General features: G+C 47.6%; 182 protein-coding genes, 1 tRNA gene, 1 other RNA gene and 1 pseudogene (1 of these 185 cut by a window edge). 110 read left to right on the top strand and 75 right to left on the bottom strand.

The window, feature by feature from the left end; genetic code table 11:
* Together DDZ15_RS02045 and rfbC are read left to right on the top strand one after the other, a co-directional pair.
* Window positions 1-628, top strand: partial view of an NAD-dependent epimerase/dehydratase family protein gene (locus DDZ15_RS02045; protein ID WP_109644333.1) — the 3' portion only. It extends 404 nt beyond the left edge of the window; the window shows 628 of its 1,032 coding nt (coding positions 405-1,032); its start codon lies off the left edge, out of view; it ends in the stop codon at window positions 626-628.
* On the top strand, window positions 625-1,152 hold the full coding sequence (rfbC, locus tag DDZ15_RS02040; RefSeq protein ID WP_109644331.1) for a dTDP-4-dehydrorhamnose 3,5-epimerase: 528 nt from the start codon (window positions 625-627) through the stop codon (window positions 1,150-1,152). The genes DDZ15_RS02045 and rfbC overlap by 4 nt, the downstream gene beginning before the upstream one ends.
* A gap of 434 nt (window positions 1,153-1,586) precedes the next feature.
* Here the strand turns inward: rfbC and DDZ15_RS16665 are convergent, their stop codons facing one another.
* On the bottom strand, window positions 1,587-1,727 hold the full coding sequence (locus DDZ15_RS16665; protein WP_158278595.1) for a hypothetical protein: 141 nt from the start codon (window positions 1,725-1,727) through the stop codon (window positions 1,587-1,589).
* 213 nt (window positions 1,728-1,940) lie between these two features.
* Complete coding sequence (locus DDZ15_RS02035) at window positions 1,941-3,281, bottom strand: glutamate-1-semialdehyde 2,1-aminomutase (protein ID WP_109644785.1); 1,341 nt, start codon at window positions 3,279-3,281, stop codon at window positions 1,941-1,943.
* Between the two features lie 524 nt (window positions 3,282-3,805).
* Here DDZ15_RS02035 and DDZ15_RS02030 point away from each other — a divergent pair.
* The 26 genes from DDZ15_RS02030 (at window position 3,806) to DDZ15_RS01905 (ending at window position 33,245) form a co-directional block, all read left to right on the top strand.
* Window positions 3,806-5,047 carry a class I SAM-dependent methyltransferase gene (locus tag DDZ15_RS02030; protein WP_109644329.1) on the top strand — a complete coding sequence of 414 codons (1,242 nt, stop codon included), beginning with the start codon at window positions 3,806-3,808 and terminating at the stop codon, window positions 5,045-5,047.
* Window positions 5,048-5,060: 13 nt separating this feature from the next.
* A complete protein-coding gene (locus tag DDZ15_RS02025; RefSeq protein ID WP_109644327.1) occupies window positions 5,061-5,852 on the top strand; it encodes a sugar phosphate nucleotidyltransferase in 792 nt (263 codons plus the stop codon).
* Window positions 5,849-6,502 carry a PIG-L deacetylase family protein gene (locus DDZ15_RS02020; RefSeq protein ID WP_109644325.1) on the top strand — a complete coding sequence of 218 codons (654 nt, stop codon included), beginning with the start codon at window positions 5,849-5,851 and terminating at the stop codon, window positions 6,500-6,502. Before DDZ15_RS02025 ends, DDZ15_RS02020 begins: the two co-directional genes overlap by 4 nt.
* 183 nt (window positions 6,503-6,685) lie before the next feature.
* A complete protein-coding gene (locus DDZ15_RS02015) occupies window positions 6,686-7,651 on the top strand; it encodes a putative capsular polysaccharide synthesis family protein (protein WP_109644323.1) in 966 nt (321 codons plus the stop codon).
* Entirely contained in the window at window positions 7,603-8,676 is a 1,074-nt protein-coding gene (locus DDZ15_RS02010) for a glycosyltransferase family 2 protein (protein ID WP_199222852.1), read from the top strand. Before DDZ15_RS02015 ends, DDZ15_RS02010 begins: the two co-directional genes overlap by 49 nt.
* Window positions 8,677-8,703: 27 nt before the next feature.
* Window positions 8,704-9,591, top strand: coding sequence for a glycosyltransferase family 2 protein (locus tag DDZ15_RS02005; protein ID WP_109644321.1), 888 nt, complete (start codon window positions 8,704-8,706; stop codon window positions 9,589-9,591).
* 287 nt (window positions 9,592-9,878) lie between these two features.
* Window positions 9,879-11,006 (top strand): glycosyltransferase, encoded by a 1,128-nt coding sequence (locus DDZ15_RS02000; protein ID WP_146198484.1) that lies wholly within the window; start codon window positions 9,879-9,881, stop codon window positions 11,004-11,006.
* Window positions 10,994-12,253 carry an EpsG family protein gene (locus DDZ15_RS01995; RefSeq protein ID WP_109644317.1) on the top strand — a complete coding sequence of 420 codons (1,260 nt, stop codon included), beginning with the start codon at window positions 10,994-10,996 and terminating at the stop codon, window positions 12,251-12,253. Before DDZ15_RS02000 ends, DDZ15_RS01995 begins: the two co-directional genes overlap by 13 nt.
* A 23-nt stretch (window positions 12,254-12,276) precedes the next feature.
* A complete protein-coding gene (locus DDZ15_RS01990) occupies window positions 12,277-13,419 on the top strand; it encodes a hypothetical protein (protein WP_109644314.1) in 1,143 nt (380 codons plus the stop codon).
* Window positions 13,397-14,419 carry an ATP-grasp domain-containing protein gene (locus DDZ15_RS01985; protein WP_109644312.1) on the top strand — a complete coding sequence of 341 codons (1,023 nt, stop codon included), beginning with the start codon at window positions 13,397-13,399 and terminating at the stop codon, window positions 14,417-14,419. The genes DDZ15_RS01990 and DDZ15_RS01985 overlap by 23 nt, the downstream gene beginning before the upstream one ends.
* 1,148 nt (window positions 14,420-15,567) lie before the next feature.
* Complete coding sequence (locus DDZ15_RS01980; RefSeq protein ID WP_158278594.1) at window positions 15,568-17,355, top strand: T9SS type A sorting domain-containing protein; 1,788 nt, start codon at window positions 15,568-15,570, stop codon at window positions 17,353-17,355.
* Between the two features lie 406 nt (window positions 17,356-17,761).
* Window positions 17,762-18,907: a hypothetical protein gene (locus DDZ15_RS01975; RefSeq protein ID WP_109644308.1), complete on the top strand. Its 1,146-nt coding sequence runs from the start codon at window positions 17,762-17,764 to the stop codon at window positions 18,905-18,907.
* 217 nt (window positions 18,908-19,124) lie between these two features.
* The gene (locus tag DDZ15_RS01970; RefSeq protein ID WP_109644306.1) at window positions 19,125-20,279 is read left to right on the top strand and encodes a glycosyltransferase; all 1,155 of its coding nucleotides are present in this window, start codon (window positions 19,125-19,127) and stop codon (window positions 20,277-20,279) included.
* Window positions 20,280-20,343: 64 nt separating this feature from the next.
* Entirely contained in the window at window positions 20,344-21,423 is a 1,080-nt protein-coding gene (locus DDZ15_RS01965; protein WP_109644304.1) for a glycosyltransferase, read from the top strand.
* Window positions 21,424-21,429: 6 nt separating this feature from the next.
* On the top strand, window positions 21,430-22,671 hold the full coding sequence (locus DDZ15_RS01960) for a glycosyltransferase (protein WP_109644302.1): 1,242 nt from the start codon (window positions 21,430-21,432) through the stop codon (window positions 22,669-22,671).
* Window positions 22,672-22,733: 62 nt separating this feature from the next.
* Entirely contained in the window at window positions 22,734-23,864 is a 1,131-nt protein-coding gene (locus DDZ15_RS01955) for a glycosyltransferase family 4 protein (protein WP_158278593.1), read from the top strand.
* Window positions 23,865-24,097: 233 nt separating this feature from the next.
* Window positions 24,098-24,523 carry an acyltransferase gene (locus DDZ15_RS17000; RefSeq protein WP_278336118.1) on the top strand — a complete coding sequence of 142 codons (426 nt, stop codon included), beginning with the start codon at window positions 24,098-24,100 and terminating at the stop codon, window positions 24,521-24,523.
* A 97-nt stretch (window positions 24,524-24,620) separates the two neighbouring features.
* On the top strand, window positions 24,621-25,790 hold the full coding sequence (locus DDZ15_RS01945) for a carboxylate--amine ligase (RefSeq protein ID WP_109644296.1): 1,170 nt from the start codon (window positions 24,621-24,623) through the stop codon (window positions 25,788-25,790).
* A 98-nt stretch (window positions 25,791-25,888) separates the two neighbouring features.
* Window positions 25,889-26,557 (top strand): hypothetical protein, encoded by a 669-nt coding sequence (locus tag DDZ15_RS01940; protein WP_146198482.1) that lies wholly within the window; start codon window positions 25,889-25,891, stop codon window positions 26,555-26,557.
* Between the two features lie 321 nt (window positions 26,558-26,878).
* Window positions 26,879-27,769: a polysaccharide deacetylase family protein gene (locus DDZ15_RS01935; protein WP_109644292.1), complete on the top strand. Its 891-nt coding sequence runs from the start codon at window positions 26,879-26,881 to the stop codon at window positions 27,767-27,769.
* A complete protein-coding gene (locus DDZ15_RS01930; protein WP_199222851.1) occupies window positions 27,766-28,896 on the top strand; it encodes a hypothetical protein in 1,131 nt (376 codons plus the stop codon). Before DDZ15_RS01935 ends, DDZ15_RS01930 begins: the two co-directional genes overlap by 4 nt.
* 173 nt (window positions 28,897-29,069) lie before the next feature.
* Complete coding sequence (locus DDZ15_RS01925) at window positions 29,070-29,834, top strand: hypothetical protein (RefSeq protein ID WP_146198481.1); 765 nt, start codon at window positions 29,070-29,072, stop codon at window positions 29,832-29,834.
* Window positions 29,835-30,096: 262 nt separating this feature from the next.
* Window positions 30,097-31,182: a sugar-transfer associated ATP-grasp domain-containing protein gene (locus DDZ15_RS01920; RefSeq protein ID WP_109644287.1), complete on the top strand. Its 1,086-nt coding sequence runs from the start codon at window positions 30,097-30,099 to the stop codon at window positions 31,180-31,182.
* Complete coding sequence (locus tag DDZ15_RS01915) at window positions 31,163-31,768, top strand: sugar transferase (RefSeq protein ID WP_109644285.1); 606 nt, start codon at window positions 31,163-31,165, stop codon at window positions 31,766-31,768. Before DDZ15_RS01920 ends, DDZ15_RS01915 begins: the two co-directional genes overlap by 20 nt.
* Before the next feature lie 42 nt (window positions 31,769-31,810).
* A complete protein-coding gene (locus DDZ15_RS01910; protein WP_109644283.1) occupies window positions 31,811-32,437 on the top strand; it encodes an acetyltransferase in 627 nt (208 codons plus the stop codon).
* Window positions 32,438-32,471: 34 nt separating this feature from the next.
* Window positions 32,472-33,245 carry a YdcF family protein gene (locus DDZ15_RS01905; RefSeq protein WP_109644281.1) on the top strand — a complete coding sequence of 258 codons (774 nt, stop codon included), beginning with the start codon at window positions 32,472-32,474 and terminating at the stop codon, window positions 33,243-33,245.
* 30 nt (window positions 33,246-33,275) lie between these two features.
* Here DDZ15_RS01905 and DDZ15_RS01900 read toward each other — a convergent pair whose 3' ends face one another.
* From DDZ15_RS01900 to DDZ15_RS01890, 3 genes are all read right to left on the bottom strand, one after another.
* A complete protein-coding gene (locus DDZ15_RS01900) occupies window positions 33,276-33,974 on the bottom strand; it encodes a sulfotransferase family 2 domain-containing protein (RefSeq protein ID WP_109644279.1) in 699 nt (232 codons plus the stop codon).
* A 9-nt stretch (window positions 33,975-33,983) separates the two neighbouring features.
* Window positions 33,984-35,654, bottom strand: a complete 1,671-nt coding sequence (locus DDZ15_RS01895) for a PQQ-dependent sugar dehydrogenase (RefSeq protein ID WP_109644277.1) — start codon at window positions 35,652-35,654, stop codon at window positions 33,984-33,986.
* 244 nt (window positions 35,655-35,898) lie between these two features.
* Window positions 35,899-36,486, bottom strand: a complete 588-nt coding sequence (locus DDZ15_RS01890; RefSeq protein ID WP_146198480.1) for a sulfotransferase family protein — start codon at window positions 36,484-36,486, stop codon at window positions 35,899-35,901.
* Between the two features lie 292 nt (window positions 36,487-36,778).
* On the opposite strand from DDZ15_RS01890, the gene DDZ15_RS01885 reads away from it, so the two are divergent.
* Window positions 36,779-44,545, top strand: coding sequence for an Ig-like domain-containing protein (locus DDZ15_RS01885; RefSeq protein WP_109644273.1), 7,767 nt, complete (start codon window positions 36,779-36,781; stop codon window positions 44,543-44,545).
* Between the two features lie 13 nt (window positions 44,546-44,558).
* On the opposite strand, the gene DDZ15_RS01880 is transcribed toward DDZ15_RS01885, so the two are convergent.
* Both DDZ15_RS01880 and DDZ15_RS01875 read right to left on the bottom strand, forming a co-directional pair.
* A complete protein-coding gene (locus DDZ15_RS01880; protein ID WP_158278592.1) occupies window positions 44,559-45,794 on the bottom strand; it encodes a serine hydrolase domain-containing protein in 1,236 nt (411 codons plus the stop codon).
* A gap of 177 nt (window positions 45,795-45,971) precedes the next feature.
* Window positions 45,972-46,703, bottom strand: a complete 732-nt coding sequence (locus tag DDZ15_RS01875) for a porin family protein (protein WP_109644270.1) — start codon at window positions 46,701-46,703, stop codon at window positions 45,972-45,974.
* A 400-nt stretch (window positions 46,704-47,103) separates the two neighbouring features.
* Here DDZ15_RS01875 and DDZ15_RS16995 point away from each other — a divergent pair, with 400 nt between their 5' ends.
* The 7 genes from DDZ15_RS16995 to DDZ15_RS01835 all read left to right on the top strand — a co-directional run bounded on the left by DDZ15_RS16995 (window position 47,104) and on the right by DDZ15_RS01835 (window position 58,597).
* Window positions 47,104-48,516, top strand: coding sequence for a DegT/DnrJ/EryC1/StrS family aminotransferase (locus DDZ15_RS16995; RefSeq protein WP_423242071.1), 1,413 nt, complete (start codon window positions 47,104-47,106; stop codon window positions 48,514-48,516).
* 448 nt (window positions 48,517-48,964) lie between these two features.
* Window positions 48,965-50,731 (top strand): SLC13 family permease, encoded by a 1,767-nt coding sequence (locus DDZ15_RS01860; RefSeq protein ID WP_109644268.1) that lies wholly within the window; start codon window positions 48,965-48,967, stop codon window positions 50,729-50,731.
* Window positions 50,732-50,967: 236 nt separating this feature from the next.
* Window positions 50,968-51,723: a 3'(2'),5'-bisphosphate nucleotidase CysQ gene (gene cysQ / locus DDZ15_RS01855; protein ID WP_109644266.1), complete on the top strand. Its 756-nt coding sequence runs from the start codon at window positions 50,968-50,970 to the stop codon at window positions 51,721-51,723.
* Window positions 51,724-52,084: 361 nt separating this feature from the next.
* The gene (gene cysD / locus DDZ15_RS01850; protein WP_109644264.1) at window positions 52,085-52,990 is read left to right on the top strand and encodes a sulfate adenylyltransferase subunit CysD; all 906 of its coding nucleotides are present in this window, start codon (window positions 52,085-52,087) and stop codon (window positions 52,988-52,990) included.
* A gap of 87 nt (window positions 52,991-53,077) precedes the next feature.
* Entirely contained in the window at window positions 53,078-53,434 is a 357-nt protein-coding gene (locus tag DDZ15_RS01845) for a four helix bundle protein (RefSeq protein WP_109644262.1), read from the top strand.
* On the top strand, window positions 53,431-55,401 hold the full coding sequence (cysN, locus tag DDZ15_RS01840; protein WP_109644260.1) for a sulfate adenylyltransferase subunit CysN: 1,971 nt from the start codon (window positions 53,431-53,433) through the stop codon (window positions 55,399-55,401). The genes DDZ15_RS01845 and cysN overlap by 4 nt, the downstream gene beginning before the upstream one ends.
* 1,300 nt (window positions 55,402-56,701) lie before the next feature.
* Window positions 56,702-58,597, top strand: coding sequence for a nucleoside-diphosphate sugar epimerase/dehydratase (locus DDZ15_RS01835; protein WP_158278591.1), 1,896 nt, complete (start codon window positions 56,702-56,704; stop codon window positions 58,595-58,597).
* Between the two features lie 349 nt (window positions 58,598-58,946).
* Here DDZ15_RS01835 and DDZ15_RS01830 read toward each other — a convergent pair whose 3' ends face one another.
* Together DDZ15_RS01830 and DDZ15_RS01825 are read right to left on the bottom strand one after the other, a co-directional pair.
* Window positions 58,947-59,222 carry a hypothetical protein gene (locus tag DDZ15_RS01830; protein ID WP_109644256.1) on the bottom strand — a complete coding sequence of 92 codons (276 nt, stop codon included), beginning with the start codon at window positions 59,220-59,222 and terminating at the stop codon, window positions 58,947-58,949.
* Between the two features lie 182 nt (window positions 59,223-59,404).
* Window positions 59,405-59,779, bottom strand: coding sequence for a hypothetical protein (locus DDZ15_RS01825; RefSeq protein WP_109644254.1), 375 nt, complete (start codon window positions 59,777-59,779; stop codon window positions 59,405-59,407).
* Between the two features lie 1,311 nt (window positions 59,780-61,090).
* Between DDZ15_RS01825 and DDZ15_RS01815 the strand changes: the two genes are divergently transcribed.
* Entirely contained in the window at window positions 61,091-61,270 is a 180-nt protein-coding gene (locus DDZ15_RS01815) for a hypothetical protein (RefSeq protein ID WP_242978849.1), read from the top strand.
* 274 nt (window positions 61,271-61,544) lie between these two features.
* Here DDZ15_RS01815 and gghA read toward each other — a convergent pair whose 3' ends face one another.
* From gghA to DDZ15_RS01800, 3 genes are all read right to left on the bottom strand, one after another.
* Window positions 61,545-63,908, bottom strand: coding sequence for a glucosylglycerol hydrolase (gene gghA, locus DDZ15_RS01810; protein ID WP_109644248.1), 2,364 nt, complete (start codon window positions 63,906-63,908; stop codon window positions 61,545-61,547).
* Between the two features lie 36 nt (window positions 63,909-63,944).
* Window positions 63,945-65,516 (bottom strand): sodium:solute symporter, encoded by a 1,572-nt coding sequence (locus DDZ15_RS01805; RefSeq protein ID WP_199222849.1) that lies wholly within the window; start codon window positions 65,514-65,516, stop codon window positions 63,945-63,947.
* Between the two features lie 227 nt (window positions 65,517-65,743).
* A complete protein-coding gene (locus tag DDZ15_RS01800) occupies window positions 65,744-66,535 on the bottom strand; it encodes a lysophospholipid acyltransferase family protein (RefSeq protein WP_242978848.1) in 792 nt (263 codons plus the stop codon).
* Window positions 66,536-66,871: 336 nt separating this feature from the next.
* Here DDZ15_RS01800 and DDZ15_RS01795 point away from each other — a divergent pair, with 336 nt between their 5' ends.
* On the top strand, window positions 66,872-67,288 hold the full coding sequence (locus tag DDZ15_RS01795; protein ID WP_199222848.1) for a four helix bundle protein: 417 nt from the start codon (window positions 66,872-66,874) through the stop codon (window positions 67,286-67,288).
* A gap of 93 nt (window positions 67,289-67,381) precedes the next feature.
* On the opposite strand, the gene DDZ15_RS01790 is transcribed toward DDZ15_RS01795, so the two are convergent.
* The 6 genes from DDZ15_RS01790 to DDZ15_RS01770 form a co-directional block, all read right to left on the bottom strand.
* Window positions 67,382-67,744 carry a YraN family protein gene (locus DDZ15_RS01790; RefSeq protein WP_109644244.1) on the bottom strand — a complete coding sequence of 121 codons (363 nt, stop codon included), beginning with the start codon at window positions 67,742-67,744 and terminating at the stop codon, window positions 67,382-67,384.
* Entirely contained in the window at window positions 67,737-68,357 is a 621-nt protein-coding gene (locus DDZ15_RS01785; RefSeq protein WP_242978847.1) for a GbsR/MarR family transcriptional regulator, read from the bottom strand. Before DDZ15_RS01785 ends, DDZ15_RS01790 begins: the two co-directional genes overlap by 8 nt.
* 30 nt (window positions 68,358-68,387) lie before the next feature.
* Window positions 68,388-68,666 carry an FmdB family zinc ribbon protein gene (locus tag DDZ15_RS01780; protein WP_109644242.1) on the bottom strand — a complete coding sequence of 93 codons (279 nt, stop codon included), beginning with the start codon at window positions 68,664-68,666 and terminating at the stop codon, window positions 68,388-68,390.
* A gap of 111 nt (window positions 68,667-68,777) precedes the next feature.
* On the bottom strand, window positions 68,778-69,971 hold the full coding sequence (locus DDZ15_RS01775) for a pyridoxal phosphate-dependent aminotransferase (protein ID WP_109644240.1): 1,194 nt from the start codon (window positions 69,969-69,971) through the stop codon (window positions 68,778-68,780).
* 301 nt (window positions 69,972-70,272) lie between these two features.
* On the bottom strand, window positions 70,273-70,413 hold the full coding sequence (locus DDZ15_RS16660) for a hypothetical protein (RefSeq protein WP_158278590.1): 141 nt from the start codon (window positions 70,411-70,413) through the stop codon (window positions 70,273-70,275).
* Window positions 70,410-70,985 (bottom strand): NUDIX hydrolase, encoded by a 576-nt coding sequence (locus DDZ15_RS01770; protein ID WP_109644238.1) that lies wholly within the window; start codon window positions 70,983-70,985, stop codon window positions 70,410-70,412. The genes DDZ15_RS16660 and DDZ15_RS01770 overlap by 4 nt, the downstream gene beginning before the upstream one ends.
* Window positions 70,986-70,999: 14 nt before the next feature.
* On the opposite strand from DDZ15_RS01770, the gene DDZ15_RS01765 reads away from it, so the two are divergent.
* From DDZ15_RS01765 to DDZ15_RS01735, 7 genes are all read left to right on the top strand, one after another.
* Complete coding sequence (locus DDZ15_RS01765) at window positions 71,000-72,178, top strand: AMP nucleosidase (RefSeq protein WP_109644236.1); 1,179 nt, start codon at window positions 71,000-71,002, stop codon at window positions 72,176-72,178.
* A 247-nt stretch (window positions 72,179-72,425) separates the two neighbouring features.
* A complete protein-coding gene (locus DDZ15_RS01760) occupies window positions 72,426-73,232 on the top strand; it encodes a DUF2975 domain-containing protein (protein ID WP_109644234.1) in 807 nt (268 codons plus the stop codon).
* Complete coding sequence (locus DDZ15_RS01755; protein ID WP_109644232.1) at window positions 73,229-73,858, top strand: DUF2975 domain-containing protein; 630 nt, start codon at window positions 73,229-73,231, stop codon at window positions 73,856-73,858. The genes DDZ15_RS01760 and DDZ15_RS01755 overlap by 4 nt, the downstream gene beginning before the upstream one ends.
* A 3-nt stretch (window positions 73,859-73,861) precedes the next feature.
* Entirely contained in the window at window positions 73,862-74,068 is a 207-nt protein-coding gene (locus DDZ15_RS01750; RefSeq protein WP_109644230.1) for a helix-turn-helix domain-containing protein, read from the top strand.
* 309 nt (window positions 74,069-74,377) lie between these two features.
* Window positions 74,378-75,094: a RadC family protein gene (radC, locus tag DDZ15_RS01745; protein WP_109644228.1), complete on the top strand. Its 717-nt coding sequence runs from the start codon at window positions 74,378-74,380 to the stop codon at window positions 75,092-75,094.
* A gap of 84 nt (window positions 75,095-75,178) precedes the next feature.
* A complete protein-coding gene (locus DDZ15_RS01740; RefSeq protein ID WP_146198478.1) occupies window positions 75,179-75,718 on the top strand; it encodes an RNA polymerase sigma factor in 540 nt (179 codons plus the stop codon).
* A 118-nt stretch (window positions 75,719-75,836) separates the two neighbouring features.
* Entirely contained in the window at window positions 75,837-76,664 is an 828-nt protein-coding gene (locus tag DDZ15_RS01735; RefSeq protein WP_109644224.1) for a tetratricopeptide repeat protein, read from the top strand.
* Window positions 76,665-77,002: 338 nt separating this feature from the next.
* On the opposite strand, the gene ppk1 is transcribed toward DDZ15_RS01735, so the two are convergent.
* Window positions 77,003-79,264, bottom strand: coding sequence for a polyphosphate kinase 1 (ppk1, locus tag DDZ15_RS01730; RefSeq protein WP_109644222.1), 2,262 nt, complete (start codon window positions 79,262-79,264; stop codon window positions 77,003-77,005).
* 86 nt (window positions 79,265-79,350) lie between these two features.
* Between ppk1 and ruvB the strand changes: the two genes are divergently transcribed.
* The 9 genes from ruvB (at window position 79,351) to DDZ15_RS01685 (ending at window position 92,431) form a co-directional block, all read left to right on the top strand.
* Entirely contained in the window at window positions 79,351-80,394 is a 1,044-nt protein-coding gene (ruvB, locus tag DDZ15_RS01725; protein WP_109644220.1) for a Holliday junction branch migration DNA helicase RuvB, read from the top strand.
* A 321-nt stretch (window positions 80,395-80,715) separates the two neighbouring features.
* Window positions 80,716-81,867, top strand: coding sequence for a methionine adenosyltransferase (gene metK, locus DDZ15_RS01720; protein ID WP_109644218.1), 1,152 nt, complete (start codon window positions 80,716-80,718; stop codon window positions 81,865-81,867).
* Window positions 81,868-82,134: 267 nt separating this feature from the next.
* Window positions 82,135-83,442: an amidohydrolase family protein gene (locus tag DDZ15_RS01715; RefSeq protein WP_109644216.1), complete on the top strand. Its 1,308-nt coding sequence runs from the start codon at window positions 82,135-82,137 to the stop codon at window positions 83,440-83,442.
* Window positions 83,443-83,480: 38 nt separating this feature from the next.
* On the top strand, window positions 83,481-84,704 hold the full coding sequence (locus DDZ15_RS01710) for an amidohydrolase family protein (protein WP_109644773.1): 1,224 nt from the start codon (window positions 83,481-83,483) through the stop codon (window positions 84,702-84,704).
* A 243-nt stretch (window positions 84,705-84,947) separates the two neighbouring features.
* Window positions 84,948-87,773 carry an excinuclease ABC subunit UvrA gene (gene uvrA, locus DDZ15_RS01705; RefSeq protein ID WP_109644214.1) on the top strand — a complete coding sequence of 942 codons (2,826 nt, stop codon included), beginning with the start codon at window positions 84,948-84,950 and terminating at the stop codon, window positions 87,771-87,773.
* Between the two features lie 144 nt (window positions 87,774-87,917).
* A complete protein-coding gene (locus tag DDZ15_RS01700; RefSeq protein ID WP_158278589.1) occupies window positions 87,918-88,517 on the top strand; it encodes a porin family protein in 600 nt (199 codons plus the stop codon).
* Window positions 88,518-88,579: 62 nt separating this feature from the next.
* Window positions 88,580-90,130, top strand: coding sequence for a hypothetical protein (locus DDZ15_RS01695; protein WP_242978846.1), 1,551 nt, complete (start codon window positions 88,580-88,582; stop codon window positions 90,128-90,130).
* Between the two features lie 13 nt (window positions 90,131-90,143).
* A complete protein-coding gene (locus DDZ15_RS01690) occupies window positions 90,144-91,685 on the top strand; it encodes a hypothetical protein (RefSeq protein ID WP_109644210.1) in 1,542 nt (513 codons plus the stop codon).
* On the top strand, window positions 91,670-92,431 hold the full coding sequence (locus DDZ15_RS01685; RefSeq protein ID WP_109644208.1) for an ABC transporter ATP-binding protein: 762 nt from the start codon (window positions 91,670-91,672) through the stop codon (window positions 92,429-92,431). Before DDZ15_RS01690 ends, DDZ15_RS01685 begins: the two co-directional genes overlap by 16 nt.
* 702 nt (window positions 92,432-93,133) lie before the next feature.
* On the opposite strand, the gene DDZ15_RS01680 is transcribed toward DDZ15_RS01685, so the two are convergent.
* The 4 genes from DDZ15_RS01680 to DDZ15_RS01660 all read right to left on the bottom strand — a co-directional run bounded on the left by DDZ15_RS01680 (window position 93,134) and on the right by DDZ15_RS01660 (window position 101,735).
* Window positions 93,134-96,232, bottom strand: a complete 3,099-nt coding sequence (locus DDZ15_RS01680) for an efflux RND transporter permease subunit (protein ID WP_109644206.1) — start codon at window positions 96,230-96,232, stop codon at window positions 93,134-93,136.
* Window positions 96,233-96,330: 98 nt separating this feature from the next.
* Window positions 96,331-99,603, bottom strand: coding sequence for an efflux RND transporter permease subunit (locus DDZ15_RS16895; RefSeq protein ID WP_242978845.1), 3,273 nt, complete (start codon window positions 99,601-99,603; stop codon window positions 96,331-96,333).
* Window positions 99,604-99,618: 15 nt separating this feature from the next.
* The gene (locus DDZ15_RS01665; protein WP_242978843.1) at window positions 99,619-100,977 is read right to left on the bottom strand and encodes an efflux RND transporter periplasmic adaptor subunit; all 1,359 of its coding nucleotides are present in this window, start codon (window positions 100,975-100,977) and stop codon (window positions 99,619-99,621) included.
* A 302-nt stretch (window positions 100,978-101,279) separates the two neighbouring features.
* Window positions 101,280-101,735, bottom strand: coding sequence for a GAF domain-containing protein (locus DDZ15_RS01660; protein WP_109644204.1), 456 nt, complete (start codon window positions 101,733-101,735; stop codon window positions 101,280-101,282).
* A 101-nt stretch (window positions 101,736-101,836) separates the two neighbouring features.
* On the opposite strand from DDZ15_RS01660, the gene DDZ15_RS01655 reads away from it, so the two are divergent.
* From DDZ15_RS01655 to DDZ15_RS01645, 3 genes are all read left to right on the top strand, one after another.
* The gene (locus DDZ15_RS01655) at window positions 101,837-102,544 is read left to right on the top strand and encodes a MarC family NAAT transporter (protein WP_242978842.1); all 708 of its coding nucleotides are present in this window, start codon (window positions 101,837-101,839) and stop codon (window positions 102,542-102,544) included.
* 18 nt (window positions 102,545-102,562) lie between these two features.
* Entirely contained in the window at window positions 102,563-103,033 is a 471-nt protein-coding gene (locus DDZ15_RS01650) for a DinB family protein (protein ID WP_109644202.1), read from the top strand.
* A 113-nt stretch (window positions 103,034-103,146) separates the two neighbouring features.
* Window positions 103,147-104,556, top strand: a complete 1,410-nt coding sequence (locus DDZ15_RS01645; protein ID WP_242978840.1) for an alanine/glycine:cation symporter family protein — start codon at window positions 103,147-103,149, stop codon at window positions 104,554-104,556.
* 42 nt (window positions 104,557-104,598) lie between these two features.
* On the opposite strand, the gene DDZ15_RS01640 is transcribed toward DDZ15_RS01645, so the two are convergent.
* Together DDZ15_RS01640 and mce are read right to left on the bottom strand one after the other, a co-directional pair.
* Window positions 104,599-105,033, bottom strand: a complete 435-nt coding sequence (locus DDZ15_RS01640; RefSeq protein WP_109644198.1) for a hypothetical protein — start codon at window positions 105,031-105,033, stop codon at window positions 104,599-104,601.
* Window positions 105,034-105,166: 133 nt separating this feature from the next.
* Window positions 105,167-105,571 carry a methylmalonyl-CoA epimerase gene (gene mce / locus DDZ15_RS01635; RefSeq protein ID WP_109644196.1) on the bottom strand — a complete coding sequence of 135 codons (405 nt, stop codon included), beginning with the start codon at window positions 105,569-105,571 and terminating at the stop codon, window positions 105,167-105,169.
* A gap of 158 nt (window positions 105,572-105,729) precedes the next feature.
* Between mce and DDZ15_RS01630 the strand changes: the two genes are divergently transcribed.
* Window positions 105,730-106,584 (top strand): bifunctional transcriptional activator/DNA repair enzyme AdaA, encoded by an 855-nt coding sequence (locus DDZ15_RS01630; RefSeq protein WP_109644194.1) that lies wholly within the window; start codon window positions 105,730-105,732, stop codon window positions 106,582-106,584.
* Here DDZ15_RS01630 and DDZ15_RS01625 read toward each other — a convergent pair.
* Complete coding sequence (locus DDZ15_RS01625) at window positions 106,575-106,925, bottom strand: DUF1304 domain-containing protein (protein WP_423242070.1); 351 nt, start codon at window positions 106,923-106,925, stop codon at window positions 106,575-106,577. The genes DDZ15_RS01630 and DDZ15_RS01625 overlap by 10 nt on opposite strands.
* A gap of 876 nt (window positions 106,926-107,801) precedes the next feature.
* Window positions 107,802-108,836 (bottom strand): VOC family protein, encoded by a 1,035-nt coding sequence (locus tag DDZ15_RS01620; protein ID WP_109644190.1) that lies wholly within the window; start codon window positions 108,834-108,836, stop codon window positions 107,802-107,804.
* 192 nt (window positions 108,837-109,028) lie between these two features.
* Between DDZ15_RS01620 and DDZ15_RS01615 the strand changes: the two genes are divergently transcribed.
* The 3 genes from DDZ15_RS01615 to DDZ15_RS01605 all read left to right on the top strand — a co-directional run bounded on the left by DDZ15_RS01615 (window position 109,029) and on the right by DDZ15_RS01605 (window position 114,602).
* Window positions 109,029-110,390, top strand: a complete 1,362-nt coding sequence (locus DDZ15_RS01615) for a D-alanyl-D-alanine carboxypeptidase (protein ID WP_109644188.1) — start codon at window positions 109,029-109,031, stop codon at window positions 110,388-110,390.
* A gap of 67 nt (window positions 110,391-110,457) precedes the next feature.
* Window positions 110,458-112,170 carry an ATP-dependent DNA ligase gene (locus DDZ15_RS01610; RefSeq protein ID WP_109644186.1) on the top strand — a complete coding sequence of 571 codons (1,713 nt, stop codon included), beginning with the start codon at window positions 110,458-110,460 and terminating at the stop codon, window positions 112,168-112,170.
* A gap of 188 nt (window positions 112,171-112,358) precedes the next feature.
* Window positions 112,359-114,602: an ATP-binding protein gene (locus DDZ15_RS01605; protein WP_109644184.1), complete on the top strand. Its 2,244-nt coding sequence runs from the start codon at window positions 112,359-112,361 to the stop codon at window positions 114,600-114,602.
* 19 nt (window positions 114,603-114,621) lie between these two features.
* Here the strand turns inward: DDZ15_RS01605 and DDZ15_RS01600 are convergent, their stop codons facing one another.
* From DDZ15_RS01600 to DDZ15_RS01590, 3 genes are all read right to left on the bottom strand, one after another.
* Window positions 114,622-115,605: a hypothetical protein gene (locus DDZ15_RS01600; RefSeq protein WP_242978838.1), complete on the bottom strand. Its 984-nt coding sequence runs from the start codon at window positions 115,603-115,605 to the stop codon at window positions 114,622-114,624.
* 52 nt (window positions 115,606-115,657) lie between these two features.
* Window positions 115,658-116,092, bottom strand: a complete 435-nt coding sequence (locus tag DDZ15_RS01595) for a hypothetical protein (RefSeq protein WP_109644181.1) — start codon at window positions 116,090-116,092, stop codon at window positions 115,658-115,660.
* Window positions 116,093-116,214: 122 nt separating this feature from the next.
* A complete protein-coding gene (locus tag DDZ15_RS01590; protein WP_109644178.1) occupies window positions 116,215-117,159 on the bottom strand; it encodes a LysR substrate-binding domain-containing protein in 945 nt (314 codons plus the stop codon).
* Window positions 117,160-117,267: 108 nt separating this feature from the next.
* On the opposite strand from DDZ15_RS01590, the gene DDZ15_RS01585 reads away from it, so the two are divergent.
* From DDZ15_RS01585 to DDZ15_RS01555, 7 genes are all read left to right on the top strand, one after another.
* Window positions 117,268-117,540, top strand: coding sequence for an acylphosphatase (locus DDZ15_RS01585; protein ID WP_109644176.1), 273 nt, complete (start codon window positions 117,268-117,270; stop codon window positions 117,538-117,540).
* 4 nt (window positions 117,541-117,544) lie between these two features.
* On the top strand, window positions 117,545-118,063 hold the full coding sequence (gene thpR / locus DDZ15_RS01580; protein WP_109644175.1) for an RNA 2',3'-cyclic phosphodiesterase: 519 nt from the start codon (window positions 117,545-117,547) through the stop codon (window positions 118,061-118,063).
* Between the two features lie 85 nt (window positions 118,064-118,148).
* A complete protein-coding gene (gene dnaE, locus DDZ15_RS01575) occupies window positions 118,149-122,399 on the top strand; it encodes a DNA polymerase III subunit alpha (RefSeq protein ID WP_242978837.1) in 4,251 nt (1,416 codons plus the stop codon).
* Window positions 122,400-122,506: 107 nt separating this feature from the next.
* Window positions 122,507-122,833 carry a thioredoxin gene (gene trxA / locus DDZ15_RS01570; protein ID WP_341458158.1) on the top strand — a complete coding sequence of 109 codons (327 nt, stop codon included), beginning with the start codon at window positions 122,507-122,509 and terminating at the stop codon, window positions 122,831-122,833.
* A 168-nt stretch (window positions 122,834-123,001) separates the two neighbouring features.
* Window positions 123,002-124,096 carry an efflux RND transporter periplasmic adaptor subunit gene (locus DDZ15_RS01565; protein WP_109644168.1) on the top strand — a complete coding sequence of 365 codons (1,095 nt, stop codon included), beginning with the start codon at window positions 123,002-123,004 and terminating at the stop codon, window positions 124,094-124,096.
* Entirely contained in the window at window positions 124,093-127,200 is a 3,108-nt protein-coding gene (locus tag DDZ15_RS01560; RefSeq protein ID WP_109644166.1) for an efflux RND transporter permease subunit, read from the top strand. The genes DDZ15_RS01565 and DDZ15_RS01560 overlap by 4 nt, the downstream gene beginning before the upstream one ends.
* A gap of 27 nt (window positions 127,201-127,227) precedes the next feature.
* Window positions 127,228-128,568, top strand: coding sequence for a TolC family protein (locus tag DDZ15_RS01555; RefSeq protein ID WP_109644164.1), 1,341 nt, complete (start codon window positions 127,228-127,230; stop codon window positions 128,566-128,568).
* Window positions 128,569-128,601: 33 nt separating this feature from the next.
* Here the strand turns inward: DDZ15_RS01555 and DDZ15_RS01550 are convergent, their stop codons facing one another.
* Together DDZ15_RS01550 and DDZ15_RS01545 are read right to left on the bottom strand one after the other, a co-directional pair.
* Window positions 128,602-129,012: an ATP-binding protein gene (locus DDZ15_RS01550; protein WP_109644161.1), complete on the bottom strand. Its 411-nt coding sequence runs from the start codon at window positions 129,010-129,012 to the stop codon at window positions 128,602-128,604.
* 49 nt (window positions 129,013-129,061) lie between these two features.
* Window positions 129,062-130,369, bottom strand: coding sequence for a Glu/Leu/Phe/Val family dehydrogenase (locus DDZ15_RS01545; protein ID WP_109644160.1), 1,308 nt, complete (start codon window positions 130,367-130,369; stop codon window positions 129,062-129,064).
* Between the two features lie 194 nt (window positions 130,370-130,563).
* Between DDZ15_RS01545 and DDZ15_RS01540 the strand changes: the two genes are divergently transcribed.
* The 6 genes from DDZ15_RS01540 (at window position 130,564) to DDZ15_RS01515 (ending at window position 136,197) form a co-directional block, all read left to right on the top strand.
* Entirely contained in the window at window positions 130,564-131,706 is a 1,143-nt protein-coding gene (locus DDZ15_RS01540; protein ID WP_199222847.1) for a hypothetical protein, read from the top strand.
* A gap of 92 nt (window positions 131,707-131,798) precedes the next feature.
* Window positions 131,799-132,296, top strand: coding sequence for an HNH endonuclease (locus DDZ15_RS01535; RefSeq protein ID WP_109644158.1), 498 nt, complete (start codon window positions 131,799-131,801; stop codon window positions 132,294-132,296).
* Window positions 132,297-132,556: 260 nt separating this feature from the next.
* Entirely contained in the window at window positions 132,557-133,693 is a 1,137-nt protein-coding gene (gene mnmA, locus DDZ15_RS01530) for a tRNA 2-thiouridine(34) synthase MnmA (protein WP_109644156.1), read from the top strand.
* A gap of 66 nt (window positions 133,694-133,759) precedes the next feature.
* Window positions 133,760-134,521 carry a hypothetical protein gene (locus tag DDZ15_RS01525; protein WP_109644154.1) on the top strand — a complete coding sequence of 254 codons (762 nt, stop codon included), beginning with the start codon at window positions 133,760-133,762 and terminating at the stop codon, window positions 134,519-134,521.
* A gap of 12 nt (window positions 134,522-134,533) precedes the next feature.
* A complete protein-coding gene (locus DDZ15_RS01520; RefSeq protein WP_109644152.1) occupies window positions 134,534-135,268 on the top strand; it encodes a 5'-nucleotidase C-terminal domain-containing protein in 735 nt (244 codons plus the stop codon).
* Complete coding sequence (locus tag DDZ15_RS01515) at window positions 135,265-136,197, top strand: bifunctional metallophosphatase/5'-nucleotidase (RefSeq protein ID WP_158278588.1); 933 nt, start codon at window positions 135,265-135,267, stop codon at window positions 136,195-136,197. The genes DDZ15_RS01520 and DDZ15_RS01515 overlap by 4 nt, the downstream gene beginning before the upstream one ends.
* Window positions 136,198-136,248: 51 nt before the next feature.
* Here DDZ15_RS01515 and DDZ15_RS01510 read toward each other — a convergent pair whose 3' ends face one another.
* The gene (locus tag DDZ15_RS01510; protein ID WP_109644148.1) at window positions 136,249-137,328 is read right to left on the bottom strand and encodes a branched-chain amino acid aminotransferase; all 1,080 of its coding nucleotides are present in this window, start codon (window positions 137,326-137,328) and stop codon (window positions 136,249-136,251) included.
* A 223-nt stretch (window positions 137,329-137,551) separates the two neighbouring features.
* Here DDZ15_RS01510 and DDZ15_RS01505 point away from each other — a divergent pair, with 223 nt between their 5' ends.
* Entirely contained in the window at window positions 137,552-138,781 is a 1,230-nt protein-coding gene (locus tag DDZ15_RS01505) for a M24 family metallopeptidase (protein ID WP_199222846.1), read from the top strand.
* A gap of 24 nt (window positions 138,782-138,805) precedes the next feature.
* On the opposite strand, the gene DDZ15_RS01500 is transcribed toward DDZ15_RS01505, so the two are convergent.
* The gene (locus DDZ15_RS01500) at window positions 138,806-139,231 is read right to left on the bottom strand and encodes a DUF1801 domain-containing protein (RefSeq protein WP_109644144.1); all 426 of its coding nucleotides are present in this window, start codon (window positions 139,229-139,231) and stop codon (window positions 138,806-138,808) included.
* 158 nt (window positions 139,232-139,389) lie between these two features.
* Between DDZ15_RS01500 and recQ the strand changes: the two genes are divergently transcribed.
* From recQ to DDZ15_RS01480, 4 genes are all read left to right on the top strand, one after another.
* Window positions 139,390-141,573: a DNA helicase RecQ gene (gene recQ / locus DDZ15_RS01495; RefSeq protein ID WP_109644143.1), complete on the top strand. Its 2,184-nt coding sequence runs from the start codon at window positions 139,390-139,392 to the stop codon at window positions 141,571-141,573.
* Complete coding sequence (locus tag DDZ15_RS01490) at window positions 141,573-142,277, top strand: uracil-DNA glycosylase (protein ID WP_109644141.1); 705 nt, start codon at window positions 141,573-141,575, stop codon at window positions 142,275-142,277. Before recQ ends, DDZ15_RS01490 begins: the two co-directional genes overlap by 1 nt.
* Before the next feature lie 69 nt (window positions 142,278-142,346).
* Window positions 142,347-143,198, top strand: a complete 852-nt coding sequence (locus tag DDZ15_RS01485; RefSeq protein WP_158278587.1) for an LEA/WHy family protein — start codon at window positions 142,347-142,349, stop codon at window positions 143,196-143,198.
* A 73-nt stretch (window positions 143,199-143,271) separates the two neighbouring features.
* On the top strand, window positions 143,272-144,501 hold the full coding sequence (locus DDZ15_RS01480; RefSeq protein ID WP_199222845.1) for a PQQ-dependent sugar dehydrogenase: 1,230 nt from the start codon (window positions 143,272-143,274) through the stop codon (window positions 144,499-144,501).
* 519 nt (window positions 144,502-145,020) lie between these two features.
* On the opposite strand, the gene DDZ15_RS01470 is transcribed toward DDZ15_RS01480, so the two are convergent.
* Window positions 145,021-146,280, bottom strand: coding sequence for a CynX/NimT family MFS transporter (locus DDZ15_RS01470; RefSeq protein ID WP_109644135.1), 1,260 nt, complete (start codon window positions 146,278-146,280; stop codon window positions 145,021-145,023).
* 34 nt (window positions 146,281-146,314) lie between these two features.
* Between DDZ15_RS01470 and pyrR the strand changes: the two genes are divergently transcribed.
* The gene (pyrR, locus tag DDZ15_RS01465) at window positions 146,315-146,863 is read left to right on the top strand and encodes a bifunctional pyr operon transcriptional regulator/uracil phosphoribosyltransferase PyrR (RefSeq protein WP_109644133.1); all 549 of its coding nucleotides are present in this window, start codon (window positions 146,315-146,317) and stop codon (window positions 146,861-146,863) included.
* Window positions 146,860-147,816 carry an aspartate carbamoyltransferase catalytic subunit gene (locus DDZ15_RS01460; RefSeq protein ID WP_109644131.1) on the top strand — a complete coding sequence of 319 codons (957 nt, stop codon included), beginning with the start codon at window positions 146,860-146,862 and terminating at the stop codon, window positions 147,814-147,816. Before pyrR ends, DDZ15_RS01460 begins: the two co-directional genes overlap by 4 nt.
* A gap of 46 nt (window positions 147,817-147,862) precedes the next feature.
* On the opposite strand, the gene DDZ15_RS01455 is transcribed toward DDZ15_RS01460, so the two are convergent.
* The gene (locus DDZ15_RS01455; protein ID WP_109644129.1) at window positions 147,863-148,762 is read right to left on the bottom strand and encodes a DMT family transporter; all 900 of its coding nucleotides are present in this window, start codon (window positions 148,760-148,762) and stop codon (window positions 147,863-147,865) included.
* 190 nt (window positions 148,763-148,952) lie between these two features.
* On the opposite strand from DDZ15_RS01455, the gene DDZ15_RS01450 reads away from it, so the two are divergent.
* The 7 genes from DDZ15_RS01450 to DDZ15_RS01420 all read left to right on the top strand — a co-directional run bounded on the left by DDZ15_RS01450 (window position 148,953) and on the right by DDZ15_RS01420 (window position 159,139).
* On the top strand, window positions 148,953-149,621 hold the full coding sequence (locus DDZ15_RS01450) for a TetR/AcrR family transcriptional regulator (RefSeq protein ID WP_109644127.1): 669 nt from the start codon (window positions 148,953-148,955) through the stop codon (window positions 149,619-149,621).
* An 80-nt stretch (window positions 149,622-149,701) separates the two neighbouring features.
* Window positions 149,702-151,192 (top strand): TolC family protein, encoded by a 1,491-nt coding sequence (locus DDZ15_RS01445; protein ID WP_158278586.1) that lies wholly within the window; start codon window positions 149,702-149,704, stop codon window positions 151,190-151,192.
* A 22-nt stretch (window positions 151,193-151,214) separates the two neighbouring features.
* A complete protein-coding gene (locus tag DDZ15_RS01440) occupies window positions 151,215-152,303 on the top strand; it encodes an efflux RND transporter periplasmic adaptor subunit (protein WP_146198476.1) in 1,089 nt (362 codons plus the stop codon).
* A 28-nt stretch (window positions 152,304-152,331) separates the two neighbouring features.
* Entirely contained in the window at window positions 152,332-155,835 is a 3,504-nt protein-coding gene (locus DDZ15_RS01435; RefSeq protein ID WP_109644121.1) for an efflux RND transporter permease subunit, read from the top strand.
* Between the two features lie 110 nt (window positions 155,836-155,945).
* Window positions 155,946-156,353: a DUF4293 family protein gene (locus DDZ15_RS01430; RefSeq protein ID WP_109644119.1), complete on the top strand. Its 408-nt coding sequence runs from the start codon at window positions 155,946-155,948 to the stop codon at window positions 156,351-156,353.
* Window positions 156,353-157,276, top strand: a complete 924-nt coding sequence (locus DDZ15_RS01425) for a DMT family transporter (protein ID WP_242978835.1) — start codon at window positions 156,353-156,355, stop codon at window positions 157,274-157,276. The genes DDZ15_RS01430 and DDZ15_RS01425 overlap by 1 nt, the downstream gene beginning before the upstream one ends.
* A 324-nt stretch (window positions 157,277-157,600) precedes the next feature.
* Window positions 157,601-159,139 carry an MltF family protein gene (locus tag DDZ15_RS01420; RefSeq protein WP_109644117.1) on the top strand — a complete coding sequence of 513 codons (1,539 nt, stop codon included), beginning with the start codon at window positions 157,601-157,603 and terminating at the stop codon, window positions 159,137-159,139.
* Here the strand turns inward: DDZ15_RS01420 and DDZ15_RS01415 are convergent.
* The 3 genes from DDZ15_RS01415 to DDZ15_RS01405 are packed head-to-tail and all read right to left on the bottom strand — an operon-like array spanning window position 159,131 to window position 161,653.
* Window positions 159,131-160,855, bottom strand: a complete 1,725-nt coding sequence (locus DDZ15_RS01415) for a SpoIIE family protein phosphatase (protein WP_242978833.1) — start codon at window positions 160,853-160,855, stop codon at window positions 159,131-159,133. The two genes, DDZ15_RS01420 and DDZ15_RS01415, sit on opposite strands and share 9 nt — an antisense overlap.
* A complete protein-coding gene (locus tag DDZ15_RS01410) occupies window positions 160,852-161,283 on the bottom strand; it encodes an ATP-binding protein (protein ID WP_109644114.1) in 432 nt (143 codons plus the stop codon). Before DDZ15_RS01410 ends, DDZ15_RS01415 begins: the two co-directional genes overlap by 4 nt.
* A gap of 16 nt (window positions 161,284-161,299) precedes the next feature.
* Window positions 161,300-161,653, bottom strand: coding sequence for an STAS domain-containing protein (locus DDZ15_RS01405; RefSeq protein ID WP_109644112.1), 354 nt, complete (start codon window positions 161,651-161,653; stop codon window positions 161,300-161,302).
* Window positions 161,654-162,057: 404 nt separating this feature from the next.
* On the opposite strand from DDZ15_RS01405, the gene DDZ15_RS01400 reads away from it, so the two are divergent.
* The gene (locus tag DDZ15_RS01400; protein ID WP_109644110.1) at window positions 162,058-162,603 is read left to right on the top strand and encodes an outer membrane beta-barrel protein; all 546 of its coding nucleotides are present in this window, start codon (window positions 162,058-162,060) and stop codon (window positions 162,601-162,603) included.
* A gap of 93 nt (window positions 162,604-162,696) precedes the next feature.
* On the opposite strand, the gene DDZ15_RS01395 is transcribed toward DDZ15_RS01400, so the two are convergent.
* A complete protein-coding gene (locus tag DDZ15_RS01395) occupies window positions 162,697-163,182 on the bottom strand; it encodes an SPOR domain-containing protein (RefSeq protein WP_109644108.1) in 486 nt (161 codons plus the stop codon).
* Window positions 163,183-163,368: 186 nt separating this feature from the next.
* Between DDZ15_RS01395 and DDZ15_RS01390 the strand changes: the two genes are divergently transcribed.
* The 6 genes from DDZ15_RS01390 (at window position 163,369) to DDZ15_RS01365 (ending at window position 172,210) form a co-directional block, all read left to right on the top strand.
* Window positions 163,369-164,403: an ABC transporter ATP-binding protein gene (locus DDZ15_RS01390; RefSeq protein ID WP_109644106.1), complete on the top strand. Its 1,035-nt coding sequence runs from the start codon at window positions 163,369-163,371 to the stop codon at window positions 164,401-164,403.
* Between the two features lie 134 nt (window positions 164,404-164,537).
* The gene (locus DDZ15_RS01385) at window positions 164,538-165,113 is read left to right on the top strand and encodes an RNA polymerase sigma factor (RefSeq protein WP_109644105.1); all 576 of its coding nucleotides are present in this window, start codon (window positions 164,538-164,540) and stop codon (window positions 165,111-165,113) included.
* A 70-nt stretch (window positions 165,114-165,183) separates the two neighbouring features.
* Entirely contained in the window at window positions 165,184-166,089 is a 906-nt protein-coding gene (locus DDZ15_RS01380) for a hypothetical protein (RefSeq protein WP_109644103.1), read from the top strand.
* 69 nt (window positions 166,090-166,158) lie between these two features.
* On the top strand, window positions 166,159-167,127 hold the full coding sequence (locus DDZ15_RS01375) for a FecR family protein (RefSeq protein ID WP_109644101.1): 969 nt from the start codon (window positions 166,159-166,161) through the stop codon (window positions 167,125-167,127).
* Window positions 167,128-167,139: 12 nt separating this feature from the next.
* The gene (locus DDZ15_RS01370; RefSeq protein ID WP_109644100.1) at window positions 167,140-169,731 is read left to right on the top strand and encodes a TonB-dependent receptor; all 2,592 of its coding nucleotides are present in this window, start codon (window positions 167,140-167,142) and stop codon (window positions 169,729-169,731) included.
* Window positions 169,732-169,825: 94 nt separating this feature from the next.
* The gene (locus DDZ15_RS01365) at window positions 169,826-172,210 is read left to right on the top strand and encodes a DUF5686 and carboxypeptidase-like regulatory domain-containing protein (RefSeq protein WP_109644097.1); all 2,385 of its coding nucleotides are present in this window, start codon (window positions 169,826-169,828) and stop codon (window positions 172,208-172,210) included.
* A gap of 139 nt (window positions 172,211-172,349) precedes the next feature.
* Here the strand turns inward: DDZ15_RS01365 and DDZ15_RS01360 are convergent, their stop codons facing one another.
* Entirely contained in the window at window positions 172,350-173,270 is a 921-nt protein-coding gene (locus DDZ15_RS01360) for an OmpA family protein (RefSeq protein ID WP_242978831.1), read from the bottom strand.
* Between the two features lie 176 nt (window positions 173,271-173,446).
* On the opposite strand from DDZ15_RS01360, the gene DDZ15_RS01355 reads away from it, so the two are divergent.
* Window positions 173,447-173,520, top strand: a tRNA-Ala gene (locus DDZ15_RS01355).
* A gap of 170 nt (window positions 173,521-173,690) precedes the next feature.
* Here DDZ15_RS01355 and DDZ15_RS16655 read toward each other — a convergent pair.
* On the bottom strand, window positions 173,691-173,864 hold the full coding sequence (locus DDZ15_RS16655; protein ID WP_158278585.1) for a hypothetical protein: 174 nt from the start codon (window positions 173,862-173,864) through the stop codon (window positions 173,691-173,693).
* A 1-nt stretch (window position 173,865) separates the two neighbouring features.
* On the bottom strand, window positions 173,866-174,039 hold the full coding sequence (locus DDZ15_RS16650; RefSeq protein WP_158278584.1) for a hypothetical protein: 174 nt from the start codon (window positions 174,037-174,039) through the stop codon (window positions 173,866-173,868).
* A gap of 487 nt (window positions 174,040-174,526) precedes the next feature.
* Between DDZ15_RS16650 and DDZ15_RS01345 the strand changes: the two genes are divergently transcribed.
* The 3 genes from DDZ15_RS01345 to ffs all read left to right on the top strand — a co-directional run bounded on the left by DDZ15_RS01345 (window position 174,527) and on the right by ffs (window position 177,581).
* On the top strand, window positions 174,527-175,129 hold the full coding sequence (locus DDZ15_RS01345; RefSeq protein ID WP_158278583.1) for a FecR domain-containing protein: 603 nt from the start codon (window positions 174,527-174,529) through the stop codon (window positions 175,127-175,129).
* 133 nt (window positions 175,130-175,262) lie between these two features.
* On the top strand, window positions 175,263-177,392 hold the full coding sequence (locus tag DDZ15_RS01340; protein ID WP_109644091.1) for a CHASE2 domain-containing protein: 2,130 nt from the start codon (window positions 175,263-175,265) through the stop codon (window positions 177,390-177,392).
* Window positions 177,393-177,481: 89 nt separating this feature from the next.
* An RNA gene (gene ffs / locus DDZ15_RS01335) (signal recognition particle sRNA small type) lies at window positions 177,482-177,581 on the top strand.
* 28 nt (window positions 177,582-177,609) lie between these two features.
* On the opposite strand, the gene DDZ15_RS01330 is transcribed toward ffs, so the two are convergent.
* Window positions 177,610-178,569, bottom strand: a complete 960-nt coding sequence (locus DDZ15_RS01330; RefSeq protein WP_109644089.1) for a YpdA family putative bacillithiol disulfide reductase — start codon at window positions 178,567-178,569, stop codon at window positions 177,610-177,612.
* A 90-nt stretch (window positions 178,570-178,659) separates the two neighbouring features.
* The gene (locus DDZ15_RS01325; protein ID WP_109644087.1) at window positions 178,660-179,673 is read right to left on the bottom strand and encodes a YheT family hydrolase; all 1,014 of its coding nucleotides are present in this window, start codon (window positions 179,671-179,673) and stop codon (window positions 178,660-178,662) included.
* Between the two features lie 51 nt (window positions 179,674-179,724).
* Between DDZ15_RS01325 and DDZ15_RS01320 the strand changes: the two genes are divergently transcribed.
* From DDZ15_RS01320 to DDZ15_RS01295, 6 genes are all read left to right on the top strand, one after another.
* On the top strand, window positions 179,725-181,293 hold the full coding sequence (locus tag DDZ15_RS01320) for a Ppx/GppA phosphatase family protein (protein WP_109644085.1): 1,569 nt from the start codon (window positions 179,725-179,727) through the stop codon (window positions 181,291-181,293).
* Window positions 181,294-181,650: 357 nt separating this feature from the next.
* The gene (locus tag DDZ15_RS01315) at window positions 181,651-182,142 is read left to right on the top strand and encodes an ankyrin repeat domain-containing protein (RefSeq protein ID WP_109644083.1); all 492 of its coding nucleotides are present in this window, start codon (window positions 181,651-181,653) and stop codon (window positions 182,140-182,142) included.
* Window positions 182,143-182,423: 281 nt separating this feature from the next.
* A complete protein-coding gene (locus DDZ15_RS01310) occupies window positions 182,424-183,116 on the top strand; it encodes a hypothetical protein (RefSeq protein ID WP_109644081.1) in 693 nt (230 codons plus the stop codon).
* Window positions 183,117-183,220: 104 nt separating this feature from the next.
* Complete coding sequence (locus tag DDZ15_RS01305) at window positions 183,221-185,671, top strand: zinc-dependent metalloprotease (protein WP_109644079.1); 2,451 nt, start codon at window positions 183,221-183,223, stop codon at window positions 185,669-185,671.
* Window positions 185,672-185,718: 47 nt separating this feature from the next.
* Window positions 185,719-186,918 (top strand): lysophospholipid acyltransferase family protein, encoded by a 1,200-nt coding sequence (locus DDZ15_RS01300; protein WP_109644077.1) that lies wholly within the window; start codon window positions 185,719-185,721, stop codon window positions 186,916-186,918.
* Window positions 186,919-188,298, top strand: coding sequence for a sodium/glutamate symporter family protein (locus DDZ15_RS01295; protein ID WP_109644075.1), 1,380 nt, complete (start codon window positions 186,919-186,921; stop codon window positions 188,296-188,298). It abuts the gene before it with no gap.
* A gap of 75 nt (window positions 188,299-188,373) precedes the next feature.
* Here the strand turns inward: DDZ15_RS01295 and DDZ15_RS01290 are convergent, their stop codons facing one another.
* From DDZ15_RS01290 to DDZ15_RS01265, 6 genes are all read right to left on the bottom strand, one after another.
* Window positions 188,374-188,949, bottom strand: a complete 576-nt coding sequence (locus DDZ15_RS01290) for a plastocyanin/azurin family copper-binding protein (RefSeq protein WP_109644073.1) — start codon at window positions 188,947-188,949, stop codon at window positions 188,374-188,376.
* A gap of 79 nt (window positions 188,950-189,028) precedes the next feature.
* On the bottom strand, window positions 189,029-189,628 hold the full coding sequence (locus DDZ15_RS01285; protein ID WP_109644071.1) for an SCO family protein: 600 nt from the start codon (window positions 189,626-189,628) through the stop codon (window positions 189,029-189,031).
* A complete protein-coding gene (locus tag DDZ15_RS01280) occupies window positions 189,628-191,319 on the bottom strand; it encodes a cbb3-type cytochrome c oxidase subunit I (RefSeq protein ID WP_109644069.1) in 1,692 nt (563 codons plus the stop codon). The genes DDZ15_RS01285 and DDZ15_RS01280 overlap by 1 nt, the downstream gene beginning before the upstream one ends.
* 1 nt (window position 191,320) lies before the next feature.
* Complete coding sequence (locus DDZ15_RS01275) at window positions 191,321-191,794, bottom strand: cytochrome c oxidase subunit II (RefSeq protein ID WP_109644066.1); 474 nt, start codon at window positions 191,792-191,794, stop codon at window positions 191,321-191,323.
* A 253-nt stretch (window positions 191,795-192,047) separates the two neighbouring features.
* Window positions 192,048-192,443 (bottom strand): hypothetical protein, encoded by a 396-nt coding sequence (locus tag DDZ15_RS01270; RefSeq protein ID WP_109644065.1) that lies wholly within the window; start codon window positions 192,441-192,443, stop codon window positions 192,048-192,050.
* Between the two features lie 278 nt (window positions 192,444-192,721).
* Entirely contained in the window at window positions 192,722-193,657 is a 936-nt protein-coding gene (locus DDZ15_RS01265) for a DUF4097 family beta strand repeat-containing protein (RefSeq protein ID WP_109644063.1), read from the bottom strand.
* 284 nt (window positions 193,658-193,941) lie between these two features.
* On the opposite strand from DDZ15_RS01265, the gene DDZ15_RS01260 reads away from it, so the two are divergent.
* Together DDZ15_RS01260 and DDZ15_RS01255 are read left to right on the top strand one after the other, a co-directional pair.
* Window positions 193,942-194,793, top strand: coding sequence for a proline dehydrogenase family protein (locus tag DDZ15_RS01260; RefSeq protein WP_109644061.1), 852 nt, complete (start codon window positions 193,942-193,944; stop codon window positions 194,791-194,793).
* Between the two features lie 119 nt (window positions 194,794-194,912).
* A complete protein-coding gene (locus DDZ15_RS01255; protein ID WP_109644059.1) occupies window positions 194,913-195,821 on the top strand; it encodes an endonuclease/exonuclease/phosphatase family protein in 909 nt (302 codons plus the stop codon).
* Between the two features lie 41 nt (window positions 195,822-195,862).
* Here the strand turns inward: DDZ15_RS01255 and DDZ15_RS01250 are convergent, their stop codons facing one another.
* The 5 genes from DDZ15_RS01250 to dnaX form a co-directional block, all read right to left on the bottom strand.
* A complete protein-coding gene (locus DDZ15_RS01250) occupies window positions 195,863-197,029 on the bottom strand; it encodes an NAD(P)-dependent malic enzyme (RefSeq protein ID WP_109644057.1) in 1,167 nt (388 codons plus the stop codon).
* Window positions 197,030-197,107: 78 nt separating this feature from the next.
* Window positions 197,108-199,042: a M1 family metallopeptidase gene (locus DDZ15_RS01245; RefSeq protein ID WP_109644055.1), complete on the bottom strand. Its 1,935-nt coding sequence runs from the start codon at window positions 199,040-199,042 to the stop codon at window positions 197,108-197,110.
* 31 nt (window positions 199,043-199,073) lie between these two features.
* Entirely contained in the window at window positions 199,074-199,679 is a 606-nt protein-coding gene (recR, locus tag DDZ15_RS01240; protein ID WP_109644054.1) for a recombination mediator RecR, read from the bottom strand.
* Between the two features lie 60 nt (window positions 199,680-199,739).
* On the bottom strand, window positions 199,740-200,087 hold the full coding sequence (locus DDZ15_RS01235; protein ID WP_109644053.1) for a YbaB/EbfC family nucleoid-associated protein: 348 nt from the start codon (window positions 200,085-200,087) through the stop codon (window positions 199,740-199,742).
* A 215-nt stretch (window positions 200,088-200,302) separates the two neighbouring features.
* On the bottom strand, window positions 200,303-202,216 hold the full coding sequence (dnaX, locus tag DDZ15_RS01225) for a DNA polymerase III subunit gamma/tau (RefSeq protein WP_109644052.1): 1,914 nt from the start codon (window positions 202,214-202,216) through the stop codon (window positions 200,303-200,305).
* Window positions 202,217-202,410: 194 nt separating this feature from the next.
* On the opposite strand from dnaX, the gene DDZ15_RS01220 reads away from it, so the two are divergent.
* Entirely contained in the window at window positions 202,411-204,465 is a 2,055-nt protein-coding gene (locus DDZ15_RS01220) for a GWxTD domain-containing protein (protein ID WP_109644051.1), read from the top strand.
* A gap of 178 nt (window positions 204,466-204,643) precedes the next feature.
* Here the strand turns inward: DDZ15_RS01220 and DDZ15_RS01215 are convergent, their stop codons facing one another.
* The 6 genes from DDZ15_RS01215 to DDZ15_RS01190 form a co-directional block, all read right to left on the bottom strand.
* Complete coding sequence (locus tag DDZ15_RS01215) at window positions 204,644-205,459, bottom strand: heme ABC transporter ATP-binding protein (RefSeq protein WP_109644050.1); 816 nt, start codon at window positions 205,457-205,459, stop codon at window positions 204,644-204,646.
* A gap of 46 nt (window positions 205,460-205,505) precedes the next feature.
* Window positions 205,506-206,600, bottom strand: a complete 1,095-nt coding sequence (locus tag DDZ15_RS01210; RefSeq protein ID WP_199222844.1) for a FecCD family ABC transporter permease — start codon at window positions 206,598-206,600, stop codon at window positions 205,506-205,508.
* Between the two features lie 32 nt (window positions 206,601-206,632).
* Complete coding sequence (locus tag DDZ15_RS01205) at window positions 206,633-207,628, bottom strand: heme/hemin ABC transporter substrate-binding protein (protein ID WP_109644049.1); 996 nt, start codon at window positions 207,626-207,628, stop codon at window positions 206,633-206,635.
* The gene (locus DDZ15_RS01200; protein ID WP_199222843.1) at window positions 207,625-208,698 is read right to left on the bottom strand and encodes a hemin-degrading factor; all 1,074 of its coding nucleotides are present in this window, start codon (window positions 208,696-208,698) and stop codon (window positions 207,625-207,627) included. Before DDZ15_RS01200 ends, DDZ15_RS01205 begins: the two co-directional genes overlap by 4 nt.
* A 125-nt stretch (window positions 208,699-208,823) precedes the next feature.
* Window positions 208,824-209,468, bottom strand: coding sequence for an HmuY family protein (locus DDZ15_RS01195; RefSeq protein ID WP_109644046.1), 645 nt, complete (start codon window positions 209,466-209,468; stop codon window positions 208,824-208,826).
* A gap of 72 nt (window positions 209,469-209,540) precedes the next feature.
* Window positions 209,541-211,802, bottom strand: a complete 2,262-nt coding sequence (locus tag DDZ15_RS01190) for a TonB-dependent receptor (protein WP_158278582.1) — start codon at window positions 211,800-211,802, stop codon at window positions 209,541-209,543.
* Window positions 211,803-212,434: 632 nt separating this feature from the next.
* Here DDZ15_RS01190 and DDZ15_RS17045 point away from each other — a divergent pair.
* Window positions 212,435-212,611, top strand: a pseudogene (locus tag DDZ15_RS17045) (IS1595 family transposase); the annotation flags it as partial.
* A 260-nt stretch (window positions 212,612-212,871) separates the two neighbouring features.
* Here DDZ15_RS17045 and DDZ15_RS01180 read toward each other — a convergent pair.
* From DDZ15_RS01180 to DDZ15_RS01125, 12 genes are all read right to left on the bottom strand, one after another.
* Window positions 212,872-215,424 (bottom strand): M1 family metallopeptidase, encoded by a 2,553-nt coding sequence (locus DDZ15_RS01180; RefSeq protein WP_109644040.1) that lies wholly within the window; start codon window positions 215,422-215,424, stop codon window positions 212,872-212,874.
* 235 nt (window positions 215,425-215,659) lie between these two features.
* Window positions 215,660-216,196: an REP-associated tyrosine transposase gene (locus tag DDZ15_RS01175; protein WP_109644038.1), complete on the bottom strand. Its 537-nt coding sequence runs from the start codon at window positions 216,194-216,196 to the stop codon at window positions 215,660-215,662.
* 228 nt (window positions 216,197-216,424) lie between these two features.
* Window positions 216,425-218,122 carry a sodium:solute symporter family protein gene (locus tag DDZ15_RS01170; protein ID WP_109644036.1) on the bottom strand — a complete coding sequence of 566 codons (1,698 nt, stop codon included), beginning with the start codon at window positions 218,120-218,122 and terminating at the stop codon, window positions 216,425-216,427.
* A complete protein-coding gene (locus DDZ15_RS01165; RefSeq protein WP_109644034.1) occupies window positions 218,119-218,388 on the bottom strand; it encodes a DUF4212 domain-containing protein in 270 nt (89 codons plus the stop codon). The genes DDZ15_RS01170 and DDZ15_RS01165 overlap by 4 nt, the downstream gene beginning before the upstream one ends.
* A 263-nt stretch (window positions 218,389-218,651) precedes the next feature.
* Window positions 218,652-219,827, bottom strand: a complete 1,176-nt coding sequence (locus tag DDZ15_RS01160) for a hypothetical protein (protein ID WP_109644032.1) — start codon at window positions 219,825-219,827, stop codon at window positions 218,652-218,654.
* A gap of 26 nt (window positions 219,828-219,853) precedes the next feature.
* Complete coding sequence (locus DDZ15_RS01155; protein WP_109644030.1) at window positions 219,854-220,537, bottom strand: ABC transporter ATP-binding protein; 684 nt, start codon at window positions 220,535-220,537, stop codon at window positions 219,854-219,856.
* A 186-nt stretch (window positions 220,538-220,723) separates the two neighbouring features.
* Window positions 220,724-221,944 (bottom strand): ABC transporter permease, encoded by a 1,221-nt coding sequence (locus tag DDZ15_RS01150; protein WP_109644029.1) that lies wholly within the window; start codon window positions 221,942-221,944, stop codon window positions 220,724-220,726.
* 58 nt (window positions 221,945-222,002) lie between these two features.
* Window positions 222,003-223,223 (bottom strand): ABC transporter permease, encoded by a 1,221-nt coding sequence (locus DDZ15_RS01145; RefSeq protein ID WP_109644027.1) that lies wholly within the window; start codon window positions 223,221-223,223, stop codon window positions 222,003-222,005.
* A 193-nt stretch (window positions 223,224-223,416) separates the two neighbouring features.
* Complete coding sequence (locus DDZ15_RS01140; protein ID WP_242978829.1) at window positions 223,417-224,208, bottom strand: outer membrane lipoprotein-sorting protein; 792 nt, start codon at window positions 224,206-224,208, stop codon at window positions 223,417-223,419.
* Between the two features lie 249 nt (window positions 224,209-224,457).
* Window positions 224,458-226,566 (bottom strand): S9 family peptidase, encoded by a 2,109-nt coding sequence (locus DDZ15_RS01135; RefSeq protein ID WP_242978827.1) that lies wholly within the window; start codon window positions 226,564-226,566, stop codon window positions 224,458-224,460.
* A 201-nt stretch (window positions 226,567-226,767) separates the two neighbouring features.
* Window positions 226,768-228,003 (bottom strand): aminotransferase class I/II-fold pyridoxal phosphate-dependent enzyme, encoded by a 1,236-nt coding sequence (locus tag DDZ15_RS01130; RefSeq protein ID WP_109644025.1) that lies wholly within the window; start codon window positions 228,001-228,003, stop codon window positions 226,768-226,770.
* A 137-nt stretch (window positions 228,004-228,140) separates the two neighbouring features.
* Window positions 228,141-229,040, bottom strand: a complete 900-nt coding sequence (locus DDZ15_RS01125) for an aldo/keto reductase (protein WP_109644023.1) — start codon at window positions 229,038-229,040, stop codon at window positions 228,141-228,143.
* Window positions 229,041-229,172: 132 nt separating this feature from the next.
* Between DDZ15_RS01125 and DDZ15_RS01120 the strand changes: the two genes are divergently transcribed.
* Window positions 229,173-229,367, top strand: coding sequence for a hypothetical protein (locus DDZ15_RS01120; protein WP_109644021.1), 195 nt, complete (start codon window positions 229,173-229,175; stop codon window positions 229,365-229,367).
* Here the strand turns inward: DDZ15_RS01120 and DDZ15_RS01115 are convergent.
* Window positions 229,361-230,266 (bottom strand): diacylglycerol/lipid kinase family protein, encoded by a 906-nt coding sequence (locus DDZ15_RS01115; protein WP_109644018.1) that lies wholly within the window; start codon window positions 230,264-230,266, stop codon window positions 229,361-229,363. The two genes, DDZ15_RS01120 and DDZ15_RS01115, sit on opposite strands and share 7 nt — an antisense overlap.
* Window positions 230,267-230,686: the final 420 nt, after the last annotated feature.

Raw genomic sequence — 230,686 nt, 5'->3', positions numbered from 1 at the left:
CAATCCGCAAACGACCTATGCAACCTGCAAAGTGCTGGTAGAAGAGGAGGTTTCCAGGCTGGCCGATGAGACGTTTTCGCCCACGTTTTTGCGAAATTCTACTGCGTACGGGGCCTCTCCCCGAATGCGGTTCGATATTGTACTGAACAACCTGGCAGGCCTGGCCTGGACCCGCGGAATTATCGAGATGATAAGTGACGGTATGCCCTGGCGGCCGCTGGTGCATATACGGGATATCAGCAAGGCCGTGAAATGCGTACTTGAAGCTCCGATTGAGTCGATTCATAACGAAGTGTTTAATGTAGGGGATACCGTTGAAAACTACAGAGTCAGGGAAATTGCAGAAATTGTTGGCGCTGCATTCCCAGGGTGTAAAACCACCTTCGGTGATAGTGGCGGCGACAACCGAAGCTACCGGGTTTCGTTCGATAAAATCAATTCTCTGCTGCCTGGCTTTTCTTGTGACTATACCGCGGAGGCCGGTGCGCGAGAGATGCGCGAACTGTTTGAGCGAATTGACATGGATGAAAAACAGTTCCTGGCAAATCCTTATACACGTATCAAACAGCTGAAATTCCTGCTGGGAACCCGGCAGCTGACTTCTGATTTATTCTGGGTAAAAAAGTGAGGTTTCACGAAACAGATCTGAAAGGTTCCTATCTCATCGAACTTGATGAAATTAATGATGAGCGTGGTTTTTTTGCCAGGTCGTTTTGTACTCATGAATTTTTGATACAAGGAATTACATTCAACCCGGTGCAGGCCAACCTATCTTTAAATAAGAGAAAGCATACACTCAGGGGAATACACTACCAGGATCCGCCCCATGAGGAGGCTAAACTGGTTCGGTGTATCCGGGGGTCCATTTTTGACGTCATCATCGACCTCAGGGAAGACTCCCCCACATCAGGTCAATGGGTTGGCGTTGAATTGACTGACAAAAACCGAAAAAGCATCTACATTCCCAAAGGGTTCGCACATGGTTTTCTGACGCTTGAACCCGACTCGGAGGTCAGCTACCTGATGTCGGACCATCACGTCCCCGGTAAAGGCCTCGGAATCCGTTGGAACGACCCTTTCTACAACATTCAATGGCCCGCCGAGCCTGCGGTGATATCTGATAAAGACCGGAACTGGCCGTTGGTTTCTTAAAATTCGTTTTTAGAGGAAAATATCTTCTTATAACCCAGACCGGAGAGGGATACATGTGAGATGGACGATTAGTGATGAATGAAGTTTCCGAAAAAAGAGAACTATATACACATCATACTTACGGCATCTGCAGTTCTGACCCTTATGCCTTTAATCTGGCTGGGTTCCAACGCCGTAGGTGTTGAATATCAATAGCCCCGGGTGAAACCCGGGGTTAGATGGAGCAATCATTTTAAACCCGAGGCCGGATTCTGATCAACGCCGGGATTGGTGTCGAGGGATTGTGGTAAAGCCTTTCCGTTTGATACGATTGGAGATCCCTCCGCGCATTCGTTGCACTCATTTGGTCGGGATGACAACCGGGAATGTGGTAAGCGGGGCGGCGCGCTCAAAATTTGAATGGATGAAAAGTTTCTCTTCCGCGCCGCAGGAAATTATCCATGGCCACCAAACACCGTAGGTGTGTACCATGTCATAGCCTCACGCTTCAGCGTGAGGTAGGTGTTGGCATAAAAGTATAATCCCGAGGCCAGATTCTGATCAACGCCGGGATTGGTGTCGAGGGGGCGTGGCAAAGTTTTTCCGTTTGATTCGTCTGGAGATCCCTCCGCGCATTCGTTGCACTCATTTGGTCGGGATGACAACTGGGAATGTGGTAAGCGGGGCGGCGCGTCGTCATTTGAATGTATGAAAAGGTTATTTACCGCGCCGCAGGATACATCCATGGCCTCCAAACACCGCAGGTGTGAACCATGTCATGGCCTCAATGTTTCCTTACTAATGACGCATTAATTATACTTCCGAAACACAGGCTGCACCGATTTACCGTGGAGGTACTTGTCAATGCCTTCATGGATCGCTTTTTTGTAGACGACCAGCGCCTCTCCGATACCCTCGATGGCGCGCTCGATATCCTTCTCCGTATGCGCGTAACTGACAATGAGAGAAGGAAGAAGAAGACCCTGCTTGATCGCTTCCTGCATAAACAGCGTTCTGAAAGGCTGAGATGGCTGCTTGTTCTCATCGTTAGTGCCAAATACAAGGCAGCAGGGTTTTCCGGAAATGGTAAAATAGTCATGTAGCGAAAGCTCATCGATAATGCTTCGCAGTCCGGACTCCAGCTGCCTTCCCCTTGCCCACAAGGTTTCGATGACCGGCTCTTCACGATATATTTTTATTGTTTCCAATGCAGCAGCCAGGGACCCTGTTTCAGCGCCGTAGGTCTGGGATAACAGGAAGACGCGTTCGCCGTCATGCCGAAGACCGCCGGCTTCCATTAGTTCCCGTTTTCCTATCAGTGCCGCGACGGAAAAACCGTTGCCCATCGCCTTTCCAAAGGTGCTTAGGTCTGCCTGAATATTATAGTATGCCTGCGCTCCGTTCAGATGCCACCGGAAGCCGGTAATGATCTCATCCAGAATAAAGAGGGCACCGTGTTCATGGCAGAGGTCCCGAACTCTGTGTAAAAAATGATCCGAAGGGTCGTCATATTTGGCCGGTTCCATGATCAGGCAGGCAATCTGGCCGGGATACTGCTCAAAAAGAGCTTTGACGCTCTCCAGGTTGTCAAACTCAAATTGTACCGTCATTTTTTTTACTGAGTCGGGGATACCCGCATCCATATCCGTGGTACCGATAAACCAGTCGTCGACGGAGAAGAAAGGCTGGTTTGATGGAACAGCCACCAAATCGCGTCCGGTGTGCGCCCTCGACAATTTTATTGCAGCTGTCGTGACATCCGAACCGTTTTTCCCGAATTTGATCATATCTCCGTGGGGAAGGAGCGACAGCATCTCCTCTGCAAGCTCGATCTCCAGGACGGAAGGACGCAGAAAGTTCGTCCCGTTGAGTGACGCCCTGTAGGCGGCCTCTGCAACCCGCCGGTTACCGTGACCCAGGGTAACCGAACGCAGCCCCATTCCGAACTCCATAAAGGTATTTCCATCCGCATCCGTAACATGACAGCCGCTGCCGCTCACAATCACTTTTGGCGAGTTTTCCGGGTACTGGTCATCTCCCTTTGCGTAGGTATGGCAGCCGCCCGGTATCAGACGGTGTGCTTTCTCCTGGAGTTCCAGAGATTTGGTTATCGTGATATCTCTTCTGATGTCGGCTATGGGTTGCTCCATGGTTTCAATCCGGATGCGGTTTGCTCTTTTATTCAAAAGAACCATTCAGCCCTACTGAATCAAGAGTTGATGCTGGTTTATTTGTACTTAAACTCTCAATTATTTTCATGAATCTGAATTAGAACCTTCTACATTTCACAGTGTCAGCAGGCAGCTTTGAACAAACGGAACAGTGTCGGCAACTCCGGTATCAAGTTATCCCAGCCTGCTGAGAGCGTTCAAAGAATAGATGCCACGTTAGTTGGTTTACAGGTTTACAAAAACTGCCTGTACCGGATGGTCCGTGCAGAGCCAGTATCCGGCCGCCAAACGGTGCTGTTTTGATAAGAGAGGCTAATAAAAATTAAAAGATTAAAATTAGATTTTTTATCCATTAGCCCTAACATTACAGGAAAGGAACAGATGGCAAGGGACACCACACGTTGGCGGCCGTCTTATAAAACATGCATGAAGGGCTGAATGCAATGAGCGCAGAAGTTGCCGCCTTTGTGCAGTAAACCAATCAAAAAAAGACAGAGAAACATATGGCGCAACAGGAAGGGAAGTGCCTGCATTGTAACCATCCGCTTACAAAAACATTTACGGACCTGGGCACATCACCGCTCTGCGAAGAGTTTGTAAAACCGGAAAACCAGAATTCGTCACAAAAAATCTATCCGCTTCACGTTTATGTGTGTGATGAGTGCCTTCTCGTACAGGTTCATGAATACGTAAGCCCGGAGGAGATTTATGAGGACTATTTCTATTTTTCCTCCTACTCCGACAGCTGGCTCAAGCACGCCAGTGACTATGTGGACAAGATGATGGAAGAGTATGGTATCGGCAGCGATCACTTTGTGGTGGAAATTGCCAGCAACGACGGCTACCTGCTGCAGTACTTCAAGGAGAAGGGGGTTCCAGTACTGGGAGTGGAGCCGTCTGAAAATGTGGCACGTGCCGCAATTGAAAAAGATATTCCCACAGAGAAGAAATTTTTCGGGTATGACACCTCAAAAGAGCTGGTGTCGGATTACAAACCGGCGGACCTGATTCTCGGAAATAACGTATTGGCGCACGTTCCCGATATCAATGATTTTGTTTCGGGGCTGAAGGTGATGCTTTCTGAGAAAGGGTTTATGACATTCGAGTTCCCGCACCTCATGCAGCTCGTGGAGAACAACCAGTTCGACACCATCTATCATGAGCATTTCTCCTACTTTTCCCTTTTGGTTGTTGACCGGATTTTTGCCAGGCATGGCCTGAAACTGTTTCATGTGGAAGAGCTGAAATCCCACGGCGGCTCCATCCGGATCTACATTTGCCATAAGGAGAATGATGACCGGCCCGTTCGTGATAGCGTTACCAATATGCTCAGAATGGAAGAGGATAAAGGATACACGGATATTGATTTTTATACCTCCTTCGACGAACAGGTGAAGAGAACCAAGCGTGAACTCCTGAAGCTGTTTATCGAACTGAAGGAGAATGGCAAAACGATTGCAGGATACGGGGCTCCGGGCAAAGGTAACACGCTTCTGAATTACTGCGGTATAGGAAAGGATTTTCTGGACTACACGGTGGATCGCAACCCGGCCAAACACGGAATGTTCCTGCCGGGCAGCCTGGTGCCAATCTACCCGCCGGACAAAATCCGCGAGACCCAACCCGACTACGTGTTTATCCTGCCGTGGAATTTGAAGAAAGAAATTATGAATCAGATCAGCTACATCAGAGAGTGGGGAGGGAAGTTCATTATACCGATTCCCGAACCCGAAATTTTGGACTAAAACAAATAGCATTATGAAGGTAGTACTGTTTTGCGGAGGCCTCGGAATGAGGCTGCGCGAATATTCAGAGAACATTCCGAAACCGATGGTTCAGCTGGGGTACAGGCCGCTGCTGTGGAACATCATGAAATATTACGCCCATTTCGGACACAAGGATTTCATCCTCTGTCTGGGCTACAAGGGAGATTACATCAAGCGCTATTTTGTGGAGTACGAGGAGTATGTGTCCAACGATTTTGTACTGAACAAGGGCAGCAGGAATATCGAACTGCTGCACAGCGACCTGGACGACTGGAACATCACCTTTGTGGATACGGGGATGACCTCCAATGTGGGACAGCGACTGAAACAGGTGGAGCCCTTTCTGGAGGGCGAGGAGATGTTTCTGGCTAACTACAGTGACGGGCTGAGCGATCTTCCGCTGAATGAGATGATCGACGAGTTCAAGGAGATCGACCGGGTCGGCTCCTTTCTGGCCTATCAGCCCACGCAGAGCTTTCATGTGGTGGATATGGGCGGAAACGGCGATGTGAAAAGCATCAGCCATATCGGCGATTCGGGATTGTGGATCAACGCCGGCTTTTTCGTATTTAAAAAGGAGATCTTCAACTACATTGGTGAAGGTGAGGAGCTGGTTGTGGAGCCTTTTCAGCGGCTAATCAAAGAGCGACAGCTGCACGGTTACAAATACGACGGCTTCTGGGCGGCACTGGACACGTTTAAGGACAAGCAGCTGTTCGATGATCTCTATGCGGCCGGACAGACGCCATGGAAAGTGTGGGAAAAAAGAAACCAACCAGGATGATTGAGCTAAATTTACCGGAAAGCAAAGAACGCGGGCTGAACATATTGTGCCTGGGAGCTCATTGCGACGACATTGAAATCGGGTGCGGCGGTACGGTTCTGAAGCTTCTTGAAAAGTACAGCGTGGAAAAGGTAACCTGGGTGGTATTCTGCTCGAATGAGATCCGAAAACAGGAGGCGGAAGTGAGTGCGAACGAGTTTCTGGCTTCTGTTCCCGACAAGGATATCCGGGTGATGAGTTACAGAGACGGCTTTCTGCCCGACTCCTGGACAAAAGTGAAAGAGGAGTTTGAGTCGCTTAAAAAGGAATTCAATCCCGATCTGATTTTTACACACACACGACAAGACCGGCACCAGGATCATCGCACCATCCACGAACTCACCTGGAATACGTTCCGGAATCACATGATTCTGGAGTATGAAATACCTAAATATGACGGGGATCTGGGCAATCCGAACTTGTTTGTCCCCCTGGATGAGCAGACGGTGGACCAAAAAAACGGGATTCTGTTCAGCAGCTTTCAGAGTCAGCTGGAGAAGCACTGGTTCGACCGGGAGCTGATTACATCCATGATGAGGGTTCGCGGGATTGAGTGCGCATCGAAAACGAAATACGCCGAAGCATTTTATAGCCGAAAAATATGCATTTGATAGAGACTGTATGTAAACATTGTTGCCGCGTTACGGATTTCATTGGCACATTATTCAGAGCATCAAAAATGAATGACTAACGTTCCCAAAGCAGGAGCGAGTGCTACAGAAGCAACGGTGGTGATGATCACTTCCAAATGGCATAGATTTAGTTAATTCTCAAAATATTTAATTATATAAGCTGTGGTACCCACAGGCATTCAACATACTCTCAGAAACCTTAAACGCAGCCATGCCCCGGTTGCGAGGCTCCTGAGGTATGCGGCATTGTACAAGAACCTGAAGCCGAACGCCATTATTGTCTATACCATGGGAAAGGTGGGCTCTACCACCGTATCAGGCCTTTTGCAGAATCACAAAAAAGACGCCTTTGTGTACGATGTACACTATTTGAACCCGGAAAATTTAAAGAAGGATCAGCAGTTTCATAGAAAACTGTATAAAAAGGCTGCGGAACAGAACATTCAGGTGAATATTTTGCCCGATTACATTTCAGACGGATACTTCCTGCGGCGGATGATGAAAAAAAAGGCCTGGAGCCGGGAGAGCCTCAGCGTGATCAGCCTGACAAGGGATCCAATGGCCAAGTATGTCTCTTCTTTTTTTCAGAACGCGGAACGGTTCTATGCGTATGATTTTCAGAAAGAACTGAGCCAAAACGGACCAGAAAAAATTGCGGAAGAGCTGAAGGATCTCTTTCTGAATCACTATCTGCATAAGAACGGGATTGATTATTTTGATTCCGATCCCCTGACGTGGTTTGATGAGGAGCTGAAGGCTATCTTTGACATCGATGTCTATGACTCGCCGTTTCCGCACGACAGGGGGTACGGCATGTATAGCAGTGATTATTGTGATGTGCTGGTGATGCGGCTCGAAGATCTTGACGATTGTTACCGAAGCGCAATACAGCAGCTGACCGGCGTGACCGTGCCCCGGTTGAAATCTGAGAACACAGCTTCAAAAAAAGTATATGGAGGAGTCTATCGGGCGTTTAAAAAGAATCTGAGGCTGCCGGAGGATATGCTTGACAGGGTATATGCGTCAAAATACGCGACTCATTTCTATACTCCGGATGAGATTACGGGTTTCAAAAAGCGATGGCAGCAGAAACGCAGCAGCGAAATGAAGAGAGAGACGGCGCTATGAAAAAGAACAATGAACCCTTTGTGAGCGTGCTCACTCCTGTTTACAACGGTGCAACGTACCTTCGGGAGTGTATCGAAAGCGTACTGGCGCAGGAGTATTCAAACTGGGAGTACGTGCTGGTGAACAACTGCAGCACCGACAATTCACTTGAGATCATAAAGGAGTATGCCGAACTGGATTCCAGGATACGTATTCATGACAACGGGGAGTTTTTGCAGCAGATGCAAAACCTGAATCATGCGTTTCGGCAGATTTCGCCCGACAGCATATACTGCAAGGTGCTGCATGCAGACGACTGGCTCTACCCGGAGTGCATTACCCGTATGGTGGAAGTGGCTGAAATGTACCCCACGGTAGGGATTGTCAGCTCTTACCGTCTGGACGATACGCGCGTGGGGTTAAACGGCCTGCCCTACCCGAGCCATTTCAATGACGGACGCGAGATCAGCAGGAGATACCTCCTGAACAATGAGTACTATTTCGGCGCGCCATCCAACCTGCTGCTGCGATCCGACCTGATACGGAAGCGGGGCCGGGTATACGACGAATCCTATCCGGAGTCGGATATTTCAGCCTGCCTCGATTTTTTGCAGGAGTCCGATTTCGGCTTTGTGCACCAGGTTCTCACCTTCACACGCCGGCATGAAGAGTCTCACACCCATACCCTTGCGAAACGGAACTATCACTTCATGATGGGATATCTGAAGATGTATCTGGAATACGGGCCTGTTTTTCTGTCTGAAAGAGAGCATAAGAAACAGATTGCACTTCAGACCTCCATTTTTCATAAACTGCTGGCCCGTGCACTATATGAAGGAAACGGTTTACAGACATACAAAAAATATGCCAGTGAGCTGGATGAAGTGGGGCTGAAAATCCGCAATGCAAGACTGGCGCTGTATGTGATCAGGGAACTTTTTGTCCGGCTTCTTGCTACCATGGGTGTAGAGATGATCAATGTGAAGCGCCGGAAAAAAGTTGGTAACCACGTGCAAATAGCGATCTCTGATGAGCTGGGAAGTTGAAAGCAGTTTTACCATGAGTATAGAAAAATGAATCAACCTGTTCGTTTCAGCGTCATCATCCCCACCTTCCGGGATACCGCAAGGCTTACAGCCTGTATGGAATCGGTATTGAAATGCGGTACGGAACAATCTTTTGAAGTGATTGTGGTGAACAATGCGCCAGAGCACCAGGCATCGGAGTTTCTCTTTGGTGACCCAAGAGTAAAGGTGCTACATGAACCGGCCCACGGTTCGTATATGGCAAGAAACAGGGGCGCTGAAGCGGCGAGAGGTACATACCTGGCCTTTACGGACTCCGACTGCATCGTGGATCCGGAGTGGCTGGCAGAGGCAGAAAAAGTGTTTCAGGGCCGTGACTGTGACCTGCTGGGAGGGCATGTGGAGCTGTTCAAGGTTCCCGGAGCAAACGGCTGGATCTACATCTATGAAAAAAACCACGCGTTCCGTCAGGACCTCACCGTGCCCAGGGGGCAGGGGGTTACGGCCAATTTGTTTGTCAGGAAAAAAGTATTTGATGAGCTGGGCGGATTTGACAAAAGCATGCTGTCGGGCGGGGACTGGGAATTTACATCCCGTGCAGTGAACAGGGGTTTCAGGTTGTGTTATGCGCCAGGAGTTAAAATCCGGCATCCGGCAAGAGAATCCTTTTCGTCATTCTTCAGGAAACAGAAGAGGCTGGCGGCCTGGGGGTATCAGAACGGAAAAATCAAGCATCACCATTCGGGATTGCGTATGCTGGGGAGCCATCTTCTCAACAACGGACGAAATATCTTTGTACAAACAGGGCAAACCGAAAAAAGCAGTGAAAAGCCCCTGATTTTTTTATTGGCGAGCGCCATTTATATCTATAAGACGGTTATACTTTCCGCAATAGTCGTTCACATTATTAATGCTGAAAAGGTGACCGCATACTAATCGTAACTGCTCAGAATTAGCTATTCCACGATCCGTGAACAGAAAAAAATGGCAGGTCACTTGCTCTCCTGATTTTTGCTATAAGTATGAGAGTATGTTTAGGTTCAATTAGATCGTTCATTTGTTATAAAAGGGGGCTCAATAAGGATAACTTAATAACAAGATTATCTGCATAAAAAAGGCCTGTGGTTGTTATAAAATTCAAATTTCAGAGTCGTGCTCAATGATTTTACCTTGGTATTTGATGATGATGACGATAAAAGCAGAGTATAAATAGAACCTAGTTATTGACGCGAGGCAAAAAATTGAAAATACTGATTGTAAGCAGCTCATTTTACCCGATGAACAGTCCGCGCTCATTCCGGACAACGCAGCTCGTTAGGGAGTTTGCCAGGCAGGGGCATGATGTTACCCTGTATACAAACAAGAGAGAGGATATTCATGACTCGTTTGAAAGCGAGTTTGGCGTTACGATAAAAAATTTGGGAAAGCGTAAATACCACGGCGTACAAACGGCCCATAAAAACAAAATGCTGAGGCTGTTCAAGCGCGCGGTAAGGCGCGGATTGAATCTGTTCTTTGAATATCCCGATATCGAGCTCATGTTCATGGTTAAAAACGCATTAAAAAGAGAGTCGGGGTATGACCTGATGATATCGGTGGCTGTGCCGCACCCGATACACTGGGGCGCCGCCCTTGCCAGAACTCCGGATCATTCCATTGCGGATGTGTGGGTTGCCGATTGCGGTGATCCCTATATGGGGCAAACACTAGATTCCTTTAACAAAATGTTTTATTTCAGCCGGTTTGAAAAGTCTTTTTGCAGAAAAGCTGAGTGGATCACCGTGCCCATTGAAGAGGCACGGGATGGATACTATCCGGAGTTCAGGGATAAAATCCGGGTTATTCCCCAGGGATTTGACTTCAATGAGGTGGATATCGACCATGAAGCATATCAAAAGAAGGTCATTCCAACCTTTGCCTATGCGGGAGGACTCATTCCGGGAGGAAGGGATCCTTCACTCTTTCTGGACTATCTGACTGGATTGGACCGTGACTATAAATTCATTCTCTATACAAAGAATATCGAGATGGTAAAGCCCTGGCTGGAAAAATCGGATGGAAAAATTGAGGTTCGGGATTACATTCCCAGGGCAGAACTATTGAATGTGTTAAGCGGTATGGACTTTCTGGTTAATTTTGAAAACCGGTCGTCACTGATGAGCCCCAGCAAACTGATTGATTATTACCTCACCGGCCGGCCTGTCCTGGACATTGGCAGTGAGGATATAAATAAGGATGTGGTTGATCAGTTTTTGAACGGAGATTACTCAAACGGGCATCGGTTCAGGGATATCGATCAGTACCGTATTGAGAATGTATGCAATAATTTTATCGAATTGTGCAACCGATAAGCAAAGACAATACCGGATACTACGCCGCACTGCTTTACCTGGCATGGCCGCTGCTGGCAATGGTATCCGCCTTCAAAAATTTCAGGGAACCCTGGGCGAAAAACGTATTTTGGGCCTTCTGCGCGTTTTACGGCTTCACATTTGCGATCAGTGCGGAATCTGCGGGAAGCGACATTGTAAGATACATTTCACGCCTCGAGATGATGCATGCAAGGGGGTTTAGCCTGGAGAGCACAATCAGCTATTTTGCGGAAAGCGGCGATATAGATGTGTTCAATACGGCCCTCACATTTTTGATATCCCTCTTTACGGATAGTCAGGCCATTTATACCATGGTGATCGGGCTCATCTTCGGTTTCTTCTTTTCCAGAAACGTGTGGTACGTCCTCGACCGGCTGGAGGGGAAGCTTCATATGATGACGGTTCTGCTGCTCGTCATATTTATGTTGGTGAATCCCATCTGGAACATTACCGGCGTGCGGATGTGGACAGCCGTTCATATCTTTATCTACGGGCTTCTGCCCTATCTTGTGGAGGGTAAAAAAAAGGGGCTGCTAATAGCGTCACTCTCCATTTTGGTTCACTTTTCGATGATCGTGCCGGTTATGGTGATGTTTGCTTATATGCTGGCAGGTAACAGGGTCACGATCTATTTTGGATTCTTTCTGCTCACGTTTTTCATCTCTGAAATTGACCTAGCCGCCTTTAACAACATCATTGAAAGCTATGCGCCGGAAATCCTGCAGGAGCGTACGGCCGGTTACAGGTCGGAGACCTATGTGGAAAATTTCCGTGAAGGTGAGATGCAGGCGGGGTTGAACTGGTATGTAGTCTGGTATGGCGCGGCGTTAAAATGGTCGGTCCTGATTTTTTTGGTGCTGATGTTTATTCGGAAGGGTGACCTGGCAAATAATAAGGGCTACCTGAATCTTTTTGCATTCACGCTTTTGGTATATGGCATCATGAACCTGTTCAGCTCACTGCCTTCCGGATCAAGATTTCTGGTAATCGCAAATTTGTGCGCCATATGCACTTTCTTATTATATATTCAGAATCTGGACCTTGAGTCAAGGATTCAGAAGCTTGTTTATCTGACGTTGCCTGCTCTTTTTCTCTTTGTACTAGTGTCATTGCGTATGGGCTTTTACTCATTGAGTGCTGCGGCGGTGATGGGCAATCCGATTGTGGCACTGTTCACGGCAGGTGAGAATATCTCTATGAATGATCTTCTGAGGATGATTATTTAGTAATTTGGTTTAAATACTTAACGATGAAGTCAGAATACCTTAACCGGGTGAAACGCTATCTGGTGAATATTCCCGGATGGCGCACTAACCGGAAAATTGTTGTTTTTGAATCGGATGACTGGGGAAGTATTCGGATGCCATCGAAAGATGTGTACCGGAAGTGTCTGGATGCAGGCTATAGGGTGGATCAGGCACCCTATGAGCGATATGATAGCCTTGCCAGTGAGGATGATTTGGAGCTGCTGTTCGACCTTTTGGCATCATTTAAAGATTATAAAGGCAACCATCCGGTGATTACGGCAAACGCTCTGGTTGCCAACCCGGATTTCCATAAGATCAGGGAATCAAATTTTGAGGAATATCACTATGAATTGATTACGGATACGTTTAAGCGATACCCAAACCACTCCAAATGTTTTGAACTATGGAAAGCTGGACTGGAAGCCGGGGTTTTTTATCCACAGTCCCATGGCCGGGAGCATTTGAATGTATCCATGTTTATGAAGGCGCTTCAGGAAGGAGATGAAGATGTACATTTTGGATTTGATCACGAAATGCCGGGCTCGATTCCAAAAAGCAGATTCAATGAAGGCAACAGATTTGTAGAATCGCTGCGCTATTTTGATGAAGAGGACAAACTACATAAACTGAAAATCGTAGAGGAAGGGCTAGCTCTGTTTGAAAAGTTATTTGGCTACAAATCTGAATCTTTTATACCGCCCAATTATATATGGAGTCCTGATTACGATCAAAGTATCAGTAAAAAGGGAGTGAATTTCTATCAGGGAAACCGGATAATGATAGAGCCAGATTTAAATAAATCTGTTAGATTGAGACGGCATTACTTAGGGGAACAAAATAGTTTTCGTCAAACTTATCTGGTTCGAAATGGATTGTTTGAGCCTTCAATCCAACATTATAATGTAGATGATTGGATTTCCAAGTGCCTAAATGATATTAAAACAGCATTTAGAATGAAGAAACCAGCGATCATTTGCACACATAGATTAAATTATGTGGGATTTATTGATAATAAAAACAGAGATGATACTCTTCGACTATTGAGTAGCTTGATTGACATAATAATTAAAAATTGGCCATCTGTTGAATTTTTTAACTCAGAACAACTTGGGCATCTGGTAAATGAAAATAGCAATTCAATATAAAGAAGGAGATTTTAGCATCGAATGGATCAATTACTGTAAATCGATTGGTATACCTTTCAAAGTAGTAGATGTCTACAAAAACCAAATTATTGATGAACTGAGGGATTGTGATGCATTCATGTGGCATTTCCATCACATGCGTCCGAAAGATCATATATTTGCCAAACAGTTACTTTACTCAGTAGAATCATGTGGCAAGACCGTTTTCCCAAATTTTCAGACAGCATGGCATTTTGACGATAAAATTGGGCAGAAATATCTTTTAGAGGGAATAGGAGCACCCTTGGTTCCAACGTATGTTTTTTACGATAAACAAGAAGCATATAGTTGGGTTGAAAAAGCTCATTATCCAAAAGTGTTTAAGTTACGGCGTGGTTCCGGTGGAAACCATGTCAGATTGGTTGATAATGAAAAAACAGCTAAAAGACTTGTCAATAAAGCATTTGGTAAAGGATTTAATCAGTATGATGCAGTATTGAATTTAAAAGAGCGTTGGCGTAGATATAGAGATGGAAAAACAACTCTATATAATGTTGGAAAAGGGGTTCTTAGGTTAGGCTACACCACTAAGTTCAGTAAAACTGCAGGTAAGGAGAGGGGTTATGTTTATTTTCAGGACTATATTCCGGGAAATAAGTACGATATGAGAATAAGTGTGGTAGCGGGGAGGTGTTTCGGATGTCTTCGTCCAAATCGGCCGGGGGATTTCAGGGCCTCAGGTAGTGGATTGGTAAGTTATGATCTTGAGAAAATACCGGAGAGCGTGATCAGAATAGCTCTTGAAGTAGCAAATCGATTAAAACTTCAATCTGTGGCTTTTGATTTTGTGATGGATGATAAACAACCATTCATTTTAGAAATGAGTTATGGATTTGGCGTGGACCCTGAAGATTTTGATTATGGCTACTGGAATTCTGAATTAGAATTCATTGAGGGTAAGTTTAATCCATTTGGCTGGATGGTTGATGATGTTCTTGTAAGAGCCAACAGTAACAAATAGTTTTTGTTAATGAATGCTTCAGGTAGAATCTCAATTCAATTAATTGTTGCCTGAAATTTTTACAGGCCACTATTCATTTTTTGGCCGCAATACGTCTCTGTCATTGATTTCAAGTTAAAAATCTGCTTTATATGTAGATTTATTGGAACTTTCTAATTTTTTGATAGTAGCAGTCACTTCCTGAACAAAATTACTTCTCTGTTTTTTCGGAATTCTGACTTTTAACAGAGATCAAGTTTTGTAACAAAAGTAAATTTGACCCTTCCTTTTCTACGGTCAAGACATAACCGTTGAACTTTTCTTAAAAATATAGCGGTGAAAATATTTTCTTGCTCTTAAATATTGATTACATGAGATTTACGCTACTTACCATCATATTGCTCACTGCAATTCCCATTAAATCACTGTCGCAAAATCAAAACAGTTCAGATGGAGACCGGATAGCGCTTGAAGCATTATACAGCGCTACCGGAGGGTCCAACTGGAATAACAATTCTGGCTGGTCAGCTTCCGGAATGCGTTTAGATCCTGCACCTTTCGGTGTTACAGTGGAATCTGTCGACGGAGAACTAAGGGTAGTTGAAATAGATTTAAGGAGCAATAATCTTGCTGGAACACTTCCGGAAGAGATTGGTAATTTAAGCAAACTGAGATACATCAATATCAAACATAATCGGTTTACAGGATCAATTCCAGGCTCAATAGGTAACTGGACTCTGATTGAGTATTTATATTTCTCCGGCCGATACCCGGGTGATATCAGCACAAACCCAAATAGAGACCATCATAATGGTTACAATGATGAATCTACAAACAAATTTAACGGAGTGTTTCCTGATGTTTGGGGGAATTGGAGTAATTTGATCGTTTTTGAGCTTCATGGAAGTCACATTACACAAATGTATTATCCAAGTATTTCTGCGTGTGAAAATCTGGGCTGGATTTTCTCTGCCTGGTCGTATGAATTGAATCAAGTTTTGCCTGAAGAGTTGTTCAACCTTCCTAATTTATATCAACTGCGAATAAACAGATCACAAATTATTGGCCCGCTTCCTGCGAATGTAAATTTACCAGAATTAAGGATCTATGACGTAGACAGAAATGAGAGTCTAGGGGGGGCTTTACCTGACTTATCAGGTAGCAAAAAAATGCAGCATTTTTCTGCAAGAAACGACCATACCGATGAATTTCCTGCCTACCTGTTTGATGGTAGTTTTAAAAATTTGCGTACTGTTTACCTTGCCTGGCAAAATATTTATGGAGCGTTGCCTGACTTTTCACCATCTGCTCAAAATATCAGTTTATTGGTATTAGATTTTGTAGGAAATAATCTTGGATTAGATGCAAATGGAAACCAATTGCCAGTCGGTGGTGGCGGTGATATTCCCTCATCTTTGTCACAACACTCCTCCATTATTATCGCGGATCTTAGATGGAACAGTTTTGTTGGTGAAATTCCGCAAACCGGTTGGGGAGAACATTTTCAAACAAGATTTTTAGGCTTTGCAAACAACAATCTAACGGGGCCCATACCTGATGTACTTCCAAACAGCCCCGACCTGCAATATCTCTATTTTGGCAATAATAATCTTTCCGGAACAATTTCAATGGATGGAGCCAAATATGGTGATTCATCAGCCTATCCCAGGTTTAAATACATAGATATAGCCGGCAATAAATTTCAAGAATCTGACTATAGTTCTCTGTTATCCGAATTGGGTAGTGACAAATTACGCGTCGGTCAACAAAATCCGGATGACGGTGGCTCTACTGATTCTCCGAGCGTACCACAGCTTAGTTCACCGTCAGATGGTGCAACAAACATATCCGTAACACCGGTTTTTGAATGGGGGGCGGTGGATGCTGACAGCTATCAGATTGAGGTGCAGAATTTAAGCACATCTTCCACGGTCATCAGCACCTCTGTCACCGGCACCACATTCACGCCATCCAATCCTCTCGCATACGGAACCTCCTACAGATGGAGAGTACGATCGGTCCGCAGAGGAGTCGCAAGTTCGTGGAGTACATATCTGGGTTTTACAACGGAAGAGGACCCCAACAATGGCGGAGGCGGAACGGCCACGCCGGATGCACCGGCACTCCGGTCTCCGACTGACGGTTCCATTGATGTAGCGCTTGCCCCCCAATTTTCATGGAGTTCCGTGGATGCGGACTATTACATCCTTCACGTGAGCGGATCAAATCCGTCGGAAATGGTGTTAGAGGAACAGGTGAATGATACATCTTTTACGCCAAGCGTTAACTTGTCAGAAGGGCGAAATCATCAGTGGCGCGTTCGGGGTGTGAAGGACGGGGTGGAAGGCACCTGGAGTCCCATCTGGTCATTTACGACCCTGGAGAATTCAGGCAATAACGGGAAGGGACCGCAGAAAATTACGCCAGCCAAGGATGAGAAGAATACGTCGAAAAAACAGAAATTTGAGTGGCAGAGCGTCGAAGGAGCGGATGCGTATGAGATTGAAGTAACGAGTGTGGAAGAGCAGCAGGTTGTGATTGATGAAATTGTAACGGATACAACGTACACTCCGGGGCAGGATTTTCAGCCGAATCACCGCTACGAGTGGCGTGTAAGAGCCATTATTAACGGACAGGCTGAGGAGTGGGGCGACTCCTGGGCGTTTACCACGGGGGACGATGTTCTGGCCACCAAGGTGGAGCTGGAACAGAACTATCCCAACCCGTTCAACCCAAGCACAAACATACGATTTGCGTTAACACAGCAGCAGGAAGTTAGTTTAAAAGTATACGATATGGCCGGACGCCTGGTAGCCACTCTGCTGAATGGTGAACTGCTGGGAGCCGGTCCGTACAGCGTCACGTTTGATGCGCAATCGATGGCCAGCGGCATCTACTTCTACCGCATCATTACCCCCAGAGAAGTGGTAACACGAAAGATGACCCTGATGAAATAAAAATGGATTATAAGGAAAGTACAAAATCGTGCGAAGGTGTTGTTTTGGAATCTTGCAGTGGCGCCTTTATCACGACAAAGCATTTCTTTGGTTAGGAATAGCACATAGCCGGGATGGCATTTTTCTTACCGTTAAGCAGGTTAGGTAAACTCAATCTCGATTCTCTGCTGTCACTCACTGTGCCGGACTTCATCATTAGATGGTACGATGTTTTTCCGTTCACAGGATACTAGTTACCCCACTCTGCGCCCCTTCGACTCATTGAATATTCCTTTATCTTATTGGAATAATCTTTTACGCCTATCTTGAATAAGCAGATTATAACAATAACTTCTTGCCGGAAATGCTATCGTTTCATCGAGCATCAAAGGAAGAGTATATTAAAGTTTAAACCACCGAAGACATTATGTTAAGAGATTTCAGTCGGATCCTTGCTATGCACGCAACCAACTATCGCGGGTGGCGTACGGATCGTAAAATAGTTGTGATTGAATCGGATGACTGGGGCAGCGCCTGTATGCCTTCGTTGGATGTCTTTCAAAGACTGGTTCAGAGGGGCATCCGGGTGGACCGGTGTCCCTATACGTCATTTGACGCCCTCGCATCTGAAGAGGACCTGGAAGATCTGTTCAGCGCATTAATGGAGTTCCGCGACAAAAACGGGTCGCACCCCGTTATCACGGCCAATGCGGTTATGATGAATCCGGATTTTGAAAAAATCCGGAGTTCCGGATTCATGGAGTATCACGGGGAACCATTTACGGAGACATTGAAAAAATATCCGAGGCACGATCGCTCTTTCAGTCTCTGGAAGCAGGGCATGTCGGATAAGCTATTTGCGCCGCAATTTCACGGGCGCGAACACCTGAATGTAAAAGCGTGGATGCAAGCAATGCAAAAGCGGGATTCAGTCGAGCGCGCCGTATTCAATGAAAATATGTTCTGGGCCGGCAGCGGAGAAGAACAAAAAGGGCATTTGAGTATTCGCGCAGCTTTTGATTTGAAAGATCTTTCGGACCTTGATACACACCGGGAGATACTTCGTGACGGCCTGACACAGTTTGAACATCTGTTTGGCTATAAGTCGGAGAGCTTTATCGCACCCAACTTTATCTATCACCCAGACCTGAACCAGCCTCTTGCAGAAAAAGGGGTGAGGTTACTTCAGGGCATGAAGTATCAACTGTTGCCTATCGAAGATCATGAAAAGAGAAAAATGGTGCGCCGCATCCAGGGCAAACAGAATGAGCTCGGACAGTTTGATCTTGTAAGGAACTGTGTTTTTGAGCCATCGCAGAAGGCGGATAATTACGACAATATCGGTACATGCATGAAAGGGATCTGGAACGCTTTTTTCTGGAAAAAACCGGCTATCATTACCGCACATCGCCTCAATTTTATCGGGTATATTCATCCCGGCAACAGGGAAAAAAACCTTGCCCTTTTCCGTGCGCTATTGAAAAAAATGCTGAAAAGGTGGCCGGATATTGAATTTATGACCAGCCGGGAACTGGGTACGCTGATGAGTAATTCCGGCAATAAATCGAAATAGGGCTATTTCATGGATGTTAAGAGTATTGGCAGGATAGGTATAACATGCCAAACCAGATATGGTTCGAAAATTGCTGCAAGGGAAGGTTGGATGATATTAATTTGCAGATCAGCAGGAAATGCAGATTTTAGAATACTTCGATATTGAACACAAGAGAATGGTACAGGGGCCGGTTCCGTGAGCCAACCTCGACCTATTTGCACAAGAAACACTTGTAATGACTGAGAAGAGAAAAATTCTGTTCCTGATGCCCTCTCTGAGAGGCGGCGGGGCCGAACGAACGCTGATTAACCTGTTGCATAAAATTGATCAGGATCTCTATGAGATCGATCTCCTGGTAGTGTTGAAAGACGGGCCGTATGTAGATAAAATTCCTGATCACGTAGAGGTCAACTATCTTTTCAAGAGCCGTTTCTTGGCCCGGTTTTTAGGCTACCTTCACAGGATGTATGGCTTAAGCTGGTTTTTCAGAAACAGGATGATGGCTTTAGACACAGAGTACGATGTGGGGATCTCTTTTCTGGACAGCCACTACACAGACCTCCTCTTCCATATGAAGAACCTCAAGAGGCGTGTTGCTTTTGTTCACAGCTCCTATCTGTCACACAGCGATTATGAGAAGTTCAGTTCTAATGATAACCTGAGAAAAAAAGCAGATCTCAATCGTTACTCAAGGCTGGATGGCATCTATTTTGTTTCGCATGACTCGATGGCCGACTTTGTTGAGCTGTTTGGAGAAGGACCCAATATGGGGGTGGTCTACAACATTATTGACAGGGAAGCGGTTCTGCAAAAAGCCAGGAATGAAAGCGGTACTGCCATAAAAGACGATTTATTCAGTTTTTCGGCCGTTGGAAGCTTGCTGCCTGTGAAAGGATTCGACCGGCTTATCCGTGCTTCAAGGATCGCCAGGGATAAAGGATATGAGTTTAACGTGCATATAGCCGGTGCGGGGCCTGAGGAGGGCGTTTTAAAAAATATGATCAAAGAGTTTGGATTGGAGAATACAATTATACTGCATGGATTTGTAAATAATCCTTACCCTCTGATGAAAAGCAGCGATGTGTTTGTAATGAGTTCACTTTCGGAAGCTCTCCCCACTGTGCTATGCGAGGCGATGATCCTTGGCGTACCCAGCCTGGTGACCAACTGCTCAGGATGCCGAGGTCTTGTGGAAGACGGTGAGTATGGAATGGCGGCGGAACAGGATGACCACGATTTCGCCAAAAAGATGATGTTGTATATGGACAAACCGGAACTATTGGAACATTACAGTAAAAAGTCACTGGAAAGGGCCATGCTTTTTGATGATGATCGCATTTTGAAGAAATACTACAACATATTTGAAGGAAAGGAGCCCAATCCGGCATAACAGTTATTCTGTTGGATCTTACAATTCATAATAGTGATCACCTGTATTCAAATAGCCCGATAAAATGGAAAAAATTTGCCTGGTCATACATTCGCTGGGGAGGGGAGGGATGGAGCGCGTAATGTCGCTTCTGGCAGAAAATTTTTCGCTTAAGAAGGGTTTACAGGTTGAATTAATTTTGATAGGAATGAACCGCAGCGTTGATTACGATATTCCCAGGGCAGTAAATATTCATCGGCCGACTTTTGAATTTAATAACTCCAGGCGCTGGATCGATACCGTTCGTACGATGGCTTTCTTGCGAAAAAAAATCAAGGAAATTGGCCCGGACAGGGTATTGAGTTTTGGGGAGTACTGGAACAGCCTGGTATTGTTGTCAACCTATGGAACCGGATACCCGGTGTATGTATCGGACCGCTGCAAGCCGGATAAATCGCTTGGAAGAGTGCACAACCGGCTGCGGAAACTTCTCTATCCCGGTGCTGCCGGCATCATAGCCCAAACAGATTACGCAAAAGATTTTTATCAAAGAGAGATTGATCATAAAAACATACAAGTAATAGGAAATCCTATCCGTGAAATAAAAGAACCTGAAAAGGGTACGGAAAAGGAGAATGTCATTTTAACGGTAGGCCGTCTGATTCAGACGAAACATCATGACCGGTTAATCCGCATTTTTAAAAAGATGGGCCTCAATGACTGGAAGCTGGTGATCGTCGGTGGCAATGCGATCAAGCAGGACGGAATGAGCAGGCTCAAAGAGCTGGTTCATGAGCTGGATATGGATGAAAAGGTAGTTCTGACAGGTGAGGTGGAAGATGTGGATCAATACTACAGGAAAAGCAAATTATTTGCCTTTACATCCAGCTCCGAGGGATTTCCGAATGTAATCGGGGAGGCGATGTCGGCGGGGCTTCCTGTGGTGGCCTACGACTGCATTGCAGGACCTTCAGATTTGATTGAAGACGGAATGAACGGTTTTTTGATTCCGCTTTTTGATGATGAGCAATACAAGGAAAAATTGATGATGTTGGTTGAGAACGAAGATTTGCGTAAAAGGATGGGGGAGCAATCTGCCAAATTGGTTAAAAAGTATTCATCCGATTTCATTTGTGATGTGTTTTACTCATTTATTAATGACTAATAGAATATGAGAGTAGTTCAGATAAATAGTGCACTGAATACAACGAGTACCGGCAGAATTACTGAAGCAATTGGTAAAAGCGTGTTAGCCGATGGCCATGAGAGCTATGTGGCCTGCAAACGGGTGGGGCCAAACGGGAGCAGCTCCGAAATTATCCCTGTAGGGAATAAACTGGATGTGTACATGCACGGCCTCAAAACGAGACTGCTGGATCGCCATGGGTTCGGTTCAAGAAAGGCTACCCTGGAATTGGTTGGCAGGGTCCGGGAGATTGACCCCGACGTGATCGGGCTGCATAATCTGCACGGCTACTATCTGAATGTAGAGGTACTTTTCACCTATCTGAAAGAAGTGCAGAAACCGCTGGTATGGACGTTCCACGACTGCTGGCCATTTACGGGCCACTGCAGCTACTTTGACCGTGTTGACTGTACAAAATGGAAGTCGGAATGCCGAAGCTGCCCCATGACGCGATACTACCCGGCCAGCTACGGTTTGGATCAGTCGAACAGAAATTTTCACCAGAAAAAGGAGTTGTTTACCGGATTGGACAATATGACCATCGTCACTCCATCGTACTGGTTGAAAGGCCTGGTAAATGAATCTTTTTTAAAAGAGTACCCAGTCGAGGTAATTCATAACGGAATCGATTTGGAAACCTTTAGCCCGGGCACGCATCATTTACCGGATGCAATCCGCAATATCGATAAAAAAATAATTCTGGGTGTTGCAAGTGTTTGGGATGACCGAAAGGGGTTGTCGGATTTTATCAAGCTCTCTGAAATGGTGTCTGATGATTACCAAATCGTATTGGTTGGCCTGAATGAGAAACAGCTGAGTAATTTGCCGAAGAGGGTTATGGCCATTGCCAAAACAGAAAATGTGCATGAATTGGCATCAATTTATAGCGCGGCAGAGGTTTTCGTGAATCCAACCTACTCGGACAATTTTCCTACCACAAACCTGGAAGCATTGGCATGTGGTACGCCTGTAGTAACATATGATACAGGAGGAAGTCCGGAAGCCGTGAGTCGTGAAACAGGAAAAATTGTTCCAAAACCGCAAGTTGAAGCACTATTAGATGAAATATTGGAAGTGGATACCTGGGACAAGGAAAGTGTTAAAAAGAATTGCAGAAATCGTGCAGAAGCGCTATTTGACAAAAATCAACGATTTAAGGATTATCTAAATCTTTTTAAAAAAATTGACGAAAAAAATTATAAGTATCATATCAAAATGAGTACATGAAGGTATTGTTTATAACCATTGCCTGGCCAGAGCCGGGGAATCAAAATTTATATAGTGATCTGATGAATGAATTTGCAGATAATGGGCATCAGGTTACGGTATTGGCCAGTCGGCCAAGACGTGTAAAAAAACCTACAACGTTTACAACAGAAAACAATTTAAAAATATGCCGGGTTAAAACAGGTAACATAAGTAAAAGCAACCCTTTAGAAAAAATGCTTTCTCTTTTTTTCTTAAACAGGCAGTTTGAAAAGGCTTTGAACAAATATCTTGCAAATGAGAATTATGATTTAATCATTTTTAATACTCCGCCTATAACTCTCAGTCCTTTTATTGAAAAGTTAAAGGATAAATACGGGTGCAAGTTCTACTTGCTTTTAAAAGACATTTGGCCTTATGGATTTGTCGATTTTGACCTTATCAGGAAAAACGGACTGATTTATAACTACTTTAGAAAACACGAGAAAAGATTGTATAGAGTAGCTGACCGTATTGGGTGTATGTCACCATTGGGAATTGATTTTGTGCTGTCCAAAAACCCTGAATTAGACCCGGAAAAGTTGGAAGTGTGTCCTAATGCAATTAGGGTTAAAGACGTTAATAGTACAAAGGAATTGGATATCAGAAAGAAGTATAAAATTCCAGAGGATGCAACGATTTATATATACAGTGGAAATATAAGCTTGGGACATGGTATTGAATTCCTCGGTGAAACCATTACGGACTTGAAAGGATATAAAAAAGCGTTCTTCCTTATTGGAGGTTCCGGATTATATTTTGAGAAAATTCGAAGCCAACTGAAGAAAAGTTCAGTGAGTAATGCATTAGTCTATGATTATCTCCCTAAGGAAGATTTTGAAAACCTCCTGTCAATTTGTGATGTCGGCTTAATTCTGCTAAGCAGTAAGTATAACTATCCGCAGTTCCCATCCCGTCTTCTATCTTATCTTCATAATAGGATGGCGGTGTTATGTGCTGTAAATACAAGTACCGACATAGGTCAGATTGTAGAGGAAAACCAGGCTGGATTGAGTGTGACTCATGGAGATCGAAAAAGATTTATTGAAGCAATTAAGAGTATGAGTGAAAATACTCAAATGCTGAAAGAGATGAAGGATAATTCATTTCATTTGCTGAATGAAAAGTATACCACTGATATAGCTTACAGAACTATTCTGAATTCGATAAAATAGAAGACGTTAATATCCATGAATCAGGATGAAGAATTGGGATAAAACTGCAATTAAAAGAAGGTTAAAGGTGATATTGTATTCCGATAGTAAAAATCAATTAACAGTTAAAAGCAAAGGGGTATGCAATGAGTCAAAAGATAAAGTATCTGTTATATCTTATATGGTACACAATAAGCCTTCAGGGGTTGTTCTATCTTGTTAAGATGTATGCATACTACATGATTAACTATTATATGGGCCAGAAAGTAGCAGTGAAAGGTAAAAATGCGAAAATACATCCAACAGTTATTATCAGATCACCCAAAAGAGTACGTATTGGCGACAACTGCTTTTTTAATCACAATACAATTTTAAATGGTGGAAAGCATAAGGCAATTTTAAGTATCGGGGATCATGTGCAGACCGGCCCGAATGTTTGTATATATGCCTATAATCATAAATTTGACAAGATGGATATCACATTCGATAAGCAAGGGTATACTGATTCCGATGTGACTATTGGAGATGATGTTTGGATTGGGGCGAACACAACTGTATTGCCGGGAGTAACTATAGGGAAAGGGTGTATTGTTGGCGCTGGTTCAGTGGTTACAAAAGATTTACCGGCGTATTCCATTTGTGTAGGCAATCCGGCAAAACCAATTAAGTACAGGAAGTAATGCTATTAAATAGAGATGACTTGATATTAATAATAGTTGATAAACTAAATAGCCAGATTAAAATATGGTTGAATATCAATATATCGGTGAACAATAAGTGAAAGTTTTAGTTCTGGATCCGGGAAGGCAGGCATTGCCATTTTTAAAGTCTTTGACAAAAAAAGGTCATGATGTGATCATGATTTGTTTTAACAGGTTCAGCCTTACCTATTATTCTCGTTATCCATCGCAAAAAATATTTTGGCCCAACTACAACGTATACCAGGATAAGTTTTTAGAGTGTTTGCTTGATTATATAAAACATAACCAAGTTGATGTGACTTTAGCGTTAGGCGATGTCACCGCTGAAATTTTAAGCAAAAATAAATCTGAGATAAGCAAATACACCAAAATTACAAGCCCTGATTATGAGACCTATGATCAGACTACGGACAAGTTAAAACTGATGCAGTTCTGCATGCAGCATAAAATTCCCTGTCCCAAAACGTATGAACTGTCTGATTCATCGGATCTGAATGTAGTCTCTGAACATTTAACATTTCCTGTGATTGTCAAACCTCGTAAAGGAATCGGGGCAATTGGAGTTACAAAGGTCTCAAGCCTGGAAGAGCTCAAAGTGAAATTAACTTCAATGCGGAAAGACTTTGGTGAGTTGTTAATTCAGGAATACATCCCCTTTGAGCAAAGTGAGCAGTACCAGGCTGAATTTTTTCTGAATGGTAATCAGGAAATCTGCGCAGGAGTAATTATTTCAAAACCAAGGTTTTTCCCCGTTTACGGAGGCACTAGCACGGCAAATTTGTCAATTAAAAATGATGAAATATTTTCGGTTGGAAAGGAATTGCTTCAAAAATTAAAATGGCAGGGCGCGGCTGATATTGATTTTATCCTGGATAAGAGAACCGGCGAACCAAAAGTAATTGAAGTTAACCCAAGGGTAACAGCTGGTATAAAAATTGCGTTTAAGGCAGGTGTGGATTTTGCAGACTTACACATGAAACTTGCGAAGAATCAAATAATTGAGAGGGTGCAGGATTACACGGTCGGTATATACTGCAGGAACTTAATTTTGGATTTGCTATGGTGGTTTTTTTCCACAAAAAAAATGAAAAAAGAGACAAAACCTTCATTCTATAAATTCTTTGGGAAAGATGTATGTTATCAAGCTTTTAGTCTCGACGACCCATTTACAGGATTAGGTTTTATATTAAATATGATATATAAATACTCAAATATAAAAGAAATAAAAAAGAAAATCTTTACCTGAATTATACTGTTTTTTATTCTTGAAATAAACATCAAAAAAATGAAAAATTTAAGTGATAATAGTGCCAATCAGGTTGTTCATTTGTGCTGGACCGGAGGGTGGGATTCTACATTTCGTTTATTGAAAAAAAAAATGTACAAACTCATTATTTGATAAGACCGCAAGAATGTACTGATAAAGAAATAGATACAATTATTAAAATTCAGGAAAAAATATGGGTTAATCATCCAGAGGCCAAAAAGATTTTACGGCCAGTAAAATTTATGAATATTAATCATGTGCGCGCTGATAGTGAAATCACCAATGAATATGAACGAATAAAGTCTAAACAGTTTATTAGTGTTCAGTATGAGATGCTCGCGCGATATAGTAAGCATGAAGGCTTGGGTTCAGTAGAAGTGGGTCACCTGAATCAAGCAACAGAAATCTTTAATACGAGTCCGGTATTTTTGAAATATTTGGATCTTCCGGTTCTCGGTCTGGAAAAATTAGATATGGCAAAAATATCTGAAGAGCATGGATGGATTGGATACATGAAAATGACAAATTTTTGTAGAAGACTTCGAAAAGGAAAGCCATGTGGTATTTGTGGTCCATGTACAGACGCGGTTATTGCCGGATTAGGTTGGAGGTTACCGCTTAGCAGAAGGATCATTGCAAATATTCAACTTCCATTTCGTAAATGGTGGCGCAATAATTATGACAAGCAATCATCTGGACTATTTAAAAAGTTTAGAGAGTTTATTTATAGGAAAGATATGGTTTAACTAAAATTTATTACTCAAAGTATTATAGTATGCAATATTATTAATAATAAATTATATTATTTCCATATAGAACATTTTAAAATAGATTATTATATTAATAGAAATATTTATAAAAGTAAATTATTTTCTCGGAGAATATTACATAATAGTGCTGGGTAATTAATCTTGCGATCATTACAAATAACTCTTCCGCAGATAATTAAAATTAGATAGATTATATTTGAAAAAATAAATGATTTAAAGATATTCTAATAACTATATAAAGAATTAAGTATTAGTCATTTATTTAATTTAAACAGAATCTACAAAAGTTGCTATTGTATGACTGAGCAGAAAATTGTTTGTTTTACCTTGGATGTCGAGGATGGTGTTAGCATTGCCATGCGAGATATATTCGGGAAAAACACAGAGCAAACGGATCGAGTGGTCACATATACTAAACAAATAATTGAGTTACTGGGCAAACACGGAGTTACTGGAACTTTTTTTGTGCTAGGCGAAGTGGCAAAAAAGTTTCCAGACCTTTTAAAAGCCATAGCTAAAGCCGATCATGAAATCGGTGTGCACGGTTATCACCATTTGCAATTCTTTAGGATGACCCCAGATGAAGCATTTCAAGAGCTGACAAGTGCAAAAAAACTGATTGAGGATTTAACCGGGAGTGAGGTGGCCGGCCATAGGGCGCCTGCGTTCTCCATTACACCCGAAACTGAATGGGGCCTTGATGTAATAGCAAAGGCGGGATTCATATATGATAGCAGTATCATGCCGGTTCGGGGCAGGCGATATGGGTGGCCAGGCTTCTCAAAAGACATCACAACTATCCCTACAGGCTATGGAAATTTAATTGAAGTGCCCATGTCGGTCGGTTCTGTATTTGGAAAAGAAATGCCCGTATGCGGAGGCGGGTATTTGCGTCTTTTCCCCTACCGTTTTACGAGAAGAATGATAGAGCAGATCCTCCAGAAGCGTCCAGCCGTGGTTTACATGCATCCCTACGAGCTGGATACGGAACCGTATCCCGATTACTATTTTGAGGAGCTCCGGAAAACTGATTTGTTGACGCAATTGAGGATGCGTTCTATGTGGATAAACAGGAAAACCATTTTTTCAAAGCTGGATGATCTGCTTACTCAGAGTAACTTTGTACCAATGATCCATCTGGTAAATGAGTATATAGCCGGTGTTGAAACTGAAGGATCAACGGTATGAGCATTAAACAGAGTTTTTCTTCAAACCTGAAAAATATTCCGGGATGGCGTACCCGCCGAAGAATCATTGTATTTGCAGTGGATGATTACGGTAACGTAAGAATCGACTCAAAAGATGCCAGGAAACGCATTCTGAAGGCCGGGGTTCAACTAAATGGCCGTTTCGATGCCTTTGATTCGCTTGAAACCAGGCAGGATCTTGAAATGCTCTATGACGTGCTCGGTTCTGTGAAGGATAAGAATGGAAGACATGCCGTATTTACAAGCTATGCCGTTCCCTGTAATCTGGACTTCGAAAAAATTGCGGAATCCGGATACAGTGAGTTTTATAATGAGTCTTTGACTGTAACATTCGACAAGCTCTCCGAGCTTCAGCCCGAAGCCTACAACGGAGCCTGGAAACTATGGCAGCAGGGTATGTACGAGGGCTTCATGGTGCCCCAGTTTCACGGTCGCGAACATCTTAATCTGAAAGTGTTCAGGGAGTTGCTTGAAAAGAAGGATCCAAAGGTGCTCATACCGCTAAAAAATCGCTCCTACTCGGGATTCAGCGGTAGCGGATACAGCACCATTTCTAATACGGCGGCATTTGATTTCTGGGAGTTCGATGAAAATAAGCAGTTCGGTGAAATCATCAGGGAGGGTACCCGAGAATTTGAGGAGGTATTCGGTTATAGTGCAGTCAACTTTACGCCACCGGCATATAATATTCACTCATCTCACGAGAAAGTATTGAAGGAGTGCGGTATTCGGTATATCGATACGGCACTATTAAAAAAAGAACATCTGGGGCTTGGAAAGTACCGAAGGGTATTTAACTACACAGGAAAAAGAAGTAAGGCCGATCAAATTTTTTTGGTCAGAAATGTGGTTTTTGAACCGACTGAACAGCGCAATATTGATTGGGTTTCGACAACCATGAGTCAGATTGAAGCCGCATTTCGCTGGAACCGTCCGGCAATTATCAGCTCGCACAGGGTTAATTTTTGCGGACATATCGATCCTGACAACAGGGAAAAGGGGTTGCGAGCTCTTCGAGAACTCCTGCATCGAATTACAGAGAGATGGCCTGATGCGGAGTTCGTGGCGGCCAATGAGCTGGGAGATGCCATACGTGAGGGTAAATAGAGCAACATAATCATGTACGAAACACTAGAAAACCAACTGAAGTAGTTTGGAACGGAAATATGAGTATAAAGACCATTATCTACATAGCTGGTGAAGGCCACTCGGGTTCTACACTGCTGGATATTATTTTGGGTAGCCGGGAAAAGAGTTTCAGTGCCGGGGAGCTGGTTTTTTTGGCTGAAAAAGGAATAATCAACGGTGAGTATTGCGCCTGCGGCACCGTGGTTCCTGATTGCCCTGTGTGGAGTGAAATAATTGAAGAGTGGAATGAGACTAGAATTTTGGATCTGGATTCATACTCCCGAATTCAGAAAAAATTACTCAGTAAAAAAAAGCTGTTTCAGGCAAATAAAATTCTTAAAAAACAGCCTGAAGAAATCAAGAACTTTTTAAGAGATACTGAAAATTTATACGATACGATTTTCAAAGTTACCAACAGTGACTGCATTATTGACTCGTCAAAAGGGCCGGCTATGATCCCTGTTTTGAGAAAGCTTGGCTATAATGTAAAAGTCATTCACTTAACCAGGCGTTTTGGAGACGTATTGAATTCATACAAAGTCCACCTGAAAAAAGACCCTGAAAAGGGAGTAGAACATGAAATCAAGCCTTTGAACACATTTTATGTTCTCTTTTCATGGTTTTCCAAGAACTTGTTAACCAGATTTTATTCAAGAGGGCTGGAATATCGAAGACTAAGATATGAAGATTATATTAGTGATCTGAAAGGAAGCATACAGGAAATTATAAACGTTGACGCGGCAGTGATTGAAAAACTAAAAAACAGAGGGCCATTCCACCCGGGCCACATGGTGGCCGGCAGCAGGATTCGAATGAAGAAAGAGATCACCGTAGCCAGAAAACCGGTGGACACATCTTACAAGCGCCTGAACTCATTTGACAGACTATTGGCGAGATCCATAGACGCCTTTTACTGAGGTGTACATGGTATGGAATGTGAAACAGTAACTTTTTGAAGAAAACCTGGTTGTTAACGTTAGGTAATATCGATCAGAAATTGTTGATCCATCAGGCTTTGGTACTTTTCCCGTTTTAGTTTTAAACAGAACGGTTCTGCCCGGTGCAGGTTTCAAACCATTGTTTTGTAAAAAAATGATTCAAATCATTATAAAGAGATAATTCAATCTTCAGAGAGATTATCTGTAAGTTCCACTGGTAACAAGAATAATCTATAGAGCGATGGATCTAAAGAGAACACTTTACCTGGGATATTATCTGAAAGAACTTGACCGCCAGAAGTGGAGCAAGTTTTTGCAATATGCAAGCGGGTTGACAGGTCGTTCGATCTCTTTGCTTCGTACAGATGCATTGAAATCTGTCTTTCGCTATAACATATCACTGCTTGAATTTTTCCAGTTTCGTTTCTTTGAACTGAATGATGAGCAGCGAAAAGCGTGGGCCGGAACAGGGTATATGTATGAGTATCAGCTTAAAATGAATCCGCTTTCAGAGCGGCACATATTGGATGACAAGCGCCTTTTCTATAAGCAGTATAGTGAGTTTTTTGTGCATACCGCCGCTGACGCAGATGATCTGATAAACCCCGGCATTGCAGAAAAACTGATAAAGAACGCATCCGGTAAGCTGGTTTTCAAGGCCGCTGACGGAAAGTGCGGTTCTCAGGTTGAAATAAAGCACTGTTCGGAGTTTTCATCCGGCAAGGACCTGATCGCTTTTATGCAAAAGCATCATTACGGGCTGGTGGAAGAGTTTATTGTACAGCATCCGTTCATACAGCAGCTTTCCCCGTCGGCCGTGAATACCATTCGCATTTTTACCCAGCTGAATAGCGATGATGAGGTGGAAATCCTTGGCTGCAGATTGCGTATTTCGGTGAACTCACCCGTTGATAACATGGCAGCCGGCAATCTTGCCGCAGCCATCGATGAGCAAACGGGTCTTGTAAATGGACCTGGGGTATACAGCGATATCACCAAAAAGCCGTGCATGAAACATCCGATTACAAATGTAGATATTGATGGATTTCAGGTTCCCATGTGGGAAGAAGTTCTGGATCTTGTGAAACGTGCAGCTAAAAAGCATCCGCAAAATCGCTCCATAGGATGGGATGTGGTTGTGACCGAGCGGGGCCCGGGGCTGATTGAAGGAAACCATGACTGGTGCAAGCTGCTCTGGCAGCTTCCGGTGCAGCGGGGTTTGAAATACAGGTTGGAAAACCATCTCCATACTGGTAATAGATCCATGAAGAACAGTGAACAGAATATGAAAGCCGAGGAAAGTTCATATGCTGAAGCGGACATTTGATATTGTAGTTTCCGTAACCGTTTTGGTTGTATTGTCTCCTGTGTTGATTATTACATCCCTGTTGATAGTGTTGAAGCTGGGCAGTCCGGTTTTCTTTACACAGATACGGCCTGGCCGGGATGGTAAGCCATTCAGAATGATCAAGTTTAGGACGATGACAAACGAGAAAGACAAGAATGGGAAACTACTGCCAAATGAGAAAAGAATGACGAAATTCGGTACTTTTTTACGTTCTGCAAGCCTTGATGAGCTGCCGGAACTTTTTAATGTACTAAAGGGTGATATGAGTTTGGTGGGCCCCCGGCCGCTGCTGATGGATTATTTGCCCTATTTTACGGATGAACAATACCGGCGTCATGAAGTAAAACCGGGCATAACGGGTTGGGCGCAGGTAAACGGAAGAAATGCCATTGGCTGGGACAAAAAACTGGAATTGGACATCTGGTATGTGGAGAATCAGTCATTCCTGCTCGATCTGAAAATCCTTTGGCTTACCCTTATAAAGGTAGTGAATAGAGATGGAATTACTCACGAAGGGCATGTGTCAATGCCGCGTTTTGACGATTACATTGAGAGTACAAAGTGACCGGGCACCGAGCTCTTCTCCAGGTTAACAAAAGGTTCATTTATGGAAAAATTGTACATCATAGGAGCCGGCAGTGTTGGTGGCCATATAGCAACCAATTTAAAAGACTATATTGGTGAGTATGAACTGGCAGGTTTTTATGATGATGATGATGAAAAACAGAAAAATGACTTTTATGGGTTCAAGGTCCATGGCCCGGTTAGTGACGCCCAATTATTGGATGGAGCGTCAATAGTGATTGGCATTGCCTTCCCAAAAATTAAAAGGAAACTGGTTTCAGAATTGAGCCCTAATAAATCACTTCATTTCCCTCCGCTAGTACACAAAAAGGCGTGGGTTTCTACGGACGTACCTATCGGGAAAGGCGCCATTATATATCCTGGTAACTCTATCAATTATGGCTCTGAATTAGGTGAATTTGTCTTATTAAACATGAACTGTGCATTAGGGCATCATACAACCATTGGTAATTTTTCGAGCCTTGCACCGGGTGTGAACACAGGAGGCCATACAAAAATAAATGAAGCTGTGGACGTTGGCATTGGCGCGTCAACCCTTCAGGATGTTTGCATTGGAAAAGAGTGTATCATCGGAGGGCAGAGTATGGTCATTAACAATATAGAAGCCGGCCGTACGGTAGCAGGTGTACCTGCTAAAGTTATTCGCTGATAGGTGACTATCCTTTAGATAAAGCGTATGAAAAATGCTTGAATCTGTTGTTAAATTCATGATCGATCCGCTGAATATTCTGCTGATCATGATCATGGTTACAGTTATATGCAGGTTCAATCACCGTGAGAAATTGTATCGATGGATGGTTTGGGTATCGATTTTTTGGTTTCTCCTCATATCAACTCCCATGCTCCCCTTTACACTGATCAATTTTCTGGAAGATCAGTATAGCCCCGTTATAATATCGGATTTAGATAATCGTGAAGCTGAATATCATATCGTAATTCTTGGCGGCGGTCACGGAATCGATGAAAACCTTCCCGCAAATTCTAAATTATCGTTAAATGCGCTTGGGCGGCTGAATGAGGGGATAAGATTACACCGCAAATTACCGAATAGCAAACTTGTGCTGTCAGGATTCTCCGCTTCAGGTGGAACTACTCAAGCTGAAATGCTCCAAAAAACTGCACATTTACTGGGAGTAAGAACTGAAGATACAATACTCCAAAATGAACCGGCCAATACAAGGCAGGAAGCTGAATTTTACAGCAGAAGGTTTGGAAATAGAAATGAGGTAATTGTAGTTACAAGTGCTTCGCACATGAAGCGTGCTGTAATGTTGTTTCGGCATTATGGTATCGATCCAACACCTTCGCCCACAAATTTTCGGCTGAAAGGAAGCTGGAAAACGAAATGGTTTGGGTTTCCGTCTATACAGAACATAGTGTACATGAGATTGGGAATCTACGAATTCAGCGCAATACTGCATGTAAAAACTCTTGGGCTTAAAAATAGCTACGAATGAAAAGGGAGAAATATCAAAGCCAAGTATTGATTATTTGGGATATTTCAATACGTCAAAGTCTTCTTTATAGGCTTTATAAACAATTTCTTTTGTGTCCGCATCATAATAATTGGCCCACGACAAATTTTCTGAAGAGGTCCGGTTCATAGTCATGAGGGATTTTGAGACACCAAGTGTACGGCAAATATAGTTATAATCACGTTCAATGTTTTCAAGCCTGCCGATAAAATCAACCTGAGGTGACAAGTTATTATCGCAGATAAAGTGACACTGAGGTAAAAAGTGGTAGTAGGTTTTTATGTTTTCTTTATTGACCCATTCTTTCACAAAGGCATCAAAACTGTTGTAGCCTGACAAATTCTGATCGGCCCAAAGCTCGTTCTTCCTGTTCATGCCACCCTTTTTCAGAAAAAGATATGCGGAGAGGAGCCTGCTATAGGGATTTCTGACAAAAGTGAATTTGAAATATTTATGAAATGTAATTGGCCCAAATATTTTTTTATACTGAACTGCCGTTAAATGGCCCCCTCCCTTATTCCCGAACAGAGACATATTTATTGAGACCCCTGCATTTTTGGGGATATGGATAAAAATTGAATGCAACCTGTCAAATCCCGCCAGTGAATATTCCGATCCCGGCTTTCGGAGCTCATTGAACTCTTTTCGGTTTTTTACATGCGAGAGAAAGGAAACCAGCTCATCGGTAATGTTCAGGCTTAAGGCGCTCATTTGCTCCCATTAAAGGTTTTCAAGGTAGCGGATCAGACTGTCGGCTTCCGCGCTTTTCAAATTGGCTTTGGGCATCGTGGTGCCTGCAAATTCGGAATCAGGGTTTGTAAGAAATGTTCTCATCAGCGGCGGTGCCCAGGTTCTGCTGTCCGACCGAAGCGTCTCCGAATAGTTAAAGTTTTCCAGGCTTCCTATTTGCCGGCCATAAATGTCGTCCAGATGAGGGCCAATGGCGTTGGTGCCGGATCCGTGACAAACCGCGCAGTGGTAGTCAAAGATGGCTTTAGCCGTTATGTTATTTGTATCCGATTCAGTCGCCTCCTGGGTGCCGGTTATCAGATTACCGAAGCCCTCAAGCCGTGCTATGCGCTCATTTTCCGCGGCGCCCATCTCTTCATGAATAACCCCTCCGTCATCAATAAAAATCAGGTAGCCGTCATCCGTAAAAAGCACCAGGGTATCGTCAGGCAGGGTGGCGATATCCCGTATTCTATGGCCCAGCTCAATTCGCTCGTCGTAGTCAACATTCTGAGCATCATCCAGCCGTATGCGGCGAATACTTTGATCTCTCATGGTGGTAACCAGCAGGTCTCCCTGCCAGAGTTCAAATTTTGTGCTCTCCATTCTGATGATGCCGCTGGGAGCTACTGCGGGAATCCACGAGAAAACCGGGGATATGTATCCGGAATGCTGCCCGCGTGGAACACCGCCTGGGAAATCATAATCCAGATCGTACCAGAGTCCGTTTGATACCATGGGCCAGCCGTAGTTCTCGTTCCTTTCCACGATATTCATTTCATCGCCTGCCATAGGCCCGTTTTCTACCGACCAGATGGTCCCGGTACCGTCGATATGCAGTCCTGAAGGATTCCGGGTGCCCCTTGCAAAGACGGACCACTCACCGGTCTCTTTATCCATTAGAATATATTTGCCGTATGGATTCGAGTCATCCATGGCCCACATCTCCGCATTGTTCAAACCGTGCCGGTTGTAGTCGCCAACCGTGACCAAAAGAGTATTTTCATCAAAGGTTGTTATCTCACCGCCGGAAATGTGGCCCGAGTAGGGAGTGGCAGCCAGCCAGTTTTCAGGCACCGGCTCAATACAGGGTGTTGCCGTAAAAATGGTTTCCCATCCGCTTGTGCTGCTCGCGGTAGATCCGGATACATTTATGTCGAGCCGGCTCACGTTGTGGGTGATGCAGTCATTTTCCTGAATGTACCCGTTATGGGAAATGAAAAGTGTATGGTTTCCGGACCCGCCGGACTCCGCATGAACCCCATTCACCCTGAACCAGGGCATTCGGAAATCGTTCTGGTAAGGGTGCCCGGAAGCGATAAATGCATCAAAATTCATAGGGGCTCGCGGAATAGTGCCGCTTTCGATCGCTGTTTGGGTATCCATATTAAAGACAAAGACCTGACCCTTATTTGTAACGACAAAAAGCACATCGCCGGATATGAAGATCCCGCCTCCGGAGCCGATATTTTGACCAAGCTGAACTTTTTTCAGCAGAAGTCTCTGCAAAAAAGTGTTCTGCACTTCAACGGAAGTGACATTGCCGCCATCGACTGATTCAAAACTTCCAAACTTGGTTTCAACATAGTGTTTGGCGGCCATCAGCTGGTTAAACGGAAATACTTTGTACGCCCCGAACAAAAAGCCGTATAGAAATGCCAAAACAGCAAAAAAAAGTAGTAAGAAAACCCTGACCTTATTCGACAATGTTACCCCTCTGAGAATATTTTTATGAGATTCATTTCCATTCAGGCGGTCAAAAGATGGTCGCACCGTATATAAGATAAGTTCTTAAAAAAACCCGACGGTTGGAATTAAAAATATCAAATAGAGACACCCGGATAGTTCATGTAAGGCGTGGCCGCAACTGCTGCAGGCATTCCATTCATCCGTATCGGGGTAGCAGTCAAAAAAACGACACTATCTTTTTTTTGATTGTAGATAACCTGCCGGGACTCTTGTTGGCATGAGGAAAAAGGGTATCGGGATTTTGCTTGTCCAGAAAACGGCACAGTTTTTCCCAGCCGTCACCCCGTTCCCAGCAAAGTTCTATAAAGTCGGAATCGCGGCCGTGAAAATAAGCTCGCACCTCTGCGTTGTGTTTATTGTAAAATCGGATATGCTCATTCTTTTTATGATGCGGATCGGTGTATCCGTAAACCAGCTTCCTGGCTTCCGTCGGCCCGGTTCTCTCCGAGTGTTTCACCAGGCTTCCGTACCATTTTTGTGGTGTGATGCGGGTGGTGAGAATAAATTTACTGCCCGGGAACCGGGAATCCAGTTCTTTGTACAACAGCGGCCAGGGCCAGTCTTCGAAGCCGTCGTACTTTTCGGCGTACTTCAGCACCTCATCTGTGCGGCCCTCATAATGTTTTTTCAACAACTCAAGATCATAGCTTTTGTGATTATAGCCGAGAATCTTCATGCACCGCCCAAGCGTAGTTGTCCCGGTCTTATTCAATCCAATTCCGAAAACCTTGATTGTGTCTGACATGGAAAGCTGATAAAGAAATGAACCTAAACATTTACTTTAAATAAGGTTTTCATTTGATAGAAAAAATTAGGCATTTCCAATGTGCGTTACCTTTCATTCAGATTCTCTGGGAACATTCTTCACTTGAAACATAATACAGAGGTAATCGTCCTTTAAAATCGGATGGTTATTTTCGATAAAGGGATCTGTTTAAGCTGAATTCAGATGAATAATTAATTTTCCATTTGGTCTCATTTTTTTTATTGTAAAGGTCCTTTTCTTTTTGTGCCTGTTTACAAACTAGGGGGAAGGCATGAAACATGTAACATTATCGCTCATATTCATTCTCACGTTTGCAGCACTGCCTGCGAGCGTTTTTGGTGAAAACTTATTTTCATCTTTTTCTCCCTTCCCGGATACCACGGGATTTCCTGTTACGAATCTGCACAACCATTTCACCGCAAAAGAGGGACTGATTACGGATGGCAATCGGGTAACAGAATGGAGGGATCAGGGCGGCAACGGCTATCACGTAACGGTTCCCGTTGATAAAGATCCTGATTTCACCGGCCCGCGAATAGACCTTGAAACGCTGAACGGCTTTCCGGTACCCAAATGGCTGGAGAACAGCGGCATGAGGCTGGAAAGAGAGAGCTTTTCGCCCGATCCGCCGCTTCCCACTGCAAATGTGAACATGTACTATGCGGTAATCAAGGCGCCCCATGCCCAGGGAACCTGGCGTTTTTTTTGGGACGCTGTTTCAGCCTACGCCCGGCAGCCTCTCTATACCACCTATTCGGACGGACGCTGGTGGGTGCGAAACGGATCCAATTTCACCTACGTGACCGTTCCGGACAATGAATGGGTCATCGTCACTATCCGGTACAGAAATTCTTCTGCATCGGATCAGGGAGCCCAGGTGTATGTGAACGGAGTGCTGGTATCCGACAATCCAAACTCCGTTCGGATGTCGGGCGGAGACGGTATCCGTTTCGGGAGCGCGGGTAATACGAGCGGGGAAAGACCGCCTTTCAGCAGCACGGAAGGGGAGTTTGCCATGGCGGAAAGACTGCATTATGATGGCGGCCATACCGAGGAGGAGCGCAGCCAGGTTGAGCACTATCTGAGTACTGAGTGGGGGATTGCACTGGACCCCGTTATTAAGCCGGTGATTACCAGCCCTGCACTGGGTACCGAAAATATCGGCTTAACCCCTGAACTGCAGTGGACCATTGACAATGATGATACTGAATTTGAACTCGTTCTTGGAACAGAATTCAATTTTTTAAGTGACGTGCTGATTGATACAGTTGTGACGGGAAAGGCTTTTCAGGTTCCTTCCGGAGTTCTGAACTACAATACGGAATACTGGTGGAAAGTGAGGTCCACAAATCCGGAGCATACGGCCTGGTCACAAATGGGTGCCGGGTTGTACCAGACGGGCGGATTTGCATTTAAAACCGGGTCGGAGCCTTCTGAACCGCCGGGTGCGGTGACGCTCCTGTCACCGGCTGACGGGTCAACGGATGTGAGTACCGACCCGGTATTGAGCTGGGAAGCGGTAGATCAGGCCACAGGCTACAGGCTACAGGTAGCGACCGATACGGGTTTTTCTTTACCGGTGGTCGATGAGGCGAATCTGACCGGAACCGATTTTTCTGTAACGGGCCTGGATGCTGCAACGGTGTATTACTGGCGCGTCATGGCTGTGAACGCGATTGGGGATGGCCCCTGGAGCAGCTCGTGGGCGTTCACAACCTTGAATTCAGGTACGGCCTCAGCCATGAGCGTGACCCAACAGCCGACGGCAGCGACAGCGGGGGCTGCCATCAGCCCGGCTCCTGCGGTAACGGTCACCGACGGGACCAACCCGGTGAGCGGGGTGACGGTGACGGCCAGCCTGAACGGGGCTTCCCTCACGGGGGCAAGCACGACCACAGCCATAACGGGAGTTGACGGGGTGGCCTCTTTTGCGAACCTTGTCACCGAGACGGCAGGCACCGGCTACACGCTCACCTTTGAGGCGGATGCGGCGGGCGTGGCCAACGTGGATTCCGACCCGTTTGATGTGAGCGCGGCAGCGGCCTCAACCCTCAACGAAATCTCCGGCAACGGACAAACCGGCCCGATCAGCACCACCCTGGCGGAGGCCTTCGTGACAGAAGTGCAGGACGCCTTCGGTAACCCCGTGGCGGGCGAGACCGTTGATTTTTCGATTGCGACGACACCGGCCGGGGCAGCGGGGCAGTCACTGAATACTCTTTCAGCCACGACGGATGCGGCCGGACGCGCAGCCAGCACGCTCACGCTGGGCGATACAGCCGGAGACTACACGACGGATGCGACATGGAATGCGGCAACCGTATCGTTTACGGCCACGGCGCAGACCGGCGCCGCGACTGCTCTTCAGGTAAATACCCAGCCCGGCACAACCACCGCGGGACAGACAGTTGCAGGCCCCCCCTCGGTATTGGTGACGGATTCGGGCGGCAACCCGGTAAGCGGGGTGACGGTCTCGGTGAGCGAGCAGGGCGGATACATTTTTGATGGGGGAACGCTGTCGGCCGTAAGTGACGGGTCCGGAGTAGCCGCGTTCAGCGACCTGGTGATCAACACGGCAGGAACCTACACCCTGGAATTTTCTTCAACCGGCCTTACCACTGTCGCCTCCACGGCGTTTGATGTCACGGCTGCTGCGGCATCCGATCTTGCCATTGCTTCCGGAAATACGCAGTCGGCCCGGATCAACCAGACCCTGGCTCAGGATCTCACGGTAGAAGTGACCGACGCCTTTGGCAATCCGGTATCTGGCATTACGGTTGATTTTGCCACTACCTCGGTTCCGGCCGGCTCCGCGGGCCAGTCTCTGAGCAGCGCCTCCGCTGTAACCGGCGTTGACGGGTTAGCCTCGGTATCGCTCACGCTGGGCGATAAGGTGGGCGACTATATCGTGGACGCTTCCTCGGCCGGACTGACTACGATTCAGTTTACCGCCACGGCAACCACCGGTGATCCGTCAGCGATGAGTGTAACGACCCAGGCCGGACTCAGCACAGCTGGGCAGGCTATTGCAGGCCCTCCGGCCGTTACGGTTCTTGACGCGGGCGGCAACTCGGTGAGCGGGGTAAACGTATCGGTGAGCGAAAGCGGCGGCTACACCCTGGATGGTGGAACCCTCACGGTTGCAACGAATGCCTCGGGTGTGGCGGAATTTTCGGATCTGTTTATTGAGGCGGCCGGGGACTACACGCTGCTGTTTAGCGCGGATGCGGCGGGTGTGGCCGATGTCACATCGGGACCGTTTACCGTGCAGGCGGCCGCGGCATCATCCATTGGAATTTCGAGCATCGCCTCGCCTCAGACGGCCGGCACGCCGTTCTCCGTCACGCTTACGGCCGTGGATGCATTTGGCAACGTGGACGATTCCTTTGCTGAGACCGCGGACCTGACCACCCCGGCCGGCACGGTCAGCCCGGCAACGGCAGCCTTTGCCGGCGGCACGGTTACACTGGATGTAAGCGTAACGCAGGCCGGCAGCGGCCAGACGATTACCGCGACCGACGGGGCGATCTCCGGTACCTCGAACACCTTTGATGTGAATCCGGGTGCGGTGAGCGCATCGGGTTCATCGGTGACGGCGACCTCGCCTCATACGGCTGACGGGTCGGATGCGGCGACGGTGAGCATTGTGCTGGCGGATGCCAATGGCAATGCGATTGGGGGGCTGACGGATGCGGACTTTGCGGTGGGCCTGGGTGGGAGCTCTGCCTTAGCAGGCACGGTAGCCGAAACCGGCACGCCGGGGACCTATACGGTGGGCGTTACCAATACGGTGGCCGAGTCGGTGACGGTAACCATCACAGCCGATGGGCTAGTGCTGGATGACAGCCCGGTGGTTGAGTTCCAGGCGGGCCCGGTGACGCGGCTGACCATTGTTGAGCAGCCTACGGTAACGACAGCGGGAGCGGCCATCAGCCCGGCTCCGGCGGTAACGGTGACCGACGGCACCAATCCGGTGAGCGGGGTGACGGTGGATGTGGCTCTGACCGGTGCGGCGTTTGCGGCCGGCAGCACGACCTCAGTGACAACGGATGGCAGCGGAGCGGCAGTTTTCTCCAATCTGCTGATCGAGACGGCGGGCAGCGGGTATACGCTGACCTTCAGCTCTTCGGGGCTGAGTGATGTGGTATCCGGATCGTTTGATGTGAACCCGGCAGCAGCTGATCCGGCGTCGACCACTGCTACGGTACCGGCCGGCACGGCGGGAGCGCTAACAACCATCACGGTGAACGTTGCGGATGCCTTTGGAAACGCAGTGACCGGTGAGGCAGCGAATCTGGCGGCTTCGGTGAGCGGCGGACCCAATGCGGGAGAGGCGGTGAGCGCGTTCAGCGATGACGGCGGGGGCAGCTATTCGGCAAGCTACACGCCGACAGCTGCCGGGGACGATGAGATTACGATTACGCTGAATACAACCGGTATCTCGGGCAGCCCTTACACGAGCACGGTAAGTGCGGGAGCGGCAGCATCCTTCTCTTTTGATACAATAACATCCCCGCAAACGGCCGGCGCGAATTTTGTGATCACGATTACGGCCCTGGATAGCGAGGGCAACACAGCGAATGGTTACAACGGAACGGCCACGCTGACCACCACGGCGGGAACCATCACGCCGGCGTCGGCAACGTTTACAGCGGGTGTGGCGAGTCTGGGCGTGGATGTGAGCGGAGCAGGTACCGGCCAGACGATTACGGCGGCAGACGGGGCGGTAGCAGGCACCTCCAATACCTTTGATGTGAATCCCGGTGCGGTGAGCGCATCGGTCTCATCAGTGACGGCCACCTCCCCGCACACCGCAGACGGTACGGATGCTTCGACCGTTACAATTGATGTACAGGACGCCAATGGCAACCCCATTTCCGGATTTATCAATACTGATTTTACCGTTGATTTGGGACTTACCGCAGCATCGCCGGGAACTGTGTCTGAAATCGGAACAAGCGGCACCTATACGGTTGATGTAACCAATACCACCGCTGAGTCTGTTTCAGTGACCATTACGGCAAATGGCGTGGTTCTTGATGATACTCCTGAAATAATCTTCCAAACGGGTGCAGCTTCTGCCATGAGCGTCACCCAACAACCGACGGGGAGCACGGCGGGAGCGGCCATCAGCCCGGCCCCTGCGGTAACGGTGACCGACGGGACCAACCCGGTGAGCGGGGTGACGGTGACGGCCAGCCTGACCGGGGCTTCACTGATGGCCGGAAGCACGACCTCGGCGGTAACCGATGTGAACGGCGTGGCCTCCTTTGCGAACCTTGTCACCGAGACGGCCGGGACGGGCTACAGGCTGACTTTTGACGCGGATGCGGCGGGCGTGGTCAACGTGGATTCCGACCCGTTTGATGTGAGCGCGGCAGCGGCCTCAACCCTCAACGAAATCTCCGGCAACGGACAAACCGGCCCGATCAGCACCGCCCTGGCTGAGGCGTTCGTGGTGGAGGTGCAGGATGCTTTTGGTAACCCGGTATCAGGCGAGGCGGTTGACTTTTCCATTCAATCAACCCCGGCCGGCGCCACAGGACAGTCGCTGAGTACTTTGTCAACGACAACCGATGCGGCCGGACGCGCAGCCAGCACGCTTACCCTGGGCAATGCAGCCGGGACCTACGATGTGGACGCGGTTTGGAATGCGACAACGATCTCCTTTACAGCCATAGCCGAAAGTGGAGCGGCGGCAGCCCTTCAGGTGAACACCCAGCCGGGCGCCACCACCGCGGGAGAGACGATCTCCGGCCCACCTTCGGTACAGGTGACGGACTCCGGCGGCAACCCGGTGAGCGGGGTGAACGTAACGGTGAGCGAGAGCGGGGGCTACATCCTCGATGGCGGAACCCTCACAGTTGCAACGAATGCCTCAGGCGTTGCAGAATTTACGGATCTGATTATCGAGGCGGCCGGCGACTACACGCTGACTTTTGACGCGGATGCGGCCGATGTGACATCGGAACCGTTTACGGTGCAGGCGGCCGCGGCATCGTCCATTGAGATTTCGACCATCGCCTCGCCCCAAACCGCCGGCACGCCGTTCTCCGTCACAATGACAGCCTTAGATGCCTTTGGCAATATAGACGATTCCTTTGCGCAGACCGCGGAGCTGACCACCACGGCCGGCACGGTCAGCCCGGCAACGGCAGCCTTTTCCGGCGGTACGGTTACCCTGGACGTGAGCGTAACGCAGGCGGGAACCGGCCAGACGATCACGGCGACCAACGGGGCGATAGCCGGCACCTCCAATGCCTTTGATGTGAACCCGGGCGCGGTGAGCGCATCGGTCTCTTCGGTGACGGCCACTTCGCCGCATACTGCTGACGGGTCGGACGCCTCCACGGTGACCATCGTACTGCAGGACGCCAGCGGCAATGCAATTACGGGGCTGACGAATACAGACTTTACCGTTGACCTGGGAGTGAGTTCAGCAGCAGCGGGCACGGTAGCCGAAACCGGCACGCCGGGTACTTATACAGTCAGCGTGACCAACACGGCAGCTGAGCCGGTCACGGTAATCATCACGGCCGACGGGGTTGTACTGGATGACAGCCCGGTGGTTGAGTTCCAGGCGGGCCCGGTGACGCGGCTGACCATTGTTGAGCAGCCGGCGGCAGCGACAGCGGGAGAGGCCATCAGTCCGGCTCCGGCGGTGACGGTGACCGACGGCACCAACCCGGTGAGCGGGGTGACGGTGAATGTGGCTCTGACCGGTGCGGTCTTTACGGCGGCCAGTACGACCTCGGTGACCACAGATGGCAGCGGAGCGGCAGCTTTTTCCAATCTGCTGATCGAGACGGCGGGCAGCGGGTATAGGCTGACGTTCAGCTCTGCGGGGCTGAGCGATGTGGTCTCGGGGGAATTTGCGGTGACCCCGGCAGCAGCCGATCCGGCCTCGACCACGGCAACGGTGCCGGACGGCACGGCGGGAGCGCCGACAACCCTTACGGTGAACGTTTCAGACGCCTTTGGAAACGCAGTGACCGGTGAGGCTGCAAACCTGGCGGCTTCGGTGAGCGGCGGACCCAATGCGGGTGCGGCGGTAAGTGCGTTCAGCGATGACGGCGGAGGCAGCTACTCGGCCAGCTATACGCCGACTGCCACCGGCGACGATCAGATTACGATTACGCTGAACACGACCGGCATCTCCGGCAGTCCCTATACGAGCACGGTGAGTGCGGGAGCGGTGAGTCTGGTTTCGCCGTCTGATGGTTCAGTCGGTGTAAGTGTGAATGTCATACTGAGATGGAGTGAACTGGCGGGAGCCACAAGCTACAGGGTGCAGGTGGCGGAGGATGCAGAATTTATGACATTGGTCAGTGATGAAGCAGCCCTCACAGATACGGAGTACAGTCCGGGGATGCTCAATTACGAAACCACATACTATTGGCGGGTTTTGGCAAGAAATGGTGCAGGGAATCTGGATTGGTCGGAAGTATGGAGTTTCAGAACGGTACCGGAGCCGATTTCACCGCCTGGCGCAGTGAGTCTGGTGAGCCCGTTAAATGGTGCTTTGGATGTGTCCGTGGATGCGTTGTTGAGCTGGCTGCCGGTAGCGCAGGCTGCTGATTACAGGGTTCAGGTATCGACGGATGCCGGATTTGCAACTTTATCAGAAGAGCAGGCTGGTTTGTCTGCTACAGAGTTTAGCACCGGATCACTCGATAATTCAACCACCTACTATTGGCGGGTGCGGGCGCGGAATGATGCCGGTGAGGGAGCATGGAGCGAAGTTTGGAGCTTTCAAACAGTTCAAACCGATCTCGCAAAAACAATGATTGAGTCGGTGTATCCGAATCCATTCAATCCTACGGCAAACATTCAATATCAGTTGGCGGAAAATTCCGATGTGCTGATTGAAATATTCGATATGGCAGGAAAACGGCTTCTGGTGCTTGTTGATGCCCGGCAAAACAGAGGCAGCTATACCATCCCGTTTACTGCATCCGGATTATCGTCCGGGATCTATTTTGTCCGGTTGCGGGCCGGAAATACGGTGTCGACGGAAAAATTTACGATCATCAAATAGTGTCAACCTGTCATCAATTAGTGGATATAATATTGACCGCTTGTTTAGTTCCTATGAGATGAGAAGGTTTCAAATCCATCAAGAAGAATTTTGAAAGGGTTAATACTTCATTCCATAAGGGTTCAAAGGACCAATTTTTTTCAGATCCATTCACAGCTACATCTATTACAAAATTGTATTCCGGTATCAAAAGCAAAATATTTCCGCTTCCCTTTTTTACACTGCCACTTCTTAGAATAGTTACATCTTCACGGTAATCCTTATGAATATCCCATGGATGATTTGTAATTACACTCCAGCCAAGTGCAACCTCTTGATTACGGATATATTCACCATTGCGATATTTTTGAGGTGATGTGAACTCATGAAAAATTTCAGGTGATACAAATTCAGGATCCGTAAGTAAAGCATTTCCGATTTTAACCAAGTCAGTAGGTGTGGCTAACATTCCGCCTGCCGCCCAGTCGTAGCTTAAATTTCGGTCATGGAATAGAATTTTAAGGGTCGGCCATACTTTATAATTGCCACCGGTGGTTTTGTAAGAAACAATTTTATCTGTTTTTGCAATAGGTTCCGGATAATGATCCGGCATAACCGATGAAATATCGAGAGGAGAAAGCACAGAATCCCGAAGCAAATTGTAGAATGAGAGTCCCGTTTTATCTTCCAGTATTTTGGAAATCATAATGTAACCATAGGAACTGTAATGGTATTCATGGCCCGGATCACGGGTTAAATCATACCCATTAACCAGGCTCATTGCATCACTGACCGAATCAAACTGCATGCATTCGCAGAGTGAATTGAGCTTTGCAGCAATACCCAAATCATCATGATATCCAATTCCGGCGGTGTGTGTTAATAGCTCCCTTGTTGTAAAATCTGGATTGTTGCCGTCTATGTTCGGGAAAAGATGATTTACCGGCATATCTAGGTCAATCATGTTGCTCTCCACCATTTTCATAATTGCTGCAGCCGTGATCGATTTGGCAACGCCATTGGTGCGATAAAGGGTGGTGGTAGTTGCCGGGATGTGATTGTCAATATCCGATAGACCAACGGCTTCTGACCATACAACTTCGCCATTGATTCCTACAGAGACGGAGATCGAGGGCACGGAAAGTTTTTCAGCGGCCACTCTAAGATATGCTGAAGCTTGATCAATGGATTCAGAATACTCGCTGGAACTGGCATCTCGGTTCACCAGAAGCAATCGCTCTTCCGGTAAGGGCTTGAATGGATTTGCCATGAAACCGGCATAAATGATACCGGATGTGAATGCGGTGATTATTAACGCAAATAGAAGTTTACTCGCTCTTGATCGCAGCATAACAATTAAATAATGTGATGTACAGGATGTTTCTATTAGTACCGAAGGTACCCTGTACGTCAGGCTGTAGTTATCTTTGATGAATGATATTTTGAGTTACAATAAATAGTACAGGACAATTGACAAACCAATATTATGAGGTTTGAAATTTACATTCGCAAAATCTCCCGAATCCAGCACTGAATAGAGAATTCTAAGGTCAAGTCCGATTTTGTTCGTTGACCCGTATTCGATTCCGCCCCCCAGAATGACACCACCATCATACTCCTTATATTGATCTGTAACATTCTCAGAAAAAGCCCCTTCAAAAGCGATGCCGATCGGTGCTCCGGTATTTGTACCCGAAAAGGTGGCATCAAACAGATAACCTCCAAATAGTCCTCCGGATAAGTGATAGGTGGTTTCAGCACGCTCGCGACCAAAAACCACTCTTTCAGGTGGAGCCGTTGAGAACTGGATAATCAGAGGAAGTTGCACGTAGTACAATTTGGTGCGGCTGTCGGAATCAAAATCAAACCCCCGAAGAACGAAATCATCGTTGTACGTTGCTCCCATCATGGAGAAAGTGGGTTCCGCCTGGAAACGAAAATTTCTGGAGATAGGCCGCCGGATGATAAGACCTCCCGTAAATCCGGTTGCCACACCGGGATTAAAATCAAGATCGATATCCCCGGATACAAACCTGAAATTATTAAGATGGGATGTGACATTTATGCCAACCTTGGCTCCAAGGCCCAAATTTTGAGCGGATGCGGAGAAGGGAGCAAAGAATGAGCTGCCAAGTAAGAAGATAATAGCCGGCAAAAAAAGCTTACTTAGAAAATGCATACTATAATTACACCATCTGAATATTCGTGCAAATGACCGTATTTACAGGCCAAAAATTATTATTGAGTGCAAATCTATAAAAAGAAAACGGAAAATCAGGATTATTTTCCCATTATTAGAAAGGAATAACGACGATTCGTGAGAAGATGCTAATTGGCGCGGTGTGGTGGAGAATGGTTAGTTTCTGTTTGCAGGGTGCCCCGAAATATCGGGACTGCGAACTACTCGCAGCAGGGTGCAAGCAAAAGGCGGTTGACAGTTGGCAACTTTAGAAACCATATTTTGAAGACTGTCGAGTGTAGATGGTGGTTCCGGGAATTCTGGAAAGACTGCACCCAAATAATCAATAATCACTAATAAATAATAAATCTTGAATCGAATCTATTTGTCCTCCCCCCACATGGGCGGATCCGAACTTGACTACATACATGAAGCTTTCGAGACCAATTGGATTGCTCCGCTCGGGGCCAATGTGAACGGATTTGAGCAGGATCTGGCATCCTATACAGGACGCAAAGAAGCTGCCGCAATCACATCGGGAACCGCGGGCCTGCACCTGGCTCTGATTCTCTGCGGCGTGGAGCCGGGGGATGAGGTTTTCTGCCAGTCATTTACCTTTGCCGCATCGGCCAATCCGATTCGTTACCAGGGGGCAGTGCCCGTTTTCATTGACTCGGAGCCCGATACCTGGAACATGGATCCAGATTTGCTTGAGAAGGCTCTTGAGGAAAGAGCCGGCCCCTCATCGGATGAATTCGCTTCATCCGATGAGTCGCCTGGGAGGGTTGCGGCAATTCATCCGATCAGGAGAACTGATCGGATGAAGCCGCAGATGCCCAAAGCCATCATTGTGGTTCATCTATACGGCATGCCGGCAAAAATGGATCGAATCATGGAGGTCGCGAATAAGTACGGTGTTCCGGTGATTGAGGATTCGGCAGAGGCGCTGGGCTCGTCAATTAACGGGCGCAAGTGCGGGACTTATGGCAAGTTCTCTGTACTTTCTTTTAACGGGAACAAGATTATTACCACCTCAGGCGGTGGGGCACTGCTCAGCGATGATGAAGAACTGGTGAAGAAAGCGCGTTTCCTTGCAACGCAGGCGCGCGATGATGCTCCCCACTATCAGCACTCCCAGCTTGGCTTCAACTATCGCATGAGCAATATTGTTGCGGGAATCGGCCGGGGGCAAATTAAAGTGTTGGATGAGCATGTCGCCAAACGCAGGGCGAATCATGAGTTCTATTTTGAGAATCTGGGAAAGACCTGGTTTCAGGGTACAGGGCGCAAGGTACAGGGTAAAAGCGCCAATGAACAGGGTATGGAATCCGAAAAGAACCCCCCTGTGTCCCCCCTTGGTAAGGGGGGAATTTTATTTCCGTCCCAAACACGTGTTGAAGATAACCTTGAACCTGAAACTTTAAACCTGAAACCCAAAGGTTCCCCAACCGGAATCTACTTCCTGCCCGAACCACCTGGCTACTTCAGCAACCGCTGGCTAACCACCATCCTGGTAAATCCGAAAGAGACGGGAGGAATAACCCGTGAGGATATACGTCTGGCATTGGAAGAGCAGAACATCGAAACACGACCGCTCTGGAAACCGATGCACATGCAGCCACTCTATGAAGGGTGTGAGTTTTATGGCCATCCTCCGTCTGACGAGTTCACCTCGTCAGACGAATCGGACGCCATCGGTCTCTGCGGCACGCTCTTCGAATACGGCCTTTGCCTCCCATCGGGAAGCAATCTGACGGATGAAGAGCGGGAGAGGGTGCTTAGAGCAATTAAGAAAGTCTTGAAAAAAGGATAATCAAGAACTATGTGCCAAGACCATTCATATGCGGCGGGTGAGACTGAATGCAGTATTAAACCATATTTTGATACCCGCCATTGACAATTCCGCCATTGTCATGTCGACTGAACGAACCGTCCCGAGCTTTTGCGGACGGTGAGTGAAAGGAGACATCTCCTAACTAATAGTTTTTCTCAGAACACTGAACCGCCCCTTCCAAATACTTTCCCCTGTTTAACCGCAGTGTCCGCTGAGGAGACGCAGAGAGCGCAGAGGCAGTTCCTGTTTAATAATTGGGTAACGACCCTTTGACACACTGTTGGCACTGACACACTGTAGCCCTGACAAACTGTAATGTAAGATGAACAAATTCTATCTTTAATAGAGTAAAAACGGCCTTATATTGACATTTCATTATTCATGAGACGATTTAAGGCAATCATCCAAACGAAAGCGATTAACCTGAATGGCATTTGAGGGAATATTTGTACTTTTTGTCATTCTGATCTGTCTTCTGACGCTTCTTTTTTCCAGGATTCAGGCAGATTTGGTATTTTTGGGCGGACTCACGCTGATTATTGTTTTTAACATCATTCCCGTCACGGATGCCCTGGTCGGTTTTTCGAACGAGGGTATGCTCACTATTGCGGCTCTTTATGTTGTTGCGGCAGGTTTGCGCGATACGGGTGCCATACAGTTTATCATTCAGAAGCTTCTGGGCCGGCCAAAGGAGCTTTGGAGAACGCAGGCGGTTATTATTGCACCTGTTCTTTCCATGAGTGCATTTATGAACAATACGCCCATTGTAGCCTCGTTCATCCCTGCTCTTCAGGAGTGGGCCCGCAAGTATCGTATTCCGGTCTCCAAAATATTGATGCCGCTCAGCTATGCTGCCATCCTGGGCGGTACATGTACACTCATTGGTACCAGTACCAACCTTATTGTAAACGGCCTGCTGATCAGTGAAGAAAACATGGCGCTTAACATCTTTGAACCGGCCTATGTAGGTATACCTATTGCAATCGGCGGCTTTATCTATCTGCTGCTGTTTGGTAGAAAAGGCCTTCCGGATGGATCTTCCTCATTATCCAGCTTCGAAAATACGCGCGAATACACCATAGAGATGATGATCCGGGAAAGCAGTCCGCTGATTGGCAACACCATTGAAGATGCGGGGCTTCGGCATCTGCCAGGACTGTTTCTGGTAGAGATTGTGCGCGACGGAACCATTCTGGCTGCTGTAGAGCCGGATGAGATCCTGCAGGAGAATGACCGGCTGATCTTTACGGGAATGGTGGAGTCGATCGTGGATTTGCAACATATTCAGGGGCTCGAGCCTGCAACGGACCAGGTTTTTAAATTGAATTCACCCCGTCGTGACCGGCACCTGGTTGAAGCCGTTGTATCACCGTCAAATGCATTGAACGGTAAGAGCGTAAAAGAGGGAGAATTTCGAAATCGGTATGGTGCCGTCATATTGGCTGTATCCAGGCGAGGTGAGCGTATCAGGAAGAAAGTGGGGGATATCATGCTGCAGACCGGGGATATCCTGCTGCTCGAGACTCCCCGGAATTTTGCGGATCGCTATAAGTCATCCAACGATTTTCTTTTGGTGAGCACTCTGGATCAAAGCGGTACGCCGGATTATAGCAAAAGCTGGGTATCCTGGGTGATATTGGGCACAATGGTCTTAGCAGCTGCGACGGGCTTATTGTCCATGTTTCAGGCTTCTTTTCTGGCGGCGGGAGCCATGCTGATCACGCGATGTACCCGTGGTGGAACAGCCCGCAACAGCATCGACTGGCAGGTGCTGATTGTGATCGGCGCAGCATTAGGCATCGGCAACGCCCTGCAGCTCACGGGTGTTGCCGAAACACTTGCGGCCGGGTTTATCGGTTTTGCCGGGAATCATCCCTACATGGCGCTTATCGGTACCTACCTGGTAACCTGGATGCTGACGGAAATGATTACCAACAACGCCGCAGCGGTTCTGGTATTTCCCATAGCCCTGTCCACGGCGGCATCACTTGGAACAGACTTCATGCCGTTTGTGATGACCATCATGTTCGCCGCATCCGCCAGTTTTGCAACACCGATAGGGTATCAGACTAACCTGATGGTTTTGGGCCCGGGGGGTTACCGGTTTACGGATTATGTGAAATTCGGCCTGCCGCTGAATCTGATTGTGGCAGTGATTACATTGCTACTGGTTCCGGTGGTCTGGCCGTTTTAGGTTAGGACCGGTGACGGGGGACCGACGACCGATGACCGGGGACGGTGAATCTGGGTCAGAAGATTGTAATAAATGTAATTATCATAAATCCTTTTACCGTAAATGTATTATGCCGAGACAACAGTTAAGTTCTGACAAGTATCGAAGTCAAACGGTCTTCCGTCTCCGGTCTTCCGCTTGCGGATCCGGTCGTAACAACTCATAAAAAATCATACAAAGATTTCAAACCAGGTAAAATGCAAATAGATATCAATACCCTGAACACCATCGCCCGGCGGGCAGGCGAGAAAATACTTAAGCACTATCACAGCGGTATTACGGTGGATCGAAAAGACGACAACTCACCGCTGACCAAAGCGGACATGGAGGCTCACAGGGAGATCGTAAAAGGCCTGCAGGAGTCATATCCGGATATACCCATTATCTCGGAGGAGTCGAAGGTCCCGGAATATGACGTTAGAAAAAACTGGCGCCGGTTTTTCATGGTGGATCCGCTTGACGGCACCAAGGAGTTCATCAAACGAAACGGAGAGTTTACGGTCAATATCGCACTCGTCGAAGAAGGTATTCCCGTTATGGGTGTCGTTTATATTCCTGCAGATGATATTTTATACTATGCCAGCAGGGAAGATGGGGCATTTAAAAAGCAAGGAAGCTCCGACCCCAAAAAAATTGAGCATATCCCGTACAAAAAAGGCGATCCTGCAAGGATCATGGTGAGCCGCTCTCATGGAGGCAGCAATACGGTGGAAAAGCTGAGCGATATGGGCATTGAGGTCTCCGAAGAGGTGCCATCCGGCAGTTCCCTGAAATTTTGCCTCGTCGCAGAGGGCAGGGCGGATCTCTATCCGCGGTTCGGCCCTACCATGGAGTGGGATACCGCTGCTGCGGACGCCGTATTTCGCTATTCCGGTAAGAACGGCCCCAGGAAGTCCCCCCTTACGTACAATAAGGAAGATTTGCACAATCCTGAATTTATAATTGGACTTTGAGTGACAGCGGGACCGGGGACCGGGCAGACTTTGTCTGCTGACCGTTGCATGTGGATCGGTGACGGAAGACCGGTGACAGTTGGTCCTGATAATTTTACTGTTTTTAATCCATTCTGTAACAGCAGAAATGTTCTATCAAAGCTCTTATTATCAATCGGTCATCGGTCAGCCAACTGCGGTCTCCGGTCATCCGTCTGCGGGTCCGGTCTCCCCTCCTCCTTAAAAACACTAAACACTAAAAACCAGCCCCCAAACACTCAAAACTATATAATAACCTAACATCCAATTCCGGCATAGATTTTAGCCTGTAAAGAGCCTATTTTTTGAGCCTGGATAAAAACAACATCTACATTGAACAATTATGAAGATAAAGAGACAGAGTCATCTCAAACAGCTTGAGAATGAAGGGATCTATATCATGAGAGAGGTGGCCGCGCAGTTTGAGCGGCCCGTACTGCTTTTTTCCGGTGGAAAAGACTCCATTGTTATGGTGCACCTCGCTCTCAAAGCATTTTACCCCGCAAAAATACCATTCCCGTTGATGCACGTGGATACGGGGCACAATTTTCCCGAAACCATTCAATTCCGGGATGAGCTCGTCAAAAAAACCGGTGTGGAACTGATTGTTGGATCCGTACAGGAATCGATTGATTCGGGGCGTGTAAAGGAGGAGACAGGGCCTGATGCCAGCCGGAATGCGCTGCAAACCGTAACCCTGCTTGACACCCTGAAGAAACACCAGGTGGATGCTGCACTGGGAGGCGGCCGTCGTGACGAGGAGAAGGCGCGTGCGAAGGAGCGATTCTTCTCCCACAGGGATGTTTTTGGTCAGTGGGATCCCAAAAATCAGCGGCCTGAGCTGTGGGATCTTTATAACGGACGCAAAAACATGGGCGAAAGCTTCAGAATTTTTCCCATCAGTAACTGGACGGAGATGGATATCTGGCAGTATATCGCCCAGGAAGAGATAGATATTCCGGATCTCTATTTTTCACACGAAAGAAAAGTATTTAACCGCCGTGGCGTATGGCTTGCCGATACAGATTTTGTGAACCGGATGCCGGATGAAGAGATCGTAACCAAAACCGTCCGTTTCAGAACAATAGGGGATGCCACCTGTACCGGAGCGGTATTGTCAACGGCTTCCAATATGGAGGAGATTATTCAGGAAGTGGCCTCCGCCCGTCAAACCGAACGCGGCAACCGCCATGACGACAAGCGCAGCGAAACAGCAATGGAGGACCGGAAGAGGCAAGGATACTTTTAGTTTTGAGTGTTAAGTTTTGAGTTTTGAGTGTAAGGAATCAACGGATTTTGATTCTTACTACTGAACGCCAACAAATCACTCAATTCAATGAAATATAAAGGGCCAATTTATGATAAGTCATTTGAATTCGGCTTGATATCGATTGACTTGTATAAAAAGCTAAAATCGATGAAAGAATATGATCTCTCGAGACAGATTCTTAAATCAGGAACCAGTATTGGTGCAAATGTTAATGAGGCAGGTGCAGCAGTTTCCAGGAAAGATTTTGTAAACAAAATGTCAATAGCTCTCAAAGAAGCCAGGGAGTCCTGGTTTTGGTTGGAGTTACTTAAAGCTTCTGACGCAGTAAAGGTTGATGTCGATCAACATATTGAGAAGTGTCAGGAGCTAATAAAAATTCTGACATCCATTGTTAAAACTACTCAGAGAACAATCAAAAAATGACAAATAAGAACTCAAAACTCAAAACTCAAAACTCAAAACTGAGTGTTGATCAAGAGACCAAATACCTCGACATGGACCTCCTGCGTTTTACGACGGCCGGGAGCGTGGATGACGGAAAGAGTACGCTGATCGGAAGGCTTTTATATGATTCGAAGTCGATTTTTGAGGACCAGATGGAGGCGATTGAGAAGACGTCGAAAAGCAGCGGGGAGGAGGAGGTAAACCTGGCCCTACTCACGGATGGGTTACGTGCAGAGAGAGAGCAAAAGATTACCATCGATGTGGCCTATCGCTATTTTGCCACGCCGAAGCGAAAGTTTATAATCGCCGATACACCGGGTCATACCCAATACACCCGGAATATGGTAACCGGAGCCTCCACTGCAGAGCTGGCCATAGTGCTGATTGATGCTTCGAAGGGAGTGTTGACACAGTCGCGACGCCATGCGTTTATCTCATCACTGCTTCAGATACCCCACGTGGTTGTGGCCGTCAACAAGATGGATCTTGTGAACTATGATGAGAAAGTATTCAATGAGATCGTAGCCGATTTTCGGTCTTTTGCAAAAAAACTGGATGTGGATGATGTAACCTACATTCCCATTTCTGCATTGAAAGGCGATAATGTGGTCGATAAGGGCGACAATATGCACTGGTACAATGGATCCACGCTGCTTCACCATCTGGAAACGGTAAAAGTGGACGCATCTGAAAATGTGATCGACTTCCGGTTCCCCGTTCAGTATGTGATTCGCCCCAACCAGAATTTCAGGGGTTTTTCAGGAAGGGTTGCTTCGGGCAGGATCGGCGTGGGAGACGAGATTACGGTACTGCCGTCCAAGCTGTCCAGCAAGGTAAAGGAAATTGTGACCATGGACGGCAACCTGGAGCAGGCCTATCCGGGCGATTCGGTCGTTCTGACCATTGAGGATGAAATTGACATCTCCCGGGGAGATATGATTGTCCGGAAAAAGAATGTTCCCCAGGATACGCGTCAGCTGGAAGCGTATCTTTGCTGGATGAACGAGGAGGCGATGGAGAAAGGCAAGCAGTATATCCTGATGCACACCACCAAAACAACGCAAATGTTCATAGACGAGGTGATCTATCGGATGAACGTGGATACCCTTCACCGCGAAGACGCTGAAGGCCTGGAGCTGAACGAAATCGGTCGCGTAAAACTGACTACAGCGCAGCCTTTATTTATAGACGCCTATCGCTCCAATCAAAAGACGGGCAGCTTTATTGTGATTGATCCCGCTACAAATGTGACGGTGGGCGCGGGCATGATTCGATCTAAGACAACCGAAACCGATAGTGAGACGTCAGACGTCAAACGTGAAACGAAAACAACTAAGCACTCAAAACTCAAAACTCAACACTCCCCAAACGTAGTTTGGGAATCCTGGAATATCCCCCGCGAGGAGCGCGAGAAACGAAACGGCCACAAGGCGGTGGTGTTCTGGTTTACCGGAATTTCGGGTGCGGGTAAAAGCACCATTGCCAAAGCCATGGAGAAAAAGCTTTGGGATGAGGGCAAGCATACTGTTCTGCTGGATGGTGACCAGGTGCGCCATGGTCTGAACGGGGATCTTGGGTTCAGTCCGAAAGACCGAACGGAGAATATCCGCCGGGTAGGAGAGCTGGCGCGGCTCTTCTTTGAACACGGAAACATTGTGCTCTGCACCTTTGTATCACCCTATAAAGAGGATCGCGAGCGTGCCAGAAGCCTGTTTCCGGATCAACGATTTGTTGAAGTACATGTGACATGCGATCCCGAAACCGCACAGGAACGTGATCCGAAAGGACTCTACGCAAAAGCGAAAAAAGGAGAGATTAAAGGACTGACCGGCTTTGACGGCGATTATGAACCATCGGAAAACGCAGACCTTACGCTGGATACCGACAAATCATCGGTTGATGAACTCATCAGTGAGTTGATTCAGAAAGTAAATGATATAGCCTGAGCATCCTTCGACTTAGTACCCTTCGACTGAGGACTTCACGTCGTCTGTCGAATCGAACACCCCGGCCTCTGTCTGCCTTCCGGAAGCAACCTGAGGGATGAGGAGCGGGAGTGGGTGCTGAGCGCAATAAGTAAAGTTCTGAAAAAAGGATAGACAATAACTTCGTGCAGGGACCATTTATGCACGGCGGGTGAGGCTGAATGCTGCATTGGTTCAGATTCCAACACCCGCCATTGACAATTCCGCCCACTGTCATGTCGACCAAATGAGCGGAGCGAATGCGTGGAGACATCCCCCCAAACCAGCAATATGCCTCAGAATACGAAAAGAGCCTTTTCAAAAACTTTTCTCCGGTTTAACCGCCGTGTACGCGGGGAAGTCGCAGAGAGCGCAGCGGCAGTTCCTGTTTAATGATTGGGTAACGACCCATTTGACACACTGACAAACTGTACCCCTGATACACTGTAACTCCAGACATCTCCTCATTAGAGGGTTATCCGGAACCTCAATTTTTCCTTCAATTAATCATTCCCCGGTTTAACCGCTGTGTCCGCTGAGGGGACGCAGTGTACGCAGCGATAATTCACAGTTTATGATTTGGAATACGGAGCCAAAAAAGGATGATCATGGCGAGTAAGACTGAATTGCTTATTAGCAGGATCTTGATACCCGCCCTTGTACAATAGCATCAATTGTCATGTCGAGCGGAGCAAAGCGGAGTCGAGACATCTCCCAAACAATAATTTGGCTCAGAACATGAAAAGAGCCCTTTCAGAAACTTTCCCCGGTTTAACCGCCCTGGCCGCAGAGAAGCCGCGGAGCACGCAGCGGCAACCTCTTCCTAATGACTGGGAAACGCACCATTTGACACACTGACATAATGTTGGCACTGACACACTGTATATCGACACACTGTACTCCAGACCCTCTTTTTAAGCCGAAAAAAGATTGTTTGATAAAGTGATAGAAAACAGTGAAAATGTACGCATTACAGGTTGCAGGGGGTAACGTCATTGTTACCGTAATGTGAAATGATTCCTTATTAGACGATTGTAATCTTAAGTTCCCGTATAATTAAATACATTAGTTGTCCAAGCAGGGAAAAGTTCATCAAAAGTGACTATTGATAAACATAAATAAATTTAAATCCATAGTGCGTTGTTCGGTAGATGACGTACTATAAAATAGTTCAGCGGACAGAGTCTTTTTTTAGGGTATGAGTTGTGTTAATTGTTTTATTGCCTTTATAGCCGTCCGGTGAACTCAATCTAGAGTGGGGTACAAGAAGATGAGTACAGAGATGTATGACGTTAGAAGTAAATACATTAATAAATTCACAAGGGGATTGATCTTCATGGCGGGGGATGCAGTCGCACTTCTTCTCGCCACTGTTTTTGCATTCATTATTCTGGCGCCATTCTCCGGAGGTGAAAGAGCTTTTCCTGTGGGCTATTCACTGCTTTTCGCAGGCTCTGTACTAGCCGGACTCATGATCTTTCGCATGTACCTGGTAACCTGGCGCTACGTCAGCCTGCGTGAAATGGTGCGCATCGTTAATGGTGTAGGTGTGGGAGCCATTCTGGCTGTTTTGACGGGAAATTTGATATGGAACATTTCCAATTTTGAGTTCGCTTTTACCGCTCTGGCGGCGCTTATAGCCATTCAGTTTATCGGAGGATTCCGAATCAGCAAACGGGTGCTGATGGAGCTTTTAATCCAGTCGCCCCGAAAGCAGATGAAGCATACTATTATTTATGGTGCGGAAAGCGAAGGCGATCAGATTCTGCGTGATATTTTGCGGAACAAGCAGATGAAACTATCCGTCCATGGAGTATTTGACGATCGTGCCATACCCGGGCTCTTTTTGCATGAGACAAGGATATTGGGCGGTATGCAGACCATGTACGACTATCTTAGAAATCAGCCTGTAGAAGCGCTTATTGTTGCTTATCCGGAAATGCCGAAGAAGGATCTGAAAGCAATGATCGATCATGTGAAGTCTATCCGGCCGGGTATTGAGATTAAAATACTTCCTTCTTTTCACTCATTGTCTGATGATCCGGTTGGCGTGCATCATATCAGGGATATCAGTATTGAAGACATACTTGGACGCGAACCTGTTTCTCTCGATATGGATATGATCAGTGAAAGCATTACGGATAAAACCGTGATGGTAACAGGTGCAGGCGGTTCCATCGGCAGCGAATTGGTTCGGCAGTGTGCCAAGCTGAAACCGGCTACACTGATTGCGCTCGACGTAGATGAAACAGAGCTTTTCCATGTTGAGAATGAATTGCGAAAAATCGGAACGGAGATTGTACCGTGCGTAGCCAGCGTCACCGACTACCGCAAAATGGATCTTATTATGGGGTCGGTGCAGCCGGACGTTATCTTTCATGCGGCGGCCTATAAACATGTGCCAATGATGGAAAGCTTCCCCGAGGAGGCAATCAAGGTAAATGTTGGGGGCACCCAAACCCTGGCCGAACTGGCGTGCAGACACCTTGTGAAGAAATTTGTGATGGTATCTACCGATAAAGCCGTGAACCCAACAAATGTGATGGGTGCGACCAAGCGTGCGGCAGAAGAGGTGTGCATGTCGTATAATGACACCTGTCTGACGAAATTTATATCCGTACGCTTCGGAAACGTATTGGGCTCCCGCGGATCCGTTGTTCCGATCTTCATGGAACAGATTAAGAATGGGGGGCCTGTCAGCGTTACAGACCCTAAAATGAAGCGTTATTTCATGACCATACCGGAAGCCGTGCTTCTCGTTATGCAGGCCGGTTCCATGGGAGATGGCGGTGAGGTATTCGTGCTCGACATGGGTGAGCCCGTGAAGATCACCGATATGGCCAGGGATTTAATTCGCCTGCACGGACTGGAGCCGGATAAGGATATCCAGATTGTGTACAGCGGGCTGCGTCCCGGTGAGAAACTCTTTGAAGAGCTTCTGAACGCTGAAGAGGGTGTATCCGATACGCAGCACAGAGAGATCTTTAAAGCCGTGTGCAGCCGCAATATGTCGAAGGAAGAACTGAACTACTACATAGCTGACATCTTCAATATGATAGATGCGGGCCAGACTGAACTTCTCCGGGAAGGCTTGAAGAAAATTGTGCCTACCTACTCTTACAAGAGTGAGCTCAATGGAATGGGCCTGACCAACAAATCTCAGCAGGAAGCGATGTAGTGGTGTCGTTAGTTGGATGATGCGTTTCCCGTTGCCCGCTGTTGGTTGTTAGTTTCCGGTGTCATGCTACGTGCAATTGGGGCTGACTTAATCAGGTATTCTGATTTGGCACATTAAAGCGTGATTCAGCGGGAGATGTCGGTTCCTTAAGTCTCCATTTGAAGGGTAAGAGTCCGCCGACTGACGTAGGGTCACTTTCTAAATAATTCTTTCTACTGCCTCTGATCAAAATACCTCTTCTCTGCGCTCTCCGCGTCTCTGTGGTGAAAAAAGTGCAAATGGGGACTAACCGCCTTAATTGAGAGCTTCTTTATGATGAGAGTCCTGGGCAATTAGCAAAGGATACGTACTACGCTTCAGACCCCTCTTTTCTTGCTGAGGTTAAAAACGAGGATTGTATTCCGGAATACATGCCGGCTGAAGAGGGCTCGGCCATTTTTTCCTGATTATACAGATCCATAATTTTTTTGCCAAGAATTGAGCCGTTGATTACGAGTGCACCAATAGTCAAAATGGACGCAATGATTGTCCAGTTCATCCAGCTGAATAGCAATCCTGCCGTCAGCAAAGCCGCTGTAGCGGCAAATCCATACATAACGGCTTTGGTTTTTTTTGAGAATTCCATGAGCAATGGGGTTTCTGTAATGGTATGATGGTATAGCTTCTATTGATCTCTGATGTTCCTTCATCGAACTTAAATAATCCTAATGAATATTAAAAATCTCTAATGAAAAATATTTTCACAATGCTCCTGAGCCTTATGTCAATTTATTATAATAAGTTATGAGTGACGTCCGTGCTTGTGCCTTATTTTTTTTTGATAAAACGCCAGATGAGTGATCCCGAAAACCCGGAAATCAGTCCCACTCCAATGGCCATCAGCAGTGAAAGGATGAACTGGGTGTGAACCATGCTCGATACAAGAATTCGGCTCACAAAGTATAGAATAACCGCAATCACATAGCCTGAGACGAAAGAACTTGCCATGTCACGCATATTCAGGTTGATGACAAAAAGCGAAAAGAATGACGCAGCGATGCCAATGGCAGCCCAAATGGCTAAAAAACTGTAGGATGTGAAGTCAATGGCTGAGCCGGAATAGGTCCATAGAGGAATACCCGCCGCAATGGTAGCAATCGCAAGTCCTATGTATTTATAATTTTGACGGGTAGTTTCCAGCATGGAGGTATGATCTCAGTCTTTGTAGGGTCGACCGGAATATCGCCAAGGAAGTTTATTGAGGCAATGGTTTGTGACGTTTTTATGGAATCGGAGTTTTTAAAAGATAAAGGTCACTTTTGAGTGCCCTGCAGAGAGTGCGGATTGATATTAGATGGACGATGAGTGATCAGTGATATATGAAGTTTCCTTATGTAATAGATTCGCCTTTTATAAAAACTGTATCCAGATAAATGCATTTCGCTCTCGCGTTCAAAAAATGAGCACTTCGTGAGAATCGCCATTGGCTCAGAGTGAAGTCTCGACCCTTCGGAATTGTATGCGGTCTGCCCCCAACGCCGGAGGCGTTAAATCTCATTAGCCCGGTGCGAAGCGCCGGGTTGGATGATGACCGTATTTTATCCCCGAGGCGTGATTTTGATCAACGCAAAAATCTGTATCGAGGGGTTAATGATAATATGTGCGGTGGTTGATACAGATGCTGATTTCCAATGCGGAATCCGCCTGCAACCTCCGGAATGTATTCCATGGTTATTCAACGATCCGGCCCGGAGGTTTGGCCGTTGGCGCCCGCTGGGCTACCGATCAGATGTTCCTCCGGAACATGGAAGGGAAGTAGAAATGCCTGATCAGTAAATTAGCAACTGCGCTCTTCATAGCTTTGCATACAACGCCGGAGGCGTTGAATCTTATTAGCCACGGGTAAAACCCGGGGTAAGAATGAATCCCCAAGTTGAACCCCGAAGCCAGATCTTGATTAATACCAGAATTCGTATCGAGGGGGTTATGGAAACGACTTGATATTGTATTCCCATGTTTGTTTACAGATCTGTTTAAAAAAAAAGTGGCAGGATAAAATTTTGCTAAATAGTCCAACGTAATGTGATAAACCGGCAAATGTTAAAGTCGAAAATTGAATTGGTTACTGTGGTTTGAAAACTAACACGCGGTCAGACTAATAAAGCGTTCATTTATTCTTGGTAAAGAAATGTTTCTTTAATGAATGGGTATTTACAGGTTATATGCGGAAAGATTGTACTATACCAAAACAATTGCATTCAATATAATAGTGAGATAAGGGTTATTTCTCTTACGTAAGAAATTAATTTATCCGGATAGTGTTTTAAGGTTTACATAAGGGATGAAATAAATTGTAAACACAATCTTTATATTAAGTGAACTTTAGAGTTGAAAGAAAAAATTTCTTATCATCATGAATATCTATTAAATAAACTATTGGACATGGACATAAAATTTGTAAAACGATCCGAAATTAAATCAAGTAAAAGAAGATCTTCTAAATTCAAACCGCTCATGGACGCTCTGGACAAACTGGAGCCCGGAGGACAAGCCGTAGAAGTTTCTTATACGAATGAGAAGAGCGTCAACTCAATGAGAACCGCTGTTTACCAGTATAACCAGGAACACAACGTAAAAATCAAAAGCGGTAAAGACGCCAACAACAAAAAGATCTATTTCTACCGAGAGAAATAATCTACTTTAAATTCATTTGATTCATGAAAGCCGGCTGATTCTTATCTGTCGGCTTTTTTTGTTTAGGAGGCCAGTAGTCACGGTGGGTTTAGCCACGGAGGCACGGAGGAATACTGATATGTGATGAGTGATGTGAGATGTACGATTTGATCAAATATTATTCCTCAATCAAAAAATAAAGTGCTCATCAAAGAGATGTTGTGCAGGATTTCTTGTTAATACGAATAGCTCAAATTAAACAAGAAAATCAAATCCTCCGTGTTTCTGTGGCTACCTAACCGCGCTGAAACAGAATACCCTGGGTGATGCTGAGTTTGATGGGGTCGGTAATTTTTTTTGATTTGAGGGTCGGTGTTTTCAGTGCGATCTCCCAGCCGTTCCAGTCCATAACAGGTAAACCGAGAGACGGAATATCAACAAGCCTTGCCTGACCCTCCATGTTAGCCGCCAGTATGAGCTCCTTTCCGGTCGCGGGATCTTTTCGGTACCCGTAAAAAATAACGGTTCCGTCCACGGGTCTCTGGTAATCCATCATATCATCTGCTGTAAAGGCTTCCCTTAGCCATGGATTATTCAGCCTGAATCTGCGAGCCGAAAGGTTAAACGCCGCTTTATCCGGATCCATCTGATCGCGATGGTTGTCTGCGTTTGTGTAGAGATGCAAATCCTCTGTCCACGCGAGTGCAAACTGATTCAGTTTATCAGCATCCCAGCCCATCACATCAAAGGGCGGATCAAATTGATTGAGTGACGATGCAATGACGTCAGTCCGGTAGTCCGTAGCTTTCACAAGATTCAAAAGGGCTTTTGAAAAACGCCTCAGAGCTCCAAGCGATTTGAAGCCCATATCCTTCAGTTTGTTGAAAAACCGGGGATTTCTGAATTCAACTTCCGTAATCTGCCACTCTGTAAAATGAGCCTCTTCAGCAGCCACCTTCACAGCATAGGTGGTATCGGTATTCCGAATAAAACTCCAGGGAGTGTTTCCCAGGGCCTGAACAAAGTCCATGGGTACGCCTGGCAGAAATCCGCTCATCACAAGGGTAGTGGCCGGATTGTTATAGGCGTTATCCATCACCATCTTGAGTGAGTTACCCAACTGAAAGTTCACATTGATGGAGGATGGGTCCGTTTGTGTGCCCCGGCGCATGGTATCGTGATTGGCATAACCAGTTATCCATTTATTACCGAACCGGAACAGCTCACGCAGCCTCCACCACTTGGAAACCCAGTACGTGTAATTGTAGGGCGTATTGTAGGCGAAAATCATAGAGGCCCACTGAAAGGGATGCTTCTGCATTTCAGTGATCTCCCTGTACGTGGAAGCCAGCTCCCAGTCGTCACGCGGCCAGGGCCTGCCATCTTCAAATATCATCCAGGGTTTGTATGACACGCCCGCCACATGCTGTTCAACATCGCTCATCTGCTCCAGAAACCGGTCGTCATGGATCATCTGACCGGATTGTTCGTCGTAATACTTGAAATCCTGTGCACCGTCTACCCGAACACCGTCAAATCCCCAGTCAATTTTACGCCGCTGCATTTCAAGTACCATGGCCCTCACAAGGGGATTCTGGAAGTCGATATTTTGCCCGTACATATTGGGTCCCGCGAAAAAGGATTCGGGAAGCACATTCAGACCCTGGTTGTCGGAGTGGCCATAAACCACATCCAGTATCACTTTGATCGGTTTGCCCGGGAAATTGTGCAATGTTTCAATCAGTTCAAGCAGCTCATGCGGCCTGCCTGTGGACAGTATAGAGGGGTTCAGGGCAACGGAACCGAACAGAACGATGTCGTAGCCCCAGTTAATCACATTCGGCTTTTTCAGTTTTACCGTCATTTCATCCCCGTCATGTTCCGGGGTGTTTACGGGCGACCAAAAACGATGGCGTTCGGGATGCTGTATAACGGGTTCCAGGGGCATCAGTTCAACAGCGTCAAAACCTGCCAGGTTCTGCTGGTCTGCCGTAAGGGCCGAACCGTTACGGATGGCGGCTCCGATACGACGGTATCTGGCTGCCAGTGACTGCAGCGTGCCGTCGTCTGTTGCCGATGCCGTGTGCACCTCCAGAAGATTCACGGGGGGACCCACACGGCCATCTTTCCTCTCCGCGGCTTCCTTTTCAATCCTTTTGAAATGGGCGGTATCCTGCCTTTCTGAACGCACTTTTTCAACATCATACAATTCGGCAGGTGCATAAATGCCAAAAGGCATGGACCACGCCATGGGATCCCGAACCGTTGCTTCAGACCCGTCTTTAAAGTGGATGGTTGCATCATAGAAAGAACCGAACACATCCCGGTTGCCGGCCGGTATTCCGCGTACCACAGCGCAGGCAAACTCATCGGTCATCGTTAATGGAACGGAGTGCCAGGTCATGTCGATATGCTGCTCCGGCTTGTCGAAGTAGAACGACTCGGTGGGGACGTAGATATTTAACACAGCCCGGTCAGCCTTTTTGAAATCGGGATGCCAGAACAGAAACCTGGCAGAGTCGCCTCCTTTATCAACATGCGCGCCCATCTGCTCCGCGACGAATTCAGCAGCGGCCTTTTTTGAGCCGTACGTCAGCTTCGATGAGATCTGTTTGGCAAAGGTTTTTGTTTCCTTGCTGTCGGTTGAAATTGAAATCATGGGTAGAACGAGTCGGTTCGTGCAGATACGGATGTATTACCAGAATGCGATGACGATCGCAACGGTTGCCAGGACAATCATTGCCGAATGGAAGCGGTAATCCTTGTACCAGGGCAGCGGCTCGGACGGTTTGGCATCTTTGGGCTTCCAGATAATGGTGTCCATGCTGCCCTCTTCCGGCGCTTCACCAAAGATACTGATCAGGTAAAAGATCAGGAATGAAAGGGCGGTGAGCAAACCGGCCGTAATGGTAAAGTGAAGCTCAATATATCCGTTTATTGATAGTATGAATATCAGAAAGGAGATAGAATGTCCGCTCACAAGCGTCCAGAAAGCGGCGTGACGACTGCCCCGTTTCCAGAGAATACCCATGAAAAAGATCGCTACCACGGGGGGCACAATATAGGAGAAAGCCTGCTGGATGTACCTGAAAATTCCTTCAAAGTGAACGATATTGGGTGCCCATAAAACGGCAACCAGCATCAGGATAATCGTAGTCCAGCGTCCAATTTTACCGATCTGTTTGTTATCCAGATTTGGATTTTTCGGTTTCACAAAGTCCATGGTAATCAGCGTTGACGCTGAGTTCAGAGTGGAGTCGATACTGGAGAGAATTGCGGAGATCAGTCCGGCCAGAACCAGCCCTGTAATACCGATGGGCAGCACGTTGGCAACCATTGTGGGAAATACCATATCCGGATCTTCAAGGCCGGGAAATACGCTGATCGCCATAGCTCCCGGGATCACCATGATAAACAGGGCGGTCACTTTCAGGGCGCCTCCCAGCATTGCTCCCCAGCGGGCGTTTTTGATGTCCCTCGCACCCAGTACACGCTGAACGATGTACTGATTGGTGGCCCAGTAATAAAATCCCAGAATAGGTACACCGATCAGGGTGCCAAGCCAGGGCAGCGCTTCATCATCCAGGGGACGGATCATTGACATGTGATCATCAGACACCGTGGAGCGGAATGCTTCCCAGGAAAAATCGAAATTGCTGAACATAAGAACGGTTAGAATCGTGGAACCTGTAAGCAGGATCACCGCCTGAAGCACGTCCGTATATACAACCGCCTTGAGTCCCCCGGCCGCAGTATAGAGTCCGGCAAAAATGCCCAGCCCAAGGATGGTATACCAGATTCCGATTTCAGGGAAGAACACCTGAACCACGAGCGCCCCCGCATACAGCCCGCCCGCCGTATCCACTGCAATACTCAGGAAGATGGTAATGATTGAGAAATATTTTCTGGACCTTACGTCAAAGCGATTTTCCAGAAATTCAGGAATGGTTGTAATGCTCGACTTGATATAGTAGGGGATGAAAAAGACCGCCATCAGGATAAGAACAATCGCGGCCATCCATTCATAGTTGGCAACGGAAATGCCGGTTCGGTACGCATCACCCGAGAGCCCAATCAGGGTGGTACTGGAGATGTTTGATGCAAACAGGGAGAATCCGATTACCCCCCACCCCAGGGTTCTGCCGGCCAGGAAAAGATCTTCGCCTGTTTCCGTACGCTTCGACACCCATACCCCGATACCAATGATGAGCATGAAGTATCCGATGATAATCGCAATATCAATACTACTGAGGGAAATTTCAGTCATGTGTCTGTTGTTCGTTTTTCTGGTGCAATCTTTCCGATGCCAAAATTGAATCAACTGATGGGGTACCGGAACCGGACAACACATGAGTATTGCGGTTTGGCGGCCTTACTTCTAAGCCCGGACGGGCGGTTGAAGTGGATTTATTCAATTAATACAGCAAATTGCCCCTAAAAAGCTGAATCAGCTATCAAATAAACAGAATCTAAGCGTAAAACGGTAGGGAAAAGTTAGGTTTGTGTACTCATTTGAAGGTTTTCCTCTTCGGAAGAGATGCCGGCCCACTCCAGATAGCGTTGTCGGATGTCTGCGATATGCTGATCGATGTTTTCGAGAGTCCAGTCGTCGGTTGAGACCGGTGGATGAATGGTTGCCGTTACCGATCCGGATTTGGTAAACAGAAATCCACCGCTGCTGAGCTCCCGGTTTCCGTCGAAGTAGACAGGCACAATGGGGTAGCCAAGATCCATTGCCATCCTGAACGGGCCTTTTTTGAAGGGTCCGATGATACCCGGGTGTTTGCGCGACCCTTCCGGAGCAAGCATCACCGATAGGTTTTTGCGTTTAAGGCGGGATACATTTTTTTTCAGCGTGGCCACTGCCTTTTCCGATTTCTCACGGCGGATGAAGACCTGGCCCGTAAGATGACCAAGGAGGAAAAAAATGGGGTTGTACTGAAGCTGCCACTTGGCTACGAAGCGCACCCGTGGCAGACCAAGTGCCAGAATGGTGAGGATATCGAGGGAGGAGCTGTGGTTAATGATAAAAACAGCGGGACAGGGAATAGGGTCTGTTCTTTTCTCAATTCTGAACCGGATTCCGGCTGTCCAGAAGACGGGTTTTACAATAAGGGGTGCAATCGACTCGACAACAAAGCTGCTTAATCGTCCCAGAGATATAATGAGCAGTAAAAAGATGAATGGTGTAAACAGCAGAAGCATCAGAAAAAAAACGATGATGCCCAGAATACTTCGGATGTACTCTGCAGCGGTAAGGGAAACAGGCACGGCTTTGTGGCTCATGAATATGTGTTGAGATAGACCGGAAAGAAAATAGGGTATTGAAGGGACATTTCGTAGGGGAGAAAAAACCGACGAACAGAGAGAACGAAAGGAAACCGACGAACAGAGCAACAAAAAAACAGAACAACCGATAAAGTGGGTATTTGAGCTGAATATGGTTCACTGATTTAAAAATCACTTGTTCGGTTGCCCCGAGAATTCGGGGGTCGGTTTATCTGTTTCACTCATCAGGAATCGTCTTCGGCTCGGAGCTCTGTTTAAAAAACTATGTAAGGATTTTTGGCAATTGAGGTTCATACATATAGGGAAGGCATTGAAATAAAAATGGGAGGGATAATGATGAAGCGAAAAAAATATGACCTGGAAGACCGTTTGATCGATTTTGGTGTGCTGATGATAGAATTATCAGAATCTATTGATAAAAGGAGAGAAGCCGGGCGTCATTTATCGAATCAGTTGGTTCGATCGGGTACATCTCCGGGTATTCACTATGGTGAAGCCCAGGCAGCAGAGTCGAGAAAAGATTTTATTCACAAATTGAAGGTGATTCTTAAGGAACTCCGGGAGACAAGAGGAAATTTGAAAATGACCGAAAGAGCAAAGCTTCAATCTTCATCAAAACCACTGATCGAAGCCATTTCAGAATGCAGTGAATTGATAGCCATTTTTGTTAAAAGCATTCAAACCGCTGAGCGGAACGGGAGGGAAAGGAAACCGACGAACAGAGCAACCGAGAAACAGAAAAACAGATAAAGTAGAGATTTTAGATGAATATTTATTAATTACCTGAAATTCCTTTCTCGGTTGGACGTTTGTCGGTTCGTCTGTTTCTCTGTTTTTTCGGTTTCACCGAAAAGCATCTTCAAAATGGGTGATCTGCGGCGCCTCATTGGCTTTTTGCACAATGGAGATGATATCAAACCGAACCACGGCTGTTTCCATTTTCCGCTCGTAAACCCAGGCTTCAGCAGCTTTTTTGATATTGGCCTCCTTTGCGGGAGTAACAAACTCTTCGGGCTGCCCGAAGTAGGTATCTGATCTGAATTTGACCTCTATAAAAATGATATAATTGCGATCGGTGGCCACAATATCCACTTCCGCACGCTCAAAGGCATAATTGCGGTCAATGATCAGCCAGTCTTTCGACTCAAGGTAGGCAGCTGCCAGGTCCTCACCATAATTACCGATATCCCGCGTGGTGTCACTCATTGTTATCGCTCTGCTGCTCAGTCTGCGGTTGCTTTCCCTGTTTCCCCCCTTTCAGAGACTGATGTGCCTCGGCCAGTTTTACCAGGTGTTTCAGGAAGGTCAGATTCTTTTTGTTGATGTAGGGCAGCAGGGCCTGGGTAAAGCGATCGAACATCTCCAGAAATTCAATAAAATTTTCAATCCTCTCTTTGAACTCTTGCTCCTGTTCATCATCAATACCGCTGTTTTCAAATAGGCGCAGCGTTTCTACAAGATTCTCCCGGATAGGCTCTATTTCACGGGTCTGACGTTCCCTTACAATCATGGAGACGATGTTCCATACATCTTTTTCCGCCGTGTAGTAATCCTTTCTCTGTCCTTTGAAATGCACCTTGTGAATCAGCTGCCACTGCAGAAGGTTGCGCAGGTTCATGTTGGCATTTCCCCGGCTGATGCTGAGCTGGTCCATAATGGCGTCTGTATCCAGCGGCTCGCTCTCCGCGTAGAGAAGCGCATGTATCTGAGCCATCGTCCGATTGATTCCCCATGCCGACGCCATCTCTCCCCAAAGCAGAACAAACTGCTCAATGGCTTTCCTGTGAGTATCGGTTTTGGGTGTATCGGAATTCATCATTTTCGGCTTTAAACGGGTCCCAATCCTTCTCTATTCAGCAGGTGGAGTGTCGGGCTTGTCGCTTTTGGCTGCGGACCCGGTGGATCCGGAAGTGTCGGGCTTGCTGTCGTCCTTGCCGGCGGGACGGCTGCCGTTCTTATAATCGGTGACGTACCATCCGGTTCCTTTATACACTACTCCGCCTCCGCCCGAGATGATGCGCTTCACCGGTTGACCGGTATCGGGACAGGTTGTTAAAGGTTTGTCATTCATCCCCTGAATGAACTCAAATACGGTACCGTCTTCGCGTTTGTATTCGTATGTAGGCATAAATTTAAAAAGTTTGTTTTTTTAACTGCTGATAAGCAGAAAGTGTGCCAAATCATTCGCCGGAACAAGATGACATGTTGCCGGGCGAAAAAGCGGGCAAGATGTTAAGGATCATGTCAATGACGCCAATCCTTCTTTAAGCCGCTTTATGGCTTCCTTCAGATTATCCATGGACGCAGCATAGCTCAGCCTTAGACCGTTCGGCTCTCCGAATGCATCGCCGGGTACGGCAGCTACGCCATGCTCTTCCAGCAGATACAGGGCGAGGTCGGTGGATGATTCTATCATGCCGCCGGCGGGTGTCGCTTTACCAAAGAAGCGGTGCAGGTCAGGGAATACATAAAAAGCGCCGGAAGGCGTGAAGCATTCCACGCCATCAATGGAACTGAGTTCAGCGATAATGTAGTCGCGCCGTTCGCGAAATGCGGTCTTCATATCCTCCACCGGCTTCATCGTGCCCGTGCAGGCAGCTAGCCCTGCTTTTTGGGAGATGGAAGAGGGTGCAGACGTTTCCTGACTCTGTATTTTTGCAACGGCTGATGCAACTTCCTTAGGACCGGCCAAGTAGCCCAGTCTCCAGCCGGTCATAGCAAATCCTTTGGAAAAACCGTTGATGATGATGGTGCGGTCGGCCAGTTCGGGTACTGCATTCAGAATACTGACGTGTTTCCGGTCGAATACAATGTATTCATAAATTTCATCCGAGTAGATCATCACATCAGGGTGCTCTTTCAAAACGGCACCCAGCGCCTTCAGCTCCGATCGGGTGTAACAGGCGCCCGTGGGGTTGGATGGGGAGCAGAGAATGAGTCCCCTGGTATTCTTGGTGATGGCATCATCGAGCTGTTCGGGAGTCAGCTTATAGTTGCTGGAAAAAGTTGTGGGAATAATGACCGGTTTTCCGACGGCCAGTTTCACCATTTCCGGATAGGAGACCCAGTAGGGTGCCGGAATGAGAACTTCGTCACCGGGATCTATGGTTGCCAGTATGGAAAAGCCAATTGACTGTTTGGCACCGTTTGAAAGTACGATCTGATCCGGACTGTACTCCAGGTTGTTGTCGCGTTGCAGTTTGGCACTGATCGCTTCCCTTAGTTCGGGCATGCCCGTATTCATGGTGTAGCCATGAAACCCGTCCGTGATGGCTTCTATGGCAGCGTTGCATATATGTGCGGGTGTTTTGAAGTCAGGTTCACCGGCGCTTAGAGAGATAACGGATTTTCCCTCACGCTGCAGCTGCTTGGCCTTGGCTGTGATTTTTAAAGTTTCGGACGGAGAGAGTAATTGAGCTCTTTTGGATATCATGGACGGATTGATTGGTTAGGTCGTAAAAGTTACCAAAAAGGGCCGCGGAATTCTATGGGAATTGTTGGAAGTGAGAAGTGAAAAGGCAGAAGGCAAAAGCATGCCCTGAGCGGAGTCGAATGGTGAAAAGGGAAATGTCAGAAGTGAGGCGGGAGGTGGATGATTGATGTTTTGTCACGAAACCGGGGATTAATCCCCCGCTCGCTTGTGACGTCCTGCGGACTTTAACAGTAGTATAGTAGAGGGTAAACATAAGATGGGAAGCAATTAATGAGTTTAATTTCAGATTTTTTAACATCTATTACCTGAACCCTGAACCCTGAACCCTGAACCCTGAACCCTGAACCCTGAACCCTGAACCCTGAACCCTGAACCCTGAACCCTGAACCCTGAACCCTGAACCCTGAACCCTGAACCCTGAACCCTGATACTCAATACTCAATACTCACGACTACGTCTTTCCCTCAACAAATACTGTGCAACGGCAGCAAGCACAATTGCGTGATGAACCGTGCCATTTCTCGCCAGGTCCAGAAAATTGTCCATTGGAATTACCCTTATAGCGATATCCTCTGAGCCATCCGTATCCTGCGGGGCTGTTTTTTCGCAGCCGTAAGCGATATAGAGATGGGTGAAATTACTCAGGATTGCAGGATTGGAGCTGGTCTTGCCAATCATTTCCCATCTATCTGTTGAATAGCCTGTTTCTTCAAGAAGTTCTCTTTTAGCCGCCTCAAGAGGTGACTCCCCATCGTCAACCATGCCGCCCGGCAGTTCAAGGGTCACCTCATCCACGCCGACCCGGTACTGCTCAACAAGTACAATATCGTTTTCTGGAGTAAGTGCTATAACATTGATCCACTCGGGGGCCTGTAGCACATAAAACGGATGAGTGAGCGTTTGGCCCGGGGCGTCCAGCGTTTTTTCATGTAAATCGAAAATGGGAGTTTCAAAGACTTTCTTATCTTTGACCACGCCCCAGGAAGGCTTTGAAAATTGAAACGGCTTTCTCATCAGAATAAGATTTTATGGATAAAAGACTGGAAATTACAAAAGAGTCCTTTGACGGAGAAGAAGAAATCGATTCGCTTGTGTCAAAAGCATGCGACTTAATGGAGCAAATCTATGATGAGGGCGATTATCCGAAGCTGATGGTAAAGCGCTCGTGGTCGGAGCATAATCCGATCATTACAGGGGAGATGGCCCAGCCGCATACCTATCGCTGGTATCTTTCCCGGGAGATGAAAAAACTGCTTCAAAAGGGTGCGGAGCTCAAGGTTTTTGCTTCGCGTCCGCGGCTTGATATGAATGATCCATCCCTGTTTGACAATGCCGATGAGGATGAGTGGGACATCACCCAGAAAAAGTTATTTCTATTCAGCCCGGAGCGGATCGATATCTCCCTTAACCGGCTTGAGCACTATACGGCAACCAAACCGGCTGATTTTCAGCGCTACATACTGTTTACGAATTACGACATGCATGTGGAGGTTTTTAATTCGATCTACCCGGATTGCGTAAAACCTGATCGGCCTGCACAGATGCCCGCGTATCATTACAAGCTGCCCGACAACAAAGGGATCACGCTGGTGAATATTGGGGTGGGTCCGTCGAATGCAAAAACCATTTCGGATCACGTGGCTGTTCTGCGTCCGGATGCGCTGATTATGGTTGGCCATTGCGGCGGACTACGCAACCATCAGGAGATCGGAGACTTTGTGCTGGCAACCGGGTTTATGCGCGACGACCGCGTACTGGACGACGTGCTGCCGCTGTCAATCCCCATTACACCCAACCATCTTCTTAACGTTTACCTGAAGGAGATACTCGACAAATTTAAGCAAAATTATCGTCTGGGTACCGTCTATACCACGGCCAATCGCAACTGGGAGTTTATCAAGAAACGCACGGTTGAACAGATTCATATCAGCCGCAGCCTGGCGGTGGATATGGAGTCGGCAACGGTGGCGACTAACGGATACCGGTACAGGGTCCCGTTTGCAACCTTGCTCTGCGTAAGCGACAAACCGCTTCACGGAAAACCCAAACTGAGCGGGGCGGCCCAGGCATTTTACAACAATTCCAAGGAGATGCATCTCAAGATGGTGATCGAGGCCCTTGAAATATCCAAAGCCAACAATCCGGATGGCCTTCCCAATGCCAGCATCCGTGCGATCAATGAACCGTTGATGGGCGGGCCGGAGTAGAGGTTCGGTTTTTTTTGTTCTCGTCCCTTAGGGATTGATTCTTTCGGGGCTGACGATCGCAGATGAAACGCTGAGTTTTGCTGATGAACTCGTCTTAAAGAAAGTGTGCTCTTCTCGAAGTTTTTTTCAGGATTGATTCATATGCTATAGTAGACAATCATTTCAAGGGAGATTCTTTACTCAATAAATATTTATTGTTTATCAATAAAAATATTCCTTTCTTCAAAAAGAAATAAATCCAAACCATATGAAATCAAACATTACGACAACTGCTCTGATATGGATCTGTAATATCGCTTTAGCCGTTTTATTGATCGCGCTGTCAGTATCCGGATATTATATGTTCAACAATCCTCTCCAACCGATAAATAATCCAAGTCTGGATGGTGTAAACAGCTTCCATTCAATGAAGATGTTTAACCTGGCAGGCAGGCACTATTATTACCAAAAAAAATTAAATCCCGAGACCAGTGAGATAGTCGAACTCTACTACTACGTTCCTGAGAAAATCAGTTATAACTATTCACCTGATGATGCCCCGGTTGTCACCGCACAAAAATTAAATCCGAAGCTGAGCGATACAAATTGGTTGGGGCTCAGAACTGTCAGTGTTTATACCGATCCAACGGAAATTCCATTGTTGAATGTAACTCCCGGTATAGAGATCAGCAGGGAAGATTTTATCCGATATGTCAGGATGGACTTCTTTGGTTGGATGGCAATAGCAGGATATTTATTGATTTTAGTTTGGGTTCTTAGAAAGTTCGTGAGCGGTTTAAAAACCGGGGTCTTCTTTACAAGGAAAAATTCATTGAACCTGCGTATAACCGGGTGGATGGTGGTCGCTGCACCCGTTTTTCACTATATCTGGCTGAAGCTTACGGATCCTTCAAATAATTGGGTTTACAGTTTAGAAGAAGCGTCGATGTCAAAAATTCCTCAGGAATTATCATTTGGCATCGAAATATTCATCGCCGGTTTGATACTCCTTGTAATTGCCAGGGCATTTGATGAAGGGGTTCGGCTGAAAAAAGAACAGGAGCTTACGGTATGAGAATTTTTGGAAATTGGTCCGTCATCTCATTTTTACGCTTTGTGGCACAGCTTATCTGGGCCATGTTAGTGGTAATCATTGCAGGACAGGTATTAATGTTTGGAATTTTCCTCTTTTCCGGTGGTGAAATTTCGCCATGGCTGGTATCAGTTTATGTTGAATCAGCTTTTTTAAATGACTATTTGAGGGAAATTTTATCTGATGAATCTGCATTCCTGTTTGCATCCAGAGGCGTGGAGTTGAGTTTTTATCCTCTTCATGCTGACTTATTCTTCGGTTCGATTATATGGGTGATTCATATAGGTATATTCGGACTGGCTTTATATGGTTTTTCTGTACTGAAGCGGGTTTTAAATGCCATGCACAGAACAGAAACATTTACAGTTCAAAATGGGTCTGATATGCGCATTGTCGGTGTCTTGTTGGTGATCGCGGCACCTCTTACATTTTTATTCGAATGGGCGGTTAAACTTTTGTATGATTCCCATGTGGATAGCGATGTTATTATTACAACATTACCGCACTTCGATTTTACACTGCTTTTTGCTGGGCTGGTATGTTTCGTAATTGCCGAAATACTGAATCAGGCATCCATCATGCATGAAGAACAAAAACTGACGGTGTAAAAAATGGCCATCATCGTAAACCTGGATGTGATGCTTGCCAAACGAAAAATGTCGCTCACTGAGCTGTCGGAAAAAGTAGATATCACCATGTCGAATCTCTCCATACTGAAAACGGGAAAAGCAAAGGCCATTCGATTTTCAACGCTTGATGCGATCTGTGTAGCGCTTGATTGTCAGCCGGGTGATATTCTGGAATTTCGCGAGGAGTAAGTGTTTGTGAATTTGATGCGGGTTTTTGGCTTTTAAAGAGTTCCGTCGCCCGGCGATCCGTATGGGACAAATGAATCGCTGAGTTGCGCTGAGCCTCACTACGTGTACAAAAAATGAGCGCTGGTGTTCCTCCGCACAAATCTGCGTAAAACTCTGCGCGACTCTGCGAGAAAAATAAAAAGGGAAAATTCCAAAAAATGTCCATTTTGATAGTTCAAGGGCACTTCGTCTGTTTTCGGCTAAAAAAAGTTTAGAAATTTCTGTAAGGAATCCCCTTCTTTCGGTTCTTATATAGTAAAGGGTATAGACATGTTAAAAGAAGAGTTTAGCCCTTCAGGTTTTTTGGGGAGATCGGTAAAGGAGATGAGGCCTGAGGAGCAACCCAGAGAGAGGTTGAAAAAATATGGGGCTGAGTCACTTTCTGATGCAGAACTGCTGGCAATACTGTTACGGACAGGCACTAAGGGGATGAATGTACTCAATGTTTCACGTGCACTTCTTTCACGTTTTGACGGCCTGAGAAATCTTTCGAGGCAGAACTGGCAGTCGCTTAAAGTGGTACCGGGTATCGCAGGAGTAAAGGCCATAACGCTGGAGGCCGTATTTGAGCTGTCGAGAAGGGTGCAAATTTCGTCATTGGGTGAGAAGATTTCAATTCATACTCCGGAGGACGCAGCAGCTCTTTTTTCGCCAAAATTGCGGGACCTGCATCATGAAGAATTTTACATAGCGTTTCTGAACAACTCACGGGTACTGACGGGGTATAAGAGAATAAGTTCAGGGGGGAGTACATCAACGATTGTGGATGTGGCCGAGATTGTAAGACAGTCGGTCATGAACAGGGCCAATTCTGTAATAATGGCGCACAATCACCCGTCAGGTTATGCAAAGGAATCGGCTGCCGATATCCATCTCACAAAACGGGTATCGGAGGCGCTGAAACTGATGGGCATCGGTCTCGATGATCATATCATTATCGCCGGAGATCAGTTTATCAGTATGAGAAACAAGAATCTGATAGGATGAGAGAACAAAATCGTGAAATCGTTGGCTGAAAATCATACAAATCTTATATTTCCGGGCCGCAGCTACAAACCGGATAAAAAGGACATGGATTATTCCGAACTGGTACGTGCCGTTCAGGAAGGGGATGAGGCGACTGCAAACCGCATGTGTTCGGAAGCACTCCCGATCCTAAAAAAATACCTGATTGCAAACCTGAACGCCTCTCCAGAGGACGCAGAGGATGCTGTGCAAAAAATGTTCGAATATGTAATCCAGAAAATCAGAAGAGGGGAAATTAAAAATCCGGGCGGCATACTGTCGTACATGCTCACAGGCAGTCGCCACGCCTATCTTAAAGCAATGAGGGATACGGAGCTGGAAGAGTTTGACGAACTGATAAGCGAACCGGTTTCCGGTCCGGATCAGATTCAAAATCTCATTAATCAGGAACAGATTGATATTTTGAAGCGGTGCATGGAGCAGCTGGACGGTCCTTATCGCTCGATGTGTGAATTTATTTTAAGGAATCCATCAGCCGATTCTGAGGATCTTGCTGAACATTTTGATATTACCATAAATAATGCATGGATACGTAAACACAGGGTTATTAAACGTTTAAGTGAATGTGCAAAAAATTATTTGTAAAAAATTTCACTTTTTCTGTAAGGAATTGAGAAAAAGCGGATCATACAAGTAATAGGTCAGTGATTACTAGGAGTGCTATTGCATAGTGTAGTTTATTACCTCATATAGAGTAAGAGACATGAAAAAGGAAGACAAAGAGATCTTGGTCAGAATAGACCGATATATCCGTGGAGAGCTGCGTGAAGAGGAGAAGGAGCGTCTATGGAAAGACTTTCTCAGGAAGCCTGAGTACTATCATTGGTTCGAAACGGAGCTGCACCTCCGGCGTATGAAAGAGAGTGATGGAGGTTCAGGATCTGGCAGCACGAATGGGAAAGAGCATCTTAATGGAATGCCGGGTGGCCGTGTATTGAACGGGAACGGGTCGCCCGTGATGAGCATGATGTCACAAATGAGACCCTACACCTGGGTAGTTGCCGCAGCTGCTGTACTGACAATCATTTTCGGATTACGTTTTTTTTTGCTTCAGGATAGCTCTGACGTACATGATTTGGCAATCAACCGGATTGACGCCACAGAACTTTCGGGTGCCGGTATAACCAGGTCCGATGACCAGGTAGGCGATAGTGATCAGGTTGCCCTCAGCAGAGGGATTGCCTTTGCCTATAACGGAGATGAAGCAGATGCCGCAGAGCAATTTATTTTAGTATTGCAGACATCGAATAATCAGGAGATGGTTTCAAAAGCAGTACTGAATCTGGGAATAGTGCGGTATAACCAGCAGAATTTTGAAGAGGCATCTATGCATTTCAGCCGTTCGCTTCAAAGCGGAGCGCTTACTGCATTTCAGGAAGAGAAAACGCGCTGGTTTCTGGCGAACTCCTATCTGAATCTTGGTCAGAACCAAAATACCCTGACAGAACTGGATGCCATTCTGGATATAAAGGGGCGCTATGAAACGGCAGCTTTCCAGCTGAAACAAAATTTAACGGGTTCAGGCGAGTAAAAGCATCTCTCGGCAGGGTACGTATTTGATTTGAGGCCGTGGTAAGGAAATGGACCCAAAAAGGTGCCCGTTTAAAGGGAAAGGGTACGTCCAGAGGGCCGGAACGGACGAAGGGAATGATCCGTACCTGAATGGATCCCTATGAATCTGAGCGTTGATTTAACCTCAAATAATTAAATTTTGCCGTTAATTTCACTACGGTACTCGCGCCTCAGTCTTATGGCGGTACTCTCCTCGGGAGGAGACTGCCATCGCCCATATACCGCGTAATGATTCCTACGGGAAAGGGTACACTCTTCAACAAACTCTTATGCAGTAACATCATTTAAAAAGTACTGTCAGGAGTTGACCGGGGGTACCGGCCCTGACATCGGTACCGGCTCATCATTTTGGCGGGCGTGTTTCATGAGGGCAGCATGGGTGGAAATTTCGGGCTCTCCTTTCTTTTTCTTTACGCGTTCATAGTTGCCTGAACTTTTCAGAATCCACCTTTGCTGATTATCGCGCAGTATCAGGTTCAGAACAAACTGGAGGTAGGCCTTGAGTGCCGGACTTTCAATGGGTGACAGTGCTTCCACCCTCGCATCCAGATTGCGGTGCATCCAGTCGGCCGAACCGATAAGATAGATATCGTTGCCGTTATTGTGGAAGTAGTAACACCGCGAATGCTCCAGAAACCGCCCGATAACCGCATGAACGCGGATTCGTTCGCTCAGTTTCTTTTTGCCGGGAATCAGCCTGCATACACTTCGTACAATCAGGTCAATTTCAACGCCGGCTGCAGAGGCTTCATAAAGTTTCTGGATGATTAAAGGATCTTCCAGGTTATTCATCTTGGCGATGATCCGTGCATCCTTTCCTTTTTTGGCTGCTTTGATCTCATCGTCAATCAACCGGGTGAGGCGGGATCGCATGTATCGGGGAGCTACCAGCATTTTGCTGTACTCCTGCATGGGGGCGTACCCGGTAAGAAGATTGAAAATATCGGTGATATCGGAGGCGATGTCTTCCCGGCAGGTGAAGTACCCGAGATCTTCATAAAGCTGTGCCGTATCGGGGTGGTAATTGCCCGTGCCTATATGGACATAACGGCGGAGTCCGTCATCCTCCTCACGCACTACAATCGTCAGTTTGGTGTGTATTTTGAGGCCCGCAATTCCGTAGGAAACATGAACACCTGCTTTTTCAAGACGCTGTGCCCAGGAGATATTTCTCTCCTCATCAAAACGGGCTTTCAGTTCTACAAGTACAGCTACCTGTTTTCCGGCTTCCGCTGCTTTGATGAGCGCGTGCATTCCGGGTGAGTTGCTCGACGTACGGTACAGGGTTTGTTTAATAGCAAGAACGTTAGGATCGGAGGCAGCTTCCTCAACGAATCGCTGGGTTGAGGACTCAAAACTGTGATAGGGATGGTGAACAATAAAATCTCCCTTTCTGATCACATCAAAAACACCGGGGAGTTCCTGATCGATCTCATGACGAAAGGCTGGGTGCAGTGTGGGGGTCCAGGAGGTGTACTTTAAATTTGGAAAATCTGCTATGTCATAGAGCTGTGTGGCATCAGCGAGCCCCAAAGGACCTTTCATTTCATATACGTCATGCTTTGAAACGTTCAGCTCTTTATAGAGAAATTGTTTTACATCGTCGGGTGTATTCTTATCAATTTCGACCCGCACGATTTCAGCAAACCGGCGCTCACGAAGTTCCTCCTCAATCATTTCGAGCAGATCGTCAGCCTCCTCCTCATTGCGTTCCAGGTCGGCGTTCCGGGTAACACGGAATATGTGAGCCGACTCAACCTCCATTCCGTGAAAGAAACGCCCGATCTTCTGAATGATCAGATCACTGATCGAAAGAAGGGATAGTTTGTCACTTTTACGTTCAATCTCAATCCATCTTGGACGGTTAGATGGTATTTTAATACGCGCAAAAAGCTTTTCACCCGTTGAAGGATTTTTTAGCCTGATAGCCAGAGACCGGCTTTTGTTGGATATAAATGGAAATGGATGGGCTTCGTCCACGGCAAGGGGCGTAATAATCGGATAGAGCTGTTTATCGAAATAGTCATCAGCTTTCTCTTTCAGGGATTTATTCAGGTCCTTGTATTTACGAATTACGATCCCCTCATTGGCAAGGGCGGGTATCAGATCATCAAAATAGCAGTTTCTGTAGGATGCGATCATCTTTTTTACATCCTTGCGAATTTCGCTGAGCTGTTCGCGGGGGGTGAGCCCGTCGATGGAGAGTTCCGTTACCCCGGCGTGAAACTGGCGCTTGAGTCCACCCACACGCTTTTGAAAAAATTCGTCCAGATTGGAGCAGACGATACCTATAAACTTTACCCGCTCAAGCAGCGGACTGTTCTTGTTTTCAGCCTCTGCAAGCACACGCCAGTTAAACTTAAGCCAGCTGAGCTCATAGTTCAGAAAGGTGTCACTGCCAAAAATGGTCAGTTCGCTGGGGGAGGGGTCAATATCCAGTCCTTTTTTACTCAATATTTCATTCTTCTTAAGATTCGCGGAATGCTTACCCTTTGATTGATCCACTTTGGTAACAGGATCGAATGGGAGGTTATCGGGTGAAAATGACGGGTCAGCCATATCGTTCGGCCCTCGATACGAATTCAGATTGAAGTATACCTATTATAGTATTAACATAGTTTAAACAAATCAGAAATCAGACAGTTTTGCAAAACCCATTATTGAATCCCGAGGAGAAAGAGATTGTGCTGGAAGACAGCCTCAGGCCGGAGTCTCTCTCAGAATTTATCGGTCAGCAGAAAGTGATAAAGAATCTGAGCGTTTTTATCCGGGCGGCAAAAAAACGGGGAGAGGCGCTCGATCACGTTATTTTATCGGGCCCGCCGGGTCTGGGTAAAACCACGCTTGCCCACATTATTGCCCGTGAAATGGAGGTTCAAATCAAACCAACCACCGGTCCTGTTCTTGAGAAACCCGGCGATCTGGCCGGTCTGTTGACCAATCTGGAAGACGGGGATGTTCTTTTTATTGACGAAATACACAGGCTCAATCCCATAGTGGAGGAGTATCTGTACTCTGCCATGGAAGATTATAAACTGGATATTGTGATTGATTCCGGTCCCAATGCAAGAAGTGTTCAGATTGACCTGAACCATTTCACCCTCGTCGGAGCTACTACGCGCAAAGGACTTCTGACGGCGCCGCTGCGTGCGCGATTCGGTATCGATATGCGTCTTGATTATTACGATACGGAACTGCTTCAGCGAATTGCCCTTCGAACGGCTCATATCCTGCAATTTGGAATCACGGAAAAAGGAGCACACGAAATTGCAAGGCGCAGCCGTGGCACACCCAGGATTGTAAATAAACTTCTGCGCAGAACAAGGGATTTTGCACAGGTTGACGGACTGGATGCCATCAATGATACCATCGCCGATAAAGCCCTCAACGCGCTTGACGTGGATAAGAACGGACTGGACGACATGGATGTACGCATCCTGAAAGCGATTATAGAAAATTATGGCGGTGGGCCCGTGGGGCTGGGCACTTTGGGAGTTGCGGTTGGAGAAGACAAGGGCACCATTGAAGAGGTATATGAGCCCTTTCTGATACAGGAAGGGTTTATGCAGCGAACACCCAAGGGCAGAGTGGCAACCGCAAGGGCATATCAATATCTGGGCGTGAAGCTCCCCGGCGGGAAGGGCGGTGAAGGCGATCTTTTTAGCAGTGAAAGCGGTGAGCCTTCCTGATGTATCGTTTCAGGATTTTTTGTACATTCAAGCCGTTTAAAAGAACCTGTCTTACTTGCTTATTTAGAGTGAGTTCGAGATATGGAAATGATCTGAATAAGTCCCCCTTTTCCCATAGGGATCACTACGTGGGAAGGGGGAAGAGTCCGCCAGCCGGCGGACGAGGGGGATGACTTGCTGAGCGTTGATTTTACTCAAAAAAACTTAGATTTGATTATAATTGAATCTCGATTCATACCCCATTGCCCTCCGTCAGCCGACGGAGTGACACTCTTAGATCAAACTCACTTTAAATATTAAACACTGACCGAAAGATTTTTGATGAAACATTTATTTACCTCTGAGTCGGTATCCGAAGGGCACCCCGACAAAGTTTCCGACCAGATATCCGATGCTATTCTTGATGAGATGCTCAAAGGCGATCCGCACTCCAGGGTCGCTGTGGAAACACTGGTTACAACCGGACTGGCCGTGGTTTCGGGTGAAGTATCCACGGAAGCCTATGTGGATGTTCAGGAGCTTGTACGAAAGGTAATCCGCGACATCGGCTACACAAAAGCAAGCTACCGGTTTGATGCCGATTCGTGCGGTGTGCTCTCAACCATTCACCAGCAGAGTCCCGATATTGCTCAGGGAGTGGATGAATCGGATGAGAAGGCTCAGGGCGCCGGAGATCAGGGAATGATGTTCGGCTATGCTTCAACTGAAACAGACGCATACATGCCCATGACGCTTCAGTATTCGCATGATCTGCTTCGAAAACTGGCTCACATACGCAAAAAAACCACCCTGATGCCGTATCTGGGTCCCGACAGCAAGAGCCAGGTTACGGTTGAGTATGATGAGAATAATAAACCGAAGCGGATCGACACCATTGTTATTTCAACACAGCACGACGAAGGAGTGGAGCAATCGCTGATCAGGCAGGATATCAAAAAGCATTTGATAGCTGAAGTGATCCCCGCTGAACTGATGGACTCGCATACCATTCTGCACGTGAATCCTACCGGGAAGTTTGTGATCGGCGGACCGCACAGCGACACCGGACTCACCGGACGCAAAATCATCGTGGATACCTATGGCGGACGCGGTGCGCACGGCGGAGGTGCGTTTTCAGGAAAGGATGCGACTAAAGTAGACCGGAGCGCCGCATATGCTACACGCCATATTGCAAAAAATGTAGTGGCTGCCGGACTTGCCGAGGAGTGCCTGGTACAGGTTGCCTATGCCATCGGTGTGGCAGAACCTGTTTCAGTCAACGTCAATACCTATCGCACCGGAAAAGTACCGGATATGAATCTGGCTGAAGCGATCATGAAAACCTTCGACCTGACACCTGCAGGAATCATCAAAAGGCTCGACCTGAGATCTCCCGGATTTTTGAAAACAGCCGCATACGGCCACTTCGGAAGGGATGAGTTTACCTGGGAGAAACTGGACTATGTGGACAAGATCGCGGATGCGGTGAAGTGATTAGTCTTGAGTAGTGAGAAGGCAAAAGGCAGAAGGCAGAATTAAGACGTCAGACGTCAAACGTGAGACGGTGTCAATCCCTGATGATCTCTGATTGGAGGTATGCGATTTCTGATTTCAGAAGTATTTTCTTCTTGTAGCCTGTAGCCTGTAGCCTGTAGCCTGTAGCCTGAAACATTTCTTTTTACAAACATGCACGGTTTAAGTATGTTAATTCCATTCTTCAAAAACCACGTTAACTGAAATACTCATTCACTTCTCTATTCTATGATGATAAAACGATTACTATTACTGGGGTTGCTTCTGATTACGGCTGTGCAGCTGGTTCAGGCGCAGCAGACACCCCATGTGTTTGAAGGCGCGGAGATTATACCCATTGAGGGAGATCCCATTGCCAATGGAGTACTGGTTGTACAAGATGGAAAAATAACGGCGGTCGGTGCCGCGGGCTCGGTTTCAGTTCCACGGAACGCGGTTCGCCACGATATGAGCGGCATGGTGATTATGCCCGGTCTGGTGGATACCCACTCCCATATTGGTGAAGGTGACGGCGGGGACGGCTCCTCATCCATGCACCCGGATGTCCGGATCATGGATACCATCGATCCGCGCAGCAAAACCTTTATCAAGGCGATGGCGGGAGGGATAACCACGGTGAATATCATGCCCGGGTCCGGACTGCTGATGAGCGGGCAAACCGTTTATGTGAAAACCAAACCATCCAATACCATCGAGGAGATGCTTGTTGTTGTGGATGAAGAAACAGGTATTTATGGTGGGCTGAAAATGGCGAACGGCACCAACCCGCTGCGTTCAAGCGGTTCGCCGGGAACGCGTGCAAAATCAGCGGCACTGGTCCGCGGACTTTTTGTAAAAGCACAGGATTATCAGAACAAAATCCGTGAAGCGGATGGCGATCCGGAAAAAATGCCGGCTCGTGACCTGCAGATGGAAACCCTGGTGGAAGTGCTTGAAGGCAAGAGAATTGTGCACCACCACACCCACCGCCATGATGATATTCTTACCGCTATCCGTCTCTCGGAGGAGTTCGGCTACCGGGTGGTACTGCAGCACGTTAGCGAAGCATGGAGAGTGGCCGATGAAATCGCCGGTTCCAGCGTAGTCGGTTCATCCATTATACAGATTGACTCACCGGGCGGTAAACTTGAAGCCATTAATCTATTGAATATCAATGGCAAAGCCCTTGAAGACGCAGGCGCACCGGTAGCCTACCATACCGATGATCCCATTGTGGATAGCAGGTTTTTTCTGCGCTCAGCTGCATTGGGTGTAAATGAAGGAATGAGTCGTCAGAAAGCCCTTGAAGCAGTTACGATTGCAGGTGCCCGGCTGCTTGACCTTGACCATCGGGTCGGATCACTCGAACCGGGTAAAGATGCCGATTTCATCATTCTTAACGGTGACCCGTTCAGCGTTTATACCCATATCGAACAAACATGGATTGAGGGTGAGAAGGCATGGGACCGCAGCAATCCGGATGATAAGGTATATGCAACGGGCGGTTATGATATCTTCCGGCATAATGCCACCCACGTTCACGATATACACGAATGAGGAGGGCGCAAATGAACATTTTTAAAAGAATTCGAACCATGATAAAAAGTCTGAATAAAACAGCAGCTGTCGTCACGCTGCTGGCAGCGGCTGTTCTATTCGCTGTACCCGAAGCCGACGCTCAGATTGCGGTTAAAGGCGAAACGGTCTATACAATGGACGGGGCTCCCATCTCCAATGGTGTTGTTCTGATACGGGACGGAAAAATTGAGAGGGTCGGATCTGCCAGCCGCGTTCGCATTCCGGATGACTATGAAGTATATGAAGCTGAAGTGGTTACGCCGGGCCTTATCGATGCAAGATCGGTTGTGGGGCTTGCAGGCTACTACAATCAGGATCACGACCAGGATCAGCTTGAAACTTCAAATGCCGTGCAGCCCGAACTGCGTGCAGTTGATGCCTATAATGCGCGGGAACACCTGGTTGGATATTTGAGGGAACAGGGAATCACTACGCTTCACACTGGTCATGGCCCCGGTGCGGTTATCAGTGGTCAGACCATGATCGTTAAAACAAAAGGTGAAACCGTGGATGAAGCCCTGCTCGATGAAAGCACCATGCTTTCCATGACGCTTGGTTCCGGTATCAGCGGCCGGTTCAGTTCACCCGGTACCCGTTCAAAAACCGTTTCAGTGCTGCGTCAGGAGCTGATCAAAGCACGAGACTATGCTGAGAAACGGGCAGAAGGTGAGACGAACGGCACGGATCTCAAGATGGAGGTGTTAGCCGACCTGATTGACGGTGATATGACCGCCATGGTGATGGCACACAGGGCTCACGATATCATGACCGCTCTCCGGATTCAGCGTGAATTTGGCTTTCCTATGGTGCTTGAGGGTGCCTCGGAAGCGTACCTGGTGATGGATGAAATACGGGAGGCCGGTGTCCCCGTCATCATACACCCAAAGATGATACGTCCGGGTGGAGAAGCCAAACACTCAAGCATGGAAACAGCCGGCAAGCTCCATGAAGCGGGTATTCACGTTGTTTTCCAAAGCGGTTATGAGGGATATGTGCCCAAAACGAGGGTCGCCCGCTACGAAGCAGCCATTGCAGCCGCAAACGGCATGGGCATGGAAAATGCACTCCAGGCACTCACGCTGGGCGCTGCAGAACTGCTTGGAGTCGATGACCGGGTGGGGTCGCTTGAGCGGGGCAAGGATGCGGATGTGGTGCTGTTCGATGGAGACCCGTTTGAGTACCTGACTCATGTAAAGGCGGTAATTATCGATGGTGAGGTGGTTCATTCTGCCGAAGAGTGACGCCTTGCATGTGACAATGTATTTGAGGAAATAAAGATCTGCCCCGTCAATTCGATGAGGATTGACGGTCCAAATTAAAGAGCGCCGGACTGCGAAAGCGGGCCGGCGTTTTTTATTGGTAAATAAGCGGAAAATTAGAACGCATCCTCACGGCCATTCTGTTGTTGTAAATAATCAGACGCACGGTGCCCGTTATTCACAGGTATTTTTTGTATTTTAAAAGTTTTCAGAGATTCTCAATTTATGCCAGACAGCAATATTAAAAGTCCGGAATCCAGCGCTTCAAACGGCGCAGCACAGATTGCTGCTGAACGCCCGATTATCGTAAAAGGTGCGTGCGTTCACAATCTTAAAAATATTGACGTAACCATCCCGCGTAACAGGCTTACGGTTGTAACCGGTGTGTCCGGTTCAGGAAAGTCGAGCCTTGCATTCGATACCATCTATGCCGAAGGCCAGAGGCGTTATGTGGAAAGTCTGTCGAGTTATGCCCGTCAGTTTCTGGAACGGATGGATAAGCCCGATGTGGATTTCATGCAGGGTATTTCACCCGCCATGGCCATTCAGCAGAAAACAACGAGCAGTAATCCGCGATCCACGGTGGGCACATCCACGGAAATCTACGACTACGTTCGTTTGCTGTTCGCCCGTATCGGGAAAACCATATCCCCGGTATCCGGCAAGCAGGTTCAGAAAGACACGGCCGAAACAGTGATTCATGAGCTTTTTGAAGAACAGGAGGAGAAGACGCGTTTTTATGTTCTCTTTCCAATCGACCTGCGGGAAGGGAGAAAACTGGGTGAAGAGCTTGCTGTTTTGAAAGAGAAGGGGCTGGTGAGGCTGCTCAATATTGAAACCGAGGATATTATTGACCTGAGTACGGACGAGCTGAACCTGAAAAAGATCAATCCGGATACCCACAGGGTGCTGGTTGACCGCCTGGCCGTTAAAAAGGATGATGAAACGCGCAGCCGGATTGCCGATTCGGTGGAAACGGCCTTCCGGGAGGGGCACGGACGCTGCACCATTAAACTTCGAGGCGGCGAGGAACTTCGGTACAGTGAGCGGTTTGAACGCGACGGGATGGAGTTTCTGGAACCCACCCCCCAGATGTTCTCATTCAATAACCCGTTTGGTGCATGTGATACGTGCGAGGGCTTTGGCCGTGTATCAGGCATAGACGAAGACCTGGTGATTCCGGATCACGATAAAACAATCCGCGGCGGAGCTGTAGCGCCATTTGATTCACCAAAATTCAATAAGTACCTGCGCGATTTTATCCGCGTGGCCGCCAGGGAACAGCTCCCGATTGACGTACCCTATAAAGATCTGGATAAGGAAACCAGGCGAATATTATGGAATGGCAAGGATGGTTATGCAGGCATTCACGGCTTTTTTGAGGATGTAAAAAGTCAGTTTTACAAAGTGCATATGAGAGTGCTTTATTCGCGATACCGCGGTTACAGCCGGTGTCCCGATTGTGAGGGATACAGAGTCCGGAAAGATGCGCTCTATGTAAAGGTGGGTGACCTGCATATCGGCGAGGTATCGGAAATGACCATTGGTCACGCCAGAGATTTCTTTGATGACCTGAAGCTTTCTGACTTTGAGCAGGAAGTAGCCGGACAGATTTTGTACGAGATCAGAAAACGCCTGAAATACCTGGTTGAGGTGGGGCTCGATTATCTTACACTCGACCGCCTTACCAATACGCTCAGCGGCGGGGAGTCTCAGCGCATCAGCCTTGCCAACTCCCTGGGAAGTTCTCTCATAGGAAGTCTTTATGTTCTGGACGAACCCACCATTGGTCTTCATCCGCGCGATAACGACCGGCTTATCAACATACTGAAGTCACTTCGCGACATTGGCAATACGGTTCTTGTAGTGGAGCACGATCCGGAGATGATCAAAGCCGCCGACAATGTGATTGATATTGGCCCCTTCGCCGGCAGGTATGGAGGCGAGGTGGTTTTCAGCGGATCTTATGATGGCCTGCTCAATTCAAAATCACTGACCGGAAAATATCTCAGCGGCCGCAAGGAAATTGAAGTACCCAAAAAACGGAGAAAGGGCAGCGGAAAATCGATAACGGTTACCGGCGCCTCCGAACACAACCTGAAAAGCATCGATGTGGAATTTCCTTTGGGAGCCATGGTATGCGTAACCGGTGTTTCGGGATCGGGTAAGTCGACACTGGTGCACGATACACTCTATGCAACCATTCAGAAAGAGCTGGGAACCTGGAAAGAGAAAGTGGGAAGGAACCGGGGCGTTAAGGGCTTAAAGTATGTTGAGTCGGTGGAAATGGTGGACCAAAGCCCGATCGGCCGATCCACCCGTTCAAACCCGGCAACCTACACAAAGGCGTTTGACGGCATCAGGGACCTTTTTGCGGGTACGCGTCAATCTAAAATTATGGGTTACTCACCGGGACACTTTTCTTTTAATGTTCCGGGCGGCAGATGTGAAGCGTGCCAGGGCGAGGGGATACAGAAGATTGAGATGCAGTTTATGGCCGATATTGAGCTGGTTTGCGAGGAGTGCGGCGGTACACGATTCCGCAAGGAGATTCTGCAGATTAAATATCGGGGGAAAAATATTCACGATGTGCTGGAGATGAGCGTGAGTGACGCAATAGATTTTTTCACGGACGAACCGTCCATCATAAATAAACTGCAGCCGCTTGAGGATGTGGGACTGGGTTATCTCAGGCTGGGTCAAAGCGCAACCACGTTATCAGGCGGAGAAGCGCAGCGGGTGAAACTGGCCAAATTTCTGTCAAAAACAAATACCGATCATACGCTCTACTTTTTTGACGAACCTACCACAGGTCTCCATTTTGAGGATATATCAAAACTGCTTGGCTCCTTCAACGAACTGGTGAATCAGGGGCACTCCGTCATCATTATCGAGCACAATCTGGATATCATCAAGTCGGCCGACTGGATTATTGATATCGGTCCGGAAGGCGGTTTCGGCGGCGGGCAGGTCGTCGCAACCGGAACACCGGAAGAGATTGCCGGTGTGGCCGAAAGTCATACCGGACGTTTCTTAAAGGATGTGCTTTAAAGCCGGGCTTTTTACGTTTCAGAATTTAACAGCTTATCTGTGGTTTCACCTTTTCTTTTTCGATTAAAATCAATTCATTGTACCGTGTAACACGGAGGCTGTGAAGGGCTCTTTATACTACTCCAATAAATTTAATGTATGATCATGAATTCTATAAAAGGTTCTATACTTGGCATGGCTATGGTTTTGATAGCCGGACTGACAGCTCAGACAAATGCACAAAGCCCGGTCTCATTTGGGTTGAAAGGAGGCTTTACTATTGCCAATCTGGCGGGAGAAGACTTTGATGCTGATGCTCGATTTGGATTAACAGCCGGCGCAATGATCGATATATCCCTGCCTGTGGTGCCCTTTGGAGTTGAATCGGGCATCTACTATACCCAAAAAGGAGCCCGGGCATCGGACGGCTTTTCAGGAGATGTGGATCTTGACTATGTTGAAGTGCCTGTTTTAGCCAAATTCCGCCTTGGACCTCCCGGTCCCATTACACCGCATCTTGTTGCAGGGCCCTATGTTAGTTTCAACATAAACGCAGAATCAGAAACGGGAGATATCAGCGATGACATAAACAGCACGGAAATTGGCGGTGCTATTGGCGTTGGGATTGATTTTAACCTGGGTGTGACAAAGCTGAATGCCCGGGCACAATACGGATATGGATTTACCGATGTGTTCAAGAATGCTGCCGATGGCAATGGAGGGAAAAATGCGGCCCTCTCGGTAACCGCGGGCATCTGGTTCTGATGTATGAAACCTGGTACACCCCGGTTCAATATGTGAGCCGGGGTTTTATTTTTTGAGTGACTATGCTGCAAAAGCTTCTCTTTTTAAACTGGAAACTGTTTCTGGCCCGCCTGACCAATCTGCAGACTTTGCTTCTGATTGGTTACGGGCTCTTCCTGTTGTTTATGCTGATCAACCTGCTGGGTTCTGCACTGATCGTTCTTTTGCTCGACAGTACGGCAAGCCTGCAGATGGAACTTACCTGGCTTACGCCCGAACTGCACCGGCTCATACTGCTTACGTTTGCAAGCGTATTCTGGATTCTGCACTTCTCTTTTACAAGTACGCGGCTTCTCAATATGGAAGAAAACAGAAAGCTGCTGATATTCGGTTATCCTTCCGTATTGCTTTCAAGGCATCTAAACCTGATGTGCCTCTATCACCCGGTTAATGTAATTTATAACATAACCTGGCTTGTGTTTCTGTCACTGCAGATTCATTCGTTCTGGAATATCCCGGTTGTGGTTGCAGCGGTAATTCTGAATTATGGCATTATCTACTCTATCAAGCACCGTTTTCTGCAAATGGTGGAGAGGCGCTTCAAGATCATTGTATTCAGTTTCGTATTTATCCTGTTTGGCGTGATATCTGCACTGGCGATTATCTCCCGTCAAACCCAGTCAATTCTTAATGAACTTGCCATACAGCTGTCGCAGATTATTGATGTACTGCTTTGGCTGCCCGGCGGTATGCTCTATCAGTCGGCAACATTCGAAAATTCTCCGCTTTTTTCGTCCGTAATTTTCATTCTCCTCGTGTTTCTTACGTATGTAATTTTTCGTGATCATCAGAACAAAACAAGGGAGGGGATGATGCGCCCGGCCGTGATGAAGGTGCGGAAGGAGGGAAGCAGGCTATGGATTTTCCTTAGAAGCTGGCTGGGTTTCAATGCAGGGAAATACTATTACTATGTGATGACGCACCCCTATAACCGGCTACAGCTGCTTGCCATCACACTGATACCGCTTATTTACATTCCCATTTTGCTGGCGGTTGATTTTGGTATCATATCGCTGATACTGATTGCAACGATGCTGGCTGCTATACCCGTTGCACTTCTTGGAATGGGAATGGCAAACATGTTTGGTTACGAACACCGTGAGCTGCTGCTTCACCTGCAGCTTCCCGTACCGTTCGAAAAACAGCTTAAAGAGAGGTTTCTGGGTATAATAACCGTTCCTCTCTTTATTTTTTACGGCATCACCATAGTTGAGATTCTGAGACTGCCGCAACTTGGTCCCGTTTTTTCAATCTACATCGCAAACACCTTCTTTTTTCTCTGTTTTATGCTGGTTTTTCTATGGAGTTCATTTTATCAGTATCAAAAGGCAAGCTACAGCTCTTTCAGCTTCAAACATCCCATTATCCCGCAAAAAGTTACATTTACGATGTCGTCAGCAATTTTCATTCTGGGATATACGGTGTTTGTGCCGCTGGGAGAATGGCAGCCGTACAGACTGTGGGTTATGGTGATACTCATTATCGCAATCGGTGTTTACATTTTGCTGAATTTCAGTTTGCTTGCAAGGGCATTTAAGAACAGAGTTCTGATGAAGTTGTGGAACGACTTTTAATCCGGAAAAAGATATGCTGAAGGAGTTTGTGAAGCTAAATTCAATACTGTGGTGGCGTTCCCTTCAGAACGTTGAGGTAGCAGCCATTCTGTTTTACTCTCTGTTTCTGCTGATCATACTGGGGCAGTTTATAGCAGTGGCGATCACGCTGATTGTCGCTCCCGATATAAGTGCTGTGCAGGAGACCTATCCGTGGTATACAGAAGATGTAAATCTGGCGTTTAACCTGTTTTTTATCAATCTGCTTTGGCTGAACCAGGTTTTTTTTACAAAAATCAGCCGTCTCAGGTTAACCGATAACAGAAAACTTCTTGCACTTGGTATGCCGCTGCGAAGGCTGACAGGCTATCTGAACCTGGCCGGATTTTTCCATCCCGTAAACCTTCTTTTTAACGTGATATGGGTATTCTATCTGGCAATGCTATCGCAAAGCAACCTGCAGTTTATCACCATTGTTCTTCTGCTGCTGGTAAATTACGGTCTCATCAACTCATTTAAGTGGCGGTTTAAACTGTTTACTGCAGACAACCTCAAATGGGTGAACGGTTTTCTGGGCATTGCCGTCATTATTCTCGTAATCCTGAGCACGGGTGTTAATTTGCCTGACTATGTTTCTGATGCATCAGCTATTGCGGAGGCTCTGAACAGTTGGCTGCACTACACCCCGGGAATGGTTTTCTACAGTGTGGCATCAACCCTCAGTTCAATCCCGCTTCTAAGCACACTCATCGTAGTGTTTGGTGTTCTGACCTTTTTTTTGATTCGGGATATGTCGGAGCATACCCGGCAGGCATTGCTGCAGCCCATCAATGCAAATGTGCGGGCAGGGAAGTCGGGTGAAGTGAGTACGTTTATTAAACGGCTGGGTCTGCAGGGAGGCAAGTTTTTCTATACGATCTGGAACCATTCGTACAGTAAAACCCAGTTTTTGCTTACCTATGTTCTTATCGTACCGTATATACTGATTGCGGGCGACGGCACCACGGCAAATCAGTTTCTGGTTTCCGTATTTCTTACGTTCATCCCGGTGGTTTTTCTGATGGTGATGCTGGCAAACCCGTTCGGTTTCGAAAACAGGGAGCTTCTGCTCACACTTCAGGCACCGGTTGAACGCCGTAAAATTATCCTGGAGCGTTTCAAGACCGCTTTCAAGATCACGGGAATCGCATTTCTGACGGTACTGATACTGTTGCCGTTTCTTTTTGAGGACCTGCTTACCATGATTCAGGTGCTTCTGGGTGTTACCGGAATCAATATGGTGTTTCTGCATATGATTCTGAAGAGCAGCATGTCGAACTACAAGAAAATTGAGGAAGTCAGCCTGATGTCGGTATCGAACCCGGCCGTGCCTGCTTCCATTACCTTTTCAGCAATGTTTGTGGTACTTTTGCTCGGCATTCTTACTTTCTTCGTGCTGGAGGGAAGGCAATGGCTTCATATTATCCTCCTTGCTGCGGTAACTGCGATACTTGCCGTATGGTTTGTGAGAAAACTGGCGACAACCACTGAATCATTCAAAAAGATTGTGATACCCAAATTATGGAACGAGCTTTAACCATCAGTGAACTTTCCAAGGCGTACGACAAAGAACCCGTTTTAAAAAGCCTTGACCTGGAGGTACCCGCCGGTACCATCTTCGGCCTCATTGGACCGAACGGAGCCGGGAAAAGTACGCTAATTGGGATCCTGACAGGTTTGCTTGACTATAGCGAGGGTACGATTACCATAAACGGATTTGAATACACTTCATCCAATGAGATGAAGATCAAAAAGAGCGTAGCATCGGTTTTACAGCCACCGCTGCTGTTTGAAAATTTTACCAGTTACGAATTTGTGACCTACGTCTGTGAGATGTACAGGATTGACAGCAGCGGGTTGGCCGATAAGATCAATTCACTGTTTAGTTATTTTGAAATTGAAGAATTTGCTCATGTGAAGTCAAAACAGCTCTCATCCGGAAGCCGGAAGAAACTGGCTTTTTGCGCGGCCATTCTCACCAATCCAAAACTGCTTTTTCTTGACGAACCATTTGAAAGCGTGGACGTGATCTCCATTGGCCGAATGAAATCCATTCTGAGAAAACTGAAGGAGAAGGGCACCACAATTTTTATTACCAGCCATATTCTGGAAGTGGTTGAAAATCTGTGTGACGATATTGCCATCCTTCACAAAGGCCAGATTCTTGCTTACCTGGATGCAAAATCCCGAAGGGAACTGGAAAAGGATGCTTCCCTCAGCGAAATCTTTGAGCGCTATGTGGATGTGAAAAGCGTAAAAGATGATCTGCTGAACTGGCTTTAGGCTTTCTGAAGCTTGTCTTCTTCATCTGTTTACGGAATTATGGGTGTTGCTTTAAATCAATCTTGCACCTTGTAGCATGCACCCAGCTGCGTACAGTTTGCAGTCCCGACCCCTCGGTTTTGATTGTTGCTCCCGATTCTCGGGACCTGTTGCCTGTAGCATGTGGCCTGATTCTGTGATACAGATACATTTCCATACTGTTTAGAGATCTCTCCCTCTTCCTCTCTCTTTTGAATGATCAAAAGAGACAAAAATCACCGGCGGGCAGATCCTCCGGTGGCAGCTCCCTCTATTACGCTAAAGATAATCAATGGTCCATCAGGTTTATCCCATTTGAGGAGATCTCACCGGTATGATTTTCTTATTAACGCTTCACTCCGGGATCTGCTAATCACCGGATGATCTGCAGGCGGGAGAAGACGATATGTGATGGACGACTGGCGATGAGCGATGGTTGAAGTTTCCGGGACAAAGAGTGTTGTCTTATATCAAACCTGCAGCCTGAGACCTGCTGCGTGCAGTTTGCAGTCCCGAGACTTCGGGATAGCACCAACCGTGTGCCATGCACCCCGTGGTCTGCGAAGCTTTAGCGTAGTAGACTGGACCCTGTAGCCGTTTCCAACGCCCAAGTTTGTGTCGAGGAGGTTCTGGTAAAGACATCTTAAGAATTTCCAACCCCCGCTTTTTAAAAATGGTCTTTTCTCATGAAGATTTGTTTTCAAATGCTTCCTTAATCACTTTTCTTCTGCGGTTTGAAATGCCAACCACGACGGTCGGAATCACAAAAAGGGTCAGAACGGCTGCAAATGCCAGTCCGCCGATAACCGATCTGGCCAGCGGACTCCATGTTTCCGAACCGGATCCGACCTCGAGCGCCAGGGGAATCATCGAGAAGATCGTGGTCATAGCAGTAAGCAGAATGGGCCTCATTCTACGCTGACAGGCTTCCAGAAAAAGCTCCAGATAGTCAGTGGACTCTTCACGATTTTTGGTTTTCTGATGAATGTAGTCGAGCAATACGATGCCGTTGTTTACCACAATCCCGATTAGTATCACAATACCAATGTAGGCAGGAATGCTGAGAGGAGTGCCTGTAATATTCAGAAATACCAGTGACCCAAAGAAAGCAAGGGGTACTGAAAACATGACAATAAAGGGGTCCCGAAAATTTTCAAATACGGAAGCCATTACCATATAGGTAAGAAGCAGTGCAAGCAGGAGTGAAATTAAAACTTCAGCACTGCTCTCCTGCTGTGAAAATATCGATCCTGAAAACTCATATCGATATCCGTCTGGCAGGATAATTTCATTTTCAAGCACATCCACAATGCGCTGCTGATACTCCTCCAGGTCGCCCCGAACCATAATGGAAACATCGAGGAGAGTTTGGCGGTCACGTCGGTTTATACTCGATAGACCTTCCTGAGCCACAAACTCGCCGAGACCCAGCACGGGGATTCTCTGTTCACCGACCTGCAGCAGCTCCAGGTCGTAAAGATCTTCGCGGTTTTGGAACTGCTCTCTTACGTTGCGTACCTGAATCGGGATTTCACGCCCCTCTTCACGGAAAAATCCTGCCCGGTTGCCCCTGGCCTGAGCACCCAGTTCCCTGGCAACATCCTGTGTGGTGAAACCTGTGCGGCTGATTCTTTGACGGTCGAGCTGGTAAACAAGCTCAGGCGTTGGCCTTGAGCGGGGATTGCTCACAGACATCACCATCGGGTCATCAATCAGTTTTTCTTCCATTTCGAGGGTGAGACGCTGAAGAACCTCCACATCGGGCCCGATTAAGCTGACACGGATGCCCCGGCCGCTCCAGCCCCCGCGCCCGAATGGTATGCCGCCACCTCCGCCGAGGTTTGAAATATCCACGTTTACATCGGGTTCCCGAAGCAACTCCTGGAGTTCTGCCGCTATGTCGGCAGTTTCTATATCACGCTGGCCAGGGTCAACAAGTGTGATACTTAGCGTACCACCGTTTGAGATGGTACTCCTGCCCCTGCGTCCAATATTGGTAATCACCGTTTGTACCTCGGAATATTCCAGTATCTGATCAGTGTAGGTCCGGAGAGCTTCAGCGGTGGTAGCCAGTTTTGTGCCGGCCGGCAGCTCAATTCTTAGATCAAACTGGCCAGCGTCCGTTTCCGGAAAAAACTCTTTCTGAATGTTCTGAAACATGTACACGGAGCCGCCGATGATCAGCAGTATGGCGATACTGACCACATATTTTCTTTTCAGGATCCACTGCAGAATGGATATGTAGTTCTCTTCCAGTGACCGGATCCAGCGAAAAGTGTAGTTCGCTTTCAAAAATTCTTCCCGTTTCATCACCAGTGATGCAAGAACCGGGATGAGAATGATGGATGCCAGAAAGGAGCTGGTGATGGAGATGGATATTGTCAGCGCCAGATCCCGCGCTATCGTGCCCTGGAACCCTGAGAGGCCCATGAGCGGTACAAATACTGCCAGCGTGGTCAGGGTTGAACCAAGCAGGGCTCCGCCTACTTCGTTGGTTCCTGTGAGAGCAGCCTTAAAACGATTCTGCCCCTCTTCAAGTTTTTTGGCTATGCTCTCCGATACCACGATGGAGTTGTCGACCAGAAGCCCGATGGCTAAAGCAAGCCCTGTAATGGATATGATGTTGAGCGTGATATCCATGAAATACATAAACGCGAACGTAGCCGTAAGGGATACAGGAATACTCATGGCAACAACAAATGCGATTCGCCACCCGCCCATAAACAGCAGCAGAATCAGTATTACAACAATGAGCGCGATCAGGGCCGACTGGGAGAGGTTTGAGACCGAATCTTCAATGAATTTGCCTTCATTGCTCAGTACCTGCATGGTTACATTTGACGGCAGGGTGGGGTAGAATTCCTGAACGGTGGCAATGACAGACTGTGCAACCTCAAGTGTATTCGCATCCGACTGCTTTTGTACTTCAATGGTTACGCTGTTACGTCCGTTTATCTCGACTATGTTATCAATATCCTCATAGTCATCACGCACAACCGCCACGTCGCTTACTCTGACAGGAACTCCATCCGTCATGCTTATGATCGTTTGCGCAATCTGGTCAACATCTGAATACATCGAAGCGGCCCGAATACTGTAGCTGGTGCGATCGGCCACGAGGTTGCCGATGGGTTGCTGTACGTTATTCGACTGAATGGCACCGGTTACCTGGTTTGGCAGAATGCTGTGGAGCGACATAGCTTCAGGAATCAGGTCCACATATATATTTCTAGTGAGCCCGCCGCGTGTCTCGGCAGATGCAACACCCGGTATACGCTCAAAGCGCGGTTCAATAAATTCAATGGAGAGCTGTCGCAGCTCGTCCAGGCCCAGCACATCCGATTCCACGCTAAGGCGCATAATGGGGGCGCGATCCGGGTCAAACTGAAAGATAAAGGGTTCATTAGCTTCGGCAGGCAATGTAGGGCGTATTCGTTCTACGGCCTCCCGAACTCTCTGTTCGGTAATCATGATATCTGTACCCGGCTGGAGCCTAAGAATCATAAAAGCGCCACCCTGCCGTACGATCGAGTCAAGTGATTCGACTCCTTCAACACCCATCACCACAGCCTCAATAGGCTCCACTACCAGCTGTAGCATGTCGTCAGGAGCCACATTGGAGTAGTTAACCGATACAGCCATCACGGGGATATTGAACGAAGGATATAGCGTTACCTTCAGGTTGAGAAGCGAAAAGATGCCGAAACCGATAACCAGAAGCGACATCATAATAGCCGTTACCGGCCGCTTCAGAATTTTTTCAGTGATGGATATTTTTTTCATGGCGTATCCTTCGAAGAAGAAGGGTTATGGTTTCAGGGTGCAAGGCACAGGGCTCAGGGTATAAACCCTGCCCTTAAATATGCACCTTGTGACATTGGTTACTCCTTTAACGGATCTTCTTTATGAACCGCATCAAATCCGGCTTTTTCAACCCACCCATTGATAATGTAGTACATACATGGAACCGCAAAAAGCATGAGTATGGTACTCATCGTAAGCCCTCCGATAACGGAACGGGCCATCGGGCTCCACGTTTCAGCGCCTGAGCCCAGCTGCAGCGCCAGCGGCACCATAGCAAGGATGGTTGTAAATGCCGTCATCAGAATCGGACGCAGGCGACGGCCGGCGCCATTCACAATGGCATCATGGCGATTTTGTCCGCGAGACTGCAGAATCTTGATGTAATCGATCATCACGATACCGTTATTTACAACAATACCGGTAAGCAGAACCAGACCAACCATTGCTGTTACACTTATTGGCGTCAACGTCATCCAAAGCATCAGCAACACCCCCGTAAGAGCAAGCGGAATCGTAAACAGGATGATGAATGGCTCTACTAGACTCTCGAACTGAGATGCCATCACCATATAGGTGAGAATCGCAGCCACCAGGAATGCGATCAGCAGATAAAAGAAAGATTGCTGCTGTTCCTCAGCCGATCCGCCCAGTTCATAGCGATAACCGTCGGGCCACTGAATCTGCTCCAGTTCGTTCCGGGCATATTCAATAGCGGTGCTCAGGTCCAGATTGCCAAGATCGCCCTCCACTTCAACCATGCGCTCCTGATTTACTCTCAGGATATTTGAGGGACCCGTAAAACGCCCTACGCTTGCAAGGTTTTTTAGCGGCATCCATTGTCCGGATGGAGTACGAATCTGCAGCTCATTCAAATCGGTGGATTGCGAGCGGTCGATGGGATCTACCTCTACAAGTACTTCAAACTCGAGTCCCTGATCGACAAAGGTTGTTGCAATATCTCCCTGAACAGCATTGCTCAATGCATTGGCAACCTGAGATGTATTCATTCCCACACGCGCAATTCGTTCCCTGTCCATTTCGACCCTGAGCTCCGGCCGGCCCTGGTCGGCAGAACTGAACACGTTTACGATGCCATCGATTCCGCGCAAACGTTCCATGGCATTAAAAGCCAGTTCCTGTTTCATGTCTTGTTCGAACCCAAAAATCTGAACAATCAGCCCTGTATCTCCGTCAGGGCTTAGCGGATCTTCGCGAACTTCCCGAATGTTGGCACCCGGTATAATTTCGAGCCGTTCAAGGAGACTGGCCGTTATGTCCATCTGCCCGCGATCACGCTCGTTAACCGGAACAAGTTCGATACGAACCCTGCCCTGGTTCCCGCCCGGACTGTCAGCACCTTCAATACCGATCTTGTCACCATAGTCTGATACCACAAGGCGTCGCTCGGGCACCTCCTCATTAATTATTTCTTCAACCTGCACGATAGTGCGTTCCAGCTCAAGAAGGCTCACGCCCGGCTCACGCTGCACTTCCAGGATGATAAAGTTTTCATCAACCTGAGGAAAAAACTCACCTCCAAGGAGGGTATAGATAGGAAGAGAACCTATCAGCAGAATAATGGCACCGATTACAACCGTTCCGCTCCTTTGCAGGCTGCGATCGAGTAGGGCTTTATACCGCTCTTCCAGGCTGTCGAATTTTCTGCCCAGCCAGGGCCCGACATTCTCTGAAAAGAGGGTGTTCGATGCCCGTGCTATGAATCCCCAGAGCTTCAGAAGGGGCCAGCTAAGGAAGTAGAGAAACAGAACAGGTATGGATAAAATCCGGTTCAGCAGGGATTTTCTGCGCCAGATCATAAGCTTATTGAGAATATTACGTGCCGGCTCTTTTTGTGCAGCGGTAGAAATTTCGGCATCAAAGAGCCTTGAGCTCAGCACCGGGATCAGTGAAATGGCGATCAGCACGGATACAATAAGCGCAAATGAGATAGTAAGCGCCAGATCCCTGAAGAGAATTCCTGCAATACCCGGCACAAACAGAATGGGTAGAAAAACTACCAGCGTAGTGAGTGTGGACACCACAATAGGTGTTGACACTTCCTGTGCACCTTTCACCGCCGATTGTTTTCCGTCTTCACCATCTTCCCTGAAACGAAAAATGTTTTCGAGCACCACAACGGCATTGTCAACCACCATACCCACGGCAAGGGTCAGACCTGAAAGAGAGATGATATTGAGGCTCACTTCCGATATGTCCATGATGCTAAAGGTGGCGATGATGGAGATTGGGATGGTGATAGCCACGATAAGTGCGGTTCGTCCGCTTCTGAGGAAAAGCAGCAGCATAATAACTACCAGAATTACGGCCTGAAAGCCGGTCTGGATGAGGTTGCTGATCGACATGCTGATGAAGTCCGCCTTATTGGTGAGCATCTCAAGCTGAACATCTCCCGGTAGAATGGTTCGGATATCACCAAGGGCAGCTACAACATTTCCGGCCGCGGTTACCACATTACTGTCGCTCTGTTTGTAAATATTGATAATCACGCCATCTCGGTTCTCCACCCGCACATTGCCTATCGGTTGCGCAATGCCGTCTTCCACCTGTGCAACATCCTGCAGATAAACCGGATTGCCTTCGTCGGTTACAGCAATAATACTGTTGCGAATCTGATCAATATTCTTGAAATCACCGATGGTCCTGAGCGAGAATACGGTCTCACCCTCTGTGAGGTCTCCAGCCGGAACCTGAACATTTTCCTGGCGCAGGCGATTGGATATGCTGCTTACATCCAGATTGTATGTGCGCATCTGTGCATTGCTTATGCGAACATTAATCTGCCTGTCATATCCTCCGGCGGTTTCAGCCGATGCAATACCTTCAAGACGCTCAAGCCGCTGTTCAATCTGCCGGGTGGCAATGGTTCGCAGGTCACGCGGGCTGCGTGTATTGGATGTGAGCGTGAGAACGATTACCGGTTCATCGTTCGGATCATATGAAAAAACAATAGGCTGATCCACCTCATCGGGCAGGCCGCGCCGTATCATGTCGAGCCTTTTCCGTACTTCAGTTTCAGCAATGAAAAGATCTGTACCCCAATTAAAATTGAGTTTCACAACAGAGGCACCCTGACTTGAGAGTGACCGAACACGCCGAACTCCCGAAATGCTTCCCACCTGTTCCTCAATCTGACGCGTAATCAGTGCTTCAATATCTTCTGGCGCCACCCCTTCGTAGGTTGTATATACCGTTATGGTGGGGAAAGAGACATCCGGATAGAGGTTCAGACGCAGGTTGTTCAAGCCGTACAGACCGAAGCCGATCAGAATAAGGCTGAACATCATAAACGTTACAGGCCGGTTTACCGCTAATTTAGGGAGGTTTTTCATAGATTTTTCTCCTTTCTACCGGTTGCTGCTATCGGATTGCCGGCGCTCTGCCCTGCTGCCGTTCTCCCGCATTTCCTGTCTGACTCTCTGACGCTCTTCGGGCGAGAGATTCTGCATTCGCTCACGAAACTGCTGACGCTCCTCAGGAGTCATGTTTTGTAAATTGGGCCGGTTTTCGGCACTTTCATCCGAGGTGTCGGTATCCATACGCTGTGCGCTCTGCGCATTGGCACCCGCAACACGTATTCTGGATTCATCCTGAAGGTTGCCCTGTCCCGTTACAATCAGACCTTCGCCCGGACGTAGTCCGTCAAGGATCTCAATTCTGTCTCCCTGTTGTATGCCAAGAACCAAATCGCGCTGAACAGCAATGCTGTCACCTTGATTGACAAATGCCGAGTATGTGCGTTCCAGCTCAATGGTGCCGGTTTCCGGGGCGATATAGGTTTCTACTTTTTCGACCATGGCCGAGCGTGGTATAACCACGGCATTTTGCCGGGTTATCAGGTTAATACGCGACTGAACCAGTGCACCCTGATAAATGGATGTTGAGGTGTTGGTGATGGTTACCACAACTTCTCCGAGTCCTGTGGTTGGGTCCAGCTGCGGGCTGATTCTGGAGACTACGCCTGTTGCTATTTCTGATGAGCGGCTGGAAAGCGAGAGAGATACCTGCTGGCCGGCCTGCACGTTTTCCCAGTCCTGCATTGGAAGATAGACACGGGTTTCAAAACCGCTCAGGTTGGCAATTTCATAGATGGACTGCCCGGTACCGGCAATGTCCCCCTCCGCAATGGAACGGCTTAGTATCACACCGTTTACAGGAGACTTTACCTTCGTATTTTCAAGATTTTCCTGGCTTTGTGTAAGGGCTGCAAGGGCCGATTCGTATTGAGCCCGGCTGCTCAGGTAAGTTGAACGTACGTTGTCATATTCAGCCCGGCTGATGAGATCCCGCTCAAACAGTTCACGCTGGCGTTCAAACTGGGTGCTGTCTCTTTCCAGGTTAACCCTGGCCTGTCGTATTTGTGCTTCAGCTTGTTCAACTGCATCGCGATAGGGAACATCATAAATTTCAGCGAGAACCTGACCACTTGAAACGTTATCGCCGAGATCGGCCAGAATTCTAACCACTCTGTTCGACACCTGGGGCGTAATGGATACAACATCTTGAGCACGTATGGTGCCGAATGCGCGAATCTGTTCGGATATGGTTTCGGTCTGAACAGGAACCACTTCAACACTCGTGGCCTGTTGATTTCCGAAGTTGCCCCCTCTCTGAAATTGGGGTCCCGACTCGGAAGAATCCGACCCGCAGGAACTTAGGGCAAAGAGTAAAAGAAGGGCTCCGGGTAGTAAAATTAATTGTTTCAAGAGTCGGTCTGTTTAGGTTTAAATTTCTGTTCTGCTTTCAGTAACAGATTACAAATGTACGGACTATAGACTGTTATGAAGTTGGCTGATACAAAAAATGACATAACAGCCCGTTGATTTTAAGAATTATTACAAAGGATCAGATTTGGTGCCTGTCAACTGCATCATTTACGGACGCTATACTATTCAGACGTATGAAATCGTCAATCGTTTGAAATATGGAATACAACTCCATGTTTCCGCAAATCGTTGTCGCTTAATGAAAAAAAAGAGGGGATGGGGCGGATTTACATGTAAAAAGTTTAAAAAAGGCGGGCCACCTTATTGCAGACGGATTCACAGAGCTCTCTGATTTCGGGAGTAAATGCATCTTTTGTGTGGGAGTCAATGTCAAGTTCTCCGTAAAACCTGCCATCTTTCATGATGGGTACCACGATTTCTGATTTGACGTGTATGCTGCAAGCCAGATAATTGTCGGCCTGTGCTACATCCTGCACCACAAAGGTATCCAGCGTATCTGCCGCCTGACCGCAAATGCCGGTGCCGTACGGAATGCGGGTATGGTCCGTTGCTTCCCCTACGTAGGGGCCGAGATAGAGCATTTTTTCTTCATCGGGATCATCAAGATAGAACCCGGTCCAGTCAAAAACGTTAACACTGGAATCGAGCAGCTGACAGATAGCCTGAAGCTTTTCGTCTCGGGTTCCTGTACCGTTTATGATAATGTCGACTCGACTAAGAATATTCACTTTATCCATGTGGGGTATGTAAGCAGATTTTTAAAAAAGTGCGGTATAAAAGGTAACAAGATTTCAGTAAATCATCACGATTTCATGTTGCGTAAAAGAATCAATTCAAAATGGATAAAATCATCTCTATCTTTGGTGCCATGTTTGAATTTGCAACCGATACAGTACCCGAGCAAACCTCCTATATTATTGGTGTAGGGGCCCTTTTATTCGCAAGCTTCACCTCACTTTTTTCGGTTGTGAACCCGCTGGCTGCCATGCCATTGTTTCTTTCGCTCACAGACCGTTTTTCGGATGCTGAACGCAACCAGACCGCAAAAAAAGCCACACTCTACATGTTTGGCGTGCTGATAACGTTTCTGCTGATAGGTACGTTTATTCTCAGCTTTTTTGGTATTTCCCTTTCTGGAATCCGGATAGCGGGAGGGTTAATCATTATGAGAGCTGCATACTCTATGCTGAACCCCGAAACGAGCGGACGCAAGCTGACCGATGAGGACGAAGCTGCTGCAATGGAAAAAGAGGATATCTCATTCAGTCCGCTGGCGCTTCCCCTCCTGTCGGGTCCGGGCAGTATTGCGGTAGTTATAGGTTTTGCGACGCAGGCTGATGGAATGATGGATTACTTGATAAATGCGGTTTCTATCGTACTTGTGGTGTTGGTTTCCTACGGATTGCTGCGGCTGGCACCGATTTCTGCCAGGTACATTGGCCCGACAGGCCTCAATGTGATGACAAGGCTGATGGGTTTCATTGCACTGGCTATCAGTGTGCAATTTATTCTAAGCGGTATTTCAAGATATTTCGGAATCGGATAATTCAACCCGTGTAACCAGATGGATGACAGGCAAAAAATTCAGCATCTTTTTCAATTCGACCTCTGGTGCAACCGGAAGCTGGCAGAGAAACTGATAGCAGAAGAGGATTTTGAACAGCGATCGGCATGTGTGGCTTTTCTGTCACACATCATAAATGCCCAGAAGATTTGGTACAACCGGGTTATCGATCTTGAAATTGAAGCAACGGATATCTGGCAAGAATATCAGCCGGATGAAATCTCATCCAAAGCCCGAAAAATACAGGTGAAATGGCTGAACCTAATCGGTGATCACGAGGTTAACCTGGAAACGGTGATTTATTACACTAACTCAAAAGGTGTGGAATATCAAAATCCCCTCTGGCAAATATGCCATCATCTCATCATTCATGGACAGCATCACCGAGCGCAGATCTCTTTACTGCTGAGAAAATCAGGCATAGAACCACCCGCATCGGATTATATTTTCTATACCAGAGACAGAGCCTGAGAGTTTCAGCCTGATTCATTTGTATTAATGCCCACGATTCAATTTCTTTAATCTTCATTTCTTACACCTGAATTCAAGCTTTACAAGCTCTGGAAACGCTCGAACAGATTTTTGTGACATTCGCCAACTACGCATGGGGAACTCCCATGCTGGTACTCCTCGTGGGAGGGGGTGTTATTTTTCTCATCTTTTCACGTTTTATGCCGTACCGCAATTTCAGGCACGGCATCGAAGTGCTCTCCGGAAAGTATGAGGACCCAACCGCTCCGGGTGATATTAACCATTTTCAGGCGCTCTCCAGCACCCTTGCTGCTACGGTTGGAATGGGTAACATCAGCGGAGTTGCAATTGCCCTCGGAGTTGGCGGCCCGGGAGCCATTTTCTGGATGTGGATCACGGCGCTGGTAGGAATGGCCACCAAGTATTTTACCTGTACACTATCTATCATGTACCGGGGCAAGGATTCGAGCGGCAAGATTCAGGGCGGACCGATGTACTACATCGTTGAGGGGTTGGGTCCGAAATGGAAACCGCTTGCCATGTTTTTCAGCCTGGCAGGACTGATCGGTTGTACCCCCATGTTCCAGTCGAATCAGCTTACACAGATTATCCGCGATACCGTACTTGCTGAAAACGGCTGGCTGGGCTACGATGTTATGCTTCTTGCAGACACGGCCATGACGGAAACCGGTTTCAGGTTGTCAGATATCATTGTCGGGCTTCTCCTGGTGGGCCTTGTTTCTCTGGTTATTTTCGGCGGCATCAAGCGTATTGGAAATGTGGCGTCAAGGCTGGTTCCCCTTATGGTTGCCGTCTATATTCTGACGGTCGTTTATATCATTATCAACAATATCAGTGATCTGCCCCAGTACTTCTGGCTGATTGTCAGCGATGCATTTAAAGGGGAGTATGCAAGCGGCGAGGCTGCTTTCGGCGGCGCGCTTGGATTTATGATTTCGCAGGGCATTCGAAGGGGTGCATTTTCAAACGAAGCGGGTATCGGCACGGAAGCCATGGCCCACGGTGCCGCAAAAACCCGGGAGCCGGTTCGGGAAGGATTGGTTGGAATGCTTGAACCGGCAATCGATACCCTGCTGGTGTGCAGCATGACGGCCATGGCCCTGCTTATGACCGGTGCATGGACAGACTCATCCGTAGACGGCATTACCATGACGGCAACGGCCTTTCAGACAGGTATTCCTGCCATAGGGCTCTATCTGTTGCTGATCTGCGTGTTCATATTCAGTGTTACAACCATGTTTACCTACTCCTACTATGGCTCCAAGTGCCTCAACTTTCTGGCAGGGGCAAACCGCGCGCATTACTACAATTACTTCTACATCTTTTCCATCTTTATCGGTTCTATTACGACGATCGATATGGTCGTGAACCTTGTGGACGGCATGTTTGCGATGATGGCAATTCCCACGGTGATATCGACGCTCCTTCTGGCACCGAGGGTAATGGAAGCCACACGCGACTATTTTGAAAGGAAAAAGAAAGGTGAGTTCGACCAGATCTGACGGTCAATGCAGACACAGTCCCAATTGCGAACCATCCGGGACTTAGGTACCGTTGTTGGAGGATTCACGATTCCGGCTCTCCTTCAGTGACTGTACGTACTCATAACGTGCCTTGATACCGGCCTTGTTCCCGTGCCAGGCTCCCATTCCGCAGGCTATTGCCAGGACCAGGAAGATCAGTATCTCGGTGGTGGTTATCACATCCGCTGATGCATAGATCCAGATAAATGGAGGCAAATAGATCAGAAACGCAAGAAAGAGGTGGGCTTGTGTCGGGGCCGGAACTTTCCGGATAAAACGCTTTACGGCAGCATAGGTGAGGTTGAGATAGATGAATCCGAACGCCAGCAGTACAACGGTACCCAGCCAGCCCGGACGGCTCACCATGTCCAGAAAGCTGTGTGTAAAAATGATGATTGCCAGTGATACCATCAGCGCCCACGTGGCATAGGCAAAAAAACGAGCTCCGTCCTGCATAAAAAATAGGGGTTATCTGAATCGGATGTAAAGGGAACAAGGTAAGGCGGTTCGGGGAAAGGATACAGTATTAGTATCGAGTAGTTAGTACTGAGATTCCAGACATACCATGTCTTATTTTTCACGAATTATGTCATTCCGTATCCATGCTCTGACAGAGCTCTACGAGAACACCATGTTGTCCTTTGGGGTGAAGAAAAGCCACCAGTTTATTGTCGGCTCCTTTTTTTGGAGTTTCATTCAGCAGCCTGAATCCTTCATCCTTAAGACGCTTCATCTCCTTTTCAATGTCCGTTACTTCAAAAGCGACATGGTGAATGCCCTCGCCGCGTCTTTCAATGTAGCTGTTGATCACCGAATCGGGCGATGTACCGCCGAGCAGTTCCACTTTTGATTCACCGGTTTGCAGAAAAGCTGTATCCACTTTCTCACTCTCAACCACTTCGCGCTTGAAGCAGCTTGTATTCAGGATTTTTTCATACGTTTGAATTGCGCTTTCAAGATCTCGGACGGCAATGCCGATATGGTCAATGTGCATGGTTACAAGGATAAGGGTGTTGTTTTTGTTATTTCACTTTTCAGGTATCCCTAAGATAACCTGAAAAGATGAATTGAATAGGTAAAAAGAAGATCACAAATGCGAATAAAAGCAAGAACCGGGTTTTGCATGGCACTCCCGGTTGTTAACTTTGAAACATGGACCGGAACTACGCACGCATTGAGAAAGCCATTGGCTACATTTCAAATCACTATAAGAAACAGCCTGATCTTGAAGAAATATCCCGTCACATAAACCTGAGTCCCTACCACTTTCACAGACTATTTTCAGAATGGGCCGGAGTAAGCCCGAAGAAATTTTTACAGCTGATCACGATTGAGCACGCAAAAAACGTGCTGCACAAGGGTATCACTCTTGAGCAGGCAGCCGATGAGGTGGGATTTTCATCAACTTCCCGGCTTTATGACCACTTTGTAAAAATTGAAGGGATGACGCCCGGGGAGTACCGGAACGGAGGAGCAGGACTCAATATTTGCTACAGTGTGCAGGAATCCCCGTTTGGCCGCGTGATGATCGGCTCCACCGATCGAGGCATTTCCCAGCTGGTATTTGAGAATGCATTTGAAGAGTTAGATCCGGAACCCCTGATTCGTGATCGGTTTCCGAATGCGCAACTGAGTGCAAAGGAGACGAACTTCCATAGAAAAGCTGCACAGGTTTTAAATTATGAGGCCTCCGGCGCAGAATTATCAGAGCCAGTCATCCTGCATGTGAAGGGAACTCCATTCCAGTTAAATATCTGGCGAGCACTTCTTCAAATTCCGGCTGGCTCACTGGCCACCTATTCCGATATTGCAAAAGCTGTTGGAAAACCGTCAGCTTCGAGGGCGGCCGGGTCCGCTATAGGCAAGAACCCTGTGGCCTGTATGATACCGTGCCACAGGGTAATACGTTCGACAGGAGTTTTCGGGCAGTATCATTGGGGGAGAGCCAGAAAAACCGCCATGATCGGATTTGAACAGGCCCGGAATTGTACCGATGATCAGGAATAGTATATGACTGCGAACGCGATCAGTGCAGGTGCGGCCTGAACCCAGAAAATTCTGCGATTCACGGTTGCAGCGCCAAAGATTCCTGCGATGACGACACAGATCAGGAAAAAATAGATTACGTGAAGCCCTGATGGTCCCAGAAAAAGCCCCCAGATAAGGCCTGCCGCCAGAAAACCGTTATATAACCCCTGGTTCATGGCCAGTTTTCTAGAGGACGCTGCAAACTCTTTTGTGGTACCGAATATCCTGCGTCCGGCCGGGCGCTCCCACAGAATCATTTCAAGAATCATAAATCCAATATGGAGCAGGGCAACTATTGAGATGAGCAGAATCTGCAGAATATTCATGGGAGTGGATAAATTTAGTGTGAATACAGTCTAAAAAAATCAACGGGTTGGGTAATCATTAAGATTTCTGATTGGGCAGACAATTGAATTCCGAAGTTATGTTTTTTCTGATCTAGGTTTAGAGTTTAACAACAGATGATCAGATCTGCCAACCGGTTTCAGGATAATGTACCTGTTAAATGCCTCCAATCGGGAATCAATTATTAAATATTTCCCAAAAACCCTCGACCATAATCCAAGCGTTGGTCAAGGCCCGGGCTCGGGTTTGGAACAGGTGGTTCATTCCACCCGCGCTTCGCACGGGGCTGATGATTGCACGCCATCGGCGCTTATGAACGAGGGTATCGCATAGGCGGCGCAGAAATGGGTTGTTCATTTATTTGGGATCCTGGAGCGCCGTCGCTCTTGACCCCGTCACTTGTCATCCCGACTAAGCAAGCGCAGCGAGCGCATGGAGGGAACCCCATAACGTTTCATCTGGATGATCGCTCTGCAAGCCACTCGACCATAATCCAAGCGTTGGTCAAGACCCGGGCTCGGGTTTGGAACAGGTGGTTCATCCCACCCCGCGCTTCGCACGGGGCTGATGATTGCGCGCCATCGGTGCTTAGGACAGACAGCATTGCTTTGGCGGCGCAGAAATGGGTTTTTCATTTATTTGGGATTCTGGAGCGCCGTCGCTCTTGACCTCCGTCACTTGTCATCCCGACTAAGCAAGCGCAGCGAGCGCATGGAGGGAAGCATAATGCCTCAACTTGCAAGCTGAAGGCATAATAATAGGCGACATTCTTTAATTAGGTCAATTCACAGGTCGCTCATCACTCATCGTCCACCATATATCGACCGGTCTTTTTGCTGATCACCCAATAATCAGCCCGACACCCGGTTCAGGCTGAGGGTTTTAAGCATCCAGTTGGGCAGCGGCTTCTGTTTTTTCCTCTTGCGAAGGTTAAGGTACCAGCCCCATTTTTTCATGATCGGCAGCTTGTGGGTGTTTACAAATTCAATCAGGGTTCCGTCCGGATCCTCGATATATGAGAATCTTCCGGCAGCCTCCCCCATGTCGAAACTTGAATCGCTGTCAACGGTGAACTCATATCCGTTCTCTTCACAGGCTGTCTTCAGGCGGTCCATATCGTTTACATCAAAACAGACATGGATGAAGCCCGGATCGCCCCAATACCTGTTTTCATACACCTTTCTTGGTTTTCGGCCGCTAATCTGGATCAGTTCAATGTCAACATGACCAAACAGGCGGCTGAAAGCACCATTACGTGCCTGTTTTTTTCTGAGCAGCACTCTTCTGGCACTGATCTCGTCTCCAAGATCACCATATGTGCCGGACTCATCATAAACAATGTCATCAAACTCAAGTACGCCTGTGTAAAGCGGGAGTGATGCATCAATGTCAGACACGCCGATCATCACGCCGCAAACCCCTCCCATCGGTTGCGTATTTTTCAGAAACCAGGAATTTCCCTCAACAATCTGAAAAAGATTCCCATACGGATCTCTTACCAGAAAATGCTGAGAACCATCGGGTGCCGTCAGAATTCGGGAAGCATAGTCTTTCATTGACTGATGAGCTTTTTCGATATCCCTGCATTTCAGCCGTATGGCGTTAATGCCGAGATCGCCGGGTAAAACGGTAAATCCGGACTCTTTGGGCTTGCGGCTTTTAAACTGCCAGATTTCAAAACCGCCTCCGCCGTTCATGTTCAGGGCGAGAAGTGCGCGACGCGAATGCGGAGTGCCACCTGTATAGAGGGTCATCAGGGCGGCTTCTGCCTCATCATCAAACACAGGAACATCCATGCAGAATAGAGACCTGTAAAAAGCCCAGGCTTCGTCAATATCGGTTACCCCAATTCCCACTTGCTGGATACCGGTAATAAGTTCGGTCATGAAAGGTGAATATTTTTAAAAAATGAGGTTTTAAATTAATCTTTTGTCCCTCAACCGCAAACCCGCGATCTGTTAAATTGAATAAAATGACTATTTTTCTACGGTCAAAAATCTTTTCATAAGCGTATAAATTCGATTCAAAGTACGCTGCCGTTCTTGGTGTCGAATAAATTAAATAATGTAGTGAACCCAATGTTTCCAAAGCTCATTCTACTACTCTGCTCTCTGTCCATCCTGGCCATGATATCCTGCAAATCTCCGGAAAGCGCCACTCTGCCGGATGAACCTGAAACTTCAGAACCCGTAGAGCGCTTTTTTGAAGAGTCCGGCGTATTCAGTCAGAGTACAACGGGTTTTGTTCTCTACGATCCGGAAGCGGATTCAGTGCTATACGACAGGGACGGAGACCGGTATTACACCCCTGCCTCCAATATGAAAATATTTACCCTCTATGCCTCGCTTAAAGCATTGCCTGATACTCTGCCTTCGCTTCGCTACACGGTGCGAAATGATACACTCTGGTTCAGGGGAACGGGAGATCCCGCGTTTCTTAACCCCAACTTCGAGACAAACGGTGCCTACCGCTTTCTGAAAGACCGGCCCGAAACACTGGTATATTTCGATGGTCACTATGAAGATAACCATTTCGGTGAGGGATGGCCATGGGATTGGTATCCTGCGGCCTATGCCCCTGAAAAATCCCCCTTTCCCGTGTATGGAAATATAATGCGGCTGCAGGCACAGCAGGTAGCCCTGGTAATGCTTAACGAAGAGGAGCCGGTGAAGCCGGCATTTTTTGAGCGGTATATTGAAAATCTGGGATGGGACGGTGAACAGATGGAGCTTGTGCGCAGGGACTATCAAACCAATACTGTCTTTTATTCACCCAGGTCGGATACCGCCAGACAGGAACGAAATATCCCGTTTAAATATGACAGCGGCCTGATTACGGAGATGCTTGCGGACACACTGAACCGGCCTGTGGATTATACTGATCGAAATGATCTCAGGTTTGAGCAAACGCTACACGCCACGCCTGCAGATACACTCTACAAACGCCTGATGCTGGAAAGTGACAATTTTGTTGCCGAACAGCTAATGCTGATGATATCGGAAATGCAATCCGGAACGCTGAACTCCTCGAACGCCATTTCCTGGTCACTGGATAATTATTTCCAGGATCTGCCGGATCGTCCGCAATGGAGAGACGGATCCGGACTCACCCGATACAACCTTATAACACCGCGCAGCGTGGTATATCTTCTGGAGAAACTGATGGATGAATATGGGGAAGAAAATGTGCTGAGCTGGTTCCCTGCCGGAGGGGTAAGCGGAACACTTCGCGGCTACTATCGTTCTCCGGAAGGTGAGCCGCCGTTTGTTTATGCAAAGACCGGCACCCTGAGCAACAATACTGCACTCAGCGGTTATATCTACACAAATTCGGGCAAACGCCTGAGCTTCAGCATCATTCACAATAACTACGTGATCGGCAACAATACCCTGAGACGGGAAACGGGGCGCTTACTCGGTCTAATCAGGGAACGCTATTGATGGCTCGGGGACCGATAGCGGTCATCGTGTTGTTGGATTTGTGCAGCGGCAGTTGGAAAAAATTTTCATGGAAGCAACATTCAGATCCCTTTGTGAATGCATAGACGCGATTCGGCGCACACGCGGAAGCAATGCCAAAATCAGGCGTTGCGCCGGATTTCTGAGTGCTCTTCAGAGCAATGACGACGTACGTCTTGCGGCACAGTTCATTGGTGAGGGGGCGTTTGCCTCAATCAGCAGCAGAAAAGCGTCTATAGGCAGCCGAACCGCAGGACTTGCCGCCTCATCTTTTTGTGAAATTGATTACGATCTTGTATTCAAACCCTGTCGCACGGCAACCGGAAGCAACTCCGAAACCATTGGGCGCCTGATGGAAAACATACCCGAAGCTGCAATCAAGCGCTCCCCGGAAGAGATATCGCTTCCTGAGATGGAAGAGTGGTTTTTCCGTCTGAGTGAGGTGTCGTCGAGAGATGCCAAATCTGGACTTCTGCATGCCATGTGGAGCCGCATGACGCCCGTTGAGATTGTCTATTCGATCAGAATGATGGGGCAGGGATCTCTTCGGATCGGTTTTGAAACCCGAAGCCTGGTTTCCGCCATATCGAAAGCTTTCAGTGAAGACCGGGAAGAGATTCGTTTTGTGCACATGATTACGGGCAGCATCGGCCGTACGGCAGAACTGGCGCGCTCGGGTAAACTCCATGAAGCCGGCTTCAAAATGTTTCATCCTCTCTCTTTCATGCTGGCTTCACCGATCGAAAACAGGGCCGTGGAGGATGTCAGCGGCTATGTTGCAGAGGAAAAGTTTGACGGTATGCGCGCACAGGTTCATGCCGATGGTGGTAAGGTTGAAATTTACTCGCGCGACCTTAACCAGATTACAGGTTCATTTCCGGAAGTGGTTCGGTTTTTCGCGTCAGCACAGCTGAGCAGTACCGTTTTGGATGGTGAAATCTGCGTGTTTATGGATGACAGGATCATGCCCTTTCAGATGTTGCAGAAAAGAATGGGCATCAAAAAACCGGACAAAAAAATTCAATCCCAATATCCAGTCCTGTTCATTGCATTTGATCTGCTTGCACACGATGGCCAGACAGTATTTGAACAGACCCTTGAAGAAAGGCGGGATCTGCTTGAGAAGTTGTCTGACCAATACGGTATCCCGGTAACAACCCGGTTTGAACTGAATGACGAGGATGATGTTGAAGAGTTGTTCAATAGGGCAGTCAGCCATGGCAATGAAGGGTTGATGCTGAAAAAGAGGTTCAGCAGATACGAATATGGTCAGCGCGGAAAAACATGGCTGAAGGTAAAAGAGCCCGGCGGTTCATTCGACACGGTGATCATGTACGCACACGCTGGAAGCGGCAGAAGGGGCGGACTTTATTCAGATTTTACACTCGGTATTTCGGTAAAGGAAGACGAAAGATATGAAGAAGAGTATATCCCGATAGGCAAAGCATATGGCGGTTATACAGACCAAGAACTGAAGCGCCTGAATACCGAGCTAAAAAAACTCGCCGTCGAGCGGTACGGTCCCACCCTGGGTTTAAAGCCGGGTATCGTTGTGGAAATCGAGTTTGATGATATACAGATCAATAAAAGAACCAAGGCAGGCTATACTCTGCGCCTCCCGCGGTTCAGGGCTATTCGCTGGGATCTTGCCCCCGATGATTCCGACACACTTAAAGACGTAGAAAAGGCTTTTGAAAGAAAAATGGAACGCGACAGACTGCCTCAGTCGGTGAACCCGTCTTTCAAAATTTCAAGCCGCTGAAAAAATTTCGATACGTTTTTGGTTTTCATCACTCCTTCTCTAATAAATGAAGTGCATACAGTCTGGCTGGCTCCGTAAAATATTTTAAAACAATGAGAAGTGACATTGTGAGTGAATGGCGATGGTAAGTAGGAGTGCGTGCTGGTGTGCATAACGTACACATAAAAAAGTCCATGATCTGCAATTAAATGTACAGGTCTCTGATCACATTATCGGTTTTGATACTGCCGCTCTCTTTACAGGCGCAGAATGAGAGGGCAGACAGTTTGCGTACCCATATCAATCCCGCAGTGATGGAGCCTTCCACAGTCTCTTCGATTGCAGACCTCTCAGATATTCTTATCCTCAACTCTGAATTGGAGGAAGCAAAAGAGTGGCTTTTGTTGGGATATGAAGTGGCTGAACGCATAGACGATAATGACGGGAAATTTTCAGTCCTGACGGGATTAAGCAAATACTATCTCGAAAAAGAGATGCCCGATTCGGTATTCATTATGACAGATCAGGCGGCTCTGTATGCTGATTCTCCATTTCAGGAAGGAATACTTCAGGAGCTGAAGGCAGAAGCCAACTCAATACAAGGCAATTACGTGCTGGCGGTTGAACGGTTCGGGCGGGCTTCGTTTCTGGCCGACTCTCTTGGTAACTACGAGCGCAAAGCCGGAATAGCCATCAAATCAGCTGATGCATGGTCGGCATTGGGCGACGATACAGAGGCGCTGAGGGCATACTATGAAGCACTTGAGTTTGCAGATCAGGCAGACGACTCTGCATTCATTGCTGCCGCCAGTAACCTGGTAGGATGGAAATTCCTGGATATGGATAATCCTGAACAGGCAGAGTATTTCCTTGTGAGGGCGGAAGAGATAAGCCGTGCAAAGCAGCTATCAGAAATCCTGCAAAGTACTCTGTTGAATCTGGGCAATCTCTACCGCGATCTCAGTGATTTTGGAAGAGCCGAAACATACTACGTAGAAGCACTTGAACTTTCCGACCAACGAATGGATACGCAGATCCGGATACGTCTCTATCATAACCTGGGAGTAATGGAGCGTGAGCGGGGTAACTATCAGGAAGCAATGCGACTGCTGCTGTTCGCCTTTGAGGAGAGCAGGAATCAGGGGGATGCGGAAAGTGAATATTACACTGCAGCTGCCCTCGGTGAACTTGAAATGGAGCGCGATAACAGGGTTCAGGCAATACGATGGTATGCAAGGGCCAATCTGGCTGTTGAAAATGAGGGCTATGCCACGCTCAGGCTTTCATCATATGATAATCTCTATCGGGCCTACCGCAAAGCCGGAAATTACAGTGAATCACTAAGGTGGCTCGAAGAGCGCGACCGGCTGCAAGACAGCCTTGAAACAGCCGATAAAGCACGCCTGCTGGCCGAATATGAAACCCTCTTCAATGTAAAGCAAACACTCGAACAGTCAGACGATCTGAGGGAGAGGGAGCAGGAGGCTCAGGCGCTTGTTCAGCTTCAGCAGTGGCTTATTATTCTGGCCATGATTGCCGGTGGCATTCTGCTGGTGGCAGCTCTGGTTTTGGTAAAATCGAACCAAAAGCGGAAAAAAGTTAATGAGAAGCTACAAGCCAGTAACCGCCAGCTGAATGAGATGAATTCTACGGTTCAGGAGCAAAATGAGGAGCTGGAGCAAATCAATGATATCAAAAACAAACTCTTTGCCATTATTGCTCACGATCTCAGGGGACCCCTGAGCTCGCTTCAAAGCCTGATTTACCTGGTTCGCGATCACGATCTCTCACAGGCTGAGATGGCCGAAATTACCAAAACACTGGAGCGTAACCTACAGGAAAATGCAAGCATGATGGATAATCTGCTGGCCTGGGCGCAGGCACAGATGAACGGAATTAAACTAAATGTTCGCGATTTTCCTCTGCATCAGGGCGTTAAATCGGTAACCGATCAGATTCAGTTCCAGGCAGAGAAAAAAGGGGTTATCCTTGATCTGGATGTGCCCAAAGCCATTGAAGTGAAGGCTGATTATGATATGGTAAAACTGGTGGTCCGGAATCTTGTCGCTAACGCAATTAAATTTAGCGAAAAGGAAGATTCTGTCAGGATAAAAGCGTTCCGGTCGGAGCTGGACGGAATGGCAGAAATACATGTGATTGATGAGGGGACGGGAATCAGGGAACAGGATCAGAAAAAGCTTTTTTCGAAAAACCACTTTACAAAACGCGGTACAGACAATGAAAAGGGTAGCGGCCTGGGTCTGATGCTCTGTAAAGAATTTATAGAGGGGCATGGCGGCTCTCTTTGGTTTGAGAGCAAGTCAGGAATCGGCACAACGTTTATGTTCACCATTCCGCTCAGCCAATCATCTCAGTCAAATGATCAGGAGTCTTCTGTTCAGAGTTCAGCAAAAAGGCCAAAAGCGGAAAAACCTGTATTTGAAAAAACGTAACATGTCCGCGGGTTGACGCCTAGTCAGCCGGTTCAATCTCCATTTCAAGAAAAGAGGATTCCAAACCGCGCTCATCCAGATAGTGCTTTACTACATCCGGATTGGGAGTGTGGGTAATCATGATTTTGCCCGGATCGAGCTCTTCGCAAAACCGGATCAGTTCAAAAAAATCAAGGTGATCCGAAATGGGTATTAATTTGTCAACGGTAAGCTGTGTTCGCCTTGATTCATTGGCTGCCCATCCTGAACAATAGGCAATCCTTTTCTTTTTGACATTCGAAGCGAAGCCGGTGCCTAGAGCTGATGACGGCGCAATCAGTATCTTGCCTTTGCAGGTTTCTCTGTTGTATGCGGAGTATTTGCCCAGCGAAACCCCGAACTGTTCATAGACGTCACATAGCTTGTAGCCGGCCCCGTGAATCATTGCGGGGTGTCCGAGAGGTGAAAGAATATGCATGATTTCCTGTGCTTTGCCCAGGTTATAGGCAAGAAATACAGGTGTTTCCCCGTCAGAGAGTGTTTGGTCTGCAAATGAACGGATATCATCATACAGTTCGTCATACGATTTCCATTTGTAGATGGGAAGGCCGAATGTAGCCTCGGTAATCAATAGATCTGCCGATTCTGGAGCGTCAAAACCCTCGGTTGCGGGCGATGGCGGGGTTCTGTAATCACCGGTATATAAGAGCGACCCCATGTCCGATTCAACATAGATCATTGCCGAACCCAGAATATGTCCGGCAGGGTAGAGTCGGGCCCTGTAATTATCCCCTTCAAGCCATTCGCCGAATGAAAGCGGATGTTCTGTTCCGCGAAACCCCCGGCGTTCCATAAGGGCCAGCGTGGGCTCCGAAGCTACTGCAACGGCATTCCGGTTACGGGTCATGTGGTCGGCGTGGGCATGGCTCACAAAAACATAGTCAGCCTCAGGATGATACCCGTCGAGAGCGATCCCCAGCTCCGGAAAAAAGAGTCCGTGATATCCCGATTTTTGAATAACCATGGGTTGCCGGATTTACTTGATGATGTTCAGGTTAATGATGCCAAACAACGGATCAGCCCACATTGTTTCTTTGCAGCAGGATGTAGGTAAGCAAAAACAGAATAATGCCGATGGAGATCATATTTGCAGCACCGATCCGGATCTTGCGGTTCAGTTCTTCACTGTTATCCAGAATGGCACGTGCCGTATGCTTCCACATCAGGATTAGTTGCCCGCACACGTAGATGATGACAAGGCACCATATGGAGAAAAGCAGCTCGATCCAGGAAAAAGGAAAAAAAGAGAGTATGAGTCCCGGTATGGTAAACAGCAGAAGGTATTTGAGAACCGTTCGCCATATGCGGGGCGGGGATTCATGACCCGCAGCCTCGATTAAAAAGTGTTTTACGTAATCGGTGCGGAAAAACAGATAGATGCCATAGCTGATCAGCAGCGCTCCCAGCGAGACATAATAAGCGGTAAACCATTGGGTTGAAAAAGCTTCCATAACCTTTACAGGTGCGGATAAAGTTCGTTTGGGAGTAACATGTCGATTAAAAAAAATTTGCGGACTCGGTTCTGCTTCCGGGTACCCTCAGCAGGGCAATAGTGATCCGGTTCGGCTCAGGTTTACTCAATCAGCACGCGCTTTTCGGTTGTTTTGAGCTCTTTTGGAATAGAGCTGCAGATTGCATCCTTGAACGCACTGATGATGGTCTGTTTAAGATGTTTTCTACCGTAGGCAAGACGTACCTTGCGGGAGGGAACCGGGTCTTCAAACTCTTTGATGATCGCACTCGAACAGCTTCCGTCAAATTCGCTTACAGCTGTCCAGGGCAGCAGCGTCATGCCAAAGTTCTGTTCTACAAGTTTTTTCAATGTTTCCAGGTTGCCGCTTTTAAACTCAATAGCCGCTTTCTTATACTTTTTGCCATGTTTTTCTCCATCCCTGCAAAGTTTAACGGCCTGATCACGAAAACAGTGGCCCTCATTGAGCAGCCAGATATTGGTTTGATTCAGGTCCTCAACCGTCAATTTAGCTTTCTCAATCAGGGGATGGCTGTTTGACAGGTAACCCAGAAAAGGTTCTACAAAAAGATCGTCCGTATAGATAAAACTTTGCTCCACAGGAGTGGCAATGATTCCCGCATCCAGCTGGTCATTCCCCAGCTTCTCCAGAACCTCTTCTGTTAAAAGCTCTTCAAAAATAAGCTGCACATTAGGGTACTGCTTTACAAAAGACCTAAGGAAGAGCGGTACCAGATAGGGGGCGATTGTAGGAATGATTCCAACCTTAAAAACTCCTTTGAGTTCGTTTTCAGTAAAATTGGCGATGTCGGTTAGTTCTTTCGACCCTTTAAGAATGGATTTTGCCTGTTCAATGATTTTTTCACCGATCTCCGTGGGGATCACCGGCGACTTGGAGCGATCGAAAATGGTCACTCCCAGCTCATCCTCAAGCTTGTGAATCTGCATACTCAATGTGGGCTGCGTTACATAACTTTTTTCAGCAGCCGTTGCAAAGTGGCGATACTTGTCTACTGCTACGATGTAAGACAGTTGTGTAAGGGTCATGGAATCAAAACCATTGTTAAATCATTGTGTAAAGTGAGAATATCGTAAATTAAAGAACAAATTGTTGCAGTCAGAAGCAGCGACACTCCAATTCGAAAGGTTCTCAATATGGAGAAAAGAAAGATTAAAATTCAAGGAAGGGTTCAGGGTGTTGGCTTTCGCCATTTTACAGTGCAGAACGCTCGCCGGCTGAATCTGAATGGCTGGGTTATGAACATGCCCGACGGGTCGGTTGAAGCTCTCATAACTGGTGACGATGAAGATGTGAGCAAGATGATGGACAAGCTGAAAGAGGGACCTGCAGCAGCCAGGGTCGATCGATTGGAATGGGATTCCGCGGAACCGGACAGTCTTCCGGATACGTTCAGGGTGAAGAGGTAAGAGGATGCGTCTGTTTGTGTCGATCGATCCGCCGTCTCAGATTCGCAAACAGCTGGCCGCATGGATACCCGATAACTCAGGTATTAAAAAAACGGCACCCCGAAACATGCATCTCACGCTACTGTTTTTGGGAGAGCAAAGTCGGGAAAAGAGCCATATAATCTGCGAAAGCCTTCAAAAAGTACGTTTCAGATCTTTTCAAATGACCGTTCAGGAGATAGGAGCATTTCCTGATAAAAGAAGTCCGGCAGTTGTTTGGGCCGGCGCTGAAGGTACCCCTGAACTGTTTAACCTTCAGAAAAAGATTGAGAATCAATTATCACTCTTTACGGAGCCGGACCTTAGGCCATTCCGGCCCCACATCACCCTGGCAAGGGTAAAAAACCCTGCACGGGTAACCGGTGAGGATATTTTTTCAGCTTCACCGGCGCCTCTAAGCTTTAACGTATCCGGATTCAGCCTGAAGAACAGTGTTCTTGAATCCTCGGGTGCAGTGCATCGGGTATTGAAAAAATTTCCGTAAAAGATGAATGGTTTTGCTGCCTGAACCGGGGATTTTAATTCTGCATTTCGGATGGCGGTTGCTATATTCAACAGTGTAAAATGAATTGAGAAAGCAATCTGATCGTCTCCCGTTTATGTACCTGATTTTTGATACCGAAACTACCGGCCTTCCGCAAAATTACTCGGCACCGCTTACCGATTTTGATAACTGGCCGCGCTGTGTTCAGCTTGCATGGCAGGTGCACGATGAGAAGGGGAAACTGGTTTCTTCAGGCGACTACATCATCAGGCCGGATGGGTTTACTATACCGTTCAATTCAGAAAAAGTGCACGGCATCTCAACCGAAAGGGCCCGTCGCGAAGGGATTCCGCTCGAAGAGGCAATTGAGTACTTTAACCGGGACCTCGGGAAAAGTGCATTTGTAGTCGGCCATAATCTTGAGTTCGATCTTAGCATCATGGGGTCGGAGTATCTGAGGCTTGAGCGTGAAAACCCGCTCACGCAAAAAATTGCCATCGACACAAAGGATGAATCCACCGAATATTGTGCTATTCCGGGTGGCAGGGGCAGATTTAAGTGGCCAACGCTGGCAGAACTCCACCAAAAGCTTTTCGAAATTGGTTTTGAGGAAGCCCACAATGCGGCAGCGGATGTGGATGCAACCGCCAGGGCCTTTCTGGAACTGGTTCGGATCGGAGTAATTCAGCCGGTATTTCCCGCAAATCAAATGCAGGAAAGAACGTCACCCTCTGCGCTGATCGATCCTTCGCACTACATGCCCCGGGTTGAAGAACTGAAAAGCCGCGGAGTTACGGGCGAGGATGAAGATACAAGGGAGTCAATTGATCTTTCCAGGGAGGCGGCCGCTCAAAAAGTTGATTCACCGTTCGTCCATCTGCATAACCATACAAAATTTTCCGTGCTTCAGGCGGCATCCGGAGTTAAAGACCTTGTCGGAAAGGCAAAGAAAGACGGAATGCCTGCAGTGGCCATAACCGACCTCGGTAACATGTTTGGCGCATTTCATTTTACAAAAGCGGCAAACGACGCCGGAATCAAACCTATTTTGGGGCTTGAAGCGTACTTTGTGGAAGACCGCCATCAGAAAAGTTTTACCCGCGATAACAGGGACAAAAGATATCAGCAGATCTTTCTTGCCAAAAACATGGAGGGGTACAGTAATCTCTCCGAAATGTGTTCACTCGGTTACATTGAGGGGTACTACTATAAATTTCCCCGTATCGACCGTGAGCTGGTTAAAAAATATCACGACGGCCTGATCGCAACCACAGGGGGGATTCTGGGTGAAGTGCCCGACCTGATACTGAACAGGGGTGAAGCAGCTGCTGAGGAAGCGCTGAAGTGGTGGCACGACCTGTTTGGCGAAGATCTCTACATCGAGCTGATGCGGCATGGGCTCGAAGAGGAAGAACGCGTGAACAGCGTGCTGCTCGAATTTTCTGAGAAATACTCCATTCCCGTCATTGCCACAAACAACACGTTCTACCTTGAAAAGGGGGATGCAAAGGCCCACGATGCACTGCTCTGCATCGACAACAACGACTTGATATCAACCCCGATCGGCAAGGGGCGTGACCGCCGCTTCGGCTTCCCCAACGACGAATTCTATTTTAAAACCCAGGATGAGATGAAGGGGCTTTTTGCCGATCTGCCTCAGGCCATCTCAAATACTCAGAAGCTTGCGGATAAAATAGAGCCGCTTAATCTCGAAAGCGATGTAATCCTTCCCAATTTTTCCCTTCCGGAAGGCTTTGCCACGGAGGATGAATTTCTCCGGCATCTCACCGTGAAAGGAGCTGAGGACAGGTACGAAGAGATGACCGATGAGGTGATGGACCGGATCAACCATGAACTCAGCATTATTGAGTCGATGGGGTTTGCGGGATACTTCCTGATCGTACAGGATTTTATTCGTGCTGCAAGGGAAATGGGCGTTTACGTTGGTCCGGGACGAGGCTCCGCAGCCGGATCGGTGGTTGCTTACTGCACCGGAATTACCAATATCGATCCGCTCACATACGACCTTCTGTTTGAGCGGTTTCTGAATCCGGAGCGGGTATCCATGCCCGATATAGATATCGATTTTGATGACGACGGCCGCCAGAAAGTAATTGATTATGTGGTTGAAAAATACGGCCGCGACCAGGTGGCGCATATCATAACATTCGGCACAATGGCTGCAAGATCGTCTGTGCGCGATGTTGCACGCGTGCTGGATCTGCCACTATCCGACGCCGACCGCATTGCCAAACTGGTGCCCGAAACCATCGGGATCTCTTTGGAAGATGCTTTTAAAGAGGTAAAAGAGCTGCGTGAAATCAAGGAAGAGGATATCCTTGAAGGCCGGACACTGCAGATGGCCGAGACCCTTGAGGGATCGGTCAGAAATACCGGAATCCACGCTGCCGGAGTTATTATAGCACCCGATAAACTCACGAAATACATTCCGGTCTGTACTGCCAAAGACGCAGATCTCTATGTAACACAGTTCGACGGCAAGGTGATTGAAGACGCCGGAATGCTGAAGATGGATTTTCTGGGCCTCAAAACCCTTTCAATCCTGAAAACGGCCATTCAGCTGGTCAAGGAAAATCACAGTACGGAGTACAATCTGGACGACATCCCGCTGGATGATGAAAAGACGTATGAAATGTTTCAGAACGGGGCGACGGTAGGTATTTTCCAATTTGAATCGGACGGTATGCGCAAATACCTGAAGCAGCTGAAGCCCACCGGCATTAACGATCTTATTGCGATGAACGCCCTCTACCGGCCGGGCCCGATGCAGTTTATTCCAGACTACATAAACCGGAAGCACGGCAAGGAGAAGGTGGCCTACGACCATGAAGACCTGAAGGATATCCTGGAGCCTACCTTCGGAATCATGATCTACCAGGAGCAGATCATGATGGTGGCTCAGCGGATGGGCGGCTACTCCCTTGGAGAAGCGGATGTCTTGCGGCGCATCATGGGCAAGAAGAAGCCGGAACTGTTGCCTCCCGAAGAGGAAAAATTTGTACGTCAGGCTGTAGAGAAAGGCTACGACAGAAAAACGGCAAAGGAAGTATTCGATAAAATGGCCATGTTCGCCGGCTACGGGTTTAACAAGTCGCACTCCGCAGCCTATTCCGTGGTAGCCTATCATACCATGTACTTCAAGGCGAACTACACCGCAGAATACATGGCCGCGGTGCTTAGTCATAATATGAACGATATCAAGAAGGTCAGCTTCTTTATTGAGGAGTGCCAGAGAATCGGGATCCCGGTTGATCCGCCCAATATCAACACGGGTGAGGGACGTTTTGTAGCCCGAAACGGAAGGGTTCAGTACGGTCTCTCTGCGATTAAGGGAGTGGGTTCGTCCGCGATTGCACAATTGGTGGAAGAGCGTGAAAAGAAAGGGCCGTTCCGATCTGTATTCGACTTCTCTGCCCGGATCGACACAAGGGTATGCAACAAGAAGACGATTGAGAGTTTGGCTCAGGCAGGTGCTTTCGATGAGCTGCACCAAAATCGCGCACAACTGCTTGCCAGCATCGAAGATGTAATCAGCTACGCGTCCCGTAAACAGGAAGAAGAACGGCTCAACCAGGTAAGCCTTTTCGGCGGGGAAGGCGGCAGCGGCGGCCTGGCCAGTGAACCGCGGCTCAGAGACTGTCCGCCATGGACCAATATCGAGCGGCTGAATAAAGAACGTGAGCTCATCGGTTTCTACCTGAGCGGGCATCCGCTTGATAAGTACAGGGAAGATGCGTCACTGTTCGCAACTCATACGCTGTCGCAGGATGAACTGTCAAGGCTTAACGACAGGGATACGGTGAAGATCATTGGTATTTTTACAGCCGTAAAACGAATATCGGATAAAAAAGGCCGCCCAATGGCGTTTGCACAGATCGAGGATCTTACAGGCAGCACCGAAGTACTCATTTTCAGCGAGGTGTTCGACCGTCACCAGGGGCTGATCGCACCGGATACGGTTGTACTTCTGGAAGGCAGCGTTTCGCACAGGGATGAACCGCCGAAAATTATCGCATCATCCATGGAGAGGGTTGAAAATCTGCGTGAAAAATTTCAAAATCAGCTCCAGCTCAAAATCCAGCTGCAAACGGCTGAACTGAGCAGGGACGACCTTCATCAGATGGCTACCCTTTTCAGTATTCATAAAGGGGAAACTCCGGTAAAACTGGTTATCGATAGCGAGCATGCCAGACGGCCTCTGCGGATGAATGTCAGAAAGTTTGTTGTTGAGCCAAATAATGAGCTGTTAGGCAACCTGAGAAATCTTGTTGGAAAAGATTCGGTTCAGCTCACAAAAAGCAACGGTGCCAGGTAGTTGGCCTCCTGTTTTATAGTATTTCGTGATAAAACCGATAGGAACTTATTATGTGCATTTAAGATTTTTATCCGAGACATTTAACAAAATTAAAACAAAATTGAATTATGAGTAAGACACTTGAATTGACAGATACTAACTTTTCAGATGAAGTTGAAACATCCAGCGATCCCGTACTGGTCGATTTTTGGGCGGAGTGGTGTGGCCCGTGCCGTATGGTTGGTCCCATTGTTGAAGAACTTGCCGGTGAGTATGAGGGCAAGGCGAAGATCGGCAAGGTGAATGTCGATACCAATCCGCAGGTTTCCGTGAAGTACGGAATCCGAAGCATTCCCGCTCTGCTGATCTTTAAGAATGGTCAGGTTGTGGATCAGATCATTGGCGCAGTTCCGAAATCACAGATCAAAAAGCAGCTTGACGCCCAGATTGCCTGATTATTTTAAGGCAGCATTACGAAGTAAAATCAAAGGCGGTTCCTGAAAGGAATCGCCTTTTTTATTGATTGGAAGACAACATTTTACAAAATCGGTGCTTATCTCTCAGAACTATATGATAAGTTTGATCGTTGGATAATTAATTAATAATGCAGATTAAGTAGTTACATGAGTAAAGTTGGTAAACGCACGCTGATTATTACGCTGGTTCTTGTGGTGATTGGTGCACTTTCCTATCCGAAAATAACCTCACTTTTTGGTGAAGATGCCGGACCAGGTTCTCCGCAGGGAAGTTTTGGGAACAGTGCAGCACTGCAGGTGGAGGCGGTGGAGCTTGAACCTGAATCAATTCAGGACAGAATTTTTACAAGCGGTTCGGTGGAAGCGAATGAGAGTGTAGAGCTCAGTTTTGATGCTACAGGAATTGTAACCCGTATCTTTTTTGATGAGGGAAGCCGTGTACGAAGAGGTCAGCTGCTTGTAAAAGTAAACGACAGTGAGCTGCAGGCTCAATTGCAAAGAGCCTCATTCAGACTGAATCTTGCCGAGCAGAGGGAAGAGCGTCAGAGGAGGCTGCTTGAGAGGGGCGGTATAAGCCAGGATGAGTACGATGCCACACTGAATGAGGTGAACGTACTGCGGTCCGAAATGAGACTGATTAACGCTCAGATAGCAAAAACCGAAATACGGGCACCTTTCAGCGGTATTGTAGGGCTGAAATATGTGAGCCCGGGCAGCTATGTGAGTCCAAGCACCCGTATTGCTTCTCTCCAGGAGATTGACCCTGTTAAAATAAATTTCTCCGTACCCGAGAGGTATCTTTCAAAAATATCGGTCGACGATCAGATCCTGTTTGACGTACAGGGTGTGGATTCTACATTTACAGGACGCGTATATGCTGTAGAGCCTCGAATCAACACCCAAACCCGAACGCTTCAGGTGCGCGCAATCAGTGAAAATGATGATGAACTGCTGTACCCCGGCGCGTTTGCCAATATTGAACTTATTCTCGAACAGATCGACGACGCGCTCATGATTCCCACCATTGCCATCATGCCCGAACTGAACAGGCAAAAGGTGTACCTGGTACGGGACGGTGTTGTTGAACAGGCATTTATCAATACGGGGATCCGTACAAGCAATAAAGCCCAGGTATTGAGCGGACTTGAACGGGGCGATACCGTCTTAACAACCGGCCTGCTTCAGGTGAGGCCCGGCATGGAAGTGGAAATTTCTGAACTGACCAAATCCAGCGAACTATGAGTTTATCTTCACTCAGTATCAGGCGGCCGGTGCTGGCTTCGGTCATGTCGATTGTTATCATTCTGTTCGGAGCTATATCATTTTTCTATCTGGGAGTCAGGGAATACCCTTCCGTTGATCCTCCGATTGTAACGGTATCCACAAATTACGTGGGTGCCAATGCAGATGTCATTGAATCGCAGATTACTGAACCACTGGAGGAGTCGGTAAACGGAATTGCCGGCATTCGGACCCTTACATCTGTGAGCCGCGAGGGAAGAAGCACGATTACGGTTGAGTTTGAACTGGAAATTAACCTCGAAGCTGCAGCTAATGATGTACGTGATCGCGTATCACGTGCTCAAGGGTCGCTTCCTCCTGATGCTGACCCGCCAACAGTTACCAAGGCAGACGCAGATGCGTTTCCTATTGTTTTCCTCAATGTGAGAAGTGATCGGCGGAATCTTTTAAATCTGACTTCGATTGCAGACAACATTTTTAAAGAGCAGCTGCAGACAATTCCGGGCGTGAGTGAGATCATGATCTGGGGTTCCCGCCAATATGCGATGAGGCTTTGGATGGATCCGCTCAAACTTGCGGCATACGGTCTTACCCCGCTGGATGTACAGGCGGCTCTCGACAGAGAGAATGTGGAGCTGCCGTCGGGCCGTATCGAAGGAATGACTACGGAGCTGTCGGTGAGAACCATGGGACGGCTTACCACACCCGAAGAGTTCAATAACCTGATTATCCTTGAGGAAGATGGACGAAAAGTCCGATTCGGCGATATCGGATATGCTGAACTGGGAGCGCAGAACCAGAGAACGATTTTAAAAAGAAACGGAATTCCGATGGTCGGCGTGGTTGCCGTTCCGCAGCCGGGTTCGAACCAGCTGGCTATCGCAGAGGAGTTTTTCAACAGGATTGACCGTATTGAACGCGACCTGCCCGAAGATTTGAGCATTGCTGTGGGGTTTGATACAACAGAGTATATCCAGGAGTCTGTGAATGAAGTTCAGCAAACCATATTTCTGGCACTCGGACTGGTAATTGCGGTTATTTTCCTGTTTCTGCGCGACTGGCGAACCACTCTGATTCCCATTATTGTGATCCCCATCGCGCTTATCGGATCCTTCTTTATCATGTATATCGCAGGATTTTCCATCAATGTTTTGACCATGCTTGCCATTGTTCTGGCTATCGGACTCGTTGTGGATGATGCGATTGTGGTACTTGAAAATATCTACTCAAAACTTGAACAGGGTCTGCCCATTATTGAGGCCGGTATTCTGGGGTCGAAGGAGATCTTCTTCGCAGTTGTAGCCACATCGCTCGCCCTTGTGTCGGTTTTTCTGCCGATTCTCTTTTTGGGCGGAACTACGGGAAGGCTTTTCAGGGAGTTTGGTGTGGTGATAGCCGGTGCTGTTATTATCTCGTCTTTTGTTGCATTGACGCTTACGCCCATGCTGTCGACCAAGATTCTGAATAAAGGTGCTGAAAAGAATCGTTTTTACCGCTTTACGGAGCCTTTCTTCCAAAAGATGAACAACGCTTACAAGCAATCGCTCGAATCGTTTATGAATGTACGGTGGGTGGCCTTTGCAATCATGGCAGCTTCCGCCATTCTGATCGGTGTACTCTATACAGCCCTGCCAAAAGAGCTGGCACCCATGGAAGACAGAGGGCAGCTGAGAATATTTGCTACCGCACCTGAGGGGGCTTCGTATGAATATATGGATGCATACGTCGACACCCTGATTTCGACGGTTGAGAACGCCGTTCCGGAGCTGATCGCAATCAATACCGTTACATCACCCGGATTCGGGGCTTCTACGTCTGTCAATTCCGCATTCGGATTTATTCAGCTCGAAGATGCAGGAGAAAGGGAACGGTCGCAGCAACAGATTGCCAATCAGCTTACTGCAGAGCTCCGGAATTTGTCGGGAGCTCAGACCTTTGTTTCACAGCCTCAGTCGATCGGTAATACCCGTGGCGGCCTGCCTGTGCAGTACGTACTGCAGGCGCAGAATATGGAACAGCTTGAGGAGGTTATTCCCGGCTTTTTACAGGAAGCCAACAGTCATCCGGCGTTTACATTTGCAGAAGTTAACCTGAAGTTCAACCAGCCTGAACTGCAAATTGATATTGACAGAGATCGTGCCAGAACGCTCGGAATATCCGCACGCGACATAGCCCGGACTCTACAGCTGAGCCTGTCAGGCACGCGATTTGGATTTTTTATCATGGACGGCAAGCAGTATCAGGTTATCGGGCAAATGGAGAGGCGCTTTAGAAACGAACCGGTGGACCTCCGCACCATCTACGTGAGAGGATCCGGGGATGAACTGATACAGCTCGACAACCTTGTATCCATTACGGAAACGAGTGCACCGCCTCAGCTCTTCCGCTTTAACCGGTTTAAATCGGCAACCATTTCGGCTGGCCTTGCCCCGGGTTATACTATAGGGGACGGAATCGATGCCATGAATGAGATCTCGGATATGGTTCTCCCGGAGACGATGATTACCGATCTGGCCGGACCCTCTCGCGACTTTGCTGAGAGTGCTGCAAGCCTCAACTTTATATTTATGCTTGCATTGGTACTTATTTATCTGGTTCTGGCTGCTCAGTTCGAGAGTTTCAGAGATCCGTTTATTATTCTCTTCACCGTGCCGCTTGCGATATTCGGTACACTGCTTTCGCTGTGGTATTTCGATCAGACACTGAATATTTTCAGCCAGATCGGCGCTGTGATGCTGATTGGACTTATTGCCAAAAACGGTATTCTCATCGTGGAATTTGCCAACCAGCGTCAGGATCAGGGTATGGATATTATGGAAGCAATTCTGGATGCCGCCGTTGTACGCTTCAGGCCTATCTTAATGACCTCTATTTCAACCATTTTGGGGATCCTTCCGATTGCTCTTGCCCTCGGAGCCGGAGCTGAAAGCAGAACCTCCATGGGTATTGCTGTAATTGGCGGGCTTCTGATCGGTAGTGCACTCACCCTTTATGTTATTCCCGCTATTTACAGCTATTTTGCCAGCAGCAAAAGGGATAAGAAGGAGAGAATAGAGAAGGCGATTGAAGCTGATAAGGAGCTCGAACCTGCAGCCACTTCGTAATACAGTTCATAATTAATTATTGATGTAATGCACTTTAAAGCCCGTATGGCTCTGCCGCTTTTAATCATCTTAAGTATACTGCCGCTGCGTACTGAAGCCCGGCAGGCCGGAATACTTACCCTGGAAGATGCAATTCGGCTGGGAGTTGAGAACAACTATGGTATTCAGATATCAAGAAACCTGCAGACGCAGGCGGGAAACAATTTTTCGCTCGGTAATGCAGGGTTTTTACCTGCTTTGGAAGCAACCGCAAACCGCAGAGAGAGCATTGAGGACAGCCAGTTCGAATCGGCCGGCGGTGATTCACAGACCAATAACGGCGCACGAAGTACCTCAAGCAGTGCGGGCATAAACTTAAACTGGACCCTGTTCGACGGACTCCGGATGTTTGCTGCTTACGACCGGCTTGAAACACTCAGGGATATCAGCGATGAGACGCTTCGGCTGGATGTTGAAAATCTGATTACAGATGTGGCCATGACCTACTTCAACATCATCCGTATTACGGAACAGATTCGGGTGCTGGAGAATAATATTGAGGTATCGCTGGAGCGCATCCAGATTGAAGAGACAAAGGTTGAAATCGGCTCTGGATCCGAATACGACCTACTGCAGGCACAAACTGACCTGAATGCCGACCGTGCTGCCCTGATCCGTGAAGAAAACACGCTTACAGAAGCAAAAATATTGATGAACCGTCTTCTCTCGAGAGATCCGGAAAGTGATTTCGAGGTATCAGGTGATGTTCGGGTAAACAGGCTGTTGTCGAGAGAAGAGCTATACAATAAACTGATGAGTGATAATGCCGAACTGTCGGTTGCCAGAATGCAGCAGGAAGTAAGCCGTCTTGAGCTGAAGGAGATACGTGGCGAGCGGTACCCGCAGATTCTGCTTTCATCAGGATATACTTACAGCCGGAACGAGAACGACGGCGGGTTTTTCCGTCTGAATGAAACAACCGGATTTTCAGTAGGGCTGACGGCAAGAATCAACCTTTTTAACGGGTTCGATACCAACCGCAGAGTGCAAAATGCTCAAATCAATAACAAGAATGCGGAACTCGCCCTTGAATCTCAAAAGCTGGCTCTTGAGTCGGATTTTCTGGCACGTTACAGGGCATACCAGAACAGTATAGAACTGGTTGACCTTGAAGAACAGAATCTGAATAATGCAGGGGAGACGCTTTCAATTGCCATTGAACGGTTCAGGCTTGGAACCATCAGCTCCCTGGAGTTCAGGGAAGCACAGCGAACATTTGTAGCCGCTGAAAGCCGTCTGGCCAATGCAAAATACGATGCCAAAGTTGCAGAAGCCGAACTGCTCAGGCTGAGCGGTGAGATCGATAAAATTAGTGCGATGCAGCCGTAACCGTTTGATGCTGAGGAATCAGTAAAGTTACATTCATTGCTGCCGTTTGATGGTAAAACGAACCGTACGTCCTTCATCTTCAAACTCGAAGGTATCCGAGAGTTCACGGATTAAAAAAATACCTCTGCCGCCAACGTCCAGAAGATTTTCCTCTTTCAGAGGGTCCTTCACGGCAGATGGGTCAAACCCTTCCCCTTCGTCCGACACAATGGACGTAATGGCATCCTTATCGATCAGAATGCTGACATCCACATTTTTATCTTCATCATTCTGATTGCCGTGTTCAATGGCATTGGTTACAGCTTCACTGAGAAGCAGCATCAACGTAGAGGTTTCATCTTCGTTCAGAGAACTTCTGGACTGCAGATCGTTAACAAAATCGGGAATACGCTCCGACTCCTCATATGTTGATTTCAGTGTAAGCCGGTACGACTCATTTGCCATGAGTAGAGATATTGTATGAATATTTTCAGCGCTGCACTCTTCACTGTTACTATGCGTAGATTCCCCGCATTTTCAGAGTGGTTGCAACCCTGTCGATAGCGTACACATAGGCAGCCTGACGAAGTGTGATATTGTATTGCTCGCTCACAGCGTAAGTATTGTCAAAGGCACTTCGCATCATTCTGTTCAGTCGCCTGTTCACGCGTTCCTCGGTCCAGAAGTAACCCTGCCTGTCCTGAACCCATTCAAAGTACGAAACCGTTACGCCACCTGCATTAGCTAAAATGTCGGGAATAACCATAATGCCTTTGTCATTCAGGATTGAGTCTGCATTTGCAGTTACGGGTCCGTTTGCTCCTTCTGAAATGATTCTTGCTTTGATATTGGGAGCATTATCCCGGCTGATTTGATCTTCTTTGGCTGCCGGAATCAAAACGTCACATTCCAGTTCCAACAGGTCTTCGTTACTGATTGCGCCTGCATGTGGGTATCCTTCCAGTGAGTTGTTGTTCGACTTCAAATAATCCATCATTTCGGGGATATTAAGGCCCTTCTCATTATAATATCCGCCTGATATATCACTGACGGCAATGATCCTGGAACCCTGCTGGTACATCAGATCTGCTGATATCGATCCAACATTTCCGAAACCCTGCACAACCACGGTGGCTTTGTTTGGCATAAGGCCGATTTTGCTCAGCGCCGCAAGAGTAACGGTCACAACACCGCGTCCGGTTGCTTCTTTTCGGCCCTGCGAACCACCCAGGATAATGGGTTTGCCCGTAACAACCGCCGTTTCAGTTTTCAGTGAATTCATGCTGTAGGTATCCATGATCCACGCCATGATCTGCTCGTTTGTATTCATGTCGGGAGCGGGAATGTCACGGTCGGGTCCGAACACCTCAAGCAAATTGGCGGTGTAGCGCCGGGTGAGCCTCTCGAGTTCGCTCATGGAGAGTTGTTTTGGATCACAGCGCACGCCGCCCTTGGCTCCTCCGAAAGGCACATTTACAACGGCGCATTTCCACGTCATCCACGATGCAAGGGCCTTCACTTCATCCAGGTTTACATCCGGTGCATAACGGATACCGCCCTTGGATGGGCCCAGTACATTGTCATGAATAACCCTGTATCCCTCAAATACCTCAATTCGACCATCATCCATTACAACGGGAATGGATACAATTACCTGCTTAAACGGGCTTGCCAGGTACTGAAACATGCCCTCATCAAGGTTCAGTATTTCAGCCGCATTCCGGAAGCGTTCCATCATTGATTCAAAGGGAGATTCCTTGTCAAGTTTGGGGCCCGGTTCTTTATAAAAATTGGTTGCAGTGTTCTCTTTTTGTGATGACATATCGGGGTGCCGTGGAAGCGCTTGTTTAAGTTCCTTTACAGGGTTTTTCCTGAAAATATGTGAACCAAAAATACAGGCTTTTTTTTCAAGGAAAAATTCTTTTTTGCGTCAGTATTTGTGGCGGGTAATATTGTGTTAATATGTTTTTTTTATCCTGAATATCTGTGCCGTAAAAGTTTGATGTTGCAAAAAGCATGTCTGGAAAAAAGGGTAAAAAGAATTTGGCGGGTAAAAAGAATCAAGGTTTTCTGAGAGGGATATTCCCTGTAAGCCTGATAGCCCTGATAAGGAGCGAGAGGCGTTTTCTCCTGATGATCGGCCTCTTTTTCATTGTCGCGGGATTAACCTACCAGACCCCGCAGATTGCCATGTGGATCGGATTTTTCTTTGCTGCATACTCAGCCATAGCCAACGACAGTATTCAGACAATCGGAACCTTTCTGGCGTCGAATGCAAAAACCAGCTGGTGGATTCTCTGGCTGTTTATAGGTGGTATATTTGTGATAACCGTTTCCTATAGCTGGATTGTCTACGACGGGGATGTAAGCTATCAGAGACTTACCTCAAAAGGTTTTAGTGAGGCACCGGACGAGTTCAAGTTTCTGCAGGTGGCCGCACCCCTTTTTCTTCTCATACTTACCCGGCTGAGAATGCCGGTTTCAACCACATTTCTGCTGCTCAGCGCTTTTGCCACAACGCCTGAGGGAATCGTTCAGATGCTTACCAAAAGTGTATCAGGGTATCTGGTTGCATTTATCGTGGCAATAGTGGTGTGGCTGTCATTAAACCGGCTGATGGTAAAATGGTTTAAGGGGAACCCTCATCCGGTTTGGCGGCCGCTTCAATGGGTCATAAGCGGGGCGCTTTGGGCGGTATGGCTGATGCAGGATGCGGCAAACATAGCCGTTTACCTGCCCCGTTCGCTATCAGTGAACGGATTTCTGATGTTTACAGGGTTCGTATTTTTTGGATTGGGACTGCTGTTCTACCTCAGGGGAGACAAAATTCAGCGTATTGTGACGGAGAAATCGGATGTGGCAGACGTTCGGTCGGCAACGGTAATCGATGGTGTATATGCTGTCATATTGTGGTATTTCAAAACAATCAGTGTGGTTCCCATGAGCACCACCTGGGTCTTTATAGGCCTGCTTGCAGGTCGGGAGATAGCGATGAGCATAACCGACATGGGGGGCAAAGGGAGGCCTTACAGGCATACCTACCGGTTAATCGTAAAAGATCTCACCTATGCAATCATCGGACTGATCATCTCTATAGCCCTGGCCATAGCTATCAATCCCGTAATTCTGGACGAACTTTTGAAGGTTATATCAGGTTGAATTTTTTGAGAAAATAGTTCATACTTAAACGGTCAATATCCGGTTTCTGAAGTAGTGGAAACCGATTGTGCAGATGTTTCAACCCCATTTCAATGAAAACCGACGTACTTGTTTTAAATCAGGACTATCAGCCTCTAAGTGTCTGTTCCGTACAGCGGTCCGTGAAACTGGTATTTCTAAATAAAGCGGAGCTGCTGCACGACAATCCGGGCAGGGTTTTGAGAACCGTTGATGACGAGTACTCCTATCCTTCGGTAATTCGTCTCAGAAAATACATCCGGATTCCCTATGCGCGGATCTCACTGTCGAGGCGTAATATTATGAAGCGTGATCTGCAGACCTGTCAATACTGCGGCGTTAAATCCGATCTGACGCTGGATCACGTCATGCCAAAAAGCAGGGGAGGCCGGGATACATGGGAGAACCTGATAACGGCTTGCAACACCTGCAACGTGAAAAAAGGCAACCGTACCCCCGAGGAGGCCGGTATGCCGCTTCGCAACAAACCGTATCGCCCGGTACATGTCACTTTTTTCCGCCACATGATGAATGGCGTCCAGGAAAACTGGAAACCATATTTGTATATGTGAGTTTTTGGGGAGCGGGAAGGCAAAAGGCAGAAGACAAAAGTGTAAGCGTGAGGGTTGCCGGTAGAGAGTTGGTAGTTCGAAACCGTTGTTTCTTACTTGAAGCTTGCTTCCTGAATCTTGCACCCTGCTGCGTGTAGTGCGCAGTTCCGAAACTTCGGGGAACCCTGAAATACCGTTGCCTCCACATACGTTGTGCTTCATAAGAAATACACAGAAAATGTGTAACTTTGAGGTTGTGAAATTTTAAATCAGTTACTGTTATGAGTACAAAAGGGCGTGTTCTTGTTGCTATGAGTGGAGGTGTTGACTCCTCCGTTGCTGCTGTAATGCTCAAGGAGCAGGGATACGATGTTATCGGAATTACCATGAAAACGTGGGACTATCATCGCAGCGGCGGTGATAACGGAAAGGAAACGGGCTGCTGCACGGTCGAATCCATGAATGATGCCCGGCACATCGCGGTAAAGTATGGCTTCAAACACTTTATCGTGGATATCCGTGATGAGTTCGGAAACTGGGTTATAGATCGTTTTATTGAAGATTATACCAGCGGACGCACCCCGAACCCCTGTGTACTATGCAATACACACATTAAATGGGCCGCACTGCTCAGAAGAGCGGATAACCTGGGGTGCGACTACATCGCAACCGGACACTATGCCAACGTCAGGGAAGAGAACGGGCGCTTTGTGATCTCAAAAGGCCGTGATCACAATAAGGATCAATCATATGCGCTCTGGGGAGTTGAGCAAAAGCATCTCAGGCGCACCATTTTTCCTTTGGGCAGCTTCCGAAAGACTGAAATCAGGCAGATGGCCGAGGATTTCGGACTGCTGAATGTGGCCACAAAACCGGACTCCTATGAGATCTGCTTCATTCCAGATAACAACTACCACCGTTTTCTTAAAGACAAGGTGGACGACCTGGAAGAAAAGGTGAGTGGTGGCGTATTTGTCGATAAAAACGGTAATATTGTCGGTGAGCATAAAGGGTTTCCTTTTTACACAATTGGACAGCGCCGAGGACTCGACCTGCCCATGGGTAAACCGGTATATGTAACCCATATCGATGCAGAAAATAACGTCATCACAATCGGGGAAAAGGAAGACCTGATCAGCACCACTCTGAAAGCGAAAGAAATGAACCTGGTGAAATACGATTCCATACCCAATGGCGAAATGGAGATTACGGGAAAAATACGCTATAACGATGATGGAGCTATCGGAACCATACGGCAGCTCTCTGATGACGAGATGCAGGTCCATTTCCCCGCCGGCCGCGAAGCCATTACCCCGGGTCAGGCCGTAGTCTGTTATGAGGGGGATGACGTAGTGGCAGGCGGATGGATTTATAAAGTGAATGTTGAACTGAATGAAGAAACGGGCGTGAGCGCCTGAAACAAAACGGATTTCCTGCCGTTCACCTGAAATACGCATTCAGATAAATAAATCCGGTATCATCTTATGAACGTATTCCGCAGCTCAATAATCATGCTGCTTCTGGTTATTACCGGAGGTTTGCAATCAAACTCATTTGCCCAGTTTACAGGTGAAATCAACTTTTTGCTTTTAGACCTGACTTCAGAGGAACAGGCTACAAATCTTGACCTTGTCTTTACTGACAACAGGATTTCGATTGAATCATCCGCAAGATTGAATATAATGCCCGGTCTCAGTACAAACAGTGTGCTTGTAAGAAATGACCAGGCAGACTTTCTGTTTCGAACGGCGCCCCGTGAAGCGTATCAGATCGCAAAAAGCGATGTTGACGCCCTTGTAAATCTGATTAACAGGGTGCAGGGCAGGGAAGTCTCTGCATCAAATAATGGATTTAACTGGTCTGAATCAGTTCAGGAAACCGGTAATACGCGCGTAATACACGGATATGAAGCAAAAGAATTTGTGTTGATTCCTGAAGGCAGGAATGAACGGATTTCCGTGTGGCTTACCAGCGGAATAAGGGTAAATTGGGGATTGCTGGAAGAGACCTGGCATACTACAGGTGCCGCCCAGCTGGATGAGGAAATACCCGTTGAGTTGATTATGAATAGTAATAGTTTCCCGCTTCTGATTGAAGTTTCTCACAACGATATCGTTACCTACAGAGTTGAAAGCGTAAGCGTTAAAACATCTGGTTTCGACATAAACAAAACAGAAACCGCTTCTGACACGGAATTATTGGGTCTGTCAGACCTGATGATGAACATGATCAGACAAAGGCGGTAAACCCGGATTCGAATGCCACGCCTGTCTCATTTTTTTTGGATCGTCTCTCTCCTGTTCATTGCAGGTTGTGCGTCCACACCGGCCACTCTCGAACAAAACAACTCTTCTGGGACAGCCGGTGAAGAGGCATACCCCGAGCCCGACCCCCTGATTTTATCACTCCTGGACTCGTACCGCGACTCTCTTGACAGCGTAATGGGAGTTCCGGTAGCTGTGGTTGAGGATACACTTCGTTTTGGTCAGCCGGAAAGTTCATTGGGAAATATTGTGGCAGATGCCATCCGCTTCAGGGCGGGATCTGAGCTGAGCCGATTTGTACATATCGGAATAATGGGTGAATCCTCATTCAAGCTCTACCTGAATCCGGGCGAACTTACCGTGGGAGAGGTTATGGATTTTATGCCGTACGATAACCACCTGGTTATTCTCACTCTCACCGGAGAAGATGTATTCGCGCTTGCAAATCAGGTTGCGGAAATGGGGGGCAGCCCGGTCAGCGGGATGCGATTCAGAATAAATAACGGACGTGCCTCCGGGATCCTTGTCAATTCCGAAGTGCTCGACAGAAACGGTAGCTATCTGGTAGCCACAAGCAGCTGGGCGGCTGATGGCGGTGACCTTTACCCCGCACTATGGAGCTACAAAGAAAGAGTAGATCTGGATGTTTCAATGCGGGACCTGTTTGTGGATTACTTCAGATCGAGAAGGGTTGTCGCACCTCTGCAGGACGGGAGAATCAGAAGATGATATCCCGTAAAGAATTTCTGAGGAAAAGTGCAGTTCTTGCGGCCGGAAGCACGCTTCCGCTATGGCTGAATGGTGTTTCAACAAAAAATCCAGGTCCGCCCGATCTTACGATTCTCTATACCAATGACACGCATGCACGCCTGGACCCTTTTCCTGAAAATTCGCTGGAATTCAGCGGACTCGGCGGCATCGCGCGGCGGTCGTCTTTGGTGAAGAAGATCAGAAGTGAAGTTGATCATGTACTGCTTGTTGATGCGGGTGATGTTTTTCAGGGTACATCATGGTTCGACTTGTATGGAGGGAGCGTCGACTTTGAACTGATGACCGAAATGAAATACGATGCAATGGCAGTGGGCAATCATGAGTTCGACCGGGGTCCGGACGGATTTGCAGAGGCTGCCCGAAAAGCCGGTTTTCCTATACTGGCCGCCAATTATAAGGTTCGGAATACACCGATGAATCCTTATGTTCAGCGATTTACGACAAAGGAATACAAGGGGTTTCGGGTAGGCATCTTTGGCCTGGGAATTCCTCTTGAAGGAGTTGTTGCACCCGAACTGCGGGGTGATGTGATTTCAAGAAGGCCGGAAGCGTGGGCAAACGGGATGGTGAGGAGCCTGAGAGAGGTGCACAACTGTGATTTTGTTATCTGCCTTAGTCACCTTGGCTATCACTATAAAGGTTCCAGAATGGATGATCTGAAACTGGCCCGTAATGTAACAGGTATTGATCTGATCATTGGCGCGCATACCCATACATTTCTGGATAATCCGGTCTACATCACCAATCCCTCAGGAAAGCACACACTGATTACGCAAATGGGGCACAGTGGCGTCAGGCTTGGCAGGCTGGATCTTTATCTGGACAGCGCAATTCATGCCTTTGAAATAAAGTCGAAATATTATGTGGTTGGCCGGAGTGAAGCATAATACGCTTCTTTGTTCCGGAAAGCGGTCAATAAAACCGCAGACCGGCCCGGCTTAAACCGTGATTTCATTTCCCACATGAACGGGGTGCGTCCAGTCAAATGTATCTTCAGTTTTTCCGTACTGAATGCCCGTCAGCCGATCGAACATTTTCTTGGCAAATGGACCAATCTCATTCTGGTTCAGCGTGATGGTTTCACCCTTATGGTGTATCAGTCCGACAGGTGAAATCACAGCTGCGGTTCCGGCTCCAAACACCTCCTTAAGGGAGCCGTTATTGTGGGCTTCAAAAATTTCATCGATCGAAATACGCCTCTCTTCCACGTCTGTTCCCCACTCTTTGGCGAGGGCGGTAACCGACCGGCGGGTAATGCCGGGCAGCACGGTACCAGCCAGTTTGGGCGTTACTAGCTTGTCGTCAATCAGGAAGAAAATATTCATCGTACCCACCTCTTCCACGTACTTTTGCTCCAGTGCATCGAGCCACAGTACCTGGGTAAAACCGTTTTCCCTGGCATCACGTGCGGGGAGAAAACTTCCCGCATAATTGCCTGCGGCTTTGGCCTCACCGGTTCCTCCTCTTACGGCGCGTACAAATTTCTCTGATGTGGTGAGTTTAACCGGATTAAAACCTTCACTGTAGTAGGCTGCAACGGGGCTTGTAATAATAAAGAATTTATACTCTGAAGATGCTTTGGCAGCAATGTAGTGCTCTGATGCGAACATAAACGGCCGCAGATAGAGTGCATGGCCAAATGTTTTGGGCACCCACTGATGATCCAGTTTGATCAGCTCTTCAAGCCCCCTTATAAAGTTGTCGCTGCTCAGTTCCGGCATGCAAAGCCTCTTTGCAGAATTGTTCAGCCGCTCATGATGATCATCAAGCCGGAAAAGGTTAATTGTTCCTGGGCCTGCATAATAGGCTTTCATGCCTTCAAAAATTGCCTGGCCGTAATGAAGTGCGTGCAGCGAAGGTTCAACGGTGATAGGACCGTAAGGTTTAATGTCAGGTTCGGACCATGTACCGTCTTTGTATGTCATTTCAAGCATATGATCTGAAAAGATCCTGCCGAACTGCAAATTGCTGAAGTCAATGTCCGATATTCTGCTGTTGCTTGTAGGTGTTACCTTCATGTGTGTGCCCGGAGTATTTATATTTTCTTTTTCATTAAGATAAGGTCTTTTTTTAAACTGTTCAGAATGCAATCAGATAATATCAAAATCTAACCTGCCCAAAATGAGATTACTGTCCGCCATTTTTTTGATCTTGCTTTTAACAATCCCAGGGATATGTACTGCCCAAACCAGAAATGATATTCAGCCGCATATCCTTTCAATGCGTGAAAGGGCGGAAGTAATGGACCGGTGGACGGAGGACCGGCTGGAAAATCTGGTGCCCGATCTGATGCGCCGGGAGGGGATCGACATGTGGGTTTTGGTTGCTCGCGAATACAATGAAGACCCTGTACTGCTTACAATGCTGCCGGCCACCTGGCAGAGCTCAAGAAGAACCACCATTCTTATCTTTCATGACCCCGGTAATGGTGACCCTGTAGAACGTTTTGCCGTTGCCAGATACGACATTGGTTTTTTTGACACACAGTGGTTCCCGGAGGAAGAACCTGATCAGTGGAAAAGGTTCGGCGAGATTGTACGGGAAAAGAATCCGGAAAGAATCGGCATTAACATCTCAGAACATTTTGCTGCCGCCGATGGTATCAGTCATACGGATTATATGGATCTAAGAAACAGTCTTTCACCGGAACTCCGGGACCGGATCGTATCGGCGGAAAATCTGTCGATCGGCTGGCTTGAAACACGAACAGCGAATGAAATTACTGTTTACAGCCAGATCAATCGAATCGCTCATAATATCGTGGCTGAGGGCTTATCGGAAAGGGTTATCACCCCGGGTGTTACAACCACAAGGGATGTTCAGTGGTGGTACCGCGAAAGAATCCGTGATTCGAACATGACGGCATGGTTCCACCCGTCGGTAACCGTTTACAGGAGCGAGTCGCCCGAGCACAGCGGGGATTTTTCATCGGGGTCAGAATCGGATGTGATTATGCCGGGAGATTTGATTCATGTTGATTTCGGAATTGAGTATCTGGGCCTGGCAACCGATACGCAGCGTAACGCTTACGTGCTCAGGCCGGGCGAGACAGAGGCACCGCAGGGTTTGCGGGATGCACTGGCTCTGGCCAACAGGCTGCAGGATATTCTGACAGATGAATTCAGAACCGGCAGGACCGGAAACGAAATTCTGCTTTCTGCTCTTAACAAGGCAGAACAGGAAGGAATTAATGCAACCATTTACACCCATCCGATCGGTTACCAGGGGCACGGTGCAGGGCCTACCATAGGCCTGTGGGATCAGCAGGGCGGCGTGCCCGGCAAGGGCGATTATCCGCTTTATGCCAACACCGCCCACTCTATTGAGCTGAATGCAGAAGTATACGTCCCTGAATGGAACCGGAACGTGAGAATACTGCTTGAAGAAGATGCCATTTTTAACGGAGAGACCATCCGATACACCGATGGCAGAATGAAGGATTTTTACCTGATTCCAAGACAGATGCGGTGATCCGGTCAGGATTGGGAAGGTGAATCATATTGAAGGATACTTCTCCTTCATCCATTTTATGGAGTTTGCTATAAGTTCTCTGAGCACGGATTCATTAATATCCTGCAATCGCTTTACATAGAGACACGACTTTCCGGATTTGAATTTTCCAAGTTTGTTCATCAGGCCTGGAAACCGATCGGATCCGGCCATGATGTAGATGGAAAAATTGTTTTTACGTGGTGAAAAGCCGGTAAGAAAATAATCACCCTCCCGACCGCTTTCGTACTTATAGTGATAGGTGCCGAACCCAATGATGCTATCGCCCCAGACCACGGGCTGCTCTCCGGTAACGGATTTCATAATATCCATCAGTTTCGCTGCGTCGCGTCGTTTATCCTCTTGTTCTATTGCCCGGATCAGCGAATCCGGAGAGATGGGAGTTGGCACGGTTTTGTTGCTGCTTGACATAAAAATCGACGGTTTGACCAGACGGGTAGCGAAATCAGGTTAATCCGGTATATTGAACGGTGAAGCTATTTCCTCAATTCATTCTGTAAGGGAATTGTGATTCCGGTATCTTATATAGTAAAGAATCTTAATAAAATCGACAGGTTGAAAAACTGGATATGAGTATTGACCAGGCAAAGGCTATTTTAAATGACACATTCGGGTATGAAGCATTTCGTCCGCTTCAGCAGGAAGTAATATCGAATGTGCTGAAAGGGAGGGATACACTCGTGATTATGCCGACGGGAGGCGGGAAATCACTATGTTACCAGATACCGGCATGTATCTTTGATGGACTTACCATTGTAATTTCTCCCCTGATATCCCTTATGAAGGATCAGGTGGAGCAGCTGGATGAATACGGAGTGCCCGCGGTATTTCTGAACAGCAGCCTTACTGATGAAGAGTATCGCTACAACGTTTCGAGACTGCGGACCGGAGAAGTGGATCTGCTCTATCTTGCCCCCGAAACCCTGATGATGGAGAGCACGCGCAGTCTTCTTGGCGATTTGAAGGTAGACTGTTTTACCATCGATGAAGCTCACTGTATCTCCGAGTGGGGCCATGATTTCCGCCCCGACTACAGGCAGCTGGCTGAAGTAAGGAAAGATTTTCCCGATGCGGTATGCCTCGCCCTTACGGCAACGGCCACTCCCCGTGTTCGCGACGATATACGGCAGATATTGCAGATGAAAGATTCAGCCGTTTTTGTTGCCAGCTTTAACCGTAAAAATCTTCTGCTGAGGGTAGTTGATAAAGACAATCCGCTGGATCAGATCCTTGATTTTCTCTATACGAGGCAAAATCAATCCGGAATTATCTACTGCTTTTCCAGACGACAGGTCGATGAACTTTATCTCGACCTGAAAGCGGAAGGACACCTGGTGAGGCCGTATCACGCAGGACTTTCCGAGAAAGAGCGCACCCGCAATCAGGATGCATTTATTCGTGACGATATCCGGATTATAGTGGCTACGGTTGCATTTGGCATGGGAATAAACAAGCCGGATGTTCGCTTTGTAATTCACCACGATATGCCCCAAAATATTGAGTCGTACTATCAGCAAATAGGCAGGGCGGGACGTGATGGCCTGAAGGCCGACTGTCTTCTTCTCTACAGCTACTCCGATAAACAGAAGATTCAGTATTTCATCAATCAGAAGGAAGGAAATGAAAAGAAGGTGGCCGAACAGCATCTGGCCTCGCTGATCCACTTTCTGGAGTATGATAAATGCCGGCGAATTCCGCTGCTGAACTACTTCGGAGAGGAGTACAATCAGGAAGAGTGCGGTATGTGTGATAACTGTCTCAGGCAAAAGGGTGACCTGCAGGATTACACCGAACAGGCACAAAAATACCTCAGCTGTGTTGTGCGGACAGGTGAGCGTTTTGGCGCACACCATATTGCAGACGTATTGCGTGGATCGAAGGCCAAAAAAGTTCTGGAGCAGAACCATGACGAACTTTCAACATACGGTATCGGGAAAGACTGGAGTAAAAACCAATGGATACAGCTCTCCAGACTACTGATCCGCAGGGGCTACCTGGAAAAGGACACATCACACGGCAGCCTTAAAATGACACCTGAAGCTAAAGCCGTACTGGATGGCAATGAACGCGTGCAGGGAGTACTCGACCGTACGCAAACAGGAAAAGAGGGAATTGAACGGCCGAAAACAAGCAGCGACGTTGAAAATAAATACGATGAGCATCTCTTTGAAGAGCTGCGGCTGAAACGCAAGGAACTGGCCGATGAACAGGGCATAGCACCCTATACCATCTTCCCGGATACCACGCTGATGGAGATGTCGTACTACTTTCCCAGGGATGAAGATAAACTGATCGGGATATATGGGGTGGGCTCGACCAAACTCAAAAAGTACGGTTCCGTATTCCTGGATATCATCAGGGACTATTGCGAAAAAAATGATATCGAGGAGCGCGAGGAAGCTATTCAGAAAAAAGTTGTTCAAACCACGTCCAAACAGAAGCATCAGCTGGTTGGCGAGGAGTACTCAAAAGGCAAATCAATCGACCACCTGGCAGAACAGTTTGGCGTGAAACCGGTAACGATTCTGTCGAATCTCAAAAAGTATCTCGATGAGGGAAACTCAATTGACCCGCAGGAAATACTTAATGCATCGGAACTTTCACAGCGAAAAATTGACGATGTTTATGCCTCCATGAAAAAAGTGGGTCCCGACATGCTGAAACCCGTTTATGAAGACCTGAATAAGGAGGTGGACTATAACGAACTTCGAATATTGCAACTGGCCTATCTGGCAGGAAACGGAACCTCGTAATGCAAATCAGCTCCGGAATTTCAGGATTTGTCCGTTCGCTAAAAAAAACGCCGCGCGGACTCTTTAACCCATGGTATCATTACGACAAAGCGCATGATCTCTCGGCTGATGCGCCGGTGATCCGAAAAAGACAGTTTGAACACTACCTGGCTGAACGACAGGGGCGTGCAAAATTTCTGCTCATTGCGGAGGCGCTGGGCTACCAGGGTGGGCACTTCACCGGGATGGCAATGACCTCCGAACGTATCCTATTGGGGCACCAGGAATCGCGCTATGGAATCAGGCCCGGCCATGTTTTCAAAAGTATCGAGCCTCAACGTACAAGCAAACCGGAAATCAACGATCTTGGAATGAGCGAGCCTACGGCTACTATAGTCTGGGGATCCCTGATCAAGCTTGGCATTGATCCATATGAAGTGGTTTTATGGAACGCGGTGCCATGGCACCCATATAAGAAGGATAACGGTATGCTGACCAACAGAACCCCGCTCACGGGCGAGATGGAGGCAGGGCTGCGACACCTCAGGGATTTTATCGCACTCTTTCCTGATTCAGAGCTTATAGCCGTTGGCCGTAAATGTGAACAGAGCCTTAAACAGCTTGAACTGAAGCATCGCGGCGTGAGACACCCTGCAAATGGAGGTGCACCGGCTTTTCGCAGGCAATTTGCCGCGATATACTCTGAAACGGAACGGCGTAATTAATTTTAACAGTTACCCGTGTGTAGAGTTACGCATCAATCATTATCTTGATTGAAAATTTATCTGATGCACATGAAATACGCGGTACTTAAAGGGGTTATAATTCTGTTTTTGCTTTCAGGCTGCGCTGCGATCGGTGAGCTCTCGGATGTTCGCGAACCGGCTGTTCAGTTCAGGGAGATGTCTGTACGCAACATCACCTTCGATGACGTAACCCTTCTGTTTGATTTTGATGTAACCAACCCAAACCGGTTTGGCGTGAGTGCAGAGAGTTACAATTATGAGTTTTTTATCAATAACCGTTCTTTTGTTAGCGGCAGTATGAATGAACCGGTTGTAATTGAAAAGGAGTCGGCGTCTGTGATACAAGTTCCCGTGACTCTCAGCTACCGGGAAGTTTACGAAACATTTAGCTCCGTACTGAATCAGGACCAACTTGCCTATGAGCTCTCCACGGAAGTGGACTTTGATCTGCCTGTGCTTGGCATGCAGTCGGTACCCGTCAGTACTGCCGGTGAAATACCCGTTCCAAAGCCTCCGGGAATTGAATTTGGTGAATTCAAAATCAACCAGGTTTCATTGTCAGGTGCTGATGCGGAAGTAAGTTTCCGGGTATCAAACCCCAATGTTTTTGCCCTTTCGCTGTTACGTGCATCCTATAATCTGAGGGTAAACGGACGCGAGTGGCTCGATACCACATTGAACCAGCTGATACGGGTTGAAAGCGGCCAGAGCAGGGAAGTGCGAATCCCGGTCAGACTGAATTCGGCGCAGCTGGGTTCTGCGCTTATGGATCTTATGGGCGGAAACACAACATTCAACTATGAGCTTGCCGGTACAGCTTCGGTTTCCGCAGACCTGGAGGGGTTTCCCGCATCACAGGATATACCTTTTGAACTGAACGGAACCTATACGGTTGATTAAGCCCATTACCTGATTTTAATTTATTTAGCAGCATCTGTGTACAACAGTTAAATCCAAAATCAAACCGAAAAAAATGGCACAAAGTAAACTGACGTCTCTGTATGCATTGCTAATTACGGCAATGGTGCTTCCACTAACGGGTTGTGCCGAAGCCATGCAGACTGAACAAAACGGAAATGATAATAGTGAAACGGAATCGGCTGAATGGCTTGGAGACTCTTTCTACTTCCCGCTTCCTGAAACGCAAGGCGACCCGATTGAGTCGGAAGAGCTAACGTTTTACGTACAGACCGTAGCAGAGGATCTGGGTGTGCCGTGGGGAATGGCGTTTTTGCCGGATGGACATGTGTTGATTTCACAGCGAAACGGCACGCTCCATTTGATTCGGGATGGCGAGGTGCTCGATACTCCGGTAGCGAATGTACCAGAAGTATGGGCCAGAGGGCAAGGCGGGCTTCTTGACATGACGCTCCATCCCGACTACGAAGAGAACGGGTGGATCTATATGAGTTACTCCAAGCCCGGTGACGGCGGTGCCAATACCGCGGTTATCCGTACCCGGCTTAATCCCGACGCTCCAGCACTTGAGGATATTGAAGAGCTTTATGTAGGCACACCTTTTTCGGGCAGGGGTCAGCATTTTGGAGGAAGAATCGCTTTTGATCCCGAAGGTTACCTCTATTTTTCCATAGGAGACCGTGGTGAGATGGAAACGGCGCAGGATCTGACGAAGTCTAACGGCAGTGTTATCCGTTTGAATGATGACGGGAGCATACCCGAGGATAACCCGTTTGTAGGCAGGGAAGGCCTGGATGAAATATATACCTACGGGCTCCGCAATATCCAGGGCATGGATGTGCATCCGGAAACCGGTAAAATCTGGACCAACGAACACGGACCCAGGGGAGGTGATGAGATCAATGTTCACAGTGCCGGTGCAAACTACGGATGGCCCGAAATCACTTATGGCATTAACTACAACGGAACCATCATTACAGAGGAAACGGAGCGTGAAGGAATGGAGCAGCCGGTTACCTATTGGGACCCTTCCATTGCACCATCCGGCCTAACGTTTGTAACCAGCGACCGCTACCCGGGCTGGCAGGGTGATATCCTGAATGGCGCCCTGGCTTTTCAGCTGATCTCAAGAGTGGAAGTGGATGGAACCGACTTCCAGAGTGAAGAGCGAATTCTTGAAGGTATCGGACGTATCCGCGATATAGAGGAAGCGCCTGATGGATACATCTACTTCACAAACGAATCGAACGGCACGCTGAGCCGGATTATTCCGATACAGGACTGAGCCTGAATCAGCCTGATTTGAAGCTCTTTAAAGAGAGACTGGTCATCCGGTCTCTCTTTTTTTTGATTCCAATTGATACTCTCTCATGTGTACAGAGGTAATATGGAACGTCCGGAATGGTTTAAACGGGTTTCCAAAAGCGTATAAAAAGTCTCAATTCCATGTTTTAGGGACCATGCCTCACCCTGATCACGTTCATGTCTTGACCTGATAAAAACGGTTTGATCCCCGGTTCCGCTCTTAGGTTTCCGTCTCGGTCAGGAAAAAGCTTTTCATTCTGCCCATTTTATGCAACGTGGGTTTGAAATACGAGCTTGTTAAAAACTGTTCCCTGGTCGGCAGACGGATGGCAGGTCGTCTTCCCCCGCCCCCTGTAAGCCGCTTCCCCCTTTTTCCTCAGGGATACCTGCGGGGAAAGTGGGATATTTTCAGTTCATCTACCTATTTCGAACCTGTGATATTCTATGATTTAATCCGCAATGATACTGAAATGGTGTTTTTTTAAATATCTGTATGTGATCAGACGTAGGAGTCCGAGCCTGCAATCCGTCCGGCCGCGGCTTTGCCTGCTGCAATAATCAGAAGCAAAAACATGGGAATTGTCCAGCTGCCTGACAGATCGAACAATGCACCGAAAAATGTTGGTCCTGCGGCGGCCAGGGTATAACCGACGGATTGGGAAACAGCCGAGAGTTCATTCGCCGACCCTGAGTCTCTGGTTCGCAATACAATAAAAAGCAGAGCCAGGCCAAACGTGCCGCCCAGGCTGAATCCCAGCAGGGCGACCCAAAGTCCCGTTAGGTAGAGTGATGGGATGAGGAGGCCGCCGATGCTGACAATCTCAGCCGTAACGAGAAGATATACCGGAAGCCGCTGCCGTTGTAAACGGGCTGCCCACTGGGGTACGATGAGTGTGCCGATTACCCCTGTGCCCTGGGTCAAGGCGAGCATATATCCAGCGTATTCAGCCGTGGCATTACGCCCGGTCAATATTTCGGGAAGCCATGCGATAATGGTGAAAAAGGACAGAGATTGTAGGCCCATAAAAAAGGCAACACCCCATGCCGTTTTTGACGAGGAGAGATTACGCAGTGAATCCCGCAGCCCCCTTCGAGCCTGTACCGGTAAGTTGAACTTCATCTGAGGCAGCCACGCAGCGATGGCAAGAACGACTCCCGCAACCCAAAAACCTATTGAAAACCGCCATCCCAATCCCGTTCCCTGCGAAAGCGGTACGCTGAAAGCCGCACCTGCAGTGGCTCCGACTCCAAGCATGGAGGAATAAAGGCCCGTTACCGCTCCGTATCGGCCGGGGAAGCTCTTTTTTACGATTCCGGGAAGCAGTACGTTTCCCAGCGCGATTCCAACGCCCAGCAGCGCGGTGCCTGCAAACAGGAAAATCAAAGGCTGCGCGGTTCTGATCAAAATACCTGCCGCCAGCATCAGAAGGGCAATAAGCATTGTGCCTTCGGTTCCGAACCGGCGGGTAAATACGGGAGTAAGCACCGAAAACAAGCCGAAAGCCAAAACGGGCAGGGTGGTCAGAAATCCAAGCAGTGTATTTGATAAGCCGGTATCAGACCTGATTTCTCCGATCAGCGGACCAATGGCCGTAATGGACGGACGCAGATTGAGTGCGATTATTCCAATTGCCAGTAAGAGCAGTATGTTTTTCCTGTTGTCTGTCAATGACGCTGTTTGAAGAGATGTACAAAGGTAAGCATAGCGCATTCGAAATGCGGGAAGAATTCTGAATTGTAAACCACTCGGCGTTTCCATAATTTTGAAGATAAATTAAAGCCGGATCGACTCTTTGGAAGAAGCAAAAATCTTGACGGAAGAGGATGTGAATCGCACCTATATGCGATTTGCCCATCAATTCCTTGAACCGTACGACGACCCTTCGCAACCGGCTATCATTGGTATGCAGACGAGGGGCGTTTATATGGGGCGCAGAATTCTTGATGTCATTGAAAAAGAGTTTGGCCTCAAATCCGACTTTGGCGTACTCGATGTTACCTTCTACAGAGACGACTACCGCAGCAAACTCAAGATGCCGGAAGTGAAGGTCACGGAAATTCCGTTTGATCTATATAACCGGGATGTCATCCTGGTGGATGATGTACTCTATACAGGCAGAACGGTACGTTCTGCCATGGACGCTCTGATGGCCTATGGGCGTCCGCGCAGCATCCGTTTTTGTTGTATGATAGACCGCGGACACAGGGAGCTTCCGGTGGCTGCCGATTATGTAGGATTAACGGTTCCAACCCATGCCGACGAAGAAGTGAGGGTAAAAGTGCGTGAGCTTGACGGAGAGGACGCCGTTTATGTCGTAAAGGTGTCGGAGGTGAAAAAATGAGTGACGCCCCCGGGAAAACGGAATATTCATTCTCCCAAAAGCACCTACTGGGGCTGGCCGACTACTCCGCAGACGATATTTTATATGTGCTGGAGCAGGCAAAAACATTCCGGGAAGTATTGGATCGCCCTGTACCCAAAATCCCCACTCTGCGCGATAAAACCATAGTAAACCTGTTTTACGAAAACAGTACGCGGACCCGCCTCTCATTCGAACTGGCCCAGAAAAGGATGGGGGCAGATGTTGTTAACTTTTCGGCAGGCACCTCAAGCGCCAAGAAGGGAGAGTCACTGAAAGACACCATTCGGAATATCAGTTCAATGAAAATTGATATGGTTGTCAGCCGTCATGAAAGCCCCGGCGTGCCTCACTTTCTTACCCGGTGTGTTGAGGCTGCAATCATCAATGCGGGCGACGGTGCTCATGAACACCCCACGCAGGCCCTGCTGGATATGTTCACCATACAGCAGATCCATCCGGAACTGAAAGGGAAAAAAGTGGCTATTATAGGCGATATTTCACACAGCCGGGTGGTCAGATCAAATATTATAGGTTTAAAAAAGGTGGGAGCAGACGTGGTTGTTTGCGGCCCCAAATCCCTGATGCCTCGTTTTACGGAATCGTTGGGAGCATCGGTTTCCTATAATCTGGAAGAAACCCTTGCCTGGTGTGATATAGCCATGGCGCTGCGCATCCAGATGGAGCGTATCAAAGGAGGAACCGATCTTTTTCCAAGTGTCCGGGAGTATCATGAAACGTTCGGTATTAAAATGGAGCACCTGGAAAAATTCCCTGATTTTATGGTAATGCATCCGGGTCCGATTAACCGCGGCGTTGAGATGGAAAGCGAAGTGGCCGATAGCGAACGTGCAGTAATTCTGAATCAGGTAACGAACGGTGTGGCCGTAAGAATGGCGGTATTATATCTGTTAAGCGGGGGCGACAGAACCTGATACAAAAGGAAAGAGTGGACATGCATAACCATATGCAGGTGTATGGTTACGATACTCTGCCCCCGTGCCTCGTAATAAGAATGCCGGCGATAACCACGCCTGAACCCAAATACTGAAGAAGTTCCAGGCTTTCGCCAAGCAACAGAATTCCAAAAAACAGTCCCAGAACAGGCACCAGGTTCTGATAGGTTGCCGTTCTGACCGCTCCCACCGTTCGAATACCGTTATTCCAGATCAAATATGCGACCCCGATCGCAAGCAGTCCGCTGAACCCGGCTCCTGCGTATGATGCCAGTGATACAGCCGACCAATCCGTTGCCCCGGCCTGCGGAATGGCAAGCAGTGCAAGTGAAATGGCTCCGACTGTTGTCATGATCGTCGAATACTGAAGAGGAGTGTAGCGGCCAAGGAATTTTTTTGAATAAATGGTATAAAGAGCCCATACCATGGCTGCCGTAATGATCACCAAATCACCGGTAAAGTTTTCAGACTCGAACGAAATCGGGTTTTTGGCGAAAAAAATGATCATCAATACGCCCAAAAATGCCAGGAGCACACCCACACCTTTCAGGCGATTCATAAACTCCATGGAAAGCAGATGAGAGAAAAGAGCTACCCAAATGGGGATGGTACCCAGCATAACGGCCGCGTTGGCAGCCAGTGTGAGGTCTATTCCTACAATAAAGAGCCATTGATACAGAAGATTACCTGCAAGCCCCATACCCAAAAGGGGGAGGATATCTCCTTTGGGTATCGTAAACCAGGCTTTTCGTTTGGCAAGCACCAGCCAGATAAATGAAGAGGCCAGTGTGAACCGGATAGCATTAAAGCTGTAAGGATCTATCTCGGATAAACTTGCTTTGATTACGGTAAAATTTAAAGCCCAGACAACGGCAATAAAGAGAAGCGATAGGTCGGTAAGGAGTTGGGGTGAAATTTTTTTCATGTTGTTTTATCGAGGCAAAATATAGCAACATTTGAGGCTATTTGGTTCATAGGCTGCCGTTTTATTCGGGATATGAACAAAAAGTTTTTCATGGAAGCGCATCCGGGAAAAAAATGAGAAAAATCTTTGGGAACTAATCAGGAATAATGATAGTTTTGACTCTGATTCATAAAATGACTGTCAGTCAAATATGGCTAAAATTAGCAGGAAAGAGCGGGAAAAACTTGCCCGCCGCGAACTTATTATTGACACAGCCGAAGATCTCTTTTCAGAAAAGGGTTTCGACGGTGCCACAATGGACGAAGTTGCCGAGCAGGCAGAGCTTGGTAAAGGTACCCTCTATCTGCACTTCAAGAGCAAATCCTCAATCTTTCTGGCAATCTGTGAACGCGGATCATCGCTTCTGAATAAGCAAATGAGCAAAGTACTCACGGATGATGTTAAAGGCATTGAAATGGTGAAAAAACTGGGTTTTGCATACCTGGAATTTATTAAGGAGCATCCTATCTATTTTTCAGCCTTTACGTTTTATGAAACATTGATGGATGATGACAACCTCTCGCAGAGCAGGCTGGCCGCTAAGTGTGAGAATCATGCCCGTGAAGCAATGGCCTACATTGTACGTGCCCTCCAGGTTGGCATGCAGGACGGCTCCATTAAAAGTACCATTGAGCCCAGAGAGATGGGGCTGATTATCTGGGGTGCTTCAAAAGGTGTGGTCCACATGGCGTTTCTGAAGGAGAGCAGGGCTCATATGAAAATATTGGATGACGTTTCCTTCAGTCTTGACTCCCTGCTTGAAAACTTCATTACACTCATAGGAGCGGGGCTCCAGTCAAATGACTCACAGTCAAAATAATTTGAAACCATCCGGATCATGATTCGTAAATCATACATGTTTTTAATAAAAAGAAAATCCGGGTCACAATAAGAATGATCATGTCAGTTCTGACACACAAAACGATACAATTACCATTCCGGTTAGCGGCAATCTCAATACTGCTGACACTTGTATTTCTATTGCGGCCGCTTACTGCACAGGATATTACGGTACAGCTTCCTGAGCAGGCCAGAATTACCGCAGAACAGGCTGTTCAGCTCGCAGTAGCCAACAACCCGGATATAAAACGGGCCCTTCTGTCGATTGAAAATGCTGACGAACAGGTCAGAATTGCATGGAGTGAGGTCCTGCCAACCGTATCCTCCTCTGCAACGTACACCAGAAATATTGAAATACCGGTCAACTTCGTGCCTGCACAGGTATTTGATCCGAATGCGCCTGCCGGAGAACTCATTCCGCTGCAGTTCGGAACGGATAACAACTGGCAGGGGGGAGTAACCGTTTCTCAGAATATTTTCAGGGGCGAAGCGATTGTCGGGATCAGCAGTTCATCCCTGTTTAAATCTGCCCAGGAAGAGAGCCTGAGAAATGTGGCACAGCAGGTAATTACTGCCGCCCGAAAGGGATTTCATGCTGTACTGATTGCAAAGGAACAGTTGCGTTTGCAGAAGGCCGTTATTGACCGGCTGCGCTCAAACCTCCGTGAAAACAGGGCAAGGCTGCGTGAAGGGTTAATAGAGGAGTATGATGTACTGCGGCTTGAGGTACAATTGGCCAATGAGGAACCACAGCTGAAAGATGCCGAATTGGGTGTTCAGGAGGCATATCGGAGCCTTAACGAAATAATGGGCCTCCCGGTAGACACTCCGCTTGAGGCGGTTGGAAGTTTGAGCAGCTTTAATCTTCTCCGCAACGGTGATTCACAGAATGAAAATGAAAGCCTCTACAGACTCACGGCGGCAACGCCTCTTCCTGACCTTGAACGCCAGGAGGTGATTGATATGATGCGAAATCAGAGAGGAGACCTGAGAGTGCTCGACGTACAAAACGATTTAAAAGACCGCGAAATCCTTGCGATTAAAAGCAGATTTTTGCCCACCATTTCTGCAGACTATAACCTTCAGTGGACCGCAGCACAGCCCGGTACACCAAGACCTTTCGAAAACAGTGTGCGATTTCAGACATTGGTGCTGAATGTTAGCCTGCCGCTTTTTACAGGCTTTGAAAGGAGAGCCAATCTGAACATTGCCCAGATAGAAAAGAGAGATATAGAGGTGCAGACGTGGGCCAGTGAAAAAACGGCCATGAATGAATACGAGACCACTTCAGACAGGCTGACGAATCTGAGAGAGACAGCCGATTCGAGACAGTTTGCAGTTGAAGAAGCTAAAAGAGGACTGGAGATTGCCCTCAGAAGATATGAAAACGGAGTCGGGTCTCAGCTTGAGGTAACGGAGGCAGAACTGCAGGTTCGTGAAGCAGAACTAAATTACGCATCTCTTGTTGCAGACTATTTGAATACAAAAGCAGACTTTGACCTTGCATTGGGCCTGGTTCCAATGATTGATGAAACAGACTATGAATTTTAAGTAAGTGAAACTGATATTTTCAATGGAAAAGATGAAAACGAATACCTTCGCGCTGATAATACTGACAATCCTGCTGGGTGCGAGTTCTTGCACAGAACAGGCAGAAGTAACTGAAAGAGAGGTGCGCACCGTAGATGTGGAAACCGAGATGCTGCAACCAGAATTATTTGAGAGCTACCTGAGACAGGTGGGAACGGTCACCTCTACAGGGGATGTAATCGTTGCTGCCGAAGTTTCGGGTGTGGTGGATGAGGTGATCAGAAGGGAGGGGCAGGATGTCCGGTCCGGAGAACCCGTTGTGAGGCTCGACAACCGCCAGCTGCGTCAGGAAGTGAGACGCCTGGAAGCCGCCACCAACCAGTCGCGGGAAAACTACGAACGACTCCAGCGCCTGTTTGAGAATGATGATATTGGCTCGGAGATTGACGTGATCAATGCACGCTATACCTATGAGCAAAATCTCTCACAGCTTGAATCGGCCAGAATCAATCTTGAGAACAGTGTTATCAAAGCACCATTTTCCGGCACGATAGAAAATGTACTTGCCGAACAGGGATCCATGGTTTCTATTGGATCTCCTGTATTCAGAATTGTGGATGGGGAAGAGAAAAAAATAAGGCTGGGTGTACCCGCAAGGTATTCCAATGCCGTTGATATGGGTGATATGGCCGAAATCTGGTTCAACTATGAGCCCGATAAGAGATACACGCTGCCGGTCACATTTATTGGAAATACAATAGACCCTATGAATCGAACATTCAGGGTGGATATCGACCTGCCGGAAGAGTTGCAGAACGTTAAGCTTGAAATGATCGCGAACGTGCGGATAAGAACCCAGTACATGGAAGATGTAATGATAGTGAATGAAGAGTTCCTCTTTCAGAAGGAGAACAGGTACGTCGTGTACGTGGAGGGAAGTAATGATCAGGGAGAGAAAATTGCCGTCGAAAGAGAGATTCAGATGGGCCCTTCGTTTGAAAATCAAACGGTGGTCACCAACGGAATCAATCCGGGTGATGTACTGATTACCATAGGATCATCATACCTGGAAAACGGAACGCGAATCAACACCGTGGAAAACCGGGACAGCGAGAGCACCGCTCTAAATTAATACAGGTTCAGAAAAAGAGAATAATACAATGAACGAGAATCCTAAAAATTCACCTGTTAAAAAGTCTGATGAATCCATCGGGGAACGCAAAGAGTTCAGGCTTACCTCTTTCTCAATCGATAACAGGATCAGCGTATTGGTTCTGATTTTCCTGATTGCCGTCATGGGGATCCAATCGTACATGACCATTCCCAAGGAGGCACAGCCGGATATTACCATCCCGAATGTGATCGTTATTACAACCTACCCGGGGGTTAGTCCGGTGGATATGGAAGCCCTGATTACCCGTAAACTTGAAGAAGAACTATCGGGCATATCCGACATCAAGCAGATGACCTCTACAACTGCTGAAGGGTACTCTAGCATCAACGTTGAATTCAATACGGATGTGAATATTGATGAAGCCCTTCAAAAAGTGAGGGAGAAAGTCGACCTGGCAAAACCCGAACTGCCTGCAGAGGCAGAGGACCCGATGATTGAGGAGATCAACGTGTCTGAATTTCCCATTATGCAGGTGAATGTATCGGGTACGTATGGCCTGGAAGAGCTGAAAGTGGTTGCCGAAGACCTGCAGGAAAGGCTGGAAACCATTCCGCAGGTGCTGGAAGTGGATCTGGCCGGCGGACTGGAAAAGGAGGTCCAGGTTGATGTTGACCTGCAGATGATGAAATACTACGGTGTCTCATTTGGAGATATCATCGTTGCCATTCAAAACGAAAATGTAACGATACCTGCGGGAACGGTGGATGTGGGGAACCGTAAATTTCTAATGCGTGTACCCGGCGAGTATGATGACCCCGGACCCATCGAAGATATTATTATTGATGCACCAAATGATCGTCCTATCTATATCCGGGATGTGGCAACGGTAACGTTCGGCGAAAAGGAGAGGGAATCCTATGCGTACCTCGACAGCGCTCCCGTTATTACCCTATCAGTTAAGAAACGAACCGGAACCAACATCATTGAAACCTCACAGGCCGTTCAGCAGATTATCGCGAGAGAACGTCCTTCTATGCCGCCGTCTACGGAAATTCGGGTTACATCGGATATGAGTGAGGATATCGAAATGATGGTCAGCAGTCTCGAGAATAATATCATTTCGGGCTTATTGCTGGTCATTGGCGTTCTCTTCTTTTTCCTGGGGGTCAGAAATGCGTCATTTGTTGGTATTTCGATTCCATTGTCGATGTTTATGTCGTTTGTGATTCTTCAATTCGCCGGCATAACGATGAATATGATTGTACTTTTCTCACTCATCCTTGCGCTTGGTATGCTGGTTGACAATGCAATTGTTGTAGTTGAGAATATTTTCAGGTATCTGGAAGAGGGCTTCGGGAACTTTGAAGCGGCTAAGAAAGGAACCGGTGAGGTAGCCATGCCGATTATTGCGGGCACCACGACAACCCTGGCAGCATTTCTTCCCATTGCTTTTTGGCCCGGTATCGTGGGCGATTTCATGTCGTATCTGCCCATTACGCTGATCATTACGCTGAGCAGTTCACTTTTTGTGGGACTGGTGATAAATCCGGTTCTTTGTGCGGTTTTCATGAAGCTGGAGACGACGGATACGGGAACCAAGGCAGCCCTTACATCTTCAGGGAAAAAAGTACTCTACTCTGTTGGCTTGGTGCTGCTGATTCTTCTTTCACTTGGAAATCCGGTATTCTGGATTATGTTTGCCGTGATATCGATACTTCTTGTAATCAGTTACAGGCTGTTGCTAAAACCGGTGAGTATCTGGTGGCAAAAAGAGGGTCTGAACCAGGTACTTACGCGGTATAAGTCAACACTCAAGTGGTCACTGAAACACCGTTTTACCGTACTTGGGCTCACTCTTCTGCTTCTCATTTCAAGTGTAGTGGTATTTGCCCTATACAATCATGGGATCGAATTTTTCCCGGAGGATATTCCTCCATCCAGGGTATATGCCCAGATAGAAACTCCGCCCGGCACCAATGTGGAATTTACAAGGCAGATTGCGGAGGAACTGGAGCGCCGTGCCAGGTCTATCGACAATTTCGGTGATGTTGAAACGATGGTTACGACGGCCGGGGCGCCCATTTCCAGCGGAATGGATTTTGGCGGGGGCAATACAACCAACAGAGGTACGATTGTATTGAATTTCGTGGATTATAATCAGCGGGAAGGAAGTACATTCGAATCCATAGAGGAGCTGAGAGAAATTCTGCCTGTGGATCTGGCCGGAGCAGAAATCACAGTGGAACGGCAGCAAGACGGTCCGCCGACCGGAAAACCAATTAACCTGGAGATTGTGGGTCAGGATCTTGAAGGGCTCCAGGGCATTTCCGAAGAAATTCTGCGGATTCTGGAAAATGATCCAATCTACGGCAAGCTGGATGGCCTTGAGACGGACTTACCCGAAGCGCGGCCCGAAATGAGAATTACGGTCGACAGGGAGATGGCCTCCATTTTCGGTGTAAACACAAACGATGTTGGAAATACCATACGCCAGGCTATAAACGGAGTTGAAGCATCCCAGTATCGCGACGGAAATGATGAGTACGACATTACGGTACGGCTGGCGGAGGAATATCGGCAGGACCTCAGCACTCTCAATGATCTGACGGTTATGGGAGAGGAAGGCAGGCAGATACCGCTCTCTGAAATTGCTCAATGGACTGTGGATGAAGGATTCGGAGGGATAAAACGCATCGATCAGGATCGGGTGGTTACGGTGATGGCGGATGTTAGGTCGAACTTTAACAGCAATGCTGTGCTTCAGGAAGCACAACAGCTTCTTGAGCCATACCTGCAGGAGCTTCCCTCAAATATTCAGACCCGCTGGACAGGACAGCAGCAGGAACAGAATGAAGCCCAGGATTTCCTTACAACGGCTTTTATGATTGCGCTGGGACTTATGGCCTTTATTCTGATATCTCAGTTTAATTCAATTTCAAAACCATTTATTGTGATGACATCGGTGATCATGTCGATTGCGGGTGTTCTGTACGGGCTCTTAATATTTCAAATGCCGTTCGGAATCATCATGACAGGTATAGGGGTAATTTCGCTTGCAGGAGTTGTTGTTAACAATGCTATCGTGATGATCGATTACATCGATATTTTGAGGGCCAGGGATAAGATGAAGCTGTACGATGCCCTGGTACAAGGTGGAATGGTTCGCTTCAGGCCGGTTGTTTTGACAGCAATTACAACCACACTGGGGCTGATACCCCTCGCCATTGGTTTCAACCTCGATTTTATTACGCTCGCAAACGATCCCGTGGAGTTCTACACAAATCTTGGTGAATATTTGTACTGGGGCGGTGAGCAAGCAGCATGGTGGAGTCCGATGGCCATCGCGGTTATTTGCGGCCTGTTATTCGCAACATTTCTCACCCTGATTGTTGTCCCGGTTCTTTACTACATGATTGAAGAAGCAAGACGGGGTACCAACCGGTTTATGTTCGGTACCGTGAATCCGGCCATAATTATTGATCAGTCGGAGATGATACATCAAAATGGTGAGAAAAAGAGCAAGCCAAAGGAGGAGGAACCCGTACCCTGAATCTTCCGAATCTGACGGGTGTGCCGAAATCCCTGAAGCAGTGATTTCAGGGATGGGAACTCGCAGGTTTTTTCATATTTTTGATGAAATGAAAATTAAAATTTGAAGGTTTGATCCAGAGAATACAAACTGTCTATCTTTTTCTGGCAGCAGCACTGAACATATCCGTCTTTTTTACTCCCATATACCGGCATGCTGTAAATGATCCGGCCGGGTGGATAGGCATTGGGTTTGCAATATTCCTCACTCTGGCATTCCTGATTGCAGCAGCTGCCATATTCCTCTATCAGAACAGAAGCCTGCAAATCCGCATTGTAAAAGCAGGTACCTACATGCAAATTGTGGCAATTGGTTTTTCGGCCGGAATTCTGTTTTCTCTTGGCGGATTCGGAACATTTTTGTGGCAGGAGGTTTTGAGCTCCGGCCTTATTGTTTTGGCTCTGATGTTCTATTGGCTGGCCGGCCGGTCAATAAAAAAAGATGAAGAACTGGTGAAGTCGATGGACCGGATCCGATAGTGTCTGTTCCGGCCGCGAACCATACGGACACCCCACTCCTTAAGGTAGTTCTTTTTCTTGCCGCAGGCATGCTTACGTTTGGGTTTGCGCCTATACTGGTTCGTTTTTCACTCGAAACCGATCCCATTGCACTTGCAGCGCTCAGAACCGGTTTTGCCGTTCTTATGCTGTTTCCCTTTTGGTTTGCAAAGCGCGCTTCAATGGAAGAGCTTAAACAAAGCGGGGTTTCGCAATGGCTTCTGGCGGGTGCAGGGGTCAGCCTGGGAGCCCACTTTTCATTTTGGATCGGTTCTCTTCACTATACATCGGTTGCATCAGCTTCCGTTCTGGTTACGATGCACCCTGTCATGCTCATCGTGGCTGAAAGTCTGATTTTCAAAAAGAAATTCAGGCTTCCTGTCTGGGTTGGAGTATTTCTGGCCTTTAGCGGGTCGGTTCTTTTGGGGCTGGCAGACGATTCCCAGATGGAGCAGTTTCCCCAGGCGTTGCTGGGAAACGGTATGGCAATAACTGCGGCCATTGTGTTTGTCTGTTATTTTCTGCTGGGCCGTAAAATCAGACAGCACACCGAATGGATAGACTACGTGTTTTTTGTCTATCTCTACGCAACGATTACCTGTGCCGTTCTCAGCATAGTCAGTACGGCGGGAGTGCCGAAAATAACACTGACTGCCGTATGGGTGGGGATAGCCCTTGCTGCAGGACCAACCATTCTGGGACATGGTGCGATGAATTATGCTGTCAAATACATCTCACCGACACTTCTTTCCACCCTGGTACTTTCTGAAGCCGTGGTGGCGGCGGGAGCTGCCTATCTCATATTCAGTGAAGTTCCCTCAATACTCTCCATTGGCGCAATGGTTGTTGTTGTTTTGGGTGTGGCACTTACATGGACCCGGCGTCTTGTCCGCAATCGCAGATAGAGTGTAAAATAAGTGTTAGTGAAGTAATATCATTTACATAAGCTATTTCATAATATTATAATATCTCAACAAATGTTGTCGCTCTGAGACATTTGTCCTAATTTATCGCCAGAGTGAAATTAAGCACAGAGACCAAATAAAGATTTAGCAAAAAAACAGATCATTGATGTGCGATGAGCCTCATCTTCGCATAAAACGAAAACTGTTCACGACGTGTTATATCGTAGCAGGATCAATGACAAATATGTTGCCGGGGTTTGCGGAAGGTGTATACAAACCATCTGCGAAGGGCAGACTATTACAACAGGAACGAACCTGTAATACATGATTCTTGACAGAAAAAAAATAAAAGAGAAGAGAACGGGATTTACGCTGCCGCTTATTTTTTCAGCCTTATTGATTAGCGGCTGTACTGTGGCCGACCAGGAAACCGAGACCGTAGCCGAAGCCGATCAGAAATTACTCTCCGTAACAGAGCCCGTTCAGCGCGATTTTGCTGAAATCAGCCGAAGCGGCGTGCTGCGGATGATTACCCACTATTCATCAAATACCTATTTTCTGAACCAGGGTATTGAAGTGGGATTCGAGTACGAGCTTGTAAAGGAGTTCGCCCGTGAAAATGATCTTGCACTTGAAGTGGTCATTATTGGAGATGATGAAAATCCATATGATCTGCTAAACAGCGGTGAAGGCGATGTAATTGCCGCCAACTATACAATTACGCCTGAGAGAAGAGAATGGGTCAACTTTACACGGCCCTATAACCTGGTTGATCAGCTGCTTGTTTTCTCATCCTCCGTACAGGCTTATCCCGGAACGCTTGAAGAGCTGTCCGGTTCGGGAATACCCGTTTCTGTACGCCGGAACAGCTCCTACTACTCTACACTCACACGGATTATTGAAGAAAGAGGCCTCGACATTGAGATTGATCTGATTCCGGACGTGATGGACACCGAAACAACCCTGGTTCAGGTGGCCGAGGGTGAGTACCTGGCAACTGTGGCGGATGACAATATGTTCGATGCAACCAATCGCTATATGGAGGGTCTTTTTGCAGGACCGGTAATCTCCAGAAACGATACAATAGCATGGGCAATCAGAAAAAATGCACCCGATCTTGAATCCAGAATGAATCGGTTTCTCTACAAGCATTTCAGGTTTACGGAAGACCGGGAGCGTCCGCGCCGATCTACGTTTTTAAATGTACTCAGAAAAAAATACTTCGGTGAAAGCCGACAGGTGGCAGAATATTATAATCCCGACTGGCAGTTCCAGAGTCTTGGAATTATTTCACCGTATGATGATATGGTAAAAGCAGTTGCAGATTCCATGGAACTCGACTGGCTTTTGTTAACTGCCATGATTGCACAGGAGTCGAGTTTTAATCCGGAAAGTAAGAGCTGGGCCGGCGCCGTGGGCCTTATGCAGGTCATGCCAAGATTTGTAGAAGTGGAGTACGATCGGCTTTACGATCCGATGGTCAATATCCGTGAGGGGGCCAGAATCCTGAAAGAGCACATGATGCACTACTCATATATGGACAGTACCAATATGATCGCCATGGCGCTGGCAACATATAATGTGGGGCTTGGTCATATGGCAGATGCCAGAAGGCTGGCTATCGACCAGAACAAAAATCCCAATGAATGGGAAAATGTGGCAGATGCGCTGCTGAAACTGATGCAGAGAAGATACTATCAGAATGCGCGATTCGGTTTTGCCCGCGGAATTGAACCGGTTCAATACGTAAAGGAGATCATGAACCGCTACAGAACGTATGAAGCTGTGATCGCACTTGCCGAAAACCGGCAGCAGAGCGGCATATCAGGAGTTTTCGGCACAAGCATGTCGAGACTACCGTAATTTGATGATCACAAGCGTCAGATCATCAAAAAGGATGTCATTGGAAAACTCTTTAACATCCATCTCAATGCGATTCAGGATCTCTTCGGATGGATAATCCCGATTTTCCCTGATGCAGCTCATTAGCCGTTCTTCGCCATACTCTTCATCCTGCGCCGGGTTCATAGCCTCGTTGACACCGTCAGTATAACAAACGATCAAATCCCCTTCCTCAAGAGACACCTCAACCTGATCGTAGGGCATCATTGTTTCCATTGCGCCTAAAAGCAGGCCTCCATCACTCAGCTCTTCAAACTCATCGGAGTCTCGTCTGAGCAGCAGGGGCGGGTTGTGGCCCGCGTTTACATAGCTGAAAATATTTTTCTCATGAATATACTTGCCCCAGAAAAAAGTAATGAATTTATCACTGGGGGTATTTCTGTGAATCAAATTGTTGATTCGCTCAGTGGCTTCTGCCAGTGAAATATCAACGGGCAAAAGCACATGAAGCATGGACTGCAGATTTGCCATTAAAAGGGCAGCCGGCACCCCCTTGCCCGTTACATCGGCAATAGCAATTATCGTGTTGCCGTCGGGTGTGGTTGCCACGTCGTAGTAGTCGCCGCCCACTTCTCTTGACGAGGTATTGCGGGCGGCAAGGTCAACACCGCTGATTTCCGGAATCGGGTCGGGAAGCAGCCCGCGCTGGATAGACTTGGCAATGGAGAGTTCCTCTTCCATTCTCTCTTTGTCGATTCGTTCTTCAAGGAGATATGTTTTCTGAATGGAGACAATAGCCAGATTGGCAAGCGATTTCAGGAAATTAAAATCTGTTTCAGCGAAAGGCTCACCGTTCACCCGTTTACCGATTCCGATTACCGCAACCTTTTCACCCTGTATGGTTATTCCAATCAGGTTGGCGATCTGGTTGTCCCGGATCATGGGATGTTCATCCAGAAAGGTTTCGTCAGGCACAAAAATATCCGTGGGGCACTCATTAAAAATGGATTCAAACTCATCCCTTTCCGGTGTTTTCTTTAGTCCGCTCAGGCCCAGCACGGCTATTTTATCCGGTGTTTTGTAGATAAGGAAGAAAGTTCTGACAAAAAGCTGACCCAGCAGGGCAAATTTGAAGATATTGGTGATCTTGTTTCTGTCAGTAAGCAGGTTGAATTCCTTGGAAAGATCGAACAGTGTGTTCAGTTCATGAATTCTCTGATCGAGTTTTCGGTTTGTTCTCCGCAGTTCTTCAAAAAGCTGTGTATTGGCAATAGCCACAGATGAAATAATACACAGGCTTTCAACAAACTCCAGCTCCCTACCTGTATAGGGCTGGTTGCCGGGTTTGCCACCCAGGTACAAAAAGCCAATATGATGATTGCTTGTACGAAGGGGAAAGAAGACCGCTCCTTCCATATTTTCTGCAAGTGCGGGTAGTTCATCCCGGTGATCTTTATAGTAGAGAAGGGAACACTCTTTCTGATCAGGATTCAGATTGATGTCAATGTGCTCGGGGGGGTGAATACCCTTGGATTTTTCAATTCTGTACTGGTCTTTAACCGGATCGTAAAGCAAGACCGCAGCGCGGGTGGTTAAGAGCTTGCCCATGATAATGAGAAGCAAATTACTCAGTACAAAATCACTGCTTTTCGACTCTATAAGCATCCGGCTGGTATCAAGAACCGTTTTCATTTCAAAACGGCTTTGCAACTCATCCTTTACGGGCAGTTTACTCACGATTCAGTTTCTCTTTTTTTGTACATTTTTATTTCATTCTCACTATCGCGCGTTTTGTAATCCACGCGGTCCATCAGTTTCTGAATTAAAAAGACCCCCATTCCTCCTCTTTTCTTATTCTTGATCTGTTTTGGGATATCCGGTACAGTATAGCTCGATTTGTCAAAGCTTTTTCCGGTATCGGTAAGGCAAACACAAACTTTTTCAGGGTCAAACTCCAGGTCGACCTCAACTTTCTTGGTGGGGTCAAATTTATAGGCGTGTTTGATAATGTTGGTATAGGCTTCATCAACAGCAAGACACACATCACTCACAACCGTGTCAGAAAAACCTTCTGCTTTGGTATGTTCTGTTACGAATTCGCGCACAACAGACAAGTTTCTGGTTGAGGCGCCAACCGTAATATGGTATGTAGCAGTCTTTTTCAAGATGATTGAATTATGTCTATGCCTCAGAAGAAAATTTTTCTATCGCATCGCGCTCATCTTCAAGAATATCATACAGTGTTGGAAATCCCAGCAGATCAAATACGCTGTACACTTTCTCATTCATGTTGGTGAGTTTAATATCGCCGCCGGTACCTCTTACATCCTCTATATAGGCCATAAATACTCCAAGACCTGCACTGGCGATATAGTCAAGTTCTCTGCAGTTTACGATAATATTTGCCTTATCCTCATTAATGAGCTGGCGAAGAGCATCTTCAAGTTGTGAAGCTGTATGAGCATCCAGTTCTCCCTCCAGTTCCAGAATGTCGTAGCCGGATGTTGTACGGTGGCTTATTTTAAAGTTTTTCATCGCTCGGTAGCTGTTTATGATATGTTTGAGTCTTCAAATATAGAAGATAGACAGGGCAGAGCAAACAGTGAATACGAAAATATAGACGAGTAGTTTCAGGAAGGAATAAGGCATCACACGTATCCGGTGTGATGCCCTGACTATTCATCAAGAGAGACGCTACTTGAGCGCATTTAATATTAGTAAAAATGAATGTAAAACCACAACTATTCTAATAAAGTGCATGTTTATGAGCAGAAAGCAGTTACGGCAAATCTTATTTGTACATAAAAAAGTTCATTTTTTTGTTGCGCAGACCTAAAAAAATGCAAATCGTTACTTTCAAGCTTTTTTTGTACTATTGTTTGCACACCTGTTTAATTAACAGTGTGTACATTCAAAATCTAAATTAACAGTTACGAATTATGAAGAAATATCTCTACGGAATATTCCTGCTTGGTTTGATGGTATCGGTAACCGATACAGCCTCGGCTCAGTGGAGTTTAGGGGCAAGCTACGAAGTCAGAAATGAAGTCCCTGAAAATGGATTCGGAGTGCGGGTGGAGAAAAGTTTTTTAAACTCTATTCCCCTTATTGATCTCAATCTGAGAGCGCATTTCAGTTTTTTTAATGATGAGAGTTCGATAACAGCGGATAATCAGACATTTTCCGGTGATATCCAGGCTTATGACTACGGAACAGCCGTAACGGCAGGTGTAAATATTGCAATGCTGAAGCCCTATGTAGGGCTTGGGATTGGCTCAGAGCAGTTTGATTTTGACACCGATAATGCAGCTTCCAGTTTTGACGAGAGCAATTTTTACGTAAATGGTTTTGGGGGACTTGAGCTCACTCTTCTCCCTCTTATTAATCCATTTATCGAATACCGGATATCAAACCTGAGCGGTGCTGAGGACGTAAATTATGACAATGTGGGCAGGGTTGCCTTTGGCATCAATCTCAGGTTCTAATAACATCAACCCAAAAAAAAGAGCTCCATCAATGGAGCTCTTTTTACTTTCTGGCAATATTGTGATTGGATTAGCACGACTCTGCTGAACATCTCAGCCTACGCGTGAGATCCATGAGTCGGCCTGATGCTCTTCCCTGATTACAGTGCGTACATTTTCAGCCATCTCTTCGGTTTCAAATCGTCCCAGGCGCACGCGATACCAAACATTCCCTGTGTCGGGATCGCCGTATTCGGTGACAAACGCATTTTCAAACCCTCGTTCACGCCATAAAGCGACCTGTGATTCTGCTTTATCCCTGGATCTCCAGGACTGTACCTGTACGGCAAAGGTGCCTGTTTCGGAGTGTTCGAACCTCGGCCTGGCTTCGGCTTCAGCAATGCTGTCCTGCCGTGCCTGCTCAATGCTGTCCTGTCTCATCTCCTCCATTTGAGCCTGATATACCAATTGCAGGGAGTCTTGTACAGCCTGCTGTCTGGCTCTTTCCTGTTCACGAAGCTCTTCATCACTGGGTCCGCAGCCATACAGGCTGAGAATGGCAAAAGTGGCGGTTAAAACATACGCTAACGCAGTTTTCATTGTATTTTAATTTAATTGACGGGTGCCTTGCAGATGATTATGATCTTAAAAACATAATTGTTTCCAACTTATTTAACAACATCTTGTAAAGATAACTGACTGATCTCTTTATAGGATCATAAAAATTACTTAATTTAAATAGACTGAATATAAATAAGGTTGATTTTATAGAATTACCCTCCATCCATGCTGCTTGAAGTCCGAAATATTGAGAAATCATTTGAAAAGGGTGTGCCTGTTGTAAAAGGAGTCTCTTTTTCCGTACATGAGAATGAAATATTTGCTCTGTTAGGTCCGAGCGGATGCGGTAAAACCACAACACTGAGGATGATTTCAGGTTTTGAAAGGCTTGACAGGGGTGAGGTAAAACTGGATGGAATAACGTTGTCGTCAGAAAACACACAGGTTGCACCACAAAAACGAGGTATAGGCTTTGTTTTTCAGGATTATGCCCTGTTTCCGCATATGTCGGCACTTGATAATGTTGCATTCGGCTTAACAGACCTGCCAAAATTCAAGAGAAGAGTCTTTGCGGAAGAAGTACTCTGCAGAACCGGTATGGGGGATTATAAAGACAGGAATCCCGCAGAACTGTCAGGCGGCCAGCAGCAGCGGGTAGCACTGGCACGCGCTATCGCACCTGAACCCAAGCTGGTTTTACTTGATGAACCTTTTTCAAACCTGGATGCAATGCTCAGGGATACCACGCGAAAGGAAGTACGCTCCATACTTAAAAGAGCCGGAATGAGCGCGATACTGGTTACCCACGACCAGGAGGAGGCTCTCTCCTTTGCCGACCGCATTGCCGTTATGAATGATGGAAAAATTGAGCAGATCGGCACGCCTGAAGAGGTTTATTACAAACCCAAAACAAAGTTTGTGGCACAGTTTCTGGGCCGTACCAATCTTTTTGAAGCCGATGTTGAAAACTCAGACATGATTGATACCAAACTGGGGTCCCTGCGTCTGAACTGCAGGGCAAACGGGCCCGTTGTTTGTTCTATCAGGCCGGAGCACCTTACTATCGAGAAACCCAACGGTGCCGCTGAGGGCTGCAGCAAAGGTGTTATTGTGGGTAGAGAATTCAAAGGCCACGACATAACATACTACGTGGAGTGTTCAGGCGAGCGGTATATCGTACATACGGATAACAGAATCCTTTTTGAGCCTGATGACGAAGTGGTTGTTAAGCCGCTTGAACCGGCTGTTGTCCTGGATTGACAAGAGGAATATCCGAATCGGTTATTCTCCGGGTATAAGCCTGCTCAAACCTTGAATATGACAGGGTCTTTTTAAAAATATGGCACTTTCCTTACTTTGAGCGTACCCTCCCTTCCAACCTGGTTCATTACGGTATGATAACCGAAATCCTGTTCTTTCTGGCCCTGTCTGTTCAACCGGATGATGACACCATTCGTCTCTTTGAGCGTATACGCACAGGTGATAAGAAGGCGTTTAAAGAGTTCTACGACAAAAATCAGTCTGCGCTATTCTCGTTTCTGCTATCTAAGGGTCTGGATCGCGGTACTGCTGAAGACCTGATCCAGCAGGCTTTTTTAATAATTTGGGAAAAAAGAAAACAGATTGACCCTAAAAAATCATTGAGATCCTATCTTTTTACCACCGCATACAACCGGATGCTTAACCATTTCAGGGATCGCAAGGATACAGAGCCCGAATATGCTTATGAACTGCCGTCCGAAGGCGTAAATCCCGAAGAAAAGGCGATTCAAAGTGAAGCCATTCGACAAATGCATACTGTGCTGTCCGAAATGCCTGAGAGAAGGCGAAGCGTTTTTGAATTCTGTTATCTCCAGGGATTTACACACAAGGAAACAGCCGAGGCAATGGAGGTTTCCGTAAAGACGGTTGAAAACCATATGGCACTTGCTTTAAAGGACCTCAGGAAGGCTTTAAAAAATTTTTCGTGAAATCGTTAGGGGGTAAGCCGGCTTCTTGTGTATAAGCCGTACAACCAACCAATAACAAAAGAGAAGAACAATGAAAACTACTAACATTTATATCATTATTGCTACAGCAGCAGCGCTTGCCCTTTTTGCAGGGTGTAATACGGTAAATCCTGTTGACCAGGAGCTTACTGAAGAGGAAATAGAATTGACAGGAGAAATTGTCGGCGAATCCCTTTCGGGAGAGAGAGGCGGATTGATGTCAACAATGTACGACGCATTTTCCACCGTAAGCCAGGACGGCATCAGTTATGGCCAGGTAAGTGAAACAGGCGGCGCACTTCTGTCCGAAAACAGTGTAAACCGCAGCAGTGAAAGCGAGTGGAGTGCCGAATACAACCCTGAAACGGGAGAGCACATCATTTCCTTCAGAAGATCATTTGAGGGACCCTTTGTAAGCAAATCCCTCTCAGTACTGAATAAGTACATCTTTACCGATCCAGATGGTGAATTTCTGGAGTTTCCGCGCAGGGATCAGGATTTGATTGAAACAATCGACTTTAAAGGAATGAAAAGCGGATCGGTAGAATCTGCACGTAAAAGCTCTAGTTTCAGCCGTGTTGATACACTTTTTACAAGCGGACTCTACTCTGAGAGCCCTATACTGAGCATGGATGGAAGCCATGACGGCGAAGGTGAGATGACCGTGCAGCTTCGGGAGGCCGATGGAACGGCAGAACGTTCGTATAAGGTACGCCTCAATCTGATCGATGTTCAGCTCGACAAGGAAGTTGTTCAGACCAATGGAACACTCGAAGAGGGAGTTACAGGACTGATAACCTATACGGTTGAGCTGCAGGGATCCTCAAACGGTCAGAGCAGGGAGAAAACCATTTCAGGCACCATCGAGATGACAGGCGACGGAACAGCGCTTCTCCGATTCGACAGAATCCAAAAAGTTCTGCGGCTGGGTCTCCGAAGTGGTGAAGTAAATCAATAAAACCCCAGAGAGAACACAGAGTGGACAGTTCATCTGACGGTGAACTGTCCTTCTTAAATTTCCAGACACATGGCAAACAACGACACATATCAACCTGAACCTGAAGACATTAGCCTGGCACGTTCATTAAACCGGCTGATTGAGTCTGGAGAGCCGGTAAGCTCTGACCAGGTTTCGTTGTTTAATGCACTGGAAACATACAAGAGTACAATACAGCTGCGACACGAAGCCAAAGCTGATTCAGATTTGTGGGATTCGATAGAAAATCAGATCGAAACCGATACAAAGCAATCCGGCACAACGGCAACTCTTTTTACAATTCGCAGTCCGTATCTGAAAATAGCCGCCGCATTTCTCGTTGCACTGCTCATATCGCTGCTCTATCTCTCGCTTCCCGATTCTGAACCGGAGTTTCTTGCAACAAGCGGTGCGAACCAAACCCGCGTGGTTCTGGATGATGGATCTGTGGTTACCCTGCGGCCGCATTCAAGATTAAAAACCGAGGAATCAACGGATGCACAGGTTACTTATCGAATTGACGGAGAAGCTTATTTTGACGTTACAAGTGATGCAAGCAGAACATTTTCGGTAGTAGCTGAAGAAGGAAGGGTAGATGTGCTGGGAACAAGGTTTACGGTAAGTACCTGGAGCAGTGATGTAAGGGTATTTCTGGAAGAGGGGCGTGTTCGGTTTTCAGATTCCGGGACCGGCGAATCGGTTACACTCGATCCCGGTGAATACTCTGTTTTAGAACCCGGCGGGCCTGCGACACCTATATCAGGCAACCCCGAAACATTCACAGGCTGGATAAACAACGTGATTAATCTTGATGAACGAACATTGAGCGACATAGCCGAGGAGCTGAGCCACCATTATGATGTTGAGCTCGTGATACCGGACACTGCAGCATCTGAAAGCCTCAGTGGTTCAATTCAGCTGGATGATCTCAACCAGGTGCTGGATGATCTGGAGCTTACCCTTGGGGGAGAATTCGAACGTATCTCGGAAAACAGATATCGTTTCAGGGCAAATCCATAATCAGCAATCGAAATGGCGTATATTTTAGGCTTCATAATGCTATTTATGGGTGGCTCGCAAGCACCTGACAGCGGAAATGATCCGCTTCATGAGATTTTACAACACCTTGAACAGCAAACGGGATACCGGTTTTTATATAAAGATGCATTGGTTGCCAATAAGACCGGGTACCTCACATATTCCGAGAATTGGCAGTCTGAACTTTTGGATGAGCTTGAGAAGTGGGATCTGAGCGCTAAAATAGACTCCAGCCGAAAACAGGTTATTATTTATGCATCACAACGCAACCCTGTATCGGTTTCAGCAATATCAGGCGAAATTATCGATAAACTGTCGGGTGAACAGCTTCCTTTCGCTACGGTTGCCCTGATTTCAAATTCAGGAACGCAGAGCATAACTCAGTCGGATCAGCACGGCAGATACCGCATTCCTGTTCCTGAAGGGGAAGAAGAGTTTACAGTCCGCGTTTCGTATATCGGATACGATTCGTATGAGCTGAATATGAATCGTAATTCAATTGACAGCACCGGGCAAATTCACATCCGTCTTTCGCCTTCAGCCTACGAAATCTCTGAAATAGTTGTAACGGGTTCCGGAAGCGGCAAGAGTGACGGATCCGTCTACAGAGGGATGCTTGAAGCGGGTTCATTCAGTGCTGCGGGAGAGGCGAATGCGGTTAGAATGCTGTCGGTTCTCCCGTCCGTGAACAGCGGTACATCTCTCTCCGATGGGGCGCATATCAGGGGCAGTAATTCGGACGCGCTGAATGTGCTGCTTGACGGTTCGGTAATCTACAACCGATCTCATCTCTTTGGTTTGATAGACAGCTTCAACTCCGACATCATCCGCACGGGTAACTTTTATTATGATGTTGCACCTGCCAAATACCATGCACCGCCCGGAGGTGTGTTATCGCTGGTTACAAAGTCAGGTTCGCTTCACTCTTACGGTGGAGGCCTTGGATTAAGCAGTACGGTAGTAAAAGGGAGTTTGGAAGGGCCGATCCGAAGGGGGCAATCAAGCTTTATGATTGCTGCGCGACACTCTATTATTGATCAGGTGAATATCTTTGGACTTGACGACATGATAGCGTGGGGCCTTGATACAGACCGCCCTTCCTCTTTGTCGGACGATATTGACAGACTGGAAGATAGAATCAGTCGTCCCCTTGATTCTTCGGCACAGTTTTTTGATTTCCACGGGAAGGTATTTATTGAAAATTCTGAAGGCAGCCGCTGGGCTTTAAGCGGATATGCAGGCGGAGACCGTACTTCACAGCAAACGGAGCGTCTGGTTAGAACCGGGTTCAACAGTCCGGGAAATCGCTTTGATCTGAGCGAGTTTCTCACTAAAAACACCTGGGGTAACCGGTCGTTCAACATTTCAAATTACCGAAACACGGGGTTCAACAACTCGTTTTTACATTTTCAGGGAGGATACAGCTACTACTATACGGAGATGCTGAAAGAAGACTTTGTGTATCAGCGTCCTTCGCTGAACGAAGGCCAGCAACTCTTGTTTGTGGATAATTTTGAAAATGAAAGTGAGCTCAATCATGTCTATGTATCCGGTGAATTCAATTCCGGAATGTTTACAGGCGGAGTATCATTGAACTTTTTTGATTCAGCTTATCTGGAAAACTCACTGGGCCGTCAGGATTTCTTTCAGGGCTCCGGCCCTTTCATGCCCGAAGTTTACGTTGACCTTACAACCGATGAATCAAAATCACACACTATTCAGGGAGGAGTAAGGGTACAATATTACAGTGACGGTGACTACCTGAATCTGTCACCCCGGGTTAAGCTATCGCTATTTCGGAATAACCGCATTTCGGCGGCAGTCGGATTTAGCCGCAACTACCAGTACCTCTATAAACTTTCCATTTATAATTTATCTGCGGCAGACATATGGATTACAGCTGTTCCCGAACAGCCTCCAACCCTGAGTGACCTGTTGTCGGGAGGAGTTTATGTTGACATGTGGAGTGGTGCAAAGTTTCAGGCAGAAGCATATTTCAAGTGGCAGCAAAATATCAGGTATCACGAAATTAATATTCAGAACCTGGACACATCGTTTGAAAATCAGCCCTGGTTCAGCGATAACGACGGATATGCAAGCGGATTGGAACTATTATTCAGTCAGCGATTTGGAAAAGCAGCGTTCACACAGTCGTACACCTGGTCCGTTTCACAAATGAGAAACGAACGGCTGAATAGTGGCGAGTGGTTTTATACGGAATGGGACCGCACACACCAATTCAAAACTCTTTTTCAGTTTACGCCAGCAGCAGGGCTCGACCTGCACCTGAGCTGGACATATCTGAGCGGTGCACCGGACAGGCTTACACTTTTTGAGGATACACCGGAACGGCTTGGCGACTATATCAGAACGGACCTGTCCATTAGCTACAGCGCTGAATTGTCGGGTGCTGGAGTGGTATTAAGAGCGAATATGTATAACCTTACCGGCAGAAATAATCCCTGGTACAGAGAATGGGTGCCTGTGGTAACAACGGAGGCGGGAAGAACACAGCTGCGACCGGTTCAGGCCGATATCTACGACCTGGGTTTCCAGCCTTCATTTACGGCTAAAATAAATTTTTAAAGGGTACCAATCCGACGTAAGACAAAGAAATTGTGAAACGAATAGGGAGTGTATTTCGTAGCATTGCCAAAACACCATTTTACTAAGGATTTGCATGCGACGGGTATCCCTGCTACTTCTGTTTTATTTGTTTTTTTGGTCTGATGTTTCTTCACAGCAGTCCACGGTTTTGATATCCGGAGCCGTATATGATTCAGAAACCGGTGAATCTCTGCCGTCTGCTACCATATTGATTGACGGAACGTACAGGGGAACCATCTCCAATCCTGAGGGTGAGTTCAGTATTGAGGCAGATACACTGCCCGTTACCTTGCAGGTACGCTATATAGGGTACAGGACTACACGTATACGCATCACGGATAAGACTGTTTTCCCACTGCAAATCATGCTCGAAAGAGCTGTTACGGAGATGGAGGAGATTGTGGTTACCGACAGGGACCCCGGCTTGTCGATCATGGAGACGGTTATTGCCAGAAAGCAAATCTGGAGGAAGAATCTGCAGAATTACAGCGTGGATGCCTATACACGCCAGGTTCTGAGCAATGATACGTCGATAGCATCTGTGTCTGAAAGCCGTTCGGTTCTTTATTGGGATCGTGAACGGGGTATCCGTGAAATTCAGCAAGAGGTACGGCAGACATCCAATCTGAGCGCAGACCAGAATTTTTCAGGGGTACGCTATCTACCCAACTTTTACGATGACGATATTGAAATTGCAGGATTCAACATGGTGGGGATTACCCATCCTGACGCTCTAAGGTACTATAGGTATTCACTGATCGAAACCACCGTAATGGATGATGTTCCGGTGTATAAAATTGAAGTGATTCCAAAAAGAGAGAGGCAGCCTCTGTTTGAAGGTGTTGCTTTTGTGCATGGGGGTGATTTTGCACTCCTCGAAGTAGAGCTCCGTCCCAACAGGGTGGTCACGTTTCCGCCGCCGGTTCAGGATTTTCAGCTTTCCTACATGCAGCAGTTCAGCAACTACGGAAAGGACTTTTGGCTGCCCGTGGATGTTCGCATTGAGGGGGTGATACGAGTGGGGATAGTTGGCCTTCAGTTTCCATCCATTCAATTTCGGCAGCTATCGAGGCTGTCGGGTTATGAGGTGAATACGGCAATGCCGGATTCTGTATTTGCTGTTGAAAGTGACTTTGTAAGGGCCGATACATCCGCAACCGATTCACTTAAGCTGTTAACTGAAATGGTTCAGATTCCCCTTACGGAAGAAGAGCAAATTGCGTACGAAACCATTGACAGCACACAGACTCTTGAAGAAGCATTTCGTCCAGAAGGATTTCTTGCCCGAATGATTGATGAAGATGAGCAAGGAAATGGCGGCGGAAACGGATTCTTATCAGGATTGGGTGCGATGGTTCCGGATGGCTTCACAATCAAAGCCCGCTTTAATCGAGTTGACGGTTTCCATGCCGGTCTTGGATATCGTCATACTTTCGAAGCGATAAATCAAAGAGCAGAACTGAGTGCTGGATACAGTTTTTTCAGTGAAATGTGGGATGTTTCAGCCGGAGTACGGCAGCGGCTGTGGCAGGGAAATGAAGCGGTACTATCCCTGGAGTTTCTCTATATGAACGCAACAGATACCCGCTACAGATCACAGATCTATCCGCCGATTATGAACAGCATAGCCACAATATCCGGAGCAGAGGATTATTTTGACTATTTCCGCAATGAAAAACTGTCAGCCGAAATCAGGGCCCGGCAGCTGCTTCCTTACACCCGCATTTCGATTGGAGGCACGCATGAAAGACACCGTTCAATCAGCGGGGATGTGCTCGACTACAGCTTGTTCGGTTTTCATAAAACACGCCGGCCCAATTTACCGGTCGAAGAAGGGCTGCTTAACTCTTTTTACGCGGAGATCAACATAAATCATGAGTCCGGCACATTAGGCTTTTCCGGTACCAACGGTTTTGAAATCAGGGGAGAGTGGAGCGGCCCGTCACTGGGCAGTGATTTCAGCTATCTGAAGGTTCAGGCTTCAGGTGAACTGAGTATTCCAACATTTTACAGGAGAAGACTATTCGCAAACCAGCTGCATATCTTTTTCACAGGCGGCACTGCAACTTCCGGAATGCCCGTGCAGCGGCATGGGGCGATCGATGGATCATTGGCCCGCTTCACCCCATTTGGTTCATTGCGCACAAGGAACGGGCTGCCCTATGAAGGATCCGAATATTGGTTCGTGACTGCAGAGCACAACTTCAGGACGATTCCCTTTGAGCTTCTTGGCTTGTGGCCGTTGGTTGATAGGGGATGGGGTATTATCCTTTTTGGCGGTGCGGGTTCGGCTGGTGGGGGGAGCAATGGTTTGCCGGGAATTCTGAATTCGGAGGGTACACATACAGAAGCAGGGCTTAGCCTGAACAGCGTGTTCGGGATTTTGAGAATTGATATTGCAAAGAGACTTGATGACAGAGGGTATTTTATCGGAGTGTCTGTACCCAGGTACTTTTAGAAGGCAATTATTTTTTTGGAAGGGTATATAGCAAGCAGGTTTCACGACCTGATTGAGAGAAAAGATGAAATAAAAAAGGCGGACTTATAAAGCCCGCCTTTGTACGATAAGCGATCAAAAACTCCGGGAAACAGTTAATTTAGTTTCTTGGAGTAAAAGGGTATGGATTCAGAGGAATAGACTCTGCACGTCTGTTTTTCTCACAGCCGGGAGTGTCTTCATCTTTTTCGGCTTCGGCACACGGTACCGGAGCTTTTCCGAGACCCCTGAATTCAATTCTGTCTTCAGCAATACCGTTGTCTTTGTAGAAATCAACGACGGAGTTCGCTCTTCTGAGGCTGAGACGCAGGTTGTACTGGTCACCGCCCACATGATCCGTGTAAGCATCAACACGTACGCGGAATGCATCTGCGTTGCTCAGCATCTCTACGTTTTCTGCGAGAAGCTGTGCGTCCATGTCACGGATATTGGAACGATCGAAGTCAAAATTGATGGTGTTCAATTCGCTGATGAAAGGTGGATTATTGGAATCGAGAAGATCTGTTCCCATTTCCACTTCCTGTCCATCTGAGAATCCATCGCCGTCAGAGTCGGGCTGAAGCGGGTCTGAGTTGTATTCCATTGCCTCTTCGAAGTCGGTAAGGCCATCACCGTCAGTATCGGCATCCAGCGGATCCGTTTCGTACTGCATTACTTCATCGTAGTCGTTTAGGCCATCACCATCAGTATCGGTGTCCAGAGGGTCTGTGTTATAAACATTCACCTCATCGCCGTCTGACAGGCCATCATCGTCTGAGTCGGCAGTTAGCGGATCGGTACCATGAGTCATTACTTCATCGTAATCATTGAGGCCATCATCATCACTGTCGGGTGATAAAGGACTGGTTTCGTATACATAAATTTCGTCATAATCATTGAGCCCGTCACCGTCGCTGTCGCGCTGCATGAGTTCTTCATCTGTGAGACTCATCAGATACTCCAGGGTAAGGGGATCGGGATCACCCTCGGGTTCACTGCTTCCGCATGACTGCATAACGAGAGCTGAAGCAAGTAAGCCCATGATCAGATATTTGTAAGATTTTAACATGTTTTTGGCTCCTGTACGGTTAGTATGATGTTGTAGGTTGAAAAGTTAGAGAGTTTTTCCTTTGTAAAAATACACAACCAATAATACCAAACAAAAGGTTTTTTTGACATATGATTTATAATCATCATATATTATTTGACCTTAAAAAAGGGGCTATAGCTCAGCTGGCTAGAGCGTCGCGCTGGCAGCGCGAAGGTCCGGGGTTCGAATCCCCGTAGCTCCACTCTAAATTTGGCAACCCGGACGATCGTGTCCGGGGTTCCCCCGAGGCTTCGGGGCCGTAGCTCCACTCTAAATTTGGCAACCCGGACGATCAGGCCCAGAGCCGTAGCTTCACAGAGTGTTTGACCTTGCAGTGTTGTGGAATTCGTACTGAAGATTGATGCACTCATGCTATGCAATGGCTTTGATGTTGCGAAGCAATGCTTCGCGGGTTCCCCCGAGGCTTCGGGGCCGTAGCTCCACTCTAAATTTGGCAACCCAGACGCTCAGGTCCAGAGCCGTAGCTTCACAGAGTGTTTGACCTTGCAGTGTTGTGGAATTCGTACTGAAGATTGATGCATTCATGCTATGCAATGGCTTTGATGTTGCGAAGCAATGCTTCGCGGGTTCCCCCGAGGCTTCGGGGCCGTAGCTCCACTCTAAATATGGCAACCCGGATGCTCAGACCCAGAGCCGTAGCTTCACAGAGTGTTTGACCTTGCAGTGTTGTGGAATTCGTACTGAAGATTGATGCACTCATGCTATGCAATGGCTTTGATGTTGCGAAGCAATGCTTCGCGGGTTCCTCCGAGGCTTCGGGGCCGTAGCTCCACTTCTTTAAATGTCCATATCTTTTGTTTGAAGCGATTGTAGTATTTTCAGTTAATTTTCTGAATGTAAGTTTGCCCGCCCTTCCTGAATAATCCATGCTGCCGCATCTTTTCTGCCCAGAAAAATCGGGCTCAAAACCGGAGACAATTTGGATCATGAGCAGGTATATTTTACCCGGCGCCACTGATTTTGTTCCCTGCAACCGGTGAGTAGTGCATACCCACAGCGGTTTTGAACAAATTCTTGATTTTTGACGAACTTTTTTTTGTTTACGGTGTATCAGTGATTGGAATGAGGCTTCAGTTCCTGGAATTTCATGAGATTCGCCCAAAGAATTTATTTTCTACACAGGCAGGCAAGTAAATATCTCTCATACTCTTTTTATGCGTGTCATCATACTTTTAACGTGTGCAGTATTGTTCTACCCACAGTCTTCCCGGGCGTTTGTGCAGTTTAACAATCCGTCAGAACGGTCTATTCAGATTGTTTCAGACGCAGATACGGTATTGTCGGCAGACAGGGAGTTTGTTCGGATTGCACTAACGGATGATTCTTACCTGATGCTTCATCCCAACTCATCGATCTGGTTCAGGGCAGCACAGGCAAATGAAGTTATTGACGTTCAGCTTTTACGCGGTAAATTTCTTATCCATACAAATAAACAGAGCCAGTTCACTATCAGGGTTATGGTAAATGAAAGTCTGATAAATGCAGAATCAGCCAACGCAGGCATTGAAAAAAGTGGATTTTATTGGGTTGAGGACGGCCAGATCCGGATAGAATCGCTCACTTCGGGGAGTCAGACCACAATCCGCAAAGGAATGTATGCCCAAATCACGAACAGTTCGGGTGAAATTATAAATGGTAATTTGTCGGCTGCTGATATGCAGCATTTGTCTTTAACCTACAAACCGGTTTCGGAAGCAGGCACCCCCAAAGCCTACAGACTCGAATCCGATCAATCAGGGGAACTTGTACTGAGGGAGATATCCGGGCTGATTCCAGCCGTGAATGAGTAATCTTTTTAAAAAAGTACAAAAAAGCGGATCAAGGAAGATTTAATTAGGGGTTTTGGCAATAGTGCAAATGGTTGTATAATTAGATCTGATACCTCCATTCGGTTAAACCCATTTATCACACAGTACCGGGACGTTGAAAAATATCGGCTCCACCATATTAACGCTGCTGGTTACGGGGGCAATTCTGCTCGCCTTTTTTCTATCACCGCCCATACAGTCGGGAGACCTCAGTATGCGCGATGTTCTGTTCCAGGTGCGTGGGGAGCAGGACCTGTCTCACAGTGATATTGTGATTGTTGAACTCAGCCAGCAGGCGGATGCTGAGATTCCATATAAGTTTCCCTGGCCCACAAGCGTGTATGCCAAACTTGTAGAAAATCTAAATAAGGCAGGCGTACATGCAATCGCATTCGATGTGATGTTCGATCAGCCCGATCTGTACGATCCGCTAAATGATCAACTGTTTGCAGATGCCGTTGAGGAAGCCGGCAATGTGATATTTATCGGGGGTTTCAGAAGGCAGGCTGACCTGAGAGCTGGAAACTATATCATTGAGAATATCTCGCCTGTTTTTCCTCGGGAGGCTTTGATGGAGGCCACGCCCTGGAATATAGGATTTGTAGATATGCGGAGGGACATTGACGGGGTAATCAGGAGTTATCCGCTGCAGGCCAATCATCAGGGAACATCCTATTACTCACTGGCACTTCAGATGGTGCCGCTTGTGTTGGGTGAGGAGATCCGGTATGAAAATGAACGGAACTATTACCATATCGGAGATCGCACGCTTGCAAAAACGGAAGAGGGCAGAATGCTTCTGAACTACTACGGAGGCTACAGATCTTTTGATTATATAAGCCTGGAGAGTATTGTGGATGATGAGGAGTTCGAGACCAATACGGAGATGCTGGCATTTGAAGTAAATGAATTCGACCATCCCGACTATGGCCTCCTTCATCAGGATGTTCTGCGTGACAAGGTTGTGCTGGTTGGGGCAACCATGCCCGAACTACAGGATTTTCATCAGGTGCCATTTACAAATTCATCCGGTGAAAAGACCATGGCAGGGGTTGAGATTCATGCAAATGCACTGCAATCGATTTTAGACCATAATTTTCTGCGTGAATTAAGTACGCTCCAGAATCTTATGATAGCCCTCGCTATACTGGTCATTTCATTTTTTCTCACCTATATCTACATCGGCTGGGGTGGTTTGATATCCGCCATATTGATTGGCACATTGTGGAGCGTAATTGCGCTCTTTGCATTTCTTCAGTTCAACACATTTCTGCCCGTACTGCCGGTATATCTTGCAGTTCTGCTCGGTTACACGGGTTCAACGATGCAGAACGTGATCTTTGAGGTAAGAGAAAAGAAGAAAATTAAATCCATGTTTTCGTCTTACGTTTCTCCTGAGCTCGTTGAGAAAATGGTTGCGGATGAAATCGAATACAAGCTGGGAGGCAGCCTCGAGCACCTCACCGTTTTATTCAGCGACATTGAAAGTTTTACATCCATTTCCGAAAATCTGGATCCGATTGAGCTGGTTTCGATGATGAACAACTATCTGGACGATATGACCAATATTATAAACCAGTGCAGCGGTACGCTCGACAAATACATAGGAGATGCGGTTATGGCGTTTTACGGTGCGCCCGTTGCTACAGAAAACCATGCTGCCGATGCGTGCAGAACCGCTTTGCTTGCAGGGACAACATGGACTAAAAACGGTCAGTCGGGCAATACGGTACGATTTAATACACGATTCGGCATTAATACCGGTAAAATGCTGGTCGGGAATATGGGGTCCGAACGTCGTTTTAACTACACCGTTATGGGCGACCAGGTGAATGTGGGTGCACGGTGTGAATCGGCCTGTAAAATATTTGGTGTATATGCGATCGTGTCACAGAGCAGCAGGGATGAAGCTCTTGAGACCGGTGAGTTCGTGTTCAGAAAGCTTGGCCGTGTACGGGTGAAGGGTAAAAGCGAACCGCTGGCACTTTATCAGCTTGTAGGTTTTGACCGCAATGCCGGAGAGGAAACAGCAAAACTGATCGAAAAATTTGAGGAGGCACTCCAGCTCTATTACTCCCGCTCTTTTGAAACGGCCATGACATACTTCACGGAGGTTGAAGCATTCGAGCAGTCACACCTCAATGCAGGGCCGGTGATGAATCCATCCAGGTATTACATTGATAAATGCAGGGAGATGTTAACGGAGGAGCCCGAACAACAGTGGAAGGGAGTTGTTGAGGGGTAAAAAAATCAGGCAAACAGGCGTTTGAGGCGTTTCGGATTGGGATAATCAACCGTTTACCTTTTCGTAAAAAGACCTTATCTTAATTCACGGGGCAAGTTCCATACAGCCAGCTCCCTGTGAACTCCGTCAGGGCCGGAAGGCAGCAGCGGTAGCAGGTCGTAGCGGCGTGATATGGGTAGCTTGCCCTCTTTTTATTTTTACCACGCCCACCCTGCAATCAGCCATTCAATTTCTTTTCAATATCGCCCGCTATGTGCTGAGCATGCACTCTTGTATTTTCTATAAACAAACGGCTGGTGTCCATCCCACCGCAAACAACCCCGGCAACGTATAAGCCTTTTCTGTTTGTTTCAAGGGTTTCTTCGTTAAACACGGGCATCTTTTTTTCATCATCGGTGAGTGCAATGCCAAGCTTCTTCATAAGGCCGAAGTGCGGATGATACCCTGTCATTGCAAGAACGAAATCATTTTCAATTGTTACATCACCCTCAGGCGTTCTGATGTCCACTTCATCTTCACGGATTTCCACGACTTCCGAATTGAAGTATCCCGTTACAGACCCTTCACGTATCCTGTTTTCGATATCAGGCTTTACCCAATATTTAACTGACGGTTTGAGCTCTGGGTATTTCACAACAATCGATACGTGGGCTCCGCAGCGATAGGTCTCAAGAGCCGCATCGACTGCTGAGTTTCCTCCCCCCACCACCAACACATTCTGCCATGCATACCGGTGAGGTTCATCATAGTAGTGCAATACCTTTGGCAGATCTTCGCCGGGAACGTTCATTCTGTTCTCCTGGCCGTAAAATCCGGTTGCAAGCACGATTTTACTGCATGAATAGCTTCCCTTAGTTGTTGTTACGGTAAAATTATCATCGCTGCCATCAACAGCGGTCACCTCTTCATAGAGTTTAATATCAAGCTCATAATGTTCAGCGGCCCGGCGGTAATATTCCAGGGCCTCTTTCCGGGTAGGCTTGGGGCCGTGGGATATAAAGGGGATATCACCAATCTCAAGCCGGTCTGAGGTGGAAAAGAAGGTCATATTTACCGGATAATTGTAGATAGAATTCACCAGACAACCCCTCTCCAGAATAAGGGATTCGATTCCTTTTCTCTTTAGTTCTATAGCAGTGGCGAGCCCAATGGGTCCGGATCCAATAATTATGACCATAATATCTAATCGGGTATGTATATTTTTGTTGGTAGTCTCTGTTTCTGAACAGACTGCCTAAAGGTAAAAAGTGATTTAGTGAGATACCGTTCAGTATGCCAGAAAATAGTCTGTAATTACACGGTTCAGCCAACCGGGGGGCAGGCTCCAGAATCCAACGTGACCGCCTTTTTTGGTAAAACAGGCATTTACTTTGCTGTTTCGGGCTATCTCTTTATGAGGTACCCAGCGAAACGGGCAGAGAGGATCTTCCTTGCTGTGGATGACCAGAAGGGGTGTTTGTATTCTGTGCATAAAGAAAGCTGACGAACAGGATCCGTAGTAGTCATCTGCATCTTCAAAACCGTGTATAGGTGCGGTTACCTGATCATCAAAATTATACAGGGTAGATCCGTTGAAGTCGGGCAGGTCGGGGAACCGTTCTTTTTTCTGGTTCAATTTTTGGATCAGTGTAGTCAGGAATTGACGGGTGTATACCCGGTTGAATCCTTTTTCAAGATTCAGGGAGCCTTTTTTCAGTTCGAAGGGAGTAGAGATGGCTGCCGCTGAATTTACGGGATGACGGGTGCCGTACTTATTGAGGTAGTTCAGCATAGAGCTGGCCCCAAGTGAAAATCCGGCCATGTGAATGGATTGACCGGTAAAACGATTCTGAACCCATTTTAAAGTGGTATGCAGATCATCGGTTTCACCTGAGTGATAAAATTTTCTGTTTCGGTTCATCTTTCCGCCGCAGCTGCGATAGTTCATGGCTATTGCAGAGATGCCGCGCCGGTTCAGGTATGCCGCCAGCCGGGCGATATAGTAACGCCTGGAGTGCCCTTCAAGCCCGTGAAGAAGCAAAACAATTTTAGTGCTGCCCGGAATTTCATAAAGATCCAGCTGAAGAAAATCGCTGTCGGGTGTTTCAATTTCAATTCGCTCATAGCCCGCTTCTGAAGGTTGAAAAAGAAGGGAACAGAGAACCGTATGGAAGTGACCATTTAAACACCAGGGTGCGCTGTCGAAATTTTCGAAAATCAGATCCTTGTCTTTCACGCTTAATCTATAAATAAAATCATTTCGGTTTCTCACCACTGGCAGCGCAGATTTTTCGGTGAACATTCTGTATCATCTCTGCATGCAGACGCAACAAAATAATAAACAGACTGCAGAATGAGCCAGGCTTTTCTGAATAGACCTGTTAAGCGCATTACAGCCATCGATCTGGGCACAAATTCATTTCATGCAGTTATCGTTGATATATACCCCGACGGTGGCTTTTATGTTGTTGACAAGCTGAAGGAGATGGTGTTGCTGGCTGAGAAAGGTGTTACCGACCGGCTGTCGGATGCAGCTATGGAAAGGGGGTTGAGTGCGCTTAGAAAAATTAAAACACTATCCGATCACCAAAAGTCCGAACGGGTTCTTGCGTATGCAACGAGTGCGATCCGGGAATCGGAAAACGGTGGACAATTCATCCAGCGGGTGATTGATGAAATAGGCATTAAAATTAATGCGATTCCGGGCAGGGTAGAGGCCGAACTGATTGGCCTGGCCGTGCAGCACGGTATTCAGATGCCGGAGCCGGGAGAGGGACCTGCTCTGATCATGGATGTGGGGGGCGGCAGTGTGGAGTTTCTGATTGCCGATAAACAGAAGTTTTATTTTCTGACGAGTAAAAAACTTGGCGTAGCCCGCATGCATGCCACGGTTATTGATCACGATCCCATAACGGCAGGAGAGATCAACACTCTTCAACAGCATTACCGCGAGAGTTTGGCCGACCTGGCTGAATCGTTTGCCATGAATCGCGCATCTCTGCTGATCGGTTCATCGGGCACAATGGAAAATATTGCGCTGATGATTGCGTATCGAAACAAACGTTCACCGTCTCTCTCGTTAAACGAACTGGAGTTCAGCAGCAAAGAGTTTTATGATTTTTACGAGTTTGCGATAACGCTGGATAAAAAGAAACGTTCGAAACTGAAGGGGATTGACGAGAAGCGGATTGCGCTGTTGCCCGCAGGCCTGGTCTTGCTGAAGTATATCCTCGATACCTTTGCCATCAAACAGATTAAGATCTCATCCCAGGCACTCAGGGAGGGAATTATTCTAAGATACATTCGCAGGGAGCTGAAGGAGATCAGAACATCGGAATGGATTGAAGATCCCAGAAAAAGAAGCGTACTGGAGCTGGTTCACAAATGCGACTGGCATGAGGATCATTCGCTTCATGTTGCATCACTTGCTCTTTCCATCTTCGATGCGGTTAAAGATAAATTGGAATTGACAGAACAGGACAGAGAGCTATTGACCTTTGCAGCCTACATGCACGACATAGGCTATCACATATCCCACAGAAAACATCACAAACATGCGCTTTATATTATTCGCAATTCGGACCTGATGGGTTTCAGGGAGTGCGAAATAGAGATTATGGCCAATGTTGCACGCTACCACCGCCGTTCTACGCCTAAAATGCGTCATCCCTATTATAAGCGTCTCGACAAGGAATCAAAAAACAGGGTGAAAAAATTGTCGGCCATTCTGAGAGTAGCCGATGGGCTCGACCGCAGCCACTATCAGAATGTGAGAGATGTGAAGATTGATGTAAAAGAAACGGGTGTTGAACTTTACCTTAGCACAGAGTCTGACCCCCATCTGGAGATCTGGGGTGCAGACAGGAAAAAAGCACTTTTTGAAGAGGTGATGGGAATGGATCTGAATATTCACGCCCGTTAATCAAACAGAGCAGAACGTCAGAACAAATAAATCAGGGAAATCGCGAAAAAACTTAAATAATTTCTGCAATACCCGCCTCATAACACGTTAATACTTTAATCAGGGGAAAATTAAAAGCGATTTCACTTAATTATTTAACCTGTTTTATGTTAGTTTTTAACCCTTCCGGTGGCCGGTGATTTACTTTTTCTGAATCGCATTTAATCGCCCTGAATGTGAAACCCCCGATATGGGTAATTCGTTAGAAAGGTCAGAATTTAGAGGCCGGATAAATTTAAAAAATCATACCTGTTGAAAAACCCGGCATAAGTAGAATAAATCAGGAAAAACAAGACGACTAAAATTCTAAACAAAAAAATGAAGTACGCAATAACTACAATTCTAATTACACTAATGGCAGCGGCACTGCTGGTGAACAACGCCGGCGCTGCAAACGACTCAAATGAGTTTGTTGTCAGTGAGAATATCATTCAGGCAGTTCAGGACATTGATATTATCAGCCTCAATGTTCTCCTTGCAGAAGGAGCAGATGTTGATGCAGTGGACGAAGAGGGCAATACCCCTTTAATGCTTGCTGCAAAAATTGGAAACCCCAGAATGGTGAAAATTATTCTGGCACACCATCCTGAGATTAACAAGGTTAACAACAGTGGCTATACGGCTCTGATGATCGCTTCCGGGCAGGGGCAAATCTACATTGTGGAGAAGTTGCTCGAAAATGGCGCATCCGTTGAAATCACCAACCAGTCAGGCCTTACGGCGACAGATCTGGCTCTCAGAAATGGCCAGCCGGCTGTAGCTGAACTGCTTGCACAAACTGCCAGCCAAAAACAGATTTACACCCGTTAATCTTTCTCATTTAGTACATACGTAACCTCAAAACCCTGATCTGCGCTGCAGGTCAGGGTTTTTTTATGTCTGAAAATCCCGCAATACAGGTAAATCCCGGTTTTTCCCTCTCTATAGATCAAAGAACCCGCGTTTTTACAAAGTATAGAAAGCTGTAACAACTCAGCTCTGTCTCAGTCTTCTAGTAAGTGAGTTCTCAACTCACACTCAGTCAATAGTTCACAGGTTGGGTAAAACCTGATTTAGCAATCTATAGAATTGATACAAATTAAGGAGGTAATATGGTCATTGATTGGGAACATCTTGCAGTTCTAACGGGGAAAGGGGTATTGTTGGTTCTGGAATACATGGTCAAACTCTCTGCTTTTGTGGTAACTGCTATTGTGTTATCAGCAAACGGCACATTTGGCGGTAAACTTGGAGCAGGTTTCAGTTCACTATCGGCAGGGCTGCGAAATGTATTCGGGGTGCCCGGCGACCTTGCGATCCTGATGGGCGAACTGCGAACCTATCGGGCGGATGCGGCTTCATTCATCTGGGAACCCGGTGGTTATGAAGCTCTTAACAGCATACTCGCATACCTTAACGGGTCCATCCTTTATCTTGACGCAGTGGGTGCGAATTTTTCAAATCAGCCTTTCACTACGTTTTTTGCCGCAGTTATTGGCTTTTTCTCTCTATACCTTACAGCCCGCCTGCTCAGATTCTACAGGCAGAAAGGGCAGGGGTCCAGACTGCTGAATATGGAGCAGAAGCTGGGTGAAAGAGTATTTCGCAAGCCGGCTGAATTTCAGAAGCCACCCGCTCCTAAACCGGCAGCCGCTGCTGCAGCAGTCAAAGAAATTGAGGAAAAACCCGCACCCAGGCAGGAGTCCAATTCAGGGCCCCGAACGGTTAAGCCGGCATTCTCCGCTGGTTCTGAAAATAAATTTCTACAAGACTATATTCGTCTCGCACAGAACGGGGGCGGCTGATACGGAGTCAATAAAAAGCGGGTGGATGCTTTCATCGAAAATCCCGCTTTCCTTAGCTGTTAACATTTCGTTTCTTCATTGAAACCGAAATGTAAACGGCTGATATGAAAAAATACTGTTTTCTTTTTTTTACCCTATTGTTCCCCCTCATCGTTTCTGCTCAGGATACAATTGAGGAGAGAACGGAGGGCATGCAGAAGTATGAAGGATTTTTCAACTTCTGGTGGGACCAGGATACCGGTAAAATATGGCTCGAGATTGATAAGTTTGAAGAGGAATTCATCTATGTGAATTCCCTGGCCGCCGGTGTGGGGTCGAATGATATAGGCCTCGATCGGAGCCAGCTTGGCGATACCCGAATCGTTTTTTTCAGAAAAACGGGGCCGAAAATATTGATGATCCAGCCAAATTATGGCTACCGGGCGTCATCGGGGGTTGAGCTGGAGCAAAAATCGGTGAATGAAGCGTTTGCGAGCTCCGTGATTTTTGGTTTTGAGGCTGAAATAGCTGAAGATGACAGAGTGCTTGTGGATGCGACCGATTTTCTTATGCAGGATGCCCATGGTGTGGCAAGCCGGCTCAGAGACAATAACCAGGGCAACTACTCCGTAGACCGAAGCCGTTCAGCTATTCACCTCCCGGGGACATTTAATTTCCCAAAAAATTCTGAATTCGAGACCATGCTTACCTTTACGGGTTCAGGTGCAGGAAGGTGGCTCAGGTCGGTTACGCCTACGCCCGGAGCTGTGACGGTGAGGCAGCATCATTCGTTTGTTGAACTGCCCGACGACGGCTACGAACCGCGTGAATTTGATCCCAGGTCGGGGTTTTTTGCAATTTCGTACCAGGATTACAGTACACCGATAGGTGAAAGGCTTACGAAAAGGTACGCGGTAAGGCACCGGCTGGAGAAGAAAAATCCTGATGCGGAGGTGAGTGAGGCGGTAGAGCCGATTGTCTTCTATCTTGATAACGGAACACCGGAACCCGTTCGAACTGCACTTCTTGAGGGCGGTGCATGGTGGAATCAGGCATTTGAAGCAGCCGGTTACAGGGATGCATTCCAGATACGAATGCTTCCCGACGACGCTCACCCGCTAGATATTCGCTATAACGTAATAAACTGGGTACACCGGTCTACACGCGGCTGGTCATACGGATCATCCGTTGTGGATCCCAGGACAGGTGAGATTATCAAAGGGAATGTACTTCTGGGTTCTCTGAGAGTACGACAGGACTATATGATTGCAGAGGGATTGCTGGCGCCATATGAGGAGGGCCGGGATCCGGACCCCCAGATGCTGGAGATGGCACTTAACCGTATCCGCCAGCTGTCAGCCCATGAAATCGGACACACGCTGGGCATTACACACAATTTTGCATCCAGTGTAAATAACCTGGCTTCTGTTATGGATTATCCCCATCCAAGGGCCACAGTACAACCGGATGGTTCACTAAGCCTTGAAAATGCGTACGGCAACGCTATCGGCGAGTGGGATAAACGAGCCGTAATATGGGGTTACCAGGACTTTCCGGAAGGCACGAACGAAGAGGAAGCACTGAATCAGATTATTGAAGGAACGGCAGACATGGATCTGCTCTTTATTTCTGATGAAGCAGCACGACCTCAAAGCGGCCTGCATCCTGACGCGCATCTTTGGGAATACGGAGATGATGCCGTTTCGCAGCTCAACCTTATTATGGATATCCGAAGCTCTGCCCTGAATCGTTTTGGTGAACGCAATATCCGGCAGGACCGCATGATGGCCGAACTGGAAGATGTTCTGGTACCCGTATATCTGTATCACAGGTATCAGACCGAAGCGACGGTAAAACTGATTGGAGGTGTAGACTATACCTATCAGAAACGGGGTGATAACCAGCATGGTCCAAGGATAGTTGACGGCGGCAGACAGCTGCAGGCCCTGGATGCACTATTAAGGACGCTGGATCCGGATGAGCTTGCGCTGCCGGAATCCATACTAGATATCATTCCGCCACGTCCTATGGGCTTATCGGCGACGCGTGAAAATTTTCGCGGATACACATCTCCCGCCCTTGACCCGGTGGCAATGGCTGAAACCGCAGCAGAACTTACGGCGTCACTGATTTTCAACCCGAACCGTGCTGCACGCCTTGCCCTGCAGTCGGCCAGGAATCCGGATTATCCCGGCCTTGAAACCGTGCTTCATCGTGTTACGGACTCAACAATTTTGTCGGACCCGGCAAGCGGGTATTCCGGTACAATACAGAGAGCTATTGATACGGCCGTTCTCAGAAATCTGATCAGGCTTGCAGCAAATGACCGGAGTGCACCGGACGTGGCTTCGGGCACACACCTGTTTCTGGATGAACTCCGGGAGAGTTTGGCGAGCAGAGCTGAAAATGCTGCCGATACAGCCTGGAAGGGGCATTATATGATGGAATTACAAATGATCGAGCGATTTCAATCAGATCCCGGAAGCATATCCATTCCGCCGGCTCCATATACGCCACCCGGTTCGCCGATAGGAAGCGTGCAGCCGGATAATCTTCATCTTCATTGTTCTTTTTAACATTCGCTGTGGAGTTCCATCATCATATTGGAAGCCGGTAGATCCTCATGAGCATCCTGTCAGATTTTACTTTTAGGAAAAACGAGCGCGGTTACTCAGACAAAGCGTTTTGGATTTTGCGTCATACGGTTATTACGGCTACACGAAAGCTGTTTAAACCGCGAATTACCAATCCGCAGTTCATGCCGCTTACCGGACCCTGCTTTATTTACGGTAATCATTCAAACTATTTTGATCCGTTTATGATCAATGTAGGCATGATTGCGGAGCCAACGGCCGGGGTGATGACGAGGGATCAGTTTCATAAAACCCTGCCCCGGATATTTATGGATGGAATTGGTATTGTTCCCACCAGCAAGTATGTGCCTGAACCCGGAATCGTTCGCAGTGTTTTGCGGATGATTGATCAGAAGCGAATGATTGTCATTTTTCCTGAAGGGGGACGAAGGTGGGACGGCAAGCCGAAGTCGCTGATTGAGACCACGCTGAAACTATTCTGGAAGATGGGGATACCTGTTCATCCCGTACAGATACATGGGTCATACCTCACCTGGCCGAGATGGGCGGATAACTATCGAAGAGGAAGTGCAGAGGTTCGTTTTTTGAAACCGCTTCACGCTTCAGACTATGAGAACTATGATGAATTTGCCAGGGCGTGTATTGAGCGGATTAATTTTGATGAGTACACTCCTCCTGTAGAAGCGGTGCCCACGAGCTGCAGCAAACCGGCCGCAGGCATAGAACGATTTCTGTATCGCTGTCCCGACACGGGGGTTAACGGAGCCGTTTATACCCCGGATGGAGTTCGTGTGTACAGCCGCAATTCCGGGATGAATTACAGAATGGACGTAGCGTCCCGTCTTATCGATAGCAGCGGCCATAGGGTGTCATTGATTGAGTTGTTTGAGCAGATTAACAGGATGCCGATGCAAATAGAGAGAGAAGATGTGCTGCTTGAAAAAGCTGGCAGTTCTCTCAGCCGTCTTGATGAGGATCAGAAACTCGTATCTGTGGGCCGGTGTCACGCAGCCCTGAAGAAAGATGGTATCCAGCTTCACTGGGGTTCTGAACACACCTTCATTCCGGTTCATGATATCAGGGCACTTTCGGTTGAACAGAATCACAAGCTTACGGTGAACACGGTTGAGCAGACTCTGCAGTTTAATCTGGAGGGATCGAGTGCCCTGCAGTGGCAAATCTACATCAATCGGCTTAAAGACGGAGAAAAACCTGTAAATTCACTCTGAATGGAATCCTGGAATCTTGATATTTCTGCCGGACTTTTCTTCCTCGATTTTGCATGGATGGGATTGCTTCTGATCGTGGCTACCTATCTCAGAAGCAGGGTTGGATTTCTTCAAAAATATCTGATCCCTGCCAATTTACTTGCAGGAGCAGCGGGCCTCATTATCGGAATGAATGGTCTTGAGTGGATCGACCTGAATTCGGAAAGATTGGGCACGTATGTGTACCATTTGCTTGCACTCCTGTTTATTGCATTGGGTTTAAGGGCACCCAAGAAAAGGCTGGGAATGTCGTCCATAAAATTCAGCCTGATCTTCCTGGCTGTATATCTTGTGCAGGCGATCATCGGGCTGGTGGTGGCATTTATCTTGTTTTATACGTTCATGCCCGATCTATTTGTAGGTATTGGATTACTGCCACCGCTCGCTTTTGGCATGAATCCAGGGATCGCGTACTCTATCGGCGGCAACTGGGAAAATTTCGGTTTTGAGTCGGGCGGTATAGTGGGCCTTACCTTTGCGGCTTTCGGTTTTCTGATGGCCTATACCGTCGGTATCTGGCTGGTCAGGAAGGGTATACGTGACGGTGAGGCTACATACATTGATTCTGAGCTAAGTTTGTCTGAGGATATCCGAACCGGCATTGTCAGGGCTCCAAAAGGAAATATGCGCGAAAGAATTACAACCTCACCGGAGTCTATAGAATCGCTGACCTTTCATATCGCATTGATCGGATTGGTTTACGTAGTAACCTATCTGCTGATGAAGCTGATGGAGGCAGGATTGATTCGTATAGATGCCGCAAATGAGATCACTACATTATGGTCATTTCATTTCATCTTTGCGGCCATCCTTGCCCTGTCTGTGCGAAAAATTATGAATGTGATGCGCGTAACCAAAGTGGTGGATGATATGACGATGACCCGCTGCTCCAATCTTTTCATGGACTTTATGATCGTAGCTTCGGTCGCTGCAATTAGTTTTCAGGTGATCCTGGTGTATTGGGTTCCAATACTGTCCATTTCCATTTTGGTCTGTATCGCTACCTGGATGGTTATTTATTATCTCACATCGGATGCGTTTGAGGAGTATCGTTTTGAACGGTTTGCGTCGATATTCGGAAATATGACCGGTACCATGCAGTCGGGGCTGGTACTGCTGCGTATTCTGGATCCGAATATGAAATCACCGGCAAGCTATAATCTTGTATACGGGAGCGGACTGGCACTTGTATTTGGCTTTCCACTGCTTATCGTAATCAATGCTCCCGTTCACTATTTTTCAGATTTGGTACAGGGATTCTGGGTGGTTCTCAGCGTCATGACCCTTTATCTGTTTCTGATATTTATTGCATGGAATTATCTGAAAAGGGCGAAGACTTAAACGGGAAGTTTTAATAAAAAAAAGGGCCGTGAAGGTAATTCACGGCCCGTATATTAGCTGCTGCGTGTCAGGCAATTACTGAACAATCAGCTTGCCAACCATACCACCGGCGTAGTGCCCGGGGAATGTGCAGATGTAGTCATACTCTCCGGGTTCGTCAGGAACCGTGAAAGTGATGGTGTCCGTCTCACCGGATCCGATCATTGCAGTGTGAGCAATAACCTGATCTTCAAAGTTTGGTGAAATGTAGTCGTTGTCACGTGCTGCAAGTGATTCACGCGCAAACGTATCAACATCGGTTCCCATCTCCACCAATGTCCAGTTGTGTGACATTGCCGCAGGGGGAAGCTGGCTCACGGTCGTGAGTACAATGCGGATCTCTTCACCCGGTGAAGCTTCGATAGCTTCCAATACAGTATATTCTCCGGAGGATTCACCCAATTGAAGGCCTTCGGCATCTTCCTGTACTTTGAACCTGAGATCATCGGTACCGAATATCTCAATAGTTCGTACACCATCGTCCATCATTTGTTGATCTTCTTGTTCAGCAGTCTGAGATTCTGCAGTTTCAGTTTCACTTTGACCGCCTCCGCATGCAGTAAATGCAATTGCAATCATTAAAAGGAGAGAACTAAATATTGTGCGTTTCATATGTCTTGATTTCCGTTGTTGTTTTAGAAATTTAGGTTAGTATTAGAACATCAGTTAATTGATTAGCATTCAATATACGCTACTTGCCAATCAGTTTTCTTATGTCTTCTGCAACTTCTTCAGGTTTAAATTCACTTCCGATATACTGTTTCCGAATGTTGCCTTCCCGGTCGATCAGCGTTACCCGGTCGGTATGGTCGATAAAATAGATGGCCTTGCCATCATCCAAAAAGCGGGTTGGTGTTTTCACTGTTGATATCTCCAGTAATTCCAACACATTATCAACTTCACTTCTTTCGCCCGTGAGCAGGCTCCAGCTGTCCGTATCCAGCCTGTAGTTGGCTGCATAATCATTGAGTATGGAAGGTGAATCGCGTTCCGGGTCGAACGATATACTGATAAGCATAAAGTTTGAACTGTCATCCACAAGCTGTTGCACATCTCTCATATTGTATGTGATGGCAGGGCAGATGTCGGGACAGTGTGTATAGACGTAACCGACGAGCAGGATTTTTCCGAGGTAGTCGTCCGGAAATACAACCTCCTGATTGTTATGATCCAGAAGGCTGAACTCTTCATCGCTGATAGACTTTTTAACGGAGAGAGAATCACAGCCGGAAAGACCCAGAAGAATTCCGGCTGTAATTACTGTTAAAAGAAAACTGCTCAACTTCGTCATTATCGAAGTGGTACGGGACTATTTGGTGAATAAGGCGCTGAGCCATCGTATGTGGCCTGTATCACATCATATATAACAGGCGCATATGAAAGTGCGATTAAGATCAGTGCAATTATAATATATGGCTTGAAGTTTCTGAGTAATAGTGCCGGTTCGTCGTGCAGGGGTTCGGAAATTGGAAACGTAACGGCAGCCTCCTCTTCGGTTGCAAGGCTTTTTGAAAAAACCGTTGCAAAGAATGCCACAATGTAAATTACAATTGCGATAAACATGATCACCCCGCCAATTACGGTGATATCGATATACATCATCCATTCGGGCTGATAGAGAACACTTTCCGGATTCGCATAGGTTGCGCCCGTATTTGTTCTTCTTGGCATTCCCAATATACCGCCTCTCATCAAACCCCATGAGAAAATAAAAACACCAATGGTGTAGATATAGGGTACCGACAAGGTCCAGCCTTTCATCTTCACTTTTTTATTCATGAACTGCTGTATCAGGTACATACTTCCTCCAAGGAAGGCAAGCAGAACAGGACCGGCTACAGTCAGGTGAAAGTGGCCTGGAATCCATGCAGTATTGTGTACCACGGTATTCATCTGGTATGACGCGTTAACGATACCGCTGATTCCGCCAAAGGCGAAGATGATTAATCCTGCAATGAGATAGGAGAAAAACCATTTCTCTTTGTCAAAGTAGGGGAGTGTTTTCATCCACCCGAAAAGTCCGGTACCGCCTCTTTTTCTTCCTGCATGTTCGAGGGAAGCAGCCAGTGTAAACGCTGTGATTAAGCTCGGAAGAGCTACTGCAAAAGTGAAGATACCGTGCAGAAACTTCCACTGTGCGCCTATAGCGGGATCCATATACTGGTGGTGTGTACCCACAGGTATTGAAAACAGTACAAACATCATAAAGACAAGCCGGCCGGCCATATCGGAATAGAGCTTTCCTCCGGCCAGTTTTGGCATAAATACATAGTACATTACATATGCCGGAAGCAGCCAGAAATAAACGAGCGGGTGGCCAAAGAACCAGAATAGTGTTCTGGCAAGCATCACGTTCACCTCGTCAATCAAACCCAGCGACCATGGCAGCAGCATAAAAAGAATTTCAATCGCGACGGAAATGGTTGCAATGAACCAGACAATGAATGTGGTAAACATACCAACAACCGCCATGGGTGTTTTTTTCCCACTGTTCTCTTTCCTCCAGTTCAGGTACATGGGTATCCAGTTGAAGAAAGCAATCCACGATCCGACGACCAAAAGCGTTAACCCGATATAAAAAGCAGGGTTAGCTTTCAGCGGCGGGTAAAAGGTGTACAATACAGTTGCCTCACCCATCAACATTACGATACCAGCCATCACCGAACCAACCAGCATCAGGATACCGGAAGTCCACGCAATTTTGGTATTGAGATGTTTCTTTAGTGCATAGGGTATCAGTGCATTACCCAGGGCTACAGCAAAGAATGTGGTGAACACAATGGCGTTCAGCACTCCGTGAATTGTGAGCCCTTTATAGTAATCACCGCCCATAAAAGGATCACTTTGAATAATACCGGCCCTGAACAGGGTTTGCATTAATCCCCCATAGACTCCGATAAAAAGAAGTACCATGGGAATAATGATCAATACCGAATTCAGATGCTTTGCAGACTTTGAGAAGCGAAATGTGTCGGCAGCCATCTTAGATTCCCTCCGTGTTTTGAGCAACTTCACCAGACTCTTCAATAATTATCCGTCCTGCCATGGTATGATGAGCAGCTCCGCAAAATTCATGACATGCAAAGAAATATTCACCTGGTTCATCGAAGGTGACCTGTATGTAATTGATTGCTCCCGGAACTGCCATCAGGTTCACGTTGTGGTCCTTGATTTTAAAACCATGTATGATGTCCTGAGATGTGAGGTAAAGATCAACCGTAGAACCCGCCGGGAGAGTTACCGTAGAGGGCTGGAATGCCCACATTCTTGCAACGGCCTGCAGTTCATAGGTATTTGGTCCCGTCTGAAAGAGCGTGTCTGTAGCGAATGGCTCCATGTCTGTAATACATGTTGGAACCTCAATGTTTCTCGCCAGACTGGCGTAAACAATCGCGCCAAGAAATATTACAAGTAGAAGTCCGCTTAGGCTAAATGCCAGTTTTTCTGATTTATCCATGGCTTAACCCCTCCCCAGTAGTTCAAAATACATTGCGAACCACATCAGCGTGTAAAGAGTCATCAATAAGATGAAAAAAGCCACAGCTCCCTTTGGCTGAAATTCTTCAGCTTCATGATTTTCATCATGGTTTCCCATATGTAACCTCCGATCGTTATTTAAGTAGTGAATGTAAAAAATGTAATGTCTTCATTATAAGAAAGCAAAGACACTGTCCGTTAATTTTAGATTTATGTGATGATTTTCATCACCTTTAGTCCAAATCATATTTTCTGCGCTCTTCCTCGTATTGCCATTCCCTGTATTTATCGGGTGTATACTCTGTCAGCTCGTTTTTTTCTACCCAAACGCTGTCGAGGCCGGAGACTATGAACGGCCGGACCATAGCCCTGGCTGAATCTTCCCGGATTACGTAGAGTATAGATCCGCCTTCAAATGCTCCTGCTGCGTCTGCGTCCTCCCGGTTTGACTGCCAGGCAACCGTTTCAAACTCCACAAAAACCTTTTCAATAAACTGATCATCGGCAGGATACCGCTCGATGGGCATGATGATTCGATACAGTAATCCAAAAACAATAGCCGCAAAGAACATTGCCAGCGACCATGTCATAATCTGTTTAAATGCTTTGTTATCCCCTTTATTTCCCACGCAAATGATGTTTTGGTTCCACAGATATGAGTTGCGGAAATATAAAAACTATACGTCTAAAAACCTGTTTGTTCTTGTATGCTTAGGGATCTGCCCGTAACAGACAGTTCGTTGCACCAGGTTACCGAGTCGGTTTGTGGTGAGCAGAGATGTGAATGAAATGGATCTGACCTATCCTGACCGGGACATGCAGAGCAGAAGAGGATGGTGGAGGGGAAGGGGGAGATAAATTGCGTACCGTCCCCCGTCTCGTAAATTTGTTCTGTAAAAAATGGAGGTTACTGGCGTACGGTTACGGATCCGCCCGATGTTCTGGCGTTGAGAAGCGGGCCGCCTTCACCGATTACTCCTTTTATGTAGTTACGCTCAACCTCACCGGTAAAATTCCTGAGCTGCATATCGACTCTGCTGCCTCTTAATTCAAGGTCATAGTTGTTTCGTTGAGGCAGGTCTATGTTGATATTTCCTCCGCTGGTTCTGAGTTCGATATCATCACTGAAATCAATGAATTCAGCGCGTATGCTCCCACCGCTGGTTCTGGCAGATATGCGCGCCGCTATGCCGTCGAGCCGAATGGATCCGCCCGAAGTTGAGAGTTCTGCCATACCTGTCAGGTTGGAGGCACGGATAGAGCCTCCGCTGGTTCCGGCAGACAGGGTTCCATTTATGTTCTCCAGGTTAATGCTGCCGCCTGAAGTGCGTAATTCAGCATTTCCCGATATGTTTGACGCGTTCACGCTTCCGCCACTTGTTCTAAGGTTGAGGGCATTCGACAGATTTTCAGCGCTGACGCTGCCTCCGCTTGTTCTGCCGTCTGCAGCTGAGCCTTCCGGAAGATAGACTTCGAAAGAGATCGAAATATTGTTATTCCTATTGAAGAAAGAGAATGGGCCATTGCCTCTTCGTCTCGCTTCTGCAACAATGCCATTGCCGCGCTGTTCGATGATGATGTCAAAGTTTTCAAGATCTGTATCAGATGGCAACAGATACGAGCCGTTTCTTCGGGCATACATGTAAACACGTACTTCATCACTGCTTTGCCCGTGAAATATGACCGAACCGCCCGAGGTACTTACCTGCACGTCGGGTGTGGACGAGGTCTGGAATGTTTCCGCTCTGAAAGGATCTCCGCTCTGCCGTGCAAGAAGATCTGTCATGGTAAACGTCAAAAGGGAGAGTATCAGAAGAATGAGTTTTTTCAGGAATTCAAACATGACCGTAATAGGTTTATATTATCAGATAAAGGATAGAAGAATGACGATGTAGAAAACCGCAAGTGAGACAGACAGTTTTATAAGATATATATGTCCTTTTCCTATTGTGTGGTAGTCATTCATTGTACTATAACCATAGCTTATCAGAAGTTTTAAAGCTTACGCAGGAGATGTACAGGATGTTTCAGCCCCGGAAAAAAAGGTGGTTGCAGATATAGTCTGCTGATGTATCTGACCCGAGAGTTTACTATTATTATGCCCGATTTCTACCAAAACAGGATAATATGCGATTGCCATTTGTATTTGCGAAACGATTTGTAGCCGGAGAGACATTTGAGGCCACGGTACCCAAAATCAAATCACTGAACGAGAAAGGAATCAGTGTAACACTGGATCTGCTTGGAGAAAATGTAAAGAAGCGCACCACAGCGGATGAAACAGTAAAGGAGTATATCCGTCTTCTGAATGATATTCACTCTGCAGGGTTAAAGAGCACCATATCGATCAAATTGACGATGCTGGGGATGGATATTGATGATGATTACTGCAGAGACAATCTTTACAGCCTGCTCGAGGAAGCAAAACGCCTCGACTCGTTTGTGCGAATTGACATGGAGGGATCGGATTACACTCAGACTACCATTGATATTTTCAGGGACGCCTTCAAGAAGTATGGAAAACATGTGGGTATTGTGATTCAGGCATATCTGCACCGCACAAAAGATGATATCCGAGATCTGGCTGAGCTGGGAGCTGATGTCAGGCTTTGCAAAGGCGCATATAAAGAACCCGAGCGAATAGCACTGCAGAATATGTCAGCCATCCGTGAGGCTTTCAAGGAGTACACAAAAATTTTACTTGAAAAAACGCCCTACCCCAGGATTGCAACTCATGACGATGAACTCGTAGAGTGGGTAAAAGAGTACACCGGTGAGCAAAAAATCGGAAAAGCCAGGTTTGAATTTCAAATGCTCTACGGGCTTCGGGAAGAGACCATGGAGCAATTGGTAAAAAATGGATACAATGCGCGTGTTTACGTACCCTACGGAACCATGTGGTTTCCATACTTCAAGCGCAGGCTCATGGAAAGGAAGGAAAATATCTGGTTTGTGGTGAGTACGCTGTTTAAAAAGTAGGGTTTAGTGTTTGGTGTTTAGTTGTTGATGCCTGAACAGGTGTGATCCATGATTGTTGCAGAGAGTCTGCTTTATTTCATCTTTGATCCACGAAAAGCTTAATACAAAAGAGCTTCCTTATGATGAAGCTGATCGGATTTTTAATACTTATCCCGTTGGCCGCTATGGCCGGTTACAGGTTTTTGCAACAGCAGCCGGATGGCTCTGAGCAGGATTCGGAGGATGTAGTACGAATCATGTCGTACAACATCCGGTTTGACAATCCGGACGACGGTATCAATTCCTGGCCCAACCGGTCACATCATGTGTCGCATTTGATTGAAGAGAAGTATCGCCCGGATCTGATCGGTGTGCAGGAAGCCCTCGTGCACCAGCTTGAGGAGCTTCAGGATGCGCTTGAAAACTATTTCTGGGTGGGAGCAGGAAGGAGCGACGGCAACAGAGGCGGGGAATTTTCGCCCATTTTCTATAACAGTAACAAATTCGGGCTTTTGCAGACCAATACGTTCTGGCTTTCCGAAACCCCGGATATTCCGGGCAGCCTTTCGTGGGACGCAGCCATCACGAGGGTTGTTACGTGGGCAAGGTTCAAAGAGAAAACAACCGGACGGGAGTTTATTCTTTTCAATACTCATTTTGACCACATGGGCACGGAGTCACGCAAAGAGAGTGCAGCGCTGCTGCTTAATGAGGCGAAACGAATTTCGGGAGGTATCCCGTTTGTGATTACCGGTGACCTGAATATCACTGAAGAGTCTGATGTGTATGAAATTCTGAAGAATGATCCTGCCGTGAAAGATGCTCGTTACGCATCCAATACGGGTCATCAAGGACCAACGGCTTCTTTTAACAATTGGATGGAACTTCGGGAACCGGAGTCACGGATCGACTATATTTTTGTGAAGAGCGATATTGAAGTTTTGAGGCATCAAATTGCCGATGATCGCTATAACGATCGTTTTCCCTCCGATCATCTGCCGGTTATAGCGGATATTCATTTGCCTGAAGTATCCCAAGAGAAGCGGTAGGTATGGTATGGCAATGATGCGAAACAGCCGAAAATCTGATTCTATTCACCGGAGCAGCTGCGAACGGCTTCCGCTACTGCCTCAGCCACGCCCGGTTCAAAGGGGCCGGGTATAATCTTATCTACATTTGGTTCCTTTACCGTTTTTGCGATGGCCCGCGCAGCTGCGATGTACATCTTATTGGTAAGTTTTGAGTACCTGGCATCGAGCAGCCCGCGGAATATGCCCGGAAAAGCAAGTACATTGTTGATCTGGTTGGGAAAATCGGATCGTCCGGTTGCGATAATTCTGGCTCCGGCCTGAGTTGCTTCAGCAGGCATAATTTCCGGCACCGGATTTGCCATTGCAAAGATAACGGGATTCTCACTCATCGTCCGAACCATATCGGCCTTAAGAACTCCAGGAACAGAGACTCCAATAAAAACATCAGCCCCTTTTATGGCGTCTTTCAGCCCGCCCTTGAGATTGTTCTTATTTGTCAGTTCTGCCACTTCCTGTTTAACGGGTGTGAGGTCGCCCCGTTCACTATGTATAATTCCGTGGCTGTCGCACATCACAATCTGCCTAACGCCAATTTCACGCAGCAGATAAATGATTGCAATGCCCGCGGCGCCGGCTCCGTTAATCACGATATTGAGGTCAGAAAACGTGCGCCCGGTAACTTTTACGGCGTTGAACATTCCTGCAAGGGTAACAACAGCTGTTCCATGCTGGTCATCGTGCATTACCGGAATGTCAAGCTCCTGTTTGAGGCGCCTTTCTATTTCAAAGCACCTGGGTGCAGAAATATCCTCCAGGTTGATGCCGCCGAATCCGGGAGCAATCATTTTCACAGTTTGTACAATTTCCTCCGTATCCTGGGTGGCGAGCACAATCGGGACGGCGTCTACACCGGCAAACTTTTTGAACAAAATTGCTTTTCCTTCCATAACCGGAAGGGAAGCTTCGGGGCCTATATTGCCAAGGCCCAGAACAGCCGATCCGTCGCTGACAACAGCAACCGTATTTTGTTTGCTTGTGTAGTCGTAGGCCTTTTCGCGGTTTTCAGCTATCTCCAGGCACGGCTGTGCTACACCGGGTGTATAGGCAATGCTCAGATCGTCCGGTGTATCGAGGGGCATTTTGGATTGAATGGCAACTTTGCCCCCGTATTTTTTATGTGCTTCTATTGATCGGGCTGCGTAGTCGTCAGTGCTGTTGGCAGACATAGGCTGGGATCTCCTTCAGGAGATGTTAAAATGAATTCTGTTATTTGTTGGCTTTTTCAGAGAGGCTGCAAGGGTTGGTTATTTCCTGCCTGCATCCTGTGATGAATCGGCATCGCTGACTGGTGCCCAGACATTATCATTTCGATTCACGTCTGCCATTCTCATTGAAGGATCAATTTCAACCCTGGCAATCTCATTAAGCGGCCGGTTTATAGACAGTTCATATTCCGGAAACACCCAAGGCCAGTCTTCAGAAGTGTTCCATGATGCGTCCGGGTATGGATTTTCTTTTTCTCCCCACATGATTCTGAGAGGGATGTAGTGCCACTCCTGTGATCCGTCCGTATAGGTTATCCTGACATCGAGAGGCATGGGCATAGTACTATTTTTTGCCAAGGTAATTACAGATGACTGATCGCTGCCGGTAACCTCCGCAACGCCGTAATCGATGGTTTGGGTTGTGGTAACCCAGTATTCATAGTACCATTTCAGATTCATTCCGCTCTCTTCTTCAGCAATGCGAAGAAAATCATAACCGGATGGATGCTTGAATTTCCATTCGTCATAGAAGCGGTTCAGCGTGTTTTTGAGTACTTCGTCTCCAATCACGTACCCCAGCTGATGCAGGAACATGGCACCCTTGGTATACGATGCCATACCATATGCGGTGTTGGTAACGTAGTGGTCGGAATGTTTGTGCATGGGCTCTTCAATTCCCGCCTGCACGACACGAAAATAACTGTTGTAACGGGAGAGCATGGGATCGCCTTCGCCGTTATTAAATAGATGATTTGTGATAAAGGCAGAGAAATAGGTAGTGAAGCCTTCATCAATCCACTGGTCGTATACTTCGTTGTTCCCGACGGCGCCTTCGTACCACGCGTGCACAAATTCGTGGACGGTTACACCGACGAGGCTTCTCAGTGAGCGGTTGCCCGTTATCAGCGTTCCCATGGTATACTCCATGCCGCCGTCACCCCCCTGTACCACGACGTACTCTTCGTAGGGGTAATCACCGTAGTTTTCACTCATATACCGGAATCCCTGTACGGTTAACTCCGGCAGGGCTTCCCAGTTATCCAGCAGCTGCGCCTGTTCATCATCGGAGGCATTTTCGGCCACCGTTTCGCTTTGATAGAAGAACCTGAGCAGGGGGCCTCCGGGAACCTGTGCGGTTGTATGGGTGTAATCCGGATCGGCAGCCCACATTACGTCATGTACATTTTCGGCCGTGAAGTGCCACGTTAATTTCTCACCGTCGGGCCGGTTCACTTCTATGCCGGGTGTTTCGTAGCCGTAACCCACCTCTTCTGGGTTTTGCAGGATAGATCCCGATGCTACAACGTAATCGCGGTCGATATGAATTTTTATATCGAATGTTCCGAACGGAGCATAGAATTCACGACCGATGTAGGGATTTGCGTGCCATCCCATTTCATCATAGGCCGCAATCTTTGGATACCATTGCGACATGGAATAACGAACTCCTTCCGCATTGTCGCGGCCCGACCTGCGGGTTTGCAGAGGAACCTGTGCATTAAAATCCATTTCAAAAACAACGGATTCGCCGGGTGCAACCGGCTCATTGAGATGCACTTCCATGATGGTACCCTCAATGGTGTACTCCACATCGCTACCGTTTTGCGTGAGGCGATCCACTCTTTGATAGCCAATCTCTGTTTCATCGTAATGGAAAATTCTGTCGCGGATGCGCCTGTCGGGGTCAGCGATGGTTCGGGAACGCACATCCATCATGCTGTTCGGCTGGAAAGCGTTGAAGAAGAGATGGTAAAAAACCCGGTTCAGCGTGTCGGGAGAATGATTGTGGTACGTCAGTTTTTGAAATCCGTCGAACCGGTTGGTTTCAACGTTAAAATCAATATCCATTTCATACTCCACTTCCTGCTGCCAGTACCCGGCTTGCTGGGCCCATGCAGTTGCGCTGCTTAGTATGAAAATTCCCAAAAGGCTGAGAAGTAATGTAAACGTCGTTTTATAGATTGTTCGAATCATAATCGTTTCGAGGTTGTGTATCAATTAATATTTAAAAGGCAGTGCGGCTGGCAAAAGCGCGGCTGAGAGTGGCTTCATCGATAAATTCGAGCTCGGTTCCCATCGGTATACCGTAAGCAATGCGTGTAACGCGTACGTCGTAGTTGAGCAGCAATTTATTGATATAGTAGCTTGTTGCCTCGCCCTCGGCGTCAGGATTGAGGGCCAGGATCACTTCCTGTATGTCCTCTTCTTCACTGTTTAATCGCGTCAGGAGTTCTTTGATTCGGATATCATCGGGGCCGATATTTTCGAGTGGTGAGATGATGCCGCCCAGAACGTGGTAACGTCCTCTGAACTCATTGGTTTTTTCAATGATGTAGACATCCTGGAACTCTTCCACCACGCAGATGGTACCGTTCACGCGTTTTGGATTGTTGCAGATGGGGCAGGGATCCCGGTCGGTAATGGTGCCGCAGACGGAACACCGGCTTACCGATTTTTTGAGCTGTATCAGGGTTTCGGCAAGCGTGAGAACGCGCTCCTCACTCTGTTTTAAAAGATGTATGGCAATTCGCTGCGCCGATTTTCTCCCGGTTCCCGGTAAACGGGCAAGCTCTTCAATTGCGCGCTCGAGCGCTTCTGAGGTTATCTGCATTTCAGATTGATGATTATTGGGTGTTGATTGTTGAATAGATATTCATCAATCGCTGGTTTGTCAGAGGCCGAACTTACTCATATCCATTCCGGGCAGGCCTCCGCCGGGCATTATGTCCTTATAAACTTCCTGCATCTTCTCCTTGCCGGCTGCTTCTGCTTTTTCGAGGGCTTTATTTACGCCTGCAACGATCAGATCTTCCAGCATCTCTTTATCGTCCGGGTCGATAACGTCGCGGTCGACATTGATCTGTAGAACTTCTCTTTTTCCATTGGCTTTTACGGTAACCATTCCTCCGCCTGCGTCGGCTTCAACAATGACTTCACTAAGCCGCTCCTGAGCTTCTTTCATTTTACTCTGGAGGTCGGAGATTTTGCCGAACATGTCGGCCATGTTAAATTGGCTCATAATGGGTGAGGGGTTAACTTATTAAGTGAAAAGTGGATTACAGGTTACGGGTTGAAGATTGAAGGTTGAAGATTGAAGGTTGAAGGTTGAAGGTTGAAGGTTGAAGGTTGAAGGTTGAAATAAGATTATAAAATACTGATAAATATTGATATAACTTAGATTAAATCGAACTTTTGCCATTTGCTCCCGAGGAATCGGGACCTTTTGCCTTTTGCCTAATACTCAAGTTCTGCCCCAAACAGTTCCACAATGGTTCTGAGATTGGGGTCCTTTTTTTGGAGCTCTTTAAAACGTTCATAGGGGCTCAGGGATTCCGATTTTTTCTTTTCAGAACGTTCCACAATGCATTTCATTCTCAAAAATGTGCCCGACACTTCACGAAACATGGAAGAGAGCATCTGCTGATTCTCCTCCAAAAGCCTCGTAGCGAACTCATTATCAGCTGATACAATCAGGTCGGTTCCCTTCAGTTCCTTGATTTCAACTCTCAGCAGCTGGAAGTACAGCATTTGCGGAGCGTTCTCTTTTATGTTGTTCAGAAACTGTTTCCAGTGCTTTTCGACGTCCCCGATTCCTGAGATAGTGTGACGCAAATCTTTATCATCTTCTGTCTGCTCCGCGACTGATGTTGCATCACCTTGTTCGGATACTGAAGCGGAGCTAATCCCCTGAGCATATCCCAGGCTGGGTTTCACCATAAGAAAATCATTGTCGGAAACGGAATCACTCTCTTCAGGATTGGGAGAAGACGGCAGACCGGATTTCACGTACTCAGACGAATCTGTATCAGCTGGAGGTTCTTCTTCTGACTCTGCATCACCATTAACCTGTGGCTTGATACTTTCGTAAGAAGATTCACCGGCGGTTTCGTCACCGGAAGAGGGGCTTTGTTTACGGGCCGGTTCAGGATTCGGTTCAGACTGCGCCGCATTGCCGTGATCGTTTGCAGTGGCTTTTTCCTGCTCTCGATTCTGCGGCAGAATTGACCCGTTTACACTATGGGAGTGACTAGCGCCGTTTTTTTTTATGTCGTCCAGCCCCTGAAGAATCTTACGGAGTTCAGGCGTTCGCCCCATATGGATCATCTTAAGCATCAGGATCTCAAAATGAACCCGCGGCTGCTGCACGTCCTTGATTTTGACCTGTGCTTCGCTGACCATGTGCAGCATTCGCATGAGGTCTTCCTCTGAAAAGGGTTTGGCACCCTCTTTATATCGTTGTTTTGTGTCGGGTGTGGCTTCAACCAGGTGCATCTGATTTCCCTGGCTGGCAACATACAGATTTCGAATGTGTTCGGTGAGCGACACCAGGTACTCCTGAATGTCGGCCCCCTCTTTCATTAGCTGATCAATGAGCCGGAGCCCTTCGGCGGTGTCCCGTTTTTCAACAGCCTGGGTAAACTCAAACAGAGAGTCGTGACCAATGACGTTGAGGGCTTTCAACAATTCGTCATAGTGGATTGTGGTACCGCAAAATGCAATTGCCTGATCCATAAGGCCCAGAGCGTCACGCAATGCTCCGTCGGCTTTTTTTGCAATGATGTGGAGGGATTCCTCATCTATTGAGATATCTTCTTTTTCACTGATATTTTTTAACCGGGATACGATTTCATCTACGCTGATGCGTTTGAAATCGAAGCGCTGAACCCTTGAGAGAATTGTGGGTAAAACTTTGTGAGGTTCCGTTGTGGCAAAAATAAAGATGGCATGAGCGGGTGGTTCTTCAAGCGTTTTAAGAAGCGCATTAAACGCTTCTTTTGTAAGCATATGAACCTCATCAATAATGAAGATCTTATAATTGCCGCTCTGCGGCGGGACCCGAATCACATCCTTCAGCTGGCGTACGTCTTCAATCTTGCGATTCGATGCAGCATCCATCTCAACAATATTGAGAGTCTGATTGAGCGCTTCACCGTCTACATTTTCCGGAATTTCGTTTACTGCCCGGGCGAGCACACGCGCCATCGTGGTTTTTCCAACACCCCGGGGGCCGCAAAACATATAGGCGTGTGAGATGCGTTTCTGGCGTATGGCGTTTTTCAGCGTACTGGTTACATGCTCCTGTGATACAATGTCGTCAAACGTTTGGGGGCGATAAGTGCGTGTAAGAGCTCTGTAGTGCTGGGCCATAAATCACGGATATTCAATTCAGGATAAAGGTACTAAAATTGTGCATTCCATTCAGGTATTTAAAGGGAATTATGAGGCACATACATTGAACGGATTGCTGGAGCAGTGGGCCGATAAGCCGGTACACGGGCTTATAACAAGATGAAATGAAGCGGGTGGCATTTATATGAAAATGCGTTAATTTATGGCACTTTATGGTTCAGAATAATTATTTCAAATATCTACTGCCGGTTCTGCTGCTGATCTTCTTCTCTGCATCGTTACAGGCACAGCCTCAGCGGGCCTATGAGCGAGGGCTTGAGGAGCTCTACAACGGTAATCGTACCCGTGCACTCGATGTGTGGTACAATGCGTATCAGACAGAGGGCGGCGTTGATGCGCGAATCGGTATTGAATACATCCGTGTTGTAACTGAAAACCGTATGAAAGAGTATTACGGGCAGGCGACACAGCTCTATTACAAAGCAGTTTTGGATCCATCCGGACCTGAAAGCCGTGTTGCAATTCGGCAGGAGATAAGCCGTTTAAAGCCCATTACCGGCCGGGGAATTTACAGGCAGTGGGTTGATTGGTGGGAGAACAAAGACAAACAGCTGGGAGCCGATATGCGGGGCTTCTGGGTTCAGGAAGACCCTACTCCTTCAGAAATATCAAATGAACGCCTGATTGAACACTGGATTCGGATTGCCGAAGCCAGGCAGCGCTACACAAAGAACAGCAATACGGTTTTTGGCACGGACGACAGGGGACTCATGTATGTTCGTTACGGAGCACCTGATCGTATCCGGACCGGAATCCTGACTCTGCAAAACCTCAATATTCAAAGCTGGCTGGAAAACCAACTGAACCCCTATGCAGAGAGCACGCAGAGTGAAGAGCGGCCTTACGACCGTGAACTTAGTGCTGAACAACAGATGGAGCTGTTCAACAGGCTTCAGGACGCCATATACGAATTTCATCGATACCCGGAATACGAGATTTGGTTTTACAATGACCTCAATCCCGGGGAAAATGCCCCCGTGATTTTTCTTTTTGGCACGAATGTGAACACAGGTGAGTTTTCGCATCGCAGCAGCGTAGGAGATTTTATTCCCGAACGTGCATATCAGTCGGTTGAAGAGCTTGAGGAGGAAGGAGTTGAATTTACACGTGCCGGATTTACACCTGCTTTGATACTGCAGCTTCTTTACTACGAACAGCTTGTGCAGTCTGATACCTATTTTGAAAACAGGTTGAATGAAATCAGGGGTGCGGTACTGGAGCAAGGGCAGGAGGTATTTCGCGGAATGGACCTGGCTGTACGTGCCGAGAGCAGGGAATCGCTGCAGCAGCGCAGAGCCCCGGCACCCGTAGAGCAGTCGACATATATGCAGCGAATGCCTCAAATACCGCTCTATGTGTACCAATACCGTTTTTTGGATCAGGACGGAACACCTTATATGCTCACGTATCTGGAAAGCCTGCCGCAGGAAGCTTTTCTGATCGACTTTAACAGGAACCACTACCCGGGCGAATCACCGGTTCGGCGTACAAATGTTCTGGAAGAGTATGGGAGCTATGATTTAACCCATTCGCTCCTTGAATATGATGAAGACTGGTCGATAGGTTCAACCTGGGAAGCCACCCCAGAATTAATTTTAGAACGGCCTTCGTCCGATGCCATTCCGTCTCGGTCACTATTCCGAACAAGCCACACCGGCCGAAGCCAGCGCTCTGCTTCGGTGAAACTTCTGAACTTTGACCCGGATGACACAAACCTGTTTGATACTCCCTTTGCTTCTGAGGTAAGAGGTCTGAACAGGATGCAATACAGGATCCCAAAACCGCTTGTAAGCCATACGGATTCGCTTGAAATGGCAGACCTGGTACTCGGTTATGAATCGGATGAGGCCGTAACGGAACCTTTTTCATTTCGGGTGGCAAATGATGGCGTAGTACCGTTTGAAACTACCCTTGTTCTTCATTTTGAAGTATACAACCTTGCCCGAATGGCTGACAACACGGGTTTTACACGGTTTGAGCTCACCTATCGCATCCTGCCCGTGGAAGAGGACGGAAGCATACGGACTGATGAGGCAGAATTTGTACTGACACTCAATTTCACCAACGAAGACCGGAATGTAATTGAGGATCTTGAAATTGAGACCGCCGATTTGAAGCCGGGACTGTACGACCTCAGGGTACAGGTTATCGATACCGTGACAGGGCAGCAGAAAGAGCGTAAAACACGTTTTGAGGTAGTGGAGTAGATAGATTTTTAGATGGCTCAGGGGTTGTGTTGGGCCGTATTCATTATCTGTGAGGCTGCGGAGCAGCCGGGTGGGCATCCAGAGTAGAACTGTGAATGAGGATGTGCAGAACTGTGGATGAGGATGTGTGGAGTTGTGGATTAGGATGGGTGGAGCTGTGGATGAAGGAGAAGGAGGGCTAGATCACTTTTCGCATTCTTTCATCAATCTGGTTGGATGCAATTACGAGCGGGCATCGGTGATGCGGGTGCTGCATGATATGCACCGGACAGTCGAACGCCATTTCGATGATTTCGGGTTTGAAGACTTCATGAGGCGACCCAAGCGCAAACGTTCTTCCCTCTTTCATCACATGTACCTCATCCGCATACTGGGCCGCAAGGTTCAGGTCGTGCAGTATCATCATGACGGCAACCCCGCTGCGTGACAGGCTTTTAACCAAATGCATCATGTTATGCTGATGAGCCAGGTCGAGGCTTGAAAGCGGCTCATCCAGCAGGAGGCAACAGGGGAGTTGTTGCTGAACCCGATCCCATAGCTGGGCAAGCATTCTGGCAAACTGAACGCGCTGTTTCTCACCGCCCGACAGAGTCGGAAAGGCACGGTCAGCCAGGTGGTCCACCCCGGCACGTTTCAGGCACTCCATCGCAATTTTCTGATCGCCGGCCGATTCAAATCCGCTTGAGTGTGGAGATCTTCCCATCAAGACCACTTCCAGAGCCGTAAATGAAAATGAAAGGTGCAGCTCCTGCATCATTACGGCACGTTTTCTTGCCAGTTTAACGGGCGATACGGAGTCAAGATTTTTCCCGTTCACCAGAACCATACCTTCGAAGGGCGTTATGTCGCCGGTAAGAGCTTTTAAGAACGTAGATTTTCCGGCGCCGTTTTTTCCCAGTATCACCGAAAATTTCCCCGGTTCAAGCCGCATGGATACATTGTTTACCAGGGTTTTGTCATCGATTTTTACGGTGATGTTTTTTGCGTCAATCATTTAGGAAAAGTGATAAGTGATAAGTAAAAAAGGGGGATATGGATTTTTATAAATATCCGCGCAACTCACGGTTTCTGAGAAGAAGCCATAGGAAAAAAGGAGCTCCTATCGATGCTGTTATCACGCCGATAGGCAGTTCGGCCGGTGCAACCATCGTTCGTGCTGCAAGATCTGATGCAAGCAGCAACAGGCCACCCAGGATGGCAGATCCGGGCATTAGAAAGCGGTGATCGGGACCTATCCACAACCTCAATATGTGCGGTACCACAAGTCCCACGAAGCCGATCATTCCGCTAACCGAAACTGCCGCTCCGACCGCCAGGCCCACAAAAATGATAATCACCTTTTTGAGCCGCTGAACCCTCACTCCAAGATGTCTCGCTTCTGCTTCGCCGAGCAAAATTGCATTCAGGCCTTTTGAAAGGCGCGGGAGAAAGAGAATGGCTGCCATCAGAATCGGCAGAACGATCCAGACCGATTTCCACATCGCCCCGCCGAGGCTGCCCAGCGTCCAGAAGGTGAGGTCGCGCAACTGGTCATCGTCGGCCAGAAAGATCATAAACCCGATCAGTGCTCCGGCCATCGCATTGATCGCAATACCCGCCAGCAGCATGGTGGCAACGTTGGTCCGGCCCCTGCTGGTGGAAAGACGGTAGACGAGAATTGTGGCTGATGTACCTCCTGCAAAGGCAGCGAGCGGTATGAGGGCTTCTCCCAGAAGGTCCAGAAAAGGCCATGCCAGGGAACTCAGCACCACCATTGCGATGGCCGTTGCGAGCGCGGCCCCGCTTGATACGCCAATCAGCCCGGGATCGGCAAGCGGGTTGCGGAAAAGCCCCTGCATGGCCGCTCCGGATATAGCTAGCGCTGCGCCTACCAATACAGCCAGGAGAACCCGGGGAAGCCGGATATTCAGTAGAATCGACTCCTGAACGCTTTCATAACCCAGTCCGGTCTCAATACCTGCCTGATTCAGGAATATTGAAATTACCTGGGAGGGTGAGATGGGTACCGCACCGATCCCAACAGATAGTATTATCAGCCAGATCAGTGTCAGAAAGAGTCCGCCAAGCACCAGTATCGATTGACGAAAACGAGGTACCGATTTCCAGATCGAGAGGGTTTGAGATAGTGAATTCACAGGTGCGTTCAGATTACGGTTTCTTTCTTTTTTTATATTTCCGCCTGAGGGTGGATTTTACTCATGAGATCGAGCACAGCCTGGCCCAATCGCGGACCAAACCCAAGCAGGTAGGTGCCTTCCATTGAATAAATTCTCCGGTTTTCTCCTGCCGAGGTAAGGCTGATGCCGGGTGCTCGCAACACACCCTGTTCCCCGCCTACACTTTCAACCCCGGAATTCATCATCAGTATCACATCGGGGTTTGCCTGAACCACGGCCTCTGCGGTAAGGGGCTTGTATCCGTCGAAGCTGTTGAATGCATTCACACCTCCGGCCAGATCAATCATGGCCTTGGCTGATGTGCGGTTTCCTGCTACCGTAAGATTGTTTGGTCCGCGCGCATAGATAAAAAGCACTTTGGGCCGGCTGCTGAGAGAGTTTCTGAGCCTTTCTGCCCGGTCCAGATCCGCTTGCAGGGCAGACATCACCTTAAGGGCTTCATTTTCGCGATTCAGGATGTCGCCAAGTTCACGAATTCTTTCCAGGGCTCCGTCTACGCTCTCATCGGCATTCAAAAGCAGCATGGGTGTTCCGGTACTCCGTATTTGCTGAATCGCCGTAGGCGGGCCGGCCGCACCGCTTGCCAGGATCAGAGAAGGAGCAAAAGATAGAACGCCTTCCGCTGAAAGGTTTCGTGTGAAGGAGACTTTTGGCAGCCGTTCAGCACCAGTGGGATAGGTGCTTGATTCGTCCACCGCAATGAGATAATCTTCAGCTCCAAGCGCAAAAATTGTTTCGGTCACTGCGCTTCCGATGGATACGATGCGTGTTTTGTCACTGATATCCACCTCAATGCCATCCGACCCGGAGTAAACCTGGCGGGCCTGCAGCGCGGAGGCGGTTAAAACAATCAGCAGAAACCCGACTATGCATGTTTTTACTGTTTTGAGGTCGATCAAAACCAAAGCCGGGTCACCGGTTGCTGTGGGTTTTGAAAAGGAATGGCCGTCATTGGAGTCAATAACGTTTACTTTTATCATTCTCATCCTTCTGCTCCTTCTTTTTTCAGTTCAGCGGTAATTTCTCTCCAGCCTTCCAGTTCCGGTTTCCCGGGTTTTCGGGCGCCAAAGAACGTGGCGATCTGCTCGCCTTCCTTGTCAAAAATCTCAACCGAGGTCACCGTGCCGTCTTCGGTTGGTTTTTCTACAATCCAGGAAGAGTGAATCATATCCTGGCGCAGGTGAAGGTTAAACCCGGGGTCGAGCACATTCAGCCAGTTACCCATTTCACGGATTTTTTTAACGGGCCCGGAGTGAATCTGAATCATTCCGCTGTTTTTGACAAATACCATAATGGGTACGTCCTGTTGAGAGGCCAACTCCAGCATCGATTTTGTGGTATTGTTATCAACCTTCCATGCATATTTTTCTTTTGCGAGTGCAAGCGCATCTGTCCGGCTTAGTTTGTACCTGCGGAGCATCGGATAGAAGTCGTGGGTATCTTTCAACTCAGACCATTCATTCAGAAATGCACCGGCGTCAATCTCTTCAAGCGGATTGTTGACTTCATTTTTGATCTCTTCGGTAAGCTCAATTCCGGGTGACTGGTCCTCGTGCCGGAAGCGGTCAACAAGCTGATGGTAAGCGCTCTTGCCGGCAGGGTCTTTCAGGTAGATTTTATGAGCAGCCTGTCCCTCCTTATCAAAAAACTGGAGGCTGAGAAGGGTTCCCCGTGGATTTTCAACAGGAACCGCAAAGGCAAACCCCCAGCGGCCATGGAACACCCGCAGATCGATTTGCTCATCAAGCACCAATCCGGCGTGTCCCTTGAAAGAGACATTGCGGTAAATGCCGGTTTTTTCGTGCACAGCCGCTTCATTTCGGGTTAGCGCCATCACACTGCCAAGAGATTCAAGGTTTTCAAATATCCCTGCCCAGTCTTCCGTAAGCCTTACAATTCTGTCGCCGTCACAGGCCGAGGCGACAAGTTCAGCTTCGCTGACCGAGAGGCGATCAGCAATATCCTTGGTTCGAAGCCGGGGTTCTTCTTCTTTTAGATCATTCCACCGCTTCTTCAGTGCAGCGGTTTCATTGTTAAGCATTGTGATGGATTCCATGTGCTGTTGATTGTTATATGTTGATGTTTAAAAAACAGAAATGCCGGGCCTGTACATTTTGCTATGTGTGCATGGTACAGGCCCGGCTCCCGTGTTAGAGGAATGTCAGTTCTATTCTGTGTTATTTATTCAAGGTCGCGAAGTCCTTCGGTCTGCTGAATCGCATACCTGAATGTGTAAAATCTGGACTCGGGGCGGGTGTTTGTATCCGCGAATTCATCGCTTCCCGTATCCGGATTTCCTTTGTAGTAGCTCAGTATTTCGAGTTTTGCGTAATGATTTCCGTCTGCGGTTTTCAGGACTATGGTCACGTCATCCATTGGAAGAATGGCGAAGGGAGGGTTGTTTCTTCCGGTATACGTATACCATCCGTTTTCGCTGCCGCCGGGTATTGCAAGCTGTTCATCAGAATCAACCGCATAACCGCTTTCAGGAGCAATGGATACATCATTAAATGGAACATCCAGAAGCAAGGCTCCGCCGTTGCCCGGGCCGCTCACACCGCTGTTTGTAATGACGCCGGTACCCCGGAAAGCAATATCCCAATCCGTTGAAGCAGAATCAGTAAGTTCAACCAGTTCGCCTGTACGCAGGCTGAAAAATGTATAGTTGCCCTCGGTACCTGTCGCATCGAGATCTTCAACGATCTCTGTTTGCAGATTCGATGTGATCACATCTTCTTCCACTGAGGATGTTAAATCGCTGCACGCCTGGAATAGAAGGACTGCAATGAAAAGGGTAAAAAGCTGGAATTTAAAATGACTGCGCATCGTAACTATGAGATTATTTTTTAGGTTTTTATTGAAGTAATTAAATGGTTTAGGTGATAAAGGTATCAGGATTCAGAACTGCACCGATAGCTGAGTGTACCAAAGCCTTCCTGCGAGGAAGGGCTGGTTGATGTTAGTGTAACCGAGTAGGTTATCCGCTCCGGCCTGCAGCCGTACCGAGTTGCCGAATGTTCGCGAAACAGCTGCGTTCCAGACGGTATAGCCTTTCTCATATTCATCACCGTCTACAAACCCGCTTCCGTTGCTGTCGAAGAGGCCAAATCTGCCGCGAAGTGTTCCCCGGACGTTGGCGCCCCACCCGCTGTCAGTTTCGTAGAAGAGCCGGATGTTTCCGGAGTGGCGTGACCGGTTGAACATGGGTTCGAACGATACGTCTGTTCTCTGTACAACTTCGCCCCGGCTGTCCTGAACCGTACGTTCACGTTCAATCCGGCGGTTTGCATCCAGGAACTGGTATCCCGCCGAACCGTTCAGATTCCGGCTGACGGACCATCGGATTTCCGCCTCCAGTCCCTGGGTAACCACTTCATCCACGTTGAAATAGGTGAATACGGACTGGCCATTGGTTCTGCGCGCGATCGGAGCGGTTTCAATCAGATCGGATACATTATTTCGGAAGAAGTTGATCCGCAGCCTGAGGTTGCGAAGGGGATCGACATCGACGCCTGCGTTGATCGCCCAGGAAGATTCAGCACGTATTTCTTCAAGATTTTCAAGCGGAATCAGTATCTGGTCGATGGTACCTTCATCCAGCTGCCTTGCGATGCCATCCGCAACCGTGCTGGATCCGAGTACGCTGTATCCCACGGTTGAGTTGGTGAAATCCAGGAAGAGCTGTCTGAATTCCGGTGCCTTGAAACCTCTTCCTGCAGATGCCCTGAACTGGATACGCTCGTTCATTCTGTATCGCGCGGAGACTTTCGGGCTCAGCTGAGAACGGTATTCACTGTGTGAATCAAAGCGGAGCCCGCCGGTAAGTTCTACATTGGTTGAGGGCGTCCAGCTGTGCTGGGCAAAAAGAAAACGGGTGGTGAAATCGGGCTGACCCGGATAACGTTCTGCTTCCAGCCGCTCGAAGATGGCGCCTGTACCGGCAATGGAGTGGTGCTGGTTGCTCCAGCGATATTCTCCCTGAAATTCCGGCCTGTTGAAATACTGGTTAAACTCGGTTGAATCGTATAAATCGCCGCTGTCGGAAATGAAAAGCTCCAGATCGGTACCGTAATGACTTGACAGCCAGTTGATCGTGAAATCCAGTCGATCGGCAGGGTTGAATGTAAGCACCGGATTTACCATAACGTCGCTTCTGCCTGCATAATCATTCAGCAGGAGGGCCCCGTTTTCAGTATTTACGGAGCTGTTGTTCTGTTGGGTTTCCGAGAACCATCTGAAATTTGCGTCGAGGGTAAGGCGATCGCTGATATCGACAGATCCGCTGTAATTCAACGTGTAGTTTTGATATTCGGGTACGGTTTGAGAGACGGAGCCCGGATTCAGTCGATATCCTCCGGAAGTGTTTCTGTTGATAAATATCCTGTTTTGAAAGGTTTCGCCAGCGTGCGAAATGTCGCCGCTGATATCGAGCGTTTTGTTGCCGCCGTATCTTGTAGTGAAGCCGCCGGACAGGCCTCTTCGTGCGGTTTCTGTAATTATATTGACGACACCTGCGAGTGCGTCACTGCCCCAGAGTGCGGATGACGGACCTTTAACTACTTCAATTTGCTCCACATTTCGGACAGAGATCCGGCTGAGGTCGAGTGTGCCGGCAGTACGGCCTATAACGGGATTCCCGTCAATCATGATGAGGGTATAGTCGGGATCAAAGCCCTGCACCTGAATTCCGGGGCCGTGGTCGCTGACAAGCTGCATGCCGGTTTGTTCGGCGAGCACATCGCTGAGGCGCATGTTTCCTGAATGCTGTATTTCTTCTCCTGAAATCACGGATACGGGAATGCTTACTTCTTCAATATCCCGCTGGGTACGGGTGGCGGTTACAACAACCGTCTCCTGCTGATAGATCTGCTCGGTGAGGACGATGGTCAGCTCTTCCGAAGAGATTGCAGAACCGGCGATTTGTAAAACTTCAGGCTTGTAACCAACCCTTGTTACATAAAGGGTTAAAGTTGATCCGGTTTCGGGTTCAATCGAGAGCTCAAAAGTGCCGTTAAGATCCGTGATCGTTGTATAATTGGTGCCTTGAACCTGAATCTTTAAGTGGGCATCCGGCAGAGGGTTGTTTTGCTCATCCGTTACAGAACCTGAGATAACCTGTGCCGCTGCGGGCGATATGCACAGCACAGTTATCAATACCATTAAATAAACCCTGAACATTCTTTACTGCTTGCGTTTTTAGCTGAGTGTTGGTAAATAGTGGGCTAAGTTTATTTAGACTTAATCTAAACAGCAAAGACAAACCCTCTTTCATGACTATCAGCAAGCACATTTTTTATAAGAAATCTGATCATGAACAGAATAAAGCTCTATTGGTCTGTATAAAACATTGAGCAATAATGAATAACAAGTATGTAAACCGTGCAAAAATTTCGGAAGCGAAATTCAGGGAGCTCGTGCGCTACTTTGTTCTGGATCTGAATGCCAAACAGATTGCAGAACTGACAAAGCTGAACCGAAATACCGTTAACAGATACCTGACAGAAATTCGCCGGAAAATAGACCGCTATTGCACTGCTACATCTGAATTGCCGAGAGTTCAGTCCGGACCCCCAGATGCATCGAAAGGAGCGGATATCCAGTACGTATTGATTCGCTATTATCGGGGCAAGATCATAACGGATCCGGTTTTTGGGAGCGGGAATCGTTCATTAAATGATCAGACGTGGGTTAAAACAAGTTCTGAAACCGGATTCAGCCTCGTTATTGATCCGGAAACCGGGACAACCGTGCCGCTTACACAGGATAGCGCAAGGGATCAGGGTGATACGGGCATGAACCGCGTGAAAAGTTTTTGGGCCAACGCCAAGACAAGGATGGCTAAGTTTAAAGGGCTGCACCCCTCCACCTACCGGTACCACCTGAGAGAGTGTGAGTTCAGATTCAACAACCGCGACAAGGATCTTTACCAGCTGCTGCTGAAAATCCTGAGAAAGGATCCCCTGTTTTAGTCAGGATCAGGAAATAGTGGGTATTCATTTTTTTATTTCATGACTAGCAGGGGTAGAGGTTGGTATTGGATGGGCAAGGCAGCGGAGCTGCGAGGGGGCATATCCACAGTGGAACTGTGGATAAGGTGGGACTGTGGATGAGGTGGAACTGTCAGCGGAGCTGCGGGGGGCATATCCACAGTGGAACTGTGGATAAGGTGGGACTGTGGATGAGGTATGGAACTGTGGATATAGGTGGTACTGTGGATGAGGGTCCTGGATTATGGAGCTAATATGGTGTTAGACCTGAAGAGCATGTCGGCGCTTTGCAGTATTTTCATTCGGAGCTGCTCGTTATAACCGGGTCGCTCATTCAGGAATGTGCGCACGGTTTCTACGGCGTTATCGGAAGAGTGGTTTGAAAGCGTGGCGTCAAGCCAGCGGCTGGGAAAGAAAATATCCCCCGTAACCTGAATCTCCTCCAGCAGTTCAAGGCTCGGAAGAATGTATTTTTCGGAATGATCAGTACGCAAGGGGTGGTGAAGGTAGTTGAGTGAACTTATAACCCAGGATTCGATTTCCCTGTTCTCCGGGTTTTTGAGGCTTTCAAAAAACTGATCGCGCACGGACGGATCCGCTGAGAGTGCGGGCTGCAGAAATTCGAACCGCCTTTTTCTGTCGCTGTCCTGAATGTTGTCAAGCTGGATACGAAGTATGTCCTCAGCACGGGGATGGGATTTGACTGCGAGGATTGCCGCTATTCCCGTCAGGTCATTATCGGAAAGCGAAAGTCCCTCAATTTTCGTATTTCCGGCCCAGACGTCATAAAGCCGCTGAACACCGTTTTCCGTTACGGCAACATTCCGGTACGAATCGAAGAAAATCCTCTTGCGGCTGGCATCCGGTTGCTGCATCATCAGATTCCATAACATCTCTTCCAGGCCGGGTGCCGCACTTTCCCGTTCTTCCTTACTCATGAGATTCCAGTAAATCGTACCAAGGTAGCTTAGTGCCCGGTTCAGCAGTAGCTGATTGCTTTCGGACCGAATTATGTTCAACAGTCTGCCGTAATAGTCAGCCGGATCAACCACACCCTCCAGCATGTTTTCATAAAGATTGATCAGCTCGGAACCTTTGGCGGTATCGCCAAATTCCAGCCAGGCTTCCAGGTTATCGGGCGAGGCAGGAAAGAGGCCGTATCCATACCCATTGGCATTGTAGATTCTGTTATTCCCGAGAGCCTGATCCAATTCTGTGGCTGCACCTTGCGATGTTACCAGCCGGGTTTGCGTTCCGGAGGGCGAAAGTTCAACAATCGAAAATTGCTGCGGCCAGAAACGGCTCCTTTGTCCGGCGGGATCTGTTTGAAGCAGGGATGCGGAACCATTTCTCACGATGCTGAAGTGTGGCCTTCCGGGCGTGTTTACCCACACGTCACTCCAGGCAGCAAGGTCGGTGGATGTTTTTTGATCCAGGATCCGAATCAGGTCAGGCCATGTGGCATTTTCAAAAGCATACGAGCTGAGATATTCACGTATTCCCTCCCTGAAAAGATCATCCCCCAGAAGCAGCTCAAGCTGTCGCATCATAATCGGAGCCTTATTGTAAATGATGGGACCATACATCTGCCCGGCCTCATTCAGGTTTGCAAGGTTCTGCCGGATAGGATTTGCACCTTCTGTTCGGTCAACCGAGTATGCAGAGGGGTGGTGCCTCAGAAGGAAATTGAGCTCGTGATTGATATCCGGAAATTCCGGATTCATAATTTTGGCAGCCAAGAAGTTGGCATAAACCTCTTTGGTCCACACGTCATTGAACCATTTCATGGTAACCAGATTGCCGAACCACATGTGTGCGGTTTCATGAGCAATCAGTGATGCCCTGCTGAGTAGCCGGGAGTCGGATGGATCTTCATCCAGAAAGAGGGATCCTGCACGGTATTGTATAGCGCCGACATGCTCCATGCCCCCGTATGGGAAGGCGGGGATCAATGCAAAATCAAATTTTTGAAAGGGGTGTTCTATGGCGGTATACTCTTCAAGCCACTCCAGGGAGGCAGCATGAAGTTCAAAGATGTCGTCCAGGTTTCTTTCCACTTTTTCCGGATCCGACTCGCGGTGCAGCATGGTCATCTCCACACCGTTCACCGTTCGGGTCACCTTCTCAAAGCGGCCGGCCACAAATGAAAAGAGATAGGAGCTGAACCTGTCGGATGGTCTGAATTCAAGGATTTTGGTGGAGTCTTCTTGAATTACATCGCTTAGAGCTGCATTGGATACAGCTTCCCATTCTGATGGAATTTCCAGCGTTAATTTATAAACGGCTTTCAGATCGGGCTGATCGAAAAGAGGAAATGCGGTCCGTGCGCGATCGGGCACAAAGAGTGTAAAAAGGTAGTCAGGATTGCGGTTGAGTGACGATTCACCGGCAATCAGTTCAATATCCACCTGATTCTCTCCCGGATGCAGCATTCCTGCCGGAAGCAGGATGTGTTCATTTTCATATATAATCTCCGCAGATGTGCCGTTTACAGTGAGGGACCGGAGTTTATCAGCCGATTCACGGAAATCGAGCGGAATGTCATATCCTTCATTATTCAGGGTAAACTTTATTGAAACCGTTGCAGGAATCGGCATTTCCCGCCGTTCGGGGATGTTGAAATAGAGCGTGTACTGAATGTCGGAGAGCAGTGATTTTCTGAATTCCGCCAGCTCAAGAGAAACACCCGGTTCATTCGGTGGTACAGACAGGGATTTGCCGCATGAGATGAGACCGGTTGACAGCACAAAGGGGAGAAGAAGGAGTAAGAGGAAAGCAAAGCTGTAACGGTGCATGATTTGTATTTACTGTGGTAAGAGGATAGTGATATGAGTGTTTGGGTATTTGGATGATACAAAGATTATGGAGAGTTCGATAGTTGAAAGTGGGTGTATGGCAGCAGAGCTGCCAGCTCCTTCTGCGCAGTGGAACTGCGCAGAAGACTCGGTAGCGGAACTGCTCAGGAGACTCGGCAATGGAACTGCGCAGGAGGCTTGGCAATGGAACTGTGCAGGAGATTCAGGTGCATATTCATGGTTCGAAAAGCGTAATGGGTATTAATGCATCCAGTCCGAGATAATTTCGGGCTGATGAGTATCGCCAGTCCTCCTGGTGGTCCACATACCCCCGCTGTACAGGGTTCCGGTGAATATATTCGATTTTTTGGATCATCATGCGGTCACTGTAAATATGAACGGGATGAAAGCCTTCCTGCCACAGCTGATGGATGGAATCCGTATGTGAGGGATTCTTTGCCCGTTTCAGTTTTGACAGGTGGAGGTACCGCCCGATGTCTGCAAACAGATCAATGATAGAACGGGCAGTCCATGATTTGAAGGCCTGAATATTTGAGGAAAGTTTATTAGCCTGAATCACCATGTGAATGTGATTTTCCATGATGACATACGCATAGAGTCTGGCATCACGCTGTTCCTGCAGAAAGCAGAGTGCATTCAACAGAATATCTGCTGCAGGCGGGTTTGCGAAGATCGGATAACCCTCAACCACAGAACTTGTGATAAAGTAGGGGTATGCGGAATCGTATACGCGGTTTGCCGAACGGCCCATGTTGGAGAGTTTCTGTCCTGGTTTTATGCGATAACTTTCTTTTTAGGTATGAACCGGACTTTTGTGATTCCTTACAGGGTTTTTGGATTTTTTTTCGAATGGCAGCGGAGCTGCCGGGGGGCATGCGCAGTGGAACTGCGCAAGAGGGGGTGGAACTGCGCAAGAGGAATGGAATTGCGCAAGAGGAGTGGAACCGCGCAAGAGGGGAGTGGAACTGCGTACGAGGGGTCAGGAGGGCGGATTGCCGGGATCGGATTTTCTGGGGATGCGGATCTCCTCAATCATCTCCTGGATATCCTGCGGAGGATTATCGGAGAACCGGCTTACCGTGAGGGCGACGATCAGGTTGAGAGCCATGCCGAGCGTGCCGATTCCTTCGGGCGAAATCCCGAACCACCAGTGTTCTGCATTGTTGAGTTCCGGGTTTATATAGGTAAACCAGACAATGTAGGCTGCCGTAAAGAGGATACCGGTAATCATCCCTGCGATGGCTCCCTGCTTATTCATCGTTTTGGAGAAGATGCCGAGCAGTATAGCCGGAAAGAATGAGGCGGCGGCAAGGCCGAACGCAAATGCAACGGTTTGCGCAACAAACCCGGGAGGATTTACGCCAAAATAGCCGGCTACAATCACAGCGCCTCCTGCAGCCACCCGGGCGAATATCAGTTCGCGCTGATGGGTGATATCGGGTACGAAGGTGCGCCGTATCAGGTCCCGTGCAACGGATGTGGAGATAACGAGCAATAATCCGGCAGCTGTAGACAGGGCTGCAGCCAATCCACCTGCAGCCACCAGACCGACCACCCAGTTGGGAAGCTGCGCAATCTCGGGATTCGCCAGTACCATAATATCCCTGTCGATGGTAAGCTCATTGGTTTCTTCGTCCGGAGAGTAAAAAACGATTTCATCTGCGTTCTTGTCATCGAAATGTATCAATCCGGTATCCTCCCACGTGCTAAACCATTCAGGCAGTTCTGAATAGGGCTGATTGCTCACGGTTTCGAGAAGGTTTGCACGGGCAAAAGCGGCAACGGCCGGCGCGGTGGTGTAAAGAATTGCGATAAAAAGCAGAGCGTAACCGGCCGAAACCCTTGCATCTCGAACCCTTTTAACCGTAAAAAAACGAACGATTACATGAGGGAGACCGGCCGTACCGACCATCAGCGCGGCTGTAATAAAAAAGACATCGATCGTTGATTTGGTGCCGCTGGTGTAGGGGTCAAAACCAAGTTCGGTACTCAGGCCGTCCAGCCGGTCGAGCAGGTACGTACCGGGCTGCTCTGCAAGGGTTCCCCCAAAACCTACCTGCGGGATGACGTTGCCGGTCATTAGCATAGAGATGAAAATAGCCGGAACCAGGTATGCAAATATTAATACGCAGTATTGAGCCACCTGGGTATAGGTAATGCCTTTCATTCCGCCCATAACCGCATAGAAGAAGACAATGATCATACCAATAAAAACACCAGTCTCGATTTCCACACTCAGAAAACGGGAGAAAACAATCCCCACTCCGCGCATCTGTCCTGCTACGTAAGTAAATGAGATAAATACGGCACAGACTACGGCAACAAGACGCGCGGTCTGTGAGTAGTACCGGTCACCGACAAAATCCGGTACCGTAAACTTTCCAAATTTTCGGAGATAAGGGGCCAGAAGAAGTGCCAGAAGAACATATCCTCCCGTCCAGCCCATCAGATATACCGACCCGTCCCTGCCAACGAAGCTGATAATACCCGCCATGGATATGAATGACGCCGCAGACATCCAGTCAGCGGCCGTGGCCATCCCATTGGCGAGCGGGGATACGCGTCCGCCCGCAACATAGAACTCCTTGGTGGATGCGGCCCTGGCCCAGACGGCAATGCCGATATAGAGTAAAAACGTAAGTCCGACAATCAGAAATGTCCACGCCTGAATGCTCATTTTTCGGACTCCTCCAGTTCGTCAAAATCATATTTTTTGTCAAGCCGGTTCATCAGCCAAACGTAGATGAAAATGAGAATCACAAAGACGTAGATGGATCCCTGCTGTGCAAACCAGAATCCCAGCTTGAAACCGCCCATTCGGAACTGGTCGAGCCAGTCGACAAACAGGATGCCTGCACCATACGACACGATGAACCAGACCGCCAGAAGGGAGGCGAGGTAGATCAGGTTCTGCCGCCAGTATTGTTGAGCTTTGTTGTTCATGGGTTTCAGCTAACGGCTTATTATAGCCAATGGAGCATGGGAAGGCAATTATTTTTCCATCAGGGTGCAAGGCTCATGGTACAAGGCTCAGGGGGGCAGGCAGCAAGCTGCAGGATTCAGGGTGAGGGGTTTAAGGTTTAATGTTTGAGGTTTGAGGTTCAGTCATTAAAATCCCGTCTCCCGTCTCCCGTCTCCCGTCTCCCGTCTCCCGTCTCCCGTCTGACTTCTGACGTCTCACGTTTGACATTTTACGCCCAGATAAATCAAAAATTCCACTTGAGGGAGGCGGCGACAATACTGCCGGCATTGGCGAAAGCGGATGATTCGCCGCCGATGAAGATCTGGCTCAGCATGTTGAAATCCGTATTTTGTCCTACGGACCACGTGACGGAGGGTGATACAAAAAGAGCTTCTTCATCTGGATACCAAATGGCAGCCAGAGAACCGTTCCAGACAGGAGAAAACGGATAGCTTGCGCTTGTGGTAAACTGATAGCGCGAAAAAGAGGGATTATCTGCAGCCAGCGGTTCGCCCAGCAGTACAAACCGGTCGGATCCCCCGTCTTTATTGTAGAGCCCCTCTATAATCAAAAAGAGACTGTTGTCGAACATGTGGTCTGCAGAGACAGCGGCCACCAAATTGGTTGGACGATCCCCGGCCGAATTTTCTTCCAGATCCGTGAAAAGCATCACTTCTCCCTTAAATCCGGATTGGCGGATGCTGCCTGCCCAGCCTCCGCCGACCCCAAGACGGTCCCGGTAGTAGCCCGTTATCACCTGTATATCATAACCGCGCGTATTGAACACATACATGGCCGCAGCAACAGAATTGCGGACCTCTTTTGCCGGGCTCCAGGCAAGTTCTATGCGCGAAGCCCAGTCGATGAAATGCTGTATTCTGACCGCATCTGTACCGGGACGTTCCGGATAGTCGAACTCATAGAACGAATAGATGTTAAAGAGGTCGTTCGGATTTGTAACCGTATTGATACCCCAGTTAATTCGCTGCCTCCCGGCTGTAATTCGCCATTCGTCATTGTACCAGTCCAGATTAAGACGATCGGGGATGTAGTGCAGCAGCCAGCGGTCGCGGTCGGCAATGACCCACGAGAGATTTACAATGCCGTCGTCCACGTCGATCAGATCCCGGTAACCCGGACCGGGGAGGTCATTCAGTTCGCTTACTAATTCACCCGCAAAAAAGCGGGTGCGCATTTCCCAGTTCAATGAGAAATTGGATGTAAACCGATATTGCAGGTTGAGCCGGTTCTGAAAACGGTGCTCCCAGAAAGAGTCCTTTTCGAAGAGTGCCGGCAGATCCGCATCGATATAAACCGACATGGCCTGAATATAGCCCGACAGTCGGAAATCGTCACTTTGGGCACGGATGGAACCTGAAGCCCAGAGCGTCAGAATTGATATGAAAATAAGTTGTTTCACTTTTGCCTTCTCCCTTACATACCGAATTATTTCCTCTCGTCCTTATCGATGGCTCCGTCGACCATGGTGATCACCCTTCTGGCCCGATCGATCACCCGCTGATCGTGGGTGGAGAAGATAAAGGTCATATGTTCCTCTTTGTTCATCTTTTCCATGAGATCCAGCAGGCTCATGGCAGAGTCAGTGTCCAAGTTAGCCGTCGGTTCATCGGCAAGTATAAATCTGGGCCTTGAGGCCAGTGCCCTCGCCACGGCAACCCGCTGCTGTTCTCCGCCCGAAAGCTGCTTGGGCCTAGAATCCATTTTGTCTTTCAAACCCATGGCGGTCAACAACTCTTCGGCTCGCTCATTCATCTTCTTTTTGTCCCACTTTTGCAGAAGCATGATGAAATTGACATTTTCGAATGCCGTAAATACGGGGATCAGGTTATAGGCCTGAAATACAAAGCCGATATTGTGAAGGCGGAAATCGATCAGTTTGCTGTCTTTCATTCCGGTAATCCGTGTTCCCTCAATCTCCACGTATCCATCGCTGGGTTCATCCAGACCGCCGATCATATTCAAAAGCGTGGTTTTGCCCGAGCCCGACGGACCCCGAACCGTTGTAAATTCTCCTTTTTCGAATTCAAGATTCACATCCCGCAGAGCATGCACGGGCACCGTTTCAGGATTGTAAACTTTTGAGAGATTGTGTGTGGATATAATGGACATTTTTTTCAGTGTTTCAGGGCTACAGTGAACAGAGTGTCAGTTGCAAGGCAGAAGGCAAAAGGCAGAAGTGAAAAGTGGGTTGCATATTGAAGCTTAAAATACTGATATAATTTGATATAACTACGATAAAATCGAACTTCTGCCTTTTGCCTTTTGCCTTTTGCCTTTTGCCTTCTGCCTTCTGCCTTATTCCCTCACCACTTCACCCGGATTCAGGCTTAATGCCTTGATGGCCGGATAAACGGCAGCAAGCAGGGCGGTCAATATTACAATTATCGCTGTATTGACAATGTCAGCACCGGTAACAAATGGATATATCACAGAGTCATAGCCAAATTCTGCCAATGAATCACCCCCTACCGCTGACAGGTCCAGTCCGTTTTCACTCATCATATTGATACTTACATAGCCGAGAACCATTCCGGCAGCGGCGGCGAGAAATGTCAGTACAACAGATTCTGTCATAATCATAGAAAAGATTCGCGTTTTACTCATTCCCACAGCCATGAGCATTCCAAGTTCGCGCATCCTTTCGAATATGGCCATGAGCATGGTATTCAGAATACCGAATGCAAGCGCAAGCATAATAACAATCATAATATATACGGTCATCGTATTGCCAAAATCGTTCAGATACCGCAGCTCGGGAGAGAGTTCATACCATGTTTCAGCGGATATCCCATCAAAGCGATTGTTCAGGTCGGAGGCGACTTCATTGCTCATCTCTTCATTCTGCAGCATCACGGCGATTTCATGATAAATCTGCTGCCCGGCCAGGATGGAACTCAGATCATCAGATCTCACGAATACGACTCTTTCGTCCTGGGGACCCGAATTGGTTCTGAAAATTCCGCTGATTGTAAAGGCTGCAGATGAAAGTTCACTGTTCACATCCTGAAAGGTCAGCACAATGCGATTGCCGATTTGCACATTTAATTTCTCAGCCAGCCTCTTGCCAAGAAGAATCGGATTTCGAACATCGGAGTCCAGGTAGTTGCCATAGATCAGGTTTTCATGAAAAGTGGTTGTTTCGGGTTCCCTCACCGGATCTACGCCGCGTACGGAAACACCGGACGTTGTGAGAGACGACTGAATCATTCCGTCGACAAGTGTTCTTGCCGCCGCGCTTTCAACCCGGGTATCGTTTTGAAGGTACTTCAGGATAGAGTCTGCATTCGGCATATACATGGCAGGCTCTCTTTCGGTGAGAAATTGAGGCTGATGTACCTGCAGGTGTGTGAGATCTTCCTGAATCATGTTGGCAAACCGCTGATCAATCATACCGTTGGTTAATGCGGAGAGGGTCATACCTGCCCAGATACCTGCTATAATAGCACCGAGCAGTACACCGCTGCGAGCCGGATGCCTCCAGATATTTCGCCAGGATATGGATAAAATCAACTTCATAAATTACTCTTTGGAACCGGTACAGCAGGATGCATATCTAAGGAGTTCATATAATCAGTTATGTTCTGGAAGCTTCCAGGATGTTCAGGGTTGCAATTTTAATAACAGGATAGAGACTGATAAAAATTGTAAGTGTAAAAACAACAAGCCCCTGCCATAGAAAGATGTCACCGGCAATCGCTGTTGGCATAATGGGCTCCATCCCGTAGTCTCTGATAATTTCGGCTGCATCACCTGTTATTCGAATCGGGTTTTCACGGAAATACAATAAAATGATGCTGCCCAGTGCAAAGCCCGCAATTACGCCCAGGATGCTCATAAAAAAGGTTTCCAGAAAGACAACGGAAGCCAGCCGGATGCGGTGCATGCCAACGGCAAGGAGAATGCCGAATTCCCTCATTCGCTCCAGGGTCATCGTCAGGATAGTTCCGAAGATTCCGAACCCGATGATGACATAAAGTATACCCATGTAGAGCTTGGTGCCTGCGCGGTCAAATTCCAGCGCTTCAACCAGTTCAGGAATCAGCTGTCTCCACGTCAGAATGTTGTAGTTCTCGCCATCAAACTCGCTTCTGAGCGACTCTGCAACTGTGAACGATTCGCTGACGCTTTCCGGCATCACCAGCAAGGAGGTGATCTGGTCTTCAGCGGAAGTAAGCCATTGCGCATCCTGCAGGGAGAGGTAGACAAGCTGATTACTCATATCCCGAACCGGATGATTCACCAAACCGCTTACCGCGAATTTGCCCGCTGCAGTCATTCCAAAACGGCCCTGACCAAGCAATACCAATGTATCACCGACGGCGAGCTCAAGCCTCGAAGCAATACCTTCAGCGAGCACGGCAGAACCGTTTCCGGATGAAAAAAACTCACCTGCGGTAATGCGGCTGCGGAGGTCATTCATTTTATCTTCCGCGTCGGCTTCAATACCCAGCACCATGGCACCGCGGGTTTGCTCATCGCCTGCTGCGAGCATAAAGGTTTCAAGACGGGGCACCGTGAACTCTATGTCGTCTGAAACGGAGGCAACCCGTCTAACCAGTGACGAATCGTAGGTAATGGTGTTGTCGAGAGAGGGTTCATCTTCAAACCGGGAATCCTGAATTTGTATGTACCCTGTGTGAAAACGGGTCATGTTGTCTACCATCAGGTTGTGGCCGCCGCGTTCCAGCGACTCCAGGGAGAGTGCAAACACCACGGCAAACATGACTGAACTGACGGTAATCAGCGTCCTTCGCTTGTTTCTCCAGATATTTCGCCAGGCCAGTTTGAGGAACATGGTTTAGATTTTCAGTGGTTCAGTGGTTCAGTGGTTCAGTGTGTCAGGCAAAAGGCAAAAGGCAAAAGTGAAAAGGGAAAAGGGAAAAAAGTCGCCCGACCGGGCAACCAATAAAGTAAATTTGCTGAACTACTTTAACACCTAATCAGATTAACACTTTTACAACCAATGGACCAGCACACTGGCCACTTGCTCACAACTTCCTTCGCATATTTTGGAGTGAAAAAAAGGACTGCTCCGGAGAGATATTGAATTCAATCTCCCGGTATTCCAGAACGGTCTTATGGTCTGGTTTGTCGGCCGGAGTCAGAGTCATTTTGGCGGGAAGCGTTCGTCCCCCCATTTCACGGATATCGGTCAATTCGATTGTGCTGGCCGGTTCACCCTGCTGATCATAGTTTTTCACTCGCAGCTGGATATACTCCTCTTTATCCACCCATAGCAGCACTTTACCGTATACCACCGCGGCTTCCGGCTTTGGAATCAGTTCCAGCACCCAGCTTTCCCTTCCACGCAAGGTATCCTCCCTGAGGATGCTGTGTTCATAATCCTCGGTTATGGAGCTTTCACGTACCAGGTCATCGTTCGTAAAGTCGGACCCCATCCACGACTGCGACATCATAGAGGGAGGCATTTTAATGGTTCTGTCGATGTTGGGAACGTAATTCCAGATTTCATTTTCCCGCTTGAGGTAGGCCGTACCCTCATCACGGGCCGGTTCTGTAATTTTTATCAGTGAATAATCATCCCCAAGCGACCAGGCTCTCATTGAAACCTTTCGCGTGTACCTGGGTCGTTCGATGGTCATGGTCATCTCGGCATAACTCGATTCACCTCGCATCACCTGATCAACACGCTCAATAATTTCGGAAGCGTCCTGAGCTATCAGCCCCGCAGGCAACAGAATCAGAAGCAGAATTCCCATAAATAAAAAAGGAACCGGCGGTGAGGTGATGCACTTACGCATGCAATGGATTTCAGTCATGGTGATGTGTCAGCCTTTTTCATTTGAAACGCGGTTTGCCGGTTTGCAGAACCGTTCTATTAATATATAAAACAAAATGATGGTATTATATGGGGGAACACCTGAATGAGAGTGCTGCAGTACCGTCAGGATGGTTTGCTTCGCCGGTGAACCTGTATAAAGAACAGTTGAAAGTATGGGTGAGGGAAGTGCGGGAATAAAAAATGCCGGCTGAGATCAACCGGCATTTAAAAAATCAGCAGAGGCGGCTTACTTCAAATGCTCCTCAAAAAATTGAAAGATCCGGAAATACTCGTCATACCACGAATCCGGGTCGGAAAAGCCGTGCCGTTCGGATGGATAAATCATCATCTCAAAATTAGTGTTGCCGCTCTGAACCAGCTCCTCAGCATACTGAAAGGCATCCTGCGAACCCACGTTGTCATCGATAAGCCCGTGGAGCAGGATAACGGGATGCTGCAGTTCGGACGCATAGGTGAGCGGTGAGCTGCGATCATAATGTTCAGGCACCTCCTCCGGATTTCCCAGTCGCGGCAGCGTGTACCAGGGATTGGCATAATAGTAATTCCTCCAGTTGGTAACTTTTCTGAGCGCAGCTGCGGCATGAAACCGCTCCGGTTCAGCTGTTACGGCATAAAGTGCCATAAATCCTCCATAGCTTCCACCATAAATCCCAACCCGGCCGAGATCGAGTGCGCCATCCGTATGATTCTCCACCCAGTCAAGGCCATCCACGATATCTTCGGTTTCATATTTACCCATCCAGTTGGTGACGTCTTCACGGAATTTGCGGCCATAACCGGTACTGTGCCTGTAGTCCACTTCAATCACTACGTATCCGTGCTTCAGCAGATACTGGTTGAACATGTACTCGCGCCAGTAATTGTTCGACCAGCCCTTGTACACATTCTGAAGAGAGCCTGCGCCGTGAACAAAAACCACAACCGGGTACTCGGTTGCTGAATCCCTTGTGTCGAAGCCTTCCGGATAGAGTACCGACATGGAGAGTTCCGTTTCTCCATCGCGGCCGGTAAATCGTACATACTGCTCATCCTGCCAGTTGTAGTCGTAAAAGGATCCGGGCACGGATTGAGTCAGCTGATTTTCTTCCGGATCTTCAGCCGTGAGGTCGATCATATAGAGGTCATACGGCCGGTTGAAATCGGTCTTTGCATAGATCAGATTTTCATTGTCGGGCGAGAGAACGAACTGATACCTGTAGGTGTCATCGGAAGTAAGCTGCCGTGCGGTGCCTTCCCTCAGATTGTGTATGAATATATGGCGTTCACCGTAATCGGCTTCATTGCTTACATATAGTATGGTCTGATCATCCAGCCAGCGCGACCATGTAATTTCAAACTCTCCGCTTGTAAGCTGCTGAACATCGCCGGTGAGCAGGTTTGCCAGATAGAGATGATTCCACCCGCTCTGTTCGGAGGTAAAAAGAAGGCGGTCGGTACGGGGGGCAAACCGGATGGACGTGCCGCTCAGCCATCCGTCCGTGGTGTCTTCGAAAAGAATGGATTCGGAATTATCACGAAAGTTGTAGACAATGATCTCACGGCTCTTAAGCGAGTCGTCTGCGGCATCAATTACGGCAAAATTGCCTGAATAGCTGCCGGCCGCAGAAGACCGGTTCCATCCGGTGAGCAGAGTATCGATCCGGGCTGAATCGATGTGAGCTGAAAAAAAGGTGACATCCGGAATGCCTCTGCTGGACGCACCGGGCACCACAAATTCATCCGCATATTCAGGGAAATAGATTGTTCGTGAATCGGAGAAGTCCGACTGACTTAGAATGAGCCTGCTGCTTCCTGCCCAGCCGCGAATGGAAAAGCCGGGCTCATCGCTGTCCCGCGATGTAACCTGAATCAGTTGAGGAGTTACAACGTCCGTCACCCAAACATCACCCGACCTGATAAAGGCCAGTTTTCTGCTGTTTGGAGACCAAACGGGACTTACATCGCGCTCTTTTGTAGCGATAATCCTGCGAGCAGCAGACCCATCTGTACGGGATACGTACAAGTCGCCCTCTTCGGAATACACCATGAAACGGTTATTCGGAGAGACAATAGATCTTGGAGGAAGTGCCTCTTCATCTGCTTTTACGGGGTCTCCGCCGCTCAAGGCCATTTTATAGAGCCCGGTATCGTAGTATGAAGAGTCATTCCATGCAAAATAAAGGGTGTCGCCGGTTGCGTTGAAATACCTGAACTGCGGACGAATACCCGGAATCACAGGTTCGTGGAAAATCTCTTTTAACGTCAGGCTTTCAGGAACATCCTGTGCGTCAGCGGGTAAGGAAATCAGGAAAAAAAGCAGTGATAAAGCTGTCAGGCAAAGAAATCGCATGGACATGTACAATTTTGGGTTTTTGGATTGCAGCTTAAAATAGAAAAAACCCAAATAACAAAGATAGAGATCCGGAGTTACATTCAGGGCAGATTGCGGCCCGGGTGAAATACACCGCAATTTGGAGTATGCATGGTTTTTTTAGTACAACCGTGTATCGCGATCAGCAGTGAACGATCGGGATGCTACATTCGGGATCGTTTACCCTCAGACTGTAACATTTTCTTCGAAAGCCGGTTTCTTAAGCGCAATGGGTTTGATCGCTTCAAATGCAGCCAGGGTTTTTTCAATGTGTGCATCGGTGTGACCCGCCATTGGAATAAGGCGAATAAGAACCACGCCTTTGGGTACAACCGGGTATGCTACACCGCTGACAAACACGCCGTGCTCTTCGCGCATTTCACGCATGATGGTCTGGCAAAGATCCGTACTGCCTGCTGTTAGAACGGGTGTGACCGGACTTTCGGATGGGAGGACATTATACCCGATATTAATCAGACCCTCACGCAACTTGCGAGTATTTTCCCAAAGTTTTTCTCTCCACTGCGGATTCTGCCGAATCAGTTTCAGACGCTCTCTTGCAGATATCACAAGCGCCGTTGGAAGCGATTTGGCAAAAATCTGGCTTCGGGTGTTGGCCTTCAAAAATTCAATAACGCGGGGTTCCGTAGCAATAAAAGCACCGATGAGCGCAACCGCTTTTGCAAAGGTTCCAAAATAGATGTCAATGCCATCGTGGCAGCCCAGCTGGGTTCCGGCGCCTGAGCCGTCATGGCCGAGCGTACCAAAACCGTGTGCATCATCCACGAGGAGCCTGAACGGATACTTTTCTTTCAGGGCAATAATCTCCCTGAGTTTGCCCAAATCGCCTGTCATACCGAACACACCTTCGGTTACGACCAGTATGGATGAATTGGGCTTCATTTTGGAGACAGCGCGTTTGAGCTGTTTTTCGAGGCTCTCCATGTCATTGTGCTTGAATACAGACTTTTCAGCCATGGCCAGTTGCTTGCCATCTACGATACAGGCGTGGCTGAGCTCGTCGTAAATCAGGAAATCATTGCGGTCGACGAGCGCATGAATCACGCTCATTATCCCCTGGTATCCGTAATTGAGAAGGAGGGATTTTGGCTTGTGCATGAAATCGGAAAGCTCGCGTTCGAGGGCCTCATGCTCATTCGAATTTCCGGTCATCAGCCGTGCACCCATGGGGTTACTGAAGCCGTATTGTTCAGCTGCTTTTTTGTCGACTTCACGGATATGGGGGTGATTCCCTACACTGAGGTAGTCGTTTACACTCCAGACAACCATATCCTTGCCGTTGAACTTCATTTCAGGGCCAATGGGACCCTCAAGTTTTGGGAATGTGTAATATCCGTAACCGTCGGATGTAAATGCTCCCAGAGGTCCGGGGCGACCTTCCAGCTTATCAAAAAGATCCATACAAGGAGGAGATTAAGTCAGTAATATTCAAAAAGCTCTTTTCTAAAGAGCACCATTGTGTCGAAAATGGGGTGTGAAAATGATTTGAAAATGTAAGGAAAATGGCCCTGTTGTCAAAAATTCATCTTTACATCAAATTATGCGACTGGATGCCCTCTGGAAGCCTCCAGAATCCTGAACCAGTCCTGTTTTTCCATATTCAGGGAAAGGGCGTCGGCTGCTGACCGGATTCGTTCTATTTTTCCTGTTCCCAGTACCGGAAACGGACTGCAGGGCAGTGCCATAAGCCAGGCCAAGGCAAGCTGATCGATGGAGGCGCTGTATTTTTCACTAAGCTTAAAAAGGACCTGGCGTACTCTGTGGGGTGCGTCACCGCTGCCGGTAAAAAGCCTTCCGCCGGCAAATGGAGACCAGATCATGGGTGAAGCATTATATCTCTGTGCCTGATCAAATGTGCCGTCAAACAGAGCGATTGTGTGCAGAACAGAGCATTCCACCTGATTGGTGACAAGGCATTCGTCCATGGCAGATTGCAGCAGGTTGAATTGTGAAGGAGTGAAGTTTGAGACGCCCACATAGCGCACCTTTTGCTCATTGATCAGTTTCAGAAACGTGTTGGCTACCTCTGAGGCATCCATGAGTGGATCCGGACGGTGTATCAGCAGAAGGTCAATCCGCTCTGTATTCAGGTTTCTGAGTGAATTCTCCACCGACATCCTGATATGCTCTTCACCCGTATTGTAGTGTTGTATCGCGTATTCCGGTTTTCCGGGTACCGGGAGACAGATTCCGCATTTGGTTACAATTTCAATCTTATCCCTTAGGTCGGGCCTTTCCCTGAGAGCGTTTCCGAACAAGGCTTCATTTCCGTAATTGCCGTAAATATCGGCATGATCGAATGTAGTAACCCCTGCCTCAACACACTCTTCAATAAACCGGATCAAATCGTCTGTGCTTAAATCCCATTCATGCAGCCGCCACATGCCGGCCGAGAGTGTCGATAATTCGGGGCCATCGGGGTGAATTGGTTTTTTCATATTTCTTTAATTTGTTGAAATTCATGAAGATAAAGAAACTATTTGACGGCCTAAATCGTTATATAACCGAGTATAAACTTGATTTATCTCAATAATCTCTCATTTTATATAGTGTAACCAAATAACTCAATTATGTCTGAAGAAAAGAAATTTGAGGAGATGATTGACAATCCGACCAAGCATCAGCTGAAGGCCATTCACCATGCTCGTGAACGGGCCTGCATAGATGCCATGAAGTCGTCTACCTCAAAAAATCCGCATAACAAGGGGTCTGATCTTGCGGGTTTGTGGGAATACGTCTATGAAGAATACTATGCCATTCAGTGACCTGCAATGACCGGCAGAATACCCCTCTCAACGGTTATGTAAAGATTGTGAATCTCCGTTCCCAGCTGCTCCCCGTCTGCGTGAACAGCCACAGCTGTTTCTGCATGAACGTTAAGTGATGTTACTTTTTGCGTATTCAAAGCGTTCATCCAAGTTGCAGGACCATTTTTAAAACAGGACATATAGAGCAAAATTTTTGGAACGGATATCTTGTCCACCGTCACCAGATCCGCCCGGCCATCGAAAAGGGTTGCCCCGGGCGCAATATAGAAAGTGCCGCCTTCCCATTTCCCATTGCACACCGTTACCATTAAAAATTCACCGGAGAGATCCTTTTTTTCGGGTCCGGAAGTTATAGAAAACAGCGCACCGCGGAACTTGAACGATGCTTTTAATGCTCCCATGACGTAGATGATGAATCCTTTTATCCGGTGAAAGGATTTTGAGTAGTGATTTGCCAGTCCGTCCAATCCAATTCCCAGCGTGTTGACGCACCAGCCCTCCGAATCCCCTTTAAATCGTATAAGGTCTGCATTCTGAAATTTATTTTTTTGGATGAGATCCAGAATGGCTTCGCGGCTTTCAGGAAGATTCAGTGATTTGGCAAAATCATTGCCCGTACCCACCGGCAGAACGGCAAATCCCGTTCCGATACCCGCAATTCCGTTTACCACCTGGTGAACCGTACCGTCGCCCCCGCAGGCCACGATCACATCAAATTCGGCCGCTTTTTTTGCGGCAAGCTCCTTCATCGGCTCATCCGGTGTTGAAAGAACGACTTCAAATCTGTGCCATCGCTGCTCCGCCTGCCTTCGGAGCCATGCTGCATGCCGGGCCGACCGGCTTTTATCGGCTGCGGGGTTCAGAATAAAACAGACGGAGGTTGGGCTTTTTTCCATGAAGTGGAAGTAACGAATTCGGAATTCAAATTACCAACTTTCAGGCAGAAGGGAAACGTCAGGCGTCAGACATGAGACGGGAAAATTTCGATTGGTCCCGATCCCGAAAGCTTTCGGGACGGGAGCGATTTGTGATTTGTGATCTCAGAAGTATCTTAGTATTGAGTATTGAGTATTGAGTATTGAGTATTGAGTATTGAGTATGAAAAATATACCCTGCCTTTGCTGACCGCTGACCGCTGACTGGCGATGAGTGATTTGCGATTTCAGAAAAATTTACCATCCTGCACCCTGAAGCCTGAAGCCTGAAGCCTGAAGCCTGAAGCCTGAAGCCTGAAGCCTGAAGCCTGAAGCCTGAAGCCTGAAGCCTGAAGCCTGAAGCCTGAAGCCTGAAGCCTGAAGCCTGAAGCCTGAAGCCTG

The organism is Rhodohalobacter mucosus, from assembly GCF_003150675.1.
Taxonomy (GTDB): domain Bacteria; phylum Bacteroidota; class Rhodothermia; order Balneolales; family Balneolaceae; genus Rhodohalobacter; species Rhodohalobacter mucosus.
The sequence above is the reverse complement of the archived record's forward strand: the minus strand, read 5'-3'. Positions and strand labels throughout refer to the sequence as shown.

What these genes read in the sequence shown, in the direction of transcription:
- DDZ15_RS01150 (WP_109644029.1), bottom strand. Translation starts at nt 221,944, where the DNA reads ATGAAGTTGATTTTATCCATATCCTGGCGAAATATCTGGAGGCATCCG.
- DDZ15_RS16650 (WP_158278584.1), bottom strand. Translation starts at nt 174,039, where the DNA reads ATGAGTGCATCAATCTTCAGTACGAATTCCACAACACTGCAAGGTCAA.
- DDZ15_RS01515 (WP_158278588.1), top strand. Translation starts at nt 135,265, where the DNA reads ATGATATCCCGTAAAGAATTTCTGAGGAAAAGTGCAGTTCTTGCGGCC.
- DDZ15_RS01825 (WP_109644254.1), bottom strand. Translation starts at nt 59,779, where the DNA reads ATGCTGGAAACTACCCGTCAAAATTATAAATACATAGGACTTGCGATT.
- DDZ15_RS01320 (WP_109644085.1), top strand. Translation starts at nt 179,725, where the DNA reads ATGAGCCAGGCTTTTCTGAATAGACCTGTTAAGCGCATTACAGCCATC.
- DDZ15_RS01965 (WP_109644304.1), top strand. Translation starts at nt 20,344, where the DNA reads ATGGAAAAAATTTGCCTGGTCATACATTCGCTGGGGAGGGGAGGGATG.
- DDZ15_RS01455 (WP_109644129.1), bottom strand. Translation starts at nt 148,762, where the DNA reads ATGAAAAAAATTTCACCCCAACTCCTTACCGACCTATCGCTTCTCTTT.
- DDZ15_RS01195 (WP_109644046.1), bottom strand. Translation starts at nt 209,468, where the DNA reads ATGCGCAGTCATTTTAAATTCCAGCTTTTTACCCTTTTCATTGCAGTC.
- DDZ15_RS01510 (WP_109644148.1), bottom strand. Translation starts at nt 137,328, where the DNA reads ATGAAGGTAACACCTACAAGCAACAGCAGAATATCGGACATTGACTTC.
- DDZ15_RS01250 (WP_109644057.1), bottom strand. Translation starts at nt 197,029, where the DNA reads ATGTCTGCCAACAGCACTGACGACTACGCAGCCCGATCAATAGAAGCA.
- DDZ15_RS01765 (WP_109644236.1), top strand. Translation starts at nt 71,000, where the DNA reads ATGGATAAAAGACTGGAAATTACAAAAGAGTCCTTTGACGGAGAAGAA.
- DDZ15_RS01695 (WP_242978846.1), top strand. Translation starts at nt 88,580, where the DNA reads ATGCTGCAAAAGCTTCTCTTTTTAAACTGGAAACTGTTTCTGGCCCGC.
- DDZ15_RS01755 (WP_109644232.1), top strand. Translation starts at nt 73,229, where the DNA reads ATGAGAATTTTTGGAAATTGGTCCGTCATCTCATTTTTACGCTTTGTG.
- DDZ15_RS01785 (WP_242978847.1), bottom strand. Translation starts at nt 68,357, where the DNA reads ATGATGAATTCCGATACACCCAAAACCGATACTCACAGGAAAGCCATT.
- DDZ15_RS01520 (WP_109644152.1), top strand. Translation starts at nt 134,534, where the DNA reads ATGCCACGCCTGTCTCATTTTTTTTGGATCGTCTCTCTCCTGTTCATT.
- DDZ15_RS01485 (WP_158278587.1), top strand. Translation starts at nt 142,347, where the DNA reads ATGAAATACGCGGTACTTAAAGGGGTTATAATTCTGTTTTTGCTTTCA.
- DDZ15_RS01300 (WP_109644077.1), top strand. Translation starts at nt 185,719, where the DNA reads ATGAGCATCCTGTCAGATTTTACTTTTAGGAAAAACGAGCGCGGTTAC.
- DDZ15_RS01805 (WP_199222849.1), bottom strand. Translation starts at nt 65,516, where the DNA reads ATGACTGAAATTTCCCTCAGTAGTATTGATATTGCGATTATCATCGGA.
- DDZ15_RS02030 (WP_109644329.1), top strand. Translation starts at nt 3,806, where the DNA reads ATGGCGCAACAGGAAGGGAAGTGCCTGCATTGTAACCATCCGCTTACA.
- DDZ15_RS01905 (WP_109644281.1), top strand. Translation starts at nt 32,472, where the DNA reads ATGCTTGAATCTGTTGTTAAATTCATGATCGATCCGCTGAATATTCTG.
- DDZ15_RS17000 (WP_278336118.1), top strand. Translation starts at nt 24,098, where the DNA reads ATGGGCCAGAAAGTAGCAGTGAAAGGTAAAAATGCGAAAATACATCCA.
- gghA (WP_109644248.1), bottom strand. Translation starts at nt 63,908, where the DNA reads ATGATTTCAATTTCAACCGACAGCAAGGAAACAAAAACCTTTGCCAAA.
- DDZ15_RS01470 (WP_109644135.1), bottom strand. Translation starts at nt 146,280, where the DNA reads ATGGAAACGCCGAGTGGTTTACAATTCAGAATTCTTCCCGCATTTCGA.
- DDZ15_RS01740 (WP_146198478.1), top strand. Translation starts at nt 75,179, where the DNA reads ATGGATTATTCCGAACTGGTACGTGCCGTTCAGGAAGGGGATGAGGCG.
- recQ (WP_109644143.1), top strand. Translation starts at nt 139,390, where the DNA reads ATGAGTATTGACCAGGCAAAGGCTATTTTAAATGACACATTCGGGTAT.
- DDZ15_RS01585 (WP_109644176.1), top strand. Translation starts at nt 117,268, where the DNA reads ATGGAGAAAAGAAAGATTAAAATTCAAGGAAGGGTTCAGGGTGTTGGC.
- thpR (WP_109644175.1), top strand. Translation starts at nt 117,545, where the DNA reads ATGCGTCTGTTTGTGTCGATCGATCCGCCGTCTCAGATTCGCAAACAG.
- DDZ15_RS01975 (WP_109644308.1), top strand. Translation starts at nt 17,762, where the DNA reads ATGTTAAGAGATTTCAGTCGGATCCTTGCTATGCACGCAACCAACTAT.
- DDZ15_RS01315 (WP_109644083.1), top strand. Translation starts at nt 181,651, where the DNA reads ATGAAGTACGCAATAACTACAATTCTAATTACACTAATGGCAGCGGCA.
- DDZ15_RS01750 (WP_109644230.1), top strand. Translation starts at nt 73,862, where the DNA reads ATGGCCATCATCGTAAACCTGGATGTGATGCTTGCCAAACGAAAAATG.
- DDZ15_RS01255 (WP_109644059.1), top strand. Translation starts at nt 194,913, where the DNA reads ATGATGAAGCTGATCGGATTTTTAATACTTATCCCGTTGGCCGCTATG.
- DDZ15_RS01860 (WP_109644268.1), top strand. Translation starts at nt 48,965, where the DNA reads ATGGCATTTGAGGGAATATTTGTACTTTTTGTCATTCTGATCTGTCTT.
- DDZ15_RS01395 (WP_109644108.1), bottom strand. Translation starts at nt 163,182, where the DNA reads ATGAAAACTGCGTTAGCGTATGTTTTAACCGCCACTTTTGCCATTCTC.
- recR (WP_109644054.1), bottom strand. Translation starts at nt 199,679, where the DNA reads ATGCAGATAACCTCAGAAGCGCTCGAGCGCGCAATTGAAGAGCTTGCC.
- DDZ15_RS01190 (WP_158278582.1), bottom strand. Translation starts at nt 211,802, where the DNA reads ATGGTATTGATAACTGTGCTGTGCATATCGCCCGCAGCGGCACAGGTT.
- DDZ15_RS01775 (WP_109644240.1), bottom strand. Translation starts at nt 69,971, where the DNA reads ATGATATCCAAAAGAGCTCAATTACTCTCTCCGTCCGAAACTTTAAAA.
- DDZ15_RS01280 (WP_109644069.1), bottom strand. Translation starts at nt 191,319, where the DNA reads ATGGCTGCCGACACATTTCGCTTCTCAAAGTCTGCAAAGCATCTGAAT.
- DDZ15_RS01445 (WP_158278586.1), top strand. Translation starts at nt 149,702, where the DNA reads ATGTCAGTTCTGACACACAAAACGATACAATTACCATTCCGGTTAGCG.
- ppk1 (WP_109644222.1), bottom strand. Translation starts at nt 79,264, where the DNA reads ATGGCTGACCCGTCATTTTCACCCGATAACCTCCCATTCGATCCTGTT.
- DDZ15_RS01130 (WP_109644025.1), bottom strand. Translation starts at nt 228,003, where the DNA reads ATGGATCTTTTTGATAAGCTGGAAGGTCGCCCCGGACCTCTGGGAGCA.
- uvrA (WP_109644214.1), top strand. Translation starts at nt 84,948, where the DNA reads ATGCCAGACAGCAATATTAAAAGTCCGGAATCCAGCGCTTCAAACGGC.
- DDZ15_RS01935 (WP_109644292.1), top strand. Translation starts at nt 26,879, where the DNA reads ATGACTGAGCAGAAAATTGTTTGTTTTACCTTGGATGTCGAGGATGGT.
- DDZ15_RS01590 (WP_109644178.1), bottom strand. Translation starts at nt 117,159, where the DNA reads ATGACCCTTACACAACTGTCTTACATCGTAGCAGTAGACAAGTATCGC.
- DDZ15_RS02025 (WP_109644327.1), top strand. Translation starts at nt 5,061, where the DNA reads ATGAAGGTAGTACTGTTTTGCGGAGGCCTCGGAATGAGGCTGCGCGAA.
- DDZ15_RS01980 (WP_158278594.1), top strand. Translation starts at nt 15,568, where the DNA reads ATGCAGCATTTTTCTGCAAGAAACGACCATACCGATGAATTTCCTGCC.
- DDZ15_RS01360 (WP_242978831.1), bottom strand. Translation starts at nt 173,270, where the DNA reads ATGGGCTTACTTGCTTCAGCTCTCGTTATGCAGTCATGCGGAAGCAGT.
- metK (WP_109644218.1), top strand. Translation starts at nt 80,716, where the DNA reads ATGAAACATTTATTTACCTCTGAGTCGGTATCCGAAGGGCACCCCGAC.
- DDZ15_RS01435 (WP_109644121.1), top strand. Translation starts at nt 152,332, where the DNA reads ATGAACGAGAATCCTAAAAATTCACCTGTTAAAAAGTCTGATGAATCC.
- DDZ15_RS01735 (WP_109644224.1), top strand. Translation starts at nt 75,837, where the DNA reads ATGAAAAAGGAAGACAAAGAGATCTTGGTCAGAATAGACCGATATATC.
- DDZ15_RS01310 (WP_109644081.1), top strand. Translation starts at nt 182,424, where the DNA reads ATGGTCATTGATTGGGAACATCTTGCAGTTCTAACGGGGAAAGGGGTA.
- DDZ15_RS01990 (WP_109644314.1), top strand. Translation starts at nt 12,277, where the DNA reads ATGAAGTCAGAATACCTTAACCGGGTGAAACGCTATCTGGTGAATATT.
- DDZ15_RS01605 (WP_109644184.1), top strand. Translation starts at nt 112,359, where the DNA reads ATGTACAGGTCTCTGATCACATTATCGGTTTTGATACTGCCGCTCTCT.
- DDZ15_RS01885 (WP_109644273.1), top strand. Translation starts at nt 36,779, where the DNA reads ATGAAACATGTAACATTATCGCTCATATTCATTCTCACGTTTGCAGCA.
- DDZ15_RS01640 (WP_109644198.1), bottom strand. Translation starts at nt 105,033, where the DNA reads ATGCAGGACGGAGCTCGTTTTTTTGCCTATGCCACGTGGGCGCTGATG.
- DDZ15_RS01480 (WP_199222845.1), top strand. Translation starts at nt 143,272, where the DNA reads ATGGCACAAAGTAAACTGACGTCTCTGTATGCATTGCTAATTACGGCA.
- DDZ15_RS01545 (WP_109644160.1), bottom strand. Translation starts at nt 130,369, where the DNA reads ATGTCATCACAAAAAGAGAACACTGCAACCAATTTTTATAAAGAACCG.
- DDZ15_RS01385 (WP_109644105.1), top strand. Translation starts at nt 164,538, where the DNA reads ATGATAACCGAAATCCTGTTCTTTCTGGCCCTGTCTGTTCAACCGGAT.
- DDZ15_RS02005 (WP_109644321.1), top strand. Translation starts at nt 8,704, where the DNA reads ATGAATCAACCTGTTCGTTTCAGCGTCATCATCCCCACCTTCCGGGAT.
- DDZ15_RS01115 (WP_109644018.1), bottom strand. Translation starts at nt 230,266, where the DNA reads ATGGAAAAAAGCCCAACCTCCGTCTGTTTTATTCTGAACCCCGCAGCC.
- DDZ15_RS01890 (WP_146198480.1), bottom strand. Translation starts at nt 36,486, where the DNA reads ATGTCAGACACAATCAAGGTTTTCGGAATTGGATTGAATAAGACCGGG.
- DDZ15_RS01265 (WP_109644063.1), bottom strand. Translation starts at nt 193,657, where the DNA reads ATGTTTGAATTCCTGAAAAAACTCATTCTTCTGATACTCTCCCTTTTG.
- DDZ15_RS01600 (WP_242978838.1), bottom strand. Translation starts at nt 115,605, where the DNA reads ATGGTTATTCAAAAATCGGGATATCACGGACTCTTTTTTCCGGAGCTG.
- DDZ15_RS01450 (WP_109644127.1), top strand. Translation starts at nt 148,953, where the DNA reads ATGGCTAAAATTAGCAGGAAAGAGCGGGAAAAACTTGCCCGCCGCGAA.
- DDZ15_RS01170 (WP_109644036.1), bottom strand. Translation starts at nt 218,122, where the DNA reads ATGAGCATTCAGGCGTGGACATTTCTGATTGTCGGACTTACGTTTTTA.
- DDZ15_RS01440 (WP_146198476.1), top strand. Translation starts at nt 151,215, where the DNA reads ATGGAAAAGATGAAAACGAATACCTTCGCGCTGATAATACTGACAATC.
- DDZ15_RS02035 (WP_109644785.1), bottom strand. Translation starts at nt 3,281, where the DNA reads ATGGAGCAACCCATAGCCGACATCAGAAGAGATATCACGATAACCAAA.
- DDZ15_RS01140 (WP_242978829.1), bottom strand. Translation starts at nt 224,208, where the DNA reads ATGACTGAAATCCATTGCATGCGTAAGTGCATCACCTCACCGCCGGTT.
- dnaX (WP_109644052.1), bottom strand. Translation starts at nt 202,216, where the DNA reads ATGGCCCAGCACTACAGAGCTCTTACACGCACTTATCGCCCCCAAACG.
- DDZ15_RS01615 (WP_109644188.1), top strand. Translation starts at nt 109,029, where the DNA reads ATGTTTCCAAAGCTCATTCTACTACTCTGCTCTCTGTCCATCCTGGCC.
- DDZ15_RS01125 (WP_109644023.1), bottom strand. Translation starts at nt 229,040, where the DNA reads ATGAAAAAACCAATTCACCCCGATGGCCCCGAATTATCGACACTCTCG.
- DDZ15_RS01155 (WP_109644030.1), bottom strand. Translation starts at nt 220,537, where the DNA reads ATGTCCATTATATCCACACACAATCTCTCAAAAGTTTACAATCCTGAA.
- DDZ15_RS01135 (WP_242978827.1), bottom strand. Translation starts at nt 226,566, where the DNA reads ATGTCCATGCGATTTCTTTGCCTGACAGCTTTATCACTGCTTTTTTTC.
- DDZ15_RS01760 (WP_109644234.1), top strand. Translation starts at nt 72,426, where the DNA reads ATGAAATCAAACATTACGACAACTGCTCTGATATGGATCTGTAATATC.
- DDZ15_RS01220 (WP_109644051.1), top strand. Translation starts at nt 202,411, where the DNA reads ATGGTTCAGAATAATTATTTCAAATATCTACTGCCGGTTCTGCTGCTG.
- DDZ15_RS02020 (WP_109644325.1), top strand. Translation starts at nt 5,849, where the DNA reads ATGATTGAGCTAAATTTACCGGAAAGCAAAGAACGCGGGCTGAACATA.
- DDZ15_RS01845 (WP_109644262.1), top strand. Translation starts at nt 53,078, where the DNA reads ATGAAATATAAAGGGCCAATTTATGATAAGTCATTTGAATTCGGCTTG.
- DDZ15_RS01970 (WP_109644306.1), top strand. Translation starts at nt 19,125, where the DNA reads ATGACTGAGAAGAGAAAAATTCTGTTCCTGATGCCCTCTCTGAGAGGC.
- DDZ15_RS01525 (WP_109644154.1), top strand. Translation starts at nt 133,760, where the DNA reads ATGAACGTATTCCGCAGCTCAATAATCATGCTGCTTCTGGTTATTACC.
- DDZ15_RS01875 (WP_109644270.1), bottom strand. Translation starts at nt 46,703, where the DNA reads ATGCATTTTCTAAGTAAGCTTTTTTTGCCGGCTATTATCTTCTTACTT.
- DDZ15_RS01920 (WP_109644287.1), top strand. Translation starts at nt 30,097, where the DNA reads ATGGATCTAAAGAGAACACTTTACCTGGGATATTATCTGAAAGAACTT.
- DDZ15_RS01955 (WP_158278593.1), top strand. Translation starts at nt 22,734, where the DNA reads ATGAATGAATTTGCAGATAATGGGCATCAGGTTACGGTATTGGCCAGT.
- cysD (WP_109644264.1), top strand. Translation starts at nt 52,085, where the DNA reads ATGAAGATAAAGAGACAGAGTCATCTCAAACAGCTTGAGAATGAAGGG.
- DDZ15_RS01770 (WP_109644238.1), bottom strand. Translation starts at nt 70,985, where the DNA reads ATGAGAAAGCCGTTTCAATTTTCAAAGCCTTCCTGGGGCGTGGTCAAA.
- DDZ15_RS01200 (WP_199222843.1), bottom strand. Translation starts at nt 208,698, where the DNA reads ATGGAATCCATCACAATGCTTAACAATGAAACCGCTGCACTGAAGAAG.
- DDZ15_RS01565 (WP_109644168.1), top strand. Translation starts at nt 123,002, where the DNA reads ATGAGTAAAGTTGGTAAACGCACGCTGATTATTACGCTGGTTCTTGTG.
- DDZ15_RS01400 (WP_109644110.1), top strand. Translation starts at nt 162,058, where the DNA reads ATGAAGAAATATCTCTACGGAATATTCCTGCTTGGTTTGATGGTATCG.
- DDZ15_RS01930 (WP_199222851.1), top strand. Translation starts at nt 27,766, where the DNA reads ATGAGCATTAAACAGAGTTTTTCTTCAAACCTGAAAAATATTCCGGGA.
- DDZ15_RS01145 (WP_109644027.1), bottom strand. Translation starts at nt 223,223, where the DNA reads ATGTTCCTCAAACTGGCCTGGCGAAATATCTGGAGAAACAAGCGAAGG.
- DDZ15_RS01555 (WP_109644164.1), top strand. Translation starts at nt 127,228, where the DNA reads ATGCACTTTAAAGCCCGTATGGCTCTGCCGCTTTTAATCATCTTAAGT.
- DDZ15_RS01175 (WP_109644038.1), bottom strand. Translation starts at nt 216,196, where the DNA reads ATGGGCCGTTCGGCAAACCGCGTATACGATTCCGCATACCCCTACTTT.
- DDZ15_RS01380 (WP_109644103.1), top strand. Translation starts at nt 165,184, where the DNA reads ATGAAAACTACTAACATTTATATCATTATTGCTACAGCAGCAGCGCTT.
- DDZ15_RS01390 (WP_109644106.1), top strand. Translation starts at nt 163,369, where the DNA reads ATGCTGCTTGAAGTCCGAAATATTGAGAAATCATTTGAAAAGGGTGTG.
- DDZ15_RS01375 (WP_109644101.1), top strand. Translation starts at nt 166,159, where the DNA reads ATGGCAAACAACGACACATATCAACCTGAACCTGAAGACATTAGCCTG.
- DDZ15_RS01815 (WP_242978849.1), top strand. Translation starts at nt 61,091, where the DNA reads ATGGACGCTCTGGACAAACTGGAGCCCGGAGGACAAGCCGTAGAAGTT.
- DDZ15_RS01285 (WP_109644071.1), bottom strand. Translation starts at nt 189,628, where the DNA reads ATGACGAAGTTGAGCAGTTTTCTTTTAACAGTAATTACAGCCGGAATT.
- DDZ15_RS01490 (WP_109644141.1), top strand. Translation starts at nt 141,573, where the DNA reads ATGCAAATCAGCTCCGGAATTTCAGGATTTGTCCGTTCGCTAAAAAAA.
- DDZ15_RS01660 (WP_109644204.1), bottom strand. Translation starts at nt 101,735, where the DNA reads ATGGATAAAGTGAATATTCTTAGTCGAGTCGACATTATCATAAACGGT.
- DDZ15_RS01500 (WP_109644144.1), bottom strand. Translation starts at nt 139,231, where the DNA reads ATGTCAAGCAGCAACAAAACCGTGCCAACTCCCATCTCTCCGGATTCG.
- mce (WP_109644196.1), bottom strand. Translation starts at nt 105,571, where the DNA reads ATGCACATTGACCATATCGGCATTGCCGTCCGAGATCTTGAAAGCGCA.
- DDZ15_RS01835 (WP_158278591.1), top strand. Translation starts at nt 56,702, where the DNA reads ATGTATGACGTTAGAAGTAAATACATTAATAAATTCACAAGGGGATTG.
- DDZ15_RS01800 (WP_242978848.1), bottom strand. Translation starts at nt 66,535, where the DNA reads ATGAGCCACAAAGCCGTGCCTGTTTCCCTTACCGCTGCAGAGTACATC.
- DDZ15_RS16995 (WP_423242071.1), top strand. Translation starts at nt 47,104, where the DNA reads ATGGGCGGATCCGAACTTGACTACATACATGAAGCTTTCGAGACCAAT.
- mnmA (WP_109644156.1), top strand. Translation starts at nt 132,557, where the DNA reads ATGAGTACAAAAGGGCGTGTTCTTGTTGCTATGAGTGGAGGTGTTGAC.
- DDZ15_RS01535 (WP_109644158.1), top strand. Translation starts at nt 131,799, where the DNA reads ATGAAAACCGACGTACTTGTTTTAAATCAGGACTATCAGCCTCTAAGT.
- DDZ15_RS01915 (WP_109644285.1), top strand. Translation starts at nt 31,163, where the DNA reads ATGCTGAAGCGGACATTTGATATTGTAGTTTCCGTAACCGTTTTGGTT.
- DDZ15_RS01305 (WP_109644079.1), top strand. Translation starts at nt 183,221, where the DNA reads ATGAAAAAATACTGTTTTCTTTTTTTTACCCTATTGTTCCCCCTCATC.
- DDZ15_RS01165 (WP_109644034.1), bottom strand. Translation starts at nt 218,388, where the DNA reads ATGAACAACAAAGCTCAACAATACTGGCGGCAGAACCTGATCTACCTC.
- DDZ15_RS01960 (WP_109644302.1), top strand. Translation starts at nt 21,430, where the DNA reads ATGAGAGTAGTTCAGATAAATAGTGCACTGAATACAACGAGTACCGGC.
- DDZ15_RS01370 (WP_109644100.1), top strand. Translation starts at nt 167,140, where the DNA reads ATGGCGTATATTTTAGGCTTCATAATGCTATTTATGGGTGGCTCGCAA.
- DDZ15_RS01710 (WP_109644773.1), top strand. Translation starts at nt 83,481, where the DNA reads ATGATAAAAAGTCTGAATAAAACAGCAGCTGTCGTCACGCTGCTGGCA.
- DDZ15_RS01830 (WP_109644256.1), bottom strand. Translation starts at nt 59,222, where the DNA reads ATGGAATTCTCAAAAAAAACCAAAGCCGTTATGTATGGATTTGCCGCT.
- DDZ15_RS01290 (WP_109644073.1), bottom strand. Translation starts at nt 188,949, where the DNA reads ATGAAACGCACAATATTTAGTTCTCTCCTTTTAATGATTGCAATTGCA.
- DDZ15_RS01610 (WP_109644186.1), top strand. Translation starts at nt 110,458, where the DNA reads ATGGAAGCAACATTCAGATCCCTTTGTGAATGCATAGACGCGATTCGG.
- DDZ15_RS01700 (WP_158278589.1), top strand. Translation starts at nt 87,918, where the DNA reads ATGAATTCTATAAAAGGTTCTATACTTGGCATGGCTATGGTTTTGATA.
- DDZ15_RS01685 (WP_109644208.1), top strand. Translation starts at nt 91,670, where the DNA reads ATGGAACGAGCTTTAACCATCAGTGAACTTTCCAAGGCGTACGACAAA.
- cysQ (WP_109644266.1), top strand. Translation starts at nt 50,968, where the DNA reads ATGCAAATAGATATCAATACCCTGAACACCATCGCCCGGCGGGCAGGC.
- DDZ15_RS01650 (WP_109644202.1), top strand. Translation starts at nt 102,563, where the DNA reads ATGGATGACAGGCAAAAAATTCAGCATCTTTTTCAATTCGACCTCTGG.
- DDZ15_RS01540 (WP_199222847.1), top strand. Translation starts at nt 130,564, where the DNA reads ATGTCTGGAAAAAAGGGTAAAAAGAATTTGGCGGGTAAAAAGAATCAA.
- DDZ15_RS01120 (WP_109644021.1), top strand. Translation starts at nt 229,173, where the DNA reads ATGTCTGAAGAAAAGAAATTTGAGGAGATGATTGACAATCCGACCAAG.
- DDZ15_RS01715 (WP_109644216.1), top strand. Translation starts at nt 82,135, where the DNA reads ATGATGATAAAACGATTACTATTACTGGGGTTGCTTCTGATTACGGCT.
- DDZ15_RS01690 (WP_109644210.1), top strand. Translation starts at nt 90,144, where the DNA reads ATGCTGAAGGAGTTTGTGAAGCTAAATTCAATACTGTGGTGGCGTTCC.
- DDZ15_RS02010 (WP_199222852.1), top strand. Translation starts at nt 7,603, where the DNA reads ATGGCAGCAGAAACGCAGCAGCGAAATGAAGAGAGAGACGGCGCTATG.
- DDZ15_RS16655 (WP_158278585.1), bottom strand. Translation starts at nt 173,864, where the DNA reads ATGAATGCATCAATCTTCAGTACGAATTCCACAACACTGCAAGGTCAA.
- trxA (WP_341458158.1), top strand. Translation starts at nt 122,507, where the DNA reads ATGAGTAAGACACTTGAATTGACAGATACTAACTTTTCAGATGAAGTT.
- DDZ15_RS01910 (WP_109644283.1), top strand. Translation starts at nt 31,811, where the DNA reads ATGGAAAAATTGTACATCATAGGAGCCGGCAGTGTTGGTGGCCATATA.
- DDZ15_RS01880 (WP_158278592.1), bottom strand. Translation starts at nt 45,794, where the DNA reads ATGGCAAATCCATTCAAGCCCTTACCGGAAGAGCGATTGCTTCTGGTG.
- DDZ15_RS01985 (WP_109644312.1), top strand. Translation starts at nt 13,397, where the DNA reads ATGAAAATAGCAATTCAATATAAAGAAGGAGATTTTAGCATCGAATGG.
- DDZ15_RS01795 (WP_199222848.1), top strand. Translation starts at nt 66,872, where the DNA reads ATGATGAAGCGAAAAAAATATGACCTGGAAGACCGTTTGATCGATTTT.
- DDZ15_RS01365 (WP_109644097.1), top strand. Translation starts at nt 169,826, where the DNA reads ATGCGACGGGTATCCCTGCTACTTCTGTTTTATTTGTTTTTTTGGTCT.
- DDZ15_RS01550 (WP_109644161.1), bottom strand. Translation starts at nt 129,012, where the DNA reads ATGGCAAATGAGTCGTACCGGCTTACACTGAAATCAACATATGAGGAG.
- DDZ15_RS01790 (WP_109644244.1), bottom strand. Translation starts at nt 67,744, where the DNA reads ATGAGTGACACCACGCGGGATATCGGTAATTATGGTGAGGACCTGGCA.
- radC (WP_109644228.1), top strand. Translation starts at nt 74,378, where the DNA reads ATGTTAAAAGAAGAGTTTAGCCCTTCAGGTTTTTTGGGGAGATCGGTA.
- DDZ15_RS16895 (WP_242978845.1), bottom strand. Translation starts at nt 99,603, where the DNA reads ATGAAAAACCTCCCTAAATTAGCGGTAAACCGGCCTGTAACGTTTATG.
- DDZ15_RS01330 (WP_109644089.1), bottom strand. Translation starts at nt 178,569, where the DNA reads ATGGTCATAATTATTGGATCCGGACCCATTGGGCTCGCCACTGCTATA.
- DDZ15_RS01505 (WP_199222846.1), top strand. Translation starts at nt 137,552, where the DNA reads ATGGACCGGTGGACGGAGGACCGGCTGGAAAATCTGGTGCCCGATCTG.
- DDZ15_RS01405 (WP_109644112.1), bottom strand. Translation starts at nt 161,653, where the DNA reads ATGAAAAACTTTAAAATAAGCCACCGTACAACATCCGGCTACGACATT.
- DDZ15_RS01275 (WP_109644066.1), bottom strand. Translation starts at nt 191,794, where the DNA reads ATGGATAAATCAGAAAAACTGGCATTTAGCCTAAGCGGACTTCTACTT.
- DDZ15_RS01245 (WP_109644055.1), bottom strand. Translation starts at nt 199,042, where the DNA reads ATGATTCGAACAATCTATAAAACGACGTTTACATTACTTCTCAGCCTT.
- DDZ15_RS01655 (WP_242978842.1), top strand. Translation starts at nt 101,837, where the DNA reads ATGGATAAAATCATCTCTATCTTTGGTGCCATGTTTGAATTTGCAACC.
- DDZ15_RS01560 (WP_109644166.1), top strand. Translation starts at nt 124,093, where the DNA reads ATGAGTTTATCTTCACTCAGTATCAGGCGGCCGGTGCTGGCTTCGGTC.
- DDZ15_RS01595 (WP_109644181.1), bottom strand. Translation starts at nt 116,092, where the DNA reads ATGGAAGCTTTTTCAACCCAATGGTTTACCGCTTATTATGTCTCGCTG.
- DDZ15_RS01780 (WP_109644242.1), bottom strand. Translation starts at nt 68,666, where the DNA reads ATGCCTACATACGAATACAAACGCGAAGACGGTACCGTATTTGAGTTC.
- DDZ15_RS01260 (WP_109644061.1), top strand. Translation starts at nt 193,942, where the DNA reads ATGCGATTGCCATTTGTATTTGCGAAACGATTTGTAGCCGGAGAGACA.
- DDZ15_RS01325 (WP_109644087.1), bottom strand. Translation starts at nt 179,673, where the DNA reads ATGTTCACCGAAAAATCTGCGCTGCCAGTGGTGAGAAACCGAAATGAT.
- DDZ15_RS01235 (WP_109644053.1), bottom strand. Translation starts at nt 200,087, where the DNA reads ATGAGCCAATTTAACATGGCCGACATGTTCGGCAAAATCTCCGACCTC.
- DDZ15_RS01900 (WP_109644279.1), bottom strand. Translation starts at nt 33,974, where the DNA reads ATGAGCGCCTTAAGCCTGAACATTACCGATGAGCTGGTTTCCTTTCTC.
- DDZ15_RS01180 (WP_109644040.1), bottom strand. Translation starts at nt 215,424, where the DNA reads ATGCACCGTTACAGCTTTGCTTTCCTCTTACTCCTTCTTCTCCCCTTT.
- DDZ15_RS01205 (WP_109644049.1), bottom strand. Translation starts at nt 207,628, where the DNA reads ATGAGAATGATAAAAGTAAACGTTATTGACTCCAATGACGGCCATTCC.
- cysN (WP_109644260.1), top strand. Translation starts at nt 53,431, where the DNA reads ATGACAAATAAGAACTCAAAACTCAAAACTCAAAACTCAAAACTGAGT.
- DDZ15_RS01295 (WP_109644075.1), top strand. Translation starts at nt 186,919, where the DNA reads ATGGAATCCTGGAATCTTGATATTTCTGCCGGACTTTTCTTCCTCGAT.
- DDZ15_RS01620 (WP_109644190.1), bottom strand. Translation starts at nt 108,836, where the DNA reads ATGACCGAACTTATTACCGGTATCCAGCAAGTGGGAATTGGGGTAACC.
- DDZ15_RS01420 (WP_109644117.1), top strand. Translation starts at nt 157,601, where the DNA reads ATGATTCTTGACAGAAAAAAAATAAAAGAGAAGAGAACGGGATTTACG.
- DDZ15_RS01460 (WP_109644131.1), top strand. Translation starts at nt 146,860, where the DNA reads ATGAGTGACGCCCCCGGGAAAACGGAATATTCATTCTCCCAAAAGCAC.
- DDZ15_RS01630 (WP_109644194.1), top strand. Translation starts at nt 105,730, where the DNA reads ATGGACCGGAACTACGCACGCATTGAGAAAGCCATTGGCTACATTTCA.
- DDZ15_RS01215 (WP_109644050.1), bottom strand. Translation starts at nt 205,459, where the DNA reads ATGATTGACGCAAAAAACATCACCGTAAAAATCGATGACAAAACCCTG.
- DDZ15_RS01680 (WP_109644206.1), bottom strand. Translation starts at nt 96,232, where the DNA reads ATGAAAAAAATATCCATCACTGAAAAAATTCTGAAGCGGCCGGTAACG.